230 protein-coding genes, 4 tRNA genes and 2 pseudogenes (2 of these 236 cut by a window edge) are annotated in these 222,407 nt (G+C 63.9%); 87 read left to right on the top strand and 149 right to left on the bottom strand.

What is annotated here, in order from left to right:
* Window positions 1-556: the 5' portion of a class I SAM-dependent methyltransferase gene (locus F8E02_RS02305; RefSeq protein ID WP_317063830.1), read on the bottom strand. 284 nt of this gene lie to the left of the window's left edge; 556 of the gene's 840 nt are visible here — the first part of the coding sequence; the start codon lies at window positions 554-556; its stop codon lies off the left edge, out of view.
* A gap of 113 nt (window positions 557-669) precedes the next feature.
* On the opposite strand from F8E02_RS02305, the gene F8E02_RS02300 reads away from it, so the two are divergent.
* On the top strand, window positions 670-1,326 hold the full coding sequence (locus F8E02_RS02300; RefSeq protein ID WP_317063829.1) for a hypothetical protein: 657 nt from the start codon (window positions 670-672) through the stop codon (window positions 1,324-1,326).
* Window positions 1,327-1,384: 58 nt separating this feature from the next.
* Here the strand turns inward: F8E02_RS02300 and F8E02_RS02295 are convergent, their stop codons facing one another.
* From F8E02_RS02295 to F8E02_RS02285, 3 genes are all read right to left on the bottom strand, one after another.
* Entirely contained in the window at window positions 1,385-2,368 is a 984-nt protein-coding gene (locus F8E02_RS02295; RefSeq protein ID WP_317063828.1) for a cache domain-containing protein, read from the bottom strand.
* 54 nt (window positions 2,369-2,422) lie between these two features.
* On the bottom strand, window positions 2,423-4,366 hold the full coding sequence (locus F8E02_RS02290; protein WP_317063826.1) for a transporter substrate-binding domain-containing protein: 1,944 nt from the start codon (window positions 4,364-4,366) through the stop codon (window positions 2,423-2,425).
* A 171-nt stretch (window positions 4,367-4,537) separates the two neighbouring features.
* Window positions 4,538-5,569 (bottom strand): YbgA family protein, encoded by a 1,032-nt coding sequence (locus tag F8E02_RS02285; RefSeq protein ID WP_317063824.1) that lies wholly within the window; start codon window positions 5,567-5,569, stop codon window positions 4,538-4,540.
* A gap of 70 nt (window positions 5,570-5,639) precedes the next feature.
* Here F8E02_RS02285 and F8E02_RS02280 point away from each other — a divergent pair, with 70 nt between their 5' ends.
* A complete protein-coding gene (locus tag F8E02_RS02280; protein WP_317063823.1) occupies window positions 5,640-5,990 on the top strand; it encodes a cupin domain-containing protein in 351 nt (116 codons plus the stop codon).
* Between the two features lie 164 nt (window positions 5,991-6,154).
* Here F8E02_RS02280 and F8E02_RS02275 read toward each other — a convergent pair whose 3' ends face one another.
* From F8E02_RS02275 to F8E02_RS02230, 10 genes are all read right to left on the bottom strand, one after another.
* Window positions 6,155-6,484, bottom strand: coding sequence for a type II toxin-antitoxin system PemK/MazF family toxin (locus F8E02_RS02275; RefSeq protein ID WP_317063822.1), 330 nt, complete (start codon window positions 6,482-6,484; stop codon window positions 6,155-6,157).
* The gene (locus F8E02_RS02270) at window positions 6,481-6,672 is read right to left on the bottom strand and encodes a hypothetical protein (RefSeq protein ID WP_317063821.1); all 192 of its coding nucleotides are present in this window, start codon (window positions 6,670-6,672) and stop codon (window positions 6,481-6,483) included. The genes F8E02_RS02275 and F8E02_RS02270 overlap by 4 nt, the downstream gene beginning before the upstream one ends.
* Before the next feature lie 262 nt (window positions 6,673-6,934).
* Window positions 6,935-7,324 carry a VOC family protein gene (locus F8E02_RS02265; RefSeq protein WP_317063820.1) on the bottom strand — a complete coding sequence of 130 codons (390 nt, stop codon included), beginning with the start codon at window positions 7,322-7,324 and terminating at the stop codon, window positions 6,935-6,937.
* Between the two features lie 160 nt (window positions 7,325-7,484).
* Window positions 7,485-7,949 carry a hypothetical protein gene (locus F8E02_RS02260; protein ID WP_317063819.1) on the bottom strand — a complete coding sequence of 155 codons (465 nt, stop codon included), beginning with the start codon at window positions 7,947-7,949 and terminating at the stop codon, window positions 7,485-7,487.
* 67 nt (window positions 7,950-8,016) lie between these two features.
* A complete protein-coding gene (locus F8E02_RS02255) occupies window positions 8,017-8,862 on the bottom strand; it encodes a class I SAM-dependent methyltransferase (protein WP_317063818.1) in 846 nt (281 codons plus the stop codon).
* Between the two features lie 55 nt (window positions 8,863-8,917).
* Window positions 8,918-9,442: a DUF6125 family protein gene (locus F8E02_RS02250; protein WP_317063817.1), complete on the bottom strand. Its 525-nt coding sequence runs from the start codon at window positions 9,440-9,442 to the stop codon at window positions 8,918-8,920.
* Between the two features lie 14 nt (window positions 9,443-9,456).
* A complete protein-coding gene (locus tag F8E02_RS02245; protein ID WP_317063816.1) occupies window positions 9,457-9,861 on the bottom strand; it encodes a PaaI family thioesterase in 405 nt (134 codons plus the stop codon).
* A gap of 82 nt (window positions 9,862-9,943) precedes the next feature.
* Complete coding sequence (locus F8E02_RS02240) at window positions 9,944-11,308, bottom strand: PFL family protein (protein ID WP_317063815.1); 1,365 nt, start codon at window positions 11,306-11,308, stop codon at window positions 9,944-9,946.
* Between the two features lie 9 nt (window positions 11,309-11,317).
* Window positions 11,318-11,590: an ACT domain-containing protein gene (locus F8E02_RS02235; protein WP_317063814.1), complete on the bottom strand. Its 273-nt coding sequence runs from the start codon at window positions 11,588-11,590 to the stop codon at window positions 11,318-11,320.
* 154 nt (window positions 11,591-11,744) lie between these two features.
* Window positions 11,745-12,086 (bottom strand): winged helix-turn-helix transcriptional regulator, encoded by a 342-nt coding sequence (locus tag F8E02_RS02230; RefSeq protein ID WP_317063813.1) that lies wholly within the window; start codon window positions 12,084-12,086, stop codon window positions 11,745-11,747.
* 87 nt (window positions 12,087-12,173) lie between these two features.
* Here F8E02_RS02230 and F8E02_RS02225 point away from each other — a divergent pair, with 87 nt between their 5' ends.
* The 3 genes from F8E02_RS02225 (at window position 12,174) to F8E02_RS02215 (ending at window position 14,575) form a co-directional block, all read left to right on the top strand.
* Complete coding sequence (locus F8E02_RS02225) at window positions 12,174-12,773, top strand: flavodoxin family protein (protein ID WP_317063812.1); 600 nt, start codon at window positions 12,174-12,176, stop codon at window positions 12,771-12,773.
* 168 nt (window positions 12,774-12,941) lie between these two features.
* Window positions 12,942-13,787, top strand: a complete 846-nt coding sequence (locus F8E02_RS02220) for a GNAT family N-acetyltransferase (protein WP_317063811.1) — start codon at window positions 12,942-12,944, stop codon at window positions 13,785-13,787.
* A gap of 179 nt (window positions 13,788-13,966) precedes the next feature.
* Window positions 13,967-14,575, top strand: coding sequence for a transglutaminase-like domain-containing protein (locus F8E02_RS02215; RefSeq protein WP_317063810.1), 609 nt, complete (start codon window positions 13,967-13,969; stop codon window positions 14,573-14,575).
* A gap of 53 nt (window positions 14,576-14,628) precedes the next feature.
* Here F8E02_RS02215 and F8E02_RS02210 read toward each other — a convergent pair whose 3' ends face one another.
* From F8E02_RS02210 to F8E02_RS02200, 3 genes are all read right to left on the bottom strand, one after another.
* Window positions 14,629-15,189 (bottom strand): cysteine hydrolase family protein, encoded by a 561-nt coding sequence (locus F8E02_RS02210; protein WP_317063809.1) that lies wholly within the window; start codon window positions 15,187-15,189, stop codon window positions 14,629-14,631.
* Window positions 15,189-15,671: a GNAT family N-acetyltransferase gene (locus F8E02_RS02205; protein ID WP_317063808.1), complete on the bottom strand. Its 483-nt coding sequence runs from the start codon at window positions 15,669-15,671 to the stop codon at window positions 15,189-15,191. The genes F8E02_RS02210 and F8E02_RS02205 overlap by 1 nt, the downstream gene beginning before the upstream one ends.
* 202 nt (window positions 15,672-15,873) lie before the next feature.
* Complete coding sequence (locus tag F8E02_RS02200) at window positions 15,874-16,542, bottom strand: hypothetical protein (RefSeq protein WP_317063807.1); 669 nt, start codon at window positions 16,540-16,542, stop codon at window positions 15,874-15,876.
* Window positions 16,543-16,767: 225 nt separating this feature from the next.
* On the opposite strand from F8E02_RS02200, the gene F8E02_RS02195 reads away from it, so the two are divergent.
* Complete coding sequence (locus F8E02_RS02195; protein WP_317063806.1) at window positions 16,768-17,259, top strand: putative immunity protein; 492 nt, start codon at window positions 16,768-16,770, stop codon at window positions 17,257-17,259.
* A 208-nt stretch (window positions 17,260-17,467) separates the two neighbouring features.
* Here the strand turns inward: F8E02_RS02195 and F8E02_RS02190 are convergent, their stop codons facing one another.
* From F8E02_RS02190 to F8E02_RS02180, 3 genes are all read right to left on the bottom strand, one after another.
* On the bottom strand, window positions 17,468-17,812 hold the full coding sequence (locus tag F8E02_RS02190) for a hypothetical protein (protein ID WP_317063805.1): 345 nt from the start codon (window positions 17,810-17,812) through the stop codon (window positions 17,468-17,470).
* A gap of 71 nt (window positions 17,813-17,883) precedes the next feature.
* Window positions 17,884-18,033 carry a hypothetical protein gene (locus F8E02_RS02185; RefSeq protein ID WP_317063804.1) on the bottom strand — a complete coding sequence of 50 codons (150 nt, stop codon included), beginning with the start codon at window positions 18,031-18,033 and terminating at the stop codon, window positions 17,884-17,886.
* Complete coding sequence (locus F8E02_RS02180) at window positions 18,023-18,322, bottom strand: hypothetical protein (RefSeq protein WP_317063803.1); 300 nt, start codon at window positions 18,320-18,322, stop codon at window positions 18,023-18,025. Before F8E02_RS02180 ends, F8E02_RS02185 begins: the two co-directional genes overlap by 11 nt.
* Window positions 18,323-19,041: 719 nt before the next feature.
* Between F8E02_RS02180 and F8E02_RS02175 the strand changes: the two genes are divergently transcribed.
* The 3 genes from F8E02_RS02175 to F8E02_RS02165 all read left to right on the top strand — a co-directional run bounded on the left by F8E02_RS02175 (window position 19,042) and on the right by F8E02_RS02165 (window position 21,229).
* Window positions 19,042-19,572 (top strand): shikimate kinase, encoded by a 531-nt coding sequence (locus tag F8E02_RS02175; RefSeq protein ID WP_317063802.1) that lies wholly within the window; start codon window positions 19,042-19,044, stop codon window positions 19,570-19,572.
* A 122-nt stretch (window positions 19,573-19,694) separates the two neighbouring features.
* On the top strand, window positions 19,695-20,249 hold the full coding sequence (locus tag F8E02_RS02170) for a DUF3795 domain-containing protein (protein ID WP_317063800.1): 555 nt from the start codon (window positions 19,695-19,697) through the stop codon (window positions 20,247-20,249).
* Between the two features lie 140 nt (window positions 20,250-20,389).
* A complete protein-coding gene (locus F8E02_RS02165; protein ID WP_317063799.1) occupies window positions 20,390-21,229 on the top strand; it encodes a hypothetical protein in 840 nt (279 codons plus the stop codon).
* Between the two features lie 92 nt (window positions 21,230-21,321).
* Here F8E02_RS02165 and F8E02_RS02160 read toward each other — a convergent pair.
* From F8E02_RS02160 to htpX, 5 genes are all read right to left on the bottom strand, one after another.
* A tRNA-Val gene (locus F8E02_RS02160) sits at window positions 21,322-21,395 on the bottom strand.
* 2 nt (window positions 21,396-21,397) lie between these two features.
* A tRNA-Gly gene (locus F8E02_RS02155) sits at window positions 21,398-21,468 on the bottom strand.
* Window positions 21,469-21,612: 144 nt separating this feature from the next.
* Window positions 21,613-22,956, bottom strand: coding sequence for a hypothetical protein (locus tag F8E02_RS02150; protein ID WP_317063798.1), 1,344 nt, complete (start codon window positions 22,954-22,956; stop codon window positions 21,613-21,615).
* A gap of 92 nt (window positions 22,957-23,048) precedes the next feature.
* Window positions 23,049-24,326 carry a fasciclin domain-containing protein gene (locus F8E02_RS02145; RefSeq protein WP_317063797.1) on the bottom strand — a complete coding sequence of 426 codons (1,278 nt, stop codon included), beginning with the start codon at window positions 24,324-24,326 and terminating at the stop codon, window positions 23,049-23,051.
* A 434-nt stretch (window positions 24,327-24,760) separates the two neighbouring features.
* Entirely contained in the window at window positions 24,761-25,645 is an 885-nt protein-coding gene (htpX, locus tag F8E02_RS02140) for a zinc metalloprotease HtpX (protein WP_317063796.1), read from the bottom strand.
* A gap of 139 nt (window positions 25,646-25,784) precedes the next feature.
* Here htpX and F8E02_RS02135 point away from each other — a divergent pair, with 139 nt between their 5' ends.
* Window positions 25,785-26,549: a sulfide-dependent adenosine diphosphate thiazole synthase gene (locus F8E02_RS02135; protein ID WP_317063795.1), complete on the top strand. Its 765-nt coding sequence runs from the start codon at window positions 25,785-25,787 to the stop codon at window positions 26,547-26,549.
* 43 nt (window positions 26,550-26,592) lie between these two features.
* On the top strand, window positions 26,593-27,243 hold the full coding sequence (locus tag F8E02_RS02130) for a putative phosphothreonine lyase domain-containing protein (protein WP_317063794.1): 651 nt from the start codon (window positions 26,593-26,595) through the stop codon (window positions 27,241-27,243).
* A gap of 102 nt (window positions 27,244-27,345) precedes the next feature.
* Here F8E02_RS02130 and F8E02_RS02125 read toward each other — a convergent pair whose 3' ends face one another.
* From F8E02_RS02125 to F8E02_RS02080, 10 genes are all read right to left on the bottom strand, one after another.
* A complete protein-coding gene (locus F8E02_RS02125; protein ID WP_317063793.1) occupies window positions 27,346-27,492 on the bottom strand; it encodes a 50S ribosomal protein L40e in 147 nt (48 codons plus the stop codon).
* A gap of 28 nt (window positions 27,493-27,520) precedes the next feature.
* Window positions 27,521-28,111 carry an RdgB/HAM1 family non-canonical purine NTP pyrophosphatase gene (gene rdgB / locus F8E02_RS02120; RefSeq protein WP_317063792.1) on the bottom strand — a complete coding sequence of 197 codons (591 nt, stop codon included), beginning with the start codon at window positions 28,109-28,111 and terminating at the stop codon, window positions 27,521-27,523.
* Window positions 28,108-29,694, bottom strand: coding sequence for a bifunctional N(6)-L-threonylcarbamoyladenine synthase/serine/threonine protein kinase (locus F8E02_RS02115; protein ID WP_317063791.1), 1,587 nt, complete (start codon window positions 29,692-29,694; stop codon window positions 28,108-28,110). The genes rdgB and F8E02_RS02115 overlap by 4 nt, the downstream gene beginning before the upstream one ends.
* 105 nt (window positions 29,695-29,799) lie before the next feature.
* Complete coding sequence (locus tag F8E02_RS02110) at window positions 29,800-29,982, bottom strand: 30S ribosomal protein S27ae (protein WP_317063790.1); 183 nt, start codon at window positions 29,980-29,982, stop codon at window positions 29,800-29,802.
* 2 nt (window positions 29,983-29,984) lie between these two features.
* Window positions 29,985-30,278, bottom strand: a complete 294-nt coding sequence (locus F8E02_RS02105) for a 30S ribosomal protein S24e (protein WP_317063789.1) — start codon at window positions 30,276-30,278, stop codon at window positions 29,985-29,987.
* Window positions 30,279-30,342: 64 nt separating this feature from the next.
* Window positions 30,343-30,828: a GTP-dependent dephospho-CoA kinase family protein gene (locus tag F8E02_RS02100; protein WP_317063788.1), complete on the bottom strand. Its 486-nt coding sequence runs from the start codon at window positions 30,826-30,828 to the stop codon at window positions 30,343-30,345.
* Window positions 30,828-31,037, bottom strand: coding sequence for a transcription elongation factor subunit Spt4 (spt4, locus tag F8E02_RS02095; protein ID WP_317063787.1), 210 nt, complete (start codon window positions 31,035-31,037; stop codon window positions 30,828-30,830). The genes F8E02_RS02100 and spt4 overlap by 1 nt, the downstream gene beginning before the upstream one ends.
* A 1-nt stretch (window position 31,038) precedes the next feature.
* Window positions 31,039-31,608, bottom strand: a complete 570-nt coding sequence (locus F8E02_RS02090; protein WP_317063786.1) for a DNA-directed RNA polymerase — start codon at window positions 31,606-31,608, stop codon at window positions 31,039-31,041.
* 11 nt (window positions 31,609-31,619) lie between these two features.
* Window positions 31,620-32,000 (bottom strand): type II toxin-antitoxin system VapC family toxin, encoded by a 381-nt coding sequence (locus F8E02_RS02085; protein WP_317063785.1) that lies wholly within the window; start codon window positions 31,998-32,000, stop codon window positions 31,620-31,622.
* On the bottom strand, window positions 31,997-33,232 hold the full coding sequence (locus F8E02_RS02080) for a translation initiation factor IF-2 subunit gamma (protein ID WP_317063784.1): 1,236 nt from the start codon (window positions 33,230-33,232) through the stop codon (window positions 31,997-31,999). Before F8E02_RS02080 ends, F8E02_RS02085 begins: the two co-directional genes overlap by 4 nt.
* 209 nt (window positions 33,233-33,441) lie before the next feature.
* On the opposite strand from F8E02_RS02080, the gene nikR reads away from it, so the two are divergent.
* Window positions 33,442-33,864: a nickel-responsive transcriptional regulator NikR gene (gene nikR, locus F8E02_RS02075; RefSeq protein WP_317063783.1), complete on the top strand. Its 423-nt coding sequence runs from the start codon at window positions 33,442-33,444 to the stop codon at window positions 33,862-33,864.
* On the opposite strand, the gene F8E02_RS02070 is transcribed toward nikR, so the two are convergent.
* Window positions 33,861-34,151 carry a DUF2098 domain-containing protein gene (locus tag F8E02_RS02070; RefSeq protein WP_317063782.1) on the bottom strand — a complete coding sequence of 97 codons (291 nt, stop codon included), beginning with the start codon at window positions 34,149-34,151 and terminating at the stop codon, window positions 33,861-33,863. The genes nikR and F8E02_RS02070 overlap by 4 nt on opposite strands.
* Window positions 34,152-34,208: 57 nt before the next feature.
* On the opposite strand from F8E02_RS02070, the gene F8E02_RS02065 reads away from it, so the two are divergent.
* A complete protein-coding gene (locus F8E02_RS02065) occupies window positions 34,209-35,384 on the top strand; it encodes a YcaO-related McrA-glycine thioamidation protein (protein WP_317063780.1) in 1,176 nt (391 codons plus the stop codon).
* 370 nt (window positions 35,385-35,754) lie between these two features.
* Here F8E02_RS02065 and F8E02_RS02060 read toward each other — a convergent pair whose 3' ends face one another.
* The 14 genes from F8E02_RS02060 to F8E02_RS01995 form a co-directional block, all read right to left on the bottom strand.
* Complete coding sequence (locus F8E02_RS02060; protein ID WP_317063779.1) at window positions 35,755-36,723, bottom strand: histone deacetylase family protein; 969 nt, start codon at window positions 36,721-36,723, stop codon at window positions 35,755-35,757.
* A 4-nt stretch (window positions 36,724-36,727) separates the two neighbouring features.
* A complete protein-coding gene (locus tag F8E02_RS02055) occupies window positions 36,728-39,382 on the bottom strand; it encodes an oligosaccharyl transferase, archaeosortase A system-associated (protein ID WP_317063778.1) in 2,655 nt (884 codons plus the stop codon).
* An 82-nt stretch (window positions 39,383-39,464) separates the two neighbouring features.
* Window positions 39,465-40,610 (bottom strand): glycosyltransferase, encoded by a 1,146-nt coding sequence (locus tag F8E02_RS02050; RefSeq protein WP_317063777.1) that lies wholly within the window; start codon window positions 40,608-40,610, stop codon window positions 39,465-39,467.
* Window positions 40,611-40,620: 10 nt separating this feature from the next.
* The gene (locus tag F8E02_RS02045; RefSeq protein WP_317063776.1) at window positions 40,621-41,721 is read right to left on the bottom strand and encodes a DegT/DnrJ/EryC1/StrS family aminotransferase; all 1,101 of its coding nucleotides are present in this window, start codon (window positions 41,719-41,721) and stop codon (window positions 40,621-40,623) included.
* Entirely contained in the window at window positions 41,718-42,311 is a 594-nt protein-coding gene (locus tag F8E02_RS02040; RefSeq protein ID WP_317063775.1) for an acyltransferase, read from the bottom strand. Before F8E02_RS02040 ends, F8E02_RS02045 begins: the two co-directional genes overlap by 4 nt.
* Entirely contained in the window at window positions 42,308-44,047 is a 1,740-nt protein-coding gene (gene glmS / locus F8E02_RS02035) for a glutamine--fructose-6-phosphate transaminase (isomerizing) (RefSeq protein WP_317063774.1), read from the bottom strand. Before glmS ends, F8E02_RS02040 begins: the two co-directional genes overlap by 4 nt.
* Complete coding sequence (locus F8E02_RS02030) at window positions 44,048-45,199, bottom strand: sugar phosphate nucleotidyltransferase (protein WP_317063773.1); 1,152 nt, start codon at window positions 45,197-45,199, stop codon at window positions 44,048-44,050.
* A gap of 8 nt (window positions 45,200-45,207) precedes the next feature.
* Window positions 45,208-46,407 (bottom strand): bifunctional sugar-1-phosphate nucleotidylyltransferase/acetyltransferase, encoded by a 1,200-nt coding sequence (gene glmU / locus F8E02_RS02025; RefSeq protein WP_317063772.1) that lies wholly within the window; start codon window positions 46,405-46,407, stop codon window positions 45,208-45,210.
* Between the two features lie 4 nt (window positions 46,408-46,411).
* The gene (locus tag F8E02_RS02020; protein ID WP_317063771.1) at window positions 46,412-47,668 is read right to left on the bottom strand and encodes a phosphopentomutase/phosphoglucosamine mutase; all 1,257 of its coding nucleotides are present in this window, start codon (window positions 47,666-47,668) and stop codon (window positions 46,412-46,414) included.
* Between the two features lie 37 nt (window positions 47,669-47,705).
* Window positions 47,706-48,311 carry a hypothetical protein gene (locus F8E02_RS02015; protein WP_317063770.1) on the bottom strand — a complete coding sequence of 202 codons (606 nt, stop codon included), beginning with the start codon at window positions 48,309-48,311 and terminating at the stop codon, window positions 47,706-47,708.
* Window positions 48,308-48,922, bottom strand: coding sequence for a cyclase family protein (locus F8E02_RS02010; protein ID WP_317063769.1), 615 nt, complete (start codon window positions 48,920-48,922; stop codon window positions 48,308-48,310). Before F8E02_RS02010 ends, F8E02_RS02015 begins: the two co-directional genes overlap by 4 nt.
* Window positions 48,919-49,584 carry a protein-L-isoaspartate(D-aspartate) O-methyltransferase gene (locus F8E02_RS02005; RefSeq protein WP_317063768.1) on the bottom strand — a complete coding sequence of 222 codons (666 nt, stop codon included), beginning with the start codon at window positions 49,582-49,584 and terminating at the stop codon, window positions 48,919-48,921. The genes F8E02_RS02010 and F8E02_RS02005 overlap by 4 nt, the downstream gene beginning before the upstream one ends.
* 13 nt (window positions 49,585-49,597) lie before the next feature.
* Window positions 49,598-50,710, bottom strand: a complete 1,113-nt coding sequence (locus F8E02_RS02000; RefSeq protein ID WP_317063767.1) for a SufB/SufD family protein — start codon at window positions 50,708-50,710, stop codon at window positions 49,598-49,600.
* The gene (locus F8E02_RS01995) at window positions 50,695-51,426 is read right to left on the bottom strand and encodes an ABC transporter ATP-binding protein (RefSeq protein WP_317063766.1); all 732 of its coding nucleotides are present in this window, start codon (window positions 51,424-51,426) and stop codon (window positions 50,695-50,697) included. Before F8E02_RS01995 ends, F8E02_RS02000 begins: the two co-directional genes overlap by 16 nt.
* A gap of 217 nt (window positions 51,427-51,643) precedes the next feature.
* Here F8E02_RS01995 and F8E02_RS01990 point away from each other — a divergent pair, with 217 nt between their 5' ends.
* Entirely contained in the window at window positions 51,644-51,799 is a 156-nt protein-coding gene (locus F8E02_RS01990; protein ID WP_317063765.1) for a hypothetical protein, read from the top strand.
* A 41-nt stretch (window positions 51,800-51,840) separates the two neighbouring features.
* Entirely contained in the window at window positions 51,841-52,737 is an 897-nt protein-coding gene (locus tag F8E02_RS01985) for a DNA-methyltransferase (RefSeq protein ID WP_317063764.1), read from the top strand.
* A gap of 12 nt (window positions 52,738-52,749) precedes the next feature.
* Here the strand turns inward: F8E02_RS01985 and F8E02_RS01980 are convergent, their stop codons facing one another.
* Both F8E02_RS01980 and F8E02_RS01975 read right to left on the bottom strand, forming a co-directional pair.
* Window positions 52,750-53,856, bottom strand: a complete 1,107-nt coding sequence (locus F8E02_RS01980) for a hypothetical protein (RefSeq protein ID WP_317063763.1) — start codon at window positions 53,854-53,856, stop codon at window positions 52,750-52,752.
* Window positions 53,857-54,624 (bottom strand): TIGR01458 family HAD-type hydrolase, encoded by a 768-nt coding sequence (locus F8E02_RS01975; RefSeq protein WP_317063762.1) that lies wholly within the window; start codon window positions 54,622-54,624, stop codon window positions 53,857-53,859.
* Window positions 54,625-54,822: 198 nt separating this feature from the next.
* Between F8E02_RS01975 and F8E02_RS01970 the strand changes: the two genes are divergently transcribed.
* Both F8E02_RS01970 and F8E02_RS01965 read left to right on the top strand, forming a co-directional pair.
* Entirely contained in the window at window positions 54,823-55,800 is a 978-nt protein-coding gene (locus F8E02_RS01970) for a ribonuclease H-like domain-containing protein (RefSeq protein WP_317063761.1), read from the top strand.
* 63 nt (window positions 55,801-55,863) lie between these two features.
* Entirely contained in the window at window positions 55,864-56,421 is a 558-nt protein-coding gene (locus tag F8E02_RS01965) for an archaemetzincin family Zn-dependent metalloprotease (RefSeq protein WP_317063760.1), read from the top strand.
* A gap of 360 nt (window positions 56,422-56,781) precedes the next feature.
* On the opposite strand, the gene F8E02_RS01960 is transcribed toward F8E02_RS01965, so the two are convergent.
* From F8E02_RS01960 to F8E02_RS01950, 3 genes are all read right to left on the bottom strand, one after another.
* On the bottom strand, window positions 56,782-56,988 hold the full coding sequence (locus tag F8E02_RS01960) for a helix-turn-helix transcriptional regulator (RefSeq protein WP_317063759.1): 207 nt from the start codon (window positions 56,986-56,988) through the stop codon (window positions 56,782-56,784).
* A gap of 52 nt (window positions 56,989-57,040) precedes the next feature.
* Window positions 57,041-57,427: a hypothetical protein gene (locus F8E02_RS01955; protein ID WP_317063757.1), complete on the bottom strand. Its 387-nt coding sequence runs from the start codon at window positions 57,425-57,427 to the stop codon at window positions 57,041-57,043.
* A gap of 919 nt (window positions 57,428-58,346) precedes the next feature.
* Complete coding sequence (locus F8E02_RS01950) at window positions 58,347-59,375, bottom strand: PDDEXK nuclease domain-containing protein (protein ID WP_317063756.1); 1,029 nt, start codon at window positions 59,373-59,375, stop codon at window positions 58,347-58,349.
* Between the two features lie 500 nt (window positions 59,376-59,875).
* Between F8E02_RS01950 and F8E02_RS01945 the strand changes: the two genes are divergently transcribed.
* The gene (locus tag F8E02_RS01945) at window positions 59,876-62,134 is read left to right on the top strand and encodes a bifunctional alpha,alpha-trehalose-phosphate synthase (UDP-forming)/trehalose-phosphatase (protein ID WP_317063755.1); all 2,259 of its coding nucleotides are present in this window, start codon (window positions 59,876-59,878) and stop codon (window positions 62,132-62,134) included.
* Here the strand turns inward: F8E02_RS01945 and sepS are convergent.
* From sepS to F8E02_RS01905, 8 genes are all read right to left on the bottom strand, one after another.
* Entirely contained in the window at window positions 62,109-63,704 is a 1,596-nt protein-coding gene (sepS, locus tag F8E02_RS01940) for an O-phosphoserine--tRNA ligase (protein WP_317063754.1), read from the bottom strand. The two genes, F8E02_RS01945 and sepS, sit on opposite strands and share 26 nt — an antisense overlap.
* Window positions 63,701-64,594: a 4-demethylwyosine synthase TYW1 gene (gene twy1 / locus F8E02_RS01935; RefSeq protein WP_317063753.1), complete on the bottom strand. Its 894-nt coding sequence runs from the start codon at window positions 64,592-64,594 to the stop codon at window positions 63,701-63,703. The genes sepS and twy1 overlap by 4 nt, the downstream gene beginning before the upstream one ends.
* On the bottom strand, window positions 64,575-66,239 hold the full coding sequence (argS, locus tag F8E02_RS01930) for an arginine--tRNA ligase (protein WP_317063752.1): 1,665 nt from the start codon (window positions 66,237-66,239) through the stop codon (window positions 64,575-64,577). Before argS ends, twy1 begins: the two co-directional genes overlap by 20 nt.
* On the bottom strand, window positions 66,239-67,516 hold the full coding sequence (prf1, locus tag F8E02_RS01925; protein ID WP_317063751.1) for a peptide chain release factor aRF-1: 1,278 nt from the start codon (window positions 67,514-67,516) through the stop codon (window positions 66,239-66,241). The genes argS and prf1 overlap by 1 nt, the downstream gene beginning before the upstream one ends.
* A gap of 119 nt (window positions 67,517-67,635) precedes the next feature.
* Window positions 67,636-68,130 (bottom strand): NUDIX hydrolase, encoded by a 495-nt coding sequence (locus F8E02_RS01920; RefSeq protein ID WP_317063750.1) that lies wholly within the window; start codon window positions 68,128-68,130, stop codon window positions 67,636-67,638.
* A 2-nt stretch (window positions 68,131-68,132) separates the two neighbouring features.
* Window positions 68,133-68,801, bottom strand: a complete 669-nt coding sequence (queC, locus tag F8E02_RS01915; RefSeq protein ID WP_317063749.1) for a 7-cyano-7-deazaguanine synthase QueC — start codon at window positions 68,799-68,801, stop codon at window positions 68,133-68,135.
* Window positions 68,798-69,406, bottom strand: a complete 609-nt coding sequence (locus F8E02_RS01910) for a 7-carboxy-7-deazaguanine synthase QueE (protein ID WP_317063748.1) — start codon at window positions 69,404-69,406, stop codon at window positions 68,798-68,800. Before F8E02_RS01910 ends, queC begins: the two co-directional genes overlap by 4 nt.
* The gene (locus tag F8E02_RS01905) at window positions 69,393-69,806 is read right to left on the bottom strand and encodes a 6-pyruvoyl trahydropterin synthase family protein (protein ID WP_317063747.1); all 414 of its coding nucleotides are present in this window, start codon (window positions 69,804-69,806) and stop codon (window positions 69,393-69,395) included. Before F8E02_RS01905 ends, F8E02_RS01910 begins: the two co-directional genes overlap by 14 nt.
* 173 nt (window positions 69,807-69,979) lie before the next feature.
* Between F8E02_RS01905 and F8E02_RS01900 the strand changes: the two genes are divergently transcribed.
* The 3 genes from F8E02_RS01900 to F8E02_RS01890 are packed head-to-tail and all read left to right on the top strand — an operon-like array spanning window position 69,980 to window position 73,228.
* On the top strand, window positions 69,980-70,408 hold the full coding sequence (locus F8E02_RS01900; protein ID WP_317063746.1) for a 30S ribosomal protein S12: 429 nt from the start codon (window positions 69,980-69,982) through the stop codon (window positions 70,406-70,408).
* Between the two features lie 6 nt (window positions 70,409-70,414).
* Window positions 70,415-71,008, top strand: coding sequence for a 30S ribosomal protein S7 (locus F8E02_RS01895; protein ID WP_317063745.1), 594 nt, complete (start codon window positions 70,415-70,417; stop codon window positions 71,006-71,008).
* A gap of 27 nt (window positions 71,009-71,035) precedes the next feature.
* Entirely contained in the window at window positions 71,036-73,228 is a 2,193-nt protein-coding gene (locus F8E02_RS01890) for an elongation factor EF-2 (protein ID WP_317063744.1), read from the top strand.
* A gap of 163 nt (window positions 73,229-73,391) precedes the next feature.
* Here the strand turns inward: F8E02_RS01890 and F8E02_RS01885 are convergent, their stop codons facing one another.
* The gene (locus F8E02_RS01885) at window positions 73,392-74,288 is read right to left on the bottom strand and encodes a hypothetical protein (RefSeq protein WP_317063743.1); all 897 of its coding nucleotides are present in this window, start codon (window positions 74,286-74,288) and stop codon (window positions 73,392-73,394) included.
* 388 nt (window positions 74,289-74,676) lie between these two features.
* Here F8E02_RS01885 and ppcA point away from each other — a divergent pair, with 388 nt between their 5' ends.
* Window positions 74,677-76,113, top strand: a complete 1,437-nt coding sequence (gene ppcA / locus F8E02_RS01880) for a phosphoenolpyruvate carboxylase (protein ID WP_317063742.1) — start codon at window positions 74,677-74,679, stop codon at window positions 76,111-76,113.
* A gap of 81 nt (window positions 76,114-76,194) precedes the next feature.
* Here ppcA and F8E02_RS01875 read toward each other — a convergent pair whose 3' ends face one another.
* On the bottom strand, window positions 76,195-76,686 hold the full coding sequence (locus F8E02_RS01875; RefSeq protein ID WP_317063741.1) for a protease inhibitor I42 family protein: 492 nt from the start codon (window positions 76,684-76,686) through the stop codon (window positions 76,195-76,197).
* Window positions 76,687-76,903: 217 nt separating this feature from the next.
* On the opposite strand from F8E02_RS01875, the gene F8E02_RS01870 reads away from it, so the two are divergent.
* Window positions 76,904-77,518: a hypothetical protein gene (locus F8E02_RS01870; protein WP_317063740.1), complete on the top strand. Its 615-nt coding sequence runs from the start codon at window positions 76,904-76,906 to the stop codon at window positions 77,516-77,518.
* Between the two features lie 17 nt (window positions 77,519-77,535).
* On the opposite strand, the gene F8E02_RS01865 is transcribed toward F8E02_RS01870, so the two are convergent.
* From F8E02_RS01865 to F8E02_RS01845, 5 genes are all read right to left on the bottom strand, one after another.
* Window positions 77,536-78,135 (bottom strand): class I SAM-dependent methyltransferase, encoded by a 600-nt coding sequence (locus F8E02_RS01865; protein WP_317063739.1) that lies wholly within the window; start codon window positions 78,133-78,135, stop codon window positions 77,536-77,538.
* A 104-nt stretch (window positions 78,136-78,239) separates the two neighbouring features.
* Complete coding sequence (locus F8E02_RS01860; RefSeq protein ID WP_317063738.1) at window positions 78,240-78,416, bottom strand: DUF1059 domain-containing protein; 177 nt, start codon at window positions 78,414-78,416, stop codon at window positions 78,240-78,242.
* Window positions 78,417-78,574: 158 nt separating this feature from the next.
* Complete coding sequence (locus F8E02_RS01855; RefSeq protein ID WP_317063737.1) at window positions 78,575-79,261, bottom strand: ABC transporter ATP-binding protein; 687 nt, start codon at window positions 79,259-79,261, stop codon at window positions 78,575-78,577.
* A 4-nt stretch (window positions 79,262-79,265) separates the two neighbouring features.
* Window positions 79,266-80,468, bottom strand: coding sequence for an ABC transporter permease (locus F8E02_RS01850; RefSeq protein ID WP_317063736.1), 1,203 nt, complete (start codon window positions 80,466-80,468; stop codon window positions 79,266-79,268).
* 6 nt (window positions 80,469-80,474) lie between these two features.
* Entirely contained in the window at window positions 80,475-81,713 is a 1,239-nt protein-coding gene (locus tag F8E02_RS01845; RefSeq protein ID WP_317063735.1) for a COG1361 S-layer family protein, read from the bottom strand.
* Between the two features lie 421 nt (window positions 81,714-82,134).
* On the opposite strand from F8E02_RS01845, the gene F8E02_RS01840 reads away from it, so the two are divergent.
* Window positions 82,135-82,335: a hypothetical protein gene (locus F8E02_RS01840; protein ID WP_317063734.1), complete on the top strand. Its 201-nt coding sequence runs from the start codon at window positions 82,135-82,137 to the stop codon at window positions 82,333-82,335.
* A 94-nt stretch (window positions 82,336-82,429) separates the two neighbouring features.
* Complete coding sequence (locus F8E02_RS01835; RefSeq protein ID WP_317063733.1) at window positions 82,430-83,089, top strand: 2'-5' RNA ligase family protein; 660 nt, start codon at window positions 82,430-82,432, stop codon at window positions 83,087-83,089.
* Window positions 83,090-83,300: 211 nt separating this feature from the next.
* Here the strand turns inward: F8E02_RS01835 and F8E02_RS01830 are convergent, their stop codons facing one another.
* Window positions 83,301-83,693, bottom strand: coding sequence for a hypothetical protein (locus F8E02_RS01830; RefSeq protein ID WP_317063732.1), 393 nt, complete (start codon window positions 83,691-83,693; stop codon window positions 83,301-83,303).
* Window positions 83,694-84,050: 357 nt separating this feature from the next.
* Here F8E02_RS01830 and F8E02_RS01825 point away from each other — a divergent pair, with 357 nt between their 5' ends.
* The 3 genes from F8E02_RS01825 (at window position 84,051) to F8E02_RS01815 (ending at window position 87,259) form a co-directional block, all read left to right on the top strand.
* Window positions 84,051-85,664: a methyl-accepting chemotaxis protein gene (locus F8E02_RS01825; RefSeq protein WP_317063731.1), complete on the top strand. Its 1,614-nt coding sequence runs from the start codon at window positions 84,051-84,053 to the stop codon at window positions 85,662-85,664.
* Between the two features lie 12 nt (window positions 85,665-85,676).
* Window positions 85,677-86,165: a chemotaxis protein CheW gene (locus tag F8E02_RS01820; RefSeq protein WP_317063730.1), complete on the top strand. Its 489-nt coding sequence runs from the start codon at window positions 85,677-85,679 to the stop codon at window positions 86,163-86,165.
* A 254-nt stretch (window positions 86,166-86,419) separates the two neighbouring features.
* The gene (locus tag F8E02_RS01815; RefSeq protein ID WP_317063729.1) at window positions 86,420-87,259 is read left to right on the top strand and encodes an MBL fold metallo-hydrolase; all 840 of its coding nucleotides are present in this window, start codon (window positions 86,420-86,422) and stop codon (window positions 87,257-87,259) included.
* Between the two features lie 388 nt (window positions 87,260-87,647).
* Here F8E02_RS01815 and F8E02_RS01810 read toward each other — a convergent pair whose 3' ends face one another.
* The 3 genes from F8E02_RS01810 to F8E02_RS01800 all read right to left on the bottom strand — a co-directional run bounded on the left by F8E02_RS01810 (window position 87,648) and on the right by F8E02_RS01800 (window position 91,479).
* Window positions 87,648-90,503, bottom strand: a complete 2,856-nt coding sequence (locus F8E02_RS01810) for a M1 family metallopeptidase (protein WP_317063728.1) — start codon at window positions 90,501-90,503, stop codon at window positions 87,648-87,650.
* Window positions 90,500-91,030, bottom strand: coding sequence for a HEAT repeat domain-containing protein (locus F8E02_RS01805; RefSeq protein ID WP_317063727.1), 531 nt, complete (start codon window positions 91,028-91,030; stop codon window positions 90,500-90,502). The genes F8E02_RS01810 and F8E02_RS01805 overlap by 4 nt, the downstream gene beginning before the upstream one ends.
* 101 nt (window positions 91,031-91,131) lie before the next feature.
* Window positions 91,132-91,479 (bottom strand): hypothetical protein, encoded by a 348-nt coding sequence (locus F8E02_RS01800; RefSeq protein WP_317063726.1) that lies wholly within the window; start codon window positions 91,477-91,479, stop codon window positions 91,132-91,134.
* Between the two features lie 187 nt (window positions 91,480-91,666).
* Here F8E02_RS01800 and F8E02_RS01795 point away from each other — a divergent pair, with 187 nt between their 5' ends.
* Together F8E02_RS01795 and F8E02_RS01790 are read left to right on the top strand one after the other, a co-directional pair.
* Window positions 91,667-92,152, top strand: coding sequence for a GTP-binding protein (locus tag F8E02_RS01795; RefSeq protein ID WP_317063725.1), 486 nt, complete (start codon window positions 91,667-91,669; stop codon window positions 92,150-92,152).
* A gap of 42 nt (window positions 92,153-92,194) precedes the next feature.
* Window positions 92,195-93,019 (top strand): hypothetical protein, encoded by an 825-nt coding sequence (locus tag F8E02_RS01790; protein WP_317063724.1) that lies wholly within the window; start codon window positions 92,195-92,197, stop codon window positions 93,017-93,019.
* A gap of 14 nt (window positions 93,020-93,033) precedes the next feature.
* Here F8E02_RS01790 and F8E02_RS01785 read toward each other — a convergent pair whose 3' ends face one another.
* The 3 genes from F8E02_RS01785 to F8E02_RS01775 are packed head-to-tail and all read right to left on the bottom strand — an operon-like array spanning window position 93,034 to window position 95,381.
* Complete coding sequence (locus F8E02_RS01785; RefSeq protein ID WP_317063723.1) at window positions 93,034-93,774, bottom strand: hypothetical protein; 741 nt, start codon at window positions 93,772-93,774, stop codon at window positions 93,034-93,036.
* A gap of 48 nt (window positions 93,775-93,822) precedes the next feature.
* Window positions 93,823-94,485, bottom strand: coding sequence for an HAD family hydrolase (locus F8E02_RS01780; RefSeq protein WP_317063722.1), 663 nt, complete (start codon window positions 94,483-94,485; stop codon window positions 93,823-93,825).
* Entirely contained in the window at window positions 94,461-95,381 is a 921-nt protein-coding gene (locus F8E02_RS01775) for a phosphotransferase (protein ID WP_317063721.1), read from the bottom strand. Before F8E02_RS01775 ends, F8E02_RS01780 begins: the two co-directional genes overlap by 25 nt.
* Window positions 95,382-95,497: 116 nt before the next feature.
* Here F8E02_RS01775 and F8E02_RS01770 point away from each other — a divergent pair, with 116 nt between their 5' ends.
* From F8E02_RS01770 to F8E02_RS01760, 3 genes are read left to right on the top strand one after another with little or no spacing between them, the layout of a single operon-like run.
* Complete coding sequence (locus F8E02_RS01770) at window positions 95,498-96,418, top strand: polyprenyl synthetase family protein (RefSeq protein ID WP_317063720.1); 921 nt, start codon at window positions 95,498-95,500, stop codon at window positions 96,416-96,418.
* Window positions 96,419-96,476: 58 nt separating this feature from the next.
* Window positions 96,477-96,824 carry a hypothetical protein gene (locus F8E02_RS01765; protein ID WP_317063719.1) on the top strand — a complete coding sequence of 116 codons (348 nt, stop codon included), beginning with the start codon at window positions 96,477-96,479 and terminating at the stop codon, window positions 96,822-96,824.
* Window positions 96,825-96,876: 52 nt separating this feature from the next.
* Window positions 96,877-97,359, top strand: coding sequence for a DUF2124 domain-containing protein (locus tag F8E02_RS01760; protein ID WP_317063718.1), 483 nt, complete (start codon window positions 96,877-96,879; stop codon window positions 97,357-97,359).
* On the opposite strand, the gene F8E02_RS01755 is transcribed toward F8E02_RS01760, so the two are convergent.
* Window positions 97,343-98,758 (bottom strand): PAS domain-containing sensor histidine kinase, encoded by a 1,416-nt coding sequence (locus F8E02_RS01755; protein ID WP_317063717.1) that lies wholly within the window; start codon window positions 98,756-98,758, stop codon window positions 97,343-97,345. The two genes, F8E02_RS01760 and F8E02_RS01755, sit on opposite strands and share 17 nt — an antisense overlap.
* A 338-nt stretch (window positions 98,759-99,096) precedes the next feature.
* On the opposite strand from F8E02_RS01755, the gene F8E02_RS01750 reads away from it, so the two are divergent.
* The 3 genes from F8E02_RS01750 to speD all read left to right on the top strand — a co-directional run bounded on the left by F8E02_RS01750 (window position 99,097) and on the right by speD (window position 103,582).
* Complete coding sequence (locus tag F8E02_RS01750) at window positions 99,097-101,436, top strand: ATP-binding protein (protein ID WP_317063716.1); 2,340 nt, start codon at window positions 99,097-99,099, stop codon at window positions 101,434-101,436.
* A gap of 543 nt (window positions 101,437-101,979) precedes the next feature.
* Window positions 101,980-102,576 carry a DNA polymerase ligase N-terminal domain-containing protein gene (locus tag F8E02_RS01745; protein WP_317063715.1) on the top strand — a complete coding sequence of 199 codons (597 nt, stop codon included), beginning with the start codon at window positions 101,980-101,982 and terminating at the stop codon, window positions 102,574-102,576.
* Window positions 102,577-103,135: 559 nt separating this feature from the next.
* The gene (speD, locus tag F8E02_RS01740) at window positions 103,136-103,582 is read left to right on the top strand and encodes an S-adenosylmethionine decarboxylase (protein ID WP_317063714.1); all 447 of its coding nucleotides are present in this window, start codon (window positions 103,136-103,138) and stop codon (window positions 103,580-103,582) included.
* Window positions 103,583-104,185: 603 nt separating this feature from the next.
* Here speD and frhB read toward each other — a convergent pair.
* The 5 genes from frhB to mptA form a co-directional block, all read right to left on the bottom strand.
* Window positions 104,186-105,073 (bottom strand): coenzyme F420 hydrogenase subunit beta, encoded by an 888-nt coding sequence (frhB, locus tag F8E02_RS01735; protein WP_317063713.1) that lies wholly within the window; start codon window positions 105,071-105,073, stop codon window positions 104,186-104,188.
* A gap of 10 nt (window positions 105,074-105,083) precedes the next feature.
* Window positions 105,084-105,845, bottom strand: a complete 762-nt coding sequence (gene frhG / locus F8E02_RS01730) for a coenzyme F420 hydrogenase subunit gamma (RefSeq protein ID WP_317063712.1) — start codon at window positions 105,843-105,845, stop codon at window positions 105,084-105,086.
* A gap of 268 nt (window positions 105,846-106,113) precedes the next feature.
* Complete coding sequence (gene frhD / locus F8E02_RS01725) at window positions 106,114-106,674, bottom strand: coenzyme F420-reducing hydrogenase, FrhD protein (protein WP_317063711.1); 561 nt, start codon at window positions 106,672-106,674, stop codon at window positions 106,114-106,116.
* Window positions 106,675-106,684: 10 nt separating this feature from the next.
* On the bottom strand, window positions 106,685-108,052 hold the full coding sequence (gene frhA, locus F8E02_RS01720) for a coenzyme F420 hydrogenase subunit alpha (protein WP_317063710.1): 1,368 nt from the start codon (window positions 108,050-108,052) through the stop codon (window positions 106,685-106,687).
* 225 nt (window positions 108,053-108,277) lie between these two features.
* Window positions 108,278-109,219 (bottom strand): GTP cyclohydrolase MptA, encoded by a 942-nt coding sequence (gene mptA, locus F8E02_RS01715; RefSeq protein WP_317063709.1) that lies wholly within the window; start codon window positions 109,217-109,219, stop codon window positions 108,278-108,280.
* Between the two features lie 127 nt (window positions 109,220-109,346).
* Here mptA and ilvC point away from each other — a divergent pair, with 127 nt between their 5' ends.
* Window positions 109,347-110,336 carry a ketol-acid reductoisomerase gene (gene ilvC, locus F8E02_RS01710; RefSeq protein WP_317063708.1) on the top strand — a complete coding sequence of 330 codons (990 nt, stop codon included), beginning with the start codon at window positions 109,347-109,349 and terminating at the stop codon, window positions 110,334-110,336.
* Window positions 110,337-110,716: 380 nt separating this feature from the next.
* On the top strand, window positions 110,717-111,208 hold the full coding sequence (locus tag F8E02_RS01705; RefSeq protein WP_317063707.1) for a flavodoxin family protein: 492 nt from the start codon (window positions 110,717-110,719) through the stop codon (window positions 111,206-111,208).
* Here F8E02_RS01705 and purL read toward each other — a convergent pair.
* The gene (gene purL / locus F8E02_RS01700) at window positions 111,205-113,277 is read right to left on the bottom strand and encodes a phosphoribosylformylglycinamidine synthase subunit PurL (protein ID WP_317063706.1); all 2,073 of its coding nucleotides are present in this window, start codon (window positions 113,275-113,277) and stop codon (window positions 111,205-111,207) included. The genes F8E02_RS01705 and purL overlap by 4 nt on opposite strands.
* A 96-nt stretch (window positions 113,278-113,373) precedes the next feature.
* Between purL and F8E02_RS01695 the strand changes: the two genes are divergently transcribed.
* Window positions 113,374-113,991, top strand: a complete 618-nt coding sequence (locus tag F8E02_RS01695; protein WP_317063705.1) for a translation initiation factor IF-2 subunit beta — start codon at window positions 113,374-113,376, stop codon at window positions 113,989-113,991.
* A 227-nt stretch (window positions 113,992-114,218) separates the two neighbouring features.
* Here the strand turns inward: F8E02_RS01695 and F8E02_RS01690 are convergent, their stop codons facing one another.
* Genes F8E02_RS01690 through F8E02_RS01665 form a run of 6 tightly spaced genes read right to left on the bottom strand, consistent with a single transcriptional unit; the run spans window position 114,219 to window position 119,254 of the window.
* A complete protein-coding gene (locus tag F8E02_RS01690) occupies window positions 114,219-114,839 on the bottom strand; it encodes a class I SAM-dependent methyltransferase (RefSeq protein WP_317063704.1) in 621 nt (206 codons plus the stop codon).
* 6 nt (window positions 114,840-114,845) lie between these two features.
* The gene (locus F8E02_RS01685; RefSeq protein ID WP_317063703.1) at window positions 114,846-115,124 is read right to left on the bottom strand and encodes a DNA-directed RNA polymerase subunit L; all 279 of its coding nucleotides are present in this window, start codon (window positions 115,122-115,124) and stop codon (window positions 114,846-114,848) included.
* A 57-nt stretch (window positions 115,125-115,181) separates the two neighbouring features.
* Window positions 115,182-115,907, bottom strand: coding sequence for an MBL fold metallo-hydrolase (locus F8E02_RS01680; protein ID WP_317063702.1), 726 nt, complete (start codon window positions 115,905-115,907; stop codon window positions 115,182-115,184).
* A 4-nt stretch (window positions 115,908-115,911) separates the two neighbouring features.
* Window positions 115,912-117,201 carry an ATP-binding protein gene (locus F8E02_RS01675; RefSeq protein ID WP_317063701.1) on the bottom strand — a complete coding sequence of 430 codons (1,290 nt, stop codon included), beginning with the start codon at window positions 117,199-117,201 and terminating at the stop codon, window positions 115,912-115,914.
* A gap of 44 nt (window positions 117,202-117,245) precedes the next feature.
* Entirely contained in the window at window positions 117,246-118,127 is an 882-nt protein-coding gene (gene map, locus F8E02_RS01670; RefSeq protein WP_317063700.1) for a type II methionyl aminopeptidase, read from the bottom strand.
* Complete coding sequence (locus tag F8E02_RS01665; protein ID WP_317063699.1) at window positions 118,124-119,254, bottom strand: M24 family metallopeptidase; 1,131 nt, start codon at window positions 119,252-119,254, stop codon at window positions 118,124-118,126. Before F8E02_RS01665 ends, map begins: the two co-directional genes overlap by 4 nt.
* A gap of 59 nt (window positions 119,255-119,313) precedes the next feature.
* Here F8E02_RS01665 and F8E02_RS01660 point away from each other — a divergent pair, with 59 nt between their 5' ends.
* From F8E02_RS01660 to F8E02_RS01640, 5 genes are all read left to right on the top strand, one after another.
* Window positions 119,314-119,547 (top strand): hypothetical protein, encoded by a 234-nt coding sequence (locus F8E02_RS01660; protein ID WP_317063698.1) that lies wholly within the window; start codon window positions 119,314-119,316, stop codon window positions 119,545-119,547.
* Window positions 119,548-119,589: 42 nt separating this feature from the next.
* Window positions 119,590-119,889, top strand: coding sequence for a hypothetical protein (locus F8E02_RS01655; RefSeq protein WP_317065134.1), 300 nt, complete (start codon window positions 119,590-119,592; stop codon window positions 119,887-119,889).
* A 39-nt stretch (window positions 119,890-119,928) separates the two neighbouring features.
* Window positions 119,929-120,001 (top strand) — tRNA-Asn (locus F8E02_RS01650).
* A 557-nt stretch (window positions 120,002-120,558) separates the two neighbouring features.
* Entirely contained in the window at window positions 120,559-121,737 is a 1,179-nt protein-coding gene (locus F8E02_RS01645) for an epoxide hydrolase family protein (protein ID WP_317063697.1), read from the top strand.
* Window positions 121,734-122,927, top strand: coding sequence for an epoxide hydrolase family protein (locus F8E02_RS01640; RefSeq protein ID WP_317063696.1), 1,194 nt, complete (start codon window positions 121,734-121,736; stop codon window positions 122,925-122,927). The genes F8E02_RS01645 and F8E02_RS01640 overlap by 4 nt, the downstream gene beginning before the upstream one ends.
* 341 nt (window positions 122,928-123,268) lie before the next feature.
* On the opposite strand, the gene F8E02_RS01635 is transcribed toward F8E02_RS01640, so the two are convergent.
* Both F8E02_RS01635 and F8E02_RS01630 read right to left on the bottom strand, forming a co-directional pair.
* Complete coding sequence (locus F8E02_RS01635; RefSeq protein ID WP_317063695.1) at window positions 123,269-124,954, bottom strand: PAS domain-containing sensor histidine kinase; 1,686 nt, start codon at window positions 124,952-124,954, stop codon at window positions 123,269-123,271.
* Window positions 124,954-127,704: a PAS domain S-box protein gene (locus F8E02_RS01630; RefSeq protein WP_317063694.1), complete on the bottom strand. Its 2,751-nt coding sequence runs from the start codon at window positions 127,702-127,704 to the stop codon at window positions 124,954-124,956. Before F8E02_RS01630 ends, F8E02_RS01635 begins: the two co-directional genes overlap by 1 nt.
* A gap of 300 nt (window positions 127,705-128,004) precedes the next feature.
* On the opposite strand from F8E02_RS01630, the gene F8E02_RS01625 reads away from it, so the two are divergent.
* Window positions 128,005-128,151 (top strand): hypothetical protein, encoded by a 147-nt coding sequence (locus tag F8E02_RS01625; RefSeq protein WP_317063693.1) that lies wholly within the window; start codon window positions 128,005-128,007, stop codon window positions 128,149-128,151.
* Window positions 128,152-128,211: 60 nt separating this feature from the next.
* Here F8E02_RS01625 and F8E02_RS01620 read toward each other — a convergent pair whose 3' ends face one another.
* A complete protein-coding gene (locus F8E02_RS01620; RefSeq protein WP_317063692.1) occupies window positions 128,212-129,663 on the bottom strand; it encodes a CorA family divalent cation transporter in 1,452 nt (483 codons plus the stop codon).
* Window positions 129,664-129,814: 151 nt separating this feature from the next.
* On the opposite strand from F8E02_RS01620, the gene F8E02_RS01615 reads away from it, so the two are divergent.
* Together F8E02_RS01615 and F8E02_RS01610 are read left to right on the top strand one after the other, a co-directional pair.
* Complete coding sequence (locus F8E02_RS01615) at window positions 129,815-130,222, top strand: hypothetical protein (RefSeq protein ID WP_317063691.1); 408 nt, start codon at window positions 129,815-129,817, stop codon at window positions 130,220-130,222.
* Window positions 130,223-130,250: 28 nt separating this feature from the next.
* Complete coding sequence (locus F8E02_RS01610; RefSeq protein WP_317063690.1) at window positions 130,251-130,658, top strand: pyridoxamine 5'-phosphate oxidase family protein; 408 nt, start codon at window positions 130,251-130,253, stop codon at window positions 130,656-130,658.
* A 134-nt stretch (window positions 130,659-130,792) separates the two neighbouring features.
* Here F8E02_RS01610 and F8E02_RS01605 read toward each other — a convergent pair.
* The 3 genes and pseudogenes from F8E02_RS01605 to F8E02_RS01595 form a co-directional block, all read right to left on the bottom strand.
* Window positions 130,793-130,924, bottom strand: a pseudogene (locus F8E02_RS01605) (DUF3303 domain-containing protein); the annotation flags it as partial.
* 33 nt (window positions 130,925-130,957) lie between these two features.
* Window positions 130,958-132,229, bottom strand: coding sequence for a chloride channel protein (locus tag F8E02_RS01600; protein WP_317063689.1), 1,272 nt, complete (start codon window positions 132,227-132,229; stop codon window positions 130,958-130,960).
* Between the two features lie 127 nt (window positions 132,230-132,356).
* Window positions 132,357-132,842 carry a PRC-barrel domain-containing protein gene (locus F8E02_RS01595; protein ID WP_317063688.1) on the bottom strand — a complete coding sequence of 162 codons (486 nt, stop codon included), beginning with the start codon at window positions 132,840-132,842 and terminating at the stop codon, window positions 132,357-132,359.
* Window positions 132,843-133,093: 251 nt separating this feature from the next.
* Here F8E02_RS01595 and F8E02_RS01590 point away from each other — a divergent pair, with 251 nt between their 5' ends.
* The 4 genes from F8E02_RS01590 to F8E02_RS01575 all read left to right on the top strand — a co-directional run bounded on the left by F8E02_RS01590 (window position 133,094) and on the right by F8E02_RS01575 (window position 136,872).
* A complete protein-coding gene (locus F8E02_RS01590) occupies window positions 133,094-133,387 on the top strand; it encodes a hypothetical protein (RefSeq protein WP_317063687.1) in 294 nt (97 codons plus the stop codon).
* 51 nt (window positions 133,388-133,438) lie between these two features.
* A complete protein-coding gene (locus tag F8E02_RS01585; RefSeq protein ID WP_317063686.1) occupies window positions 133,439-133,933 on the top strand; it encodes a hypothetical protein in 495 nt (164 codons plus the stop codon).
* A 178-nt stretch (window positions 133,934-134,111) separates the two neighbouring features.
* Window positions 134,112-134,960 (top strand): cache domain-containing protein, encoded by an 849-nt coding sequence (locus F8E02_RS01580; RefSeq protein WP_317063685.1) that lies wholly within the window; start codon window positions 134,112-134,114, stop codon window positions 134,958-134,960.
* A 301-nt stretch (window positions 134,961-135,261) separates the two neighbouring features.
* Window positions 135,262-136,872: a sodium:solute symporter family transporter gene (locus F8E02_RS01575; protein ID WP_317063684.1), complete on the top strand. Its 1,611-nt coding sequence runs from the start codon at window positions 135,262-135,264 to the stop codon at window positions 136,870-136,872.
* A 22-nt stretch (window positions 136,873-136,894) separates the two neighbouring features.
* Here the strand turns inward: F8E02_RS01575 and F8E02_RS01570 are convergent, their stop codons facing one another.
* A complete protein-coding gene (locus F8E02_RS01570; RefSeq protein ID WP_317063683.1) occupies window positions 136,895-137,695 on the bottom strand; it encodes a rhomboid family intramembrane serine protease in 801 nt (266 codons plus the stop codon).
* 442 nt (window positions 137,696-138,137) lie between these two features.
* Here F8E02_RS01570 and F8E02_RS01565 point away from each other — a divergent pair, with 442 nt between their 5' ends.
* Window positions 138,138-139,406: a hypothetical protein gene (locus tag F8E02_RS01565; RefSeq protein ID WP_317063682.1), complete on the top strand. Its 1,269-nt coding sequence runs from the start codon at window positions 138,138-138,140 to the stop codon at window positions 139,404-139,406.
* On the opposite strand, the gene F8E02_RS01560 is transcribed toward F8E02_RS01565, so the two are convergent.
* The 8 genes from F8E02_RS01560 to F8E02_RS01525 form a co-directional block, all read right to left on the bottom strand.
* Entirely contained in the window at window positions 139,403-140,062 is a 660-nt protein-coding gene (locus F8E02_RS01560; RefSeq protein ID WP_317063681.1) for a YczE/YyaS/YitT family protein, read from the bottom strand. The genes F8E02_RS01565 and F8E02_RS01560 overlap by 4 nt on opposite strands.
* Before the next feature lie 72 nt (window positions 140,063-140,134).
* Window positions 140,135-140,566: a YkgJ family cysteine cluster protein gene (locus F8E02_RS01555; RefSeq protein ID WP_317063680.1), complete on the bottom strand. Its 432-nt coding sequence runs from the start codon at window positions 140,564-140,566 to the stop codon at window positions 140,135-140,137.
* Window positions 140,567-140,712: 146 nt separating this feature from the next.
* Window positions 140,713-144,660, bottom strand: a complete 3,948-nt coding sequence (locus F8E02_RS01550) for a PAS domain S-box protein (RefSeq protein WP_317063679.1) — start codon at window positions 144,658-144,660, stop codon at window positions 140,713-140,715.
* 1,051 nt (window positions 144,661-145,711) lie between these two features.
* Window positions 145,712-146,533: an EFR1 family ferrodoxin gene (locus F8E02_RS01545; RefSeq protein WP_317063678.1), complete on the bottom strand. Its 822-nt coding sequence runs from the start codon at window positions 146,531-146,533 to the stop codon at window positions 145,712-145,714.
* 8 nt (window positions 146,534-146,541) lie between these two features.
* Window positions 146,542-147,138 carry a class I SAM-dependent methyltransferase gene (locus F8E02_RS01540; protein WP_317063677.1) on the bottom strand — a complete coding sequence of 199 codons (597 nt, stop codon included), beginning with the start codon at window positions 147,136-147,138 and terminating at the stop codon, window positions 146,542-146,544.
* Window positions 147,139-147,177: 39 nt separating this feature from the next.
* Window positions 147,178-147,645: a MarR family winged helix-turn-helix transcriptional regulator gene (locus tag F8E02_RS01535; protein WP_317063676.1), complete on the bottom strand. Its 468-nt coding sequence runs from the start codon at window positions 147,643-147,645 to the stop codon at window positions 147,178-147,180.
* Window positions 147,646-148,214: 569 nt separating this feature from the next.
* On the bottom strand, window positions 148,215-148,397 hold the full coding sequence (locus F8E02_RS01530) for a HepT-like ribonuclease domain-containing protein (RefSeq protein WP_317063675.1): 183 nt from the start codon (window positions 148,395-148,397) through the stop codon (window positions 148,215-148,217).
* Complete coding sequence (locus tag F8E02_RS01525) at window positions 148,394-148,558, bottom strand: nucleotidyltransferase family protein (protein WP_317063674.1); 165 nt, start codon at window positions 148,556-148,558, stop codon at window positions 148,394-148,396. The genes F8E02_RS01530 and F8E02_RS01525 overlap by 4 nt, the downstream gene beginning before the upstream one ends.
* Window positions 148,559-149,075: 517 nt before the next feature.
* Here F8E02_RS01525 and F8E02_RS01520 point away from each other — a divergent pair.
* On the top strand, window positions 149,076-149,720 hold the full coding sequence (locus F8E02_RS01520; RefSeq protein WP_317063673.1) for a CPCC family cysteine-rich protein: 645 nt from the start codon (window positions 149,076-149,078) through the stop codon (window positions 149,718-149,720).
* Between the two features lie 131 nt (window positions 149,721-149,851).
* Here F8E02_RS01520 and F8E02_RS13060 read toward each other — a convergent pair whose 3' ends face one another.
* The 13 genes and pseudogenes from F8E02_RS13060 to F8E02_RS01455 all read right to left on the bottom strand — a co-directional run bounded on the left by F8E02_RS13060 (window position 149,852) and on the right by F8E02_RS01455 (window position 163,739).
* A complete protein-coding gene (locus tag F8E02_RS13060; protein WP_394357921.1) occupies window positions 149,852-150,274 on the bottom strand; it encodes a transposase in 423 nt (140 codons plus the stop codon).
* A 9-nt stretch (window positions 150,275-150,283) separates the two neighbouring features.
* Complete coding sequence (locus F8E02_RS01515) at window positions 150,284-150,592, bottom strand: transposase (protein WP_317063672.1); 309 nt, start codon at window positions 150,590-150,592, stop codon at window positions 150,284-150,286.
* A 509-nt stretch (window positions 150,593-151,101) separates the two neighbouring features.
* Window positions 151,102-152,688, bottom strand: coding sequence for a PKD domain-containing protein (locus tag F8E02_RS01510; RefSeq protein ID WP_317063671.1), 1,587 nt, complete (start codon window positions 152,686-152,688; stop codon window positions 151,102-151,104).
* Window positions 152,689-153,504: 816 nt separating this feature from the next.
* Window positions 153,505-153,587, bottom strand: a tRNA-Leu gene (locus tag F8E02_RS01505).
* A 53-nt stretch (window positions 153,588-153,640) separates the two neighbouring features.
* Window positions 153,641-154,468 carry an alpha/beta hydrolase gene (locus F8E02_RS01500; protein WP_317063670.1) on the bottom strand — a complete coding sequence of 276 codons (828 nt, stop codon included), beginning with the start codon at window positions 154,466-154,468 and terminating at the stop codon, window positions 153,641-153,643.
* Window positions 154,469-154,474: 6 nt separating this feature from the next.
* On the bottom strand, window positions 154,475-158,332 hold the full coding sequence (locus F8E02_RS01495) for a DNA-directed DNA polymerase II large subunit (protein ID WP_317063669.1): 3,858 nt from the start codon (window positions 158,330-158,332) through the stop codon (window positions 154,475-154,477).
* 57 nt (window positions 158,333-158,389) lie between these two features.
* A complete protein-coding gene (locus tag F8E02_RS01490) occupies window positions 158,390-158,983 on the bottom strand; it encodes a CheB methylesterase domain-containing protein (protein WP_317063668.1) in 594 nt (197 codons plus the stop codon).
* A gap of 12 nt (window positions 158,984-158,995) precedes the next feature.
* A complete protein-coding gene (locus F8E02_RS01485) occupies window positions 158,996-159,382 on the bottom strand; it encodes a response regulator (protein ID WP_317063667.1) in 387 nt (128 codons plus the stop codon).
* 78 nt (window positions 159,383-159,460) lie between these two features.
* Complete coding sequence (locus F8E02_RS01480; protein WP_317063666.1) at window positions 159,461-161,329, bottom strand: sensor histidine kinase; 1,869 nt, start codon at window positions 161,327-161,329, stop codon at window positions 159,461-159,463.
* A 31-nt stretch (window positions 161,330-161,360) separates the two neighbouring features.
* Window positions 161,361-161,888: a HEAT repeat domain-containing protein gene (locus tag F8E02_RS01475; protein ID WP_317063665.1), complete on the bottom strand. Its 528-nt coding sequence runs from the start codon at window positions 161,886-161,888 to the stop codon at window positions 161,361-161,363.
* A 27-nt stretch (window positions 161,889-161,915) separates the two neighbouring features.
* The gene (locus F8E02_RS13055; RefSeq protein ID WP_394357920.1) at window positions 161,916-162,296 is read right to left on the bottom strand and encodes a HEAT repeat domain-containing protein; all 381 of its coding nucleotides are present in this window, start codon (window positions 162,294-162,296) and stop codon (window positions 161,916-161,918) included.
* Window positions 162,297-162,379: 83 nt separating this feature from the next.
* Window positions 162,380-163,123: pseudogene (locus F8E02_RS01460) on the bottom strand (HEAT repeat domain-containing protein); the annotation flags it as partial.
* 58 nt (window positions 163,124-163,181) lie between these two features.
* Complete coding sequence (locus F8E02_RS01455) at window positions 163,182-163,739, bottom strand: type 1 glutamine amidotransferase domain-containing protein (RefSeq protein ID WP_317063663.1); 558 nt, start codon at window positions 163,737-163,739, stop codon at window positions 163,182-163,184.
* 155 nt (window positions 163,740-163,894) lie between these two features.
* On the opposite strand from F8E02_RS01455, the gene F8E02_RS01450 reads away from it, so the two are divergent.
* Window positions 163,895-166,591 (top strand): cation-translocating P-type ATPase, encoded by a 2,697-nt coding sequence (locus F8E02_RS01450; protein ID WP_317063662.1) that lies wholly within the window; start codon window positions 163,895-163,897, stop codon window positions 166,589-166,591.
* Window positions 166,592-166,785: 194 nt separating this feature from the next.
* On the top strand, window positions 166,786-168,069 hold the full coding sequence (locus F8E02_RS01445; protein WP_317063661.1) for an ArsB/NhaD family transporter: 1,284 nt from the start codon (window positions 166,786-166,788) through the stop codon (window positions 168,067-168,069).
* Between the two features lie 7 nt (window positions 168,070-168,076).
* Here F8E02_RS01445 and F8E02_RS01440 read toward each other — a convergent pair whose 3' ends face one another.
* The 3 genes from F8E02_RS01440 to glnA form a co-directional block, all read right to left on the bottom strand.
* Window positions 168,077-168,364 carry a HEAT repeat domain-containing protein gene (locus F8E02_RS01440; RefSeq protein ID WP_317063660.1) on the bottom strand — a complete coding sequence of 96 codons (288 nt, stop codon included), beginning with the start codon at window positions 168,362-168,364 and terminating at the stop codon, window positions 168,077-168,079.
* Window positions 168,365-168,442: 78 nt separating this feature from the next.
* On the bottom strand, window positions 168,443-168,715 hold the full coding sequence (locus F8E02_RS01435) for a HEAT repeat domain-containing protein (RefSeq protein WP_317063659.1): 273 nt from the start codon (window positions 168,713-168,715) through the stop codon (window positions 168,443-168,445).
* A gap of 227 nt (window positions 168,716-168,942) precedes the next feature.
* Complete coding sequence (gene glnA / locus F8E02_RS01430; protein ID WP_317063658.1) at window positions 168,943-170,271, bottom strand: type I glutamate--ammonia ligase; 1,329 nt, start codon at window positions 170,269-170,271, stop codon at window positions 168,943-168,945.
* 113 nt (window positions 170,272-170,384) lie between these two features.
* On the opposite strand from glnA, the gene F8E02_RS01425 reads away from it, so the two are divergent.
* Window positions 170,385-171,440, top strand: coding sequence for a class II glutamine amidotransferase (locus tag F8E02_RS01425; RefSeq protein ID WP_317063657.1), 1,056 nt, complete (start codon window positions 170,385-170,387; stop codon window positions 171,438-171,440).
* Window positions 171,437-172,948 (top strand): glutamate synthase-related protein, encoded by a 1,512-nt coding sequence (locus F8E02_RS01420; RefSeq protein WP_317063656.1) that lies wholly within the window; start codon window positions 171,437-171,439, stop codon window positions 172,946-172,948. The genes F8E02_RS01425 and F8E02_RS01420 overlap by 4 nt, the downstream gene beginning before the upstream one ends.
* A 290-nt stretch (window positions 172,949-173,238) precedes the next feature.
* Here F8E02_RS01420 and F8E02_RS01415 read toward each other — a convergent pair whose 3' ends face one another.
* From F8E02_RS01415 to F8E02_RS01395, 5 genes are all read right to left on the bottom strand, one after another.
* Window positions 173,239-174,399 (bottom strand): aconitase X catalytic domain-containing protein, encoded by a 1,161-nt coding sequence (locus tag F8E02_RS01415; protein ID WP_317063655.1) that lies wholly within the window; start codon window positions 174,397-174,399, stop codon window positions 173,239-173,241.
* On the bottom strand, window positions 174,400-175,641 hold the full coding sequence (locus tag F8E02_RS01410) for a UbiD family decarboxylase (RefSeq protein ID WP_317063654.1): 1,242 nt from the start codon (window positions 175,639-175,641) through the stop codon (window positions 174,400-174,402).
* A 3-nt stretch (window positions 175,642-175,644) separates the two neighbouring features.
* Window positions 175,645-176,190: a UbiX family flavin prenyltransferase gene (locus F8E02_RS01405; RefSeq protein ID WP_317063653.1), complete on the bottom strand. Its 546-nt coding sequence runs from the start codon at window positions 176,188-176,190 to the stop codon at window positions 175,645-175,647.
* 14 nt (window positions 176,191-176,204) lie between these two features.
* Window positions 176,205-177,413 (bottom strand): HD domain-containing protein, encoded by a 1,209-nt coding sequence (locus tag F8E02_RS01400; protein WP_317063652.1) that lies wholly within the window; start codon window positions 177,411-177,413, stop codon window positions 176,205-176,207.
* 244 nt (window positions 177,414-177,657) lie between these two features.
* Window positions 177,658-178,218 (bottom strand): hypothetical protein, encoded by a 561-nt coding sequence (locus tag F8E02_RS01395; RefSeq protein WP_317063651.1) that lies wholly within the window; start codon window positions 178,216-178,218, stop codon window positions 177,658-177,660.
* A 116-nt stretch (window positions 178,219-178,334) separates the two neighbouring features.
* Between F8E02_RS01395 and F8E02_RS01390 the strand changes: the two genes are divergently transcribed.
* Both F8E02_RS01390 and F8E02_RS01385 read left to right on the top strand, forming a co-directional pair.
* Window positions 178,335-178,856: a MarR family winged helix-turn-helix transcriptional regulator gene (locus F8E02_RS01390; protein ID WP_317063650.1), complete on the top strand. Its 522-nt coding sequence runs from the start codon at window positions 178,335-178,337 to the stop codon at window positions 178,854-178,856.
* A 7-nt stretch (window positions 178,857-178,863) separates the two neighbouring features.
* A complete protein-coding gene (locus F8E02_RS01385) occupies window positions 178,864-179,160 on the top strand; it encodes a hypothetical protein (protein ID WP_317063649.1) in 297 nt (98 codons plus the stop codon).
* A 139-nt stretch (window positions 179,161-179,299) separates the two neighbouring features.
* Here the strand turns inward: F8E02_RS01385 and F8E02_RS01380 are convergent, their stop codons facing one another.
* Window positions 179,300-180,025 (bottom strand): SAM-dependent methyltransferase, encoded by a 726-nt coding sequence (locus F8E02_RS01380; protein ID WP_317063648.1) that lies wholly within the window; start codon window positions 180,023-180,025, stop codon window positions 179,300-179,302.
* A 266-nt stretch (window positions 180,026-180,291) separates the two neighbouring features.
* On the opposite strand from F8E02_RS01380, the gene F8E02_RS01375 reads away from it, so the two are divergent.
* Both F8E02_RS01375 and cofD read left to right on the top strand, forming a co-directional pair.
* Window positions 180,292-181,197 (top strand): 2-phospho-L-lactate transferase CofD family protein, encoded by a 906-nt coding sequence (locus F8E02_RS01375; protein ID WP_317063647.1) that lies wholly within the window; start codon window positions 180,292-180,294, stop codon window positions 181,195-181,197.
* A gap of 73 nt (window positions 181,198-181,270) precedes the next feature.
* The gene (gene cofD / locus F8E02_RS01370) at window positions 181,271-182,173 is read left to right on the top strand and encodes a 2-phospho-L-lactate transferase (RefSeq protein ID WP_317063646.1); all 903 of its coding nucleotides are present in this window, start codon (window positions 181,271-181,273) and stop codon (window positions 182,171-182,173) included.
* A gap of 178 nt (window positions 182,174-182,351) precedes the next feature.
* On the opposite strand, the gene nifU is transcribed toward cofD, so the two are convergent.
* Genes nifU through F8E02_RS01340 form a run of 6 tightly spaced genes read right to left on the bottom strand, consistent with a single transcriptional unit; the run spans window position 182,352 to window position 185,023 of the window.
* Window positions 182,352-182,741 carry a Fe-S cluster assembly scaffold protein NifU gene (gene nifU / locus F8E02_RS01365; protein WP_317063645.1) on the bottom strand — a complete coding sequence of 130 codons (390 nt, stop codon included), beginning with the start codon at window positions 182,739-182,741 and terminating at the stop codon, window positions 182,352-182,354.
* A 9-nt stretch (window positions 182,742-182,750) separates the two neighbouring features.
* Window positions 182,751-183,905 carry a cysteine desulfurase family protein gene (locus F8E02_RS01360; RefSeq protein ID WP_317063644.1) on the bottom strand — a complete coding sequence of 385 codons (1,155 nt, stop codon included), beginning with the start codon at window positions 183,903-183,905 and terminating at the stop codon, window positions 182,751-182,753.
* A gap of 12 nt (window positions 183,906-183,917) precedes the next feature.
* Window positions 183,918-184,277: a DsrE family protein gene (locus tag F8E02_RS01355; protein ID WP_317063643.1), complete on the bottom strand. Its 360-nt coding sequence runs from the start codon at window positions 184,275-184,277 to the stop codon at window positions 183,918-183,920.
* A 3-nt stretch (window positions 184,278-184,280) separates the two neighbouring features.
* On the bottom strand, window positions 184,281-184,511 hold the full coding sequence (locus F8E02_RS01350; RefSeq protein WP_317063642.1) for a sulfurtransferase TusA family protein: 231 nt from the start codon (window positions 184,509-184,511) through the stop codon (window positions 184,281-184,283).
* A 4-nt stretch (window positions 184,512-184,515) separates the two neighbouring features.
* The gene (locus F8E02_RS01345; protein ID WP_317063641.1) at window positions 184,516-184,779 is read right to left on the bottom strand and encodes a sulfurtransferase TusA family protein; all 264 of its coding nucleotides are present in this window, start codon (window positions 184,777-184,779) and stop codon (window positions 184,516-184,518) included.
* A gap of 1 nt (window position 184,780) precedes the next feature.
* Window positions 184,781-185,023 (bottom strand): sulfurtransferase TusA family protein, encoded by a 243-nt coding sequence (locus F8E02_RS01340; protein ID WP_317063640.1) that lies wholly within the window; start codon window positions 185,021-185,023, stop codon window positions 184,781-184,783.
* 227 nt (window positions 185,024-185,250) lie between these two features.
* Here F8E02_RS01340 and F8E02_RS01335 point away from each other — a divergent pair, with 227 nt between their 5' ends.
* The 4 genes from F8E02_RS01335 to F8E02_RS01320 all read left to right on the top strand — a co-directional run bounded on the left by F8E02_RS01335 (window position 185,251) and on the right by F8E02_RS01320 (window position 189,590).
* Window positions 185,251-186,438, top strand: a complete 1,188-nt coding sequence (locus tag F8E02_RS01335; protein ID WP_317063639.1) for a HEAT repeat domain-containing protein — start codon at window positions 185,251-185,253, stop codon at window positions 186,436-186,438.
* Window positions 186,439-186,722: 284 nt separating this feature from the next.
* Window positions 186,723-187,265, top strand: a complete 543-nt coding sequence (locus tag F8E02_RS01330; RefSeq protein ID WP_317063638.1) for a pyruvoyl-dependent arginine decarboxylase — start codon at window positions 186,723-186,725, stop codon at window positions 187,263-187,265.
* Window positions 187,266-187,401: 136 nt separating this feature from the next.
* Complete coding sequence (gene aspS, locus F8E02_RS01325; protein WP_317063637.1) at window positions 187,402-188,691, top strand: aspartate--tRNA(Asn) ligase; 1,290 nt, start codon at window positions 187,402-187,404, stop codon at window positions 188,689-188,691.
* Window positions 188,688-189,590 carry a methionine synthase gene (locus F8E02_RS01320; protein ID WP_317063636.1) on the top strand — a complete coding sequence of 301 codons (903 nt, stop codon included), beginning with the start codon at window positions 188,688-188,690 and terminating at the stop codon, window positions 189,588-189,590. Before aspS ends, F8E02_RS01320 begins: the two co-directional genes overlap by 4 nt.
* 442 nt (window positions 189,591-190,032) lie before the next feature.
* Here the strand turns inward: F8E02_RS01320 and F8E02_RS01315 are convergent, their stop codons facing one another.
* Both F8E02_RS01315 and F8E02_RS01310 read right to left on the bottom strand, forming a co-directional pair.
* Window positions 190,033-190,617 (bottom strand): RAD55 family ATPase, encoded by a 585-nt coding sequence (locus F8E02_RS01315; RefSeq protein WP_317063635.1) that lies wholly within the window; start codon window positions 190,615-190,617, stop codon window positions 190,033-190,035.
* Window positions 190,618-190,681: 64 nt separating this feature from the next.
* Window positions 190,682-192,223 carry a class I adenylate-forming enzyme family protein gene (locus F8E02_RS01310; RefSeq protein WP_317063634.1) on the bottom strand — a complete coding sequence of 514 codons (1,542 nt, stop codon included), beginning with the start codon at window positions 192,221-192,223 and terminating at the stop codon, window positions 190,682-190,684.
* Between the two features lie 261 nt (window positions 192,224-192,484).
* Between F8E02_RS01310 and F8E02_RS01305 the strand changes: the two genes are divergently transcribed.
* The 8 genes from F8E02_RS01305 (at window position 192,485) to F8E02_RS01270 (ending at window position 198,966) form a co-directional block, all read left to right on the top strand.
* The gene (locus F8E02_RS01305) at window positions 192,485-192,751 is read left to right on the top strand and encodes a FeoA family protein (RefSeq protein ID WP_317063633.1); all 267 of its coding nucleotides are present in this window, start codon (window positions 192,485-192,487) and stop codon (window positions 192,749-192,751) included.
* The gene (locus tag F8E02_RS01300; protein WP_317063632.1) at window positions 192,751-192,996 is read left to right on the top strand and encodes a FeoA family protein; all 246 of its coding nucleotides are present in this window, start codon (window positions 192,751-192,753) and stop codon (window positions 192,994-192,996) included. Before F8E02_RS01305 ends, F8E02_RS01300 begins: the two co-directional genes overlap by 1 nt.
* The gene (gene feoB / locus F8E02_RS01295; protein WP_317063631.1) at window positions 192,993-194,984 is read left to right on the top strand and encodes a ferrous iron transport protein B; all 1,992 of its coding nucleotides are present in this window, start codon (window positions 192,993-192,995) and stop codon (window positions 194,982-194,984) included. Before F8E02_RS01300 ends, feoB begins: the two co-directional genes overlap by 4 nt.
* A 1-nt stretch (window position 194,985) precedes the next feature.
* Entirely contained in the window at window positions 194,986-195,420 is a 435-nt protein-coding gene (locus F8E02_RS01290; RefSeq protein WP_317063630.1) for a hypothetical protein, read from the top strand.
* Window positions 195,417-195,704 carry a hypothetical protein gene (locus F8E02_RS01285; RefSeq protein ID WP_317063629.1) on the top strand — a complete coding sequence of 96 codons (288 nt, stop codon included), beginning with the start codon at window positions 195,417-195,419 and terminating at the stop codon, window positions 195,702-195,704. The genes F8E02_RS01290 and F8E02_RS01285 overlap by 4 nt, the downstream gene beginning before the upstream one ends.
* 38 nt (window positions 195,705-195,742) lie before the next feature.
* On the top strand, window positions 195,743-196,210 hold the full coding sequence (locus F8E02_RS01280; protein ID WP_317063628.1) for a GNAT family N-acetyltransferase: 468 nt from the start codon (window positions 195,743-195,745) through the stop codon (window positions 196,208-196,210).
* Window positions 196,211-196,331: 121 nt separating this feature from the next.
* Window positions 196,332-197,222, top strand: a complete 891-nt coding sequence (locus F8E02_RS01275; protein WP_317063627.1) for a CPBP family intramembrane glutamic endopeptidase — start codon at window positions 196,332-196,334, stop codon at window positions 197,220-197,222.
* 85 nt (window positions 197,223-197,307) lie between these two features.
* Window positions 197,308-198,966: a S41 family peptidase gene (locus F8E02_RS01270; protein ID WP_317063626.1), complete on the top strand. Its 1,659-nt coding sequence runs from the start codon at window positions 197,308-197,310 to the stop codon at window positions 198,964-198,966.
* Window positions 198,967-199,150: 184 nt separating this feature from the next.
* On the opposite strand, the gene F8E02_RS01265 is transcribed toward F8E02_RS01270, so the two are convergent.
* On the bottom strand, window positions 199,151-201,568 hold the full coding sequence (locus tag F8E02_RS01265; protein WP_317063625.1) for a CDC48 family AAA ATPase: 2,418 nt from the start codon (window positions 201,566-201,568) through the stop codon (window positions 199,151-199,153).
* A gap of 46 nt (window positions 201,569-201,614) precedes the next feature.
* Between F8E02_RS01265 and larC the strand changes: the two genes are divergently transcribed.
* Together larC and radB are read left to right on the top strand one after the other, a co-directional pair.
* Window positions 201,615-202,808, top strand: coding sequence for a nickel pincer cofactor biosynthesis protein LarC (gene larC / locus F8E02_RS01260; RefSeq protein WP_317063624.1), 1,194 nt, complete (start codon window positions 201,615-201,617; stop codon window positions 202,806-202,808).
* Entirely contained in the window at window positions 202,805-203,485 is a 681-nt protein-coding gene (radB, locus tag F8E02_RS01255; RefSeq protein ID WP_317063623.1) for a DNA repair and recombination protein RadB, read from the top strand. Before larC ends, radB begins: the two co-directional genes overlap by 4 nt.
* On the opposite strand, the gene dapF is transcribed toward radB, so the two are convergent.
* The 4 genes from dapF to F8E02_RS01235 form a co-directional block, all read right to left on the bottom strand.
* Window positions 203,472-204,290 carry a diaminopimelate epimerase gene (gene dapF, locus F8E02_RS01250; protein ID WP_317063622.1) on the bottom strand — a complete coding sequence of 273 codons (819 nt, stop codon included), beginning with the start codon at window positions 204,288-204,290 and terminating at the stop codon, window positions 203,472-203,474. The two genes, radB and dapF, sit on opposite strands and share 14 nt — an antisense overlap.
* Before the next feature lie 140 nt (window positions 204,291-204,430).
* The gene (locus tag F8E02_RS01245; RefSeq protein ID WP_317063621.1) at window positions 204,431-204,703 is read right to left on the bottom strand and encodes a type II toxin-antitoxin system RelE family toxin; all 273 of its coding nucleotides are present in this window, start codon (window positions 204,701-204,703) and stop codon (window positions 204,431-204,433) included.
* Window positions 204,700-204,933, bottom strand: a complete 234-nt coding sequence (locus tag F8E02_RS01240; protein WP_317063620.1) for a DUF7557 family protein — start codon at window positions 204,931-204,933, stop codon at window positions 204,700-204,702. Before F8E02_RS01240 ends, F8E02_RS01245 begins: the two co-directional genes overlap by 4 nt.
* Before the next feature lie 104 nt (window positions 204,934-205,037).
* The gene (locus F8E02_RS01235; protein WP_317063619.1) at window positions 205,038-205,967 is read right to left on the bottom strand and encodes a ribose 1,5-bisphosphate isomerase; all 930 of its coding nucleotides are present in this window, start codon (window positions 205,965-205,967) and stop codon (window positions 205,038-205,040) included.
* A gap of 56 nt (window positions 205,968-206,023) precedes the next feature.
* Between F8E02_RS01235 and F8E02_RS01230 the strand changes: the two genes are divergently transcribed.
* The 10 genes from F8E02_RS01230 to asnB are packed head-to-tail and all read left to right on the top strand — an operon-like array spanning window position 206,024 to window position 216,052.
* A complete protein-coding gene (locus tag F8E02_RS01230; RefSeq protein ID WP_317063618.1) occupies window positions 206,024-206,896 on the top strand; it encodes an HAD family hydrolase in 873 nt (290 codons plus the stop codon).
* Window positions 206,897-206,914: 18 nt separating this feature from the next.
* Window positions 206,915-208,528 (top strand): methyl coenzyme M reductase system, component A2, encoded by a 1,614-nt coding sequence (gene atwA / locus F8E02_RS01225; protein ID WP_317063617.1) that lies wholly within the window; start codon window positions 206,915-206,917, stop codon window positions 208,526-208,528.
* A 5-nt stretch (window positions 208,529-208,533) separates the two neighbouring features.
* Window positions 208,534-210,063, top strand: coding sequence for a methyl-coenzyme M reductase-associated protein Mmp3 (gene mmp3, locus F8E02_RS01220; RefSeq protein ID WP_317063616.1), 1,530 nt, complete (start codon window positions 208,534-208,536; stop codon window positions 210,061-210,063).
* Window positions 210,063-210,536 carry a methanogenesis marker 6 protein gene (locus tag F8E02_RS01215; protein ID WP_317063615.1) on the top strand — a complete coding sequence of 158 codons (474 nt, stop codon included), beginning with the start codon at window positions 210,063-210,065 and terminating at the stop codon, window positions 210,534-210,536. Before mmp3 ends, F8E02_RS01215 begins: the two co-directional genes overlap by 1 nt.
* A gap of 4 nt (window positions 210,537-210,540) precedes the next feature.
* Window positions 210,541-210,993, top strand: coding sequence for a methanogenesis marker 5 protein (locus F8E02_RS01210; RefSeq protein WP_317063614.1), 453 nt, complete (start codon window positions 210,541-210,543; stop codon window positions 210,991-210,993).
* Window positions 210,990-212,228 carry a methanogenesis marker 15 protein gene (locus F8E02_RS01205; protein WP_317063613.1) on the top strand — a complete coding sequence of 413 codons (1,239 nt, stop codon included), beginning with the start codon at window positions 210,990-210,992 and terminating at the stop codon, window positions 212,226-212,228. Before F8E02_RS01210 ends, F8E02_RS01205 begins: the two co-directional genes overlap by 4 nt.
* Window positions 212,229-212,813 (top strand): methanogenesis marker 17 protein, encoded by a 585-nt coding sequence (locus F8E02_RS01200; protein ID WP_317063612.1) that lies wholly within the window; start codon window positions 212,229-212,231, stop codon window positions 212,811-212,813.
* Window positions 212,810-213,751, top strand: coding sequence for a methanogenesis marker 7 protein (locus F8E02_RS01195; protein ID WP_317063611.1), 942 nt, complete (start codon window positions 212,810-212,812; stop codon window positions 213,749-213,751). The genes F8E02_RS01200 and F8E02_RS01195 overlap by 4 nt, the downstream gene beginning before the upstream one ends.
* Window positions 213,752-213,756: 5 nt before the next feature.
* Window positions 213,757-214,203, top strand: a complete 447-nt coding sequence (locus tag F8E02_RS01190) for a carboxymuconolactone decarboxylase family protein (protein ID WP_317063610.1) — start codon at window positions 213,757-213,759, stop codon at window positions 214,201-214,203.
* Between the two features lie 16 nt (window positions 214,204-214,219).
* Window positions 214,220-216,052, top strand: a complete 1,833-nt coding sequence (asnB, locus tag F8E02_RS01185) for an asparagine synthase (glutamine-hydrolyzing) (RefSeq protein ID WP_317063609.1) — start codon at window positions 214,220-214,222, stop codon at window positions 216,050-216,052.
* A 200-nt stretch (window positions 216,053-216,252) separates the two neighbouring features.
* Here the strand turns inward: asnB and F8E02_RS01180 are convergent, their stop codons facing one another.
* The gene (locus F8E02_RS01180; RefSeq protein ID WP_317063608.1) at window positions 216,253-216,960 is read right to left on the bottom strand and encodes a DUF1614 domain-containing protein; all 708 of its coding nucleotides are present in this window, start codon (window positions 216,958-216,960) and stop codon (window positions 216,253-216,255) included.
* Window positions 216,961-217,354: 394 nt separating this feature from the next.
* Here F8E02_RS01180 and F8E02_RS01175 point away from each other — a divergent pair, with 394 nt between their 5' ends.
* Together F8E02_RS01175 and F8E02_RS01170 are read left to right on the top strand one after the other, a co-directional pair.
* On the top strand, window positions 217,355-218,074 hold the full coding sequence (locus tag F8E02_RS01175; protein WP_317063607.1) for an ATP-binding cassette domain-containing protein: 720 nt from the start codon (window positions 217,355-217,357) through the stop codon (window positions 218,072-218,074).
* A 61-nt stretch (window positions 218,075-218,135) separates the two neighbouring features.
* Window positions 218,136-218,558, top strand: a complete 423-nt coding sequence (locus F8E02_RS01170) for a rhodanese-like domain-containing protein (protein WP_317063606.1) — start codon at window positions 218,136-218,138, stop codon at window positions 218,556-218,558.
* 3 nt (window positions 218,559-218,561) lie between these two features.
* Here F8E02_RS01170 and F8E02_RS01165 read toward each other — a convergent pair whose 3' ends face one another.
* From F8E02_RS01165 to F8E02_RS01130, 8 genes are all read right to left on the bottom strand, one after another.
* Window positions 218,562-219,014, bottom strand: coding sequence for an RDD family protein (locus F8E02_RS01165; protein WP_317063605.1), 453 nt, complete (start codon window positions 219,012-219,014; stop codon window positions 218,562-218,564).
* A gap of 78 nt (window positions 219,015-219,092) precedes the next feature.
* On the bottom strand, window positions 219,093-219,839 hold the full coding sequence (locus tag F8E02_RS01160) for a proteasome assembly chaperone family protein (RefSeq protein WP_317063604.1): 747 nt from the start codon (window positions 219,837-219,839) through the stop codon (window positions 219,093-219,095).
* Window positions 219,821-219,988 (bottom strand): RNA-protein complex protein Nop10, encoded by a 168-nt coding sequence (locus F8E02_RS01155; protein WP_317063603.1) that lies wholly within the window; start codon window positions 219,986-219,988, stop codon window positions 219,821-219,823. Before F8E02_RS01155 ends, F8E02_RS01160 begins: the two co-directional genes overlap by 19 nt.
* 6 nt (window positions 219,989-219,994) lie before the next feature.
* Window positions 219,995-220,774: a translation initiation factor IF-2 subunit alpha gene (locus F8E02_RS01150; RefSeq protein ID WP_317063602.1), complete on the bottom strand. Its 780-nt coding sequence runs from the start codon at window positions 220,772-220,774 to the stop codon at window positions 219,995-219,997.
* A 7-nt stretch (window positions 220,775-220,781) separates the two neighbouring features.
* Window positions 220,782-220,970, bottom strand: a complete 189-nt coding sequence (locus F8E02_RS01145; RefSeq protein WP_292386402.1) for a 30S ribosomal protein S27e — start codon at window positions 220,968-220,970, stop codon at window positions 220,782-220,784.
* Between the two features lie 6 nt (window positions 220,971-220,976).
* On the bottom strand, window positions 220,977-221,255 hold the full coding sequence (locus F8E02_RS01140) for a 50S ribosomal protein L44e (RefSeq protein ID WP_317063601.1): 279 nt from the start codon (window positions 221,253-221,255) through the stop codon (window positions 220,977-220,979).
* A gap of 37 nt (window positions 221,256-221,292) precedes the next feature.
* A complete protein-coding gene (locus F8E02_RS01135) occupies window positions 221,293-221,958 on the bottom strand; it encodes a hypothetical protein (protein WP_317063600.1) in 666 nt (221 codons plus the stop codon).
* 2 nt (window positions 221,959-221,960) lie between these two features.
* A protein-coding gene (locus F8E02_RS01130) for a DNA primase small subunit PriS (RefSeq protein ID WP_317063599.1) crosses the window boundary here: on the bottom strand, window positions 221,961-222,407 show its final stretch. 666 nt of this gene lie beyond the right edge of the window; only the last 447 of its 1,113 coding nucleotides appear in the window; the start codon falls outside the window, past its right edge — the gene reads right to left on this strand; it ends in the stop codon at window positions 221,961-221,963.

The following is a 222,407-nucleotide window of genomic DNA, read 5'->3' as shown; positions in this document are numbered from 1 at the left end:
CTGCTTCCTCCCCGAAGACGGCCCTATAGAGCGCCATCTCGCCGGGGCTCCGCCACTCGCCCGCGTGCCAGAAGAGGTAGACCGCCCGGCGGGCCGCGGCGTCGAGTTTCTCGAGAGCCGCAGCGAGGTCGTAGAACCCGATGGAGAACGCCGCGATGACGATGTCGTGCGGCTGGACGTCCCTGCCGATGACGGCATCCTCCCAGCGTTTCCGGAGACAGGAGTAGTTCGTCCTTCCTGCGGCGGCCATCTGCTCGCGGAGGATGGAAAGCATTCCTTCCGAGGGGTCGAGGGCCGTGACGTGGGCGGCGGTGCCGGCAATCGGCACGGCGAGCCTCCCCGTTCCTGCACCCATATCGAGCACGGTATCCTCCGGCCGGAGGTCGAGGACTGAGAGTTCCTGCTCCGTCGCCCGCGTCTCGCCGCGGGTGGCCCTCCGGTAGGCGGCGGCGCGTTTGTCCCAGACGGCAGCGGGATCGCGGTCTTTTGCGGCCCGCTCCGGCGAACTTGCGTGGATCGCTTTCCAGAGTTCGTTCCAGTCGATGATCCGGTGCATAACTGTTCTTCTCGCTCCGGAGTGTTATAAGCGCTCGCCCGCGACGGTGCTCCACGCGACCCTGGGGTATGTTCATATCCGATGACGGTATCCTGACGGACAAAGGACCGTGTATGCCCCTCGCAGATTATATCGGGAGGTACTGGACGGGTGCCGAGGTCATGTACGGCGTGATCATCGCCATGACGTTCACCAGCGTGTTGCGTGGGTATCCGGAGATCTCCGGGCTTATCGTCGGGAAAGTCGTGGCTGCAGCCCTCTTCTGCTGCATCGCCTGGGGTATCGCGGACGGGATGTTTTACATCTGGGAGCGGAGCTACCTCATCCGGCAGGAGAACCGGATCATCGAGTCTTCGCGGTCCGCAGGGCAGAAAGAGTCCGCCCTCTCCCTTATCGGGGAGCAGCTCGACGATACGGTCCTCCGGAATATCCCCGAGGATGACCGGTTCCGGCTCTACGAGAGGCTCTCAGGGTTCCTGGCGGGCGTGGAGAGCCGGGAGAAGATGTCTCCCCGTGAGGCGGCAACAATCATGCTCGGCACCTTCCTCCTCTCGGCAGGGGCCGGAGCGATCGTTGTCCTGCCGTTCTTTCTCATCGATGGTGCCGGACAGGCCCTGACTATCTCGAACCTTGCAGGGATCCTCCTGCTCTTCGGGATCGGCTACACGAGAACACGTGACCGGAATTTCCCTTCGAAAGTGCTGTACGGGTTCGGGTCATCGTTCATCGGGATAATCATCGCGGTGATAACGATCGCACTGGGTGGCTAGAAGCGCCTGGGGGAATACTTTCCGGATACGATGTCGCATCATCGCAAAAAAGGAGGGTTCATCCGGAGACCGGAGGGAGAGCGGGTGCATCCGCCCCGGCCACCTCGTTCACGTAAACCCCTGCACCGAGCCACCACGCATCGTCGACCTTCTGGACGTAACTCATCTTGGGCTCGAGGGTCATGTTGCGCGACGGGTTCTGGTAGTGGTAGAAGACGAACCCGCCGCCGTGCTGCGCGAGGAGGATCTCGACCCGGGTGTAGTTGACCCCGAAGGGGTCCTGAAGGCCCGAGAGATCGGTCCCGATCAACTGTGGTTGATGGGGGAGCGCCAGGGTCGTCCCGTTGTAATCGAAGGCGTAGATGTAGAGGCTGTCGCGGACGAAGGTGCCGTTCTGGTCGTTGAACTCCCGGAGCGCCTCATCCGTTCCCTCCGTCCGGGCATACGCGATCGCCTCCCCGACGAAGGCCTTCAGGCCCTCCCTCACCCGGGGGTCCGATCCCACCGCGACGATCGGGGCTTCCTCCTCCGGATCGTAGATCCCCGCCCCGATAAACCAGTCCCGGTCCACCATCATCACGTAGCTGAGTTTCTCCCTGACGGTGAAGTTGTCTGCCGGGTCTATGTAGAGGTAGCGGATGAAGCCCCCGCCGGCCTCGGCGGCGGCGGCCGCATCCTGGACGTACGCGGTGCCGTTCGCGTCCGTGGTGTTCCACCGGTTCGTTCCGACGACCTCGTGCTGGAAGGGGAGCGCGAGCGTCGTTCCATTCGAGTCGTAGGCGAAGATATAGAGTTCACCGTCGACGAACGTGCCGTTCGGGTCATTGAACCCGGCGAGGGCGGCCTCCCGTCCGTGGACGTGGGCGTATTCGTAGGCTATCTCGACGAACGCCACGAGTTTCTCCGGGGATACGGAGGAATCGGCGCCCGGCACCGTCTCCGACTGGTTCCGGTCGAGAGTAACGCCGGTCTCAGTACAGCCGACACCGAGGACGGCCGCCAGGACGAGTGCGACAATAAGGAGGACTGCATACGTTCTCATACATGGAAATCACGACAGTCACTAATAAAGGGATGGTAAAAATGTGGTGGGTTGTCATGCCTCGCAGGGCTTGAAGTTGCCGCTGCACACGATGTAGGAGTTCCCGTCGCTCCCTTCGGTCAGCCGGTAGTAGGTGGTCTTGTAATAGAGGTTCGGCTGGACCGGGTTCACGTAGACGTACTCCACCCACCCGGTACCGTTCTCCAGCGCTCCTTCGACGATCTCATCGCGGAACGGTTTGCCGGTGACGTCCGTCTTGCCCCTGAAGTTCGTGCCGACGAGCTGGATGTTGTCTGCATGGGCAACCATGGTCGCGTTCATATCATAGACAAAGGCGTAGAGCTCCGGGTCCTCGAGGTCTCGGTACGGCGCTTCGCCCGCGTTGATGTGCCGGAAGGTATCGGTGGCGTTCTCCTCGATCGCCGCGGCGGTCGTGTTCACGAGCGCGATCACCGCTTCGTCGGTGAACGTCTGCCGGGTGCAGCCGACCCCGAGGTGCCGGTAGATGATCCGCTCGTACTCACTGATTCCCTGTTCGTCCTTCTGGTTTCGCACCACGCCGAGAGCCTGATCGAATGCACGGACCAGCGTCTCCGGGACGTCCCTGCTGAAGATGAAGTAGAAGTCGTTCTCGCTCAAGGTGTAGACGATCTCGTAGGCGTCGGGGTCCGTTGCGGTCTGGAGCATCTGGTGCCGCCCGGCAAGATCCCCTGTTGCCCAGAGGTCGATCTCCCTCTCCTCCAGCATCCGGAGGAGGTCTGCGGGGGTCTCACCGGAGACCAGGCGGGAAGCATTCACACCCTGGCCGAGGAGGAGGTCGTTCTCGATCGAATCTTCGACCGCACCGATCCGGTAACTGTTCAGGTCCTCTGGAGAGGCGATGGTGATGTTCCTATCCATCGGTGCATAGAGGACGAAGCTCGCCCTGGTGAACGGTCCGGCCCACCTGTAGAGGGGTTCGCGTTCGGGCGTGCGGACGATGGAGAAGAGTACAGTGCCGGTATCGTTCTGCGCCGCCCGGAACCCTTCCGCCAGGGGGACGATCCGAACGTCTGTCCGTGTGCGGTCTGCGCCGGTCTTTTCAAAGACCGCCTCGAGGATCTCGACGGAGATGCCGGTGACGTTCCCATCCTCCTGGTAGTTGAAAGGAGCCCATTCCTCCGTCAGGTAATCTAGTTGGGCAAGCCCGACCGACGGGATGTACCGCCCGACGATCCGCTCGTAGGTGCTGACGCCCGCCGCGTCTTCCTCCTGCTTGAGGTCATCAAGGGCCTGCTGGAATGACTGCACCGTTGAGTTCGGGACGTCCCGGCTGAAGGCGTAGTAGAGGCCGGTCTCCTCGAGCGTGTAGACGACCTCGTAGGTGTACGCGTTGCCCGTCACTTCTTCCGCGAGATGCCTGCCGGCGGTCTCCGGGTAGCACCAGAGATCGATCTCGCCGCCCGCGAGTCCGGCGGCGAGCACGGAGGCGTTGGTCTCCTCGACGAGCCGGCTCCGGTTCACCCCGGCATCAAGCAGCTGCTGGACGGCGCTGTCGTTCTCGATCGCCCCGATCCGGTAATCGTTCAGGTCGCCGGGGCCGTCGATGGCAACTGCCCGATCTCGTGCGGCAAACAGGACGTACCTGTCCGAATAGATGGGCCCGGCCCACTTGAAGGACTGCTCCCGCCCGGGAGTTCTTGCCGTGGAGAAGAGCACCGTCGCGTTCTGCGTGAGGGCTGCCTGGTAGCCCTCGGTCCAGGGGACCAGGCGTAGCTCCTCACGGGAGACGTTCTCCCCCATCTTTTCGGCGATCGCCTCGAGCAACTCGACGGAGAGCCCCTGGAGGGTCCCGTTCTCCATGTAGTTATACGGGGGAAGGTCTTCGGTGTAGTATGTCAGGTTGCCCGGCCCTGCGGATGCGGCTTCGCTCTCCTGGGCGCATCCCACTGCAGGAATCAACGCCCCAATCAGCACTGCAACGAGGAAGAGAGATGCATATCGTAGCAATTGCGACATGGGCGGCTGTCTACGGTCATGATATATAAACAGTTCCCTTGCAGGCGGTCCGTCACGAGGCCGGCAGGTTGCGCCGTTAGATCCGGTTCCGGCACCCTCTCCCTACCGCTTCTGTTTCTCTACACCACATATGACACGGAGTTTCGACCTGCGGAGCCCGGATCCGGGCAGTTAAGACGGCGGCTCTTCCCTGCCGCTCCAGACATCCCTTCCGCGGTCGGTGACCTCTCCCGGCAGATCCACGAGTTCGGCAGGGTACGGGGCGAAGAACGACTGGTTCGTCAGGTACGGCTCCCGGAACCGGATCACCCACGAGCGGAGCAGGTTGCGGGGTTCGGCCAGCGTGGCATGGCCGTTTTTGTAGCGGTCGATCAGCCTGATGCAGTACGCCCTCTCCTCGTCCGAGATCCGGTCGCTGAAGTAGCCCAGCGCGTGCTGGAGAACATTGACGTTGCCGGTATACCGGGGAGCCCGTGCGAGCGCCGCGGAGAGCATCCGGCGATACCGGGGGAAGAGTTCTCCCGGTCCAACCTCCGCGCGGGTTGCGACGAGCCTTCCTGCCTCCCGGAGCATCTTCTCGTTCGAGGCGAGCAGGAGGAGTTTGTTGTTTGCGTGGAACCGCACGAGGGCCTCCCGGTCCCCGGCTGCCTCGATCTCCCGGAACGCCGCCAGGGTAAAGATCGCGGAGAAGAAATGGTCCCGGATCCGTGCATTGTTCAGGCGCAGCTCGTCCTCTACGGGGAGGTCCGGATAGCGCTTCAGCACCTCGCGGGCGAAGAAGCCCGCGGACTTTGCTATCGCCGCGGACTTTTCCATTGACGGGTAGACCCGGACGTTCCGGGTCCCCGAGGTGGGGGAGCCCCCTTTCAGGATGAAGCCGTCGATCGGAGGCAGAGAGTCGAGGAACCTGGCTACAAAGGCGGACATCTCCTCCGTAACGTCCCGCCCGGTAGCCGGCTGCACGAGGCGATCGGCGTCATCTCTCCGCACGATCCTGAGGGTTGCCCGGGGAACCCCGAGCCCGATCTCGACTTCCGGGCAGACCGGGATGAAGTCGGCGTAATTCCTCAGGCGTGCCACCGTGGGGGAGGGTATCTTCGAGCCGTCGTAACGGCAGGGGCCAAACTCAATGCAACGGCTGATAACGAGGCGGGGGCGCGGATATTCCCGGGTCACAGGGCAGCATGGTATGAGGGGTTGCATATGAACCCTTGGACCCGGGGGAGGGGGGGCGTACATCACTTTCATAGCCCCGCGACACGACCCTTCTCTCATGAAGCCGGCGGTCATCAGGCGCGAGGAGGCGGTCGACCTCGAGAAGCACGGCGTCCGGATGCGGGTCTATACGGGGGAGGGCGCCCCGGCCGGGATCGTCTACCTGGAGACGGAGACGGGGCATGCGGAGGAGTTCTGCCACGAGAAGAGCGCGTTCATCTACTATATCATCGAGGGGGAGGGGGTCTACGTCCTCGGCGGCGTCGAGCACCCTGTCCGGACAGGGGACGTCGTCGTCGTGCCCCCACAAAACAGCATCTACTTCGTGGGGCGCATCCGTGCGGTGCTCGTCACGGTTCCCCCGTGGGAGGAGTCCGGCGAGCGGCATATCAGGGATGTCAGAATCTAAGGTACCCCGGTCGGAGGAGGAGTGGATGCCCGGAGAAGGGGGCTGCTGTACCTTCTTTACAAAAGACGGAAAAGGGGCAGGCGAACATCTCACGAAGGGCTCAGGACGATCGAGGGTGCCACTGGTGGGTGCATCCACCATCCTGGGGCCTGGTTTTACGTTGTTCAGAGTTTGAACAGGGCGGTGAGTCTTACATTGACCTCTGCCCTGAGGTCTTCGTCAAGTTCCCCAAGTTCGCCGACCATCAGGTCTTTTAAGACTGTTGCGATCTTGTCCAGTCTGATCACCGAGTCGACCTTGAGACCACTTTTCAGAAAACCCGGGTGTGAAGCGGCCACCATGATCTCCGCCGGTCCCGTTCCTGCATGCGTTTTCGATGAGATGAAGGCGAGGACAACATCGCGGTCACCCTCATGGAGGACGAGTGCCGGGCGAAGTTTTGCTGCAGTGAGGTCGGTAAAGGGAAATGGTATCAGAACGATCTTCCCTTTCATCGGTACACGATCCTGATATCCCTGACGGTGTAGAGATCGGGCTCCTCGGAGAGAAAAGCGGCGAGTGACTGCTCTGAGAGTTTCATCATTGCATGGATCTCCCTTTCATGGAGAAGATCGTCGATCTTTTCGGTGAGTGCTCTGATGCTCTCTTTGATCTCCCTGACGTCCGATTCGATGCCGGTCATGATGTGCCCTCACGTGAACTACGCAGAGATGATCGGTCGGACACGCTATCAATCTTTGTGTTCGGGTTCGCCGGTGCTGTGAGGTGTGGGGGTGTCGGGGCGGGCGGTGCCGTCGTCGTACCGCCGTGGATCGGCTTCGCCTTCTGGGGGCATCTCCGCGCAGCTGCCCGTCACAGTCCCCCCACGGGAGGAGTCCGGCGAGCGGCGTATGCGGGAGGTGGCGGCCTCCTCGGTCCCCCGGCCGTGTTCTGGCGCAACCTCCTCACGAAGGCTGCTCGACGATATCCACGAAGATGCCTGCCGGGTCCTCGACGATGAAGTGTTTCTGGCCCCATTCCTCCTCGGTATACGGGAACCTGATCTTGAGGCCCTCCATCTGCTGCGCCTTCTCGTACTCTCCTCTGGCATCTGCTACATCGTAGGTGACGATGATGCCTCTCCCCCCATACGCGCCGTGAAGAAACTCCGGCTGGTTCGGGAGGTCCGGTCTCATGAATCCCAGCTCGTTGCCGTTCGCGTGCTTCAACTGGATGTACCAGTCCGCCTCAAAGACGATCTCGAACCCGAAGTACCCGACGTAGAAGTCCCTGCACTTCTCGATCTCGGGTGTGATGACGACGGGGTACTGTACGGTTGTCTCTATTCTCGGCATATCGCATCTCCTCCTGTGTAAGGCTCCGTCTCCCCGACACGACTCCCTCAGAGAAAAGGTTTGCTGTGGACCGTCACGGTCTCCCCGTGGGGGGAGGCCGGCAGATCCGGGGTCTTGGGACGACCCGGACCGGCGGCAAAAATGGAGGGCGTTGCCCCGCTCAGTTCTTCTTCAGCGAGTCGATCGCGATGCTGAAGGGCTCTCTTCCGTCCGCGTAGATGATCTCCATCTCGTCCGGAGCAATCAGGGAGCCGGAAGAATACCCTCCCTCGTTCTCGATGATGGTGATCGCCTTGCCGTCACGGCCGATCACGCCGGCACAGGGGGTGACGCCCCAGACCTGGGTGCCGTTCGGGGCCGTGAAGGAGATCTCTCCCGCGAAGACCCGGTCCTGCTGCTCGAGGACCGCGAGGGTCATGGTGTAGCCGGCGTAGTCGTTGAATCCTGTCCCGTAGTCGTAGCCTTTCATCGTGCCGGTCCAGTTCCCGACGAGGTTGGGGACGACGAGGTTGGGGATCTCGGGGGTGGCAGCAGCAACAGTGTTCTGAGCGTTGGTGGTCGTGCACCCGCAGACCAGCACGGCGAGGACGAGGATACTCGCTCCTAAAATGCTTTTCATTTTCATAATTCAGGATAATTCCTGAAATCTGATAAATGTGCTCTTTCGTCGCCACATCTCGCGACTCCGTCCGTCAGAGCCTGCTGCAGGCGATCCCGATCCACCCGTCGGGAGCGGCGGCGAAGTAGTGGTTCGCGCCGGTCCGGGCATGCTCGATCTCGTGCATGGCGTGGTGAACGACGCGGCCGCACCCCGCACGGGCGAGTGTGCGCTCCATCTCGTCCGGGCTGTAGGTGACGGTGCCGCCCTGGTTGCAGTCGCGGTTGATGATCCGCCAGATCCCCCGGGGGATCTTGCGCTGTTCTTCGTTGATCAGCCGGCACGGGAGCATGTACTCGACGACCGCACGGTTTTTGCGGTTCCGGGATGCAAAGAGCGAGACGATCCCGGAGAGGACGGCGGGGGGAAGATAGTAGGAGATCCCTTCGACGATGACGACCGTCGGGATGTCCGGATTGTAGCCGGCGCCGGCGATCGCCTCTGCCGTGGCCGGACGATCAGAGAGGTCGGCCGGGATGCACTGGATCTTTCCGGCATGGGCCGGTGCTGCCCGTTCATAGAGCCGCTGCTTCTCTTCCATCCCCGTGATATCGAGCTCGATCACCGATGCGATCCCATCGTTGCAGGCGTCCAGGAGTTCGAGGGCGAGAGGGGATCTCCCCGCGGCCGGAATCACGACCTGGCAGGGGGTGGGCGCCTCGGCGACAAACCCGACCGCGAGGTGCCGGATGAACCACTTCCGGTTCAGGATCACCTCTGCATACCACGGGCAGACGGCTTCGCACTCCCGCCGCATACGCTCGCCTGCGGCAAGGTTAAGGCAGGAGTAAAACCGTCCGGCGCTGCCGGTCCGGTAGAGGTCCCGGGCCCAGAGCATCACCAGCGCCGCCGTCGGTTCGAGGTCGGTGGGGTCCGGCATGGTCGATGGTGAGGTGGGGTTTTCCGGGAGTTCAAGGTTTGGGGGAGCGGGCCCCCTATTCCTTCAGGTAAAACCGCCACTTGCAGAAGATGTTCTCCGGGTGCGGGTCGGGAGGGGCGAAGAGGCACTCGACGCAGATCCGTTCGTCGATCTGCCGTGCAAAGCCCGTGAACTCCGCCCGGTGCATCTCGCGGCAGACATACTCGCCGAGACCGCGCCGTAGCCGGGCTTCCTGGCTCGGGCACGAGGGGACGGTGATGATGACCTCGTCGTCCTTCTCCTCGATATCGTAGTTCACGATGATCGCCCAGGGAAAGAGTTTCAGCGCTTTCACGAACCCCTTCAGCCCCTTCTCCCGAATATCGAACCTGGCGACGAGGTCTTTTGCGGCCATCGGGGCGACGCGGCCCCAGACACGTTCGTTGACCGCCTCCGCGGTCGGCTGGCCGAACTCCCCGGCGATGTTGATGAACCAGAACGCGTCCACCACACGGTAGTGCCAGAGGAGGAACGCGAGGTACTCGCGGAGCTCTTCCGGGGTCATTTTTTCAAAGATGTTGCTGTTCGTAGTAATCACCATGCTCTACGCCCCCGTCAGTCGCGCCGGGGCGTCTTGCGGTAGACCATCCCTTGGAAGATGGCGATCTTCTCCGCGGCATCGTTCGTTATCCTGACGGTGTATGAGGCCAGTTTCGGGTTGGCGGCGTACTCCTCCGCCTCGGCGTAAAGGGGCCCCACCCGTGCTGCCGTGAGGTAGGAGATCTGGGCGTTTATCGCGGCCGCCGGGATCCCGTGGGAGTTCGACGCGAGAGCGAAGGCCGTATCGGCGAGGGTGAAAAGCGCTCCGCCGTGGACGGTTCCGTGGCTGTTGAGGTGATAATCCATGACCTCCATCTTCACCACCGCCCTGCCGGGTGCGACCTCAACGCACTCCATTCCGTTGTGCCGGGCAAAGGTATCCGCGGCGAAGAACCGGGCCGAATCTTCGGGTGCGGTCATACAGTGGTCTCTTTCCGGCGGCGGTAATAAGCCTATCAGTCCGCCGCCGATATCAGAAAAAGGGGGCCGGACCTTCCGTCAATCAGTTCTTAAAACTGTGAATCGGCGCAGGGATCCGTCCGCCGCGGTTGATGAAGTCGGCGCAGCAAAACCTGTTGACCTGCTGAACCGGCGCATGGCCGAGCAATCCGCCGAACTCGACGCTCTCGCCGACACCCTTTCCGATCACCGGGATCAGCCGGACGGCGGTCGTCTTGTTGTTGATCATCCCGATCGCGGCCTCGTCCGCGATGATGCCGGATATCGTCGAAGCGGGCGTGTCGCCCGGGATCGCGATCATATCGAGGCCGACCGAGCATACGCAGGTCATCGCCTCGAGCTTCTCAATCGTGAGGGCGCCGCGGTTCACCGCGTCGATCATCCCCTGGTCCTCGCTGACCGGGATGAATGCACCCGAGAGCCCGCCGACAAAGGAACTTGCCATGATCCCGCCTTTCTTCACCTGGTCGTTTAAGAGGGCAAGAGCGGCCGTCGTCCCCGGCGCGCCGACCGACTCGAGCCCCATCTCCTCGAGGATCTCGGCGACGCTGTCCCCGACGGAGGGCGTGGGGGCGAGAGAGAGATCCACGATCCCGAACGGGATCCCGAGCCGCTCCGACGCCTCCTGGGCGACAAGCTGCCCGGCGCGGGTGACCTTGAAGGCCGTCCTCTTGACCGTCTCGCAGAGAACCTCGAAGTTCTCGCCCCGGACCCCCTCGAGTGCGTGCTTGATGACGCCCGGGCCGCTTACGCCCACGTTGATGACCGCATCGGCCTCGGAGACGCCGTGAAACGCCCCGGCCATGAACGGGTTGTCGTCGGGGGCGTTGCAGAGGACGACCAGTTTCGCGCAGCCGAGAGAGTTATTCTCCTTCGTCGCCTCGGCCGTCTCCCGCACAATCTCTCCCATCAGTTTCACGGCGTCCATGTTGATCCCGGTCTTCGTCGAGCCGATATTCACCGAGCTGCAGACCCTCTCTGTCGCGGAGAGCGCCGCCGGGATCGACCGGATGAGCGCTTCGTCGGTCGGAGTCATTCCCTTCGAGACGATGGCCGAGTATCCGCCGAGGAAGTTGACCCCCGTGTCCCGTGCGGCTTTATCAAGCGTCTTTGCAACCTCGACAAAGTCTTCCGGGGACCTGCAGGCCCGCCCGCCGACCAGTGCGATGGGGGTTACGGATATTCTCTTGTTGACGATCGGGATTCCGTACTCGAGCTCGATCTCCCTCCCCGTCGAGACGAGGTCTTTAGCGAGCCGGGTGATCTTGTCGTATATATTCCGGTTTAAAGCGTCGAGATCGGAGTCGCAGCAGTCGAGCAGGCTGATGCCGAGCGTGATGGTCCGGACATCGAGTTTCTCCTGCTCGATCATCTTGTTGGTCTCGTTCACCTCGAGAATATTGATCATAAAAACCTCTCAGATCCGGTGCATCTTCGTGAAGATGTCTTCCCGCTGGCACCGGATCCGAACACCGATCGCGTCGCCGAGTTCATCGAGTTCGGTCACCATTCCGGCGTACGGCTTTGGAGATCCGCTGGTATCGACGATCATCATCATATTGAAATATCCCTGCACGATCGTCTGCGAGATATCTTCGACATTGACCTGGTTATCGGCAAGATACGTGCAGACCTTCGCGATGATCCCCACGGCATCCTTTCCGACGACGGTGATAATGGTTTTTTCCATGTTTCGTTTCATCCCTGAATTATTTTTGGCGCTCATCCGGTATTAATCCGGTTTTGCGCCGCGTCACGTGCGTATAGAATACACGCAGATGTTTCAGAGATGTACAGTGACTTTCACCTATAATATTACTCCCGAGCGGCAAAGGCACCTGGAATCACCGTTCCACAATCTCTTTTTTATATCGGGCAAACCTCCGTCCCCATGCACTGATCGCATCCAGCACCGGGAAGACCGACTCACCGAACTCCGTGAGGCCGTACTCTACGCGGGGCGGAATTTCCGGGTAGACCGTTCGGATTATTATACCGTCCTCCTCGAGTTCACGGAGATTCTTTGTCAGCGTGACCTGGGTAATGCCGGGGATCAGTTTCATCAGTCCGCCGAACCGGACCGGCCCTTCACGCAGGAACCAGAGTATCTCAGGCTTCCATTTGCCGCCGATCACCCGGATGTATATATGGACCGGCAGGACGTCTGATTCACCATTAAGGGCCATTCATCCATTAGTACATTTTATATTCCTATAAAAGTTTTTAAGTACTGCCCTCTTTTTCACCGTGGAAGCGCAAGATCTCCTGCAGCGATGGAGCGACAGAACTTCAACACCGGTAACCAGAAGATGGTCACGCTTCTCATGGGCAGTCCGAGACGGAACGGCAGCACCCGCCTTCTCTTAAATGAGGCAGAAAGGGCACTCCATGATAAGGGGATTTCAACGCAGGGAATCTTTCTGGATGAATTAACAATCCATGACTGCAGGGGTTGTCATCAATGCAAAACGGAGAACAACAGCCGCTGTACTGTCCAGGATGATATGCAGCAGGTGTACCGGATGATGGAGTCATCCGGCGGCCTTATCATTGCCGCACCTGTTTATTTCGGGTATGTCCCGGCGATGACAAAAGCCTGGCTGGACAGGCTCGTGCCGTATCTCGGAACGGATCTGTCACCCCGGTTTCCCGTGCACTGTCCGGTATCCTTTATCTTTGTCCAGAACATGCCCGATCCGACGCTCTTTGAACCGGCACTCCAATCATTTGCAGGCTGGGTGGCAAAGACCGGAATGTCTGTTGGGGAGATCATGATTGCCACGGACTGTGAGAGCGGGGTAAAGCCGCCGGTTTCAGAGCGGCCTGAATTGATGGAGGAGGCATACGCCATAGGGACGAACCTCCTGGGGTAACCCCCGATACAACTTGCCGCAATACCTCTCCAAAAACCTGACTCTGCATGCCTGCCACGGCCCCCCGCGGGAGGAGCCCTGTGTGCGGCATGTCCGCGATCTTGCGGTACGGCCGGAGCGCGATCGGTTCCAAACCTTCATCCCTCGCCGGGGAGTACGCATAGTAGTATGGCAGCATCAGGTGAGATCACGGTTCGCCCGATGACGAAGATCGAGGTCGGGATCGCGATCGACTGGGCAGAGCGGGAAGGCTGGAACCCCGGCCTCTCCGACGGCGACTGCTACTACGCAGTCGACCCGCAGGCGTTCTTCGCGGTGCTTCACGACGGGCGCCTGATCGGGTCGTTCTCGGTCATGGTCTACCGGGACGGGTTCGCCTTCGGCGGGTTCTACATCCTCGACCCCGAATACCGGGGCCGGGGCATCGGTCTTGCGATCCAGGAGCAGGCCGACCGGCTCGCCGCCCCCTACAACTTCGGGATCGACGGGGTCTTCGAGATGCAGGACCGCTACGCCGCCCACGGATTCATCTTCTCGCACCGGAACATTCGGTACGAAGGTCTCGGCGGGGGCACCCGCCCTCCGGGCCTCACGGACGCTCGCGGCGTTCCCTTCGACGCTATCGTCCGTTACGACGCACGTCACTTCCCGGCAGAGCGGCCGGGATTCCTCCGCCACTGGCTGGCGCAGCCGGGCGCGACGGCGCTGGCCGTCCTCGAGGACGGGGAGGTCCGCGGCTACGGGCAGGTGCGGCCCTGCCGCCGGGGCGCGAAGATCGGCCCGCTCTTTGCCGATACGCCGGAGATCGCCGAGAGGATCTACTCCGGCCTCTCGGCGGCGGTCCCCGGCCAGCCGCTCTTTCTCGACGTCCCTGAACCGAACGCCGCCGGCGTCGCCCTCGCCGAGCGGCACGGGATGGTCCCGGTCTTTGGGACGGCACGGATGTATACGAAGGAGATCCCCGACCTCCCGCTCGACCGGTGCTACGGCGTCACGAGCTTCGAGACCGGGTGAGGGGGCCGGGCTTGCGGCTCCCCCTGACCCCGCCCCTCACTCTTTTGTCTGTGCAGGCGGGAGGGCATACTCTCCTGGTACTCGCAAGGTCTCCGGCATAGCGCGATTGGAAGGAGGCTTAAAGAGCCCCAGCATCGATACGGTATAGTATCTGAGTAACCCTGACCGTTCCCGCACGCATGACCGATTTAAGCATTTTTCTGGAAGAACACCCCTACATCGATCATTCGTCCCCGTTGATCCGGGCGAAGGTCGAAGAGCTCTTTTCAGGGGATGAGAGTTCTCTTGAGAAGGTGAGACTCGCATACGAGTTTGTCCGCGACGAGATCCCGCACAGTTTCGATATCGAATCGGATACCATAACCGCGAAAGCCTCCGACGTCCTCGCCGAAAAGACGGGGATCTGCCATGCGAAGGCAAACCTGCTCGCCGCACTGCTCCGCAGGATCGGCATTCCTGCCGGGTTCTGCTACCAGCACATTACCCTCGCGGACGACGACTCGCTCGGCTACTGCGTTCACTGCTACAACGCGGTCTATCTGGACAACCGGTGGATATTCCTCGATGCACGGGGGAACACAAACGGCAGGTGCGCACGGTTCTCGCCGGAGAAGCCGGTCCTCGCGTACCGCAACCGGAGCGAGTATGACGAGTACTTCTGGAAGGGGATCTACGCGTCGCCGCAGATGGGCGTCATGCGGATGCTCGATGCATCGAGAAGCCGGCAGGACATCATCGATAACCTGCAGGACTACCTCGAGGGTGAGCCTGATATCCCCGATTGGTGATGAGAAGAGCGATGTCCATGGGAACCCCACGGACGCGATCAGGCGGAATACCGCTATCGATACGCTAATTCCAGCGACTGGACCCAGTCTGCGGTCGTCATCACCTGCGAGAACCGCATCTGCTGGGTCACGAGGACCGCCCGGTGAAGGTCGGCATCGGAGATCGTCCCGGCCCGGTTGGTAACGGAGAGCGTCCCGGTGGCATCCGAAAGGAACTTCACGCCGTACCCGTTATGGAATGCCTGCCGGGCGGTCGAATCGCAGCACATCTGGCTCATGTAGCCGGAAATGGTCACCGAACAGACGGACCGGGCTCGAAGCCAGGCATCAAGGCCGGTATCGGTGAAACTCCCGGGCAGGGCCTTCTCGACGAGCAGATCATACGGCCGCCTCTTTACTTCGGGATGAAGCTCCCATGCCGGGGTTCCAGACCGGAATGACGGGGCATCCGGAGCAGTGCTGGTGTGCCGGATCACTATGACCGGGATCTCTGCAGCACATGCGGCATCCATCGCCTGAAGGATGTTGATTAAGCTCGCCTTCGGGTATGTTATCGGCAGATTGCCGGAGAAATATTCGTTCTGGACATCGATGACCAGTAATGCTTCCTTCATCATGCATCCGCCCCGTAAAATGCAACCCTGGTGATCTCCATCCGATGGAACTCCACAGGGTTTCCCTGAATCTCCTCTATGCACTCGCCGGTATTTCGGAAGTGCATCTCCTCATACAGTCCTTTTGCACGCGGATTATTCTTCCTTACAATAAGCCGGATGGTGCCGGTTGTTGTATCGGAAAATCCATGCATAAGCGAGAGATATGTGACGGTTCTCCCCAACCCCCGCCCGCATCTCTCCGGGTGGAGTGCGATCCGGAACTCGGCAATGCCGCCTGGCTCGCGTGCAATGATCGAAAATCCGGCAATTGTTCCTTCATCGTCGGCGATGAGAATATCCGCGTCGGGTTTTTGCGAGTATTCATCCAGCCAGCCCCTGTCTCTGAGCGCGTAATCGAGATCGTTGAATTCGGCAGGGTAGGGAGGCCATCCTTTAATGGCAGCAATGTCGTCCTGAGTGATGTGACGAAGGAAGATCATTATCGGTAGGATGTGATCTTGTTTTTATTAGAGATGCTTGTATAGCGGCACGGGATGATCCCGGTCTTCGGTACGGCACGGATGTGCACGAAGGAGATCCCCGACCTCCCGCTCGATGAGTGCTACGGCGTCACGAGCTTCGAAACCGGGTGAGGCGACAGCAGATCTGCAATCATCTCCATTGCAGATTCCGAACCGGGCTTCACCCGGCCTCTTCCGATGCCTGCCGGGCACGCCCGAAGACGATCCCGAGCAGGGGAAATACGATCAGACTGACCCCGACGTAGCCCAGGATGCCGATGTTCCGGATACCCATGTCGGCAAGCGCCACGCCGGCCAGCCCCGCGAGGCTCAGGACGCCACTCGCGACCATCAGGACCCGGACCGTCTTCTCCAGCCGGCCGGTCCTGAATACGGGTGCGGCAAAGAGCATCGAGAGGGCGAAGAAGACGTCCCACGCGAGGATGTCCAGCGCATATACTACAGACGGCCACTCAAAGGAGAAGAAGAGCGGTGCCCACGGGAATCCCGCAGCCGCGATCTGGCGGCTTACCGTAAGGATAACGAAGTGGACGCTGCAGGTGATGCCCGCGAGGATCGTCATGAATGCAAGCGCTGTAAGGCTATACGCCCTGGTTTCAGGAGAGGCATACGCATGGACCGCAACCATGACGGCGACCATCGGCGGCGCCATCACGACGATGAGCAGTTCCAGCAGGGAGAAGTACGGATCGCCGATCGGATCCGCTGGCGACTCTAGCGAGAGAAGTCCGAGGACCAGCGTAACCGCGTAGGCGATCAGGAGGAAGAAGACGGCCCAGGCTGCGGTTCTTCCGAGCCGGCGGTGATGTCGGGTGAAATGTTCGTGCACCGTTATTCAACTCCTTTCGTGGCTGTGGTGCCGGTCGGGGGATCGGTCGCCCTGTAGGAGGACCAGCCTGTTCTACGTTGCGGTGCTCATGAGTGAGTCGGGTCCGTGTAAGTCAACCTGTGTTGACTTAGAAGAGGGGTGTCGGTGCTATGTCAACATAAGTTGACGTAGCCTTCCCTGCGTGACCTCAAGAACCAACATATTAGAAGTTCATACTACTCGTTCGTGAAGAAATACAGCAAGCAGGACCAGGTGCTGATGGCGGCCTGGGCCGCGGACTGCGCCGAGCGGGTCCTCCCGCTCTTCGAGAGGGCATACCCGGAGGACAGCCGGCCACGGAGCGCCATCGAAGCATGCCGGGCGTGGGTCAGGACGGGTGTCTTCACGATGGCCGGGATACGGGGAGCCTCTCTTGCCGCCCATGCCGCCGCCCGCGACGCGAAGGAGAACGACGCGGCTCACTTTGCCGCCCGGGCCGCGGGCCAGGCGGTGGCGACCGCGCACGTCCCGCAGCACGCCTATGGGGCGGCGTATTATGCCCTCAAGGCTGTCGCGGCGGCTGACCCTGCCGGTGCCGGAGTTACTGTTGCTGCGGAGCGGGAGTGGCAGTCGCAGAGGCTGCCGGAGGGGCTGAGGGAGGAGATCATGGGCAGGATTGTTATTCAGGAGCGCGGGGGCGGGGTTGTTGTCAGGCTGCGGAAAGGGGAGGGTTTTTGATGGTTCTGGGTTTGTTTTGAACGGAGGCCATTGTTCTCGCCTGGTAGAACGTTACATTACCGCATAATTCTGTGTTCTTGAAGTGTTTGATGCCTATTCGCCCTAAATCTCTCACAGAATCCGAAAATATCTCTCTCTGTGCTTTTATGGTTCTCATAGGATAGAGCCGCAGAAAAGTTATCCTTCACCTATTTCCAGATCGAGTTGATTATTTCCAGATCGAGTTGATATATGCGTGAGTTCCCTGCAGGTCAAGATAGATTATCCTGCTGTCCCCGGGCTTAATATTCTCAAACTCATACTGTTTGATCTCCTTGACCTCGCCGGACTCGTCGGCGATATAGACCGTGACGTTCACCCTGTCATACATTACCGGACCCTGGTTCTCAATCACCGCCCGGTACTTAGTTATCGCCCCCGCTACGACGTTATCCTCGCTGATGATCGCCATCTCATTAACATCAGCCGGACAAGGTGTCCAGCCACTGACATAGACAGCCAGTATCCCGAGGGCGACCGTAACAATGATAGCGATCCCGCTGTTCCGCTTCATAATGTTCCTTTCGAGTTAAAGTCATTTAAAGTGCGCGTCAGCAAAAACCTGGAAAGCATTGCCGCGGTTCATCAACCTACCTCCCGCAGATCCCTCCGCACCCGCCGCCGCTGGTACCACTCCACCGCCGTGCCTAACGCATGGTAGACCGGGTTGACCGGCACGTCCACGTAATACCGCCGCCCCTTCTCGAGCCACCCCTTCCCCGGCTCAGTAGGCATGATCCGCGGGACTCCGCTCGCCGAGCTCGTCGCAGGGCGCCCTCCCAATAGGAAACGCCATCACGTCGAACGATCCCGGCTTTGAGCGTATCCCCCTCCGGAGTGCGACGAGAAAGCCCTTTGCGGCCGCCTGCAACTTCCGTTCGTTCTCCCCAGCCAGGTAGGCAAAGAGCGGGCCCATCGTCGCGTGGGAGGCGATCGACGTCACGAGCGGAGCGCTTGCGGTCGCCGGGTCCAGGTTGAGCCCGAACTTCGCCCCGCGGATCAAGGTGCTGCGCGAACCTCTCATTGAACCTCCCAGGGCACGGATCCTTTCTGAAGTAGCAGGCCGGAGCGCCTTCCCCTCTCTTTTACAGGTATCTCCGCCGCCGGGCTCCGGACATAGAACGGGGTTGAGGGTGCGCCGCCCCGCCTGGGTCATGGGGATACAACTCTCGACTACAACGGCGCTCTCCGGTCGGCAACGTCTCCCTCGCTGATCCGGTCCTGGCTTCCGTCTCCGCTGCCTCCACGGGGAGGAGCGCAACAGCGGCATCCGAATCTGCGATATGATCGTTGCAGAAGATTTCTCCGTCGGCGCGCTCCTTCAATACCCCGACGACATCCGCCAAGCCTCATGCCGACGACGGCAACAGCAATCCCGGCGATGAACGCAACCACTCCCGCCGCCGCCCAGAGCGGGGCTCTTCCGACAATCCCCTCGAATTTTGCGGTGCAGGAGGTCGGACGCATCCGGAGGACTCCCGTGCCTCGTAGAAGCCATAACAGCCAGGGAAAGGGCATGAACGCGCCGGCAAATGTTCCCGCTATCTTTCTTATCCTCATACGATCGACCATCTTCTGTATCAGGTAAAATAATTTTCATCTTCGCAGCGATGCGATGCTGCCTGATATCTCTTCCGGGCTATGAGCGGACCGGGATAACGCCGGGCGAGTATACTAGTTGCCGGACAACCTTCATCTCCCCCGAGATCCCACCAGTTACCAACAGAGAAACCCGCGAGCAGTATGCATCACCACAAGAACATCGTCCTCATCGGCATGCCCGGCGCAGGGAAGAGCACCGTGGGCGTCATCCTTGCAAAATCGCTCGGCATGCAGTTCATCGACACGGATATCCTGATCCAGGAGCGGGCCGGGAAGATGCTCCAGGAGATCCTCGATCTGGACGGGCCCGATGCGTTCAAGCGGGTCGAGGAAGAGACGATCCTCTCCCTGCATCCCCGCAATGCGGTGATCGCGACGGGCGGGAGCGTGGTCTGCAGCGAGGCCGCGATGGCGCACCTGAAGTCGGCCGGAGCGGTCGTGTACCTGGAGATCGCGTACGGGGAGATGGAAAAGAGGCTCAGAAACATCACGACCCGGGGGATACTCCTCCTTCCTGGCCAGAGCCTCCGCGGAATGTACGACCGGCGGGTCCCGCTGTACGAGAGGTATGCCGATCTCACCGTCGCGTGCTCGGGTGAGGATCTCGAATCCGTGGTCGGGAACGTGATCGAAGCGTTGCGAAGGGTCCGGGACCCGACCCGCCCCGGATAACACGCAGGGACGCCGGCCGCCTCCGGAATTTCAGGTCGAACACGGACCCGATTGAAATTTCCAGAGGGCTCGCGACGCTATCATAAGAGATATCTCTCCGGATATCGCACACTACAATCGTCATGCATATCGAGTATCCCGATATCGGAATCTGCGGACTCTCCTGTCGACTCTGCCCCACGTACAATACCGAAGCAGAGAGCAGATGCTCGGGATGCAAGAGCTCAAGCAGAATGGCTGTCGGCTGCCCGTTTATCACGTGTGCTGTTAAGAGAAAGGGAATCGAGTTCTGCTGGGAGTGCGAAGAAAGCGCTACGTGCGAAAAATGGAAGAAACACAGAGATGCCGGTAGAGAACGCGACTCTTTTAAGTGCTACCAGACCCTTGAGAAAGATCTCTCGTTTATATCCCGGCATGGAGCATCCGAATTCCAAAAGATACAGGAGCAGCGGGAGTCTGTACTCAGGGAGATGTTGAGAGACTTCAACGAAGGTCGCTCAAAGAGTTATTACTGTATTGCTGCAACTGTTCTGGAACTCGAAGATCTTGAGGGAGCGCTCTCCCGGGCAAGGGAAGAATCCGGGGGGCTTGATGTCAGGGCAAAGTCAAAGGCTCTTCACCGGATTCTCGATGAGATCGCTGCAAGGAAACAATATCGCTTAACATTGCGGAGGTAGGCACGGTGGCGACTTCTTGCCTCATACAGGGAATACACGCACCGCCGCAGATTGACGTTATGCGGATGTTCGGTGCTGCCGGAACGCAACGGGAGTTTTTTGAACAGATGCAGCTGGCTTAGAAAGGGAGTATTGATAGTATGAAAACAGGCAAACGGGTAAAGATTGCAGCCGTTGTCGTGGTTTGCGTACTACTCGATATCGTTCTTCATCTTGTTACAAACGCATACAGTACCATGCCTGAGAATCCGAACTATAGCATAGTGGCAGAGTTGCTCGGGGCGGAGATTACCGTCTTTCTCTGGGCGCTACTCTCTTTTTCCGGTGCTGCTTATGTTTATTGCCGCATCCGAAATGTGATTCCGGGAGAGGGAGTAAAACAAGGGGTGCGGTACGGGTCTGCAATAGCGCTGATCTGGCTTTTTGCCATGCTGGAGGGGGTATCCCTGTTCGGCAATCCAATCATCAACGAATTTGTGGTCGGCCTCAGTGATGCAGTACCTGTTTTTTTGATGGCGGTTCTATTGGGTCTGCTAACTGCTGGGAAAGGAGAGAATGCTGCGGCAAAGCCGTTTACTCTTCGACAGAAGATGACGGCCGTATCCATATTCACGGGGATATTCTTGATTGGACGATATGTTGCGTATTTCACAGGAGTGATCCAATCAGGATACCAGACTAGCCTGGTTTATACATTTTTCTGGACGCTCCTTATGGGTGCCTGTATCGGGGTAGTATGTATTTTGCTTGGGAATATCGGAGATACGTTGTCGTTGGAGCGTAGAGCAGCGAAATTTGGATTCCTGATTTTTGGAGTTAACTGGGCTACGTTCCTTCTTTTTATGCCCTTATTGTTTTCCGGCTATTTAATCGATGTGTTGTCCAGGATCGTTATAGACACCCTGCTTGTAACGATCGGATATTATTTGACATTTCGCCCTGGAATTGAGTTAACACCTGAATCAAAAAACTCGCGCTAATCGCTTAGAATCGAAGATGGATGAGATATTCGGAGTTATCGGGGGGATGGCGATAAATTTGAGTCAAAACCCAAAAAGGACGGTGATTCTGATGGGCTCGCTGAGATTCGAACTCAGGATCTTCGCCGTGTGAAGGCGACGTCATGACCAGCTAGACCACGAGCCCCATGCATCGACCGGGAATTGAACCCGGGCTATTGGCTTGGAAGGCCAAAGTCATACCACTAGACCATCGATGCGTACTGGTACGTCTATACAAGTCTGGCGTTATGAGATATGAACGTATCCCCCGGGGCCGGAACGGAGCGGGGCGCCCGCCGGCCCCGCCCCCTCCCGCGACCGCGGCCCATGCCCGGCCGGCGCTGCTCCGGCGACCGCCTCCGTCAATCCGCGGGGGTCCCGTTGCCCTCCGCGACCGTCAGGACGAACGCCCCCCGGTCGGCGAGAGGCGAGACGACGATGACCGCCTTGCCGTTCCGGTTTACGACCCTCTCCATCCAGAAGCCTTGGTCGTTTGCGAACGAGACCGCGGCGGGGTCATCCGCCTTCACCTCGTAGTAGGCCGCGGACCAGGGCGGGAGCTCCGCCGCCGGGAAGGAATGCACCGCCCCGGTCCCTCTGGTGAGGTCGACCCGGCCGGTGACCTCCGGGTATCGGGTGATCTCGATCCCGTCATACCCCAGCGGCGGCTTGCCTCCCTCGGCGTCGAGGTAGTTCGCGACCACCCAGCGCTTGAATACGTCCTCGGACGACTCGTTGAACCCGTGCAGGGCGAGCGTCGCGTCGACCCCGGCCAGACCCGTCCGGTTCTCCGCGACGAGATCCGCGAGGAACCCCTGCCGCTGTGCATCGCCCGATCGGTCGCCGTAGTTCTCCGCGAGGTAGAGCGTCCAGAGGAGACTTGCCCCGTAATGGGCCTGGTTGATCTCGCCCTCCGAGCGGGCCCACCGGCCGTCGGCCACTGCGAGGGGGGTGTCGGGGTGGCGGTTGAAAGCCCGGACCTTCGCCCGGTTCTCGGTCGAAAAGCAGAGGAACTCCGCGTACCCGCTGCACCCCTCGTTGACCCAGGTCTTCTCATGGGGGTCGCGCGAGTGGTGGACGAGGTGCTGGAGCTCGTGGGCGAGCGTCGAGCGCACCTCGCTCCCCCGCGCATCGGCGTCGAGGAAGATCATATCGATCTTGTTTGACGTGCTGCCGTCGAAATATCCTGCGATGGAGAGCTCTGTGGCGCTATCGTGGAGACTGTCACGGATATCGAAGAGCAGGATGAAGATCCGGCGGTCCCTGTCGACACCGATCTCGGTCCCGAACGTCCCGGTCACCGTGGGGTAGATCACCCGGTCGAAGGTCTCCACGAGGTCCCGGATCTCGCCCTCCGCCACCGTCTCGTTCTCATCCACAAAGACGTAGCAGTAGTCTCCCGTCGCCCTGCAGGTGGCGTTGACGGTGTAGTCCTCCTCGGTCACGAAGTCGGTGGCGATGAACGTCCTCGCATCCCCCGGCATGTAGGTGTCTGCGACATGCTCCTTACCGCCCGTGTCGCTGTCTATGTGCCGGTAGAGGTCTCCCCGGTCCTCGTGGATCGCACGGATAAGGGGGGTTCCGTCGATCCACACGCGACCGTCCGGCTCGGCGTCCGCAGGTGCCGGTCCGCTCCCGGATACGGTTCCGATGGCGCACAATACCAGTATACAGATCGCAAGTGCGAGGTTTCTCGCGCCGATCATCCGTTCATCCCACCCGTAAGACTCTCGCTGTCACGGACAACCTCCCCGGAGCCCGGGAGCCGGGTCCGGGGGGATGCGTGTGCGGGCTCCGGCTAGATGGCCCCCATTGGCGGTCCAGTCATGTTCGTCAGCGGGGCCGTCGTCGCCACCGGGGTTGCATTCTCCGCAGGGGTCATGTTCTCGACCGGAGTTGCGGTCTCGGTCACATTCTCCGTCGGGATCAGCACCGTGTCGATGACGTGGACGACGCCGTTCGTCGCGTTGATCTCCTCCGTGCCGACGGTGGCATTACCGATCATCAGCACGCCGTCGCTCTCCGAGACCGTCAGGTTCAGCCCGGCGAGCGTCGTGAGGGTCGTCTCGTTGCCGTCCTCCGTCATGTTCAGGAGTTCGGCGGCCGTGTAACTCCCGTTCACCACGTGGTTCGAGAGGACCCTCGTGAGTTCCTCCTCGTCGACCAGGATCATGGCGAGAACCTCGGACGAGAGGTTGCCGAACGCATCGTTGTCCGGCGCGAAGATAGTATACGGCCCCTCGCCCCGGAGCGTGGCCGCGAGATCCGTCACGTTGAGCAGGCTCGCCAGGATGGAGAGGTTCTCCTCCTCGCCGATCGCTTCGTAGATGTTCGTCTCGTTGGCCGGGATCACGTTCTCGTTCGGATCCGGGGTCACGTTCCCCGGAGTGGCCGTCGGTATGGGGACCAGGATCCCGGGTATCGTCGGCATCGGCGTCACGTTCTCGCCCGGTCCGGGCGTGACGTTCCCGGCCGGTGTCGGGGTCGGGGTCACGTTCTCCGTCGGTCCGGGCGTGACGTTCTCATCCGGGGTCGGGGTCGGGGTCACGTTCTCATCGCTGAACGTAACGGTGATCGAGAGCCCTGCAACGGCCCGATCGACGCGGGACTCATAACGGGGATCGTAGTCGGAGAGGTCGCAGTAGATGAGCCAGAACGTCTCGTTGTCGGTGAGGTTGTGCGCCCCGGCATCCATGCTCGTCTCATGGAACGTCTCGTTGAGGTAGTTGAGGACGTACCAGATCTGATCCTCCTCGTACACGTAGTCGTTGATGCTGTCGACGGCCAGCCGGCCGCTGACCGTGTAGTAGTAGGTCGTGAAGTTCAGCCCCTCCGATTGGGCGACCGCATCCAGCGCACCTATCGGGGTATCCCTCCTCACGTCGATGGGGGTGTCGAGGTTGACCGGCTCGATCGAGACGTTCTCCGCCGGATCGATGGTGACGTTATACCTGCCGATGACCTTCATGGTATCCATCGGCAGCTCGTACTCGAGCTCGGCGCCGATCTGTTGCGGCGTCTCCTGTGCCGAGACCGCGGCGACGGCCCCGGTCAGGGTCAGGAGACAGAGAATCATAAGAATTCCTGAGATCTTTCTCAAAGTCATTTTTATCACCTTTATCTGCTGCATCCGGTGCTCATAACTGGAGATGGATTCCGGTAGGCGGTATGGTGGAGACGGGTTCAACCGGCGTCATGGACTGGCGGCTTCTGCGTGGCGCCGATGCAGCACCGGGGCTGGAGCGCCGGGGTGGTTTGCCGGGGGATGCTGTTTGAGGCTGTATGGCTGACAGAGCGGGTATCTGGAGGCAATCTGAATATATATATCTTTTTAAATAATTGCCTGGTGGATAAAACTGGTCCGGGCAGCGGGCGGGTGAATTCCAGGAAAGGGCAGATCCCGGTAAGGGGCGCTCTGCGGGTGCAGTCGGCCGCATCCCTGACGGACCGCTGCGATACGCAGTGATAAAACGCTTGAAAAAATGGTGGTGTTCCGGGAGCGGTCCCGGATCAGCGTGTTCCGGCGGCCAGTTCTTCGAGAGCCGCCACACGCTTCTCGAGCGGCGGGTGCGTCGAGAAGAGCTCCATCAGGGTGTTTCCCGAGAGCGCGGGGATGATGAAGAAGGCGTTTGCGCCTTCCACTTCCCGCTTCTTCTCGGCGGGGATGTAGTCCATCCGCCCGCTGATCTTCTGAAGCGCCGATATCAGCGCCCGGGGGTTGTCCGTCATCTCGGCGCTGCCCCGGTCGGCGGAGAACTCCCGGTAGCGGGAGAGTGCACGGGTCAGCAGGGTGCTTACAATCCAGACGACGATCGATACGATGTAGACCAGGACCAGTGCACCCATGCCGTTGTTCTGGCTGTCGCGGTTGCCGAAGAGGCCCATGAAGATCCAGTTCTGCATGATCAGGTAGGCAAGCATCGAGATGAAACTCGCCATCGTCAGCGTCAGCATGTCCCGGTTCTTCACATGCGCCAGCTCGTGGGCGAGCACCGCCTCGAGCTCCTCGCGGTTGAGCACACGCATGATGGAGTCGGTGACCGCCACGACCGCGTTGCTCGGGCTCCGCCCGGTCGCGAACGCGTTCGGCACCGGGGAGGCCATGATCCCGATCTTTGGCTTCGGGAGGTCGGCCCGGGCTGCCAGGCTCTCGACCATCCGGTGCAACTCCGGATACTCGTCTTCTTCGATGAGACGCGTGCCGGTGCTCCAGAGCACCAGCTTATCCGAGAAGAAGAACTGGAGAAACGCCATCCCGGCGGCGACCAGCAGGAGGAACTCGAAGGGGAATCCAAGCGCGGCGAGGACCCCAAGGAAGATTAGGTAGACTATGAGGAGCAGGAACGAAGTTAGAACCATCCTCATGGTGAGACCGAAGTCGCGCGTCCACTTCATGACAGTGATCTATTGGACCGGTGAGGTCTTAAGGTATGCGCCGGAATTTTCCGGGCGCTTCACCAAAAGCGGAGCCCTGCACCCCCCTCGCGCGTCGCCAGTGCCCTTATCAGGTTCCGGCACCAGAGTTAAGGATAGAATGACGCTCAACGAAGTGACCATCAGCAGGGCAATCCTTGAGGAGCAGCACCGCACGTTCATCGATTACCTCGAGATGGATGCCGCCGTCATCGGCGGCGGACCGTCGGGGCTCGTCTGTGCCGCCCTACTCGGCGAGAAGGGTGTCAGGTGCGCACTCATCGAGAAGAAACTCAGCATCGGCGGCGGCATGTGGGGCGGCGGGATGATGTTCCCCCGGATCGTCGTCCAGGAGGGGGCCCGGCGGCTCCTCGACCGGTTCGATATCGCCTACCGGGAGTTCGAGCCGGGCTACTACGTCGCGAAGTCCGTCGAAGCGGTCTCGAAACTCACTGCAGCGGCCTGCGACGCCGGCGTCGAGTTCTTCAACCTCACCACCGTCGAGGACGTCATGGTCCGCGGCGACGGCAGGGTCGGCGGCCTCGTCATCAACTGGACGCCGGTCGATATGGCCGGGCTGCACGTCGACCCGCTCACCGTGGCCTGCACCTGCACCGTCGACGCGACCGGTCACGACGCCATGATCGCCCGGATGATCGAGCGCAAGGGCGGCGGGCTCCCGGTGAAGGGAGAGAGTTTCATGTGGGCCGAGCGTGCCGAAACCCGGATCCTCGACCACACGCGAGAGGTCTTCCCCGGCCTCTTCGTCGCCGGGATGGCGGCAAACGCCGTTGCCGGGGAGTGCCGCATGGGGCCGATCTTCGGGGGGATGTTCCTCTCCGGAGAACGGGCCGCGGACCTGGTCGCGGAGCGGCTTGGCCGGTAATACTTCAGAACTCTTTTTAGGGTCCCTGCAGTTACCAATAGGTATGGAAGAGATCGATCCGGAGTCCCTGGCAGAAGTCGCGTACGGGATCTTTGAGGTCTACCTCAACCGCGAGCTCCGCGTCCGGGGCTCGTACCTCTTCGAACTCGTCGAGCAGGGGGCAGACTTCGAGGCGGACGTCACCGCGATCTTCGAGCGGTTCTCCGAGGACTACCCTGACCTCGCCCGTCCCCTCCTCCGGCGGTTCGGCGGGATCGAGGCTCTCTACGCACCGCTCAGGGAGGGCGAGGGCGTCCTGCCCTCAAAGACCACCCGGATGTACTGGATTGTGCAGGACGCGCCGGGACCCCTTGAACGGGGCCTCGATGACGAGCAGGTGGGCAAATGGCTCATCTTCGTCCCCCCGGCCGAAGCGGACGAGGCGTGGAGGAAGGTCCGCGACGAGACGGTGAAGGGGCTGCTCGGGATCTCCGCCAAGATCAGCACCGCGAAACCGAACCCCGACTCGCGCGACGAGCGGGCCGTCATCTACGTCTACACCCGGGACTGGGCCGACGAGGCGGACGTGATGCGGGTCCGCGAGCGGCTCCGCGGCCTTGGATTTGTAGACCGGATCGGCTACAAGCGCAACATCGAGACCTACAAGGGCGAGTACAGCGAAGAGGGCCGGAAGGTCACTTATTACAGCGCGTGACGGGCAAAAGATCCCCTCCGCTCCCTGCTTTTGAGACGCACAAAAAGAGTATACCGGACCCCCGGCCCCGCCATGACCGGGAGCCCGTAGTTTACAGCGGCGTTACGCCTTTCTTTCCTTGGACTTGGGCCGGAGTTCGTCCGAGCCGCACTTGCGGCAGCGGGTCGCGCGGATTGCGTTCCGGGCGTTGCATTTCATGCAGATCTTTACGTTGAGCAGACGTGCTTCAGCTTCGGGAAATCTTGCCATGTCGAAAACACCACTTGTCAGATGGGTACTATTCGTTCTTGGTCCTATTAACAGTTCTGTCGCCGGGGAGACCGTGCCCTGAATCCTGCTCCACCCAGGCGCGGAAGGCCTCGAGCGCCCGCGCCCGGTGGGAGACCCGGCTCTTCTCGGATAGCGGCATCTCGGCGAGCGTCCGCCCCTCGTAGGCGAAGATCGGGTCGTAGCCGAACCCCTCCTCCCCCCGGGGGGTGACGATCGTCCCGGGCAGGATGCCGCGGAAGACCCGGATGCCCCGCTCGTCGGCGAACGCGATCGCCGTCTCGAAGCGGGCGCTCCGGTCCGTGACGCCCTCCATGAGTTTCAAGATCCCGGCGTTCCCGATCGTCTTCTGGACGTAGGCAGCATACGAGCCGGGGAACCCCCGGAGCGCGTCGACAAAAAGGCCGGTGTCGTCAACGATCAGCGGGCGGGAGAGCGTGCGGTAGGCGAACTCCGCCTTCCCCCGCGCGATCTCCCCGACGTCGTCGTCGCGGAGCTCCGGGCAGTCGAGCGCGACATGCTCGACCTCCAGCACCCCCGCAAAGCAGGCGGCCACCTCTCGCGCCTTGTTCGGGTTGCCGGTCACCACCGCGAGTTTCACAGGTAGCGCCCCCGCAGCTCGACCTCGTGCTCCCGCGCGAGGGCCTCGTCCGCCGCGGCAAACGCGGCCGCGTAGCCGTCGACGAAGGCCTGCTTCAGTTCGGCGAAGTTCTCCGTGGTGCTCTCGAGCGTCTGGAAGAAGACGTGGAGGTCGACCCCCCGACTCTCGACCTCGGCGGACGTGGATGCGAGCCCGAAGTCGATCAAGACGCACTGACCGCCACGGACGATCATGTTGCTCGTCGTCAGGTCGCCGTGGACGATCCCCGCCCCGTGCAGCCTCCCGACCGCCTCGCCCGCGAGGGCGACGTTCCCGGGAGTGGTGACGTACTTCAGCACCTCCCCTTCGATGCGTTCCATCACGATCGAGTCCGTGCTGACGTCCCGGATCACCGGGGTCGGGACCCCCGCCCGCCGGGCCGTCGCGATCAGGCGGGCCTCGGCCCGGGTCCGCTCCGCGATCAGCCGCTTATCGAGGCCCGGGCTCCGGTAGCGCTTGCTCGTCCTCCGCTTGACGACCTCGTCCGCCCGAAACTCCACGGCCGCCTCCGCGCCGCGGGCGACCGCCTCGTCGTCCTGCCGCGCAGTGAAGACCTCGCCGGGTTCGTCCTCGCGCCAGGTGACCGTCACCTCGTCGGCCCGGTAGCCGGGCCGGATCTGCGACTCGTCAAGGGTGATGGTGGTGCCGTGCTCCAGCATGATCTTGCCCGTGTAGGCGATCATCGCCCCGTTGTCGCCGAGGTAGGTCCGCTCCGGGACGGCGAACGACGCCCCCCTCTCCTCGCACATGATCCGGAGCATCTCCTGGAGCCGCGCGTTCGCCCCGACGCCGCCGACGAGGAGCACTTCGTCTTTCCCGGCATGGGCGAGCGCCCGCTCGGTCACCTCGACGCACATCGCGAACGCCGTCTCCTGGAGGCCGGCGCAGACGTCCTCGAGCGGCGCCTTGCTCTCCTGGGCGGCGCTCACGAGCCCGGAGAAGGCGAGGTCCATCCCCTTCACCGTGTAGGGGAGTTCGATGTAGCTCCCCTCGCGGGCGAGTTTCTCGATCATCGGGCCGCCCGGATGCGGGAGGTCGTGACCCCGGGCGAACTTGTCGAGAGCGTTCCCGACCCCGATGTCGAGCGTCTCCCCAAAGATCCGGTAGCGGCCGTTTAAGTAGCCGAACACCTGCGTGTTCGCGCCGCTCGCATACAGGACGATGGGGTCGGTAAACCCGGTCGCCCATCTCCCGATCTCGACGTGCGCCACGCAGTGGTTGACGCCGACGAGCGGCACGCCGAGCGCGATCGAGAGGGCGCGGGCGGCGGTCGCCACCGTCCGGAGGGACGGGCCGAGGCCGGGCCCCTGGGAGAAGGCGATCGCCCGGATCCGGTCCGGCTCCGTCAGCACCTGGCCGATGACCTCCTTCATCACCGAGGCGTGGTGCTGCGCGGCTTCTCTGGGGTGGATCCCTCCTTTCGGCGGAACGTAGGGCGAAGAATGGAGGGCGACCAGGTCTTCTCCGAAGAGAGCGGCACTGAGGTTCCACGCCGTCCCTTCAAGCCCCAGCACCAGCCCTTCGTGAGAATCTATGTCAGGCATAAAACGGGTTCGCTCCGCCACGAAAAGATTGCCGCGGCGGGCCTGCAGGCGGGGGCAGGCTGGCTTGAGGCCGCGGCGGTATTCTGGTATCGGTAAGGTGAGGACCTACTTCCGGAACTCGGTGTAGCCGCACTTGCCGCAGGCTGCCCGATCCTCGTGCTCGGCCATCAGGATGCCGGGGCCGCACCGGGGGCAGTGCCGCTTCTGCAGGACTGCCTTCTCGCCCTTGACCTCGTAGCACTCGTGTCTCTTGACCTTGGTCGACTCCTGCTGCTTCTTGGCCGCCATGGTTACGCCTCGGTCTCGGCCTTCGGCTCGCCGCGCTTGAGCAGGTATGCCTTCTCGGTCGACTTCTTGCTCTCCTCGTCATCGTAAATGCGAGCACGGCCGACGAGTTCCATCGCACCGTACCGGGTCCTCTCCAGGTCCAGCACGAGAAGATTTTCGTTCTTATTCTGCATCGCGGCGAGTTTTTCCTGGATGCTCTTCCGCGAGGGCGTCGGGCCGTCAAAGGTCAGGGTAAATGAGAGTTCCCTCCGGTTGAGCAGCTCGTTCCTCACGTCACGGGTAATTTCGAAGTCCATCAATATCCCTAAAATGTTGTTGACAGATTTATTTAAACCCTGGGTTGTGAAGCGGAGATGAGCCTCACTCGCGCACGAAGACTTCGAGCATGGATACGGCCTCCCGCTTCGCCGCTTCGTCGACGATGCGGAGGACGACCCCCTCTCCCGGCTGGCCGTAGAGGATGGCGGCGCCGGGGGGCGCGGCGAGGACGAGCGGGATGACCGCGAGATCCTCCTCGCCGTCGACGAAGATGGCGCCGGGAGGGTTCCGGACGAGGTCGCCGATCGCTTCCGCGAGCGCGTCGGTGATCGTGCCGGGAGGGTTCTTCGCCGTCAGCCTTCTCGCCTGGAGGAGGGGTGAGCGGGTGCAGGGTGAGCGCATCGTGTAACCGTCGATGATGGCGATATCCGGGACGACCCCCGCCTCGAGAAGGTTGTGGGTCACCACGTCGCCGACGGCGTAGACCGCCCGGCCTTCCAGCCGGGGGAGGAGTTCGCCGATAGACCCATACAGGGTGCCGAACGGTTTCTTGAAGAGGTCCCGGTGCGCTTCGGGGAGCCGGAGCATCAGCGGACCTTCAGCGCGTACCGGCCGGGAAGGGTGATCTTCATCTTCTTCGCGATCTCCGAGTGCTCGGGATCGATGATGACCAGGTAACCGGCCCAGTCCTCGCTCAGGTTCGAGGTGCCGCAGATGACGCAGGCTTCCCCCTCGACGACGCGGTGGCATTCGCGGCAGACCTTGACCGCTTTCGTTTTCTTCGCCCGCACGACCATCTTACGTCGCTCCCTTGCTCTTCTCGCGCTCGAGTTCCTCTTCCAGCCAGATCGAGGTGCCGAGACCCGACTGCCGCATCGTGAGACCGATCTTGCTCTCCCGGGGCTCGCGCTCGTTCAAAGAGAGCGCGACGACTCTCGCACGGACGCCGTCGCCGACGGCGATGTGGCGCTTCGAGTCCTGGCAGATCAGCCTGCCGTTCTTCTCGTCGTAGTTGATGTACTCGTCGGAGATCTGGCTCACGTGGAGCATGGCGTCGATGGGACCGAGGCTGATGAACGCACCGAAACTCGTCGTCTCGACGACCTCGCCCTCGATGACCTCCTGGAGCGCCAGCCGGAGCACCGCCGCCTCGAACCGGACGTCGTAGTAGACGGCCCCGTCGCCGGGGATCAACTCTCCCTCGCCGACGTTCAGGATCTTGGTCACCGCGATGAAGATCCCGATCTCCTTTGCGATGCTCCCTTCCAGTTGCTCCTGCAGTACGTTGAGGATGACCTTCTCCAGGTCTTCCCCGAGGCGGTGGGGCGGAACCCGCACCTTGTCCTCCAGTGTCATTTTATAATACATTTTTTCCTCACCTATCCCCTCAGCAGTTCCAGTGTCCGTGCTCTTCGCATCGAGACGACATCGATACCCTCGTGAAGGAGAGCGTTCCGGAGTCCGCGATCGTTCGTCACCACGACGCAGCCCTCCCGCCGGGCGTAATCGACCACCCGGTCGTCCACGCGCTCCGCGCCACTCTCGCTCGGCACGACCGTCGCGCGCCGGGCCATCGCGAGGCCCACCCGGGCGGCAGCCGCGTCGCGTCCGCGACCCCGGGCCAGCCCCTGGAGTTCTCCGATCACCTCTTCGAGCGTGATCGGCTCGAAATCCCCGAAGAGAGCCATCAACTCGTCGTACAGGTCGATCCCGAACTGGGCCGGCATCAGGAGGGCGTTCGTGTCGAGGAGTACCCTCACTCGACCAGAACACCCATGCCGATCAGCCGCCATCGTCCGCCGACCTGCCTGCTGATGGCTATCCGGGCCCCGACCTCCGCGCAGACGGCTCGCTTCAGCAGGACCTCCACCTGGTTCTTCTTGGTGTTCGTGATCACGCCGACGGTGACGGCGGTGCCGACCGAGAGCATCAGCGGCTCCTTGTGCTTCAAGGGCTCGATGATCTGCTCGCTGTCCGCACCGACCACCCGGTCCATGAGCGTGACGTCGAACTTCAGCCGGTCCCAGACCGGCGGGAGCTTCCCGACGAGTCCGGCAACCTGCCCGGCAAGAGCGTCGCTCTTCGTCAGCGCGGGATCGAGTTTCGTCCCGACGCCGAGGAGGCCTCCGGGAGCGGCCTCGGCCACCCTGATGTGGCCGGCGTTGATGGAGGTGATCTTCGTCTCGATCGGCTCCCATTTCGTCCGGTTCTCGATCTGGACCTGCCGGCCGGGCCGGATCTCGATGTCGTCGCCCTCGTGCAGGACGCCCCTGATGAGCGAGCCCCCGACGACGCCGCCCTTCACGTCACGCCAGCTGCAGCCGGGTTTGTTGATGTCGAACGACCGTGCGACGAGGAGCAGTGGATCCACGTCCGGGTTGCGTTCGGGCTCCGGAATGACCTCGTCGAGGGTCTGGATCAGGACGCCGATATTGACTCCTTTCTGTGCCGAGACCGGGATGATGGGTGCGTTCTCGGCGATGGTGCCCTTGATGAACTTCTTGATCTGCTTGTAGTGCTCGATAGCCTCGGCCTGGGTGATCACATCGATCTTGTTCTGGACGATGACGATCTTCTTGATGCCGATGAGTTCGAGCGCCATCAGATGCTCCTTGGTCTGGGGCTGGGGGCAGACCTCGTTTGCGGCGATGACGAGCATCGCCCCGTCCATCAGCGCCGAACCGGAGAGCATCGTCGCCATCAGCGTCTCGTGGCCGGGAGCGTCGACGAACGAGACCGTCCGGAACGGGACGGCTTCTCCTTCGCATGCCGGGCATTTGGCCTGCGTGGTGTATGCCTCGGCCCCCTCGCAGTTCTCGCATTTGTAAAAAGTCGCGTCTGCGTAGCCGAGCCGGATGGAGATGCCACGCTTGATCTCCTCGCTGTGCCGGTCGGTCCAGGTGCCGGTTAGCGCGCTGACCAGCGTGGTCTTGCCGTGATCGACATGACCCACGAGTCCAATATTGACGCCGGGAATGAATGCATCTCGCAAAAGTTTTCGAACCTCCTTATCCAATATATAGTGACACTACTTATACATAATCGGTAGGGGTTGCGCGTCTGCCTCTCCTCCACTCTTACGGTATCTCCGGGTGCTTTCCTGCCTGTGGCCCTCTTGGCAACATACGAAGTATGAAAAACGCCCCCGATTGTTAGCGAAAATTTATACTCCATGAAGTGAGATAAGAAGCTGAGTATAGTATGTCAGGTGATACCGAACTTTCACGTATCGGGATCTCTCTACCCAAGAATCTTCTCGATAAATTCGACGAGATCCTGAACCTCCGGGGATACTCCTCCCGTTCGGAAGGGATACGGGACTCAATACGGAGTTACATCACTCATTACCAGTGGATATCCGACGTCAAAGGGGAGCGCCAGGGCGTCATCACCCTGGTCTACGACCACGACCAGCGGGGTCTGCTCCAGACGCTCACCGAGATCCAGCACCAGTATGCCGGCAACATTCAGGCATCCCTCCACTCGCACGTGACTCACAACAGGTGTCTTGAGGTTATTCTGGTCCGGGGGGACGGGACCATACTCAAGGATATCACGGAACGGCTGATGGCACAAAAAGGTGTCGAGGCGGTGAAACTCACCACCATACCGATCGAGGGTTAGCCGCCGCCGTCGCAGCTCTGGTCGGTCCCCTTCTCCCAGACCTTCTCGAGCTGCTCCTGCAGTTCCCTGTGCTCCTCGATGTAATCTTCGAGGGAGCGCTCTCTTCTCTCCGTGGGCGCGGCCGTGCGGTCGGCGCTGATGAGCTCGTCCACCTGGTAGTAGAGCCCGGTGGTATCGATCTCGGCATACTGCCGGCCTTCGATCTCCTCGACCCGCACGACCTTCCCGGTCGTGCCGGTGCGGGGATACCGGACGAGTGCGCCCACGCTCACGTCATCCGTGCTCATACGAAGTTAGAGTACATCTGCCATACTATTAAGGTATCACCTCCAAAGGGATCTTGAATGGCAATCACGATTCGCCCCGTAGAGAAGTTGTACTTTGATGGAACGCACCGTTCCCGGTCCCCTGAAGAGACCCGCGCCGCAGTGGAGCCGCTGATGGGGGAGATCGGGGTTACGGAGATCGTGGACGTCACGCCTCTGGACCGTCTCGGGATCCCGGTCTATACGGCACTCCGGCCGGGGGCCGCCCGGGGAGGAGTCCGTGCCCACGCCGGGAAGGGCAGGGAGCCGATCCATGCCCGGGTCTCGGCGATGATGGAGGCGCTCGAGCGTTACTGCGCCGAGTACCGGGGCGACCGGATGGAGTACGCGACCTACGAGGAGATCGGGCCCGGGCGGGCGGTCCACCCGGAGGACCTGATCGTCCCGCGGGAACTCGTGCAGGGGGAGAAACTCCACTGGACGCCGGGGTGGGACATCTTAAACGACGAGGAGGTCTACCTCCCGAGCAACGCCGTCTTCCACCCCTACGACTCGCTCGGTATGGCCGTGCCGTTCTTCCGGAGCGACACGAACGGGCTTGCATCCGGCAACGTCGTCGAGGAGGCGATCCTGCACGCCCTCTTTGAGGTTATCGAGCGGGACGCGCTCAGCATCGCCGAGCGGAACCGCAATCTCGGCCGCCGTCTCACGATAGAGCGCGCCTCGCCCGCCCGCGAAGTCCTCGATCGGTTCGAGGAGAACGGGATCGCGATCCACCTCTGGCTGCTCGACGGAAAGACCGGCATCCCCACCGTCGCGGCCGCCGCGGACGACACCGTCACGAAGGATCCGGCGATGCTCGTCATCGGATCGGGGACCCACCTATCCCCGGAGATCGCGGCGCTCCGGGCGCTGACCGAGGTCGCCCAGAGCCGGGGGAGTTACCTCCAGGGCGGCCGCACCGACCCCGGCCGGGAACTGGTCCTCCGGAAGGCAGGCTACGACCGGCTGAAGCGGATCAACCGGATGTGGTTTGCCGACGCGGAGACCCTCGATATCGCCGGGGTGCCCGACGCGAGCACGCCCCGGTTCGACCTCGACATCCGGCGGGTGCTCGAGGAGGTCGGGCCCCACACGGACCGGGTCTGCGTCTGCGACCTCTCGCGGACGGCGGTGCCGGTGGTGCGGGTCGTCATGCCCGGATTCGAGGTATCCTACATGGACCCCGACCGGAAGCGGTCCGCGCAGGGGTGAGGCTCTCTTTGCGTGAGTCGACAGCGCAAGAGGGATGACATAATCTCACGCGAAGTGCGACGGACGGAACGTCCGGAGCATGAGCACCGTTAGGTGCGAGAGCGCGAAGCCGCGAAGGGGGCTGTCAACAGCTGACCTACTTCGCGTTCTTCGCGGCTTCGCGTGAGACTCTGGTAACCCCTAACTCCGCACCGGCACCGCAGTTGCACCTGTCCCGCTCCTTCGGCCCATCGCCGCTCGCATTTGACGGTGCTCGAACTCCGTTCCTGAGGGAACGTCGCGCTCGAAAACGCTTCGCGTTATCTCAAGTTCCGGCTGCTCGCACCTCGCACCTAACGGTGCTCGAACTCCGTTCCTGAGGGAACGTCGTTTAGTAAAACCGAACCTTCTTCAGGATCTCGACGACCCGCTCCGTCCCCCGGTGGAGCGGCCTCTCCGCGGGGACCGGCCGCTCCCCCCGGAGGGCCCGGAAGATAGCGGCGATCCCCTCGCCGAGCGACGGGCCGTAACCCCCCTCGAGCGTCAGCGCGAGGGGGAGGTCCGTGCCGTCGACCAGCATCCCGGTGAGCGTGCCGTAGTCGTCGGGCACGAGGTTCATCCGCCCGTGCTCGTCGTCGGCGAGGGCGTCCTGGCCGGCGGAGACGATCAGGACGTCGGGGCGGAACCGGACGATCGCCGGGACGAAGACCTCGGCGAAGAGATACCGGTAATCGGCGATGGTGCATCCTGCCGCGAGCGGGGCGTTGAGGGTGTAGCCCCGGCCCGCCCCGGTCCCGATCTCGTCGATCCACCCGGTCTTGGGGAAACTGTTCTCCTCGTGCACCGAGCAGTAGAGCACCCGGTCGCTCCCGTAAAACGCCTTCTGCGTCCCGTTGCCGTGGTGGAGGTCCCAGTCGAGGATCGCCACCCGGTCGACCGATTGCAATGCTTTCGCCGCCGCGACGGCGGCGTTGTTGAAGAGGCAGAATCCCATCGCCCGGTCGGGCTCCGCGTGGTGCCCCGGCGGACGGACCAGGGCGAAGAGGTGCTCGCCCTCAAGCGCCCGCTCGACGGCGGCATAGGTCGACCCGGCGGCGTAGGAGGCTGCCTCGAAGGAGTGGCAGGTGACGTAGGTGTTCAGATCCAAAAAACAGGTCCCGGTCGCCATCTCTCTGACCCAGCGGACGTAGCGGGGAAGATGGACCCGTTCCAGGTCCTCTTCGGTGGCCCGGACCGGGGCGCGCCACCGCACATTATCGGGGACACCCGAGAGGGCTACCCGCAACCGGGCGCCCGACTCGGGATGAGCCTCCATATCGTGTCTGGTGAAGATGTCACCGTAGATGACCGAAGTCCGCATCCTTCTAGTTGATGGTGCGTCCCTGCAGGATATCCTCTTCGGAGACGTCGAACGTCTGGCCCGTGCCCGCGATCCGGTACGATCCCGTCGTCTTCACCTCACCGGCGCCGTCGGTCGCGTAGGGGACGACGAAGGTGCCGTTCACGCTCTCCTGCCGGTAGGTGAACGTCCGGCCGGTGTTCGTCGTGACCGGCACCTCGATGATGCCGTCGCCCTTGATCACGGCGCCCGGGACGTACTCGAATATCTTGACCGCCTTCAGGTCGGGACCATTCGCGCCGACGTTGCCGTAGATGTTCTGGGGCGTCTCGTGGACGAGCCGGTAGTGCTGGAGCGCCGGCACCCGCTCGACCGGCTGGAGGATCGAGTCGCCGCGGTACTGGTAGTAGAGGTTTAAGAGCACGGCGTGGGAACCGGGAGGTGCGTTCCTGTTGTAGGCCTCGACCGCGGCGGCGCCCTCGGTGGCGTTCACCTGCTCGGTGCGCGTGATGACGGGGAGCGAGGTGTTTGCGGTGCTTGCGTCGCGGTACTCGGCGTAGATCACCGGCACCGTCGGGTCGGTCATGGACCCGTCGAAGTTGTGGAGGCGGGAGATCATCGTCAGGTAGAACTCCCGGTTATAGAACGGGATCACCTGGTGGCTCGTCGAGCCCGCGCTCGCGGGGACGAAGAACCGGGGTTCGAACCGGGTGTTCCCGACGGCGGGGTCGGCCCAGGTCGCCGGGGCGTGGAACTTCCCGGTGGCGAGCTGGATGTCGGTGACGATGTAACGGGTGCCGATGTTGTCGAGGACCCGGTTCGCGGCCGCCTCATCGGTCGAGACGAAGTAGACCGCGGACCCGTTCGGGCCGGCGACCCCGTGCTGGAAGGGGTTGTTGTTCGGGATCCGCTTCGAGAGGAAGGTGATCCAGTGGCCGTAGTCCCACCAGGACATGACACCGTAAGAGGTCTCGGGGTAGGTGAAGGTCTTCTGGTCGAGGATGGCCAGGTAGTCGACGCCGGGGTCGGGGGTGTTTGCACCCATCCACTCGAGCGCTTCAGTCCACTGCGAGTCGATCCCGCCGTAGCGGGAGTTGGAGCCGAGAGCGATGTTCGCCTGGAGGGAGCTCACCGCGAAGAGGAGCGTCATGGCGACGACCGCCGCGAAGGCCCCGACCTTCAGGTAGTCCGGCTGGCCTTTCGCGGAGGCCTTCGGCTTTTTAGCCTCGGGAGCCTTTCCTCCCTTCTTCCCCTTCTTTGCCGGCTCTTCCTGCTTCTCCGTGGTTCCGGGGTTTGAGGCGGCGGCAGAACTGACGGACCCGAAGAGGCGCGTAACCTCTTTCCAGGTCACGTTCAGGACCGCTCCTGCAAAGACCGCGGCGAGCAGGGCGATGTTTGCGGCGAGGTAGTACTCGTAGCGGACGTGCGCCATCGTCGAGGCGAGGATGACCAGCGACCAGACAACGACGAAGATGTGAGCGGGGTTCGCCTTCTCGCGGCTCCACCAGAGCAGGGCGGCGATCCCGCCGGCTGCAAGAAGGAGACCCCAGTGGAACGTCATCCATGCCGAATCAAACGACCAGGCCCGGGCCTCCTGGACGGTCGTGGTGATCGGCTGCTCGCCGAAGAAGGCGAAGAGGCTCGAGACCAGGAGGGCATAGATCTCCGGCAGGGCCACGAAGAGCACCACGACGGCGGCGAGCCCAACCCCTGCGAGCGCGGCCGGGAAGTAGTACTTCGGGCGCCCGCGGAGGTAGGTCGCAAGGCCGTAAAGCGCGAGCGTCCCTGCGATGAGGGCGGCGGAGGCGATGACGTGCCCGACCGTGTAGCGGGAGAGGTCGATGCCGGGGTGCGGGAAGCCGAACGCCACGGTCCCGAGGATCACGACGCCGAAGGTGACGGCGTTTACGAGGACCAGGTAGTCGCTTCTCTGGTCCTGGAAGAAGTCGATGAAGAACTGGACCAGGGTGAACCCCGCCACGATCAGCGCGAAGAGGATCATCGTCGGCATGTTGAAGAAGCCGAGGAGGTACCCGACGCCCGCGAGCGCCGAGGCGAGCACCGGGGCCTTCAGGTTCTCGACCGTGAGGCTGCTCCGGTCCGCGAGGGAGAACGGACGGTCGCGGGTGGCCAGCAGCGCGACGACGTAGGCGAGGGCGAAGATCGTCGAGAAGAGCGTCTCCGCGATGTGGTGGTCGACGAACCCGAAGAGGGAGCGGTAGGCGTAGTTCCCGCTGACAACGGCGATCAGGCCGGCAGCGAGGATCCCGGTCTTCCAGTCGGCGATCTTTCTCGCGAGCAGGTAGGTGACCGGTACCATCGCCGCGGCCATCAGCGGCGGGACCCACGATGCCACCACCATGATCTCCGGCCGCGTCGTCGCGCCGACGATGACGCAGAGCGCCGCCATGATCTGGATGAAGAGCGGCCCCCAGTAGACGACGTCGCCGCTCGGGTAGAGCGTCATCGGATCGAACCAGGCGTAGCCGGGGAAGTTCGCGACGGTCTGCTCGACCTGACGGAGGTTATACCAGGGGTCGTTGCCCAGGAGATTGACGCCGTCGGCGGTCACCAGTCCCTCCGCCGGGAGACCCCGCGTCCAGAACGCGAGCACGGTGAAGAGGACGATAAAACCAATGATGAGGTATGGTCGGTACTTTTCGAGATCCACGTGAGCCATTGGACCCTCCTTGTTATGCATCTGTTTCCCTTCGAACCATTAATAACCTTGGCGTATCCGGGGAGGCAAAACGGGGGAGTGTTTAACGGAGTTTTCCTGTGAGCCGGGCAAAAATCGTTTCGAAGGCTTCCGCCTTCTTCTTCCAGCTGTGCTCCTCCACCCCGGCAGGTGCCCGCCCCGGACCGAGGGCCGCCTCGTCGACCCTCTCCATGAACTCCTGCGCGTCCCGGTAGACGGCGATCCGGCCGCCGCTCATCCGGAGCATATCGGGGATGGGGGTGGAGAGGATCGGTTTCCCGCAGGCCGAATACTCGAAGTACTTGTTCGGCAGGGCGATATCGACCCACTGGGGGGGGGAGAGCGGGATGAGGCAGAGGTCCATCGGGGCGACGTAGCCGGGGAGGTCGCGGTAGTCAACGGCCCCGGTGAAGTGCACCTCGCGGCCGACGCCGAGGTCTGCCGCGAGGGCCCGGAGCTCTTCGAGGTAGCCGGTGAAGAGCGAGCCTCCCACGATCAGGAGTTCCGCGTTCGGGTGCTCCTTCCGGATCGCCGGGAACGCCCGGATCACCTCGTCGAGGGCGTACCACCGCTCGACCGCTCCCGCAAAGCCGAGCACGAAGGCGTCGGGGGCGATCCCGAGGGCGGACCGCATCGTCCCGCCGTCCATCGGGTGGAAGAGATCGGTGTTGACCCCGTTCGTGATCAGTTCCGCCTCGTAGCCGTAACTCCTGAGTTTCTCGACGAGCCCCGGCGAGACCGTCGTGACGACGTCGCTGTGGTCGAGGTTGTAGCGGGTGATGGCGAGGACGCCCTCCCGGAGCAGCCACTTAATCCCCGGGTTCTTGTAGTAGGCGGCCGCGGAGTCGGGGAACCAGTCCTTGAGGTCGAAGACCACCGGGACGCCGGCCTTCTTCGCCGCACGGACCATCGCCGTCCCCGCGAGGACGTGGGCGCCGACGACGATATCGATATCGTGGTCGCGGATGATATCGCGGATGACGCGGTAGTGGCAGGGCGCGTTGAATGTGTAGTGGAGGAACGGACTCTCGACGGCGAATTGCGTCGCCTCGTGGACGTGAAGGAGGGTCTCGCGCTCCTTGCCCCTGCTGACGTGGAAGTGGGGGACGTGGACCTCGTGCCGCTTCGCGAGCTCCTCGAAGATGTTGTGGTGCCTCGAGGGGATCGGGTGGTGGATGTAGTCCTGGGTGGAGACGAGCAGGATTCGCATGGCTATCGGTTCAGGCGGCCCGGAGGTCCCGGACCGCGTCGCAGATGTACGAGAGTTCTTCGTCGGTCACCGCAGGATGGACGGGGAGGCTCACGACCGAGGCCGCGAGGTCGTCCGATACCGGGCAGGAAGCGCTTTTGCCGTTTTCATAGACCGGCTGCCGGTTGACGGGGATGGGATAGTGGACGGCGGTGCCGATCCCCCGTTCCGCGAGGGCGCTCATGAACCCGTCCCGCGTGAGCGGGTAGCCGGCGGGGACCTTCACCACGTACTGGTGGTAGACGTGCCGGACGCCCGGCGAGACATGGGGCGTGACGAGCCCCGTCCCTGCAAGGTGGCGGTCGAGGTAGCGGGCGTTATGGATCCGGCGCTCGTTGAACCCCTCCACCCGGCCGAGCTGCACGAGCCCGATGGCGGCGGCGATGTTCGTCATCCGGTAGTTGTAGCCGACGGCCGAGTGCAGGTACTTCCGGCTCTGGCCGTGATTGATCAGGAGCCGGACCCTCTCCGCGAGGGTGTCGTCATCGGTCGTGACGATCCCCCCTTCGCCGGTGGTCATGTTCTTCGTGGGGTAGAACGAGAAGCAGGCGAGATCGGCAAGGCTCCCGGCCCGTTTCCCGCCGTACTCCGCGCCGTGCGCCTGGGCCGCGTCCTCGATGAGGACGAGGTCGCGGTCGTCGCAGACCTCGCGGACGGCGGCGACGTCGAAGGGCTGCCCGAAGAGGTGGACTCCGATGACCGCCCGGGTGTCGTCGCGGATGAGGTCTGCGACCGATTCGGGGTCGATATTGAACGTCGCGGAATCGACGTCGGCAAAGATCGGCGTCGCACCGCACATCGAGACGCTTGAAGCCGTCGCGAAGAACGTGAACGCCGGGACGATCACCGAGTCCCCCGGCCCGACCCCGGCGGCGAGGAGGGCCGCGTGGAGGGCGGCCGTCCCCGAGTTGACGCCGACGGCGTGGGCGGCGCCGCAGTACTCCGCGAATCGTGACTCGAACTCCGTGACGACCGAGCCCTGGGCGAGCATCCCCGACCGGAGCACGCGGCTGACGGCCTCGACCTCCTCCTCACCGACGAGCGGCCGGGCGACCGGGATCTCCCGCTTCACCGTTTCGCCTCCGGGGGAAGCGGCCGGAACCGTGCCGGTGCGCCGACCGCGAGCATCCTCGGCGGGACGTCCTTTGTGACGACCGCTCCGGCCGCGACGAACGCCCCCTCCCCGACGACGACGCCGGGGAGGATCGTCGCGTTCGCGCCGATGACCGCATCATCGCCGATCACCGGGCCGCGGAGGCCCTCGTGGGGCCCCGGCGGGTAGCGATCGTTCGTCAGGACGGCGTTCGGGCCGACAAAGACCCGGTTGCCGATCCGGGCGCCGGTGGGTACGTAGACCATGCTCTGCAGCCGGACGTCGTCGCCGATCGTGCAGTCGCCCTCGATCACCGCCGCCGTCCCGATCGCGACGCGGTTCCCGATGACGGTCTTTTCGCGGATCAGCACGTTGTGGCCGGACTGGAAGTTCTCGCCGATCACGACGTCGCAGTAGATGACGGTGCCCGACCGGAGAGTCGCGTTCCTCCCGATGCTGGTGCCCTGGTAGTCGCTCTCTCCCATCCGGTCGCGGGAGGGAAACCCGACGGTCACCGGCTCGAATATCGTCGCCCCCTCGCCGAGGGCGTTACGTCCATACTCAATCATTCAACAGTCACGCTCTTTGCCAGATTACGGGGTTTGTCGACGTCGCACTGCAGGGCACAGGCGGTGTGGTACGCGAGCAGCTGGAGGACGACCGACGCGGTCAGCACCTGCACGAGAAGGTGTGTGTTCGGGATGGGGATGAAGATGTCCGTGATCTCGGCGAGTTCCGTATCCCCGACGACGCCGAGGGCGATGACCGGGGCTTTCCTCGCCTTCATCTCCTTGATGTTCGAGGCCATCACGCCGTAGGTCGGGCCGGGGGTGCAGACGGCGACCACCGGCGTCTCCGCGGTGAGGAGGGCGAACGGCCCGTGCTTGAGTTCGCCCGCCGCATACCCTTCGGCGTGGACGTAGCTGATCTCCTTCATCTTTAAGGCGCCCTCGAGGGAGACCGGGTAAAACGCTCCCCTTCCGACGAAGAAGACGTGCTCGGCACCCGCGCAGAGGGCGACCGCCTCTTTGATCTCATGGAGGAGGACGTCGCCGATGGCGAGATGGGCGTGCGAGAGGACGTCGTCGAACGCCCCGTCGCACCGCACGTTGACGATCTCCATCAGCGCCGCAAGCTGCGCCGTATAGGACTTGGTCGCGGCGACGCCGATCTCCGGGCCCGCCCGCATCAGGAGGGTCTGGTCGGCGACGCGGGTGACCGTGCTCCCCTGCATGTTGGTGATGGCGAGCGTGGGGCAGTTGCGTGCTTTCGCCATCTTCAGGGCGGCGATCGTGTCCGCGGTCTCACCCGACTGCGAGACCGCGATCACGAGGCCGTGGAGAGGGGGGGTGAAGTACTTGAACTCCGACCCGAGTTCGACCCGCACGGGGATGTTGCAGAGCGCTTCTGCGAGATACTTGAAGATCAGGGCGGTGTGGTAGGATGTCCCGCAGGCAACCAGGGTGATCTCCTCGGCCTCCAACACCATCTGCCTGATACGATCGTCGATGCCGGCCCGGATGGTCTCGTAGAAGGACTGGGGCTGCTCGAAGATCTCCTTTAACATGTAGTGGTCGAACCCGCCCTTCCGGGTATCCTCGACGCACCAGCTGATCAGTTCCACCGGGCGGTCCACGGTCCGGCCGTCGTGGTAGACGGTGTAACGGTCGGGGGTGAGATCGGCGACGTCGCCGTCCTCGAGGTAGATCACGCGCTCGGTGTACTCGAGGAGCGGCGTCATGTCCGAGGCGGCGAAGACCTCAGCATCCCCGACCCCGAGGACGAGGGGGCTCGCGTTCCGTGCGGCGACGATCTGCTCGGTGTCCTCTGCGATCGCGAGGACCGCATACGAGCCATGGAGTTCGGGGAGGATCGCGTTGACCGCCGCGAGGAGATCGCCGTCGTAATGCTCCTCGATGAGATGGGCGATCACCTCGGTGTCGGTCTCCGACCGGAAGATGTGGCCGCGTGCCAGGAGCTGCCGTTTGAGCTCGCTGTAGTTCTCGATGACCCCGTTGTGGACCACGGCGATCTTCCCCGTGCAGTCCGTGTGGGGGTGGGCGTTGACGTCGTTGGGCTCGCCATGCGTTGCCCACCGGGTGTGCCCGATCCCGGTGCACCCGTGGAGATGGGCTGCCCCGGCCTCGCCGTCCGAGATCCTCCCCATCTTCTTGTATACCTCGATCGCGCTCCCGACCGTTGCGATCCCGAACGAATCGTAGCCCCGGTACTCAAGCCGTTTCAATCCCTGGATCAGGACCGGCGTTGCGTCCCGTCTTCCGATGTAGCCGACAATACCACACATCTACATCACCCGGGTGCCATCCTCGAGGAGGCCGACTACCGTCTTCCCCCCCTCGATGGTGACACTGTTACCTGCTATACAGTTTTTAAATGTTGTGAAGGGTCCCGCTCGGACGCCTTCACCGAGGACTGCGCCGAATTCCTCCTTCTGGGGCCGCCCTCCGACCTCGATGTAACTCGCAGACGGGTAGGTGGTGGTATGGTCCGCGAGGATGCACCCCTGGCCGAAGACGGCCGAGACGATACGTGAATGAGACCCGATATTGACGTCGTTCATGATGAGCGAGTCGGCGGTGTAGGTGAAGGGTTCGAGCACCACCCTATCGCCGATGCTTACGTCGGGCATGATGACGCAGTTCGGGCCGATGTTGCAGTTGTCCCCGATCGTGACGGGGCCGTAGATGACGGTGTTCGGCCCGATCGTCGTTCCGGTCCCGATGCGGACCACCCCCCTCCGGATGACGGACGCATCGATCTGCCCGCCGATCTTCGGGCGGACGCTTTTGAGCATCCGGCTGTTCAGTTTCAGGAGGTCCCAGGAGTAGATGGCGTCCTGCCAGTCGTCCGCCGGGATCGCCCGGATCCGCCGGCCCGCCGCGATCATGGCAGCGAGGGCGTCGGGGATCTCGGTCGTCCGGAGGAAGGAGAAGACGTCGGGCGTAAACGAGTAGACCCCGGTCGAGACGGTGAACGTCGGGGCGTCCTCGGGCTTCTCGATGATCTCGCGGACGAGGCCGTTTCTGATCACCACGACCCCGAAGTTCGAGGGGTTCGGGTGTTCGGCGACGAGCATCGCGTTACGCTCCTGTTTGATCCGGGCGACCGACTCCGCGTTGATGTAGTTGTCGCCGGGGAGGACGAGGAAGTCCTCCGTGATCTCCGACTCGGCCGCCCGGAGGGCGTCGGCGGTCCCGAGCTGCCGTTCCTGCACGACGACCTCGATCGGGGCGTCGAGCCGGTTGAGGTGCCGGATGACGTCCTCCTTCCTGTAGCCGACGACTACCACAATATCGCGGATCCCGTTCTCGAGGAGGGCATCGATGACGTACTCGATGATCGGCCGGTTCGCGACCGGGAGCATGGCTTTGGGCTTGCTCCGGGTCAGCGGCCGGAGGCGGCTCCCTTCTCCTGCTGCTAGAATGACTGCCTGCATCTTCTCCCTCACCTGATGATCGATCCTTCCTCGATGCACCCTTCCACGAGCGAGTGGGGGGCTACCCGGGTGTTGCTGCCGATGAGGCTCCCGACGTTGACCGAGCAGTTGATCCCGAAGAGGACATCGTCGCCGATGATGGCGCCGAACTTCCTCCGGCCGGTCGACTTCCCGCAGACCTTCACCGCCCCGTTGTCGTGCCGGAGGTTCGCAACCTTGGTGCCGGCGCCGAAGTTGCACCCGCTCCCGATGACGCTGTCGCCGATGTAGTTGAAGTGCGGGATCTTTGTTCCCGGCATGACGATGGAGTTCTTGATCTCGGTCGCGTGCCCGATATGGCAGTTATCACCGATGGCGGTCGAACCACGGATGTAGGCGTGGGGGCCGATGACGCAGTTCTCGCCGATGACGCAGGCCCCCTCGATGTAGGTCCCGGCCCGGATCACCGTCCCTTTCCCGATGCTGACCGTCTCGGGAAGGGTACACCCGTTCTCGACGGTGCCGTGCTGCTCGTGCTGCATCGCACCGAGGAGCGCTCCGTTCGCGTCGAGGAGGTCCCAGGGCTGCCCGACGTCGAGCCAGTAGTCCAGCGGGTATGCGGTGAGCTTCCCTTCTCTGATATAAGACTCGAGGGCGTCGGTCAGTTCGAACTCTCCGCGGCCGGATATCCCGATCCTGGTGATGAGGTCGAAGATATCGGGGTTGAAGAGGTAGGCGCCCGCGTTGATCAGGTTGCTTTTGGGGTGCTCCGACTTCTCCTCGAGGCCGGTGATCCGGTCTTCCTCCACCGTCACGACGCCGTAGTCCTGCGGGTGGTCGGTCCCGTGGATCCCGACGCACGGTGCGTTCCTCGTGCAGAACTCCCGGATATCGTCAGTCTTTAAGACCATATCGCCGTTCAAGAGGAGGAACCTGTCGGTGACCATCCCCGCCGTCGCACGCAGGGCGTCGGCGGTGCCGAGCTGGTGCCGCTGGGTCACGTAGGCGATCTTCACGCCGAGCGTGCTCCCGTCCCCGAAGTGGTTCCGGATCTCGCGTTCGAAGTAGCCGACGACGAAGATGAACTCGGTGATCCCGGCATCGCGGGCCGCGAGGACCAGGTGTTCCATCATCGGGCGGTTCGCTATGGGGAGCATCACCTTCGGGCGCCGGGCGGTCAGGGGGCGCATCCGTTTCCCTTCTCCTGCTGCAAGTACGACACACTGCATAGACTCACTCCTGACTGCGCTTCGCCTTCTCAAGGGCGGCGTGGCCCAGTTCAAGCATCTCCTTCGCTTTTGCCGGGGTTCTGCCCTCGGCCGTGATCCGGACCTTCGGCTCGGTGCCGCTCGCCCGGACCAGATACCAGCCGTCCTCGTCCTCGAACCGGACCCCGTGGGTCGGTTCGTCGGCCCCCATCGCCGTCATGACCTGGCGGGGCGAGGGGATGCGGTAGGACTCCCGGAGAAGGGTGTAGCGGGGCATCCGGTCGAGTTCTTCTGCGATCGACCACTCGGACGCGATCTCGCAGAGCAGGGCCGCGGCGTAGATCCCGTCCGGACAGTAGGAATGTTCGGGGAAGATCCAGCTCCCCGAGGCCTCGCCGCCGAAGTCTCCCCAGGAGAGGAGCTCCTCAGAGACGAAACTGTCCCCGACGGGGGTGCGGTGGACCTCGGCGATCTCCTCGATCGCCATCGAGGCGTCGACGGTCGTGACGACGCGCTTCCGGTCGAGATACTTCGCAAAGAGCATCAGGAGGTGGTCCCCGTCGATGTAGCGGCCCCGCTCGTCAAAGGCCATCATCCGATCAGCGTCGCCGTCGTGGATGATCGCGCACGCGGCCTCCCGCTTCCTGACGAGTTCTCCGGCGTAGGGGAGGTTCGCCTCGAGCGGTTCAGAGGGCCGGGCAAACCGGCCGAAGACGTTGCAGTTCAGGCCGGTGACGGTCGCTCCCGCCGCTGCGAGGAGGTCGGGGCTGATGACGCTCGCGGCGCCGTTGCCGCAGTCGAGCACGACGTCGATCGGCCGCGAGAGGCTGATTTTCTCGAGAATCGCCTCGCGGTGGGCTTCCACCGCATCGATGGAGACGACGCGCCCCTGCTCGGCCCAGCTCTTCCAGTGGGTCGCTTCGAGCGCTTCCTCGATCGCCGCCTGCTGCCGGAGGGTGAACGAGGACCCGTCGGGGTTGAAGAGTTTCACCCCGTTGTAGGACTCGGGGTTATGCGAGGCGGTGATCATGCATCCCGCGTCGACGCATCCCGTCGCGTGGGCGACGGTCGGGGTGGGCGCGACGCCGCAGGTATGGACGGTTGCACCGGCCGAGAGCATCCCGGTGACGACGCAGTGTTCAAGAAGTTCGCTCGTCGTGCGGGTATCCCTGCCCACGGCGATGTTTGAGGCGCCGCCCGCGACGGCAGCCCCGATACGAAGCGCGAGGTCGACGAGGCCGGAGCTGAACTCCTGCCGGATTCCGGAAGAGCCGAAAAGCATACTCCTGTATAATCCTTGTTTCCCTAAAAAAAGGTATTCATCGGCCGTAAGGACACCAGTGCTCGATAGTTAAGAGGCCACTGACCCCGGCGGTCGAGGGGCCGAGGAAGATCATCCTCTTTTTCCCCCGGTACTCGTCGATGCAGGCGACCCCTGCGTCGGTCGCCAGGCCGTCCCCGGCGACCAGGAGGAGATCGGCCGCTTCGGGCGAGTCGACCGTCTGGCCCGCGAGGGCCTTCTCAAGCACCGGCATCGGGCCGACCAGGTAGACCTGTTTCCCGGCGACCTCGCGGGAGAGTTCCGCGAGGCAGGGGCCGTAGCAGTCGGGGGTGCAGGGGCGGAGCCTGCGTGCCAGGAGGAAGAACGCCGAGACGGTGTTGACGATCGCGCCTGCCGCCGCCCGCTGTTTGGGGTTCGCAAGCGCCGAGCCGAACATGAACGAGATCCGGGTGTTGGCCCGGACCGGGTCGCTCGTGACGAACTGCCCGGTCTTCCCCCCGAAGTGCCCTTCCATGCGGACACCCCTGGGATACTGGCAGACGTCCCCGCCGTAGGTCACTTCGAGCGTCACGACCCCGTCTTCGACCCCGCTCTCCTTGATCACTTCCTCGATCTTTCCGATTGCCTCGTGCCAGAAACTCACGCAAATTCCTCCTTATCCCAGAGAATCGCCCGCACGGGCGACCCGTCGGCACCCCTGATCCGCAGCGGCAGCGCCGCCATGAAGTACTCCCCCTCCGGCACGGCCGCAAGATCGAGGAGTTCGAGGACGACCGTCCCGCTCCCGAGCAGGAGCCGGTGGACCGAGCCGTCGCAATCGAACTCCTCGATCGAGGGGGCGTCGGTGCCGAGGCAGGTGATCCCGGCCTCGACGACCATCTTCGCCGCTTCAGAGGAGAGCGACGGGTAGCCGGGATCGAACTCCCGCCGCCCCGAGAACCAGGTTTTGAGGAGGAGCGTCCGGGTTCCGGCGAGGCGCCCGGCGAGGTGGTCCGGACCGATGAGCCGTTCCGCGTCGGTGCAGTCGAGCACCCGTGCCGGCCCTACGAGGACGCCGGGGGGGATAGCGTCGACCGTCATGCCCCCCCCGACGTAATGGGACGGGGCGTCGATGTGCGTCCCCGTGTGAGTCCCGAGGGTCATCTCCGTCACCCGGTACTGGCCGGTATCGATCTCCTGGAACCGGGGCCGGACGTCTCCGGGGTAGAGGACCGCGTCTGCGGAGAGGTCCCGGGTGATCTCGTAGACCGTCACGGGCCTTCCTCTCCTCTCCACCCGAACTGCCCGATCAGCGGGACGAAACAGACCCCGCCGAGCGGGATCGTCTCCACCCTGCTCTCGTGCTTGACGAGTTTGACGAGGTCCTGGCACTCCCGCGGCCCGACCGGGGCGATCAACCGCCCGCCCTCGGCGAGCTGCTCGACCAGGGGTTCGGGGATCGTGGGGGATGCCGCCGTGACGATGATGGCGTCGTACGGCGCTTCCGGAGGGTAGCCCTCCGTGCCGTCGCCGACGACGACCTTAACGCCGGTGACCCCCGCCCGGGCGAAGTTCTGCCGTGCCCGGTCGGCGATATCCGGGAGACGTTCGATGGAGATGACCGTGCCGGCGAGTTCCGCGAGGATTGCGGCCTGGTAGCCGCTGCCGGTCCCGATCTCGAGGACCCGGTCCTCCGGCGAGAGGTCGAGCTGCTCGGTCATGACGGCGACGATGTAGGGCTGGGAGATGGTCTGCCCCTCGCCGATCGGGAGCGGCCGGTCCTCGTAGGCTGCCCGTTCCCAGTCCTTCGGCACGAAGAGGTGGCGCGGGACCTTCCGCATCGCGGCAAGGACCCGTTTGTCCCTGACCCCCCGGGCCCGGATCTGGAACTCCACCATCTCCTCGCGTCCGTTCCGGTAGGGGTCGGTCTCCGCCATAGTGCCTCGCGCGTCAGAAGCCTGATTCCGCTTTGTCGATAGCGGCGTCGATCTGCGCCTGCAGGACTGCAGGCAGGCCGCTGATCTTAACATCCAGGAACCCGCGTATAATGGTTGCGGTGGCCTCTTCCTCCGAGAGCCCACGGGTCATGAGGTACTCGATCTCCTGGCGGGCGATCTTTCCGACGGCGGCCTCGTGAGAGAGTTCGGTGCCGGTCAGGGTCCCTTCGATCTCGGGGATGGCGTGGATGATCCCGTCTTTTAAGATCAGGCCTTTGCACTCGATGTGGCCCCGGGTGTTGTCCTTCTCGCCGAGGACGTGGCCTCGAGAGATGACCTTGCCGCCGGTGGTGATCGCCCGGGTGATGAGTTCGGTGCTCGTGTTCTCCGCGGCGAGGATGGTCCGGGAACCGAGGTCGAGGAGTGAACCCGGCGTCGCGACGATGATGCTCGAGAACCGGGCGACGGCGTTCTTCCCGATCAGGCGGGCCGTCGGGTACATGTTGATCTGCTTGACAGGCTGCATGCAGACGTAGTTCGAGAGGAAGGTGCCGTCCTCTTCGACGATCGTGGCGCTCCGCGGGAAGACGCTGATGCCCGGGTTCCAGTTGTGGATCATCGTGGACGTGACCTTCGCGCCCTTGCCGACGTAGATCTCCGTCACCCCGACATGCGCACCGTGCTCCTTCTGCGAAGAACTCGCGCAGCCGGAGATGATGTTGATCTCCGAGCCTTCCTTCGCGATGAAGATGTTGTGGACATGCTGCACCGGCTCCTCGCGGAGGAAGAGGCAGGCCTGGAGGGGCATCTCGACCTTTGCGCCTTCGTGGGCGATGACGACGAGGCCCTGGGGGTTCTCCTGCTTCGCGATGAACTGCGTGTACTTGTCCTTATCCTTCGGGACGGCGTTCCAGTAGTAGTCCTTCACCCATTCGTACTTCTCGAGGGCGACCTTGATCGGGAGCATCTCGATCCCTTCGGCCCCGCAGGTGGTCTGGACCACCTTCTGGTCGATCTGGAAGAAGCTTCCGCACCGGTTCTGCATCCCGACCTCAAGGCCGGTCAGGGCGAGGCGTTGTTGGTCCTTCTCCGAGAGGTGCTCCATATCGGTTACATCTGTTTGCAACGCAGACACTCTCCGTATCCTTTCTCCTTGACGACCCGCAGGATCTCGCGGGGGTTTCCGTGGCACCGGATCTCGCCGTTGATCAAAACGTGCCCCTGGTCGGCCTCGAGGTAGTCGAGGATGTAGCCGGTGTGGGTGATGATGAGGCCGCTCCTGTGGCGGTTGACGATGTGGACGTCCTTCTCGAGCAGGCCGGCGATCTCCTTGCCCATCAGGTTCATGTTCTCGAGATCGACGCCGCTCTCCGGCTCGTCCAGCATGATGAAATCGGGCTGCTGGACCTTCAGCTGCAGGACCTCGCTCCTCTTTATCTCGCCGCCGGAGAACCCGACGTTGATGTCGCGGTCGAGGAAGTGCTCCATATTGACCGACTGGGCGAGCGCCTCTATCGCGCCTCCTCCGAGGGTTGACGTCGCGGTGAGCAGTTTCCCGAGCTTCAGCCCGGATATTGCCGGGGGGTGCTGAAACATCAGGCCGATCCCGAGGTGGGCCCGCTCGTGGATGGGCGCGTCGGTGATATCCTTCCCCTTGAAGACGATTGATCCCGCCGTGATCGCGTAGCCGCCGAACCCCATGACGGCTTTGAGCAGCGTGCTCTTTCCCGAGCCGTTCGGTCCCATCAGGACATGAGTCTCCCCCTGTCCGATGTGGAGGTTGATATCGTGGAGCACTTCGGTGCTATCCACGCTCACGTGCAAATCACTGATATCCAGCATACGGCACTCCGTTTCATGTATTTGTCAGAGGATACATTAACCCTTGCCACCAGAACACCTGCCGTTTCGGCCGGCGAGGGATTTGGGGCCTTTAAAGGGTGCTATGGGGGAGAATTGCCTTTTGTGTCGGCGAAACCCGACAGGAGGCTCCCGCGTCCCTTCACTTTCACCCCGCGCACGGCCCGCGGTTAAATACCGCTCTCGCCCTGTTTCTTGTATGGAGAGATCTGCATTCACTACGTTCGCCTGCCTCGCCGAGCGGGCCGCCGGGTACCCGACCGTTGTCCGGCGGAGCCAGATGCGTAAGGCGATCTACGTCGTCGCCACCACCCCGGCACCCCGCATTCCCCGCGAGGCAGGGGGCTACGTTTAACATCTCCGGGGCATACTGGCACCCCGGAGGGTCCGGCCGGGATGCGGCGGGAAGGCTTACCGAACCCGGGAGGGAAGGAGAAGGTCCGGCGGGACACGGGCGACACGAAACGCGCCGCCCGGACCCCCGAGCCCCGCGCCGTCCGGCGGTTCGTGGACAGTATCATCTGCGGCGACGCTATCACGGTCCTCCCGGAGATCCCTGATAAGAGCATCGACCTGGTTCTCACGTCCCCGCCTTACAACTTCGGGCACCATTACGCCGGCAGCGGCACGAGCGACGCCTGCGAGTGGAGCGACTACTTCCAGAAGCTCGATGCGGTCTGGCGGGAGTGCTACCGTATCCTCAAGCCCGGCGGGCGGATGGCGGTCAACGTCCAGCCGCTCTTCTCCGACTACGTCCCCACCCACCACATCATCTCGTCCCAGCTCCTGGCTATCGGGTTTCTCTGGAAGGCCGAGATCCTCTGGGAGAAGAACAACTACAACGCCCGGTACACCGCCTGGGGGAGCTGGAAGTCGCCCTCGATGCCCTACCTGAAGTATACCTGGGAGTTCATCGAGGTCTTCGATAAGGAGACCCACCGGAAGACCGGGGCGAAGGAGGACGCCGACATCACCGGCGACGAGTTCAAGGAGTGGGTCTTTGCCCGGTGGGTCTTCCCGGCGGAGGTCCGGATGCGGGAGTTCCGGCACCCGGCGATGTTTCCCGAGGAACTCCCGCGGCGGGTGATCAAACTCTTCTCCTACCGGGGCGATCTGGTCCTCGACCCCTTCAACGGCGCCGGGACGACCACCCTTGCCGCCCGCCGGCTGGGCCGCCGGTTCATCGGGATCGATATCTCCCCCGGCTACTGCGAGACCGCCGTAGCCCGGCTCCGCGGCGAGGCGGAGGAGGCCGGAACCCCTGCCTCGGTCCGCTACATCGTCCGGGAGTGAGCGCGGCCGGGTTCACGCCGTGAGGTATGCCCGGGCGCGGAGGTAGGAGCCGGGCCGGTCATGGGCATGGGTGACGAGGTAGTTGTGGATCTCGACCGCGGCCCGCGACTCTTCGAGCAGGACGTTGTAGGACGCTGCCGCGTCGTTGTACTCCCGGACCATCCCGTTATGCTCAGGGACGAGGCGGTTGTACTCCCGGATCTCTCCGGACCGGGAGAGGGCCGCCAACCGTGCGCCGAACGCCTCGATAGCCTCCTTCCGGCTCTCGAGGTCCCGGGCGTGCACCGCGAGTTCGGGCTCGAGTTCCCCGACCCGCTCGCGCGACGCGGAGAGGGCGTGCTCGATCGTCCGGACCTCGCCGCACGCCGCGTAGAGGAGGGGACCGTCCCCGACCGGGATCACCAGGGGATCGGTAGCGAGGGCCGCCCCGTTCGAGAGCGTCTCCGGCGCGATGCCCACGTAACTCGCGTTCGTGGCCTCGATGTAGGCATACGCCGTATCACGGTAGGAGCACCCGCTGCTCCTCACGCCGACCGCCATGTGCGCCTCGTCCTCGAAGTAGAAGAGTGCGACCCCATAGCCCTCCCGGGCCAGAAGCCCGGCGAGAAGGAGGCTCTTGTCGTCGCAGTCCCCCTCGACGTCGACGTAGGTCTCGATCGGGAACTTCGGCTCGATGATCGAGGCGTCGGTCCTGTAGGGGACGGCCTGCACGAACGCGGCGATCAGTTCGAGGTACCGGTCGTCGTCGAGCCCCTCCCGGTCGCGGATCTCGCGGAGGGCCGCGAGCAGGTCCGCGTAGAAGGGCTCCTGGTAGGAGTCGTTGACGAACGCCAGATAATAGATCGGGATCCACTCCTCCCGGCCGAGGTCTTTCCTGAGGTAGAGTTGCCGATCCGCCCCTTTAGCACCGGCATAGACCGCCGGGTCGGGGTCGATCCGGATCGTCCCCGACCCGTCCTCGAAGGGGAAGGCGTGGACCGGCGTCCGGTCGAGGGCCGCCCCCTCGACCGGGACGATCGCCGGGGCGACGACCGACGGCTGCAGGAGCCCGTCCAGGCAGCCGGCGCCGAGGACCGCGGCGACGAGGAGGAGCAGGACGAGAGCCCGTTGCCGCATCATCTAGAGGTACTCCGGGAGGTCGGCGAGCGAGTCGATGACGAGGTCGGGGACGATCCCCGATTGGCGGACGATCTCCTCCCGGTACTTCCCGGTCCGGACCTGGACCCCCTTCATCCCGCAGGCCTGAGCGCCGCCGATGTCGGTGCGGATGTCGTCGCCGACCATCGCGGCCTCGCCGGGGGCCGCCCCGATCCCGCGGAGCGCGCCGAGGAAGAACTCCGCGGAGGGTTTTCCGATCACCTCCGCCGTCTTCCCGCCGGCGTACTCGAGGGCGGCCGCGAAGGGCCCGGCCGAGAGCATCAACCCGTCCGCCCCCATCCAGTAGCGGTCCTTCTCGAGCGCGATGAGGTCCGCGCCCTCCATGAGGAGGCGGAACGCCGTATTCAGGCTCTCGTAGGTGAACCCTTCGGCGGCGTCGGCGACCACGACGGCGTCGGCGTCCTCTTCCACCGCCCGGATGCCCGCTTCCTCAAAGTCGGTCCGGGCGTCGGGGGTGGTGAGGAGGAAGCAGCGGGTCCGGCCTCCCTCTCGCAGGTGTGCGGCGGCCGCGACCGGGGCAGTGACGATCCAGGCCTCCGGGATGGCGTAGCCGAGGCTTTCCAGGCGGCGGGCGACCGAACGGCGGGAGCGGCGGGTGGTGTTCGAGACGAACCGGTAGGGTATCCCCCGCCGGTCGAGTTCCCGGAGTGCCCGGTCGGCCCCGGCGACCGGGCGGTCGCCGACGTAGAGGACGCCGTCGATATCGATCAGGAGCGCTGTTACCTTCATCGTGTCCCCCCTCCTCGCGGCGGGCTGCCGGAGGCGGTCATCTCTCTCTTCTGTTGCCCGCAAATGTATTTATACGGTCGCGACGGCCCCTGCCCCGGGACAACCGGCTTTCGGGCTGCAAGGCGGGCCCGTCCCCCTCACTTTCACGGCGCGGCGATCACCTTTGAATGCAGGCAGGATCTAACCCTCTGTCGGCAGATGATTCATCCGTTCGATCCGGCAGGAGGGCTGTGGCAGGCCCGGCAACTCCACGACGACCTCGTCGCGGGTTACCGGGGTCGGAGAATCGAGGACGTCTTCTGCGGGAGGGAGGTCGACACCTCCTCCGGGACGTGCTACGTTCTCGAGTCCCGGTCTGCCGCGGACCTCGACGGTCGGGACCCGGACCGGGCGGCCTCGGCCGTCCTCGCCGACCTTACCCTGGTCCGCGGGATCGGGGAGGCGACCGGGCGGCGGCTGAACCGGGAGGGCTACCGGACGGTCGAGGACCTCGTGGGCCACCCCCGCTACGGCCGGGAGGCCGCCCGGCTCCTCTTCGCGGTGGGGCGGGGAGACACCCGCGGCCTTGCGGACTGGATCGGGCGGCGGCACCGCTGCTCCGACCCGCTCGTCCTCGAGGTCAGCCGGTTCCACGACGCCGGGGACCTTCTCTTCTTCGATATCGAGACGCTGGGCCTCTCCGGTCGGCCGATCATCCTCATTGGCCTCGCCCGGATCGAGGGGGGCTCGATCGTCGTCCGCCAGTATCTCCTCCGATCGGTCGCGGAGGAGAAGGCCGCGCTCGCCGCCGTCCTTCCGGACCTGGAGGCAGACGACGCGGCCCTCGTCACCTTCAACGGCAGGGCGTTCGACCTCCCCTACGTCCGGGACCGGCTCGCCCGCCACGGCATCCCGGCGGACCTCACCCTGCCTCACTTCGATATCCTCCCCCCCGCCCGCCGGCGCTGGAAGGACTCGCTCGGCACCTGCCGGCTCGGTGCGCTCGAGGCCGGCGTCCTCGGCATCGGCCGGGAGAACGATATCCCGAGCGGGATGGTGCCGGCGTTCTACGAGACCTACCGGCGGACCGGCAACCCAGGCCCGCTCGTCCCGGTGGTGGAGCACAACCGGCAGGACCTCGTCTCGCTCGTCCGGCTCTTCGGCATTCTGCGGGGGGACGGCGACTGCGGGGCGTGAGCTTGCGGTCCCGACCGATACTCTCAAGTACCCCCCGATCGATACCCGGCGCCCGGTGCCCGCATGAGTATCGTCCTCGTCCCCGTCGGTAAGGTAGATCCGGCGGAGTTGCGGCCCCTCCGGGAGTTTCTGGGGGGGATCTTCTCCGCGGACGTGAAGGTGGCCGGGAGGGTCCCGCTCCCTGCGGCCGCGTTGAACCCCGGCCGCGGCCAGTACGACGCGGAGGTGGTGCTCGAGTCCCTCCCGTCTTCCGGCGAGGCCGCAGGCGCCGACCGGGCGCTGGAGGTCGCCGGTGTCGACCTCTACCTGCCGGGGATGAACTTCGTCTTCGGCATCGCCGACCGGAAGAAGGCCCTGATATCCCTCCTCCGCCTCAGGCAGTCGTTCTATGGCCTGCCGGAGGATGCGGAGGTCTTCCGGCGCCGGACCGTCGTGGAGGCGGTCCACGAACTCGGCCATACCTTCGGGCTCGCTCACTGCGAGGATTCGCGGTGCGTCATGCACTTCTCAAACACCATCGCCGATACCGACCGGAAGGGGCCGGGGTTCTGCCCCTCCTGCCGCTCCCGCCTCGCTGCCGGGGAGACCAGGCCGGGGCAGCGGCAGGGTAGAAAGGATTGACACGGATCTCGCGAAAAATCGGAGAATTGTTCCTCTGCGCCGCGCTCATCCCGAATGTTCGGGGCATCCCCATAAAATATCTTCGTCCGCCGATAAAAATCAATTTCCTCTAAATACGGTGATATTGTGGCCTGAATGGAAATTTGGTCCTAAAATGCTGGAAATAAAAAGGGGAAACCTTTTATTCTCGAATTTCTAACTTAAAAAATGCCCCCAATATCTTTTTGCGGCTACGCTCTTGCGATACCGCCCCGGATGTTTTCCGCTCCATCCTGTTTGTTTGCTCTCCGGAGCCCCGGCTCCGACCCGGAGCAGGGTCCGGCCTGCACGTGCGGGTCTCGTGGGAGCCCGTGCATCCGGTCAGGCCAGGTCCTCCTCCTCGAAGATGAAGACCTCCTCGATGGTTGAGCCGAGCGCCCGGGCCACCCTGTAGGCGAGCTTCAGGGATGGGTTGTACTTCCCCTTCTCGAGGAAGACGATCGTCTCCCGCCGGACGCCGACCTGCTGCGCCAGTTCCTCCTGGGTCAGCCCCGTCTTCGCCCGGAGCTCTCTGATCCTCGTCTTCAACTCACGCCCCCCTTCCGGAGCAGGTACGGTTCCGCGGCCTGCGCCGTGGGTCTCACGCCACGTCACCCTGCCGGAAGAAGTACCACTGGAAGACCCGGGCGGAGAGCCCCATCAGCAGGATGGCGGAGAGGAGCACGCTCTCGACCGTGAGGGCGAGGACGCCGAGGTAGTCCACCCAGAAGAGGACCGCGAGGAAGACGAGGGTGAGGAACCACGAGTAGGAGAGGCCGTATGCCCCGATCCTCTGCGTCCGCTCGTCCCTCTCCCGCTCGTCCCCGAACCTCCGGTGCCGCATGGCGGCCACCATGAGGATCACCGCACCGATCGTCACCAGGACGGAGGAGAGCACCTCCGTTCCGCTCGTAAGAAACGGGAGGAGGAGCCCGGCGGCCGCGAGAGCCGCTCCCGCCGCAATCTGTATCGCGTATCGTCGCTTCATCGCGTCACCTGTTATGTATATCTAACAATGTGTTAGAAAAATATAACCTTTGCGGGTGGGGGGCAGGTGGGCGGGCCGGCCCCGGATACCGCGGCCGCATCCGGTCTCACTAGTTGCACTTCAACGGCAGGAGACCAGAACCCCACGTAAACAGGCCGGAGGGATACTTGTCTATCTCTCCGGCTTGGACCTATCGCCCTGCACTGCCCGCGCCCTGAGGGGGCGGAACGACGTTCCATCAGGAGCGCCGGGCGGTGGGGGTCGTTTGAGGGAAACGTAGGCTAGTGGAGGAGGCCCGATGATCTCCACGAACCCCTCCGAAATAGATCAGATTGTTATTATCCCACGGGCCGGTTTAGGCGACTGGCAGAAGGGTGCGATGGACAACGTTCGGAGCTTGAGAAGCAGCTTGGCTTCGAGCAGGAGCATGAGCACCGAAGGTGCGAGGGCAGATCGGCCATGTCATCAAGGGTCAGGTATCTGCCCTCGCAGAGGCGGAGAATCGTTGCCTCAACTACCTTCCTCGGCGTTTTCCGCACAGATCCGACCGGCCTTGCAATCTCGCGCAACGTATCCAAATGTTCGGAGCTCGACTTCGAACATATCCCGGGAGCTCCGAACACTTCACTTTCCATCGAGTGGTGGCCGGGACGGTAGTAGAACGTGCTCCTGCCCGACCCCTCACTCACCAGAAGCCCTTTTTCGGCCAGACCATGAATAGCCGCGATGATGTCGTGCGGGTACTCTTTCGTCACCTCTTTGAGTCTACTGTGGTTAACCCCGATGGTTTCCCCGAAGGTTCCTCCCCACCCCGGACCGGCGGATGATTGTCTGGAACCCATAGCTGACGGCGAACTCCGGCAAACCTGTTCCGGTGCAGCGGCGGATCGCGTCCTGCGTCCCCCGTGCCCATCCGCGGTTACTCTTCCCGCTGGCCAAGCTCCCCTTCCAGTTCGTCCACCGTCGGCAGTGTCCCAATCAGCTCGTCCGGAAGAGAGGAGGTCAGCGCATATCCGGCAACGCCGATCGGTTTGGTCATATCCTTTAAAGCATACTCAGCGATGATGTGGTTCTTCGTCTTGCAGAGAACAATCCCGATGCTCGGATTGTCTGTCGGGTGAGCGAGGAGATCGTCGACCGCCGAGAGGTAGAAGTTCATCTTTCCCGCGTACTCGGGGATAAACTCGCCCACCTTCAGGTCGATCACGACAAACGACCGGAGCCTGAGATGGTAAAATAGCAGATCCAGATAGTAGTCCTGCCCCCCAACGGCAAGATGATACTGGCTTCCCACGAACGCGAATCCCACCCCGAGTTCCAGGAGAAACTCGCGGATATGGTCGATCAGGCCCCGCTCCAGTTCGCGTTCCCGCACCGCCTCACCCATCTCCAGGAAGTCGAAGATGTAGGGATCTTTGATCGTCTGGATGGCGAGATCGGACTGCTCTGCAGGCAGGGTCGCCGGGAAGTTGGTGACCGCCCGTCCTTCGCGTTCGTAGAGCCTACTCTCGATCTGATGCACGAGCACGTTCCGTGACCAGCCGTTCGTGATGGTTTTGCGGATGTACCACTCCCGCTGCACCGGATCCTTCACCTTGTCGAGCAGCGTGACCGTGTGATACCAGGTAATTTGTGCAAGCACCTCCTGCACAATTGCCTCGTCCGGGTATGCCCGTGCGAATGCGCTCATATACTTGAGATTTCGAGGAGAAAAGCCCTTTATGTCCGGGAATTCTCTCCGAAGGTCCGCCGAGAGCCGGCCGATCACCTTTGCTCCCCACCCCTCCTCCTGCTGCCGTTGTACGATATCCCGCCCGATCTGCCAGTAGAGCAGGATAAGCTCGCGGTTCACCGAGAGGGCAGCCCGAACCTGAGCTTCACGGACCCGCACCTTCAGGCCGGAGAGAAAGACCGAATAGCCGTCAGGGAGAATGTCAGTAGCGCTCATATACAATGCTCCGTGTTATCTCCCTTTCAGCAATACCGAATTTGCAAACCGCGCCATAAGATCTGCCCTTCCCGTTGCCGTTTAACTTACATTGGCAATTACTCAATGAAATACGTATCACCACACCTGACGGAGCTCAAGCACCGTCAGGTGCGTAGTCCCGGAGAGTCCGGCCCGGGTGTGGCCCCGGAGATCAGATTCGACATCCCCTTTTAGTCTCCCCGCATCCAGCCTCAGGCATACGATAGCCGGGTCCCGTTTGCTCTGCCCGCCCCCGGCCCCCGCAAGAATCCCACCGCCCCGGGCACCCCGACATAACCGCCACGATCAGCCATGCGCGGCCTTGCCGGCCCTCCCGCCCGCCGGGAGAGCCGGGGAGGGGAGGCCCTCGCCGGCGGCCCGATATCCGCAATTTTTTGAGATTTCTCCAAAAACTTAATTTTAGTTGAGAATCTTTGTGGTGCTGATCAATCCTCGCGATCGCGAAACCGAGTTAAACCATGAACAGGTTACTGATAGTATCGAACAGGCTTCCGGTCAGCATCTCCAAGAAGAACGGCGACCTCCGTCTGCAACGGACCGCCGGCGGTCTCGCTACCGGGGTCGGCTCCTTCTACAAATCCTACGAGAGCCTCTGGGTCGGCTGGCCCGGCATAAACGTCCAGAGGTCGCAGGACGAAGAGAGGGAGCGGATCGCCGAGACGCTCAGGAAAGAGCAGTGCCACCCGGTCTTCCTCTCCCCGTACGACATCAAGCACTACTACGACGGGTTCTGCAACAACACCCTCTGGCCGCTCCTCCACTACTTCAATCTCTATGCAGACTACGATCCGAAGACCTGGCAGGTCTACCAGCGCGTGAACGAGCGATTCTGCGAGGCCGTCATGGAGGTCGCGAAGCCCGACGACATCATCTGGGTCCACGACTACCACCTGATGCTCCTGCCGCAGATGCTCCGCGAGCGCCTGCCCGACGCGGAGATCGGCTACTTCCACCACATCCCCTTCCCGTCGTTTGAGGTCTTCCGGCACCTGCCCTGGAGGGAGGAGATCCTCGCCGGCCTCCTCGGCGCCGACCTCATCGGCTTTCATACCTACGGCTACGTCCGCCACTTCCTCTCCAGCGTCCGGCGGCTCCTCGGCTACGAGCACACCTTCGGCGAGGTCAGGACCGGCACCCGGGTGGTGCGGACCGATCTCTTCCCCATGGGCATCGATTACCACCGGTTCGCCGACGCCGCGGGCAGCACCCCGGTCCAGAAGGAGATCGCCAGGGTTCGGAACCGCTACGGGAAGCGCAAGATCATCCTCTCCTTCGACCGCCTGGACTACACGAAGGGGATCCCGCTCCGGCTCGAAGCATTCGACGCCCTCCTCGCCAGAAAGCCGGAGTACCGCGGGAAGGTCTCCCTCGTCGCCGTTGCCGTCCCCTCCCGGACCAGCGTCAACAGTTACAAGGCGTTAAAGAAACGGCTCGACGAGCTCGTCGGCCGCATCAACGGGAAGTACGCGACGACCGACTGGATCCCGGTCCGCTACTTCTACAACTTCCTCCCGTTCGAGACGCTCGTCGCGTTCTACAGCGCCGCCGACGTCGCCCTGGTGACGCCGCTCCGCGACGGGATGAACCTGATGGCGAAGGAGTACGTCGCGAGCAGGACCGACGGGACGGGAGTGCTCATCCTCTCCGAGATGGCGGGGGCGGCCGAGGAACTCGGCGAGGCGATCATCGTCAACCCCAATGATCAGGACGCCGTGATCGAGGCGATCGAGACGGCGCTCGCCATGCCGGAGAAGGAGCAGGTCGAGCGGAACCGGATCATGCAGAGGAGGCTGATGCGCTACGACATCGAGCACTGGGTCGGCGACTTCCTCAACCGCCTGGGCGATGCCCGGACCGTCCAGGTCGAGCGCTCCGAGCAGATCGTCACCCCCGCCATCAGGGACCGGCTGGTCGCGGACTACCGGGCCGGCAAGGAGCGGCTCCTCCTCCTCGACTACGACGGCACCCTGGTGCCCTTCGCCTCGAAACCGCAGGAGGCGGTCCCGGGCGAGGCCACCCGGGAGGTGCTCGAGAGCCTCTCCAGAGCACCCGGGAACGAGGTGGTGGTGATCAGCGGCCGGGACCGGCATACGCTGGACGCCTGGTTCGGGAAGATGGATATCGGGATCATCGCCGAGCACGGCGTCTGGGTCAAAGAGCGCTCCGGGGAGTGGCGGATGCCCGAGGCTCTCTCAGACGAGTGGAAAGGTGAGATCCAGCCGCTCCTCGAACTCTACACCGACCGCACGCCGGGCGCCTTCATCGAGGAGAAGGACTTCTCCCTCGTCTGGCACTACCGGAGGACCGAACCGGTGCTCGGCGCGCAGCGGGCCAAGGAACTCAAAGACGACCTCCTGCACCTGACCTCCAACCTCGACGTCGGCGTCATGGAGGGGAACATGGTGATCGAGATCAAGAACAACGTCGTCAACAAAGGGAGGGCGGCGCTGGCCTGGATCACCCGTCAAGCCTGGGATTTCATCTTCGCCGTCGGGGACGATCGGACCGACGAGGACCTCTTCGCCGCGATGCCCGCCGAGGCCTACTCGGTCAAAGTCGGGCTCGCTCCGAGCCGGGCGCGTTTCAACCTGGTCTCGCAGCGCGAGGTGCTCCCGCTGCTCAGGAAGTGCATCGAGTCCGACACCGAAGGCACGACCGGAAAAAAAGAGGGGCCGGGACGGGAGAAGGAACTTATTGAGACGATTGCTCCGGTATGACGGACCGGATCGTCAGGAAGACCGGCCCTCTGAGGTCCACCTTTTTGTTGTGGTCGGTGATGTAGCGCATCGCGTACTCCTCGACCCTGAGGTTGACGTCGGAGGGGAGCTTCGACATCTTCACCTGGACGGTGATCCCCTCTCCGCACCGCGCGGCCTCCTCGATCCGGGCGGCGGCGAGGCTCGATACCGCGTCGAGGTAGGTGATCCCGGTCGAGATCCCATCCCGCCGGACCTCCGCCCACTTCTCGGTGTCGGGGACCCCGAGCACCGCGCCGTTGTGGACGTAGACCTCGTTGAAGCAGGCCGGCCCGCAGAGTTTCGTGTTGGACTCGGGCTCCTCGACGATCACCTCGACCGCTCTCCCTGCGATCTCGCCGGTCCAGGCGGTGAATGCGCAGGGCCCGGGGGCTGCGGCGTGCTCGGCGGCCGTGTTCCTGATCGCCTCCGCCATCCGTTTCCCGGTCGGAGACGCCGGCTCCTCCCGAAGGTGGACCGCGCCCGCGATCTCGCGGTCGGAGAGGTCCTGCGGGAAGAACTGGGGATGCGTCAACTGGCGGACGTCGTTCGAGCGGTAGGCGATCATCGCGAGCCGCTCCACGCCGAGGCCGAGGTTCATCACCGGGACGCCGATCCCGTACTCGGCGAGCGCCGAGGGCGAGTAGATCCCGAAGGTGGCGACCTCCACCCAGCCGAGGACCGGGTGCCGGGCGTAGACCTCCGTCTGGGTGTCGGGCATGTAGTACTTCGACCGCTTCTCGTCGGGCTGGAACCGGAACTCGGTGAAGCCGAAGGCCGAGAGGAGGGCCTCGCTGATGGCTTTCCCCTCCTCGAGGGTGACGTCCTCCCCCGCGACGATGCAGGAGGCCGAGTGGTAGGTCATCAGGCGGGTGGGCCCCTCCTCCTGCTCCCGGCGGAAACACCGGTCGACCGAGAAGAGCCGTATCGGGAGGTGCCGCTTCTCCCAGATGGAAGAGAGCGTCATGAACCAGCCGCTCGTCATGTGGCTCCGGAGGGTGTTGCGCGAGGACTCGGGGGCCAGTTCCCGGAATTCGGGGAAGACCGCGTCGAGGATGTGGACCACGGTCGCGTCGTCGGCCTCGAGGACGGCCGCGAGTTCGTGCGTCAGTTCGTCGCCGTCGATCGTCCCCTTCTTGTAGCCGTGGAGAGTCTCGCGGAGCTTCTCCTCGATCTGAGACGTAACCGCACGGCCGAGGATGGCTTCGATCTCCTCAAGCTGCTTCTTCGCGATGCCGACGTTCGGGCGGGGCAGGCCGCCGAGGTAGAAGACCCGGTCGAGGACGGCCATCGCTTCGGGGCCGAACTGCCGGTAGATGTCCGATTCCTCGACGATCAGGGGGTTGATAGCCTCGTCAAACCCCATCGAGAGGTAGGTCTCGCGAAGCCGCTGTACGATCTCGAAGATCGGGTGCGGGGTCGCACGGGTGTACTTCAGCCGGGGGTAGCGGCCAGAGACCCCCGGCGGGGTCAGGACCGACGGCCCTTCGTGCCATGCGTGCTCGAAGTCCTCTCTCGCCTTCCGTTTAAACGCTTCAACATCGAATCTCATATCTTCCGCTCCAGACAGACGACCCGGCTCGCCGGGCTCTCGTCCTTGACGATATAGTCGCAGTGTTCCGTAATTTTCTCCGCAAACGCCCTGACATCGGAGTGTTCGGGCATCTGGTCCCTCTGCAGCCGGTTTCTACTGTATCCCAGATACATATAACCCTTTACCTCCACGAACCGGGCCCCGGAGTCCTGGTAGAGCGCCGCGTAACCCTCGGGAGAGAAGTCGTTGTAGCCCCGGACCACGGTGGTCCGGATCGCCGACCGGCGTCCGGCAAGTCCGGCGAGGCTCTCGTGGATCCGGTCCCAGTAGTCCTCCTGCGGCCGGCAGAGCCGGAGGTAGGTCTCCCGGTCGGGGGCGTCGAGGGATACGTAGACCTGGTAGGGCCGGCACCGGGAAAGGACGTCCGGCCGGGTGCCGTTCGAGACGAGGAACGTCGTGTAGCCGTCGGCGTTGAGGCCGTCGATCAGTTCCGGGAGGCGCGAGTAGGAGGTCGGCTCCCCGGAGAGGGAGATCGCGACCATCGTGGGGTCGAGGGCCTCCGCGAACCGTTCCGGCGCGACGTAGGGCGAGGGCTTGTAGCCGGAGAGCGCCCTCTTCTGGAGGCGACGGAGATTCGCGATGATCGCCTCCGGCGGGCACTCCTCCTCCTCCGCGACCTCGTGCTCGAACGACCGCCAGCAGAAGAGGCACTGCTGGTTGCACTTGAGGGTCGGGGTCATCTGGACGCAGCGGTGGCTCTCGATGCCGTAGAACTGCGCCTTGTAGCACATCTCCCCGCCTTTGAGCGCCCGCTTGTTCCACATGCAGGGCTTGACGGCCGCCGAGGAGGCGGGGCTGACGAACTGGTAGCCCTGCTTTTGCAGGGCCTTACATGCTTCTGAGCGCATCGATACCGAGGGTCGCGAGGGACTCCTGCAGGGTGTTCCTGACCGCGTCCACGAGGGTGAGCCGGCTGCTCCGGGTCTCGCCCTCGCTCTTCAGCACCGGGTCGTAGTGATAGAAGGCGTTGAAGAGGTCGGCGAGCTCGCGGGCGTAGGCGGCGATCAGGTGCGGGCGGAGTTCCTCCACGGTCTGCTCGATGACGGCCGGGAACCGGGCGAGGTGTCGGGCGAGCGCGATCTCGTGATCGGTCTCAAGCGTGTATGCCCGCTCAAACTCCCCGGCCTTCTCGAGGATGCTGCAGGCGCGGGCGTGGGCGTACTGGATGTAGGGGCCGCTCTGCCGCTCGAAGTCGAGAGCCTCCTTCCAGTCGAATACCGTGCTCTTCTCGGGCGAGACCTTCACGATGTCGTAGCGGACGGCGGCGATGGCGACCGACCGTGCGATCGCATACCGCTCCGCCTCGGGAAGTTCCGGCCGGCGGACGGTCACCTCCTCAAACGCCTTCGCGGCAACCTCCTCGATCAGTTCGTCCGCCGAGACGAACTTGCCTGCCCGGGTGCTCATCGAGCCCTCGGGGAGGGAGACGAACTCGAAGTGGACGATCTCCGGGGGCTGCTCGCCGAGGAGTTTGAGGGTGGCCTGGAGCTGGGCGCCGATCAGTTTGTGGTCCGCGCCGAGGACGTCGATCATCCTGTCGTAATTACGCCCCTTCCAGATGTGGTAGGCGAGGTCGCGGGTGCTGTAGACCGAGGTGCCGTCGCTCCGCCGGAGGATGTACTTCTTCTCGAACCCCTGCTCCGTGAGGTCGACCCAGAGGGTCTCGTCCTCGTGGGCCTGCGGCAGCCGCCGGATCCGCTCGATGATCCGGTCCACGTCGCCGATCCGGACGAAATCGCTCTCCCAGACGAACCGGTCGTGGTGGGCGTTCAGGGCGCCGAGGGTATCCCTGATCCCTTCGGCGCAGAGCGAGACGGCCGTGCGGAACTTCTTGACGGTCTCCGCGTCGCCGCGCTCCACGAGCTGCATGAGGTGGTCGATCTCTTTGACGATCTCGGGATTCTTCTCGAGCTCCCGGTTCGCCGCGATGTAGACCCGGGCGACGTAATGATCGCCCTTCTCGCCCTCCTTGCGGACCATGCCGAGGTGTTCGAACCCCCAGGAGACGATGGCGATCTGGCGGCCCATGTCGTTGAGGTAGTACTGCACCTCGAGCGCGTGCCCGGCCTTCCGGAACGTCCGGGCGAGGGAGTCGCCGATGACGGTGTTCCGAATGTGGCCGACGTGAAGGGGGCCGTTCGGGTTCGCGCTCGTGTGTTCGAGGATGACCCGTCCCGAACGCCGCTGGAGGGCCCCGTAGCCGGGCTCGAGCGCCTCGCGGACGGCTTCGGCGAGGAGCGTCGGGCCGAACCGGAAATTGACGTAGGGGCCGGTCGCCTCGACCCTGATATCGCCGAGCGAGGGGTCTGCCGAGATCTTCTCTGCGATATCGGCGGCGATCTTCTGGGGAGCCCGCTTCTCAACTTTCGCAAGTTTGAAGGCTATCGTCGAGGCGAGATCTGCGTGATCCCCGCCTTTCGTGAGGAGGACGTCCTCCTCACCGGTGCATGCGCGGAGCATGCGCTCAATCTGGTGGTACTTCTCCTGGAACATCAGTATCCGGTCCTGTAACGCAGGATCGCTGCGATCCCGCCGAACGCATTGTAAAGCATTGAACCTTCTTCGAAATCATCCGATATGATCCGGACCGTCGTGTTGCTCTGGTCCGCAAGCGCGGTCAGTTCGTCGATGATGTCGGACTCTTCGGCCACGTAGAGCGACGAACCGTCGTTCGGACAGGTGCCGAAGTCGAGGTCCTTGATGTGCTTGCCCGGTTCGAGGCTGACCGTCCGCTCCTCGGTGTAGTCGCCGGTCGGGCAGGCGAGTTTCAGCCGGGCTCTCCGGAGCTTGTCGGAGAGGAGGAGGGTATCGACGGCGCCGAGCTCCAGGTTCTTCCTGACGCTCTCCTCGCCGTAGGCTGCCGGCCCGTCGTCCTTGACCAGTTCCTGGAGGAACCGGTTCATGACGTTCTTCTCCTTGATGATGTCGAGGCCCTTCAAGGCGTCCGATGCGTTCTCGACGAGCTCGGCAAGCCCCGACTCGTTCGTGTAGGAGACGTCGAAGAGCCCGATGATCCGCTTTTGCAGCTCGTGGTGGAGGAAGCCGCCTGCTTCGAACTCCTCCTTCGTCGGGGTCGGGCCGCCGATCAGCACGCCCTTGAACCGCTCGAAGAAGTCCTTCTCCGCAAGGAAGATCTCGCTCGCCAGATCACCGATCTTCTTGTAGAACTCGTTGATGGCGATCAGCCGCAGCCGCTGGAAACGGACGCTCGACTGACCACCTTTTCGCTGTTTGCCGGGGACCGTCGAGGTGGCGCCGCGAATCGCCTCGATACGGCTGCCCCGCAGGAAGCCGATGTAGGCCTCCCGCCGGTCGAGGACGATCAGGCCGTAGACCTCTTTCTCGCCGAGCATCTGCTGCAGGGGCTCGAGCTCGAAGGTGGAGCTGCACCGGTACATGTAGGTATTGAGCGGCTCGGGCGGCTCGATGATCTCGCAGTCGAGGTCGGTGCGGTCGCCGCCGATATTGATCGTGCCGCAGAAGACCGCCATGCCGTGCTCCGGCGGGCGCTTGTAGTACTTCAGGCGGGAGAGGATGGAGGAGATGGCACTCTGGACGTTCGTCCGGGTCTGTTTGCTCTTGATGTTTGCGCACTGCCCGAACTCGTCGCGGAGCTGGGCGGTCACGTCGTATATCTGCTTATCCGGAGGTATATAGAGGGTGATCAGCTCGGTACCGCTCCCTTCCTTCTCCGCAAGCCGCTCGAGCATCTTTTTAAATTCGTAGCGCTTCCGCGGGGTATCCATCTCTTGTGATTGTGTCTCTTCCATCGGGGTTCACCGGGCTTGCCAAAGGTTGTTCGTATGTCGAAGCTACTATGTGTTTCTCCGCGGAAGGCATAAATATGCGCACATTTGCCGCGCTATCTTCCCGCGCACTCCGCGCGCCCTCACAGAAGGCAGCGGCAGGCGAGGCAGATCGTCTTTGCATCGACGATCCTGCCGTCCGCGATCATCGCTCGTAACTCCGTCACCGGGACGCGGACGACCTCGATCACCTCGTCGTCGTCCATCGAGTAGTCGGAGCAGGGGGAGAGCCCTGTTGCGAGGTAGAGCCAGATCCGCTCGTCGGTGTAGCCGGGGGAGGGGTAGATCCAGCCTTTCGGGACGAAGGTCTCCGCCTTCATCCCGGTCTCCTCGATCAGCTCGCGGTAGGCGGTCCCGTCCGGCTCTTCGCCCTCGTCGATGGTGCCTGCCGGCGCTTCGTAGATGTAGTCGTCGACGGCGAACCGGTACTGCCGGAGGAGGTAGCAGTCCTCACCCTCGAGAGGGAGGATCGCGACCGCTCCGCCGGGGTGGACGACCAGCCGCTCCTTTCTCTTCCCGTTCGGGAGGGTGACCTCTTTCTTCTCGACGGTAAGCCTCTTGCCGCGGTATATCTCCATGCTCACCTCTCGTACGCGATCGGGTCTTCGATGCCCAACTCGCGGAACGCCTCCCTCCGGTAGTGGCAGGAGGAGCAGACGCCGCAGGCCTTATCGTTCTTCTGGTAACAGGACCAGGTCTCCTCGTAGGGAACGCCGAGCGAGAGGCCTTTTCTGACGATATCCACCTTCGTCATCCGGACGAACGGCGTCATCAGGGTGATCCGCGGGTCGGCGGCCGTGCCGAGGTCGACCGCCCGCTGGAACGCCTCGATGAACTCCGGCCGGCAGTCGGGGTAGCCCGGGTAGTCCCCGGTCTGGACGCCGATGAAGACCGCCTCCGCCCGTCGGGCCTCCGCGAGGCTGGTCGCGATGGCGAGGAGGTTTCCGTTCCGGAAGGGGACGTAGGTGCTCGGTATCCCCTCCTCCTCGCCGGCATACTCCTCGACCGGTATACTCTCATCCGTCAGGCTCGACGCCCCGATCTTCTTGAAGTGCTCGAGGCCGATCTCGACGAACTCCCGTGCATCGAGCAGGTCCGCGACCTTCCGGGCGCACTCGCGCTCCTTTGCCTCGGTCCGCTGCCCGTAGGTGAAGTGGAGCGCGACGATATCGTAACCCATATCCTTTGCGACGTAGGCGAGCGTGGTGGAGTCCATGCCGCCCGATAAAAGACAGACCGCTTTCATCATTTTATCCCCAGGATCTTGTGAAGCTGTACCTGGAACCTCACCGGGAGGTTCTCCTCGACGATGTAGTCCGCGATGGCGCGGTAGTCCGACCCCTCGACCGGCGAGATCAGGATCTCGGCCCGGATCTCGTAGCGGGACATCACCGCACGGGCGTAGAGGAAGTCGTCCTCGTCCGCCACCACGAACTTGACGCAGTCGCGGGGAGTGAGGAAGGGGAGAAGCCGGAGATCGCTCCGCTCGCCCGACGAGGGGCATTTCACGTCCATGCAGATGGAGGCGAAAGCCTGCAGCTCGCGGAAGTCGCGGGTGCCGTTCGTCTCGATCTCGACGGTGTAGCCGTGCCGGTTGAACTTCTGGAGGAGTTCAAGGAGTTCCTCGCCCTGCAGGAGCGGTTCCCCGCCGGTGATGCAGATCTGTTTCCCGTTTATGAGCCAGACCCGGTCGAGGACCTCCGTGACGCTCATCTCCTTCCCGCCTTCCCAGGCGTAGGAGGTGTCGCACCAGGCGCACCGGAGGTTGCATCCGGCAAGCCTGATGAAGGTGCAGGGCCGTCCCTGGTTTTTGCCCTCGCCCTGGAGGCTCCGGAAGATCTCACTGACGATCATATATGCGCTCTGCGTAACAGGTCGTGGACTCCCAGACCCGGATCTTCGAGACGCGGGCGTCGTGTCCCCGGCGTGCGGCTTCGGTGTCGATCATCCCCGCGATCACCGCGGCGAGGAGTTCGCTCGTGGGGTCGCCCTCGGTGGTGACGACCGGGTGGAACGTCTCGATGCACGCCGCCATGGGGTCCTCCGCGTTCAGGATCACCTGGTGGTCGAACCGCCCGACGACCTCTTTGATGCAGTTGTAGTCTAAAACGATCCCGGTGCGCTCGTCCGCCGTCCCGTCTATCCATACTTCGACGCGCCACTGGTGGCCGTGCAACCGGAAACACTTCCCCTGATAGTGGATCAGGCGATGGGTTGCCTCGAAAAAAACCTCCTTGTATATCCGGGTTGTCATCAGTGAAGGTTGCTCCCCAGGATATAATATTATATCAGCTCCCGATCAAATAGCTAAGGCGAAAGATCGACGTGCGGACGGGTTCCACAATATATAAATCCGTAACGCGCGTTGCTTTATAGCACACCAGGAGTTAGTCCTATCTCCAGATTCAACCTATACGAGGGTATTCGATGGGAAATGGTAAATTTGCAGCCCGAAAGCTGAAGCGCGACGCAAAGAACGACCGGTGGCACGACACCGACTACGCGCGGCGTCAGCTCGGACTCGACGTGAAATCCGACCCCCTTGAGGGAGCGCCGCAGGCCCGCGGGATCGTTCTCGAGAAGGTGGGTGTGGAGGCAAAGCAGCCGAACTCTGCGATCAGAAAGTGCGTCCGCGTACAGCTGATCAAGAACGGCCGTCAGGTAACCGCATTCGCCGTCGGCGACGGCGCCATCAACTTCATCGACGAGCACGATGAGGTCGAGATCGAGGGTATCGGCGGCAGGCTGGGCCGGTCGATGGGTGATATCCCCGGCGTCCGGTTCGTCGTGACCAAGGTCAACAACGTCAGCCTGAATGAAATGGTCATCGGGCGGAAAGAGAAGCCGCGGAGGTAAGCAGGAATGGTAGAAGCAGCAGAAGCGGAAGCAGGGGCACAGCAGCTCCTCTTTAACCGCTGGGACATGAGCGAGGTGGAGATCCACGATCCGAGCCTTGCCCGTTACGTCAACCTGCACACGATGATCGTGCCGCACTCCTGCGGCAAGCTTGCCGGCCAGCAGTTCAACAAGAGCAACATGCTGATCGTCGAGCGCCTGATCAACAAGCTGATGCAGACTGAGAACAACACCGGCAAGAAGGAACTTGCCATCCGCATCGTCCGGGACTCCTTTGAGATCATCAACAAGAAGACGAAGAAGAACCCGGTCCAGGTGCTGGTCGACGCGGTCGCGAACACGGGGCCCCGCGAGGAGACCGTCCGGCTGAAGTACGGCGGTATCAACGTCCCCAAGTCTGTCGACACCGCGCCCCAGAGGCGTGTCGACGTCGCCCTGCGGTTCATCTCCGCCGGTGTCCTGCAGGCGAGCCACAAGAAGAAGAAGAGTGTCAGCGAGGCGCTTGCCGACGAGCTGATCTCGGCCGCGAACGGCGACACCCGCTCCTACGCCGTCTCGAAGAAGGAAGAAAAAGAGCGTATTGCAAAGGCTGCCCGCTAATTCCAACCCCATTATTTTTGGTGAATTATGACCCGACGAAAGAAGATGGTAGAGCGGGTGACGGAACTGATGGACAAACCGGAGCGTATCCGGAACATCGGTATCGTCGCCCACATTGATCACGGAAAGACGACACTCTCGGACAACCTGCTTTCAGGCGCAGGCATGATCAGCGAGGAGCTTGCAGGCAAGCAGCTCTTCATGGACTCCGACGAGGAGGAGCAGGCACGCGGCATCACCATCGACGCGAGCAACGTCTCGATGGTCCACGAATACAACGGGACCGAGTACCTGATCAACATGATCGATACCCCCGGCCACGTGGACTTCGGCGGTGACGTGACCCGCGCCATGCGTGCGGTGGACGGCGCCGTCGTCGTGGTGGACGCGGTCGAGGGGACCATGCCCCAGACGGAGACCGTGCTCCGGCAGGCCTTGAAGGAGGGTGTCCGCCCGGTCCTCTTCATCAACAAGGTCGACCGGCTGGTCAACGAACTGAAGGTGGACGAGCAGGAGATGCAGATCCGCCTCGGAAAGGTGATCGACAAGGTCAACAAGCTGATCAAGGGCATGAACGAGAAGATGTACAACGAAGGCTGGAAACTCGACCCCGTAAAGGGCACCGTCGCCTTCGGCTCCGCGCTCTACAACTGGGCCGTCTCCGTTCCCTTCATGAAGAGGAGCAACGTCTCGTTCAAGGACGTCTTTGAGAAGTGCAACTCCGGCGACATGAAGTGGCTCTCAAAGAAGAGCCCCCTGCACGCCGTCCTCCTCGACATGGTGGTCACGCACCTCCCGAACCCCCTTCAGGCCCAGGACCGGCGTATCCACATCATCTGGCACGGCGACTACGAGAGCACCGAGGGCAAGTCCATGGTCAACTGCGACCCGAACGGGCCCGCCTGCCTGATGGTCACCGATATCTCGTTTGACCCGCACGCGGGCGAGGTCGCCACCGGCCGTCTCTTCTCGGGAACCCTCCGCCGGGGTACCGAGTGCTACATCATGGGTGCCGCGAAGCGCTCAAACCGCCTTGCTCAGGTCGGTATCTTCATGGGTGCCGAGCGGATCGAGGTGGAAGCGCTCCCTGCCGGGAACATCGCCGCCGTGACGGGCTTAAAGGACGCCATCGTCGGTTCGACCGTCACGACGCTCATCGAGATGACTCCCTTCGAGTCGCTGAAGCACTACTCCGAGCCGGTCATGACCGTCGCGGTTGAAGCGAAGAACATGAAGGACCTCCCGAAACTCGTCGAGGTTCTCCGCCAGGTCGCGAAGGAAGACCCGACGGTTCAGGTCTCGATCAACGAGGAGACCGGCGAGCACCTGATCAGCGGCATGGGCGAGCTCCACCTCGAGATCATCACCGGCCGTATCCGGCGCGACAAGGGTGTCGATATCATCACCTCCCCGCCGATCGTCGTCTACCGCGAGACCGTCACCGGCAGTGCCGGCCCGGTCGAAGGGAAGTCGCCGAACCGTCACAACAGGTTCTACATCGAGCTCGAACCGATGGACCCTGCGGTCGTCAGGAAGATCCTGGACGGCGAGATCTCGATGAACCAGCAGGCGATCGAGCGGCGTGACGCCCTCGTGGCTGCAGGCATGGACAAGGACGAGGCCAAGAACGTCAAGGCCATCGAAGCGACCAACATGTTCATCGACATGACGAAGGGTATCCAGTACCTGAACGAGACGATGGAACTGGTCCTCGAAGGCTGGCGCGAGGCACTCCACGGCGGCCCGCTCGCAGACGAGCAGGTCCAGAACCTGAAGATCCGGCTGGTGGATGTGAAGCTCCACGAGGACGCCATCCACCGCGGTCCCGCCCAGGTCATCCCGGCAGTCCGGAGCGCCGTCAAGGCAGGTCTGCTGATGGCAGGCGACTCGCTCCTCGAGCCGACCCAGAAGATCCAGATCACGGTGCCGAGCGAGCAGATGGGCGCGGCAACCTCCCAGATCCAGGGCCGGCGGGGTCAGGTCTTCGATATGCAGAGCGAAGGCGACACGATGACGATCGTCGGCAAGGCGCCGGTCGCCGAGCTCTTCGGGTTTGCCGGTGACGTCCGGTCGGCCACCGAAGGCCGTGCGATGTGGAGCACCGAGTTCGCCGGGTTCGAGATCGTCCCGGCGGGCCTGGTCGAAGAAGTGGTCAAGGGTATCCGCCGGCGCAAGGGTCTGAAGGAACAGCTCCCGCGGCCGGAAGACTACCTGGCGTAATCACCTCCCCGATACCCTCCCTTTTTGTTTTTTTGCGGCAAGCGGATGCGCCCGGTGAAGGCCGCCGGCCCCGGATATCGCCTGCCGGACATCTCTCCCGGGCTAACTCGCATCCGGTTTCATCGGGGCCGGTAGTCATACCAGGTCTCGGCGTCGATTCCGGTTACAGGAGGAACGGCGTCTCGGTTGGTTCCAGGGTTACGAAGGTCAGCGGCGGGAAGGTTCTTGTTGGTGTCAGGGTTCTTGTTGGTGTGAATGTCGGCGGTGGAGTTGTCGCCGTGGTTTCCGGTGTCGGCGTTACCGTTACATACGGCGGGGGCATTACGGTCGGCGTGGGTGTTGCTCCCGGTGTCGGCGTTGCCGTCGGCGGCAGGGTGACTGCGCCGGGCGCTCCGGGTGTGGCGGGCGAGGCGGGCGTCAGGGCCGGTCCGGGTGCGGACGGAGCAGGTGTCCCGGAGGGCGCCGCCTCATCGGGAGTCCAGGCGTAGATGTCCCAGTTGCCGTGCCGGAAGTCGTTCCAGACGACCATGCTCGCGGTGACGGCGGGGATCATCTGCACGCTCTCGTTCTCGGTGATCCGGGTCTCTTCTCCGGTAGCGAGATCGTAGAGGTAGATCTCCCAGTTGCCGTCCCGGCTGTCCTGCCAGACGATCCAGTCCCCGGCGATGGCGGGGTTGATCTCGTGGCCGGTCCCGTTCGTGATCTGCCTCTCCTCTCCCGTGACAAGGTCGTAGAGGTAGATGTCCCGGTTCCCGCTCCGGTTGTCCTCCCAGACGACCCGGCCGCCGTTCATCATCATGCCGGCGGAGAGTGCTGTCGCGAACTGATCCGTCCCCGGCGGGGAGAGCGTCTGTTCGGTCTCCCCGGTCAGGTTGTAGAGGTAGACGTCGTAGTCCCCGGTCCGGTTGTCGGACCAGAGGATGCGGTCGTCGAGGACCGAGGCATAGACCTGGTCCACCGAGGCGTTCGTGACCTGGTGCTCTGCGGCCGTTGCGCTACCGGCGAGGAGCGCGAGGGCGATCAGGGCAAGCGCCGGTAGATTGAGGTTCTGTCGGTTCATCGTTTGGGCCTCCTTGGGGAGAAAGGCTCCCGGGCGGCTCTGCGGCAACTGCCAGCGAGCGAGGACGATCGCCGGGGCGTGAGAGAGCAGGCCGCACGGGTGATCTTTTCCCGACGGGGAATGTCCATGGCTGTATATAATAGCAGCCGCCGGGCTGCCGGGCTCGTTCAGGGCTGCCTGTTGTACCGCAGAGCGCGGCAGGTGCCTTCTCCGGCCGTTTTCGGGGAGGGTAACGGGCTCAGAGTATAACGGTCCCGGAGTACTCCCGCCCGCTGCAGGGGCCTTCCGGAGGGCTTTTCTTGTCAACCGTAGTACAAGATGCGGTTGACATGAGGGCGCGGCCCGGGGTCCAACCGAGGATGAAGATATGGTACGGATACCGCAATGCATGAGCACGCAGCACCCCGACAACGCCAACCTGCCGTTCTTTGCCGAGAGTCCCGAGCTCGGCGGGGATGATGAGGTGCAGGAGGCGTATTACGCCTACTCCCACCTGGGATGCAGCGAGCAGATGTGGGACTGCGAGGGAAAAGAGGTCGACAACTTCGTGGTCCGGAAACTGCTGACCCGGTACGACACCTTCTTTTCGGAGAAGAAGCTCGGCCGGGATGTCTTCCTGACGATGCGCGTCCCGAACCCCGAGGTGGAGACGGCCGAGGCGAAGATCCTTCTTGAGACGCTCGAGAGTATCCCGCGGTCGTTCGATACCGCGTCGCTCTTTTACGGGGACGAGTCCCCCCCGATCTTCGAAGTGATCCTGCCGATGACGGCCTCTCATACCGCCATCGACAACATCTACCGCTACTACACCGACATCGTCGTCGGGAAACAGGAGAGAAGGCTCGGCGAGGGGAAAACGACCATCGCAGACTGGATCGGGAGGTTCCGGCCGGACAGGATCAACGTCATCCCGCTCTTTGAGGAGATGGACCATATGCTCGACGCGCACAACGTGGTCCGTCGTTACCTCGAAGGAAAGGAGATCGCCGACCAGCGCGTCTTCCTTGCCCGGTCCGATCCCGCGATGAACTACGGGCTCGTCAGCGCAGTCTTCCTGAACCAGATCGCGCTCCAGAATCTCCGCGAGGTCTCGGAAGAGACCGGGACCGGGATCTATCCGATCATCGGCGTCGGTTCGGCACCCTTCCGGGGCGGCCTCTCACCGCTGACCGTCGACCGGGTCGTTGCCGAGTATCCGAGCGCCCACACGTTCACCGTCCAGTCGGCGTTCAAGTACGACTACCCGCTCGAAGACGTCCGGACCGCTGTCCGGAGGCTGGAGGAGCGGACGCCCGGAAAACCCCGGCCCGTCGATGAGGCGGGGGCGCTCGACCTGATCGAGAGGTCTACCCGGGCATACGAGCGACACCTCGGTCCGCTTGCCCCCCTGATCAACCGGGTTGCCCGTTACATCCCCGAACGGCGGAAGCGGAAGTTGCACATCGGCCTGTTTGGGTATGCCCGGAGCACCGGGGGGATCAGCCTGCCGAGGGCGATCAAGTTCACTGCCGCCCTCTACTCCATCGGCCTCCCTCCGGAGATCCTCGGTCTGGAGGCTCTGGACGATGCGGATATCGGGTTCATCGGAGAGGTCTACGTCAACTTTGACGAGGACCTGAAGGCTGCCGCCCGCTTCCTCAACACGGAGACCGGCTTTGTCCCGCCCGAACTCGCGGCGAGAGTCGCCGACCTGACGGACGTCGAGCCGGACGAGGAGCATGCCCGGCTCACGGCCGCGATCGCCCGGGCGCTCCGGGAGAACGAGACCGGGAGACTGACCGCGCTTGTCCTGCAAGCAGCGCACCGGCGGAAGTTCCTGGGGTAACCCGGGAGATCTCCGGCGTATCGAAGAATGCCGAAAAAAGGAAGAGTACCCCCGCGCGATCCGCGGGGGAGGCGTCGGGGTTTACTCGATGATGAACGCCATCGAGAACGTGGTGTCGTTCTCGGTCACGTTCTCCCAGGGCCGCGTGTAAACTGCAGAGAACTCGGCGTTGCCGGTCTCGGCCGCGATGTACTCCCAGACATGCACCCCTCCGGCACCCACGAGTCCGGTCTCCGGCGGGAGGTAGGTGTCGTTCACGTACTGCAGTCCGGTCGACGAGGTGACGTTCCACTGGTATCCGGTCGTCGGGTTCTCGCCGAGGCTGATGGTGAGGTTGCTCCCGACCGGGAGGGTGACGGTCGTGTTGTCGTCCACTTCGTTGAAGGCGTAGGTCCCTTCCTCTTCGGGGGCGGTCGTTGCGTTCGCCTCGGGAACGGTCGTGGTCGTCACCGGGGTGGGGGTCACGGTCGCGTTCTCCTGTTCAGTCGGCTGCGTCGTGCAGCCGGCACCAAGCATGCACAGGGCGAGAAGCCCTGCAACCAGGACGGTATAGATACTCTTTCTCCGAACCATGGGGTAAGGTAGCTTAGAATTGTTAAATAATTTTCTTAAACTTCCGGAAGAGGCGCCCCCCGGTCCCTGTCCTGCTCCGGCTCTTCGCCGATCATCTGTTCTGGAGGAGGTTTAAGAACACCCCGAAATTCATTCCGGCCGACAGGAATGACCTTCATCGAGAAATAACAACTTATAAATACAATTCTGCCCATTTGGTTCCTCTGAGGGCATTGTTATGAGAATCCTCTCTCCTAAAACGATCTTCCCGGCTCTTCTTGTCGTGCTCGGGATCTGCCTGCTTGCAGCAGGCTGCACATCGGCACCACCCGATGAGGGCGCGCAGCAGACGACCCCGGTGACCACCGCTGTCGCCACGACCCCCGCCGCCGGCGCCGGCGCCTCGGGTGCCGCGCAGGGAAGCGTATCCGCCGTTCCGTTCGCGACCCTGATATCGTACCTCCCCGGCGCACCCGCGGGCTGGACTGCAGGCGAGCCCGTCGGGGCCACCTGGACCGTCGAGGACGGCCAGTGGACCTGGGCGTCCCGCGACTACACGAAGGGCGACGCCACGGCGGCGATCCTGATCCAGGACTCTGCCTACTATGATGTGGGCTACTGGGAGTCGTGGGACTCGCTCGTCTCGTTCGAGACGACCGAGGGCTACTACAAGCAGGGCCGGGTCAGCGGTCACCCCTCCTGGGAGTTCTTCTCCAAACCTGCCTCCTACGGCACCTGGATCGGCGTGAACGAGCGGTTCATGGTTTACGTCAGTCTCGACGACGGCTCGAAGCAGGACCTCGACGCGTTCGTGAACGCCGTCAACTACGGCGGCCTCGCGAACCTGAAATAACTCACAAACCCCATTTTTCATCTCTCCGGCACTGCCGTGACCATGTAGTGGTAGGGCTCCAGGTCCGCGACCGCGATAACCCGGAGCCCCGCCTCCGCCATCAGCGACGCCGCATGCTCCGTGTCAAACTTCTTTGCAGCCGGCGGACCGAGGGGGAGCGGCTCCTTCTTCCAGTCCACGTCGACGATCCTGCCTTCCGGGGCCGCCATCCGCTTTGCGTTGGCAAGCACCCTGACCGGGTCCTCGAAGTCGTGAAGGGAGATCCCGAAGAAGACGACGTCCGCGCAGCCCTCGCAGAGGACAGCCTCTTCGGCCGCCCCGTGGTGGAGGACGACGTTGCCGAGCTTCTCGTGGAAGGACTTCTCCTGCAGGAGATCGAGAGCCTCCGCGTCGATATCGATACCGCAGACGCGGCCGTGCGGCCCGACGATCCGGGCCGCCGGGAGCGCAAAGAAGCCTTCCCCGCACCCGACGTCGATGAAGGTCTCGCCTGCGGCAAGCCCGATCTCCTCAAGGATGGACTCGGGGTGCTGCCAGCGCCTGCGGGCGGCCTCATCCTCCGGCCGGTGCCGCGAAGATCCCATGTGGTGTGCCATGCCGGTTCGGGTGGCCTTCATCGGGGAAGAACCTGCTGCTCACTCCGGTTGACGGCCGGACCGGAAGGCTCTCCGGGTTCATCCCCGCAGGCCGACAAAAAAGATGGCCCGGGGCCTTTCGCCCCTCACTTCATCGCTTTGCGGATCTTCTCCTGCGTCTCCGGCTGCTCCGGGTTCATCTGGTGGATGGTCTGGACGTGCCCCTCGATGCGCTTCATCAGCTCGTTCTCGTCCTCAGCCTTCTCCTCGAACTCGCACGCAAGGCCGAGATCCTTGCACCTGAACGTCTTCTGTTCCTGCATACCTGTCACCGGCCGGGAAAGTATACTGGATTTGATATAAAATTGTGTCGCCGTTCTTTCTGGTGTAGCCCGCATGGTCGGGCGTAACCTGGCCGGCCGCATCCGGTTGTCCGGGGTTGCCGGTCCGCCCCACACGATGCCCCTCCGTGCTTCGGGCCTCACCCCTTCCTGCACTCCGTCACGTCCTCGATCAGCCCGTCTCGCAGGGTGGCGACCCGGCAGAAGTATTCTTTATGCCAGTCCTCGTGCGAGACCATCAGGATCGTCTGTTCCAGCTCCTCGTTTAACCGTGCGAAGAGGTCGAGGATGCTCTTTGAGGTCTGGCTGTCGAGGTTCGCGCAGGGCTCGTCGGCGAGCAGGATGCTCGGGCTGTTCACGAGCGCCCGGGCGATCGCCACCCGCTGCTGCTCCCCGCCCGAGAGTTCGCTCTGCCGGTGGTCCATCCGGTCGCCGAGGCCGACCCGTTCGAGGATGTCGACGCTCTTCCTCATGTAATCCTCCTCCTGGTCGCCCCGGACGAGCGACGTTAAGTAGACGTTCTCGAGCGCCGTGAGCTCCCCGATGAGGGCGTAATCCTGGAAGACGTAACCGAGCCGGTTCAGCCTGAACTGCGTCCGCCGGTTGTCGGAGAGGGCGAGGACGTCTGTTCCGTCAAGGAGAACCTTCCCGGAGGTGGGCCGGTCGAGGAGGCCGAGGATGTGGAGGAGCGTCGACTTGCCGCTCCCGCTCGCCCCCATGATCCCGACGAACTCTCCCTTTGCGACCGAGAGCGAGACGCCCCGGAGGGCGCGGACCTCCACCCTGCCCATGGTGTAGACCCTGGTGAGATCTTCGGCGACGATCATCCGTTCACCCCCTGATCGCGGTGAGGATATCCTCCCGCGCGATCCTCCATGCCGGGATGTAGCCTGCCGGGAGCGAGACCGCAAAGAGGCTCGCGACGCTCCAGAGGACCGCCGACACCTCAACAACCGGGTAGACCGGGCCGCCGGGGAAGACGAGCGGGTAGGCGGTCAGGTAGGCCGTCACGCCGGCGTTCAGCACCATCCCGACGAGCGCCCCGACCACGGTGATGAAGAGCACCTGGAGGACGTAGGAGTTGATGATGATCTGCTGGTCGATCCCGATCGCCTTTAAGATCCCGATCTGCCGCCGCCGGTTTACGGTGTTGATGAAGATCACGATGAAGATCACCACGATGGCGATGATCAGGCTGACCAGGGTCGAGATCGCGTTGATGATGTTGAAACTCTGGATCGCCTGGTCGACGAACCCTCCCGCCTTCTCCTGGTATGTCCGGACCTCCTCCTGGATGCCGTAGGAGAGCAGTTCTCTCTGGAACTCCTCTTCCCTCCCGTTCTCTTCGGTCTTCACCAGGATCACGGACGCCTGGTCCTGGAGGCCGAGCACCCCGCTCATCTCGCGGTTGGTGACGAAGGCCGACGTATCGACCCCGAAGGACTGGGTCTCAAAGATCCCTTTCACCCGGTAAGTCCTTGCTTCCCCGTTCGGGTAACCCACCTCAACCGAGTCGCCGACCACGACCCCCTCAAGCGTGGGGAGGCCGCCCCCCTCGTCCCCCTCCGTCCCCGCAAGGGTCGCGCCCATCACGATCGCGTCGGTATCGCCGTTCGAGAGGAACTCCCCCTCGGTCATGAACTCGGCGATCCTGGTCACCGACCGCTCGTCTGCCGGGTTTATACCGTAGAGCGTGCTCGCGGTGTTGCGGCCCTTATAGAAGTAGGTAACGCCTGCGGCCGTCCGCGGGGACGTGCCGGTGATCCCCGGTATGCGCTCGATCTGCCTCTGGAGGGATGCGACGCCGTCGATGTACCGGCTGCCCTCGCGGGGCTCGATGACCAGGTTCCCGAAGTCGAACTCGATCGACTGGGTGTCGAAGGTCTGGACGACCCCGGAGATGATCGAGGGCAGGAAGACCAGGTTCACGAAGATGAGGGCGACGATCATGATGGTGAGGACGAGCGTCCCCTTGCTCCCCCGCCGGATGGATTTCCAGGCGAGGAACGCGGCGACCCTGAGGCCTGTGATCACGGACGGTCACTCCTCCTTCCGTCTCCTGCGCCAGAGGACCAGGACCGCGGCGGCGACGATGAGGACCGCCGCTACTGCGGCGATCGTCGGGACGGGGTCCCTCTCCGCAACAACCATCTGGAGGTTCTGCCGGGTCACGTGCGCCCCGTAATCGTCGGCGTACTCTATCGTGAGGACGTAGTCGAACGTCCCCGCCCGGTCGGCCTCGAGAGCGAAGACGGCAGGAGCGTCGTTCCCCGGCTCGATCGTCCCGAGAAAGGCCTCTTTTGTCCCCGGGAGAGGGATCTCATCGACGGTTGCGCGGACCGACTCCGCGTTCGCCGTCCCGGTGTTCTCAAGCCGGATCGTCAGGTCGACCGTGCTCCCGGCGGCGATCCGGGCGGGTTCCGTCCTGACGGCGGCGATGCCCATCACGGCCCGGCCGACGACGGGAATGCCGATCGTCGCCGCCTGCCGGAACGTCGCCAGATCGGCGCTCCGGTACTCGATGCCGACGAGGACCGGCGTGAGGCCGAGCGGGACGGCGGTGTCGGTCTCGAAGGTCAGGTTCAGCACCGACGCCTCTCCGGGGCGGAGTTCGGGGATGTAGTAGTTCTCAGGGTCTCGCAGGGTGAGGGCGCCGGAGGTCGTGTTGATGCGGACGGCGACGTCGCCTGCGCTCGCCTGGCCCTCGTTCACGATGGTGAGCGTGATGCTGAAGGGGTCGCCGGGGTCGACCGAGGCCGGGACGGTCCTCTCCACCCTGAGCGCGGGCCTCCTGGTCAGGGCGTGCGCGGAGTTGACGTTCACCGGGACCGGGTAGCGCACGCCCGTCGCATCCCGCACCCTGACCCAGACCTGGGGGAAGTAGATCCCCTCCTCTCCGGGGGCGCGGATCCGGAAGGTGATCGGGAAGGACTGGCCGGGGCCGATCTCGCCGATATCCTGGAAACTGCCGCTCAGGACCTCGACTCCCTGGCCGTTCAAGAGGACGCTCTCGATATAGGCGTTCTCCGGAGCGGCCGGCTGCGTGGCGTTCGCTCCGCCGGTGCCGGGGTCCACCCGGATCTCGAACGGCGCTCCCGTAGCCACCCGGGCGGTGCTCGAGAGGACCACCGTGATCGTCCCTTCGTCGCCGGGCATCAGGACTGCAGGGGTGACGGTGTAGTTGGAGACCATCACCGTCGGGCCCTGTGCAACCGCCGCCGGGACGAGCAGCAGGAGCAGGATGATAGCGCCTGCGATACTCCCGGATCTCCGGACCATGTCTCTTCCCTCCTCGATCTGATCTCTGGAGCCCCGGAGTCGCTTATGCTTCTATATATTCGTTGCGCCCGACCGCTTCCGCGGATGCGCACGGCATGGCACCGCTCAAAATATTTTTATCATCTCAAAATTATACTCTGCGCGGGATACGGCGAGTCAGTACAGGACGGGTTACCCGGATGAGCAGTCGAAAATATGCCTCCATTCCTTTTGCAACGCTCTATACCTTCTCTACACGTCCTCGCGATCCGGATGAGGCCCGTGCCGCTGTGCTGTCTCTCCGTTCTCGTTTGCCGGTCCTTTTGCCGTTTCGCCTCCGGAAACCTGTCCTCCTCAACACCGCGGCGGGTTTTGGGTCCGATCGTGAGCTGCCTTTATCTTCCCCGGGCGGCATACTCCGCTCTCGTTGTGAGGGGAAGAGATGGAAACGACCCAATGGCTCGTGACGCTGACGTTCCGGGTGACGGTGGACGGTGTCCGTTCGAAGGACGATTCGGTGGCCGAAGGCCTTGAACAACTCAAACAGGGACTTTGCAGTGGAAAAGACGTCCCGATGGAGGCAAGCGTCAGGAGAATCACGAACATCGTCGAAGAGGAACCGGTCTTCGGCGTGAGGTGGTGAACGGAGCCCGGCACTGTTCCGGCGGGGTCACGACGGAGGCTGCCGGCCTCCGGAGGAAAACTCTTTTTTACCTCTGCTGCCCGATCGGGCCTTCATGCACGAACTTCCCGATACTGTTGCTCTCGATATCGTCCTCCTCCCGCCCGGCCCGGTCATGGATATGGCGATCAACGCCAACCGGACCCTGCTCGCCGGCAACCATGACGGGGGGATACGTCTCGACCGCGAGGACTGCCTCCCGCATATCACGGTCGCGATGCTCCCGGTGAAGCGTGAGGATATCCGCGACGTCGTTGCGAGAGTGGACCGGATCACCCGGCATTGCTCGCCGATGACCGTGACCATCGATTCCGTCGCGAAGTACCACACGGGCACCGGAGGGACCATCCCGGTCTTCCACGTCTTCCGGGCTGAGATCCTTCAGCTCTTCCACAAGACCGTGATGAACGCCGTAAAGCCCTATGCGGCACCTCCGGCAGGGCCCGGCATGTTCGCGGGCGAGGTCTCCGCGTCGTCCGTCGACTGCCTTGCCCGGTTCGGGAAGGCCGGCGCGTACGAGCATTACTCCCCGCACATCACGCTCGGCTACGGGGACCTTCCCGAGCTTGTTCCCGGCCTCGCTCTCCCCCTCCGGTTCGAGGTGGCGAGAGCGGCCGTCTGCCACCTGGGGGCCCACTGCACCTGCCGGCGGACCCTCGCCGAGTTCGGCCTCGGCACCGGACAACTCACGGCTCCCGGCGGGACGGCGCGGTGATAAGCCCACAACTCTGGATAAACCCCTCCATTGGGGCCGCGTCGTCGTCTCTCCCTTCAATACCCGGAGGTCTTCGATTCGATGCGGTCTCACGCGAAGGCGCGAAGAACGCGAAAGAGATTAACTACCCGCTGCACCAACTTCGGGCCTTCGCGGCTCCGGACGTTCGCATCTGCGATGCTCTGACTCGCCCCCGTTTGCAGAGTATGACTTACAGCAGCAGCCCCTTGACGTAGGGCTTTATACAGTGGACGCACCCGGAGCAGCGGTCGATCGTCCCGGCCTCGAGCACCTCGACCAGCCGGGGCTCGCTCTGCACCCGGTCCGCGAACTCCGGGTCGTGCTCCGCCATAACCTGCAGGAACACGGTAAGCGGCATGAACGGCCGGGCCTGGACCGGGACGATCCGGAAGTCGTGAGCGTCGGCGCCGAGCGTCGAGTTTCGGGCGAGGTCTTCGTCGAAGTAGAGGACGGCCTCAAACCCGTGGCGCTCCTGCAGGGCCTTGAGGTCGCAGAGCGGGACCCGGGCCCCCACTGCGAGGCCGAACTGTTCGAGTTCCTCCGGTCTTCCCGGGGAGTAGACGGGATCGAGTATCTCGGTCATGGTATCCTTTCCGGAGGAGTGGTTCGACGGGCCGGGATTTCTTTCCTCCGGCAGGCGGGGTGGGTCCATGAAGGTCCTGTCGAGGCGATCAAATTTCCATTTCTATCAAAAAACAGAACGAATATCCATTATTATTAACTTAAACGGTAATTAAAGTTTAATATTGAATGGAAATTATTATATTGCATATTCTGAATATATCAGATACCTCCGGATAACGCGATATCGTTGCAATTAATCGGCATGAGGGGCCTGGTTGTCGAAACGGTCCTTACCCGGCCGGTTATCTGGAGGGGGGATGCCCGGCCCCGCCGGGCGACCGGCCCGCACGGGAGCCGGAGAACGAGATGAAATGAGATGAGCGTCACACCACCATCAGATAGCCCGGCAGAGAATGCCGGAGGATCCGGGGATGAACTCGCCCGGTACAGGCTTCTCGCCCAGGGGCTCGACTCCATCGCACTGCCCATGCACCTGGTCGACACCGAATACAGGATCATCTACATCAACCAGGCGGCCGCGACCCTTCTCGGGATGAGGAAGGAGGATGCCCTCGGGAAGCGGTGCTACGACCTCTACCGGACCGGCAACTGCAAGACCCCGCAATGTCCGTGCAGGGTCGCTATGGAGCGGCGCACCGTCCACCGCTGCGACAACACCTGCGGCGGCGGGATCATCGATTGCACCGGCGCGCCGCTGACCGACGAACGGGGAAGGGTCGTGGGGGCGATCGAGTACTTCCCCGACGTGACCGAGAGGAGGCGTGCCGTCGCCGATATCCTCCGCGTGGCTACGGAGGCGAGGGAGGGGAACCTGAAAGCCAGGACCGAGACGGAGCGCTACACGGGGGATATCCGTACGCTCGCCGAGGGGATGAACGGGATCCTCGCGGCGGTAGTGGAGCCGCTTGAGGAGGGGATGAGGCTTGCGGAGTCGTACGCCGCCAGGGACTACACCGTCCGGTTCAACGAGAAGATCCGTGCGGCCGGAGAGTTCAGCAGGTTCAAGGAGGCCTTAAACAACATCGGGACCGCCCTCTCGGCGAACGTCACGAACCTCAACCAGGCTATCGGCCAGTTAGAGGCCGGGACGACGGAGATGACCAAAGGCTCGGACGAGATCGCGAAGGCATCCGAACAGGTGGCGATGACGAGCCAGCGGTGCGCCGATCTTGCCAAGCAGGTGCTTGGCCGGATCGAAGCCGTCGACCACCAGATCGCCGACCTCTCGGCCTCGAACGAGGAGGTGGCGAGCACCGCGCAGGACGTCCTCGAACGGGCTAAGAAGACCGCGTCCCGTGGGAAAGAGGCCCAGGGGCTCGGGAACGAAGCCGGCAGGAAGATGGGCGGCGTCGAGAAGATCGCGGAGCAGAGCGTCGCCGAGATCGAGAATCTCAACGCCCAGATCCGCGAGATCGACAAGATCGCCAAGATGATCAACGATGTCGCGAGCCAGATCAACCTCCTCGCGCTGAACGCCGCGATCGAGGCCGCACGCGCCGGGGAGCACGGCCGGGGGTTCGCGGTCGTCGCGGGCGAGGTCCGGAACCTTGCCGGCGAGACGAAGAGCGCGACCCGCCATATCGAGCAGGTCATCGACGGGATCCAGACGAGCAGCGCGAAGACGGCATCCTCGATCCGGTCCGCGAGCAGCGAGATCGGCTCCGGCGTCGAGAGCGTGAACCAGACGATCGGGGCCTTGAACGAGATCATCGCCGAGACCGGGGCCATGACCCGGAGTATCGCGGAGATCGCGAAGGCGACGGAGGATCAGGCGACCACCGCGAACCAGGTGGTGCAGGCCATGAGCGAGGGGACCCGGCTGACCAAGGAGACCCAGGTCCAGATGGAGAACCTTGCGGCCCTTGCCGAGGAGACCAGCGCTTCGATCGAGGAGATCGGGAGCGCCACTCACGAGCTCAACGGCATGGCGTCGCGCCTGCGGGCGAGCACGAAGGGTATCAGGGTATAGGGGGGCGAGCGGTTGGCAGCTACCATAGACGTGGTGGAGTTCGAGATCAAGAACTCCCTCTACGCCCTGGATATCGGCGTCGCGCGAGAGATCGTCGAGATGATGCCGATCACCCCGATCCCCCGGGCGCCCCCCTACCTCGCCGGGATCATCAACCTGCGAGGGGAACTCACGAACATCATCGATCTCGCGAGCCTCCTCGACCAGGTGCCGGCCGGAGGGGTCTCCGGGAACCAGAAGATCATCGTCCTGGTCCCGGAAGCGGCCGGGGGCTCGAACATCGGGATCATCGTGGACGAGGTCCACAGCGTCATCAAGGTCCCGGAGGAGGATACCGAGACCATGGACGAATCGTTCTCGAGCGCGGCTTACATCAAGGGCATCATCAAACTCAGCCGCGGCGAGGGGAGCGGAAGACAGGCGGAGAAAGATCTGGTCGTCTGGATCGACGTCCCGAAGATCCTCGGCGACCTGGTCACCCGCGGCCGCGGACCGGTCTGACCCGGCCCGCTCTCAAAACCTCCATTGCGATGAGGGAGGATCTCTTTCCTCCCCCGGATTACAGCCTCCCGGGCCATCTTGCCGGACCGGGGGGCAGGGCGCCTTTTTCGGCGTTTCGGGGGCTCTCTATACGTTTAACGCGCTCAGGGGGACGATCCTGTGGAATGCTTTTTGGAAACCTTCTTAACCACGACGTTCCCATTACCTGCATGGACCCGCTCGCGACCCCGGAACTCCCCGAGGGGGCGTAGTCCGTGAGGCTGACGGTTCTCGTGGACAACGCCACCCTGACCGACCGCTACTTCCTTGCGGAGCCCGGCCTCTCGATCTACATCGAGGACGGCGAGACCCGCGTCCTCTTCGATACCGGCTACTCGGGCATCCTCGTCGAGAACGCCCGCAAGATGGGGATCGACCTCCTCCGTGTCGGCGAGATCGTCCTCTCCCACGGCCACCTCGACCACACCTGGGGCCTCGATGCGCTGCTCCGGCTCCACACCGAGGCGATCATCGAGGGCCGCGAGCGGGTCGAGCCCACGTTCGTCGCCCACCCAGACGCGTTCCTCACCCGGAGTTGCGACGGCGTCGGGGAGATCGGGTGCCACCTCTCGGTCGAGGAACTCTTCCGGCACGGGAAGGTCCTCCTCACCGCCGCCCCCCTCTGGCTGACCGAGAACCTGGTCTTCCTCGGCGAGATCGAGCGGCGGTTTCCGTTCGAACCGGCGCCTTCGGGCGGCTACATCTACACCCCCGACGGCATCCGCGACGACACTGTCCCCGACGATACGGCGCTCGCCTGCAGGACGGAAGAAGGGCTCGTCATCGTAACAGGGTGTTCCCACGCGGGCATCTGCTCGATCGTCGAGCAGGCACGAGAGGTCTGCGGCGAAGACCGGGTGGCGGACGTCATCGGGGGGTTCCACCTCCTCGACCCTCCGGCAGAGCAGATAGAGGGGATCCTCGACTATTTTGCAAAGGTGCGGCCGGCGGCCCTCCACCCCTGCCACTGCACCGGGCTTGCGGCAAAGATTGCGCTCGCAAAGGTCGCGGACGTCCGCGAGACCGGTGTCGGGCTGCACCTCGAGTACGGGTGAGCACGGGGCAGGTTCCCCTGGACCTGGGTTCTGTGGATACTCGCTTCCTGAGGTCGAATAGCCTTCGCGACGATCCACACAGCACCGGCTCACGCGAAGGCGCGAAAAGGAGTTACTCTCAGCGACATACCAAACTTCGCGTTTTTCGCGGCTTCGCGCGAGGTTATCATAGAGATAGCAAAAACCTCACGCGAAGGCGCGAAGCCGCGAAGTGCGAACGTAAGTGAGCTTGAGAAGCCATCAGGCTTTGAAGGACGACTTTCCTAAAGGGAAAGGAGTTCGAGCACCGAAGGTGTGAAGGGAAGTATCAGCACGCTCCTACCCTCCGGGTTGCACCTGCCGCTATGAGCGAGTCTTCCCACTCCCATCTAAAGATGTTGAGGCGTTCTCAGGAGTTGAATCCCCTGAGTGCCGGAATAGGGCCGTGCTCGGCCTCGTATGCCCTGACCGCCTCCGGCGCACCGAGAAGGAACCGGCGGGTGCTGTTGTAGACGGACGGGTGCGCCTCCGCGTCGAGCGAGGCGAGGAGGTCCGCGAGCACCCCGACCGCCGGGACCCGGTGGCGCTCCTCTATCGCCTCGACGAACGCGAAGGCGTCGAGGGCCCGGACGGTGCTGTACTCGTTGACCGGGGCGAGTCGCCGGAGGATCTCCGCAAGGTAGGCCCGTCCCTCTGCGGTCTCGAGCGACCGCTTCCTGTTGAGCGCGAACCGTGCATAGAGCGCCCGCTGCTGGTCGGCCTGCTCGACCGAGAAGGCGGGGGAGGACTCGATCCCGCGGAGGATCGCGACGAGGTCGTCGGCGTCGCTCCCGGCGACCGCGGCGAGGAAGGCCTCCCAGGCGACCGGGCGTTCTGCCGAGTCGGCCGCGAATGCCGCGAGGACCTCCCGTCGCTCCGGGGCGCTGCTATCGAGGATCAGCGAGAACGCGACGAGGCGGTCGCTTGCGGCCGTTCCCTCCCGGAACTGCCGGAGGAGTAGTTCGTGGACCTCGGGAACATCGAGGGTCGCGAGGATCGCGAGGCATGCGTTCTTCCTCTGCCGCCGGCGGATCGCCGCGGCCTCCTCCTCAAGGGAGCCGGCCCCGGCCGGGGCGCCTGCGGCCCACCGGTAGACGGAGAGGAGGGTCTCGCGGTTGCGGGCGGCGACGGCGGCGAGGATCTTCTTCCGCGCGTCGTGGAGCGCCCGGTAATGGTGGCGGAAGCGCTCGTCCTCGACCGAGGGGAAGATGGTCAGGAACTGACCGCCCGCCTCGTCCATGAGGTCGTCGTCGGCGAGGAGCGTGGCGCAGAGGTCGGCGAACTTTCCGGAGACGGTTGCGTCCGGGTTCTCGAGCAGTCTGAGCATCTCGCGGTCGGCGAGCGCCGCGAACGCGATGAACCTGCCGACGATATCCGGGTCCTTCCCGACCTGGAGGTAGAGTTCGTCCTCCGGCGGGCGGTATGCCACCTTCCCGTAGAAGGAGTAGCCGCGGTTGAGCGAGAGGAACGCGGGCTTATCGACGCCGTCGAGGACGACCGTGCTGCTCTCCTCCGCGATGCGGACGGTCCGGTCCGCAAGCTCCCGGCCTTCTGCATCCAGAAGCGCGAACCGGAACGGGAACTCCCATATCCGGCCGCCAGGCGAGCGGTTCTGGCGGCAGATGAGGCTGAACCGCCGGGTATCGGGGTCGTAGGCCGGGGTGACGGTGAGGATCGGGTACTCCTTCTCCTTCAGCCAGACCGCCGCCATCCCGGAGAAGTCCTCGCCCGAGACCTCCTCCATGCAGCGGATCCAGTCCTCGCGGGAGGCGTTGCCGTGCCGGAACCGGTCGTGGTAGAGGGCGAGGCCTTCGGCGAACTTCTCCCTGCCCATCAGGGTCTCGATCATCCTGACGAACTCCGGGGCCTTGACATAGGTGACGCCGGTGATGAGGTCGTTCGGGTCGTTGAAGCCGTCCGGCTCGATCGGCATTGAGCCCGCGCCCCGGTCGAGGGCGAGCGTCCCGGCCGAGGGCTCGAGAAGGTCGAGGACGGTCCTGAGGCGGGAGTAGGCCTCGCCGAAGAAGAAGGCGTGGTGCTGGTCCTCGATATGGACCGTCACGGCCTCGTTGAGCCAGATCTCGAACGGGCTCCACCCCGTCACCTCCGAGCCGTTCTCGTTGTGGTAGTACTCGTGGACCTTGACCGCGACCATGTACTCGAAGGCCGGGTCGGTCGTATCGGGGCCGGGCATCAACCGGTTTGCGGCGATCGTCGTGTTCCCGACGTTCTCCATCCCGCCGAAGTCGGAGTTCTGCATCGCGATCTCCCGGTAGACCGCCCCCGTGTAGGCGTATCCGGTCTCAAGCCCCGCGACAAGCCCGGCGAGAGCCCTTCTCGCCGTATCGAGCGCCTCCGCATCGCCGGAGCGCTTTGCCGCGTCCCGCACCCGGATTAGCCGCCATGCCTCCTTCCGGGCCTCCAGGTCCCGGTACCGGCCCCGGCCGGTGAAGAGGTGGACCCACATCACGCCGTCCGCGAGGATCTCGAGCGCACGCTCCGCGGCCGCGGGGTAGGAGCCGGGTTTTGCGAGGAGTTCGAGGGCGAACGTCCGGCCGTCGGGATACTCGAACTCCCGCCGGTAGGTCTCGTAGCACCCCACGCCGAGGAAGAAGAGGTAGGGAGCCATCGGTGTTGTGATGTTGTGATACTCCTGGACGGAGCGGCCGGGTCCGCAGGGGAGCCGCGATCCTGCAGGGTCGCCGTTCGAGATCGTGTTCGTGTAACCGTCGTCCGCGATGATCACCGTCCTGTAGGTGCATTTCGCGGTCATGTCGTCGAGGCAGGGGACCAGCCGCTGGAACCCCCACTGCTGGCACTGGGTGATCTGGGTCGGCGCCCCGCCGGGGCGGGAGCCGTCGTAGTAGAGGCCCTCGAGGATGTGGCTGCTCGGCCGGCAGATCGTCTCGGTCTCGAGGGTGAACCGGGTCCGGGGCGGAACGGGCGGGTCGAAGGTGACGGTGAGGACTGCGGCGCTCCGGTCGTATGTGTGGGCGGTATCGTACCCGGCGCAGGCGACGCGGAGGATGTCGAGGTCGCGGGCGTTGAGGGCGAGGGATGCGAGCGGCGATTCAAGGTTCTCTGCGGTGAGGGCCGAGACGACGCGGGTGTGGCCGTCGTAGACGTCAAAGACGAGGTCCATATGGACGACCCGGACCGGGAGCGCCCCGAAGTCCTCCGGGTAGTAGCGAAAGAGCCGTTCAGGGCTCTCCTCTCCGCCGGTCAAACGACCGCCTCGCCGGTGATCTCGCGGAGCGCGCGGCGGATCGCCGTCCTGACCTCGGGCTCCTCCTCGCTCTCGAGCGCGGCAAAGAGAGGGGCGGTCGCCCGGGAGTCGCGGAGTTTGCCGAGCGCTTCGGCGGCGACCGCCCGGACGTCCTTCTTCCTGTCCGCGAGGAGGGGGAGGATCGGTTCGACCGCGCGGGAGTCGCCGAGTTCGCCGAGCGCCCAGGCGGCCCCGCGCCGCACCCACCGGTGCGGGTCGGCGACGAGCGGGAGGAGGGGCTCGACCGCGCGGGGGTCGCGGAGTTTGCCGAGCCCCTGCGCCGCAAACCAGCGGACCTCGTTCTCCCGGTCGGAGAGGGCGGCGATGAGCGGTTCGACCGCCCGCTCATCGCCGCAACCGCCGAGCGCCTCTGCGGCGCGCAGCCGGTAGGGCGTGCTCTCGTCCGAGAGCTGTTCGATGTATTTGCCGAGGTTCTCCTCGCACCGCTTCTCCCTATCTTCCATGAGGCGTTTTACCGAACGTTCCATCGTGATGCCACCACCCGGTTCTGTTCTCCACCTGATCTCGCTTGCGGTATATAGTGCTGGCGCAAGAACCCTCTCCGCGTCGCCCGCGAAGGACAGAAGGCTCATAGCCCCTCCGTCTCGTCTTCGCCGACGACGTCGAACGCGACGATCCGGTAGTTGTAGTAGCGCCCGTCAGGGGCGGTAAAGGAGAGGAAGACCATCAGGCCGTGGTCGTCGGAGACCCAGAGCTCTGCATCGTCGTCGACGGTGTAGTATGCGAACCCGAACTTCGTGAGGACTTCCTCGATGGCGCTCTCGGTCTCCATGTCCTGGACCATCCGGAACGTCTCGGCCAGGGGGTACTCCCGCTCCTCGAGAGCTGATGCCTGGAGATCGGCGTGCCTCTCCCGGTGCAGGAGGCCGTTCAGGGCGGCCATGATCTCCTGCACGACTGCGTCCGTCTCCTCCATACCTCTAGGTTGGATCTGCGGGTATATCTCTGTTGATCCCATGACGCCTGCGCAGCCGTGGGTATATTCTTTCCCGGCACCGATACGCTGGAAAAAACAGTTCCCGCACCGCCCGGACGCACCGCTTCCGCTTTCGCTGCGCCGCAATAGCAAAACCCTAAAACCTGCAGGCGCCAATAGAAGGCTGATGGCAGAAGGCAGGCTCAAGATTGTCGTCTTTGGTTCATTCAATGCAGGCAAGTCCAGTTTCATCCAGGCACTCGACCCCCGGAGCCGCCATATCGAAGCATCCTCAAGCGAAGGCCCCACGACCGTCGCCTTTGACTTCGGCAGGCTGCAGGTGAGGGACCATGCGGTCTACCTCTTCGGGACGCCCGGCCAGGAGCGGTTCGAGTTCGTCCGGCAGATCCTCTCGCGCGGGATGGACGGCGCGATCGTCATCGTGGACGCCACCACGGGCGTGGATGCGATGACGCGGCACCTTTACGGTCAGTTGAAGGCGGTGGGCGTGCCGCTCGCGTTCATGGCGAACAAGTGCGACTGCCCGGACGCGGCGCCCGAATCCGTCCGCCGGGACCTGCCCGGGGAGACGGTGCACCCCATCTCGGCCCGGAATGCCGAGAGTGTCCACGCAGCGCTCGACGCTTTCGTCGCGACCCTTGCCGCCCGGTAGCGATCATTATTACCCTCCGTGGGTCGTTGATCTCTAGCGACGATGACCGCCAGAGAGATCTATATCAGAGAGATCGCCCGACTGCTCACCGATCTCCTCGCGAGCGGGAGCGCCGGAGACCTCCTCGCCTACCTCGTTACCGAAAGCCATCTGCCCGGACCCCGGACAAACCTCGAACTCGCCGGGGCGTTCGGCGAGACCGTGCGGGAGTTCGCGGTCGCCGATCCCGACGACCACCGGGCCCTCTGGAACCTCTGCGTCGAACTCGCCTGCGTCTCCCCTGAGGACGCGCCTGCCGGCGACCCGTACGAGTTCCTCGTCTTCTGCGGCATCAGGGGGATCGCGGCGATCGGGTCCGTCTCCCCGGCGTGCGCGGGGGAGGCGGCCCGGCACCTCGCGGAGGCCTCCGCCGATCCGCGGTGCCGGGTCCGTGAGGCGGTGGCGCTGGGGGTCCAGGACCTCCTCTCCCGGCAGCGGGACACGGCCGTCCCCGAACTGGAGGGCTGGGTCGAGGGAGGGTCATGGCTTGCCATGCGGGCCGCGGTCGCCGGGATCGCCGAGCCCGACCTGCTCGCCGAGGCCGACCTCGCCGAGACGGCGCTCCGGCTCCACCGGAAGACGCTGATCCGGGTATATATGGCAGAGGAGCGTCAGTCCGATGCGTTCCTCGCGCTCAAAAATGCGCTCGGCTACACGCTCGGTCTGGTCGTCGCGGCCCTGCCCACGACCGGGTTTGAGTACCTGCGGCAGCTTGCGACGCTCGACGACCGGGATATCCGCTGGATCATCCGGGAGAACCTCGACGACAGCCGGCTCCGGGACCGGTATCCCGAGACGGTGCAGCACATCCGGGCGCAGGTGGGGTGAAAACCCCGTCCTGTTCACCTTATGATCGCCGAAGCCTTCTCGTCGAAGGGATTCCTCCGCATCGCAAGCGAGAAGAGGTACGGGTAGTTCTTCTGCAGGTAGCGCATGTATTCCAGCCACTCGCGGATCAGGAGGCCGTAGATCCGCTCGAGGTCGCGGGCGAGATGGGCTATATCCGCATCGGGCAGGTCCGAGAACCCGGGCCGGCTCTTCAGCTCTTCGTTGAAGTGAAAGATGGCCTGGAGAAGTTCGGTGAACCACTCGTGCTCGATGAGTACCGGGTTCTCGAGCAGCCGCAGGAGGAACTCCTCGCGGGAGCCGAGGAGGTCTTTGAGGGCCGAAAAATCGATCCCCTCCGCCCCGATGCGGCAGGGGTGCCGCTTCAGCCGCTCCTCAACCCTTGAGAACGTCTCCTCGGTCCAGGTCTCCGCGACCATCAGCTGCGGCCTGATCTCGTCGAGGTTGGGGTCGTTGTCGGAGATGTAGGCGAGGAGGTAGGTTCCGAGAGCCGAGAAGAACGCGCCGACGATCACGTTCAGTTTCTCAATCCTCTGCCGCCGGTCGTGGGACTCCAGCACCTGGTGGACGACGAGCGTCACCAGGAGGACCTCGAGCGGGAGGAACGCGATATCGCCGAGCGTGTAGATGCCGATGTGGTAAAAGTCGCGGTAGATCAGGTAATGCAGGGCGTAGAGCGCGATCGAGAGGACGATAAGCCCCGTACCGAAGACGATCAACCACACTCTCTTCTTCATCGTCCGGGGTATATGCACCGGAGCTCATCAAGGCCGCGGCCGCCCTCCTCATACCCCGTAACGCCGCCACGCCTCCTCCACGTGCAGCGCCTGCATCCCGAGCCTCCGGGGCGCGAGGACGTCGTTTTCGGGGTTATCCCCGATGAAGAGGACACTCTCCAGCGCAAGGTCCATCCGGTCGAGGGCCGCGGCATAGATCCGGGGGTCCGGCTTCTGGAAGCCGGGGTCTGAGGAGAAGATGACGAACTCGAAGCGTTCGTAGAGGCCGAGTATCCTCATCTCCTGCTCCGAGAAGATCCGCTGCCCGTTCGAGACGACCCCCAGCCTCTGTGCGCGGAAGAGGTCGAGCAGCCGGAGGCTCCGCTCGAGCACGGCGAGGCGCCGGAGCGACGCGGCCCGGAATGCCCGGGCGGCCTCGATACCGAGCCGCTCCGGATCGACCTCCCACGCGCCGTGCTCGGCGCAGATCCCGGCGAAGACCTCCTCGACCCGCACCTCCGGATAGCGTTCCCCCGTCCGGCGTGCCGCTTCATCGACGCGGCTTACGTAGAGCTCCTTCAGGCGGTCGGGCGCGATCCGCACCCCCTGGTAGAGGAGCCACCGGGAGAGGAGCCGGTAGGTCCCGATATCCTCTTCGTCGGTCAGGATATCGATGAGCGTCCCGTAGCAGTCGAAGAGGACCCCCTCTACCGGCGAACCGCAGAGAGACACGCCTCCGCCTCCTCAAGCAGCCAGTCGCGTTCCGCCGCCCTCCAGGGCAGCCGGGCGATCCTGAGATGGCCGAGCGCCATGAAGAAGGGGAGGACGGCGGTGCTCTCCCGGAACTCTGCTTCGTCCCCGCTGTAGTGCCAGAGCAGGTGCCCGATCCAGTCCTCGGCCCGGCGGCTGCTCCCCGGCGAGGCCTTCATCTCCGCGGCGAGGATGCCGAGGTCGCGGATCGGGTGCGCGTGGTCACGGCCCGCCTCGAAGTCGATCGCGCAGACCTCGCCGTCACAGAGGTAGTTGCCGGGCGTGGCGTCGCCGTGGACCGTGCAGCCTGCATCCCCGGAAAGCCGGGGGCTCTGCCGCCACTCCTCGATCAGGCGGTCGAACCGCTCTCTCTCGCGGGCCGGGAGGCCGTTCTGGTCGAGGACCGCACGGAAGTATGCAAAGTCGCGCTCCCGGTGCCACGAGGTCCCCGTCCCGTCGTGGAGTCGCCGGAGGAGGCGGGCGACGCCGGTCAGGGGTTCGTACGGGGGGGCCCCCGTTCCGATGACCTCCCGGAGGGTCGGGCCGGGAACGCACTCCGTCACGAGGACCGCGCCGAACCGCTCCTCCGCCGCGAGCACCCGCGGGACGCGGATCAGGCCGGCCGCATCGTTGAGACGGCGCACCTCGTTCGCGAGCGCTTTCTCTGCGTCGTAATCGGTCTTCGCACCCGTCGGCGCCCCGAAGAACTTGCCGATGACCCTCGTCCCCGTGCCGTCGAACTCGTAGCGGCAGACGACATGGGACGCGGGTTCTATCCGGCAGACCCGGACGGGGCCGCCGTCGCCGACGACGCTCGCGAGCCAGTCCCCGAACGGGTCGCCGGGCTCGATGAGCCCAACCTCTCCTGCCCTCACCACAGGACCCGGAGGGCCCTGCAGGGCAATGAAGGTGCCTGCGGCAGGGGGGAGACCCACACCTTTTTACCGCCCGGACGCCTTAGCGGGATGCACCAGCGTTCCCGTGAGTGAGAGCCATGATGCCGTTCCCTGAGTTCCTCGAGAAGATCCGGCCTGCCGTCAACCGGCGGATCGAGGAGGTGGCGGCAGGGGAGGAGACGATCGACCCCGAGATCGTTCCGCTCCTTCTGCGGGGGAAGCGGATGCGTGCCGGCCTCCTCCTCTGCGTCCACGCAGGCCTCGCCGGGACGACGGCGCTCACCCGGCAGGCGCTCGACCTCGCCTGCGCCGTCGAGCTCGCCCACGCCGCAAGCCTCATCCTCGACGACATCCTGGACGGCGACACGGTCCGGCGGGGGGTCCCCTCTCTCCACCTCTCCCGCGGGGAGGGCCGGGCGGTCCTCGACGCCGTCGGGGTCCTCGCCCTCCCCTATGCGCTCGCCGCGCCGTACGGGAGCCGCTACGTGACGATGCTCGCATCGGCGCAGCGGAGCATGGCCCACGGCGTGGCCCGCGAGGTGGCCGGGGAACCGCAGTTCCCGGCGGCCGAGCTCTACGACGCGATCATCACCGGCAAGACGGGACACCTCTTCTCGCTCGCGGCGGCCTGGGGGGCCATGGCGGCGGGGGAGGAGGAGGCGGTCGTGGCCGCCTTCGCCGGATACGGCCTCTCCACCGGGAGGGCGATGCAGATCGCCGACGATATCGCCGATATGCGGGCGATCGCGACGGGGGCAGGGGGCTGCCGGCCCGGCTCCGAAGCGCTCCTCCTCCGGTGCCTCCCTCCGGGCCCGGAGAGGGCCGGGCGGGCGCTGGGCTCGATGCTTGACGCGGAGATCGCCGACGCGATCGCCCGGATCGCCGGCGAAGCCCGGCAGCGGGTGCCGCCGGAGGTCCGCGAGGGGCTCGGCCAGGTGGTCCGGGATATCGTCGGGCTGACGATTGCCGGGGGGATGCCGGACAGCAGCCCTCCCTTTCCGGCCTGCCCCCTGCAATGATTTATACCGTCCCGCCCCATACTCTCCAGAACCATGCCGGTCGGGAGTTGACGATACCGTGCCACGCGAACTCGATGAGAAGGATTTTGCCATCCTGCGGAAACTGGCCCCTGAACACAGCGGGATCCTCTGCCCGGAGTCCGGGCACGATTTCCGGTCGATCCTCCCGCCGGTCTCGAACCACATCGCGGTGGACGAAGAAGATTTTGCAGAGCGGGTCGGCCGCCTCTCAAACGAGGACTGGAACTACCTCGCCGACCAGATCCTCTCCGGCCGCGAAGACCTCGGCTGCATGCCGGAAGAGGACATCGATACCATCCTCGTCCATATCGGCGATGCGGTCTCGGAGGAATCGGCCGAGCGTATCCGGAAGCTCTACCGCCTCTCGGAATGCGGGCTGCTGTAGCGATTGGCCGCATCCGGAAGCGGTATATGCCGCCGGCGACAACCAGACCTTTATGGAACAGGTTGAGCAACTCTCCGGCGTCTCCGGCATCCTCCGGCCCTTCAAGGCATACCTCAAGGAGGCAGGGCTCGGTGCGGGCGACCAGGTCGTCTACTACGGCTGTCCCGGCACCTGCACCCCCTTCATCGAACTCCTCGGGTTCGCCGTCCGCGACCTCCCGGTCGAGCAGGTCTACGTGCCCTACGTCGACGAGGCCGCGGCGAAGGCGATCCGGCCCGTCGGGAACGTCGGGATGCAGGTCTCCGACCCCGCCGGGCGGGTCGACCCGAAGGTGATCGTCCTGATGGGCGGGCTCGCGATGCCGGGCGTCCCGGTCACGAAGGAAGCGGTCCGGGCCGTCGTCGCCGCCCACCCGGAAGCAAAGGTCGTGGGCGTCTGCTTCATGCAGATGTTTGCGAAGGCGGGCTGGGTCGACGACTTCGACTTCGACCTCATCGTCGACGCCGCGATCGACCCGGTCAGGATCTGGCGGTAGCCGGCCGCGGTTCCCACGGCCGCCCGCACCGGGGAAGGGTGAACCGGAACGCCGCCCCGCGTTCGGGGTAACCCGGTATGCGGTCTTCCACCCGGATCCTCCCGCCGTATCGCTCGACGAGCATCCTGGTGATATAGAGGCCGAGCCCCTTCCCGCTCCGGGCGCTCGTGCCCCGCCGGAACCGGGTGAAGAGACCGGCTTTCACCGCGTCGGGCACGCCGGGGCCGGTATCCTCGACCGTGACCTCGACCACCCCGTCGCCTTCCTCGACCCGGACCCTCACCTCGACGCCGGGCTCCCCGAACTTGATGCTGTTGCCGATCAGGTTCGTGAAGACCTCGGGCAGGAGGTCGTCGGCCGTGACCCGGACGGGCTCTCCCTCGTAGACGATCCTGGCGTCGGGGTGATGGGCGATCTCGGCCCTGATGACCGCGTCGAGGTCGACGGGCCTCGTCGACGGTTCTGCGGAACGGAGGCGCCGGATCGTCGAGACGTTCTGGATGATATCGATGCTCCGGTCGATGCTGCCCCTGAGTTTCCGGACCATCTCCCGCTGCCTCTCACCCTCCAGCTCCCCGGCGAGCAGGTCCGAGTAGCCGAGGGCGACGGCGTTCGCGTTGTTGATGTCGTGCGCCATGATGTCGAGGTAGAGGTTCGCCTCGCCGTGGGCCTCCCGCAGCGCCTCTTCCGCCCGGATCCGGTCGGTGATGTCGACTCCCGATCCGATCATCGCGGCCGGCCGGTCGCCGTCGCCGGCAAGAACCGTGTCCTGCCACGCGAGGATGAGTTCCTCCCCGCTCCGGGTGACGACCGGGTTCTCCCGCCTGCCGGACAGGCTCGCCCCTCCGGCGATCGCGGCATCGAAGATCTCCTGCCGTGCTTTCCGGGATGCTTCGGGAACGACGATCTCAAACCAGTTCTTTCCGATCAGTTCCTCCTCGCGGTAGCCGAGCAGCTCGCAGCCGTGGCGGTTGACGAGCCGGATGGTGTGGTCGGCGTTGATGACGACGAAGAGGACGCCCGCCACGTCCAGGTAGCGCTGAACGAGGTCCCTCTGCTCCACAACCTCCCGCTCGCGCCCTTTGAGTTGTTCGGAGAGTGAGGCGACGACGAAGGCGATGACGACGAACGTCATGACGCGTGCGTAGTCGTTTAACGTCAGGATATCCGGCCTGTTGTAGAGAAAACTGCTCGCGATGACGAGGCCGCCGAGGAAGAGGGCGACCGGGATGCTCCGCTTCTTCCACCAGAGTGCGGTCAGGATGATCGGGATGTAGAAGAAGTGCGAAAAGACCGTTCCGAGCATTACGACGGTGTTGAAGTAGTATGTCATGAAGACCGACGCGGCCAGAAGGGCTATGAGGATGGCCAGTCGCCGCTCTTCGGTAATGATTGTCATGGGCACGCTCCCTGACTTCTAGTATATATAATTTTGATAATATAATAATATCCATATCGTCCTGATACGCTGATTTTAAGAGATATGCAACGATTTTCGAGGGGAGGCCCCGGCAACCGTCGGCCCCCTCTCGCAACGCGGCGGCGCTTTCTGCCGGGGAGTATCCTTGCGGGGATGCGGACGGTTTTTCAAAACAACCTATGTTTAATAGCTCGCAGAGCAAATCTAATTCAATCGGCTGCTTCACTGAAGCGGTACCGTCCCGGTACCCGTCTGGAGCGGCTTTCCCGGGGTCTCCGGGAGATCCCGGCCCCATGAACTGTTCCGCTGGTGAACCCGTGTCGACAGACCTTACCGAAGCACTCAGAGCGATGGGCTATACGGATGCCGGGATCCCGGCCCTCTCTCTGTCGTTCCCTCCCGCCGTCATCGAATACCTGCAGGACTTCCGGCCGCTGGAGGTCCGCGACATCATCGAGACGCTCCTCTACATCCACATCGCCCTGAACAGCTCGTCGTCCCGCGGGGAGGGGGTGGGCGTGGTCGAGCAGAGCTGCTACGCCTACACGTCGGGACCGCTCTTTGCGCTCGCCGAGGTCGGCCTCATCGAGTCTGTCTCGCGGAACGGCACGACGGTGGTGCGGACGACACCTGGCGGAGAGGCGATCGCCCGGCCGCTGATGGAGGCCCGGATCCGGGCGCTGGATATCGGGGTTCTCGCCCGCGAGATCCATGGGGCCGTCCCGGTCCTCCTCGCGGGGACTGTCAAGGGATCGTACATCAACAAGACCTTCCCCTCGACGCTCCCCCGGACCGAGGAGACGTTCATCGGTTTCCTCCTCAACAACAGCCCCGGCCTCTTCGAGGAGTGCGAGCGGTTCGCCGCCCGCCTCAAGGCCGCTGGCTGCGCGGTCCTCGCCTACGCCTTCGACCTGGACGGAGGCAGGACCGACGGTGTCGTCTACACGTTCCCGCCGGAGTTCGCCTACATCCTCAAGGCGATGCTCGAGGCGATCGATCCCGCGGTCCGGGAGCACTACGACATGCTCCTTGAGTCGTTCCACTCGACCTTCACCGTCCTGCGCTACCTCGCCTGCGACGAGGACGTAGACCGCATACGGGCCTCGCCGGCCCACCGCCGCGAGCTCTCGAGGGTGCTCTCCGGGCTCTCCGGTGCGGTCTACGTCCTTGAGGAGGTTCGCGAGGACGACGGGGTCGGTCTCGCGCGGTTCGTCGTCCGGGACCGGGACCTCTACGAGGCACGCCTCCGCGACCTCGGCAGGGCGTTGGTGGCCGGCGTCGCCGAGAAAATCGCGATCGACCGGCCGGCTCCGGCCGCAGAGCCGCTCCCCCCTGTAGCGGCGCCCCCCGTTGTGCCGGACGAAGTTCCGGCCCCCGCCCCCCTGCCCCCTGTCGACGTCGGGGAGGAGGCGGACGGGTGGGAGGACGCCGTCTTCGACGATGACGACCTGGTGGAAGAGGAGGAGGCCGTGGAAGAAGAGGAGGTGCCGCTCCCTCCGCCGCCCGCTCCCTCCCCCCGCAGGACCGTTGCGCCCCGGCCGACCCCCGCTCCGGCGCCGGCACCAGCCCCGGACCCTGCCCGCCCCGGCGGGCTCGACGTCTTCCTCGGCCACGCCCCGGACGGGCGGCGGATCAACTGGTCGCCGGGGAGGCTGAACAACGGCCACATGATCATCCTCGGGGGATCGGGCGCCGGCAAGACCGAGACGATCCGCTGCATCGCGGGGGAACTCGCCGCCCAGGCGATGCCGGTCGTCCTGATGGACTTCCACGGGGACATGGCCGCGAGCGCCGGGGTTCTCCGGTCCTACAAGATCCGCGAGGGCGGCCAGTATTACTTCAACCCGCTGGAACTCGACGCCGACATCGACGAGATCACCCCGCTCCGGGCCACCTCGGACTTCGTCGACGCCATCTCGATCAACTTCCCGACCCTCGGCATCCAGCAGAGGAGGAAGATCAAGAACATCATCAAGGACTGCTACCGGATATCGGGGATCACGGGGAACACCGATACCTGGAAGCGGGTGCTCGACTTCGACGACATCGAGAGCGAGATCATGGACTGCGAGGACGAGGCGATCCCGGCCTACCTCGAGGATATCTTCGACTACAAACTCTTCTCGGGCGAGGAGAAGATCTCGATCCCCACCATCCTCTCGGGCGGGATCACCCATATCAACTTAAACGCGCTCCCCGAGAACCTGCGCTACCTCTTTGCGGACCTCTTCCTCCGGCGGATCTACTACACCCTCCAGGCGACGGGCGAGATCCCGCGGGGGACGGAGGACGAGCGGGCGAAGTTCCGGCTCTTCGTCATCGTCGACGAGGCGAAACTCCTGGTGAGCCAGAAGAGCGGCTCGAAGACGGCGATCAAGGCGGTGCTGAACAAGTACGCCACCGAGATGCGGAAGTTCGGGGTCTCGCTCATCCTCGCGTCCCAGCTCATCGCCCACTTCAACGAGGAGATCCTGGCAAACATCGCCGTCAAGTTCTGCATGCGTTCCGAGAACAAGAAGCAGGCCCAGGAGAACGCCAAGTTCTTCGAGGTGAGCGAGAAGGACCTCCTGAACTTCCAGCCCGGAGAAGGGATCCTGATCATCGGCTCGGAGAAGATGAACGTCCGGATCGTCCCCGCCTCCGGCCGGGATCTATAGGCTCAACACTTCGCTAATTTTTGCGTTCGAGATCGAACAATGCAGTATCGGGTGAAGGTGCGAAGAGGAGCTGGTAGCGCCTGGACTTCGCGTCCTTCGCGGCTTCGCGTGAGGTGACGTACAAGGGTAACAAACAGGGCCTCACGCGAAAGACGCGAAGCCGCGAAGGACGACGCTTCGTCAGGAGTGGAGTTTGAGCACTGCTAGGTGCGAAGTGCGACGCTCCGTCAGGAGTGGAGTTTGAGCACTGCTAGGTGCGAAGTGCGATGTTCCGTCAGGAACGGAGCATGAGAAACCCAGAGGGGTTCGAAGGACGACGGCCCTTTGGGTCGGGGTTCGAGCACCGTTAGGTGCGAAATGCGAGCATAGCGAGCATGAGAAGCCATCTGGCTTCGAAGAACGACGTTCCATCAGGAACGGAGTTTGGGCACCGAAGGTGCGACGGAAAGTCAGTGGTTTGACCTCCGTGGCCCCCTCTCAAAGCTGAGCGAAGTACTGAAGCCGGGCGAACCCTTATCCGGGATCCTGCCGGAGTATCTCCGTATGGCAGGACCCGACACGCTCGACGATTACCGCGAAAAGCGTGACTTCTCTCTGACGCCGGAGCCGCCGGGGGAGTCCGGCGCGGCCGGCACCCTTCCTATCTTCGTCATCCAGCTCCACGAAGCGACCGCGCTCCACTATGACTTCCGCCTGGAGGTCGACGGCGTCCTGAAGTCCTGGGCGGTCCCGAAAGGGCCGTCCCTCGACCCGAAAACGAAGCGCCTCGCCGTCCCGACCGAAGACCACCCCCTCGGCTACGCTGAGTTCGAGGGCGTCATCCCTGAGGGGAGTTACGGGGCGGGGACGGTCCTCGTCTGGGACCGGGGGACCTACCGGAACCTCACGGAGCAGGGCGGGCAGGAGATCGGGATCGCCGAGGGCCTCCGGCGGGGCCACATCTCCTTCCGGCTCGAAGGGGAGAAGATCGGAGGCGGGTACGCCCTCACCCGGTTCCGGACCGGGAAGGGTGAGGCCTGGCTGCTCGTGAAGAAGGCCGACGCGGAGGCGGATCCCGGGCGGGACCCGGTCGCGGCGGAGCCCCGGTCGGTCGTCTCCGGCCGGACGCTTGCAGAGGTCGCAGCGGGGCACCCCCGGTGAGGTCGGGGGGGGTGCGGCGGGTGCCGCCCGGAGGACCCCGGAGAGGCGCCGGACGGGGGACCCGGGGTGCGCGGTATGGTGCGGATGCGCCCCCTCTCCGGGCCCGGCAGAACGGCTCCGTAGTCACCGGCCGATTGCTTTTCGGTCGGGGTATTGCCCTGTGCGGGAGTAAAAGTTTTTGAAACCCGACTTAATGGTTTTTCACCACCGAAAAGGAACCTCGAAACTGTACTGGAAAAAGGATTATTTTCTAAAGCCCCGATCGCCTGTGAACCCCCGGTGGGGGGTCTGCGGGAAAAAGGTGGCGCCTCAAAATCTTCACACTCCGTATGAAAAATGTATATAATATTTCTTACTAAAACGCAAATAAACCACGCAAAGTCATAGATTTCAAAATCAGGCAAGATTACGCCTTATAATTTACGATAGGCAGCGATTGCTCTGACCTAACCGCGAAATAACGGCTATTCTCGTTTAGTATAATGGATAAGTTTAAAATCTGAACTATCGAAAACTACAGAGATCAAGAGATCATCAGATCCTCTCGAAGGTGAGAATCATGGCAAGCAAGGTAATGGCAAACAACGCTGTGGCAAGCAACGTTATGGCAGAGACAGTAAGCGACGCAGAGATTGTTGCGCAGTTCAGACAACGCGGCTCCTGGGGACTCTATGCGAGCGTGGACCTGAAGGGATGCAACCCGGAGACGATCAGGGACGCGGAGAAGATCCGCCAGTTCATCATCGAACTCTGTGACCTCATCGACATGAACCGGTTCGGCGAACCGCAGATCATCCACTTCGGCCCCTGTGAGAAGGTCGCAGGCTACTCCATGACCCAGCTCATCGAGACGTCGCTCATCTCCGGCCACTTCGCGAACGAGACCAACGCAGCCTACCTCGATATCTTCAGCTGCAAAGAATACGAGCCTTCGAAGGCAGCAGAGTTTTGCAGGAACTTCTTCGGCGCAGAGTCGGCAACCTACCAGGTACTGTTCAGGGATTGAATACGAACACACCCGGGCTTCTACGCCTCATCAGTACGTAATACGACGGCAGAGAGCCGCTGCCATCCCCCGTACGTGTAATCGGTTCCTGCGACGGGGGGCGGCCCCCACCCTCGATTTTATGTTTTTCCGGCTTTGTTGAATCCCTCTCCCTGAGATCGAATCGTCTGCAGAATTCTCCATACGACTCGACTCACGCGAAGCCGCGAAGGCACGAAGCCTGAATGGATACTGACAGCCTCCTTCGCGTTCTTCGCACCTGACGGTGCTCAAGCTCGCTACGCTCGCACTTCGCGGCTTCGCGTGAGGTCACATCACCACCATCTCGTGGTACCCGGACGTTCTCCAGAGGGTGTGAAGCATTTCAACAGAGCCGTTTTTCCCGTTTTTCCGAAGTTTTTGCCCGTGACTCCCGGGTCTCTGCGCCCACTCAATCGAGCGGAGACGCACGCTCTGCCGTGGCCTCTCCCGGCCCACCCGGGGGGACTGGCGGCCGGAGGGCTTTGAGGCGTGAACGAGAGCGGGCTTGAGCACCGGCAGGTGCGAGAAATGCAGGCAGAGGGTTTGCTGGCGTCGACTATCGATGACGAAAAAAAATGAGTTTCAGGGGGACTCGTAGGGGTTCCGGAGACCCTTGGGGGTTCCGTCCGCCTTGAGGCCGATCGTCTTACGCTCATCCACGTGCTTCTGGTTCTTCGTGATCTTCTCGGTAGCGAGCTTCTTGACGAGGTCGAGACCGGGCTTGACCTGGTCCATCGGCTGCGTCTCGAAGAGGCCGGCCGCCATGGCGCCGTCCCAGACCGCGTTGCCCTTCATGCTCCGGACAAAGACCGTGCTCCAGCCGTCGGGGCTGCCCACGGACCCGCTGGAGATGTCGGCGAGGTTCGCGACGTAGTCCAGGCAGACGTGGCAGCCGGGCTGCACGTACTTGTGGATCAGCTTCAGGGGCATCTGGCTGACTGCACCGCGCTCGGTGTAGACCGTGAACTTGCCCTTGCCGATGTCCATCTTCTTGACGGACTCCATCTTCTGGTTGCAGTGGTCCTCGACGATCGCCTCGAGCGCCTGGTAGGAGAGGTTCTCCATGCAGTAGATACCGAGCGCGAGGGCGATCTTGTCGTCGACGTCGCGCATGCCGATCGGGTAGACCTGAGCCTTCCGGACGGCCTGGATCTGGCAGGGGACACCGACGATACCGACACGGTCAAGACCGTAGCTGCGGGTCGCCTCCTTGATCAGGTAGAGGTTCGGGCTGATGGTGTAGCGCGTTCCGGCAGCGGCCAGAAGTTCGGCCTTCGTGGTCGCAACCATGGGTTCGGGCTTCCAGGGCTCGTCGCTCGGACCTGCGACGATGGCACCGTCGATGATACCCTCTTCAAGCGCGTACGCGAAGAGCGTCGTGATGATGCCGCCGTCCTGGGACTTCCTGGTGATGTCCTTATCGGTCGAGCGTGCCGAGATTGCGGACTTGTAGTTTCCGAGTACGTCCATCTTTCTCACCTCACTGCATGGCCCCTTTGATGGCGCCCATGATGCCCTCGTAGTTGTTCATGACGTCGAAGTTGAACCAGCTCCGCGGGCACTGCGAGTAGCAGGCGCCGCACTTGATGCACTGGTCGCGGTTCACGTTCGGCTTGCCGTACTCCATGGTGACGGCACGGACCGGGCAGGTGCCGGCGCAGGTTCCGCATCCCATGCAGAGGCCCTGGTTGATGACGTCATACATCAGGTCGCAGCCGCATGCCTCGTTGCCGCGCTGTGCGAGCTGCATCAGCGGGGTCAGGTAGGCGGTCGCGAGCTGCTTCTGCTCGTCGTTGCCCTTCAGGAGCAGGTAGGCCATGACGGCGACGTTCCTGACCTGCTGCGGGCAGGGGGGACAGGACGGGATGTAGAGGTCGACGTCGACGACTTCGCTGATCGGGACGAACGACTCGTGAGCGGGCTGGTTCCACTGGCCGCCACGGCAGAACCGGGTGATGTTCCCGTAGGCCGCGCAGGCGCCGTAGGCGACGAGCACCTTTGATTTTGCTCTTGCTTCCTTGAGTTCCTCTACCGAGAGTTCGTCGTTCAGACAGCAGGAACCCTCGACCAGGCACACGTCCATCTCGGGGACGTGGCGTACATCGACCAGGGTCAGCGCATAGACCAGGTCGGCGTAATCATCGAGCAGCTTGAAGAGACCCTCGTAGTTGTCTGCAATCGTGACGAGGCATCCCGTACATCCGCTCAGGTGTAATTCACCTATCGAAATCTTATCTGCCACAGGCTTTTCCTCCTTTACAACTTCCACCTTTTCTTCTACAATCACATCAGCGGGCTTCACCGCGGGCTTTTCCTGCGGCTGGCTTGTAGCAGCAGGCTTTGCCTCCGGTTTCACCTCCGGCTTTACCTCAGGTTTTCGGTGCGGTTTACTTCTCGCAGTCTTTACCTCGGGCTTTGCCTCAGGCGTCGTCTGCGGCACTGTTGCAGCAGGCTTTGCCTCGGCCTTCACCTCAGGCGTCGTCTGCGGCTGGCTCGCCGCTGGTTTCACCTCAGGTTTGCTCTCCGGTTTTGCCTCCGGGTTCTCCGGCGGTTTCTCCGGGCGCCGCCCAAAGATGCGTTCCTTGATGGTTGATAGCAGCCCCATATTCTACCCCAATTTCCTCCAGTACAATGCGCACTGTTTTGGGAATGGCCCTTTCAACCTCCTCAGTGAGCCCTAGTTCAAACTCATGGCTCGCGACACGTTTCGGCTGACAACCGATGATCGTGATATCGATGACATCCTTCAATCGCTGCAGCGGTTCGGAAAGGTCCCATGAGTGGGCATCCCGGTAGGAACCCGGCGGCAGGTCTTCGGGCCGGAGCTTCGTCACATCACCGGGGTTTCCACCGAAATCGGTGATGTCGATGATGATGAGCTTCTTCACCGGCACCTCTGCATCTTCCATCAGTGTAAAGAGGAAGTGAGGGGCGCCGAGGCCGGCGTCGATCACCTTGACGTTGTCGGGCAGTTGTAACTTCTGGAGTTCTTCGACGACTGCAGGGCCGAACCCGTCATCTCCGAAGAGGGGGTTGCCGCATCCTGCGATCACGATCTCACGGAATAGCATGCGTGTACGCTCACTGAATGAGTTTCTGGGCCACTAACCTCTTGTCTTCGTCGATCACCAGCATGTGCGTCGCACAGGAGACACAGGGGTCATATCCGCGCATGACGACTTCCGCGAGCCGCCAGGGTGCACCCTCGAGTGCGCGGCTGCAGGTGGGGAAGTTCCAGGTGGTCGGGACGAGCATCGAGAAGTACTGCACCCGGCCGTCCTTGACCCGGGCGAGGTGGACGTCGGCTCCACGGGGCGCTTCGTTCGCGGCCCATCCGAGGGATCCGTCACCCTGCGGGATCTCGTCCGCGAGGACCGATCCGGAGGTGTCGAGCGCGTCGACGGCGTCGATGATGCCGTAGGCGGTCTCGGGGAACTCCATCTGGCGCGCGATCTGCAGACCGATGGTGCCCTTCTCGTCGTAGTTCTTGAACATAGCCATACGCGCACGCGGTCCGACCTCGACGGGCTGGCCGTCGTAGAGCGGGACACCGGTGCAGGCCTCCATCTGGGGCCAGGCCTTCTTGCCTACGGGGGTGGTGCCGCCGATCGGGTAGTTCGGGTCGGCTTCGCTGATCTCCACTTCACCCATGTACCAGTCCCAGGGGCGGACTTCGGTGAACCGCTCGGGGAACCACATCGGGGTCTCGTCGAGGCTCGAGCTGCCGTAGACCGGCGCGGTGGCCATGTAGCCCTGGTTGTGGTAGCCGAGGTCCTTCGGGATCGGGACTTCGACGCCGCCGACTTCTGCCCAGTCGCGCCTCTGGTAGTTCCGGAAGACCGCGATCATGAACTCCATCTGCTGCTGCGTGAGGACACGGGCTTCCTTCGCGAGATCGTAGATCTTCGCCTTGGCACGCGGGCTGATGTTCTTGTACATACCGCCGACCCGGGGGTTGCTCGGGTGGATTGCCTCTCCGCCGACGATCTCGCCGATGGTCTGGCCGATCTCACGGATCCGCTGGATCCGGAGGGCAACGCTCCTGACCGGTTCTTCCTTGGTGAAGGGGTTGACCTTCACGTCGGTCCCGGGGATGTAAAGGTCCGGGAGAGCGAGGATGTTGTGGATAGCATGGCTGTGCATCCTGTTGGCACACTGCAGGATGTAACGCAGGAGCTTTGCGTCCTCGGGTATCTCGCACCCGATGGATGCTTCCATCGCCTCGGTAGCCGCCAGGGTGTGCGCGATGGGACAGATACCGCAGACGCGCGATGCGATCTTCGGAACCTGATCCATCGTCTTACCGATGGCGAGCTTCTCGACACCCCTCACCGGGGTGATGCTGAGCCAGTCTCCACGCTCGACGATGCCTTCATCGTTGACCTTCAGAACGAGCTTTGAGTGGCCTTCATGTCTCGTTGTTGGGGAAATCTCTACAACTTTCGACAACTATATCGCCTCATTCCGATATTATGGTGTTCTGAACACTGTACTTGTGTTACCACACAAATTTGTACTGGAAACGTACACCGGTACGTCAAAAAGGAATATGACGGAAACAGAGTTTATATCTTTCGCTTCAGGACTATCCCTGATGCTACTATAATGGAAATAAGTAACACCGGGTGTTAAAATATATTTAATTGTTATATAAATTAAGAAATATTGTTGATTTTATAGTGTCCCTTCGTCCATCTCCCCGACCAGTTCGGCTATCGTCGCTTTCCGCTCTGCATAGGCGTTGTGCTGGTGAATGCTCTCCTCGTTAGTCTGCTTTATGGTAACTACGGAATCTCCGGGGAGATCGCGGAACTGCGCGATCACCTTGCGGGCCATCTCGCGGACACAATCTTCGACGAACCGTGGGTTCTTGTGGGCTTCCATCACCACGTAACTCTCGTCGCCGCGCTTGAGGAGCTCGTAAATCCGGGCGCTCATCGAGTCCTTGAGGATCTTGATGATCTTCTCGAGGCTGATGTGCTGGTCGTCGTCGATCTCGATGCAGAGGAACCCGCGTCCGCGCTGGTTGTGGGTGGCCATCGGCACCTCGTCGAAGAATGCGGTGATCTTCTCTTCTTCCACGCCGAGGTTCTCGAGGACATGCAGGGCATGGTCCTTCATGATATTCTGGGCGCAGGGGCAGGCGGTCATCCCGGTCACTTCGGCGCCGATGCTCTTTCGGATGATCGGGCTCCCGTCGTTCCTCTGTGCGATCGCGCTCGCGTGGACGTTCACGACCTCGTGGCAGCCCGTCTCGCTGACCGGCGTCTCGCGCCGGACCATGAACTTGCTCCGCATCCGGACCTCGGTCCGCTCGGCGTATTCGTGCCGGTCGAGGAGTTTCCTCGCCACCGCGCTGCAGAGTTCCTCGATCTCCGTCACATCCCCGTCGATGGCCTGCTGCAGCACGTCGTCGATCACCTCGAAGTTCCGGGAGAGGTTCGCGCCCTTGAGGCTTCCCGGCAGGTCGACGAAGACGTCGAAGTTGGAGATGAAAATTACCGGCCGCTTGCCGGGCCGGGCGACTTCAACGAGTTTTTGGACGTTCTTCACACCCACCCTGGTCAGATTGATACGGACCTCCGGCAGGCTGGACTGGACATCTGGCAGTTCCATCGCAAATCCTCAATCGTGTATGAGAGTAAGGTTTCTCCTCATCAACCTTAAAATAACCCACCCTGCACCAGGAAGTTCCCCGATAGAATGTTTATCAGGTTTGCTGCCCAACCGTGGATGAGAACCTATGGTGCAGAAATTTTATGAGTCCGATGCAGACCCCCGCGTCCTGGAGAGCAGGACCATCGCCGTCATCGGCTATGGGTCCCAGGGTCGCGGACAGGCGCTGAACCTGCGTGATTCCGGCTGCCAGGTCGTCATCGGCCTGCGGCCCGGCAGCAGCTGGCAGAGAGCATCCGAAGACGGGTTTGAAGTGTACTCCGTGGCGGAAGCGGTCAGGCGTGCCGACGTCGTTCAGATTCTCCTCCCCGACGAGAACCAGGGCGCTGTCTATCGCACCGAGATCAGCCCCAACCTCAGGGAGAACGCCTGCCTGATGTTCTCGCACGGGTTCAACATCCACTACGGGCAGATCGTCCCCCCGCCCACCGTCGACGTGATCATGGTCGCCCCGAAGGGCCCCGGCCACATGGTCCGGCGGACCTACGAGGAGGGGAAAGGAGTTCCGGCCCTCATCGCCGTCCACCAGGACGCCACGGGTGAGGCGCATGCCATTGCGCTCGCCTACGCCCGCGGGATCGGCGCGACCCGCGCGGTGGTGCTGGAGACGACGTTTGCCGAAGAGACCGAGACCGATCTCTTCGGCGAGCAGGCGGTCCTCTGCGGCGGGATCACCTCGCTCATCAAGGCCGGGTTCGAGACCCTGGTGGACGCGGGGTATGCGCCCGAGATGGCCTACCTCGAGGTCCTGCACGAGACGAAGCTCATCGTCGACCTGATCTACGAGGGCGGGTTCACGAAGATGCGCGACTCGATCAGCAACACCGCCCAGTACGGCGACCTGACCCGGGGACCGCGCGTCATCGGGCCGGAGACCTATGTTGCCATGCAGGAAGTTCTCGAAGAGATCCAGAACGGCGAGTTCGCGCGGGAGTGGATGCTTGAGAACATGGTGAACCGCCCGGTCTTCACGGCGTTGACAAGAGCGGACGAGGAGCACCTGATCGAAGAGGTCGGGAAGGAGCTCCGTTCGTTCATGCCGCAGTTCCGGAAATAATCCCTCATTTTTTGGCCGACGGCCGCGCCGGCCTCCTGCAAACCGGGTAACGCCTGTCCGGGCGTCCCGCCCGTCGCACAGCGAAGTCTGACGGCTTCTCATGCTCAGACACTGAACCGTCGCACTTCGCGTTCTTCGCACCTGATGGTACTCGAGCTCCGGCCCTTTGGCCCATCGCACTTCGCGGCTTCGCGTGAGTTTATTTTGGGGGGGTGATACGACCTCACGCGAAGCCGCGAAGCCGCGAAGGCGCGAAGAGATACGTGGAGACTGCCGGCGGTCATACGGCTTTCATGCGGGTGATGCGGGGCGGTCCTGTAGAACCGCCTTGCACGGCTCCACCCGATACCCGTTTATATCCGTCTGCCGTACCCTCCGGTATGGCTGTCTGTATCGTCTACCATTCCGAGACCGGCAACACCCGGGCCGTCGCCGAGCGGCTCGCCGCGGTGGTCGGCGGCGATCTCGTTGAGGTAAAAGATCTGGCGCACTACTCGAAGGTGGGGATGTACCTGAAAGGCTCTCCCCGGGCCATGAGGGGGGAGCGCGCCGCTATCGAGCCCGCCGCGATCGACGTCTCCGGCTACGATACCGTCGTCGTCGGAACCCCCGTCTGGGCGAGGAGCCCGACGCCTGCGGTGAACGCGGCGATCGAGGCCCTCACGGGCATCGAGGGGAAGGCTGCGGTCGTCTTCTGCACGTCGGGCGGGGTGCCGGGGAAGACGCTGGAGAGGATCTCCGAGATGCTCGCCGGCCAGGGCGCCGATCTCCGGGGCGCGGTCGCGTTCACGGCAAGGGACGCGAAGAGCGGAGAGGGGATTGACGTCCTGGTCGATCTCGTCCGCCGCTCGCAGAAAGCGGCTGCCGTTTAATACCGCATCAGCCGGGTCGTCGCGGAGAGTGCCGTCTCCATCTCTTCCGGGGTGATGGCGACGGTCCCGCCCTCGAGCCGGAGGACGAGTGCGTCGCCCCCGACCGTGCCGATGGTCCGGTGCTCCACGCCGGCGAGGGCGTTCTCGTCGCGGACCGCGACCAGGAACCGGCCGCAGGTCTCCGAGAAGAGTTCCGCGAGAGGATCGCCGGGGAGCGTGACGTCCGCACGCGGCGCGAACTTCGCGAGCGCCGCGATGAGGCCGCCCCGCGAGAGGTCGGTCGCGGCCGTGACCCTGCGGTCCCGCACGAGCTCCCGGACGACGCCGACTGCGGCCGGGTCTGCCAGCGCGGGCGTCGGCCCCCCGCACCCGGTGACGGCGTCGAGGACCGACCCCCCGAAGTCGGGCAGCGTCCTCCCGACCAGGACGAGTTTCTCCCCGCTTTGCGGAGCCGTCCACTCCCTGACCTCCCCGCGCCCGAGCATCCCGAGCGAGGGCGTCGGCTTGATCGCCGTCCCGAACTCGTCGCTCTCGTTGTAGAGCGAGACATTGCCGCCGACGACCGGGATCCCCATCCCCCGCGCCGCATCGCCGAGGCCCCGGACCGCTTCTTCAAGTTGCCAGGCAACCTCCGGGTCTTCGGGACTCGCGAAGTTGAGGCAGTCGACGATGCAGAGCGGGTCGGCGCCGAGGCAGGCGAGGTTGCTCGCGTTCTCGACGACGGCGTTCGCCGTCCCCTCGTAGGGTTTCAGGTAGATCTGCCGGGGGTTGCACCCGCAGGAGAGGACGAGGGCTTTATCCTCCAGGCGGAGGACCGCGGCGTCGTGCTGGAACGAGACCGTCCGGAGCTGCACTTCCTTGTCGTACTGCTCGTAGACCCAGTCCTTGCGGGCCACGTCGGGGTGCGCCAGGACCGCGAGGGCGAGGTCCCTGACCGGCGCCGCCGGGCGGGAGAAGGGGGTCTCGGCCGCGTAGGGCCTCGCCTCCCGGCCGCAGAGCGGCGCCCCGCCGACGAGCAGATCGATCGGGAGGTCGGCGACGGTCTCGCCGCGGAACCGCACGATGTAACGGGGCTCCGCGACCACCTCGCCGATATCGCTCCAGGCGAGGTCGTACTTCTCCGCGATCGCCCCCATCAGGCCGACGTCTTCGGGCGCAACCTCGACGAGCATCCGCTCCTGCGACTCGGCGAGCATGATCTCCCGCGGCACCATCCCGGTCTCGCGGAGGTGGACCCTGTCGGCGTGGATGACGGCGCCGAACGTGCTCGCCATCTCGCTTGAGGCCCCCGCAAGCCCCGCCGCGCCGAGATCGCGGCAGGAGAGGACCTTCCCCGTCCCCGCCATCGCGAGGATCGCCTCGATCAGGAGTTTCTCCGTGTAGGGGTCGCCGACCTGGACGCTCGGCCGGTCGGCAGCCTCCGCGTCCTCCGCGAGGTCGCGGGAGGCGAACGACGCTCCCCCAAGGCCGTCACGCCCGGTCGGGGAGCCGACCAGCACGAGGCTGCTGCCGGGCTTCTTCACCCGGGCGGTGATGTAACGGTCGGGGCGGACGACGCCGACACAGACGACGTTCACGAGCGGGTTTCCGGAGTACGAGGGGTCGAAGGTGAGTTCGCCCCGGACGACCGGCACTCCGATGCAGTTGCCGTAGTCGGCGATCCCGGCGACGACATGCTCGAAGAGGTAGCGGTTCTTCTCACTCTCCAGGGGCCCGAAGTAGAGCGGGTCCATCAGGGCGATGGGGCGGGCGCCCATCGAGAGGACGTCGCGGACGATCCCGCCGACCCCGGTCGCGGCGCCGTCGTAGGGGTCGACGTAACTGGGGTGGTTGTGGCTCTCCATCCCGACGGCGAGGGCACAGGTCTCGCTGAACCGGACGATCGCGGCGTCGTCCCCCGGCCCGAGCAGCACCTCGCTCCCTTCCGTAGGCAGCGTTTTGAGGAGAACTTTCGTGGAACGGTAACTGCAGTGCTCGCTCCAGAGGTTCTCGAAGCAGGCGGCCTCGACGTCGGTCAGGTCGCGCCCGAGCGTTCTCTGCAGCATCGCAAGATCCTGTGCCGGCAGCATACGATCCGACTGTGGGCCGCTCACCCACTTAAGCGTGTGCGCGAGCGGGGAGTAGAGGGGGACCACTTTTTGACGTCGCGCGACCAATACTGGGGTATGACCCCGTCCTACGAAGACCTTCTGAAGAAGGCCTATACCAATATCACGGAGCCGACTGAGTTTGAGGATCGGTTCACCGTCCCTCCCGCCCGCGTCTTCATCGAGGGGAAGACCACGGTTCTCGAGAACTTTGCCGAGATCGCCGACACCCTCCGGCGCGACCAGGACCACCTGATGAAGCACCTCCTCGGCGAGCTCGGCACCGCCGGCAAGATCGAGGGGACGCGGGCCGTCTTCTCGGGGAAGTTCGAGCAGGAGCAGATCAACACGATCATCAAAGGCTACGTCGACGACTACGTCATCTGTTCCGAGTGCGGGAAGCCCGATACCCGCCTGGTCAAGAGCGAGCGTGTCCTGACGCTCCGGTGCGACGCCTGCGGCGGCCACCGGCCGGTCCGGAAGCGGAAATCCACGTTTGACCCCACTGCGGCGGCAAAGCCCGTCGAGGGCGCGATCATGGACGTCACCCCGCAGTTCCTCTCCAAGCGCGGCGACGGCGTCGTGAAGATCGACCGCTACACGATGTACGTCGCGAACGCAAAACCGGGCCAGACGGTGAAGGTGAAGATCACCCGGATCGCCGGGACGATCATCTTCACCGAGCGGGCGGATTAACCGGGGCCCGGTACCTCACTATTTTTGATATCCGACATCGAGCAATGCAGCCTCGTACGACTACTTAACATGGAGTCCGCAGCACCCGGACACCGAATTTCGCGGCTTCGCGCCTCGCACCTACGGTGCTCAAAGATACGCTTACGCTCGCACTTCGCGTGAGACTGTATCGCTATCCACACCAGTTACCTCACGCGAAGCCGCGAAGAACGCGAAGTTCAGACGTTTTAGCGAATTGCCGGAGCCGGGCCTTTCCGGATCTCCACCCACAATCCCTCTTCTTCTCTCCGGATGCGGCCGTGGGCGACGCCGCTTGCCGCAAGTTCTGCGCGAAGCGTATCGGGCGTCGCTCCCCCGCTCCGCCGGGCGACGTCGTCGTCCCAGTCGGGGTTCCGCCGCCGCATCTGGCAAAAGATCTCCTCACGGATCGCCGGGGTCCCGAAACTCCCCCCGACGAACGCGGCGCCGCCGGGCCGGAGCACGCGCTCGATCTCTGAGAACGCCTTCGATCGGTCGTTCCAGAAGTAGATGGAGCCGCGGCTGACGGCGAGCGAGACTGTGTTATCGCGAAGCGGCATGCAGTGGACGTCGCCGATGATCGGGGTCACCCGATCGCAGGCTGCCTCCCGGGCGATCCGGGCCATCGCCGGGTCGGTATCGAGAGCGATAATAGAGAGCTCGCTCTTCTTTGCGAGCGCGGCTGCGAGGAGGCTGGGGCCGCTCCCGATATCGAGCGCGAGCCCGCTCCGCGCACCGGACCATGCGAGCGCCTGCTCTGCGATGATAGGGTAGACGGGGGCAAAGACCTCCCGTGCTATCCGGGCAAAGCCTTCGGCGCTCCTCTTCATGACGGTCTATGCGGTCTCGAGGGCTTCCACCTTGCGGAGGATTTCCCCGGCCACGTCGGAGAGCCGCTTTGCCGCGTCGGTGATAGCGAGGAGAGGCGACCGGCCGTTGACCGTCGTGACGACCAGTTCGGGGTCGGTGAACTTGAACGCCTGCCGGTGCTGCGCCACGTCCACGTCGGGATCGTTCAAGAGCTCGGCGGCGAGCGCGTTGATGTAAGTATTGCCTTCGCCTTCGAAGAGGATCCGGGCCTTATCGTCAGTCAACTCCAGAAGTTTGAGTTTCATGGCCATACGCACCCTATGTTTGACTCCGGGAGGGGTTATACATATGGGTGAGCCCCCTCACCAGCAGAACGTCTCCATGTCGTATCCCGCGTGCGGCATCCCCGGCGGGACCAGGTGGCTCATGTGAACGCAGCGGTAGTCCCTCGCCCCGACGTCGCGGGCGAACCGGACGGCCTCGGCGTAGTTCATGTGCTTGGCGATGGAGTAGCCGTCGGGAGCGATGGCGTCGACGAAGAGGAGATCGATATCGGTCTTCCGGAGGAGGTCGCGGCTTGCCGCCGGTATATCCTCCCGCGTGTCGGCGGTGTAGGCGATGGCGACGTCGTCGTGCTCGATGAGGAGGCCGCAGGTGTAGACCGGGGGATGGTTCACCTCGAAGAACCGGAAGGTGATCCCGAAGAGGTCGAAGGGTTCGTGGACCGGGACCGGGTGCTTCTCGAACGGCAGGAAGTGAAGGTAGCCGGAGCAGTAGTCCATCACCGGCGGCGCCGCGTAGGCCGGCGGCACCTTCTGCACCCGGTAGAACTCTCCGAAGCCGAGGAAGTGGTCGTAGTGGCCGTGCGACCAGATGACCGCGTCGATGTGGGGCGAGGAGGCGCGGAGGAGCTGCTGCCGGAGGTCGGGCGAGGACTCGATGAGGATGTGCTTTCCTTCCGTCTCTATAAGGAGGGAGGTCCGGAGTCTCGACCTCCCCGCGGCGACCATCGTCCGGCAGTTCTCGCAGCCGCACCCGATCTTCGGCGTCCCGATGGCGTCCCCGGTACCGAGCAGCGTGATCTGCATGCTATCAGTATCCAGTGCCGCGGATGACGTTGCGCTCCTCGACCCTGAGAAGACCCTGCTCGATGTCCGCCGCGTCGAGGCGGTGCCGGTCGTCCATCAGCGCCGACATCACCGCCTCCTTCATCATCATCCGCAGATCGGAGCCCGAGAACCCCTCCGTCCGGCCGGCGAGGTCTGAAAAGTCGCAGTCGCACTCGACGGCCGCGCCGATCTTCTCGAGGATCGCCTGCCGCATCTCGCGGTCGGGGAGCGGGAACTCCACGACTTCGTCGAAGCGCCGCCAGGCCGCCTCGTCGAGGATCCGGGGGTGGTTCGTCGCCCCGATCAGGAGGACGCCGTTCTTGACGAAGCTGATCTGGTCGATGTTCTTTAAGAGCATGTTCACCGCGCGCTTCATCGCGCCGTGGTCGTCGCTCACCCGGGTCTTTGCGACGAAGTCGAACTCGTCGATGAAGAGGATGCAGGGGGCGAGTTTCTTTGCGAGGTCGAAGATCCGGTCGATGTTCTTCGAGGTCTCGCCCAGGTACTGGGAGGTGACCATCGCGAGCCGGACCTCGAGGACCGGCATGTGGAGCGTCCGGGACATCGCGAGCGCGAGCGAGGTCTTCCCGGTGCCGGGCGGGCCGACGAAGAGAAGCCGGCCGAACTCGTAGATCCCGCGCTGCTTTAAGAACTCGCGGTGTTCGAGGGCGACGCCGATCTTCCTGATGATCTCCTCCTGCCGCGGGGTGCAGACTAACTTATCGAGCGAAAACTCGACCTCGTTCGGGGCGCTGATGATGATCAGGTCGCGGGCTTCCCGCATCTCCTCGCTCTCGCCGATGATCCGGGAGACCCTCGCCTCCATGTACTCCTTCGTGTCCTCGAACCGAGGGTTCCTGGCCCTGACGTCCTGGTACCGGGCGCCGACGCCGTCCTTCCCTTCATAGTAGGAGGCGAGGACGGGGTTCTCCCCGACCCTCTCCGCGCCGCCCTTCTTGAGGAACCATCCCGCCGCCGCATCGAGCGAGGGGAGGCTCAGGCGCTGCCCGAACTCGTCGTAGCCGACGAAGGGGTTCTGGCGGATCGTCTGGTAGGCGGCGTCGGGGGTGCCGAGCACCTTCTTGATCGCCCCCTCGCTCACGATCAGGGGGCGTTTCACCTCGGTGCTCCCGCCGCTCCCGGCGCCGAAGAACTCCCGGCAGCGCGGATGGAGGTCGTTGATGCCGAGGTCCTCGTTCCGGTTGAATATCTCCGCGGTGAGCAGGAGTTCTATGACTCGCAGAACGTCATGCGTACCAGTGTCGCCGGTCATATCAATGAACTGACATATGGGTGCGCGCCATCAATAAGCGTAACTCACCGGGTGGTGACCTCGCACCCGGCCTCCGTGACGATCAGGGTGTGCTCCGCCTGCGAGACGAACGATCCCGGCACGTCGTGCAGCACCGGGAAGGGGTGGAGGATCCCGTTCCGCACGAGGGTGGTAAGGCCGATCTCGACCTTGTCGCCGGGAACCCAGCGGCGGGAGAACGGAAGGCCCCGGCGCGGCCGCGCCGTATCGAGAATCCGCTTTGCCGAGGGGAGACGGGCGGGACGGGCTGCGATCTGCCGGTAGATCTCGACGCGCGTCGCCTCCCCGACCTTGCCCGACCCCGTCGTCGCGAACGGCTCGATGGCAAAGACCATCCCCTCCTCGAGGACGGCCCCGCCGGCCATCGCGACGTTCGGGATGGTGGGTTTCCCGTGGAGGTTGTAGCGGTCGAGGCCGTGCCCGGTGAGGTTTGCGACCGGTTTGTAGCCGTGCTCCTCGATCGCCGCCTGGATGGCCGCGCCGAGCTCCCCGACGACGACCCCCGGCCGGACGAGCCCGATCGCCGCCTCGAGCGCTGCGCGCGATGCCTCGACGAGCGGGCCGTGGTCGCCGAGGTCGACGGTCATCGCGGTGTCTGCGATGTAGCCGTCGATCTCGACCCCGAGGTCGACCTTGATCAGGTCCCCGCGGGCAAAGACCCGCTCGTCGCCGGGCATGGCGGTGTCGTGGGCCGCGGCCTCGTTGAAGGAGACGTTTAAGGGGAAGGCGAGGAGCCCTCCCTCCTCCGTCACCATCGCTTCCGTCGCCTCGACCATCTCAAGGAGGCTCGTCTCCTCCTTCACGAGCCCCGCGCCGCGGCGGAGCACCCTTCGTGCGAGCGCCCCTGCTTCGCGGTAGGCGTCGTAAACCTCATCGTCCATGATCATAGCGTGAGCTCCTCAGCGTATTGGGTGAACCGGTCGAATCCGTCCGGAGTCACCGCACCCATGTCCTCCAGGCGGACACCGCCGATGCCGGGGTAGTAGAGCCCGGGCTCGATGGTGACGACGTTTCCGGCGGCGAGGGGGCCGCCCTGGGGGCCGAGCGACGGCTCCTCGTGCACTTCGAGCCCGACCCCGTGGCCGAGGCTGTGGGTGAACCCGCGCGCGTCGCTCTCGTAGCCGCGGTCGCGGAAGAACTCGACGACGGCGCGGTAGAGATCGGCGCCGACGGCCCCGGCACGGACCTGCGACGCCGCGATTGTCTTGGCGTCCCGGACGGCCTCGTACATCTCCCGGATCTCGGGGGTCGGCTCGCCCTTCACGACCGTCCGGGTCATGTCGGCGTGGTAGCCGGTCCGCTCGTCCTGGGGGTAGATGTCGATGACGATCGGCTCGTCCGCGAGGAGCGGCCCGAACCCCTCGTTGTGCGGGAGGGCGGTGTCGGGGCCGCAGGAGACGATGGTGTCGACTCCCCGGCAGCCGTGGGCGAGGAGGAGGGCGTGCATCTCGCCGCGGACAGTCTCGGAGGTGAGGGGCTCGCCGTCGCGGTGAAGGATGCCTCCCCTGGGGACAGAGGCGCGGATGAGCGCGATCCCCCTCTCAAGCGCCATCTCGGCGACCCGCTGGATCGCACGGATGCGGTCGAGTTCGTCGGGGGTCTTGACCGCCCGGATCCCCTCGACGGCCCCGCGGGTGTCGACGACGACCGGCTGGAACGACTCGAGTTCGCGGGCGAGGGCGACCGGCAAGGTCGCGGGGACGAGGACGGGGCCGCCGGCAAGGTCTGCGATCATGTGGGCGGTCGCCCGCCAGCGCGTCTCCCCGGCCTTGATGTACTCGAGGTAGCCAGCGTCGGCGCGGGTGACGACCGCCGCGATCGATTCCCGGACCGCCCGCTCGTGCTCCATCTGGGAGACGACGATCATTCCGCGCTCGCCGGGCTTCCGGACATACGCCACGGGGTCGGTGGTGCGGAACCGGGTGAGGTAGCGCACGTTGGCGTCCGCGGACGATCCGTACGCCGCGTATGCTGCTGCTCCGGCGTCCAGAATAGCAGATTCCAGTCCGTTCATTCTACCACCTCTTTCGTTGAAACCACAAGTACTTTTACCACCACGTTCAAGTATGAATAATGGATGAGGCAACCAAGCGGGTCTTCAAGGCCAAGTTCATCATGTTGACGGTCATGCTGAACGTCATCATTCTCTGTTTCGCCATGGGTGTCTTCGTCCTCCTCCGGTTCGCGCCCGAGGGAACCATCGGCCTTGCGATCGGCGTCCTCCTCCTCGCCGTCGGGTCGGCCCTCGCGCTCTCGTTCCGGCAGCAGTATACCCGGACGAAGATCTGGCTGCACGAACAACCATAACGATCCGCGTGGGCCTTCAGGGTATCCATGCGGGCGGATGCTATGCTCGCAAAACTCAAATCCGAGATCGAACTCGTCTCAAGGCACCTTGAGGTGATCCGGGCGGTCGTGGAGCACCAGCCCATCGGCATCATGAAGCTCTCCGAGGTCCTCGACCTCCCCTACCACCGGGTCCGCTACTCGCTGCGAATCCTGGAGCAGGAAGGCTACATCCGGGCCTCGCCGGCGGGCGCGGTGGCGACCCCGCTCGCCTCGGACCTTCTTTCGGGCCTCGAGGGCGAGGTCGACGAGCTGATCGATCTCCTGCGGGTCATCAAGCAGGAGAACTCCCGTAATCTTTAATACGGTTCAGACGAGACATTATAGAGCACTTATTACGGTGCCGCCATAACTCAGTTGGTAGAGTGGCTGGCTGTTAACCAGCATGTCACAGGTTCGAGTCCTGTTGGCGGCGTACTCCTTTTTGTTCAGGTTTTTACCTGTTTCAGTGTTTCTTGAGCCCTTGCTCCTCCTTGCAAAGGACGCAGGGGAGATATGTCGGTGCGGCGGGATGCGTGCCGCCCGCCTCGATGCTAAAGCGTCCGCTCTTCGGCGGTGAATGTCGTTTTTGCACCGCCTGCAGACAACCTCATGGAGAGGTCTGTCCGGCAGGCTACTTGCTCCAGGGGGATCGACCCGAGACCAGGAATCTCTCCGGCCGGCGCTCTCTCCGGTCGGCGTCCTGCTTCCCTGCCGCCGCCCGACACTCGGCGCTGCAAAAAGGTACGCCTTCGAGCGCGTTTCGCTCTTCCACCAGGAACGCCCGCCCGCAGTGTCCGCAATAAACAGATTCAGGCATCTGAACTCACCTCAGGATGGAAAAGGTGCGTCAGGTGATATATCTATCCACATGCCCCGGAAAACCGCCTTCGTCGATCCGGCCAGGGCGTTTTCTTCGACGAAATCCGCATAGCTCTGCAGCACGAAAGGGTTATCTCCCCTGCCTGCAGCAATCCCCGCATGGTGGTTGAGATGCCAGTGCAGTCTTTTCGCATCGACATTCCCGAACCGGTCCTGGACGACCTCCGGGAGCGCCTTATTCACACCCGCTTCCCCGATGAGGTCGAAGGTTCGGGCTGGGACTACGGCACGAACCTGAGTTATATGGAAGAGATCGTCGATCACTGGCTGAACCGGTTCGACTGGCGGGCACGTGAAGAAGAACTGAACGGGCACTCTCACTTCCGCACCGAGATCGACGGCGTCGGGATCCACTTCATCCACGAGCGGGGCAGGGGCCCTGACCCGCTCCCGCTCGTCCTGACGCACGGGTGGCCGGATTCCTTCTACCGTTACCTCAAACTGATCCCGCTCCTTACCGATCCGGCCCGGTTCGGCGGCGATCCGGCCGACGCGTTCGACGTCGTCGTCCCGTCGATGCCCGGCTACGGGTTCTCCGACCGCCCGCACGATCGGGGTATGACGTCGAAGCGGATCGGCGGCCTCTGGGCAACACTGATGACGGACGTCCTCGGCTACGAGCGATTCGCCGCGGGGGGCGGGGACATCGGGAGCGGGGTCTCCCAGCTCCTGGCGCTCGCGCACCCCGATCGGGTCGTCGGCCTCCACCTCACCGATCCTGGCTTCTTCTCCCTCGGCGCCAATATCCCGGACCTCTCGGAGAACGAGCGGAGGTACCTGGATGCGATCCAGGAATTGTGGATGCGGGAGGGCGCCTACAGCATGGTGCAGTCGACGAAGCCGCAGACGCTCGCCTACGGTCTGAACGACTCTCCCGCGGGCCTTGCCGCCTGGATCGTCGAGAAGTTCCGGTCGTGGAGCGACTGCGGCGGGGATATCGAGCGGCGTTTCAGCAAAGACGACCTCCTGACGAACATCATGATCTACTGGGCGACCGAGACGATCGCATCGTCGGTCCGCCTCTACTACGAGAACGTGCACGCCCTGCCGTTAGACTTCCTGGAGCAGCGGATCGACGTCCCGATGGGGATGGCGGTCTTCCCGAAAGACTTCATCCCGCCCCCCCGCGAATGGGTGGAGCGGAGATTGAATGTGCAGCGCTGGACCGAAATGCCGCGGGGCGGCCATTTTACGGCGATGGAGGAGCCGGAACTGCTTGCCGAGGATATCCGGACGTTCTTCCGGCCGTTGCGGGCGGAGCACCGGAAGCCCCTGGAGGTGTCGCGATGACGGTGCGGCCGTTCACCCTCGCCGTCCCGGAGGAGACGCTCGACGACCTCCGCTCCCGCCTCGCCCGCACCCGCTTCCCCGACGCGGTCGAGGGCGCGGGCTGGGACTACGGCACGGACCCGGACTACCTGCGGGAACTGGTCGAGTACTGGCGGCACACCTACGACTGGCGGGCCCGCGAAGCGGAGTTGAACCGGTTCGTCCACTATACCGCCGATATCGACGGGACGGAGATCCGGTTCGTCCACGAGCGGGGGAAGGGGCCGGATCCGATGCCGCTCGTCCTCTTCCACGGCTGGCCGGACTCGATCTGCCGTTACCTCAAACTGATCCCGATGCTCACCGACCCGGCGGCGTATGGCGGCGATCCCGCCGACTCGTTCGACGTCGTCGTCCCCTCGCTGATCGGCGATCCCGGCATGTCGCGATCGGATACAGGACAACCGCTTGCAAAAATAGCGGAGATTTCGTATCGGCTGATGACGGAAGAGCTCGGGTATGAGCGTTTCGGCGCCGGCGGCGGGGACGGCGGCAGCCCGATCTCGCAGATCCTCGGCGTGCGCCACCCCGAATCGGTCGTCGGCCTCCACCTCACCGACATCGGCTTCCCCATAATGATGGCGAACTTCCCGGACCTCTCCGATGCGGAGCGGGAGTACCTCGCGAGATCGCAGGCGCAGGGTTTTTCTGAGGGTGCGTATGCGGTGCTCCAGGGCACGAAACCGCAGACGCTCGCCTACGGACTGAACGACTCCCCCGCCGGCTACGCCGCCTGGATCGTCGAGAAGTTCCACACCTGGAGCGACTGCGACGGGGACCTGGAGACGGTCTACACGAAAGACGAACTGCTGACGAACATCATGCTCTACTGGACGGGCGGGCCTTCGGTCAGGGCGCTCAGTTACCGCGAGGAATGGGTGTCGGGTTCGCTTGCACCGGATCAACAGGTCGACGTCCCGGTGGGGCTTGCGCTCCCGCCGAAGGATATCGATCCGATTCCCCCCCGGGAGTACGCGGAGCGCAACTTAAAGGATATCCGGCGGTGGACGGTGCTCGAGCGGGGCGGCCACTTTGCGCCGATGGAGGTCCCGGAGCTGATGGCCCGGGAGATCCGGGCGTTCTTCCGGCCGCTCCGGAACCCCCCGGTATCGGCGGGGGAGCCGGCGATGCCGGGACCGCACCGCAGGTAACCCTATCGAGAGGTATCTCTCGTCCGGCGGGGAGCCTCGCCCCAGGGCGACCGGCCCGAGACCAGGAACCTCTCCGGCCGGCTTTCCCTCCGGTCGGCGTCCTGCTCTCCCGCCGCCGTCAGGCACCCGGCGCTGCAAAACCGCACGTTTCCGTGCGCGGTCTGATGCTCCGCAAGAAACTCCCGCCCGCAATATTCGCAATGAAGAGAACCCGGCATGGCAACTTCACCCGGGGATGGAGGAGGTACGCCGGGGGATAAATCTTTCCACCGTCCATTCCAGGGCTTCCAGTCTGCGTAGAGCCGGTGATCTTCTGCTTCACCCGGAATGTGCCGGCGGTTTCACGCGGCAGTCCTCAGCGTGAACCGGAACGCCGCCCCCTCTTCCGGTCGGCCCGGCACCCTGTCCTCGACCCAGACCTTCCCGCCGTAGCGCTCGACCAGGATCTTCACGAGGTAGAGGCCGAGCCCCTCGCCGACGCCCCGCTTCTGCTGCTCGTAGCGGTGGAAGACCGCCTCCTTCTCCCCGTCCGGCACGCCCGGACCGGTATCCTCGACCGAGACCCGGACGAACTCCCCCGCATCCTCCGTCCGGACAGTGACCGCGACGCCGGGGCCGCCGTGCTTGACGGCGTTGCCGATCAGGTTCGAGAGAACTTCCGCCAGGTGTTCGTCGACCAGAACCCGGCTCGCATGGCCCCGGTACCGGACGGCTCCCGCAGGATAGCGGCCGATCTCGTCCTGGATGACCGCATCGAGATCTGCGGGCGCGAGTTCCGCTTTGCCGAAGTGAATCCGGCGGATCTTGGAGACCATACCCAGGATCTCGATACTCCTCCTGACGCTCCGCCGGAGTTTCCTGGCATAATCCGTCGCCTCTGTCTCCTCCTGCAGGCTCTCGACGAGGAGGTCGGCGTAGAGGTTCGAGACGTTCTCGGTGTTCCCGATGTCGTGCGTCAGGATGTCGAGATAGAGGTTCGCCTCGCGCTGGGCGTATTCGAGGTCCGCGTTCAGCCGGGCGAGGTCCTCGGCGTGGTGCCGGAGGGCCTCGTCCGTCCATCTGCCGTCGGTGATATCCCTGACGATGCACCCGACGCGGAAACCCTGCCGGGTAGGAGTCACGAATACGTTCTGCTGGAGGTGCCGGATGCCCTGCGGAGTCTGGATCTGGACCTCCAGGAGGCGGTTGAGGTGCCGGTACGCCCCGTCCCGCAACAGCCTCTCCCAGATGGCGCGATACCGCGCCCGGTTATCCGGCCCCGCCCACTCCTCGTTCACGACCCGCGAGAGGACCTCCCATGCAGGCATTCCGGAGACGCTCCCGGCGGAAAGACCGGTGATCGCCTCCATCCCCATGTTCCAGGTGGTGATCCTGCCTGCCTCGTCGGTGATGAGAATCCCATCGGCGGAGCTCTCGATCAGGCTCCGCAACTGCTCTTCCTGCTCAAGCCGGGCCTCCTGCGCCCGCTTCCGCTCGGTGATGTCCGAGAAGACGGCGACGCCGTACCGGGGTTCGCCCCCCGAACAGGCTATGGGTGCGGAACTGACTTCGATGAACCCCGTGGTGCCGTCCGCCCGGACGAACCTGATCTCTTCGCCCGCGACCCTCTCTCCTGCGGCGATCGACCGGCAGACCGGCCACTCGTCGGGCCTGTATGGCCGCCCGTCGGGGTGAAGGCCGATCCCCGCAAAAAGGTCCTGCACCCTGCCGGTCGCGGGGTAGCGGTGCTCCAGGATCCGGCTCGCCTGCTCGTTGCCGAGGACCAGTTCTCCTGACGGCGCATCGACGACGATCACGCCGGCAGGCAGCCGGTCGATCGTCGCCCGCAGCATGGCGTGTTCCACTTCGCCCTCCTCTCTGAGCCGGTCACGCTCCTCTTCAGCCTGCCGGGCGCGCTCTTCGAGCGCGTCGATCCGGTCCGCGAGCGCGTCGATGAGGCGGCAGCCGGCAGGATCGGCCTCTTCCCGCAGTATCTGCAGGGTGGAGCGTATCGCGTCGGTTGCCTGCACATCGCCGGATCCGCTCATCAGCGCACCCCGCTCCGTGCTTCACCCTCCGTTGCGGCCCGTGATGGCCGCTCCGCTCCGGGCTCGGGACCTCTCACCCTGCCGGGACCCGCCTGCCGGAGCGAGAAGCGGAACGCCGCTCCGCACTCCGGCCGGCCCGGTATGCGGTCGTCGACCCGGACCTCTCCGCCGTAACGCAGAACAAGCGTCCGGACGATGAAGAGACCGAGGCCCTGGCCGCTCCCCCGCGCCATGCCCCGCTCGAACCGGGTGAAGAGCCTCTTCTTGATCTCGTCAGGGATCCCGGGACCGGTATCCTCGACCGAGACGCAGACTTCACCGTCCCGTGTCTCCGTCCAGACCGTGACCTCAACGCCGGGACCGCCGTGCTTGACGGCGTTGCCGATGAGGTTGTTAAAGACGGTCGGGAGGAGGCCGTCCGCCAGCACCTCGGCATGAGCGCCCTGGTAGCGGATCGAAGCGCCGGGGAAGTTCGCGATCTCCTCCCGGGCGACCGCATCGAGGTTCACCGGCACCAGGCGGTCGGAATCCTGCTGCGTCCGGCGGATGGTGGCGACGTTCTTGAGGATCTCGGTGCTCCGGCCGATGCTCTCCTGCAGTTTCCGGGCATAGGTCTTCATCTCGCCCTCCGCGAGTTCGATGAAGAGGTCGGCGTACATGCTCGAGACGTTGTTGGCGTTCCGGACATCGTGGGTCATGATGTCGAGGTAGATGTTCGCCTCGTCCCGTGCCGCCTCGACCTCCCGGCTCGCCCGGATGAGGGCTTCGGTGTGGCGTGCAAGCGCTTCTTCCCCGCGTTTCCGCCCTGTGATATCCTGGATGAACGTCGTCATCCTGACGTTGCCTTCCCTGTCCGTAAAGACCGCCGACGATATCTCGCCGGGGAAGACGGTCCCGTCTCTGCGCCGGAACCTGAGTTCTCCCTTAAACCGCCCTTTTCGGCCCCTCTCCTCGAGAGCGGGTCGGAGGCGGGGGTCCGCGAGGTCCACGATGCCGTCCCTGCCGGCGCGGATCAACTCTTCCTCGGTCATCCCGAAGATCCGGCAGGCCTCGGCATTGGCGGCGTAGATCGAGCCGTCGGGGGCCGTGAGAAGGACGGCGTCGATGCTGTTCTCGACCAGGTTCCGGTACTTCTCCTCGCTCTCCCGGAGGATCTTTGCTGCCTGTCTCTGCTCGGTGACGTCACGTGCATTCACTAGAAAACCCCGAACAGCCGGCTCTTCGAGAAGGTTGACGCCGATCAGGTCGAGGTGCAGCCAGTCTCCCGAGGCGTCGCGGACCCGGACTTCGAGGGTCATCCTCTCTTTAGGATGAGTGGCCGATGTACGCAAGGCGTCCATCGCCGGCAGCAGATCTCCGGGATGCAACAGTTCGATGATATTTCGTCCGATGAGTCCTTCGGGCGCATATCCCCCGACCTGTCTCACCGAAGGGCTTGCGTACTTGATGTGTCCCGTTGCGTCGAGGACGACGACGATATCCGAGGCATTCTCGGTGAGCAGCCTGAACCTCTCCTCATTCGCCCGCAGTGCCTCCTCAGCCCGCTTGCGGTCGATGAGATCGGCGGCCTGGCGGGCCAGGAGATCGATGGAGCGCAGCTCGTTTTGCGTGGGGTCATGGGGGCGGCGCCAGTGCGTGGAGAGCATCCCGAGCAGGATGCCGGAGCGCGAGTAGAGCGGCGTCGTCTGGACGGCCCTGATGCCGGCCCGGAGATATACCTCCCGGTCGGGGCTGCCGGCCAGGAACTCGCAGTCCCGAATGTCCGTGACAACGACGCGCCGCCCGGTAGAGAGCGCTTCACCGCATGAACTCCCGGAGTCCGGGCGCACCCACTCCCAGAACTTCGCGGCCTCCTCGGTGAACCCGCGGTGGCCCAGAAGCCGGAGTTCCCCCCCGGCCCCGCGGTCCGGGTGGAGCATCTGGATGCTCGCGAAATCGGCGTGGAGGATCGTCACCGCGGTATCGAGGATCTCCTCGTAGAGCGTCTCGACCCTGTCGGCCTGGATCAACTGCGTGCTGACCTGCTGGAGGCGCCGCGCGGCGTCCAGCTCCTCCGCGAGGGACTGCTCGCTCCGCCGGAGTGCCTCTTGTGCCCGCGTGCGCTCTTCGATCTCGACCTGGAGCCGGGCATTGGTCCGGGCGAGTTCGGCCGTCCGCTCCCGGACCCTGTCCTCGAGGTCGTCGTACGCCCTCCGCAGGGTCTCCTCCGCCTGCTTGCGTTCGGTCAGATCCGTGGCGACCAGGGAGAACGCCCGCATCCCGTCCATCGATAACGGTTGCAGGGAGAGGTGGACCGGGACCCGCCCTCCTTCCCGCCCCTCCAGCGTGCTCTCGCCGATGCTTCCCGAATTGCTTTCGGCTTCAAGCACTCGGCGGAACTCCTCCGCATATGACGGAGCGATGATGGCATGGATCGACTCTCCCAGCACCTTCTCGAGGGGCATCTGCAACAGGCGGGCGAGGCTCCGGTTGCCATAGAGGATGGTGCCGTCGACGGAGAGGATCGCCGCGCCTTCCTGCATCTGCTCGATGAGCACCCGGTAGGGATGCTCGGCGGTCTTTAAGGTGTAGACCTTCTCGCCCTCGTCCGTCGAGACGAGAAAAGCATCGACCTCCCCTCGCCGGATCGCCGAGAGTGTCTCTTCCGCCTCGGCGAAGCCGCCGTAGAGATCCTCGAGTACGCGAAGGAGTTCCTCCTTGCGCGGCAGCCGGGGAGGGTCTGTATCGGGTGATTGTTTCGAACTCTGCATTGCGCGTCACCGGGTGAGACGATAGTAATCCTCTGGAGATCATCGAATGGATCCGGATTTTTCTTATTAATTGCTGTAGAGGGGATCCGTCAAGTTTGTGGATCGACTATCTTTATTATCCCGCACCTTCAGTAATCGGGCCGCGTATGGAGATCCCGTTATGAATCAAGGCTCCCTCCCGCCCCGGCCCCAGGTCGGGGGGGTCCGGCATACCCCCGGCGGAGCCGCCCCGTCGCCGGCACGAAACCAAATCTTCCTATTCCCGGGTGCCGGATTCTATCCATCGACGGGGTGATCGGGGTGCCGAAACTGGTGTTGATCGACGTAGAGACCGGGACGCGGGTCCGGCACCGGATCCGGAGCATAAAGCAGGCCTTAAAGCAGCAGGAGTGGTACGAGACGGTGCTCGGGCGGCGCGTCCGGATCGAGAAGGTGTTTGACCGGTAACACCGGATTGAGCGACCTGAACCCGGGCGAAGAGGCCTGGAGACTTCGTACCGCCTGCGTTCACCTCAGCCACCCCAGTTTATAGAAGATCCACCCGACCGCGAGCATCGCGATGACGGTCCAGACGGTCACCTGCCAGAGATAGAGGTCGAACGGGATGCCGAGGATGTTCATCCCGAGCATCTGCCCGACCAGCGTCGGGATCAGGACGAGGGCCGAGAGGACGGCGATCACCCGCATCGCCCGGTTCATCTCGTAGGAGACGGTGTTGATGTGGACGTCGATCAGGGAGAGGAGGCCCTCGCGGATGTTCCCCGCGGTCTCGTGCAGGTAGACCGTCTCGCCGGCAAGCGCATCGAAGATGCTCTTCTGCCCGGCCCACGGGCCCGTGGCAGGAATACTTCTCGCGATGATCGCCGTCACCTCCTTCTGGTGGAAGAGGCTTGAAGCCAGGGCGCTGCTCACCCTCTTGAACTGGAAGGCGGAGTCGAGGAAGTTCTCCGGCATCTGGTTGTTGGGGATACTCTCAAGCCGCATCATCTCGGCCTCCATCTCCGCAAGGATGCGGGCGTAATCCTCGTTGATCCGGTCGAGGAGCCCGTAGAGCACCCTGGCGGCCAGGGGCTCTCCGGCCGGGGCGCTCCCGTCGAGACCTGCCGGGAGCGGCTCAAAGATCCGTCCCTCTGCCTTTGAGACGGTGACGATCGTCTCCCCCCGGCTCACGATGACGAGCCCGGTGCTCGTCACGACCGGGACCCGCACCCCCTTCCGGACCTGGAACCCCTGCTCCGGCTCCTGCACGAAGATGAGCCGGGTAGCGCCGGCAGAGGTTATCCCGGGGTGCGTCGGTCTCACCAGCCTGCTCTCGAAGTAAGCGGCGGGGAGACCGAAGAGGTCAGAGAGCACCGGGAAGTCCAGCCGGGAGACGCCGGAGATCTCGAACCATGCCCCTGCCGCGGGATCTGCGAGGTATCCTTTCACCTCGGCGGGGGAGAACTCCCTCCCATCGCCTCCGGCTTCCTCCACCCGTCCCCGGATCCGCATCGTCGAGACCGCCGGGGTCGCAGGCCCGGAGACGGCCACTTCCGGCTCGATCTGCCGCTCCACGGTTCTCCCCCCGGCCGCCGCCACCCGGGCCACCCGGAGGAGCCGGAGCGTTGGAGACGACCGGGCGAGGGTCGACCCGGCGAACGGCAGCACCTCGAGGAAGGGGAGCGCGATGATGGCGAGGTCGAGGAGGTGCCAGCGGTCCAGGAAATGGCTCGCCGGGTCCTCGGCAAGGCCCAGTTTGAGGGCGTACTCGAGGACGAAGACGGCGATGATCGTGGTGTCGGCCATATTGAGGAACCCGGCGACCGACTGCGGCAGCGCTGGGACCAGAAGGGGTATGACGACGATGGGGGCCATCACCAGGGCGAGGAAGATCATCAGGCCGTCCGGGAGGAGGAGGTAGACGAGGTCGCGCGCTCTGGCTTTTCGCCCCTCCCCGCCCTTCTCAGTCGCCGTATCCATACTCTCACCCCCGGCAGGCCCCGCGATACCGGGACCCTCCGGGTATCAGTCCTTCTCCGTATATAGCAGGTGCGCCGCTCCCCGGTTGCGCACAGAACCCTGCCGGAAACCCGGGAAAGGCTGATAGCCTCATCCGGCGTACCTGACGATCATGCGCGGCGAAGCGGCGGAACCGGTCTCGATCAGGGAGGCTCTCGCGGCGGCGGAGGTCTCCCGCCGCGAACAAAAGAAGATCCCGGCGGTGGCGGCAGGCCTCTCCCTCGTCTTCAACGGCCTCGGCCAGGCCTACAACGGGCAGTTCGTGCGGGGCGTCCTGGTGCTGCTCGGGAGCCTCCTCGGCCTCTTCGTCCTGATCGTGCCGGGCGTGGCGATCTGGCTCTGGGGCGTCTACGATGCCTGGGCCACGGCCCGGCGGATGAACGAGGGCCTCGTCCCCTACCGGGAGACGAGCGCGCTCATGATCGTCGCGTTTGTGGTTGTCTGGGCGGTGACGATCTTCCTCCTCTCGGCGGCCTCGGCGATGCTGCTCGTCGCGATGGGGCTGGAGGGCATGGTGTAATGGGGGCCTGCGTATAACACCTGCTGCGATGAGACGAAAGGATAAGGAGATCACCGACCCCGCGCTCCTCTCCGCGGTCCTCCGCGAGGCGTTCGTCTGCAGGCTCGGCCTCGTCGACGGAGACCGGCCCTACGTGGTCCCGATGAACTTCGCGCACTCCGGGGGCTGCCTCTACCTCCACTCCGCGGGAGAGGGGAGGAAGATCGAGATCCTGGGGCGGAACAACCGGGTCTGTTTCGAGGCGGAGACCGGCGTGGAACTCGTCCGTGCAGAGAAGGCCTGCGACTTCGGGGCCCGGTACCTCTCCGTCATCGGCGCGGGACCGCGTCGTTCATCACGGACCTCGCGGAGAAGAGCCGGGTTCTCGACCTCTTCATGGAGAAGTACGCCGGGGGCGGGGGATGGTCTTACCCGGAGGCGGCGCTCCGCGCGATAACCGTGATCCGCGTCGATATCGAGACGCTGACCGGGAAGGTGTCCGGTTACACCGAAGAGGAGATGCGCAACCGCCTTGCCGGAGGGGCGGGCGGCCCGTAAGCCGGGGAGGGGTGCGGCCCTCCTCTCTCCGCCTTATCTCCTGAGAATAGCCAGCGCTTCTTTTGACTCCATGGCCGGGTGCATCTCTCTGTAGCCGAGGTCGCTCCAGGGAAAATTGATCTTCATGAGGGCGACCGGGTCGTCCGTCTCGATCAGCCGGAAGACCGTATTCCTCCTGGAGTATAATAGTCTGGCACACTACGATTGCCCTCGCATCCTCTCCTTCACCCTGGCGGCGATCAGCATGGCGGTGACCGCCGAGAGGGTGAGGAGCACGACCGTATACTGGTCGGCCGTCCCCACGATCGCGACCAGGAGGATGGCGGTCAGGGGCGCTCCGAGGGCGAAGGTGAGGGCCGCGACCTCGATGCAGAGGACGAAGATCCCGACCGGGACGCCCGGAAAGACGAGGCTCAGCGCGAGCCCGACGAGCGTGGACGAGAAGATGATCGGAAAGAGCGGGCCGCCGATGTACCCGCTCTTGAACGCGAGCCCGAGGAGGAGGAGCTTGGCGACCGCCATCAGAAGGAGCATCCCGGCCCCGAACCGGGCGGGGTCGGCGATGATCCCGTGGATCTGGGCCTCGCCGGAGAAGAGCAGTTCGGGGATGAGGTAGCCGACGGCCGCGACCACCGCGCCTGCGGCGAGGACGCGGGTGACGACTGCGTCCCCGAAGGCCCGGTCCATGATCTTTCCGGCGGCCTGCATGGATACCCCGGCAAAGACCGCGAGGAGCGAGCCGAGGGCGCCGAGGACGATCGCGTAGAGGATGTGGGCGGGCAGGAGTTCGTGGATCGGCTCAAACGGGATGCTCCTCGCAAAGGACGGGAGGCCGATGAGCAGGTAGAAGAGGAACCCGATGGTGCCGGCGAGCAGGTTCCAGGTGAGGAGCCGGAAGGCGTTCTTGTTGCCGCCGACCTGGAACTCGGTGGCGAAGACCCCTGTAAAGAGGACGCTCCCGACGATGCCGTTGAACGCCGAGGCGAGGGCGGCGACGTCGAATCCGAGTGCGGCCACGGGAGAACCGATCCTGAGTCTCTCCCTGATGAAGGACGATATATACGCGATCAGGACGGTGATGGTCCCTTCCGGGCCGATGCTTGCGCCGGAGAGGAGCGAGAAGAGCGATGAGAGGAGGGCGCCGGGGAAGGTCCGGTAATCGGGCTTTCCCTCCCCGCCCTTGAGCGAGTCCGCGAACCCGCCCTGGATCACGGTCGGGGCGCGGAGGTACCTGCGGGAGAGGCCGACGAGCAGCGAGAAGAGGAGCACCCCGGCCGGAACCGCCCAGGGATTGGCCTGCACGAAGGCGTTCTCGTGCCAGACGGCGTTATTCAGCAGCCCGTACAGGCCCAGGTAGGCGACGGTGAAGGCGATGGCGATTACGGCGATGAGGGCGATCTGCCATATCCTCAGGGTCCCGTCCCCGCCCGGTACTCCCGGCGGCTCCGGGTCGTCCGTGGGTGCTGGCATGGGGGGCACGATGCGGCCAGTGCATGCTCCTCGATAATCTTCCTTGCGGTGGGCCCCCGGCAGCGAGAGGGGGCAGGCCCTGTAGCCCCCAAAAAAAAGATTCCGTTCTGCGAATCCGCTCTCCGGGTTACCTGCGCCGGGGCCGTGTCTCGACTGTCTCCGTCCTCACGACCTCCGGCGGCGGGGCTTCCTGTCGCTTCACGGCCTCCGCCTCTTCCCGGGTAGGGGGCGCTATGGTCCCTGCCGACTGGATCAGGCTGAAGTCCGCCTCTCTCGGCCAGTGGTCCTCGTCGAACCCCCGCTCGTCCTTCAGCCGCTGCTCGTCGATGTTCACCATGAAAGCATCGTCCCCGGCCCGGTAGATCACGGCCTCCGGCGGGATGGCGAACCGCTTTGCCCCGATACCGAGCGTGCCCCCGTACTTGAGCACCAGGTAATGCACCTTGCCCTCGGGGAACGAGACTCGCATGTCCGAGATCTCCCCGAGACTGTCCCCCTGCGGGTTGATCACCTTCTTGTCCAGGATGTCGTCGGCCGACATGAACCATTCCTCGCCGGTCGTCCGCGTCCTGCGTTCCAGAATGACATCTGATCGCTCCTGCATCTCTTTCATCTCCATCACCCCGCGGGAGGCACCTCCCTCTCGCGGGGGTGCAGTGAGTGCCGGGAGTCCTTAAAATGGTTTTGCACCGGGAAGGCCCGGGGTCCCGGGATGTCTCCGTCGGCCTGACGCCCGGCCGACGGTCGGTGTGCGCTCTCTCGGCAGTTGCGTGAGATTGCTGCGCCATTTCGCACCGGGGGGGCGGATAAAACCTCTGGTTTAAATAGATTAAGTTATGTACTGGGTGCGTCAATCCCCTCTTCATGGAGTCCACCATCAGATTGAATCTCACCCGGATCCTCGAGGCGACGGGCGAGCTGCAGCACTTTCTTGACCTCGGCGCCGCCCGCCTGCGAGCGGCGGGGCCGTTATCGGAAGCGGATTCCGAGGCGTTGATCTTCTCGATGGCCGACGATCTCGAGAGCCATCTGCGGGCGATGCGTGCCCGGCAGGGCTCCGCCACCATCCGCGATCTCGGCACCTGGACCCGTGCCTGGATCGACGAGCGGCAGGCGGTGCCTGTCGAAGGGTCCCCGCCGGGCGTGGGCAGAGGATGAGGGTCCGGCCGACCCCATGCTTTATCAGTGACCTGCGCCCATCCGGCCCCGATGCCTCACTTCGACCTCTTCTTCAAGACCGAGGAACTGCGGCGGAGGCTTGAGCCGCACCTCAGCCTCATCCCGCCGTTCTTCCAGTTCACCGTCCGGACCGGGACGCCGGAGGTCCGCTACTTCGACCCGAAGGACCCGATGTGGAAGGGGTTCCCCTTCCCCGTCCCCGACAAGACCGTCTACGTCTTCGACGACGATATCCCTGCCCGGGCGCTCGGGGGCGGGATGCAGAACCGCGCGAGCGTCCGGGTCACGCCGCGGGACACGGACGACGACGCGGTCATCCTCCGTATCTGGCACGAGATCCTGCACGCGGTCGGGCAACCCGCGGACGACATGGCCAGACGGGCGGGCGAGTGGCAGAGCGTCTCCGAACGGTTGATCTGGGCGGCCTGGCAGTCGCTCTCCCGGCCAATGGACGTGCCGTTCTGGCACCGGAAGTTCTACGTGTGGCTGACGGAGCGGGCGGCGAGCGGGGCAGGGGGGAGGTAGAGCCGCCGGCGCCCCTGGTTGGCGGTCGGTGGCTGGGATGCGGCCCCTTCGGCTATCGGGGCTCCAATTGCGGGCAAATCATATATGCAGGCAAAATCAACCTGATAGGATGAGATCTCTTGCGATTTCATTCACTGTCCTGCTTCTTCTTGGCCTGTCTTTGATCTCGGCCGGCTGCATGCAGAGCGAGTCCGGTGCCGCTCTCCTGACACCAGAGACCACCACCGTACCACAGGCACAGTACACCTCGAACGAGACACTCGTCGCCTTCGTCGAGAGCGCGGTTGCCTATGTGAAAGAGAACGGCAAGGAGGCCGCCCTTGCCGAGTTTAACGACCCGAACGGATCGTTCGTCCGGGGCGAACTCTATATCTACGCGTATGACTTCAACGGCACCACCCTCGCCCACCCGGTCAACCCGGAGATGGTCGGCGTCAACCGCTTAAACGAGACCGAGGGGGGTGTGGGGGCGTTCCTCCGCGAGACAGGCGATGCTGTCAGGAACGGGGACGGGTTCGCCCGGATTGCATACATCAACCCCACGCATGATCGGACGCTTGAGTCGAAACTGGTGTACGGGGTGCAGGTGGACGAGGACTGGTGGCTGGGGTCCGGGATCTACACGGGGCCCGCCGATCTGCCCGCGGCGGCAAACCCGGCGGTCCGGGCCGATTACCCCGCGATGATCGGCGTCTGGAGAGCAGATGACGGAGCCGTGTACTTCCTGAACGATACGATCGATAGGGTCCCCGCCGGAGAGAACACGTGGGTGGTCACCGCGCAGAGCGATCGGGTCATCAGCGGGTTCAAGACGTTCTCCCTGCCGGACGGAACGATGGAGAACCAGACGTTTGTCGGCATATTCAACCCGGACAAAGAGACCCTATCGTTCATCGACGGGCCGGGAGGATGGGCGACGGGATCCCTGGCCGATCCGGACACCCTCTTCATCGCCTGGACGAACCCGGGCGGTGCTACGGCAACGATGGCAGGGGCCCTGACCCTGCACCGGGACAATAGCGAATAATATCCTCTTTTTTCCCGATCCCCCGCGAGCGGGGTCTTTGAAGACGTCCTGAGAACATACCGTCCGGGTCGAGACGGCGGGTACCCCCTTCCGTTTCTTCGGGAGGAGTGCACCGGGGCTCCCTGTATGCGCAGTCGGCCTTCTCCCCTCTCCTCTGCGGTATCGGGCATAATACCCGATCCCGCCTCTGAATCCCCGTAATGTCCTATTCGGCCGAAATTTCCCGGACATTTCCGTTAACCCGCGGCGATACATTCCGAAATCCTCAAAACACCTGAGGAAAACCTATATTAGTTGCTGGATGACCCTTGAACTTCTGATTATCCTGCTGTACCTCGCATCGATGCTTGCCATCGGTTTCATCGTCCAGCGCCGGGGAGGCGTCGAGACCTCGAAGGGGTACCTGGTCGCCAACAGAAACGTCGGTCCGCTGCTCATCGGCGGGACGCTCTTTGCCACGTTCTGGGGCGGCGGCACCCTGCTCGGGGGCGCCGGCGCGGCCTACGGGGGCCACATGCTCGCCACCATCGCGGACCCGTGGGCATCGGGCATCACGCTCCTCCTGATGGCGGTCTTCTTCGTGACCATCCTGCGGAAGATGAAGATCGCGTCCCTCGGCGAGATGTATTACCTCCGCTACGGGACGCGGGGTGCGCTCATCGCCTCCTTCCTCTCCCTCCCCACGCTCCTCTTCTGGACCTCGGTGCAGATCCTCGCCATCGGCAAGATCCTCAACGTCCTGGTCGGCCTTCCTGGCACCGAGAGCGCCATCCTCGCAGGGCTGATCGTGATCACCTACACCTACCTCGGCGGGATGCTCGCCGTCATCATCACCGACAACATCCAGATGGTCCTCATCCTCCTCGGCCTTGCGTTCCTCATACCGACGGGGATCGCGTTCGTCGGCGGCTTCGACGTCATTGCGGCCAACACCCCGACGGACTTCTGGTCGATCCTCCCAAGCGACGCCTCGCCGAGCGGGATCGGGTGGACCATCACCGGCATCATGGCCTGGTTCGCCGCATGGTGCGGTATGGGCCTCGGCAGCCTTGCGTCGCTCGACATCTCGCAGCGGGTCTTCTGCGCCCGTGACGACCGGGCAGCGAAGCAGGGGCTCTGCCTCGGCGCCGGGCTCTACTGGGTCGCCGGCCTCGGCCCCATCTTCCTCGGCCTGCTCGGGATCGTGATGGTCAGCACCGGCATGATCGACGGCGCCATCCTCGCCGAGGACCCCGAACTGATCGTTCCCTACCTCGCAAAGGTCCTGCTCTCCCCCTGGATGATGGCCCTCTTCGTCGGCTCCCTGATGGCGGCGATCATGTCCACGGCGAGCTCCGCGATCTTCGCGTCGGCCGCGGTGATCTCGACCACCATCGTGCACGGGGCGGTCTCCGACCACATCAAGGACGATAAGGCGGTCCTCCGGTTCACCCGCCTCCTCGTCGTCGCGATCGGCCTCTTCAGCATCGGGATCAGTTTCGTTGCCCCCGGCCTCTACGACCTGATGATCTTCGGGTTCACCCTGCTCTTCGCCTGCCTCTTCTGGGCGCTTGTCTGCGGCCTCTTCTGGAAGCGGGCGAACGCACCCGGCGCCATCGCCTCGATGCTCGGCGGGCTTCTGACGACGATCGCGGGCGTCGTCGTTCTCTCGATCCAGCAGGGGGCCCCGACCCTCGTCCCGCCGGACAACGAGTGGACGGTCTTCTTCACCTTCGGCCCGACGGTCGTCGCCGGTATTGCGATGTATGTCGTCTCGATGTTGACGCAGAAGACGCACCCGCCCGTGCCGCTGAAGGACACGGACGGGGCCGTCCTGAAGTGGCCGGATCTCGAGACGGCGACCGGCGGGGCGGTGACGGAGAAGGGGTATCCCGTGGTCCGGGCTTCGACGGCGGGCCGCGACGAGGAGTGAGGTGTATTCTTCGATTTGGGGTTCACACCACGAGCCATCCCACGCTTGGGAGCAGTATCACGAGACCGAGCATCGCCGCCACCGCTGCCTTCTGCCCTCTCGTTTCAGCCGTCAGTCCCATCCCGACCAACGCCGGTACGAGCAGTCCGAGCGCGAACCCTCCCAGGTGTGCGTATACATTGACATTCTGGGTGCGCAGGTCGAGGAGGATGACGGCTATTACCGAGATAAGGCAGATGAGCGTCATCGAGAGGAGGACAAATACCGATCGACACGTGTCGCGGTTCGGACTCTGCAGTGTTGTCGTGTAGGCCCAGCTGAGCATCAGAAAGACGAGCAGGCCGAACAGCGCGAAACTTATTCCGGAAAATCCCGAAGACCATGATTTTCCCGTGATTCTGGCGGACCAGATCGAAATCCCGGAGATTGCGAACGGGAGCAGAAGGAAGAAGATGAGGTAGGTTAATAAGAAGAATCTTGGGGGCATCCGGTAGCCGATAGCGGGCAAGACGACCGTGCCGGCGATGAAGACAGCGAAGAGCAGGAAGGCTGTAGTAGAAAGATTGTTGGTTATGTGCGTCGGGTCGAACGGATTGTGCATGTAGTTGCTCAGGAACATGCTGGAAGGATTTGGTGTGGTCATGTTAAGGAAGATATGATCGAGGGTGAAGTCCATGGGGATGAGGTGGAGTATCGAATGCTGGAAAATGATGAGCAACGCCGTTATCCCTACAACTAAAGTGAGAAAGTGGATATACACCGATCCCGGGACGGTTTTAGCGTACCCAAGGACAAAGGCAAACTTCTCGCTGACGGCGACCATTATGGTCGTTAGTCGCCTGACGTCCGGATAAGAGTTTCCTTTTTGGTTATTGGTTGTTTTTGCGTGAAGCACGAGAGGATCGCTTTGTATATGTCTAGATTATTATCAGAGAACGGGTACATTTCGGAGAGAAAAAGGGTGACGTACCCGGTGGAGTGGGGTTAATCCTGATCCCTGGCGAATTCAGAAGGGTAATCCCCTCTTTGGCTATGAATGGGGGTTAATCCAGTTTGAGGCAGTCCATAGGACCTATAATTATCAGTCTTGGACAAAATCTTTTGTAGTTATTCGTAAATCTTATTTTAATGGACTTGTACCCTATAAAAATTCATTTCGCTGGCCATTTTGAATTTCTTATCGCTTAGGGACATTTCAGGTCCTCGATCCTGAATACTTCCGTTGCACCTCTTTTTTATAAATAACCCCGGCGAAATGATGATCGATGAAACTGCCGTACGGGAGTTGGTCCAGGAATAGGGAGGCGGAGATCCCGGTGATCTCGCCGGACGAGTTCTCACGGAACCTTGAGTCCACCCGGGCCGAGGCGGAGAAGATCCTCAATGCGGCAGAGAACGACCTTGCCACCCTTGCCGGGATGAGATGGAGCCTTGAGTATACGTCGCCCATCCTCGGAGCGGCGATCCTGATCAACCTGGGGCTTCTGCTCGCATATCCCGGTGAGTATTACCTCTACTGGATCATGGCGTCCTTCATATTCCTGATGATCAACCCCTTCCTCCTCCTGCTCCCGACCGATACCGGCGATCTGAGGTCCTATGTCCGGTATTTCAACGACCTCAGGAGTCGCGAGAGGAAGGGCCTTGAAGAGATCATCTCCTGGGAGAGCCTCGAGAAGAGCGCCGCCGTCCCCGCCGATGCCGTCGAGGCGCTCAGGCGGCTCACGCAGCAGAGGAACTCCCTCTACGAACTCGGCTGGAACCTGTTCTTCATCAACTGCCAGCCTCTCGCGCCGGGCTTTCTCGTCCTCTTCGCTCTCTCCTCGGTGTTTGCACTTGCGGGCTGGCTCGCGAACGGCGAGTTCGAGGCCTACTCCGCCGTGATCGTCGTCGTCCAGTCCGCCGCAATCATCGTCTTCTATGTCGCGATCGTGTATGTGCAGCCGTATTCGCGTGGTTTCTTCGCGGGGATACTCGGCATGCAGTCCCGCATCAGAGAACGGTATGACGAGGCCTGGAGCCAGGGGCTGAAGTACGCGCTCACCGCCGCCGTCGTGACAACCGTCGCCGGCATCATCTCCATTGGGGCGATCGTCCTCCCGGGGGTGACCTACAACAGTTTCATCTCCGTCGAGGCCGATATCGAGCTCGGGGCCGGCATGTTCGCTCTCATCTTTCTGACGCAGATGATCGTCGTCCGGCACCTCCAGGGTGGTTACAGCCGCACGCTCGTTTACTCCCTCCTCTCGTCCAGGACCGGGACGATCCGCGAGGAGGTGCTGCCGGCCGTCAGAGACCTCGCTTCGGCGTCGCCCCGCGACGCCGTGACCCCCCGGATGGCGGAAGACCTCGAGAGGGTGACCCTTGACCTGGCCCGGTACCGGGCGCTCAAGATCGATTACGCGTCGCTCTTCGGCTACTTCCCCGTCTGTATGGTGACGCCGGACGTCGGTGCCATAATGCGTGTTGCCGGGACGGCGGATGATGGCCGCGGAAGGAGTCGGTCCGGCGAGGCGGCGCCGGGGTCCGTCTAGTTCCTCGCAGATTCCGGGCCCCTGCCGATATTGAAACGGACGAGGATGGCGCTGATCGCCGCGATGATGTAGCCCACCAGCAGCGCGGAGATTATCGTTCCCTCTCCAAGGCCCTTCAGCGTGCCGAAGGCGGCGAGCGAGATCGCTCCCGCAGTGCAGCAGAGCGTCGTGTCGAAGGCAATCTTTGTGTACCCGAAATTCCTGCCGGCTTTATCCGCGATGATCTTCACGACGGCGTCGGCGGGGTGGACGAAGGTGTTCGATGAGACCTCAAGGTAGACCCCGACGGCCAGGACGGCGCAGCCGGCAAGCAGCGTGGCGATCCGTTCGGCATACGCGGCAGGCTCGACGAAGAAGAGCAGGTGCATGCCGATATCGACAGAGACGCCGAGGATCAGGCCCACGAAGATCTGGAGGACCTGTATCTTCTGGAAATCCCTCCGGAGTATCAGGATCTCGAGGAGCAGGAAGAAGGCGCCGAGGAGGAAGGTGAATGTCCCAAACGAGACGGGAAACGCCAGGCAGAGGACGTACGGGACGCTCGAGATCGGGGATGTCCCGAGATACGACTTCGTGACGAGGCTTATGCCGAGGCCCATGAAGAAGAGTCCGGCGATCAGGAGGGCGTATCGTCTCAGTCTCGCTCCGGCTGTCATGGTAAACGGTTTGTACAATGGGGGTTGCCCGGCGATATACGTTGGCCGGGCCGGCCCCCTCCACTTTGAGGTCTACCGGCGGACGCTGTATCCGGCCGCTGTGAGAATACGGATGAGGGCGTCGTCCCATTCCGTGCCGGAGAGTCCGTCGAGCGTCGGTTGCACCTGCTCCCAGAGCCGGCCGAACTCGTCGGTCTCCGGGATCAGCGCAGTCCGATACGTCACGCGTCCGGCTAACTTCCCCTGCGGGTCCAGGACGAGCAGGCGGCAGCAGTATTCGCGGCAGAGGCCGGGGCGAGTCAGGTGGACCGTGCACCACGCCTTTCCCCTATCGAACCTTAAAAAGGAGCAGGCGTTCGGCAGCCCCTCGATGCTGCTCCTGTCCTCAAAGAGAACTATCTTATCCGGATCGACCCGCGCCTCTTCCGCATCCCCAGTGTAGTGGTTGTGCACGACGAACGTGTAGTCGCCGCGCTCCTCGATAACCCTGTGGACGTCCCGCATGTGGGTGCAGCAGGTGCCGCACTGACAGCACTTACCGGGAATGGCGCCTCCCTCCCCGGGAACCGGGCGGTCGGCGTATCGATATGCCCATCATCCGATATTCTTCACCGCAATCGTATAATACCTGCCGGGAACTCCCTCCCCGATCACTCCGCGACCTCCTTGAGCGTGAACCGGAATGCCGCCCCGCGTTCGGGATAACCCGGCACCCGGTCCTCGACGCAGATGCGCCCGCCGTATCGTTCCAGGAGCGTGCGGCAGATATAGAGGCCGAGCCCCTCCCCCCGCGCCCGGGTCCGCCCTCGCTGGAACCGATGGAAGATCGACTCCTTCAGTTCGTCGGGAACGCCGGGGCCGGTGTCGGCCACGGTGACGACGACGTTGCCGTCGAGCCTCCCGGCCGAGATGGTGACGACGACGCCGGGGCCGCCGAACTTGACGGCGTTCCCGATGAGGTTGTGGAAGACCTCGGCAAGGAGGTCGTCCGCCCAGACCCTGTATGAGACCCTCCCGTATCTGATCCCGGCTTCGGGGAAGGTCTTCTGTTCGCTGACGATCACGCCGTGAAGGTCGATCGGCTTCAACGGCGCATGTTCCTGATGGATTTTGCGGATCATCGCAACATTCGCCAGAATCTCCGTGCTTTTATCGATGCTCCCCTTCATCTTCCGGACGTAATTCTTTGGCTCACCTTCGAGGATATCCATCAGCAGGTCGGTATACAGGATGGCGACGCCGTTGGCGTTCCTGATGTCGTGCGTGAGGATGTCGAGATACAGGTTTGCCTCCCGGTTGGCCGCCTCCAGCTGCTTATACAGCGTCCCGCGCAGGATGCCGGCCCCGACCTCCTTGCTGATCGCCTCTATGAGCCATCCGGTGTTCTGCGGCACCCCCTCCTCCGTGAAGCGCCCCGCCGCCAGTGCTCCCACGATTCTCGACTCGGCCATGAGCGGAATCCAGATGAGGGCGGAGACGCCGAAAGCGTCCAGCATGGCCCTCTCCACCTCGTTCGCCTGCGTCCCGGCAGAGATCCGGACCTGCCTGCCCGCGATGAAGATCTCGTCGAGCGGGCGCTGGAAGATATCGATCGCCTGCAGCCCGTCCGGTCGCTTCATCCCCCGCCGGCTCATCAGTACCGCCAGGTTCGCCTCCCGGTCCAGCAGGTAGATCGCGCCGGCATCGAGGTTCAGGAGGGCAAGGGAGGTGTTGAGCGCCGACTCGACGAGTTCGTCGAGCGTGAGGGCCGACGCCGAGACGCCGATCAGCCGGTTCAGCATGGAGAGTTCCGTACTCCGGCGCTGCAACGCCTCCTGCGCCTGCTTGCGTTCGGAGATGTCATGGAAGACGACCATGATCGACGGCCGGCCGTCGTAGAGTATGGGGGCCGCCGTGACCTCGACCCAGATGGTCCGGCCTTCGACGGTCAGGAGCATCTGCTCGAATACCGGGATACTCGTGCCCTCCTGCAGCAGCCGCCGGATCTTCTGGGTAACGGGACCCTGGTAATCGGGGTGGACGAACCGGTCAAGCGACCTGCCCACGAAGTCTTCGGGCCCCTTCCCGCCAGCAATCCGGACGCCGGCAGGGTTCACGTAGACGATGGTGCCGTCGTTCCGGTGCACGACGACGCCCTCCGGCATCAGTTCGACGAGGGTGCGGTAGCGCTCCTCGCTCTCGCTCAGTGCCTTCTCCGCCCGTTTCCGCTCCGTTATGTCGCGGGCCGCCGCAAAGACCCCTCTGACCCCCCCTTCTTCGTCGCGGTAGACGGAGGCGTTGTAGAGCACCGGGATCGTAGTTCCGTCGCGGTGCCGGATCTCCAGCGGGTAGTCCCGCACCTGCCCCTCCGCGAAGGCCTTCCGGTATCCCGCCCTCGCTCCTTCGGGGTCGGTGAAGTAATCGGAGAAGTCCGTTCCTATCAGTTCGTCACGTGCATAGCCTGTTGCCTGTTCGGTGGCGGTATTGACGTCGGTGATCCTCCCGTCGGGACCGATGGTGACGAGCGGGTCGAGGTTGGCTTCAACGAGGCTCCTGTTGTAGGCGTTTGCTGCTCTGAGCCCCTCCTCTGCACGTTTCCGCTCGGTGATATCGATCCCCGACCCCATCACGCAGAGTGGTCTCCCTTCCTCGTCGGTGACGACCGAGAGGGCGAGCTGCATGGGGAAGGTCGACCCGTCCCGCCGTCGCCCCTCCGTCTCCCCTGACCAGGTGCCGGCCAGGAGGAACTCGTCGCCGACCCGTTGCGCCTCCTCCGGGTCGGCCCAGAGCGCCGATGCCGGCTCTCCGAGAACCTCGTCCTCCCGCTCCCACCCGTGCATGACGAGGAAGGCATGGTTGACGTAGGTGATCTTCCCGTCGAGAGTGGCGAGGGAGATGGCGTCGAGCGACGACGCTATCGCCATATCTTTGATCCGGAGTTCCTGCTCGGCCTGTTTGCGTTCGGTGATCTCCTGCGCGAACTCGATGAGGCCCGTCAGTTCCCCGCTCTCGTCGGTGACGGGATACCCCCTGAGGAAGAAGACCCTCCCGTCGGGAGTGGTGATCTCGGCTTCCCGCGGCTCTCCGGTCTCGCGGGCAAGGACTACCGGGCATACGTCGCAGACACCTGTACGGTTGTGCCATATCTCATAACACCGGTGCCCGACCAGATCCTCCGGCTCCCTGCCGATGAATGCGGCGGCGGCGCGGTTGACCCAGAGCACCTTAAGATCCGTGTCGTAGTAGGCGAACATCTCGGCGGTCGAGTCCAGGATAAGGCCTTTCTCCTGTTCTGCCCGCCGCAGGGCTTCTTCTGTCCGTTTCCGCTCCGTGATGTCCCATGCGTTTACGACAAAACCCCTGATACTGGGGTCGTCTAAGAGGTTGGTCACGATCGCCTCGATCACGTGCGTGCCGCGCGGGCCCCTGAAGCGGACCTCGAACTGCACGCTCCCTCCCGGCCTCTCTGCCAGGGCCGATACCACTTCCTTCACCCGCGGCAGATCCTCAGGCTGGATCATATCGAACGCACGCTTCCCGACCAGCGTCTCGGGCGGAAAGCCGTCCAGCCGCTCGATAGGCGGGCTCGCAAACCGGATCTTGAACTGATCGTCGACAATGAGGATGAATTCTGAGCCCTTCTCGATGAGGGCGCGGAACGTCTTTTCGCTCTCCCGCAGGTCGGCCTCTGCCCGGTGCCGCTGGAGGGCAATCGAAGCAAGGTTCCGGAAGACCTCGACGGCCCGGAGGTTGACCTCTCCGCCCTCCCGTCGGGTGAGGATCACCGCCGACCCGAAGATTTCGCCTTTCCAGGCGAACGGGATGCAGTACATTGCCCCGAAGCCGGCAAGATCCTCGAATTTACGGCAGATCTCCTGCGAGATCTGGCCGAGGGCGATCTCTTCCAGTCCTCCTTTCACCTCCTCGATCTCGCCGCGGAGCATGATTGACCGGATATGCGGGGGGATGTCGAGCGAGATCCCGGTGAGGTCCTCCCCGAAGACCTCGACGATATCCGGCAGGAACGGCTCGATGCCGAAGAACGCCCGGGGTGTCAGGGTGCCCGCCCGGATATCGGCGGTGCTCACGATGACGACGGAGCCGGGCGCGAGTTCGTGGAGGAAGGCACCGATGGCGGGGAAGAGGTCGGCTTCGGGCGGCACTGCGGCAAGCTCCGTCGCCGCCCGCGAGAGGAAGGCCAGGTCGTCCGATCTCCGCCGCGCCTCTCCTTCGGCGGCCTCCCGGCGGGTGACGTCGCGGAACCGTATGAGCCAGTCGCCGGTCTCCATCAACCGCCGGGAGGAGAAGGCGTACCACCGCTCCCCGGCGGCCGGGGATACCCTGACCGTGATTCCTCCGGAACCGGTGCGGCTCTGGAGCAGCGAGAGGATCCGCTCCCTCGCGTCCTGGTCCGCTTCCGGCAGGATCCGGTCGGCGACGATGCGGACCGCGTCCGCACCGAGGGCGTCATCGGCGGAGATCCCGGCGAGGCGCTCCATGGAAGGGGTGACGGCGCGGACGTTCATGCCGGCATCGGCGAGGATGACGGCATCCTCCATGGCATCCAGTAACTGTAGTACCTCGGGTCGTACCTCCGTTTCCGGGTCAGCGGTCTGCATACGGCACAGCCCCGCCCGGCAGGATCACCATCGGCAGGGAGATCCTCGTGCAGGGTTCTCCAGGGGGGTAACGTCACGAAAAGTATATAATTGTCTGTCTGCCGGGCGGCCCGTTTTGTGCGGTGGAGGATCTCGCTGCGCCTTGCCCGGGCATCGCTGCCGTGAACTACCAATTTCTACTAAATTAGTAGTTGGGAGATCGGGCCCGTGAGCCGGTTCCCCGGAAGACTGCCCCTGACCCCGGGAGTAGCACCCCGTGTTCGGCCTCTGTGACGCCATAGATGAGGGCGACGGGTGTGCGGTCACGGTCCCGGCGGACGGCGATCCCGACGCTGCCCCCCGGCCCCTGGCGGCCCCCACATAACCGTTGAACGGGCCAATTTTTCATTTATTTGAAGTTTTCTCGGCAGGTAAAACGATCAGGGATATGTATATGAAGAAAAACGGTGAATAGAACCAGTCAAAGACGTATCGAGGTAACTGGATGCCGACAAGCAAGAAACAAATGGAAAAGTTAAACAAAGCAAAGAAGGCCAAGGCAGAAGATCTCGCGCAGCAGGCGGCTGCGGGCAGCGAGGCCGCCAAGAAGAAACTCAAGAAGCTCGAGAAGAAGATCAAGTAAGCCGCCTGGGGTTTCAGACTGTTTTTATCTTTTTAGTTAAGGGCTGATCCGGCGAATATACCCATGCGGGTCGCCATCTCATAATTCTCCAGATCATGATGGCGCACGCCGGGTGGGTCTGGCCAGGGGTGAGTGTTCATGCCGGGACCATCCCAAAATGAGCCGCGAGCGGGTGTACCTCTCCTGGCAAAGGTGTTCCGGGACAATTCCTCTATCACCTCGTTTACGATATCTATCAGAATGTATCAGACTGATAGATGGTGGCAACAATGATCGAAGCAAGGCGGCCCGGAAGCCTGTCCCTCCCCGGGCATCCCCGACCTTCAGATGTCCGAACAGGTGAAGGTCATCGAGACCGGCAGCATGGAAAAGGGCGATCTCATCCGGACGAAAGACTACACCCTCCGCCTCCGGCCGACCGGCGCGATATCAGAGGTATATCCTGCTCTTTTTTGATTCCATCTCCGCGACGGTGATCTTCTCCATCTTCAGTTTCATATCCCAGCTTGCCGAGAGATCGTTGACGGAAAGGGCCTGCTCCGGGCAGGCGGCAACGCACCCAAGGCAGACGATACACCGATCTGGATCTGCTTCCCCTCTTGCGGCATCCATTGCCTCTGCGGGGCAGATCTCCTCGCAGGCACGGCACATGCTGCACTCTCTCCCCGTACGGGAAGGGAGTTCTGTCACGACCCGGAAACGGAATCTCTCGATGGCATCGAGCTCGTCGTCGCTGTAACGCGTTGCCTCAAGGCTGCCGAGAACCGCCTGATCGGTTCCGGCGAAGCGCTGGAGCGTCCGTGCGGCATACTCGCGTGCAACCTCAAGGTCCGACGTGTCGGGCCGCCCTTCCATTGCCTTCCAGCCGCCGAGGTTGAAGGTATGGGGAGCCAGGAATTCGGCGGATGAGACGACGACGAAACCCTGCCCGGTGAGGATCTTCCGTGTCGATTCGTGTGCCGGGTGGATACCGAAGCCGCCGTACGTGAAGAAGGTCGAGCATCGCTTCTGTCTGCCGTCAAGCGTACGGAGCCAGTCCCGGACAACCGCGGGTGCACGCCAGGAGTGGACCGGAAAGCCAAAGACGACGGCATCGTACGGCTCAATTGCAACCCCGTCTCTCCGTACGGCGGGCGGGGTGATGTCGACCTCATCCGCCGTCACCCCTAGTTCGGTGAATCTGGTCCTGAGTTCGTGCGCGATTCCGGCCGTGTTCCCGGTAGCGGAGAAATAGAGGATGAGGATCTTCATGCTCTCACCTACGCCGGTCTTTCGAGCAGCATTGTCCTGCTCAGGGGGAGTGCCGGCCGCTCCACGACCACAAACCCGGCGCGGGCGGCGGCCCGGACCGTTTCATCGAACGCCTCGTCGGTCACGTGGAATACCGGCTCGACGACAAGGTATCTGCTACCCGGTCTGAGGAGGGCGAACACTTCCGAAAAGAGCCGGTTCTGGTCCGGGACCTCGTGCACCATGTAGAAGGAGAGGGCAAAGTCGGCATCTGCCGTGATCCCGAGGCTCTCCGGCAGGCACTGGTGCCAGGTAATCCGTGCACCGGGACCATCGCGTGCGCATTTCTCCTGCGCATGACGGAGCATCTCCGCCTGCAGATCGACTCCGATCACGCTCCCGCGCTCTCCCGCCATCTCGGCCATGGCCCGCGTAAAGTTCCCGGGCCCGCACCCGATGTCGATCACGGTCATACCGGGCCGGATGTGGCCCTGCAGGATCTTTTTCGGGCTCTGGAGCCAGAGCCGGAACGGGTTGTCGAGCATGATCATGTGCCAGAACGAGTATGTGCAGACAGGGTCCGCCTGATTGCGAGATGTGCCGGTTGTTCCCATGTTGTTCACCATTATGTTAAGTTAGTTAACAATTTACTCCACGAAAAAAAATTACTCCTCTTCCCCGTCGTGTTCGTCGACGGCATCTTCGATCGCGGTGAGGAACCGGAGGATCAGGTCAATCTCTGCATCGGAGGGATCCCCGAGTCTCCTGTGCACCTGTGCATAGATCTTTGCATGGTGCTGTTCGTGACCGAGATACGCTACCGTACCGTGGGGAGTGAGCCGGACGAGGACCTCTTTGGCGTTGGCGGGATCCTTTTGTTTCACGACAAGATCCTTTGCTGCAAGCCTCCTGATCATCTGGGTGATGGCACTCCGGGAGATGCCGAGCAGCCGGGAGAGGTTCGTGAGGTTGATGTCCGGGTTCTTCCCGATCGCCATGATGGTGTGGATCTCGGAGCAGTAGAGGAGGTCCCCCGACCCGAAATCCCGGGGGGACTTCTCGTGGGCATTCATCTTGTTGAGGACGCGTATCCACGCCTCCGACAGTCTCAGCAGATCCGTTCTTTCCGGCATCCTTCCTCCGCGTACCCGGTGGGGTGTGCTATATCTTTGTTAAGTTGTTTAACAATAAAGGTTTTGGGGAAGGCAGATCTCTTCCTGAGGATGGGTTTTTCCAGGGGAGTCCTGCACGACCTGATCGCCTTTCTAAAAGGGAGGGCCGGATTCGTGATCTTCTAAGGCAGATGCTCGCGGTTGTCGATCGGGCAGGAAAGTTGCAGCCGGGAGTGAATGGGGGGGGTGAATCGACCCGGAACGAATCCATGTATTAGCAAGTGTCCCCCGGTCATCGCTGCCGCGAACTACTAACAAACTACTAATCTCTACTAAATTAGTATTTCACGGATCGCCGGGATGAGGTTGCTGTCCCGGATAGGCGGTTCCGGTCAGCGCTTCATGCTGCGGTCGATCTCTTCAGCCGCCGCAAACGATCGGTCTGTTGCCCCTTAAGTGCTCGGCCGTAACCTGAAGCGGAACATTGCAGGCGGTTGAAGTGCTATTCGGTGCCTTCCGCATCTGAGAGCAACGCCACGATCGTCTTCCTGAGAGTGGGGACATCACGATTCACGACCGCCCAGACCTCTTCAGGATCCACGCGGAAGTATGCGAAGGCATGCGGCTGCTTCCCCGATGATCTGGAGGTGGTGAATCATCCAGACCTGCACCAGTTCATCCTGCAGGAATGTCTCGCGCCCCCGAACCGCATACCGCTCAATCTCGCCGATCGCTTCCAGGATATCGAGGAGCCGTTCGTTCCCGGCCCTCATAACGGCACTGCCTCTTTGAGTATCCGCTTTTTGTAGCGTTCCTTGAGTGCCGTCTCCGTCACCACGTCCACCCGGCAATCAAGGTCTTCCTCCAGGTCCTGGATGAGCGCGATGTGGTCGAGGAGGCTCCTGCCCGGCTCCAGCTCCACCAGCAGAGGCATTTGCCAGAGATTATCCCCCAAACACTGATATTCAGAAGATCACCTGCCTCAACGGGGACCAGGTGAAACGTCTCATGAGAGAGCTTAAAGATCAGTATCTCCAGATCACCTATGCCGGTAATCGCCGCTCAGCGAAATACTATTATCGGGATCAGTAATCCAAACCCTCTGCTTTCTATCTCATTAGGGTCGATTTGGGGAATCACCCATATTCCTCCCAATGTTCAGATTCTTTGGGATGTGTTTGGGAAAGTACCTATTTCATTCTCAATTGATCCTAAAGTGAGGAAGATAGCATCGAAAATAAATCTCATCTGCTTTTCTAAAATGGAAAAACTGGGATGGTCGCTTTCTACGATGCATGCTCTGTTGATCCCCAGGATGGAGGCGATATTGAGAAGCGAGTATAATTGCGATGATGTAAATTGAAATTCAACATCTTGAAGTGAGAGTGGATGATCCCCTATGACTTCCCAAAATGGATCTCTTTATTGCCTCCATTTATCCAGATTTGACTATGGAATCAGGTGAGGATTTTAAAATCCTGTCGTACGACGAATTCAGTAGTCTGCTGGATGTCTGCAGTCTTTCCGGTGAAATTCCCCGATCACTTGCAAGACTGGTTACTTTGAAGTTGGATGTCCTCGAATTGTCGGTTGATGATAGGAAAAAGGTGTTAGCCAGTATTTGGGACTACTACCCGTTTATCTCCGAAAAACACATTAGAGAGGAACTTTGTGGACGTCTCTCAGAGAATATGATACATGAGATCATGCATGAGAATATGCCAAACAATCCGTCCAATCCGAAATACGACTATCTGATTTACTTACATACTCCAAATTATTACGGCGTAAGGAACGATTATATTTTACAAAAACTCCGAAAGCATAACCCTGCTATCACCTCGATTATGGGATCCGAAGAGGAACTTTTAAAATGTCCTTGCTGCGGTTACAGGACGTTCGATCAACGAGGTATGTATTTTATCTGCGATGTCTGCTTCTGGGAGGATGACGGTGTAGATCACGATGAGGATCTTAGCGGCCCTAATCACATGACGCTCGGTGAAGGCCGAGCAAATTTCAAAAAATATGGGGCTTGCGATGCTCGTTCGATAGACTCTGTCGATCCTGAAGGAAAAATGAAATATACCCAATAAGCGCCTCTCATTTTGTACTTGGTGCCTTACTTGGTGCTTTATTCCTCCCGAAAATGTGGATCCTTTATACTTTATATGATGAAAACTGAGAACTATGTTCAAGAGCTGTTTATTCAGAAATAATCCTGAGTTCATCCCAATACTCTCCGGATGCTGACACTGCATGCCAGGTGGATCAATCCCCGGAATGAGTGTTCATATCGCCCGTATCGGGGAACTATCGTTTTGAACGCCTCAATCCCGCTGAAGAACCGCTCAACTGCATTGTGTTTCTTGTACACCTCAGGACCAAACCAGAATGGCCTCCCTCGTTTCGGATGTCTCCGGGCTCTCCTGTCGACCGGGATATTGCTCCGGATTCCTCGTTTCCGATTGTACCAACGAATTTTCGTGGCACCGTATACTGCATCTGCTGCGATGATCATGGGACGAATCTGAGCCTCTGGAATCTCAAATGCTTGGATGGTTGGTTCATAGAGCCGGGAATCATGGATATTGGCGGGTGCAACCGCGCAGGCAAGGGGGAGACCTTCCGATCGACCAGAACACTCAATTTTTTCCCTTTACCTTTTTATAGCCGTCATAGCCGGTCGATCCCCCTTTTTGCGGGGGATATTCTTGGTATCTGTCGCACAGTGCGAGAGATCGACACGGAAACTGCCCTGCAGTTTCCTGTCAGGAAAATCTCTGATTTTCCGTGTCTTTTGGATCTCGTAGCCGGATCGGAGCAGGTCGAGGAAGATCGCCTGGTACACTTCCTTCTCGTAGAGTTCGAGGTGGTACCGGTAAACCGTCGACTTGATATTGTATTTCTCCGGAACATCGTACCAGGTGCAGCCGGTGGTCAGGACACACAGGATGCCGTTGAACACATGGACGTTCTTTTGTTAGGAAAATCGAAGATTTTCCGTGGGCTGCGGAGGTCACACTGGGGTCGGCGGATGTGTGACTTTGTTGGCGGGAGATATTTCCGGGCAACTTCCCAGAGATCATCGTCAATTTCCCGGAAGGCCATGACCCCAACTTTTATCTGAAGGGTCTTATGATTTTCAACCTCCTGTGATAGTGACTGTCGTGCTCTCTGGGTCAAGCAAGGGGAAATCATGCTGTTTTGATCGGTTCATAGGGCGGAGAGTGCGTGTGATCCATTTAGGTTTTAACCGTCTTCAAAATGCAGCCGATAGCCTTTCGTTAACGAATTAAAGGGATTGCCGAATTCTCAGTTGCCTTCCCGACAGTGCTTGGGCAGTGGGGTCCACTTTCTCTAACCAAAGGCAGGTTTGCTAATCCGTTTAGCCGCTCCACCAGATACATACGCAAAGGGTGTCTCGGTGTGCGTGAAAAAAAGGGAGATAGAAGCTCTAACTGGCGATTCCGCAGCCTAGATGCTATCGACAATCGTCTGCGCCATGGCGATCAGAGCGTCGGCTTCTCCGACAGTCAATTTCTTTCCTTTCTGCGCCTCCACCTGGTTCATGAAGGCATTGAGGGCGTTGCCGGCTGCATTCTCATCACCGTTGTTCAGCGCCGCGATGGCGTTCTCCAGTATGGCTGTGAGCGCATTCTCGATGCCGTGCGGTAAACCGAGGCTCTCCACCCGGGTGATCAGGTTCGATGTCGCTTCTGCAGGAGTTTGCGCCCTCACAGTGATGATTGCGGTATCGGAGTCCGAAGATCCGTCGTTGTCTGTCACGGTCAGGGTGATGGTGTAGGTCCCGGGCGCGGTGTAGGTGTGCGAACCGTTGACGGTGCCCGCACTGTTGGGTCCGGTCACGGTCCCGGCGCTGGTGGTACCGTCACCCCAGTCCCACACCGCGGTGTGGGTGTTGCCCGCATCCGGATCCGTGAAGGTTGCGCTGACGCTGACCGTGGTGTTCACGGGAAGGGGGTCCGCGGGGACCGTGATTGCGGTGATCGAAGGGGGGACATTATCGGGCTGCAGGGCTGCATACTTCAGGTCCTGGGTTATCTCCCCGGAACGAGTTATGTCTTCATAGTAACTGATCCTGGGGTAGCCGGTGGTCGGGTCCAGGGCCAGAGAGGGGGACCCCACTTCTCTCGAGGAATCGACGACCTCGGACCGCCAGACTGACCCGTTCCAGGTAACATACTCCAACCGGTGGGATTCATCGTGGCTGATCCTGGGGTAGCCGGTGGTCGGGTCCAGGGCCAGGGAGATCCTACTTCCCCAAAGCCCTTCGGGTGCAAACTTCTTTATTTGCCAGGTCGACCCGTCCCAGGCAGCATACTTCAGGCCTCCTCCCAACAGGCTATCATCGGAGTAGGCGATCCGCGGGTAGCCGGTGGTCGGGTCCAGGGCCAGGGAGATGCACACCCAGGGCTCCACGGAATCGATGGTCTCGATCTGCCAAGCCGATCCGTTCCAGGCAGCATACTTCAGGTCATAGTTCGTATAGTCATAGTAACTGATCTTGGGGTAACCGGTGGTCGGGTCCAGGGCCAGGGAGAGATCAAGCCCGACATCTCCCTCGGAATCGACGGTCTCGATCTGCCAGGCCGACCCGTCATGGGCAGCATACTTCAGATCACCGGTTGTGTCATAGTAACTGATCCGTGGGTGGCCGGTGGCCGGGTCCAGGGCCAGGGAGGTGAACTCCCCGACATCTCCCGCGGGATTGACGGTCTCGATCTGCCAGGCTGACCCGTCCCAGGCGGCATACTTCAGGTCGCTGTTCGTAGAGTCATAGTAACTGATCCGTGGGTGGCCGGTGGCCGGGTCCAGGGCCAGGGAGGTGAACTCCCCAACATCTTCCGCGGGATCGACGGTCTCGATCTGCCAGGTCGACCCGTCACGGGCAGCATACTTCAGATGACCGTTCGTGAAATCGTAGTAACTGATCCGGGGGTTGCCGGTGGTCGGATCCAGGGCCAGCGAGGTGTGCTCCCCGACATCTCCCGCGGAATCGACGGTCTCGATTTGCCATGTGCCGGCCGACGCCGGTACCATGGCGATCCCTATCAGCAGGAGCAGAGTTAGTACTCCTGCGATCCCATTTACATGCACTTTCATGTTCATGTCTCATTCGATTTCATAGAGCCGCCTGATGGAGTCTATAGCGTTGATGCTTTTCGCGTTTGCATCGTCTTTCACGGGAAAGTGGACGCGAGAGGCAGGCATCTCCCAGATTTGCTTCAGGGATCATGCCGGTCCCAGGTCCATCTCCTGGAGAACGGTCCCGCACCTCGCCAGCTGGCTCTACAGGCGGCCATGTTCAGCTGTACTTCGTGTCTTTTCGAACGAGAGGAGTCCAAAGCGGGGCAGCAGCGGTACGGCTGCGGTTCACCGCCCGGGAGTCACGGGGGGGTGATGCAGTATCGTGATGAAGTAGAGAAAGAGTACTGGAAACGCCTGTTTAGACTAATGATTGCTGATAATGACGGAATTTTCGTTAAATTCAAACTCGATCCTCCCTTGATTCATCCGTCCGTTCTGTAGACAGGGATGGGATGTAGGGCTTATCTTATATATAATTTTGCGTACTCGATTGGGTGAACTATATAAGATGCACATTGTAATTCTTCTTAGACTTGTTTTCAACGTAATGAACGATAGGTGTGCGAAAGTGGCCCACACTATATTAACGGCAGAAAGTGAATGTCCGGAGATGCGGGATCGCCGTCAGTTAGGCTAAACTTCACCATCAGTGGGTATGGTCGAGTGGTACTGACCCGCATGCCCGGGCCTGGGTCTCTAGCACCAACACCGATCCTAGTTGACCGGCGCTGAATTTTCAAGCGAAATCCACAACCCGGAAAAACAGAATGCGAGTGGCAGGATTCGAACCTGCGAACCCCTTCGAGAATCGATCTTGAGTCGATCACCTTTGGCCGCTCGGTAACACTCGCGCCTGTACCAATAGAACCTCCGGCCTAATGAGCTTGATGCCCGGCCGCCCCCCTCACCCCTCGTTCGGCACGTGCCGGCGGACGAACGCCCCGACCCGCTCGATCGCCGCCGCGCCCTCGGGAAGGACCGCCGCGAACGCCTGCCAGCAGTGAAACATCCCCTCCGCGACGTCGAACGTGACCGGCACCCCCTGGAGCCGGGCGGTGCTGACGAACGCACAGATCCCGTCGATCAGCACCTCCCCGCCCCCGGCCTGGACCATCAGCGGCGGCAGCCCGGAGAGGTCCGCGTAGAGCGGCGACGCCAGCGGGTCCGCCGGATCGGCGCCGAGGAGGTAGTCCTCCCGCATCTCGGCGAGGTCCTGCGGCGCCAGCCAGTCCGTCCGCCGGTTCAGGAGGACCGAATCGCCGAGGAAGAGCATCTCGACCGGCGGGGAGAGCAGGACTCCGGCCGCCGGCATCGGGAGCCCCTGGCTCCCGGCGGATAGAAGCATCGAGAGGGCGAGCGTCCCCCCGGCCGAGAGCCCGACCGGCACCACCCGCTCAGGGGCGTAACCATCCATGAGCAGGTGCCGGTAGGCGGCAAGGCAGTCTACCACCGCCGCCGGGAAGGGGTGCGCCGGCGCGAGCCGGTAGTCGACCGAGATGACCTCTGCACATGCAGCATCCGCAATCCGGGCGCAGATATCAAGCGATTCAGCCGTCGAGCCGGAGGTAAACCTGCCGCCGTGGAAGAAGAGGACCGTCCGGTCCGCCCGCGACGCGGCCGTCGTCAGCCGATAGGCCGGGAGCCCGGCCACCGGCTCGACCTCGGGCCGCCGCCGGTCGCCCCTGACGGGGAGACCGGCCCTGATCGCCGAGAGAACCTCTGCGGCCTCCATCACGCCTCACATGAAGTCCGCGAGCCCCAGTTGCCGCTCCGGGGGCTCGCCGAAGGTCGACTCGATCTGCATGAAGAGCACCTCGACCCGCTGCTTCGTATACTCCGATATCGCGTAGGTTTCGCAGATGTTGCGCGACATCTCCAGGTACTTCTTCACCGACCCCTCGTGGACGGTGGGGATGACGTTGCCCCCGCAGCGGGTGCACTTGCCCGCAAGCGGCATCCGCCGGTACTTCGCGTTGCACTTCATGCACCGGACCTTTTGCTTTGAGAACGCGTTGAGGTTGCCCTGGAGGTCGCGGATGAAATGGGTGTTTAAGACTCTCTCCGCGACGTCGTCGGCGTCCACGGCACGGATCTTCTCTGCGAGGTCGAGCTCCGCCTCGAGTTTGTCGAGCATCGAGCCGAGCAGCGTGTAGGTCGACTCGAGCGGCCCCGCCGAGATGTCCGAGGTCGGGTGGGTGTAGAAGAACCCCTCGACCTGGGCCGGGGTGCCGAGTCGCCGCTCCACCCTATCGACGTATTTGTCGAGGTCTTTTGGGTGGGTGTAGGTGAGGCAGCCGTTGTAGACCTCGATCGGGTAGTGGTCGCAGACGTCGACGTTCAGGCTCTCCTTGTCGACCTCCGCCGGGTCGATCCGGGTCGTCAGGACGAGCGGGGCGTCCATCGTCCCGCCTCGCGTCTCCGGGAGGAAGGCGCGGGAGAAGTTGATCAGGCCGTCGAGGAGGAGCATCACGCAGTCCTCGTCCCCGTCGCACTGTCCGCAGAAGATCCCGTTCGCGACCAGGGTATGGTTCTCCGCGACCGTGAGGCAGTAGACCCGGTCGTCGAGCGCTTGCACGGTCTCGCGGCTGACGACCTCGTCGGCCACGACGAGCCCCCCCTCCTCCGCCGGGACCTTATCGCCGATCTTCACCTCGAGCGCCCGGATCTTCTTCAGGTAATCGGTATCCCAGACCAGCATCGCGTGGTCGGGGGTGACCGTGAGGACCTTCCCCCGCCGGGTCGCGAACCGGACAAGGTGCGCCGGGGCCCGGTGGACCGAGACCGACGTGACCTTCTTGATGCTGACCATCCCCTGCGGATCGATGCTCCGGACGTAGAACGGCTGCCGGGGGTCGGAGTAGAACGTCCCGACATGGTCGATCCCCGGTTTCGAGAGATCGAAATTTTCCGTTACGAACTGCCGGATCGGCACCGTCGTCCACCGGCGACCATCGGAGACCGTTATCTCTGTCTCGCCCGCAAAACAGTTCCGCCGTTTCGCCGCGTGGAAGAACGGGTGGCCGTAGCCGACCGCGGCCTTCGAGTAGCCGATCAGCCGGCAGAGGACCCCGGCGCTCGTGTGCGGAGCAAGCGCCATCAGGAGGTGGCCCACGAGGTCGAGCGGCTTCTCCGCCCGGTAGAAGGGTTCGAGCCCGTAGACCCGCACCAGGAGGTCGTCGACGAACTTCGCCACCCGGACCAGCCACTCGCCGCAGTCCTGTGAGACCAGGATGTCCTGGTGGCGGAGTTCCAGCACCTGGTCGGTGGAGACGAGGTCGTTGCCGTAGATGTCCTGAGCGTAGCCGAGTTCCCGGAGCCGCTCGATCGGAACGCCGACCTCGTCCGGCCGGAAATGGGTCAGGGGAAGGTCGATCATATCGTAGCGGACGGTCCCGTCCTTGAAGACATAAAGGTTCTGCAACGCCCGGAGAACCCCTTTCTCGATCGACTCCACCGGCCGCTCGCGGGAGATCAGGCCTTTGACGCCTTTGAGGAGCGGGATCGCCGAGTCGCGGATCCCGAGACGTTCCAGCGCCGCCGCGTACTCGGTCTTGATGTTGATCGAGATCTTCTGGAGGCAGACCGTCGGCACGTTGCACCGGGGGCAGACGTCTTTGCCGACCTCCTTGCTGCACTTCGGGCACCGGAGGACCGGCCGCGTGTGCGCCCCGCAGGTGCAGAGGTTCTTGTAGGTGAAGGTCCCGCAGGTCGGGCAGCGCCGCTCCCCGACCTCGACCTCGACCACCCCGCCGTCCATGTTCGACCGGGGCTTTCCGGCCCTTGCTGCCTGAAACGACCGGCGAGCCCCGCCTTCGTCCCCTATCGGGAAGAGAGAGTGGGGCGGCGGCTTCATCTCCCGCGGCTTCGACTTCCCCGGCCGGCCCATCCGCCCGCCGATCCGGGTGCCCGCCCGCGACCGGACGAGGAAACCCGAGAGGTGCATCACGAGGCCGAGCGAGTTCTCCATCGGGGCGTCCTGCCACGCAGGCTTCTTCTCGAGGTGGAGCGTCAGGCCGAGGCAGGCGAGGAAGACCAGGTGCTCGGGGAGCGCGATATGGTCGCCGGCAAGGTGGTGGGGAACCAGGAGCTCCTCGAGGACCGCCTTCACCTCCGGGGTGTGCGGCAGCATCAGCACCCCGTCCTCGACCCTGCCGCCGGTGCTGACGCGGTCCGCGAGGAGAGCGATATCGGCTGGGGCGACGTCGTCCCACATGTAGGTGTAATCGGGATGGAGGGGTGCCCCGTCGAGCGCGAACTCGATCGCTTCGAGTTCGCTCTCCGGGTGCCGGGGGCCGCCCTCGAGCCGCCACCACTCCTCGCAGTAACTCGGCGGCATCAGCGGGTGGTTGTTCTCCATGAACTCCCCGAAGCTGATCAGGATCTCGCCGACGTCGAGGATCTCCTCGACCTGCCCCGCAATCCGTTTTGCCTCCGCTTTGTCGTCGACCCGCCGCACCTCGCCGCTCCGGAGCTTGACCGTCGGCCCCTGGATCGAGTCCACCGGCACGATTCCGGCCGCCTTTCCGGGCCGTTCGACCTTCATCTGGGTCCCGACCGCGAGGAAGTCCCCGAGGATGTGCATCGTCGCCGGGTTCAGACCCGCCGCCGCAAACCCGGTGTTCCGAGCCCGGCCGAGTCGCAGCCGGAACCCGCCCTTCCGCATCGGGTACGAAAAGACCGGCCGCCCGCCGATCAGGTCCCGGATGTACTTGTCCTTCGGCTTGATCACGGCGCCCGCATCATCGTCGCCGGTCTTGGGGCCGCCGCCGATCATCACCTCGAGCCAGTCCCAGCCCTGCATCTTCATCTTGCGGACGTTCTTCAAGACTTTCGGGGCTTTCAGCGCGAGCCCTTCCGCGACGACGAGCGCCATGCCGCCCCGGACGGTGTTCGTCTCCACCCGCTCCAGGTTCCGGTAGCCGCTCACCTCCTGCTGCTCGGTCGGTTCCCCGTCGATGCAGACCGGGCAGTTCTCGATGATCATCCGGAGCTCTTTTTCGCTCGGGAGATACTGGAGGCTCATGATGTTGTTGTACTGCCGGATCTCCTCGATGTAGCGCTCAACCTCCTCGGGGCGGGGGATGTAGCGGTTGATGCCGAGCGCCTGGCGGACGTAGTCGCCCACCAGGACCGAGAGCGCCTGCGCCGTCCCGCCGGCGCTCCGGATGGGGCCAGCGTAGTAGATCTTTAAGTATTCGGTCCCGTCGTCGTTCTTGCCGAGGCTGACCTTCCCGATCCCCTCCGTCGGGGCGGCCACCACACCTTCGGTCAGGAGCGCCATCGCCCCCCGGATGGCGTGGTCGAGGATCTCCTCCGGCGTGGTCTCGCCAAACTTCCTGGCCACGAAATCGTCGCCGATCCGGAGCGCCGCCTCCTCACGGGACATCTCCTCCTCGAGCTCCCGGATCCGGGCCGCGATCCCTTTGTAGCCGAGGAGCGCCTCCACGCGGTCGGCAAGATCGCTCGCGATCGGGATCTCGATCTCCATCGTCGGATCGAGCCCGCGCGTCCGCGCGGCGGCGGCAACCTTCATCGCGGCCTCAAGCTCCTCGGTCAGGCCGTCGAGGTACCGGGCGAGGAAAGGTGAGACCTCCATGCAGGGAGTATGGGTCGTTCACCCATTTAGAAACGTCGGGGGCGGGGGCCGGCCCCCTCAGAGGGTGCCCGCGATCCGGATGATCTCCTCCCGGATCTCCTCGGGCGGGAGCATCCGGTCGACCCGCCCGGTCTCGAACGCGGCGCGGGGCATGGCGTGGATGGCGCAGGTAGGAAGGGCCTGCGCGAAGGTGGCCCCCCCGATGGCCTTGATATGACGGATCCCCCCGGCACCGTCGTCGCCCATTCCCGAGAGGATCACCCCGACGAACCGGTCGGCGCCGTTTGGCTCAAGCGACGTCATCGCGATGTCGATCGAGGGCCTGGCGTACCGGACCTTCTCGTCGTCGAAGAGAGCGAGCCGCCGGTTGCCGACGAACTTCAGATGGACGTCGCTTGGGGCCACGTAGATCGTGCCGTGCTCCACCGCGTCGCCGTCCTCCACGACCCTGACCTCCATCCGGGAGGTCTCCGCAAGGTGCCGGCAGAGCCCGCTGTTGATGTAACGGGGCATGTGCTGGACGACGACGACGGCGGCATCCACGAGCGGGAACCGGGAGAAGATCATCTCCAGCGTCCGCGGGCCCCCGGTCGAGGCGCCGATGACCACGATCGTCCGGCGGTCCCGGGGAGTCGGTGCGGCGTTCTCCATGCGCGTCCCCCCTCACCCGAGGTAGTCGAGGTAGCCCTTCACGACGGTCACGATCTCATCCGCCTCGAACGGTTTCGTGATGTAGTCGATGACGTGCTCCTTTAAGTAGTCCAGCTCTCCGTCGGGGATGTCCTTTGCCGTGAGCATCGCGACGACGTTCCCCTCCATGAGGTCGCGGTCGATCATCTCCGCGATCGTCTCCCAGCCATCCTTTCCGGGCATCATGACGTCCATCAGGACGACGCCCTTAAACCCTCTCTCCAGCTCCCCGATACAGGCATCGCCGCTCTCCGCGGCGACGACCCCGATCCCCTCCGGTTCGAAGAGTTCTTTCATCACTTCGAGGATGAAGACGTCGTCATCGACGACCATAATCCGCCGGCACGGTGCTTCCGCCATCTTGCCCCTTCCCCGGACCTCCCGGGTCCCTGGTAGTTCTCTCTCGAACTGTGGTACATATAAGGTTATGGATCCCCGTCACGGCCCGTCGATCGCCTCGAGGGTGAATATGATGGTCGAGCCCCTCCCTTCGCCGTCACTCTCGGCCCAGATGCGCCCGCCGTGCCGCTCCACGATCCGCCGGCAGATCGTGAGACCGAGTCCCGGCGACTCGAGGTCGTGCCGGGAGGTGTCGGCCTTGTAGAACTCGATGAACGCCTTCTCGAGCTGCTCGCGGGTCATGCCGATCCCGGTGTCCCTGACGGAGACGAGCACGGTCTTCCCGTCGCGGGCGGCGTCGACGGTGATCGTCCCCGTCTCGTTCTGCATGTACTTGACGGCGTTCGCGAGCAGGTTGTTGAAGACCTCGCCGAGGAGGACCCGGTCGGCCCTGACGACGAGCCCCGGCGGGACGTTGTTCGCGAGGGTGATGGCCTTCGCCCTGGACGGGGCCGTATAGTTTCGGATGGCGCTCTCGAGTTCGGCCCGGAGGTCGAGGGGCTCGAGGTCGAGTTCGATGTAGAGGGAGTTCATCCGGGCGAGCTGCAGGGTCTTCTGGACCAGGTCCTTCATGTAGGTGACGTTGTGGCCGGCGATCTCGAGAAGGCGCCGGAGCGAGGGGTCCTGCTCCCGCTCGATGATCCTCGGCATGAGCGCGACGAGCGGGGTCAAGGGCGTCTTGAGGTCGTGGCCGAGCTGCGATATGAACTCGTCCTTCTGGGCGAGGAGTTTCTCCACGTCGGCGGTCCGCTCCCTGACCATCTCGTCGAGGTCCTGGTTGACGACGCAGAGCTGGCTCCGCAGCACCTCGAGTTCCCGGTTCTTTGCCTGGAGGTTCCCGGCGATCCCTTTGAGCGCCTCTTCCGCCTGAACCCGCTGGGTGATGTCGACGCCGAGCTGGAGCATCAGGTCCGTCCCGTCCGTGTCGGTGAACGGGTAGGCGTGGACCTCGTAGGTCTTCCCGTTCGCAGTGTGGTCCCACTCCCACCGCTGCGGGCTCCTGAGGGTGAAGACCAGCGTCCCGCGGCAGGGGTTGCAGGGCCGGCGGGAGCCGCGCTGCACCTCGTAGCAGGGCCTGCCCTCCGGGTCGCCGAAGGTCTCGCGGAACGCCCTGTTGGCGTACCGGAAGGTATGGTCCTCTCCGAGGAGGATGACGTATGCGGGGAGCGTATCGAGGACCGAGAGGAGGCGGCGATGTTCGGCCTTTAAGGCCGCCTCCACCTCCCGGTAGCGGGTGATATCTCCGGCACGGCAGAGTATTGTCTCATCGTCGAGAGAGCGCCCCGAGAGGATGAACCTGTGCAAGACGCCGTCCCGGCCGACGAACCGCGTCTCGACGACCGCGGTCTTCCCGCCCGGCTCCGCGAGCCCGAGAAAGCGCGCGCGGTCGTCGGCGTAGGGCCAGATCTTCGAGACCGGGAGGTCCTGCATCTCCTCTCCCGTGTAGCCGAGGTGTTCCGCGAACTCCCCGTTCGCGTCCTCGATCGCGGCGTCCCTGCGGCTGAGGAGAAACGCCCCGCCCGGAGCCAGTTCAAGGGCTTCCCGGCGGCGGACCCGTTCCCGCTCGACCGAGTAGCCGAGGGTCGATGCGAGCGACGCGAGGGCGATCATGGCGGCGAACGGGAGGATTATGGCGGGGTTGGGGTCGGGCCGCAGGGCCACGATCCCGATCGAGGCGAGGCCGAGCACGGCGGCAACGGCGATCCCCTTCTCGCGGTAATGGTAGCCGGCGAGTGTTGCAGGAATGAAAAGGAGGGACCAGAGAACCGCGTTGGTGGCGGGAGCCTCCAGGAGGAAGGCGGCAAAGACGCCGGTAGCCGACGTCCCTGCGACCAGAACTCTCATCGGTTCCCCGATATCCCCGTCCCGCAGGAGCCGGCGGGGAGTCTCTGCGGTATTTGGCGCCATCCAGACCCTTACTGATCTGATGGCCGCCGGATCATTTATTGTTCGCGGATCGGCTGCCTGCCACGAGCGCCTCCGTGAGCGGCGTGGCCCCCGTCTCCCCCATCTTCCAGAGGAGGAGTCCGGCCCGCTCCTGGGTCCTGGGGTCCGGGCTCTTCATCAGGCGGAGGAGCGGCTCGACCGCCGGCTTGCCGATCCGGGTGAGGGCCATCGCGGCGAAGGGCTGGAGGGTCGGGTCGGCGCGCTCGATGACGCCGACGAGGGGTTCGACGGCAGCGTCGCCGATCCCGGTCAGGGCCGCCGTGGCGTACCGCCGGAAGTCCCGGTCCTCCTCGTCGCGCATCGCCTCGAGGAGGGGACCGACCGCGGGCTCGCCGATCTGCACCAGCGCACGGGCGGCGTACCACCGGACGTCGTTGTCGCTATCGAGCATCGCGGCGATCAGGGGCCTGACCGCCGCCTCTCCGCTCGCTCCGAGCTCGGCGGTTGCTCTCCTGCGCACCTCGAGAGGGCCCTGCCGGAGGCCGGCGACCAGTTCATCGATCCGGGTCTCGTCAGTCATAGCCTTCAGGTTGCTCCTTTAGAGGTGTTATGTCTTCCTGATGCTGCCGAGTGCCTGCCGCGCGGCCTCGCGCACCTCTTTCTGGTCGTCCTGGAGCGCCGCTATCAGGGCGTCGACCGACCGGGGGTCGCCGATCTCGCCGAGGGCTGCCGCCGCTCCCGCACGGGCCCGCCGGTCCCCGGAACCGAGCGTTGCCATGAGCGGTCCGACCGCCAGTCTTCCCATCAGCCCGAAGGCGGCGACCGCCTCCCGCCGCAGGTCCGCCTCGTCGCTTGCGAGCGCCCCGATGAGGGAGGGGACGGCCGCTTCGCCGATATCGCCGAGCGCGCTCGCGGCACGCCGCCTGATCTCCGGGTCGGGATCTCGGAACGCACCGACGAGCGCCGTAACAGCGCTCTCTCCCCCGATGCCGCCGAGGGCGAGGGCCGCCCCCCACCTGACCCGCCCGTCCCCCCGTGGAGGGCCGCGATGAGGCCCTCCCGTGCGGGCTCGCCGATGGCGCCGAGCGCGAGGGCCGCCCGGCTCCGGACATACGTATCCTCATCCTCGAGCGCCTCCATCAGCGCCGGGATCGCCGCGGGGTCGCCGATATCGCCGAGAGCGACCGCGGCCATCCACCGGACGTCGGGGTCGTCGCTCTGCAGGCTCTCCGCGAGCGGCCCGACGGCCGGGGAACCCAGTCTACCGAGCGCCTCCACCGCCTTCCAGCGGACGCCGCTCTCCTCATCCTCGAGGAGGGCTGCGAGCGGTCCGACGGCGGCGGGATCGCCGGCATCGCCCAGGCACCCGGCCGCCTGGTAGCGCGTATCGGGGTCCCGGCTCGCGAGCCGGGAGATGAGCCTCCGGATGTTCCGGTCGCACGCGGGAGCGCCGGGTTCCTGCTCGCCGATACGGAAGTGCAGGCGGTCGGCACGCCGGCCCGCGAGCTCGAAGAGGTAGCCGAGCAGGTATGCGGCGGCGATGAAACTCCCGGCACGCGCGAGCGCATCGGGACCGACGGTCCCGGAGAGGAGATATTCGACGGCGATATGGATCGCCGCGAGCAGGAATCCGACGGCGGCCGCCTGCCGCCCGTACCAGAACGCGGAAAGGGCGATCACCGCGTAGAAGAGGTGCGGGTAGACGGTTCCGGCGCCGAAGGCGAGGTCGGCAAGAAGTAAGAGCGCCGTCGAAAGAACGATACCTGCAGGCCTGCCCCATGCCCGTGCGTCCTCCGACAGACCTGCAGGACTCATCCTGAAGAGGAGGTGCGGGCCGCATCCATAAAGAGTTTGTGCGGCGGGTTTTTCCGCCTCACCGCTGCTCTGCGGCCGCGGGCCTCGCCGTCTTCCCGCCGCCGGCTTCCTTGAGTTTAGCCAGCGACGCCTCGATGAACGCCGGGATATCGTCGGGCTGGCGGCTCGAGACCAGGTTGCCGTCGATCACCACCTCCCGGTCGATGTACTCCGCGCCGGCGTTCCTGATATCCTGGGCGACCGACTTCCAGCCCGTCACCTTCCGCCCTTCGAGCACCTGCGCGGTGATCATGAGCTGGGGCGCGTGGCAGATGGCGAGGACCGGTTTGCCGCTCTCCATGAAGGCACGCACGAACTCCACGGGCGCATCGTGGGCCCGGAGTTTGTCGGGCGAGTAGCCGCCCGGTATGAAGAGCGCGTCGAAGTCGTCCGCCGAGACGTCGGAGGCGGCCCGGTCGATCGCGACCGGTGTCCGGTCCTTCTTCCCGTGAACGGTCTCTCCCGCGGAGAGGCCGACATGGACGAGGTCGTGGCCGGCCTCCTGGAAGGCTTTTGCGGGCTCTGTGTACTCGACATCCTCAAACATATCCGTGATCAGGACCGCTATTCTGCTCATTGCTGTTCCTCCCCGGGCCGACACGCGGCCCGGCCTCCATCAGGCGGGTCGGGAGATATAATCCTGTCGGAGACCGTCGAGGCCTCTACCTTTATGTAGGCGATCGCCGGAACCGGGGGATATGCACGTGCCGCCTCGACCCTCGCCGGAGCAGGGTGCCGTCACCGGGAGGGAATCCCCTGCCTGACTGGTGCAGCCTCACCCCCGACGATGTCCGGCGCGAGCTCGATACCGGCCCCGAGGGTCTGAGCGAGGAGGAGGCGGCCGGACGGCTGCAGCGCTACGGGGAGAACGTCCTCCGGGCGGAGGAGAGGGAGACCCGCCTCCAGGTCTTCCTCAGACAGTTCAAGAGCGTCCTCATCGTCATCCTGATCGTCGCCGCTGCGATCTCGTTCTTTGTCGGCGAGCCCCTGGACGCCGCGGCCATCCTCGCCATCGTCTTCTTAAACGCCCTTCTCGGATTCTCCCAGGAGTGGCGGGCCGGGGAGGCGATCGAGGCCTTGAAGAAGATGCTCGTCCAGCGCGCCGCGGTCGTCCGGGGCGGGGAACGGCAGGAGATCGATGCGTCCGCGCTCGTGCCGGGAGACCTCGTCCTCCTCGAGATGGGGGAGCAGGTGCCCGCCGACCTCTTCATCGTCGAGGGGACGTCGCTCGAGGTGGACGAGGCGCCGCTAACCGGGGAGTCTTCGCCCGTCGACAAGGCAGAGGGCACGCTCCGGGCCGGGACCGCACTCGCCGAGCGGAGCAACATGGCCTTTGCCGGCACCATGGTGGTCAACGGGCACGGGCTGGGCTTCGTGGTCGCCACCGGGATGCAGACGGAGTTCGGGCGGATCGCCGGCCTCTCCCAGCGGGTCGGGGACGAGACGACGCCCCTTGCCCGGCAGATGGACCGTCTCGGCCGCGACCTCGGCCTGATCGCCCTCGGCATCGCGATCCTTGCGGTCGCCGTCGGCATCCTGCAGGAGCGGGGGCTCCTTGAGATGTTCCTGGTCGGGGTCTCGCTCGCGGTGGCGGTCATCCCCGAGGGCCTCCCGGCGGTCGTGACGCTGACGCTCGCCGTCGGCATCAAGAGCATGATGCGGAGGAACTGCCTGATCCGCCACCTCCCGGCCTCCGAGACCCTCGGTGCGGTCTCGGTGATCTGCACCGACAAGACCGGGACGCTCACCCGGAACGAGATGACGGTCGTCCGGGTGCGGACGCCCGACACGGAGGCCGAGGTCACGGGGGCCGGGTATATCCCGGAGGGTGAGTTCCTCGTTGAGGAGAAACCCGTCGATCCGCTCGCCGACCGGGGGCTCCGGCGATTCCTGCGCACCGTCCTCCTCTGCAACCACGCGACCCTCTCTCCCGGAGAAGAGGGCTGGCGGGTCTTCGGCACGCCGACCGAAGGGGCGCTCGTGGTCGCGGCGGCCAAAGCCGGCCTCTCCCGCGAGGGTATGCCGGAGGCGGCACAGGAGTTCTCCTTCAACTCCACCCGGAAGCGGATGACGGTCATCTACCGGGAGGATGGGGGAGACGTCGCCTACGTGAAGGGGGCGCCGGAGGTCCTCCTCGCCCGCTCGTCCCGGCTCATCGCTGCAGGATCGGCCGTCGTGCTCACGACCGGCCGCCGCGAGGCCATCCTCCACGAGATCGAGGAGTACGCGTCCCGGGGGCTCCGGGTGATCGGGGCGGCCTGCCGCCCGCTCCCCCCCGGCATCGAGCGGACCGCGGAGGCCGTGGAGGACGACCTGACCTTCCTCGGGTTCGCCGGGATCGTCGATTCGCCGCGGCCCGAGGCGGCGGAGGCGATCCGGCTCTGCCGGAGCGCCGGGATCGACGTCGTCATGATCACCGGGGACAACCCGCTGACCGCCTGCGCCGTCGCCCACGATCTCGGCCTCGCAAGCGAGGGGGCGCTGACCGGGACCGACCTCGAAGCGATGGCCGACGACGAGATCGCCCGCCGCCTCCGGAGGACGAAGGTCCTCTCGCGGGTCACGGCGGAACACAAACTCCGGGTGATCGATATCCTCTCGCGGGAGGGGGCGGTCGTCGCCATGACCGGCGACGGCGTCAACGACGCTCCGGCGCTGAAGAAGGCGAGCATCGGGATAGCCATGGGGATCAAGGGGACGGACGCCGCCAGGGAATCGAGCGACATGGTCCTCGTCGACGACAACTTCGCGAGCATCGTCGCCGGCGTCGAGGAGGGGAGGCGGGAGTACGACAACATCGCCCGGTTCACCCGTTACCTCCTCTCCTCCAACGTCGGCGAACTCGTCGCGATCGTCGGCGGGCTCCTCCTCGGCCTGCCGCTGATCCTCATCCCCGTCCAGATCCTCTGGATCAACCTGGTCACCGACGGCGTCACCGCCCTCGCCCTCGGTCTCGAACCCGCCGAGCGCGACATCATGCAGAGGCGGCCGCGGGACCCGGAAGAGGCCATCCTCACGCGGAACGCATATCTCGTCATCCTCATCCTCGGCGCATGGCTCGGTATCCTGACCCTCTACGCCTTCTCCGGCATCTACGAGACCGACCTCGACCGAGCGCGGACGATGGCGTTCACCGGGCTCATCGTCTTTGAGCTCTACAACGTCCTGAACTTCAGGTCGTTCCGGTTCCCCCTCCACCGGATCGGATTCTTCTCGAACCCCGCCCTGGTCCTCGCGATCCTCGGGAGCCTCGTCCTCCAGGCGCTGGTGGTCTACGTCCCGGTCTTCAACGCCTTCCTCGGGACCGCACCGCTGACGCTCGCCGACTGGGGTCTCCTCGCCCTGCTCGGCCTCCCGGTGCTCCTTGCCGGGGAGGCTTACAAGATCCTCCTCCTGCGGGTCCGGGGCGGATCTCCTGCGGCTGGCTGAACCGGGCCGGTTCGCCCGGCAACCCCGGGTTTTACGTGCCGGGTGCCCCGGTTTCATTCTCCCTGCGTTGAGTCGACCGGCATGATTATGCAGGGGTCACGCGTATCTGAATTCAACAATTCATTCTTTTCGGGGAGTTCTATGTCCATATCCCAGTCTCTCTTGACGTGCCTCAACTGTCGGGGTGGCGGAGCATGATCGTCGGCCCGGAACTGATCGCCGTCGCGGTCTTCCTCTTCACCTACGCGCTCATCATCGACGAGCGGATCCACCGGGCGGTGGCGGCGATGCTCGGCGCCTCGATCATCGTCTTTCTCCATATCGTCCCCTGGGAGAAGATCCCGGAGTACATCGACCTCGGCACCATCTTCCTCCTGATGGGGATGATGATCATCGTCAACACCGCTCGCGGCAGCGGTCTCTTCGAGTACATCGCGATAAAGACGGCAAAACTCGCAAAAGGGAGTCCGATACGGGTGTTGCTCCTCTTCTCGGTCGTGACGGCGGTCACGAGCGCGTTCCTCGACAACGTCACCACGGTCCTCCTCCTCACGCCGATGCTCCTCTACATCGCGAACGTGATGCGGATCAATCCCCTGCCCTTCCTGATCGCCGAGATCTTCGCCTCGAACATCGGCGGGGCGGCGACGCTCATCGGCGATCCGCCGAACATCATGATCGGTTCGGCGGCGGGCCTGACGTTCAACGAGTTCATCGTCAACATGGGGCCGATCATGGTCGTCGACCTCATCGTCGTCATGGGGATGCTCTTCCTGATCTATAGAAAGGAGCTCCGCGTCTCGGCCGCGGAGCAGGAGGGGATCGCAAAGACGCTTGCCGACTTGAACGAACAGGAGGCGATCCGCGACCGGTCGCTCTTCAACAAATCGGTCGCCGTCATCGCCCTCGTCGTCGGGATGTTCTTCGTCCACGACCATCTCGGCCTGGAACCCGCCCTTGTCGCCCTGATCGGCGCCTCGATCTTCCTCTTCTGGAGCCGGCAGCCGCCGGAGGAGATATTTGAGAAGATCGAGTGGCCGGCCCTCTTCTTCTTCGGCGGGCTCTTCATCGTCGTCGGCGCCCTGGTCGAGACCGGGACGATCGCGGCCGTCGCCGGTCTCGTCGTGAACAACGTCCACTCGGAGGGCGAGGCCATGCTGATCATCGCCTGGTTCGCCGCCATCGCCTCGGCGATCGTCGACAACATCCCCCTCACCGCCACCCTGATCCCCCTGATCCAGGATATGGGCGTCTCGATGGACACCTATCCGCTCTGGTGGGCGCTCTCGCTCGGCGCATGTCTCGGTGGGAACGGCACGGCTATCGGGGCGTCGGCAAACGTCGTCGTCCTCGGGATCGCGGCGAGGAACGAGATCTCCATATCGTTCGTGGAGTTCCTGAAGGTCGGGATGCTCGTCCTCTTCGTCACGGTCGCGATCGGCACCGCGATCCTCTGGCTCAACTTCGTCGTCCTGTGAGCCGGTCTCACCAGGTCTTCGGGAGCCTGGACTCCAGGCTCCCCCGGGTCGCCTCGACCTCCTCGATCCGGCCGACCACCCATTTGTAGGCGGTCGCGGCCGCTTCCCGGGCCGAGACGCTCGGGTCGTCGCTCCGCATCTTCTCGAGCGGCTCCTTTGCCACCGGGTCGGCGATCGTCCCGAGCGAGAGGGCCGCCTCGGCCCGGACAAACTCGTCGGCGTCGCCGAGCGCCTGGATCAGCCCGTCGACGTCCCGGGCATTACGCATCATATCGATATCGTCCAGTGTCGCCATAACAGTCTCCTGGTCGTCTTTTGCAGTGCACGCCCCCGGCGCATATATGCCTTTCCGCGTCCCCGGGATCCCTTTCGGCTACGTCCCGCCGGGCCGTCTCTCCGCCGCCTTCCTGCCCGCGACTCTCCCCGCCGTCTGGGCGTGGGCAAACGACGCGGCCCGCCGGACGCCCGCGTCCGGGTCCGAGAACTTCAACCGCTCGAGCGGCTGAAGCGCCCGTTCGTCGCCGACGGTGCCGAGGGCTTCGGCCGCCGTCAGCCGCACGATCGTGTCCGGGTCCGATAACGCCCCAACCAGGCCGTCGATCTCCCGCTTCCGCCGCATGGCGTCGATATCCTTCCTCTGCGTCATAATCCTCCCCGGCCGGGCCGGTACGGGGCATCTATGCGGCTATGGCGTTAAGAACATTGTGGGATCGGGCAGATCGTTCGGTGTATGGCAGAGCCGATGAACCTGTCTCTCGATAAGAGCGGGGCGGTTGATCAGGCCGCCCGATCCGTTCCGGCGGGTCTTTTCTCTCGAAGGGGGGGTCCGGGGGTGTCCTCCCCGGGCTCCCGGCAGTTGCTGCAAAAAGGGGGTTAGTACATCGCGAGGTAGCGGTCGAGCTCCCAGGGGTGGACCGCCGTCCGGAAGGCGTCCCACTCGGCGTTCGCGACAGTCGTGAGCGCGTCGACGACGTGGGGACCGAGCGCCTTGCAGATGAGATCGTCGGCGAGGAGGGCCTGGTGGGCGTCGTAGAGGCTCCCCGGCAGGGTCGGGATCCCGTCCTGGTTCCGCTCGGCGGCCGTCATGTGGAAGATGTTCTTGTGAACGTCGGTCGGGGGTTCGATTCTGTTCCGGACCCCGTCCATGCCGGCGGTGAGCATCGCGGCGAAGGTGAGGTAGGGGTTGCAGGTCGGGTCGGGGCTGCGGAACTCGACGCGGGTGCTGTTGCCGCGTGGCGCCGGGACCCGGACCTGTGCCGACCGGTTGCTCGCGCTCCAGCAGATGTAGCAGGGCGCCTCGTAGCCGGGGACGAGCCTCTTGTAGGAGTTGACCGTCGGGTTCGCGACCCGGGTGATCGCCGGCGCGTGCTTGAGCAGCCCGCCGATGAAGTGCATGCAGGTCTCCGAGAGCTGGAGAGGGGCGTCAGCATCGTAGAAGGCGTTCTTCCCATCCTTCGCGAGCGAGCAGTTCACGTGCATCCCGCTCCCGTTGATGCCGTAGATCGGCTTTGCCATGAACGAGGCGTGCAGGCCGCGCATCAGCGCCATCGTCTTGGTGGCGAACTTGAACGTCACGACACGGTCGGCGGTCGTCAGGGCATCGCTGTACTTGAAGTCGATCTCGTGCTGGCTCTCGGCGACCTCGTGGTGGGACGCCTCGATCTCGAATCCCATCTCGGTGAGCGCGAGGACGATCTCCCGCCGGACATCCTCGGCGAGATCGGTCGGGGCAAGGTCGAAGTAACCGCCGCCGTCCTGGAACTGGGTGGTCGGCCGGCCGTCGACCATCCGGAAGAGGAAGAACTCCAGTTCCGGTCCGGTGTTGAAGACGTAGCCGTCTTTTGCCGCATCCTCCATCACCTTCCGGAGCACGTAGCGCGGGTCGCCCTCGAACGGCTTCCCGTTCGGTTTGCAGACGTCGCAGACGAACCGGGCGACTGCGTTCTCGTGGGGGCGCCAGGGCAGGATGGCGTAGGTTGAGGTGTCGGGCTTGAGCACCATGTCGGACTCTTCGATCCGGGCGAATCCCTCGATCGACGACCCATCGAGTCCGATGCCGTCGGTCAGGGCCTTCTCGGCCTGCTTCGCCGGGATAGCGACGTTCTTTGGCATGCCGAGGAGATCGGTGAACTGCAGCCGGAGGAACCGGACATTGTCCTGTTCGATACGCTCGAGCAGCGCTGAGGTGATGTCGAGAGACATGTAGAAGGAAACTTCCTTCCAATTATATTTATATTTGGCGGATCAATACTGATCAGAGCGTTCCCCTACCCCCCGGGAGGTGCGGGGCGGGGAGCGGATCGACCGTGATGGCAATGTGCGGCATAATTGGCGTAATGGACAGAACACGCCGGACGATGGACGGTTCCGGCATCCGAAAGGCCCTCTCCATGATGAACGAGCGCGGCAGCGGCGAGGGGGCGGGGTACGTAGCCTACGGCATCTACCCCGATTACCGGGACTACTACGCCCTCCATGTCTTCTTCGACAACCTTCGCGAGAACAAGCCCGCTCTCGATGCGGCGCTCGCGCAGTGGGGGACGGTCGAGTACGACGAGCCGATCCCCACCCACGACCTCCCGAACCTCCGGGCGGTCCACACCCCCTGGCGCTACTTCTTCAAGCCCGATGCGTCCCTCGCGGTCCCCGGCAGCGCCACCCCGGAGGACGATATCGTCAGCGCTCTCACGATGCGGATCAACGCCGCCCGCCAGGGGGCTCTCATCTTCTCCTCCGGCAAAGACCTCGGCGTCTTCAAGGCCGGGGGCTGGCCCGAAGATGTCGCGGACTTCTACCGGATCCAGGATTACGAAGGCTACCTCTGGCTCGCGCACAACCGCTACCCGACGAACACCCCCGGCTGGTGGGGCGGCGCCCACCCGTTCAACCTCCTCGACTGGAGCGTCGTGCACAACGGCGAGATCACCTCCTACGGGACCAACCGGCGCTACATCGAGAGCTTCGGCTACACCTGCACGATGTTTACGGACACCGAGGTCGTCGCTTACCTGATCGACCTCCTGGTCCGGCGGCACGGCCTCGACGTCGATCTCGCGGTCAGGGCGCTCGCCCCTCCCTTCTGGGAGGAGATCGACCGGATGCCCGAGACCACGCGGGAGTGGAACTGCGCCATCCGGCTCGCCTACGCCTCCGCGATGATGAACGGGCCGTTCGCGATCGTGGCCGCGAACCGCGAGATGATGGTCGGGTTCACCGACCGGAGCAAGCTCCGGCCGATGGTCGTCGGCGAGTGCGGGGATCGCCTCTACATCTCAAGCGAGGAAGCGGCTATCCGGGCGATGGAGCCCAAAGTCGAGTCGATCACGACGCCGGCCGCAGGCGAGCCGGTGATCGGGAGGGTTGTCGCATGATGATCGGGAGCGTTCCTCCGCGTTACCGGATCAGCATCGATAGGGTGCAGTGCATGGAGTGCGGGCGGTGCGTCGAGAACTGCCCCTACGGCGTCTACCGGTGGGACGGCGATAAGATCCTGATCAACTCCCGGAACTGCACCGCCTGCCACCGCTGTATCGCCTGCTGCCCCCGCGACGCCATCCTGCTCCAGGAGCAACCCTGCGACTACCGGAGCCACCCGCTCTGGACCCGCGAGACCCGGGAGGCGATCTACAACCAGGCCCGGACGGGGAAGATCATCCTCGCCGGGATGGGCAACGCGCTCGACTACCCGGTCATCTTCGACCGTCTTGTCCTGGACGCCTGCCAGGTCACGAACCCCAGCCTCGACCCGCTCCGCGAGCCGATAGAGCTCCGGACCCATATCGGGAAGAAGCCGGCGAAGCTCGATCTCCGGCGGCGGGAGGGCGGCGACGTCGAACTCCGGACGGCGCTCACCCCGAACCTCCGCGTCGAGACCCCGATCATGATCGGGCACATGAGTTACGGCGCGATCAGCCTCAACGCCCAGGTGGCGATGGCCCGGGCGGCAAAGGAGGCCGGGACGTTCATGGGCACCGGGGAGGGCGGCCTGCACCCGGCGATCTACCCCTACCAAGACCGGATGATCGTCCAGGTCGCCTCCGGGCGGTTCGGCGTGAACATCGACTACCTGGAGCGCGGCGCCGCGATCGAGATCAAGATCGGCCAGGGCGCGAAGCCCGGTATCGGCGGGCACCTGCCGGGCGAGAAGGTCAACGAGGAGGTCTCGAAGACCCGGATGATCCCGATAGGGAGCGACGCGATCAGCCCCGCTCCGCACCACGATATCTACAGCATCGAGGATCTCTCCCAGCTCGTCCGGGGGCTCAAGGAAGCGACGGAGTGGAAGAAGCCGGTCTTCGTGAAGATCGCCGCCGTCCATAACGCGGCGGCCATCGCCGCCGGGATCGCCCGCTCGCCGGCCGACGCCGTCGTCATCGACGGGTTCCGGGGCGGGACGGGCGCGGCGCCGAAGGTCTTCCGCGACCACGTCGGGATCCCGATCGAGGCCGCGGTCGCGAGCGTCGATGCGAAACTCCGCAGCCAGGGGATCAGAAACGAGATCTCGGTCATCGCGAGCGGCGGCATCCGGGGGAGCGCCGACATCGCGAAGGCGATCGCTCTCGGTGCTGACGCGGTCTACATCGGGACCGCGGCGCTCGCGGCGATGGGCTGCCGGGTCTGCGGGAACTGCTACCGGGGCCTCTGCCCCTGGGGGATCGCCACCCAGCGCCCGGACCTCGTCGCGCGCTTGAACCCCGACGAGGCCTCGACGCAGGTCGCGAACCTGATCCACGCCTGGACGCTCGAACTCTCCGAACTCCTCGGCGCTGCCGGGATCAACAGCATCGAGAGCCTGCGGGGCAACCGCGACCGGCTCAGAGGCTACATGCTCGACGAGAGCCTGATGCAGGTCCTCGACGTCAAAACGGTGGGGGCGTGAGTTTCTAACTCTCACCTCCACTTCGCGTGAGTTAACGCGTTCGGATAACGGTAGATTTCGGGCGAAGGCGTGAAGGAAGTTGCGGGCACCCGTATACCGAACTTCGCATCCTTCGCGGCGTCGCGTGAGCTTGACGGTTCATGAGCAGTGATACGGCCTCACGCGAAGGCGCGAAGCCGCGAAGGGAGTTACAGGTAACCATGCTGAACTTCACGTCCTTCGAGGGAAGTCAGTGGTTTGACCTCCAGGGGACCTCTTTAAAAACTGTAGTGGGGCAGTGAGAACCGCCCTCAAGACGTCGCGACCTCGACGCACTCTCTTCTCGTCCCGATCCGGGCGAGCGCGCCGCACATCCCGGGCACGTAGGCGAAGGCCTTGCCCGAGTCGACCATAATCGATGAAAATTCGTCCATCCGGGGCGAGACGACCATGCAGGTGTCCGGGATCACCCGGGCGCCGCTCTTCTCGATCGCGGCGACGAGATCGGCGTTCTCCGCTGCGACCCCCCGGGCGACGAAGATGTAGAAGGGTTTCGTCGTCGTCTTTCCTCTGAGAAGTTCCGCAATCTCCCTCAGTTCGTCCGCCGAGCAGTGCGGGCAGCCGACCGCGACCGCCTCGACCTCCTTCTCGGCGAAGAGCGCCTCGATCTCGTCCCCGCTCACCGTCACCCGGTCGAGGTCGCCGGTCGAAAACTCAAAGACCCTCGCTTCGGGGGTGATCTTCTCGACGTGGAAGAGCGCGACCGCCCCGCTCGCCGCCATCGCGGCGCCGAGGGCTTTGAGGTTGTCGCGGCCCGGCCGGATACCCTCAAAGATCGGGATCCGGTTCCCCACCTTCTTCCCGGCGAGATACCCGATCGCGCCCCAGTGGTCGGCGTGGAGACCCGCGCCGCTCTCGACCTCGACGACGACCTGCGGCCGCCGGTTCTCGACGATGTGGAGGCCGTAATACGGGGTCTTTCCGATGATCGCCGCCGCAAGCGCGCTCGGCCCGCCTTCCCGGTTCGTCCGGGCGCCGAGGACCGAGTTCGCGTAGGCGACCGCCGAGGACTCCGACCAGGCCAGGTGCTCTCCATACTCCGTCATGCGGAGGTAGTAGGGGGTGCAGGTGCACTCGAGTTTGATCCCGAGCCGCCGGTAGGCCTCGACGACCTCCGCCTGGCGGGCGGCGAACTCCTCGGCGATCCCGAACTCCTGCCATCCCTCCCGCGGCATCCCGATGGGGTTCAAGACCGCCGGGACCGCCGCCCGGGCGTCGAGGCTTCTGAGCCAGGCAAGCCCCCACCTGCCGATCGTCTTGTAGGACGCACCGCTCACCTGGGCGCTCGCGATCGGGACGAGTTTTTCGGCCCCGTAGACCTCTCCCAGCGCGACCAGGATCTCCATCATCTTCTGGCGGGTCTCGCCGAACTCGCCGGCGAGCACCCTCTCGTCATCCTTCTCCAGGTACATCTACGGCCACTCCGCTCTCCTGAATTCGTCCTCTTTCCCCATCACCATCGTGGCGTCGACGCCGACCTTCACGTTCGTCCCGTCCCCGAGGCGGGTCGGGTCGAGCGACGAGCCCCGGACGCCGGTGACGACCATGATGTCGGTATCGCCCCGGACCCTCGTTGCGATCGCGTACTCGACGTCGTGGGGGTCGCGGATATCGATGTCCTCGTCCACCACGACGATGTGTTTCAACGACGTATGGGCGGCGAACGCCGCCATGATGGCGTTCTTCGCGTCTCCCTGGGTGTTCTTCCGGATCTGGACGACCGCGTGGAGGTAGCCGGCGCCGCCCTTCGTGAGGAGGACGTCACGCACCGTCGTCACCTCGCCGACGGCGCGGTAGATCTTCGGCTCGTAGGGCGCTCCCATCAGGAGTTTGTGCTCGTCGCCGGCAGGGAGGATACCGTGGTAGATCGGGTCCTCCTTACAGTACATCCGGGTGAACTCGATGACGTGCTGCTGCCGTATGGGGTCGTAGGTGCCGGTGATGTCGACGAACGGCCCCTCCGCCGCTTTCTCGGCGCTGATATAGCCCTCGAGCACGATCTCGGCGTCGGGGACCCGGACGCCGTTCCCGCACTCGCGGACGGAGAGTTCCCCGCCCATCAGCTCCGCCGCGTAGGCGAGCTCTTTCCCCTCCGGGACGCGGGTGCAGGCCGCGAACGTCACGAGGGGGTGGGTCCCGATCGTGACCGCGACCGGGAGCTTCTCCCCGCGTGCGAGGGCTGCTTTCAGCAGCGTGTGGGTGTGCCTTCCCTCCACCAGGCGGGCGACGACACGATGGTCGTCGAGGACCATCATCCGGTGGACGGAGGCGTTCTCGACGTTGCCGTAGCGGGAGAAGACGATCCCCGACGTGAGGTAGCGTCCGGCGTCTCCCGGGAAGTGCTTCAAGATCGGGAGGCGGGAGAGGTCGGCGGCGATGCCGCCCTGCAGCCGTCCCGCGTCCACGATGCGGCCGCCGTAGTTCATGGCGGCCAGATGCGGCACCAGGTCACGCTCGCCGACGCCGAGCGCCGCTGCAAGCGATTGCCTGTCGCCGAGGAGGTTCATCACCGCCCGGTGGCCATCGAGGTCGTGGAAGAAGAGGATCTTATCGGTCCGGCTCGCCATGCGGGGAGCCTCGTACACGGTCGAGCAAGGGGTCTCGATCTCCTCGACCCTGCCCTCTTTTCGCATCAGTTCAATGAATTCGCGCAATTCTCATCCGCTCCATCGGGTGCCGAGGCTGTGTTCCACCTTCATGTGGTCGAGCACGCGGGCCACCACCATATCGACGAGGTCGTCGATGGTCTGTGGGTGCTGGTAGAAGGGGGGGCTTGCGACCATCACGGTCGCGCCGGCCTCGTCGGCGGCAAGCATGTTCTTTAAGTGAATCCGGGAGAGGGGCATCTCCCGGAGGAGGAGGAGGAGGGGGCGCCGCTCCTTGAGGCAGACGTCCGCCGCCCGGCCGATCAGGTTGTCCGCGAGGCCGTTGCTGACCGCCGCAAGCGTCTTCATGCTGCAGGGGACGATCGCCATCCCGTCGTAGCGGAACGAGCCGCTCGCGATATCGGCCGCGAGGTTGCTGTTCTCGGCGTATATGGCGTCGAACCCCGTAAGGTTCACACCCTCGATCCCGGCGATCTGCCGGGCGGTCTCGGATATGACGATATGCACCGTTGCCTGATCGCAGAGCACCTCGAGCAGCCTGCGGGCGTAGACGACCCCGCTTGCCCCGGTGACCCCGACGACGAATTCCTTTGTCATGTGCTCCTCAACTGTTATGCAACTACAAGCTTATCCTGCTTTGTCGCCCGCTTCACCCGGAGGATCTCCGTCGCGGCCTGCTCCACGGCGTCGCGGTGCTCCTGCGTCGTGTAGACGCCGAGGCGCCACTGCTGCCGCCGGGTATCGTTCATGGTATTGATGAGGGGCGAGACCTCCTCGAGATCCAGCATCGCGTGGCTGTTCCTGACCCGGACCTCCATCGAGAGCGCCCCCGGGAGCGGGGGGATGTCGACCAGGACCTCCTCCGCCGGGATACCTGCGATCTCGGCGATGGCGATGGCGATCTCCCGTTCGCGGGCGGGGCCGGGGTCCTGCCGGAAGGCGGCGGCGTTCACCCGGTCCTCGCCGACATAGAGCGCCCGCTTGTAGAGGTCGCGGTAGTAGACCCGGCGGGCGAGATCGCGGGCGATCGGGCAGGACGAGTGCTTCAGCCGCTCCATGCAGGCCGCGTCGTCCATCCGCATCAGTTCCCATGCGTCCGTGCCCGGCACGTTCCGGACCTCCTCGCGGAGGGCGTGGACGAACATGCTCGTCGCGATCCTGCTGACATGGTGGAAGTAGACCGCCGGTCGCATCAGGGTCCGGGCGATGAGGAGCGACTCGGCGGCGTTGATCCCGCCTTCGTGGAGCGCGATCCCCGACCCGGTGAGGATCGTGCACCGGATCAGCCGGTGGGCGTCGACCGTCCCGTAGGGGACGCCGGTGTAGTGGGCGTCCCGCATAAGGTAGTCCATCCGGTCGACGTCAAGGCTCCCGTGGATGATGCTCGCGAGAGGGTGCTCGCCCGAGACGGCGGCGCAGACCTCGGCGGGGTCGATCCCCTCCGACTCGAGGATGCCGGCGATCGCTCCCTCCCCGACGAGGTGGCCGATCTCGTGGTGGCTCCGCCCGGTGAACTCCTCCATCACCGGCTCGGTGACGTGGGAGAAGGGGCCGTGGCCGATGTCGTGGAGGAGGGCGGCGGCGGTGACGAGTTTCGTCTCATCGTCGTCGAGGTCGAGTTCCCGGCACATCAGGCCGGCAAGGTGCATCGTCCCGAGCGAGTGCTCGAACCGGGTGTGGTTTGCGCCGGGGTAGACGAGGTTCGCAAAGCCGAGCTGGGAGACGTGGCGGAGCCGCTGGACGGCCTCCGAGTCCAGCAGTCTGAGCGTCGTCGCGTCCGCCTCGACGTAGCCGTGCACCGGATCCTTGATGATCTTCATCCGTTCAATTAAGAATCTTTGGAGAGAAGTGATAAAGGTATTTGAGAGCGCGCGGGGTGTGAAATTGTGGCGCCCGGGTGGGTCCTGGTTCTCCTGTGGGGGCTGTGGCGCTCGTGCGGCGGTCCGGGGCGTTCCGGCAGCGAAAGGCCGGGCAAATCGATTTTTTGATAGGTGAAGCTGCGCGTACAGCTCCGGAAGAGATTAGAAACGTCTGTGGGTTCTCCAACAATGCCGAATATCTATACTAGAATCCATAGAGTTCAGCAAGGCTGCGCTCGCAGAAGCGCCTTGCCGGTTTGTAGATCTGCTCGATGTTTTTGAAGAAGTCTATGTCCCACCCATGCTCGTTCTGTGCAATCCGTCCCTTGAAGACGCCCCCTGCAATCTTCTCCAGTCCTTCTTCAATATAAATTGCAGCCGGCTGATCTTCCTTTATCCCATGTTGCATTAACGTGCTTAAGCGCTGGAATTCCATCGAAACCGACTGAATAAGATAATGCTCATCCTGGTTTTCTTTGACGAAAACAAAGATGTGAATGGAACCCTCATCCATCAGCAGGTCGCTGAGTTTGATATCCTTTATGGGTCCGTCTTCGGTCCCGGGATCCAGCCTCTCAGAATAATCTTCAGAGATCCTGGCGTTGAGGTAGCCATTTGCCCGCAAGTACTCCCTCAATGCGAGCAGGTCTCTCTTCCGTGACTGCTGGAATGAGCCATAGATCGCGATGTTGGTATGTTCCTTGAAATGCCTGTATAACTGAACCCTGTCTGCGCTTTCGTCGGGTCTCAGCACTCTATGGCTCATTTGACAGGTTTTCGTCTGCGGGATACATAACGATGGGGGTTGCTGTAATGTAACTTATTCGTCAGGAAAGATTGATATAAGTTACAATAATAGAACTATTCTAAAGGGGTGTTGGCATGGACCGGACAACTGTGGAGGCTCACTTAAACCGGGTACCTGTTGAGGTTCGTGAGTCCGTGATGGAACTCTCGACGGATGCCAGATGGGCCGTATACATAGCGCTTACCCTCGGGAAGGAGATGCATTTCAACGAACTCAAGGAGACCTTCGGGGCGAACCCGAGCGAGATGGACCGCATCCTGAAGTCTCTGGTCGATGGGGGCCTCATCGCGAAGAAGGTGAGAACGCTGGAGGATGTCGGCGACCGGAGGAAGGTGTATTACACATCGACAGACTATGGAAAAAAGATGTTAAACGCCCTGTGCGACGTGGTGCTTCCTCCCGAGAGCCTGGTCAAGCAGTATAAACCCACCTCGAGCGATAGCGGAAACTCCTGCACCATGTATCCGGGAACTGTGAAGAGAAGCGGTGAGACCGATCCCGAGAACTGGCGATTCGACCGGACACCTGCCGGAAGGGACGCCTTCAATACGAAACCGACAATCACCGGCGCAAAACAGGCAGAGACCAGGGTGTGAGTTCAACATGGCCGCAAAAAACCCGGAGCAAGGGTTGAAATTTGAGATAGTAACGGATCCTGAGTTCAGGACGGTTCACATCGACGGCGCTATCGTGACATTGAACCCGAATTTCGGCCAGTTGGCGTTGACCTACGATCAGCCTGAGTTCAAAATCAATCAGAATGGCGATATTTACACGGATAAAGTTCAAAAACGGGTGATACTGGATGCACGACTGTCGCCCGAGGCGTTCAAAGCGCTCGCCTGCACCATGATGGAGCATGTGCAGCAATACGACGAGTGGCTCAAGCAGCAGAAGTGAACTGCCCCGCCCTGAGGGCGGGGCTGCTTCCTGCTTCATCTCCCCTCTATTGAGGCAGGTCCACGGGCTCTACGGCGCGTCCCGCACCTGCCAATACGCCGACAGGGTTCTGCGGTTCTGCTCTTGTACAGCGAACAGGTTAGATTACTTTAGCAATCATTTGAATGAGGTTATAGTAATTCCCGTTTTCAGCTTTCCTCATCTTTATATCTTCCTCGATACCTTCCCAATGCGCGGTATGCCATTCATCCCACGTCTGGTTACAGCAGAGCATCTCGCGAATGTCAATTATTTCAATGCCCTTTGCCCTGCTCCACAGTTCCTTCCACCAGTCAAGAGAGTGTATGGTCCTTGCCACCTCATCATTCCAGAACGGCTTCATTTCGTCGGGGACATTCTCCCCGAATTCATACTTTATGCCGGGAATCGCCACGGCAATATAGCCGCCTTTTTTCACAAAAGGAATGAGCGACGGAAGCATCTCCTCCGTATCGCCAAAATGATGGTAAGCGTCCACGGTGAACAACAGATCAAAATATCCGTTTGCGAAAGGCAGCCCCTTGGTCGCGTCTACGGAGATCGGAACGGCCTTATCATCAATCCCGAGAGATTGAAAACGCTCGTAGTTTTCAGTCGGCGAGATCCAGAGGTCGGCGGCGAAGACGGACGCGCCATATTTTTTCACCAGAAACAGCGTGGATAGACCCTGCCCGCAGCCGAGGTCAAGGATTCGCATATTCTCATTGATCTTCAGGTGCGACGAGAGTTCCTCTGATACCCGCATGGCGTTTGGCCCCATCATTGTGGCTTTCAGGAACTCGACATTTTCAGCGCTGGACATGAACCGGTCTGTAAATGGATACATGGTATTCTTCCGTTCTTGTTTTCGCCTTATATCTTAATCGTATTTTAACCACTCACCTATTCCGGCTCCCGGTGCACCTGGACCCCGTAGATGGGCGCCCCCACGGCCGGCACTGCGACGCGGATCGCCGGGAACCATGTCAGGGCGAGAGCCCGGGACCCTGAGATCGAGAGCATCAAGACTCAACCCCCGGCAATATCCCCCCACGCCCCGGCAGAATGAAACTGTTAACCCCCCGGACACCCCACGTACAAAGACACACAACCATGATCACCTTCCTCTCGGCCGGGCCCGGAGCGTCCGCCCTCATCCGGGGCGCCCGGCAGATCCTCTACGATTCCGAGATCACCGTGGTCGCGTCCACCGCCGGGAACTGCACGGTATCGGGGAGCCACTTCGCGCCCGAGATCGACACCGCGGTCTACTTCTTCGCCGGCATCCTCGATACCGGCCGGGGGTGGGGGATCAAGGGGGACACCTACGCCACCCACAACTACCTCCCGAAGGTGGGGGGCGGCGAGCCCTTCCCGGTCGGCGACCGCGCCCGGGCCGTCCAGATCGCCCGGGCGGCCCTCCTCTCCGGGGGGAAAAGCCTCACCGAGGCGGTCGGGGTCCAGAGCCGGGCGCTCAACATCGGGGCGACGGTCCTCCCGGCGACCGACGCCGAGGCCTCCCTCCTCGTCGACACCGGGACCGAACGCCTCCCGCTCTTCTTCTACCGGATGGCCGGCAGCGACACCGAGGTCCGGGAACTCGTCCGCACCGGACCCGCTCGCCCCCCGGTCACGGACGAGGTCCGGGCGGCGATCGAGGCGAGCGACGCCGTGGTGATCGGCCCGGCGCATCCGGCCGCAAGCGTCCTTTCCATCCTCGACTGCGAGGGGATGCGGGACCTCCTTCGCGATGCGTTCGTCGTCGCGGTCTCCCCCTTCCGGGGGAGCGCCGCGCCGGACCCGAAGGACGCCGCCCTGATGTACGCCGCCGGCGAGAAACCGACCTCTCCGGGGGTCTTCCGGCTCTATCGGGACTTCGTCGACGTCTTCGTTCAGGACATCCACGACCCGGACGAGGTCAAAGGCTCGCTCCGCCTCGAGACCCGCCTCCTCCACGAGCGGCAGGCGGAATCGCTCGCCTGGGACATCATGGCGGTCATACGACACGCCGTTTCGTAAACCTGGGGCGGTGTACTTCCCGGCATAATTGATAAATTACATATACAGCCGGGCCTGATACGCTAATTATCCAATGATAACCTTCCTATCGGGCGGCACCGGGACCCCGAAACTCCTCCGCGGCATGCGGGAGCTGCTGGACGAGCGGGAGATCGCGGTCGTCGTCAACACGGCCGAGGACATGTGGCTCTCCGGCAACCATCTCTCCCCCGACGTCGACACGGTCATGTACCTCTTTGCGGACCTCCTCGACACCAACAAATGGTGGGGGATCCGCGACGACACCTACATCACCCATGACCTCCTCGCGAGGCTCGGCATCGACGAGTTCATCGCCGTCGGAGACCAGGACCGGGCGGTCCACGTTGCCCGGGGCGAGATGCTCCGGGGCGGGATGAGCCTCACGGAGGCGACCGGGGCACTCTGCCGGAGGCTCAATATCAGGGCGACCGTCCTCCCCATGACCGACTCGGAGGTGACGACCTACGTCCGGACCGACCGGGGCGAGATGCACTTCCAGGAGTACTGGGTGAAGCACCGGGGCGACGTGGCGATCGAGGGCGTGGTCCGGCGGTTCGACGAGCTCCCGGTCGCGACCGACGAGGTCCTCGCCGCGATCGAGGCGAGCGACGCCGTTGTCGTCGGGCCGAGCAACCCGGTCACGAGCATCTCGCCGATCCTCGAGTGCGCCGGGGTGCGGGAGGCGCTCCGGGAAAAACGCGTCATCGCCGTCAGCCCCTTCATCGGCGATACCCCGGTCAGCGGCCCGGCGGCGGCCCTGATGCGGGCCTTCGGAAAAGAGCCCTCGTCCGCCGGGACCTGCGACCTCTACGAGGATTTCATCGACGTCTTCATCCAGGACGTCCGCGACCCCGCCGGGATCGAGCACGCCCTCCGCCTGGACACGCTCATGGTCAACCGGGGCAAAAGCCTGGACCTCGCAAAGACCATCCTGACCCTGATCTACCGGTGCTAGGCGGCCAGACCTCGTTGCCCGCACGCGAAGGCGCGAAGCCGCGAAGGGAAGTCGTCAACAACCGTAAGCCAGACTTCGCGTTCTTCGCACCTGACGGTGCTCATGCTCCGTTCCTGCGGAACGTCGCACTTCGCGGCTTCGCGTGAGACGCACCAATACCCGGTAGAGCCATGGGCTCTTACTTACCCTTCTGCTTTCCCCGGTAATCTTCGATCGCCGCGTGGAGTGCGTCCGCCGCAAGGTTCGAGCAGTGCATCTTCTTTGGCGGGAGCCCCTCGAGTTCGGTCGCCACGTCGTCGCGGGTGATCTTCAGCGCCTCCTCAAGCGTCTTCCCCTTCGCCATGTCGGTCACCATGCTGCTCGTCGCGATCGCCGAACCGCACCCGAACGTCCGGAACCTGATGTCCTCGATGACGTCGTTTTTGACCGTGATGAAGATCTCCATGATATCCCCGCAGACGGGGTTGCCGACCTTGCCGTAGCCGTCAGGGTTCTCGATCACCCCGACGTTGTGCGGGTTCATGAAGTGTTCCATCACCTTCTGGCTGTAGCCTACCTGGTCCGCCATGTTCTCTACCTACAGCGGTGTAATGGCCCGGAGACGTTTAACTGTTTCTCTCGCGGCCTCGACGATCCGGGGCACCTCTTCCATGCTGTTGCTCCGGCCGAGCGTCGCGACCATCGACCCGTGCGCCTCGGCGTGGGCGAGCCCGATCGCGAGGAGGACGTGGGAGGCCTCGAGCGTCCGCGAGGTGCATGCCGACCCGGTGGCGATCGCGATCCCGAAGGCGTTCATGGCGAGCTGGATGCTCTCCCCCTCGATCCGGGAGAAGCGGAAACTCGCGTGGTGCGGCAGCCGTTCCGTCGGGTGGCCGGTCAGGAACGCATCCTCGACCTCCGAGATTCCGGCGATGAGCGCATCGCGGATCGCGCGGAGGCGCTCGTTCTCCCCCGGCATCTCCGCCGCCGCGAGCCGTGCCGCCTCCCCCATGCAGGCTATCCCGAAGACGTCCTCGGTCCCCGGCCGGAGACCGCGCTCCTGCCCGCCCCCCACGAGGACCGGCTGAACCCGGACGCCGGGGCGGACATAGAGCGCCCCCGTCCCCTGCGGCCCGCCGAGCGGGTTTCCGGAGAGGGTGAGAAGGTCGACGCCGTCGCGCTCCACGTCGATCGGCATCCTCCCCGCGGCATCGGTGGCGTCGACGTGGAGGACCCCTCCCCGGTCGTGGACGATCTCCGCGACTTCCCTGATCGGCTGAACCGTCCCGATCTCGTCGTTCGCGTACTGAACCGAGGTGACGACGGTCTCCGGCGTCACCGCCGTCCCGAGCGCGTCGAGATCGATCGTGCCGTAGCGGTCGACCGGGATCTGCGTGAAGGCAAACCCGCTCTTCTGGAGGTCTTTTGCCGGGTTCAGGACCGATATGTGCTCGACGGCACTCGCCACGACCCCCTTCCCGGACCTCTTGTTCCGGAGCGCCGTCCCCCGGATCGCGATGTTGTTCGACTCGGTCGCCCCGCTCGTGAAGACGATCGCGCCCGGATCGCTCGCCCCGACGAGCGCCGCGACCTGCTCGCGGGCTCGCGCGACGGCCGCCTGTGCCTCGAGGCCCTCGCGGTAGATCGTCGAGGGGTTGCCGGCAAAACCGTCGAGGAATCGCATCCCGAACCGGAGGACCTCCGGGCGGACCGGTGTCGCCGCCGCGTGGTCGAGGTAGATCCGCTCTGCCATACCCTGCCCTCCCTAGAACGTGATGACCGCTTCGGCATCGACCGCGAGATCGTTCAAGGTTATGGCGCCGACGACCTTTCCTTCCTCGATGAAGTCCCCCCGCTCCATACCCAGGAGCTGGGTGCTCTGCTCGCAGATGTAGATCTTCGCCCCCGCGGCGATCGCCTGGTCCCGCATCTCCGAGAGTTTCGGGAAGTTCCCGACCTGGATCTTCTCGGCCGCCCCTTTCTTGACGACCGTCACCCCCTTGATCATGAAGTAGATGTCGGCGTCCATGTCCATGGTGCGCGCCGTCATCGCGAGGACGAACGGTGCGTACAGCCGTTCGGGGGTATCGGTGCCGCTCGTCTGAATATACAGTATCCGTGCCATACTTCAGCCTCCTTTCCGGATGGAGAAGGTGGTCTTCTCCCCGGCCTTCTCCTCGCCCACGATCTCGTGGCCCATCCGCCTTGCCCAGACCCTGACGTCCTCCTCGGTCGGTGCGTTGTCCACGTCGACCTTCAGGACGCCGCGTTCGGGAAGGTTGTCCATCCCCTCCTTGAGCAGGATGAGCGGGGCCTGGCAGTAGGTCCCCCTGGCGTCCACGTAGCCGTCGGCGTCCATCCGATCACCTCGCCTCTGCCGTGACCGCCGCTCCCTTGCGCAGGATGAGGGTGGTCACGCCCGAGGCGACGAGTTCCTCCTCGATCGTATGTCCCTTATCCGCGGCCCAGGACCTGACCGTCCCGACGAGGTCCGGTTTGTCGGTCGTCACCTGGAGGATCTGTCCCTCGTCGAGCACATCCATCTCGGTCTCGATCGAGAGCATCGGCGACTGGCAGATGCCCACGCAGTTCACGGTCTTATCCGCATACATCATGTTATCTCTCATCTCACTTCACCTTCCGAATGAAGAATCGCAGGATTCCGTCATCCTTCTCAAACTTCACGATCTCGTGCCCCGTCCGGTTCGCCCAGCGCTTGATATCCTCTTCCGCGGCAGGGTCGTCCGCCTCGACCACGAGCACCTCGCCGACGGCGATCTTCTCCATGCCTTCTTTCGTCAGCGCGATCGGCATCGGGCAGTAGAGCCCGAGACAGTCTACGACCGCCGAAGGTTCGATCTCCTGCTGCATCTTCGTCCACCTTCCGTTGTGGGGCGCGCACGGGAATCCGGGCGCCGGCCCGCTCCCGGCTGCACCGGGTTCCTGCACCATCACTAATAAGCGTTCCTCCGGAGGAGCGCCTGCGGCATCTGGTGGAAATCAGTGGCTTTCCGGGCTTCAGGAGAATATCAGAAGAATTATACCCCATCTTCTGCCACATACCATCATCGGAGAAGACCGTTCGTTCGGAGAGTGTGATGATGGGACTGTTGAGCAGGTTCGGGATGCGCAGGCAGGAGGAGAGTGCCTCCCCACCCGCGGGTGGAGAAGAGGATGCCCGGGTGGCGGAGCTCGCGGAGTCGTTTGAGAGCGGGGATATCATGACCCGGTGGAGAACGGTCCGGGCGTTCGGCGAGTTCGGGGAGGCGGCTGTGCCTTCGCTCGCAAAAGCGCTCGAGGACGAGGACTGGTGCGTCAGGTGGGCGGCGGCTGAGGCTCTCGGGAGGATCGGGCCGGCGGCCGTCCCCCACCTCATCGGGCTCCTCTCGCATGCAGACGACACAGTGCGGGAGGACGCTTCCCGTGCGCTCCGCCTGATCGGGAGCCCGGCGGTGGAAGCCCTGGAGCAGGCGGCGCACGACGGCGACGGGAGGATCCGTTGCGCCGCTCTCGCGGCACTCGAGGCGACCGGGAGCGGCCATGCCGCGGATCTCTTCCTCGCGGCTCTCGGTGACGTTGATCCGCAGGTGCGGAGGTGTGCGATCGCCGGGGTGAGGCGGTCCCGCGACGGCCGCGGCGTGGGAAGCCTGGTCGGGCTCCTCGGCGACCCCGACGAGCAGGTCCGGTCTCTCGCCGCCGATGCGCTCGCCAACTTCGGGGAGGGTGCGGTCTCCCCCTGCATCGAGGCGTTCGGGAGGGACGATGACGATGTCAGGCGGCGAAGCGCTGTGGTTCTCACCCGTATCGGCCTCCGGGCGGCCGGCCCCCTGGCGGCCGCCCTCCGGGACGAGCGGCAGGCCGTGCGCAGGTGGGCCGCGTGGGTGCTCGGTGAGATCCGCTCCCACGATGCGATCGAGCCCCTCATCGAGACGCTCGGCGACCCCGACCGGGAGGTCAGGCGGTATGCCGCCGGTGCGCTCGCGGGCATCGGTGCGCCGGCCGTCGGCCCGCTCGTCCGGGCTCTCGGGAACGACGACGAGGCCGCCCGGCACCGGGTGATGGAGGCGCTCTGGCGGGTGGGCGAGGCGGCGACCCCCGCCCTGATCGATCTCGCCGGCGCCGAGGACGCCGGGACCCGGTGCCGGTCCGCGTTCATCCTCGGCGGGATAGGCTCCGCCGGTGCATCGGGAGCGTTGCAGGCCCTCCTCCAGGACCCCGACAGGGACGTCCGGCGGGGGGCGTTCGAGGCGCTGGAGGCGATCAAGACATACGAAGGTCTCGACTGACGGGCGCGTTTCGCCTCCCCTCATCCGGGCAGGGAGAGATCCTCCCGCGTGACATGCCCGGGAATGATCCGGCTGCAGGTCGTTTTGCGGGAGGAGAACGGCGGGCTCGCACCTGCCTGAGGGCTCCGTTGCGCGCCTAAAAAACCCTCGATTTTTGACCGTTTTGCTATTTGCCAGTATGTTCCTCTCCTAATGTCAGAATGGGCGGAAATTCGGCCCCTTTCTTAATTTGTGGCTGTTATCACCAAAAATTTTAAAAAAGTCAAGCGATAAGAAGATCCCTAATGTTCGTTCCGACCAAGTGTTTCTTCACGAAGGGTGTGGGCATCCACAAAGACAAACTGGCATCGTTTGAACTGGCTCTCCGGCAGGCGGGCATCGAGAAGTACAACCTCGTCTACGTATCGAGCATCTTCCCCCCGAACTGCCAGCTGATCTCAAAGGAGGAGGGTCTCGAACAGCTCTCCCCGGGGAGCATCGTCTACGTCGTCATGGCCCGGAACGAGACCAACGAACCAAGCAGGCTTGTCTCCGCCGCCATCGGCCACGCGATGCCCAAGGAGAGCAATGCCTACGGCTACCTCTCCGAGCACCACGCCTTCGGGGAGACCGCCGAGGTATCGGGTGAATACGCGGAGGACCTCGCGGCGACGATGCTCGCGACGACGCTCGGGATCGAGTTCGACCCCGACAAAGCGTGGCAGGAGCGGGAGCAGATCTACAAGGCGAGCGGCCGGATTATAAATACGACCCATACCTGCCAGTCGGCGAAAGGGGATATGAGCGGCCGCTGGACGACGGTCCTCTCGGCAGCGGTCTTCGTCTAAGGCCATAGACCCGGGCGCCCCCTTTTCCGCGGCCGCCCGGTCCCGGCCGCACCCGGCCGCCATGTGGTGCGCTCTCCCGGTGAGGAGCGCAAAACAAAATACCTCCCGGGGCCCACACTGTATCCAGGTTTTTGATATGCGTCTACCAATACGGGCCGTAACCCCGGAGACCGAATCTGCCGAGATCGTGGGCTGGGTGCACGAGGTCCGCGATCTCGGAGGGCTCGCGTTCTTCCTGATCCGCGACCGGACCGGCATCATCCAGGTGACCGTCCCGAAGAAGAAGGTTTCCGCGGAGGTCCTTGAGACCGTCCGGAACGTATCGAGAGAGTCCGTGGTCCGGGTCCGGGGCCAGGTGAAGGCGATCGAGAAGGCTCCCGGCGGCCGCGAGCTCGTCCCCGAATACCTCGAGATCGTCAGCGTCGCAGAGAGCCCGCTCCCCCTCGACGTCGCCGAGAAGGTGCCCGCCGAGACGGATACCCGGCTCGACTCCCGGTTCCTCGACGCGAGGAAGCCGCGTGTCCGGGCGATCTTCTTCATCCGCTCGGCAGTGACCTGCGCCGCGACCGCGTTCCTCGCCTCGAGAGGCTGCGTCAACATCACCACCCCGAAAGTCGTCGCGGCGGCGACCGAGGGCGGCACGGAACTCTTCCCGATCGCCTACTTCGAGAAGGAAGCGTTCCTGAACCAGAGCCCGCAGCTCTACAAGCAGATGATGATGGCCGCCGGGTTCGAGGCGGTCTTCGAACTCGGCCCCATCTTCCGCGCCGAGGAGCACAACACCGTCCGGCACCTCAACGAGGCGACCTCGCTCGATGTCGAGGTCTCGTTTGCCGACCACAACGACGTCATGCAACTTCTCGAGGACCTGATCGTCCACGTCTACGAGTATGTCCGGGAGAACTGCGCCGGGGAACTCGCGGAACTCGGCGTCGACCTCAAAGTCCCGGCAAAGCCCTTCCCCCGGATCCCCTATACCGAAGCGATCGAGATCGCAAATAAGACGATCGAGGAGAAGCTCACCTTCGGCGCCGACCTCTCTCCCTCGGCCGAGCGGGCTATCGGGGACTCTATCGGGCAGCACTACTTCATCGTCGACTGGCCGACCGATATCCGGCCCTACTACGCGATGCCCTACCCGGAGAAGCCGGAGTTCTGCAAGGCGTTCGATATGATGCACCCCCGGATGGAACTCTCCTCCGGCGCCCAGCGTATCCACGACTACGACCTCCTCGTTGAGCGGATCCGCGCCAAGGGCCTCTCCCCGGAGAGCTTCGAGTTCTACCTGAGGACGTTCCGCTACGGCATGCCGCCGCACGCCGGATGGGGGGTCGGGATCGAGCGCCTGGTGATGACGATGCTCGATCTGCCCAACATCCGCGAAGCGGTGCTCTTCCCGCGTGACCGGCACAGACTGACGCCATGACCCTGATAAGCAAGCGTCTCCCGACCACGGTGGTCGGGAGCTACCCGGTGGTGAAAGGCTCGGGGCTCCTCGCCCGCATGGACCCGCTCAAGCACGCGGTGGAGACGGCTGTCGCCGACCAGGTCGCCGCCGGGATCGATATCATCTCCGACGGTCAGGTCCGGGGCGACATGATCCGGGCCTTCACCTCCCACCTCCCTGGCATCCGGGGATCGTCGGTCGTCGGGAAGGTCCAGCCCGCCCAGCGGCCGATCACGCTCGCGGACACGAAATACGCCCTCTCCCGGCACCCGAAGGTGAAGGGGATCCTCACCGGGCCGAGCACGCTCGCGCACGGCCTCTCGATCGAGACGACGTTCTACCGGAACAAGGACGAACTGGTCCTCGATCTCGCGCAGGCGCTCGCGGTCGAGGCGAGCCACCTCCAGGATGCCGGGGTCGCGCTCATCCAGATCGACGAGCCCATCTTCTCGACGGGGGCGGCGAACATCGCCGTCGGCCGCGAGGCGGTGAACGCGATCGCAGGCCGGCTCCGGGTGCCCGTCTGCCTCCACGTCTGCGGGAACCTCACGGCGGTCATCGACGACGTCCTCAGGACGAACGTCGCCGTCTTCGACTTCGAGTTCGCAAACAACCCGCAAAACCTCGAGGTGCTCTCGGCCAAAGACCTCCGCGGAAGGATGGTCGGCTACGGCTGCGTGGACTCGGCCGATCCCGGCGTCGAGAGCGTTGAAACTATCAGAAAACGGATCGAGGCCGGAGTCGAGGTCTTCTCGGCCGAGGCGATGCTTCTTGACCCCGACTGCGGGATGCGGATGCAGACGCGGGACGCGGCATTTGGAAAACTGAAGAATATGGTTGTTGCGGCCGGGCTGGTCCGGGCCGAGTATACGGATTAGGCTGTTATAGTCCGTTGTAGTGTCTCACGCGAAGGCGCGAAGCCACGAAGGAGATTCAACACCTGCCTACCATTCTTCGCGCCCTTCGCGGCTTCGCGTGAGTTAATTGATTAGGATAAGGGTACAGCCTCACGCGAAAGACGCGAAGCCGCGAAGGGGAGTTGCATACCCCTCTACTGGCCTTCGCGTGAGTTGACCTTATTTGGGCTCTGTTGAAACCCTCTCCCGGAGATCGAGTCCATTGCAGGATTATCCATACATCTTGACTCACGCGAAGCCGCGAAGAACGCGAAAGAGGCTGTCAACACCCATTTCAGGCTTCGCGCCTTCGCGGCTTCGCGTGAGGTCACACCAGTACCCTCTCCACGTAACTGAGTGTTCTCTAGAGGGTGTAGACCATTTCAACAGAGCCCTTATTTGAACAACGGGCCGGGCGTCCGGCCTAGACCACCCGGCTCGTCGTCGAGAGCTCGATGCCCTTTGCCAGGATGTTGTAGGGGATCACCCTCGACGGCACGTTCCCGTCTCGTAGTTTCTCGATCGCGAGCGTCCGCTCGAACTCGTTGCCGTGGACCTGGTGCCTGAGGGAGATGAAGATCTCGGCGGCACGCATCACCCGCGCCTCCTCGCGTGGGGTGTGGAGATCGCTGTAGAGGAGGTAGACGATGGTTGCCCCTCCCTCGACGGCCTCGCGGGTATCCTCGACGACGAACTTCACGGCCGCATCGATCCCCCAGGCGGCGATCAGCGAGGAGAGGGAGTCGACGACGACCCGTTCGCCCTGCACCGCACCGGCGAGCGCTGCGGCGTCCATGCCCCGTGCGTCGATCATCTTCTCTCCCGGCACGGCGTCGATCATCAGGTAGGCGCCCGTCGCGTTCCCTGTCTGCCAGAACTGCTGCGCCATGAGGTCAAGGCCGCTCAGAGGGGACCCTGAGACGACGATGCGGGCGCCCGGCGGGAACCCCCCGCCGAGCGCGAGGTCCAGTCCCGCGATTCCTGTCGAACGTCTGGTGGTGTCTGCCACGTGTGTACCTCGGAATGTATCCTCAGAGAGGATCTATACGCTCCTCTCTCCTTAATAACTACTCTTACGCGCCGGCGGCGCCGCAATACTCCTCCCGGAGACGCTTCCGGAGGAGTTTCCACCCGTTGACCCGGGGGAGCTCGGCCGCCAGGATGACCCGGCGGGGGACCTTGTAGCCGGCGAGGCGCTCGCGGGCGAAGGCGAGAATATCGTCGGCGGCGACGTCCTTCCCGGCGGGGACCACCACCGCCACCGGGACCTCGCCCCGGTGCTCGTCGACGCACCCGAAGACCGCCGCGTCGCGGACGCCGGGGTGCTGGACGAGGACGTCCTCGACCTCGGTCGGGTAGACCTTCCAGCCCGACATGACGATCATGTCCTTCTTCCGGTCGGTGATGTACAACATCCCGTCCTTATCCAGGTGGCCGACGTCGCCGGTCAGGAACCAGCCGTCGGGGAGGAAGGCGGCGGCGGTCTCCTCCGGCATCTGCCAGTAGCCGAGCGCCACCCCCGGTCCGCGGAGGGCGATCTCCCCGTCCTCGCCGGCGCCGAGTTCCCGTCCGGGGTCGTTCGCATCCACGATCTTCACCTCGGAGAACCCGACCGGGGTGCCGACGCTCCGGAACTCGTCGGCGGTCGAGTAGTGCTCCGGGCGGATGGCGGTCCCGGTCCCGACGACGACCGTCTCGGAGAGGCCGTAGGCGTTGACGATGGGGATACCGAACCGCTCGTGGAAGGGTTTCCAGACGCCGGGGGTCAGGGGGCCGCCGCCGCTGATTATCGCCCGGGCGGTGGCGAGCGCCGTCTCGGTCCCCGGCGGGGTCTGCACGAGGGAGTGGATCACCGGCGGCATCCCGGCGACGATCGTGGCCCGGTATTCGCGGGCGAGGTCGAGGTAGCGGGAGAGATCGAACCGTTCCATGACGACGTAGGTCCCGCCGGCCCGGAGGGTGGCGATCCCCCAGCTCACCCCGACGTGCCCCATCGGGTAGATGCCGAGGTAGACGTCGGCGTCGGTGATCCGAAGAACGTCCCGCTCGGCGTCCATCGCCGCGATCCAGTTCCCGTGGGTGAGCATCGCGCCTTTGGGTTTCCCCGTGGTGCCGGAGGTGTACTGGATCTGGCAGAGGTCGTCGAACCGGCAGTGGACGGCACGGCGGCAGGGCTCTGCAAGCAGGAGGCTCTCCCAGGGGACGGCGTCCGCGGCCTCCCCGCCGACGGCGATTATGTGCCGGAGCGCCGGTGTCTGGTCCCGGATGCCCCCGACGAGGGCGGCCCCCTCGACGTCGGTGACGACGGCGACGGCCCCTGCGTTCCGGACGGCGTAGAGGACCTCGCTCTCCTTGTATACCCGGTTCGTCGGGACCGCGACGGCCCCGATCCGCCAGAGGGCAAGGTAGGTGATGAGGTACTCCGGCGAACTGTCCAGGTAGATGCAGACCCGTTCCCCGCGCTCGATGCCGAGGGCACGAAGGCCGCCTGCCGCCCGGGCGACCCGGTCCCGGAGGTCGGCACGGGTGTAAGACTCTCCCCGTGAAGGGACGACGAGAGCGATCTTATTGGGGTTACAGGCGTTGGCATCGAGGAACGTGGTGCAGTTCGGCATGGGGGGGGCTCCATCTCGCAGGGTTGCGCTTTGATGTATATGCTTGTGCATAGTGCTGTAAATAGGTTCTCCCGGAGGTACGGGATCGATCGCGGCCGCCGGCCTTCGCCGGGCGAAAGGCAGAAAAAAGGCTGCGAGTGCCGGGCTCTCCCCCGGATCTTCGGATGGCCGCACAAAATCCGAAGAATCTTTTGTTCCCCCTGCCGGATCCGGAATTTCTTCGGAGCGGGATTATACCGGCCGAATAAGAGAGATTGCTCCATGGAAAGATCAGATGCAACGGATCGCACGCCGGTTACCACGCTCGATCGTATCGGTCCGGCGTGCCGGTGCCGTGTCGTCGCCGTCCGCGCCTCCGGGGCTCTCAGGAGGCGCTTGCTTGCCATGGGAGTGGTCTCTGGGGCGGAGGTGGAGGTCGTCCGGGCCGCCCCCTTCGGCGACCCTACGGAATACCTGGTGAAGGGATACCACCTCTCGCTACGGCGTGCCGAGGCGAGCCTCATCGAGGTCGTTTCGGAGGGAAGATAGTGGCCGGCGTCTGTCCGCTCGCTCTCCTTGCCCCCGGCACCGGTGGGGCGGTCGCCGAAGTCCGGGCCGGCAGAGGAATGCAGGCACGTCTCTTCGGGATGGGGTTCTGCCCCGACGCCCGGGTGACGGTCAGGTCTGCGGACCGGGGCTCGATCATCGTCTCGGTCGGTGATGCCCGGTATGCCCTGTCAAAGGGCGCGGCGATGAAGATCCTCGTCCGGTGCAACGGGGAGGCCGCGTCATGAGGGAGATCCGGGTTGCGCTCACCGGCAACCCGAACGTCGGCAAGACGACGCTCTTTAACGCCCTCACCGGCTCGCGGCAGCATGTCGGGAACTGGCCCGGCGTGACCGTGGAGAAGAAGACCGGGCGGGCCAGCCGCAGCGGTCACGAGTTCGAGGTCGTCGACCTCCCGGGGACCTACAGCCTGACCGCCTACTCGGCGGACGAGGTCGTCGCGCGGGATTATATCCTCGACGAGAAACCCGATGTCGTCGTCCAGGTCGTGGACGCGACGAACCTGGAGCGGAACCTCTACCTGACGACGCAGCTTGCCGAGCTCGGCGCCCCGATGGTCATCGCCCTGAACATGGTCGACGCGGCCGAGGCGCGGGGCGACGCGATCGACCACGAGAGGCTCTCGGCGTTCCTCGAGATCCCGGTCGTGCGGACGGTCGGGACCCGGGGCGAAGGGCTGCAGGACCTCCTTGACGCGGCGATCCGGGAGGCGGAGACCTCGCCGCACCACGAGCATACCGTCGGCTACGGCGAGGACGTGGAGATGGCGATCGCCTCCCTCGCCGATGCCCTCGCGGCCGATACGGATCTCGCCGGGAGGTATCCTCTCCGCTGGCTCGCGGTCAAGCTCCTCGAAGGGGACGAGAACGTCCTCGAAAAGGTCAGAAGAGGCGCAGCCTCCGCCCGCGTGGAGGAGTTCCTCTCCGGGATCGATACCGACGAGTACGAGGCCATGATGGCGGACAGGCGCTACGAGACGATCGCCGCCATCCTGCCGCAGGTCCGGAAAGGCGATCCGGGGAGCATGAGCCCCTCGGATATGGTCGACCGCGTCGTCACCGACCGCTACCTCGGGATCCCCATCTTCCTGGCCCTGATGTGGGGAGCGTTCCAGCTCACCTTCACGGTCGCCGCCCCCTTTATGACCGCGATCGATGCCGGCGTCGCGTGGCTCGCTGAGTTCGTGGCCGGCTCGATCGAGCCCGTCTGGCTCGCTTCGCTCCTCGGCGACGGGATCATCGGCGGCGTCGGTTCCGTCCTGATCTTCCTCCCGAACATCTTCATCCTCTTCCTGATCCTCGCGATCCTCGAAGATTCCGGCTACCTGGCACGTGCCGCGTTCATCATGGACCGGCCCCTCTACGCCCTCGGCCTGCCCGGAAAGGCGTTCGTCCCGATGCTCGTCGGGTTCGGGTGCAACGTCCCCGCGATCATGGCGACACGGTCGATCGAGGGCGAGAACGACCGGCTGCTCACGATCCTCGTAAATCCGTTCATGTCCTGCAGCGCGAGGCTGCCGGTGTACATCCTCTTCGCGGGGGTCTTCTTCCCGGAGCAGGCGGGGAGCGTGGTCTTCTTCCTCTACATCCTCGGGATCGCCGTCGCGATCGCTTCCGCGAAGCTCTTCAGGAGCACCATCCTCCCCGGAGAAGCTTCGCCGTTCGTCATGGAGATGCCGCCTTACCGGATCCCCACGCCGATGACGGCTCTCCTCCATATGTGGAGCCGGGGGTCGATGTACGTCAGAAAGGCAGGTACGATCATCCTTGCCGGCGTCCTGGTTGTCTGGATCCTCGCCTCGTTCCCGTTCGGCGTCGAGTACGGGAGCGCGGAGAGTTTCGCGGGCATGATCGGCCACGTTATCGAGCCGCTGGTGGCGCCGCTCGGATTCGACTGGAAGGTCGCGGTCGCCCTGATATTCGGGTTCATCGCAAAAGAGATCGTCGTCGGGTCGCTCGGCACCCTCTACGGGGCCGGGGAAGAGACGCTTCCGACGGCCCTCCTTGCCGACCCGTCTCTCTCGGCGGCAACGGCCCTCGCCCTGATGGTCTTCGTGCTGCTGTATACCCCGTGTGTCGCGGCGCTCGGCGTCATCAGGAAGGAGACCGGGTCGTGGCGGTGGACCGGGTTCTCGGTAGCCTACGGTCTCGCCGTCGCCTGGCTGCTGGCGTTCATCGTCGGGCACGCTGCCGGGCTCTTCATGGGAGGCATGTAATATGAGCGATACAGCGAAGTTGATCTTCGGAGCGGCGCTCGGCGCACTCTATCTTGCCGCCGGCTCTCTCCAGGTAATCCGGGCCGTCGTCGGCCCCATCCCCGGTCTCGAGTTCCTCTCCCTCACGGGCGACCCCTTCGGTGGGTTCGTCCTCCTCGTGGTCGGGGCCGTCTTCGTCGCCGGCGTCCGGAAGTTCTCTGCAGGCGCCGGGGAGGGTGCGATCTTCGTCTCCGTCGGGATCCTCCTCTCGGTCGCGTTCGGGCTCGTGGACCTCCTCGCCCTCGGTGCGGCGGGGATCGACGCCTATCTCGTCGGGGAGTGGGCCGAGTGGTCGGCCGCGGATCTGGTGAGCCACCTCCTCTACCTCGGGGTCATCGGGGCCGCCGGATTCCTGGCGTGGGAGAGGGCGTTCTTCCGGGGGCTTTCGGCGGCATGATCCTGACGATAGCACGGCGGCTCATGGACGGGGGGTTCATCCTCCCGTTGCTTGCAGCCGAGCTGAACCTGCCGCCGGATGCCCTCACGGAGCGGCTCTTCATGATGGAACGCCTCGGCTTCGTCGAACGGAGCGGGGAATGCGGGGAGCCGGCCGGTGAAACGGCGCCGTCCTGCTGTTGTGCGGGGTGCTCCGGGTGCGGCGGGACCGGTTCTCCAGGGGTCGTGCGGTATACCCTGACGGAGAAGGGGAGGCGGCTCGCGGGGGCGGAACCCCGGCGGTGAAACCAAAAGAAGATTACCGGAATGGTCGATTGGGGTATATGCAGAGCGCTACCCCGCTCGTTCGCCCGGCCGTCTTCGAGGACCTCGACGCCGTCCTCTCCCTCTATACGCATATGCACGACGCCGACGAGGAAGCCGGCGACCATGCGCTCCGGAAGGCCTGGCAGGAGATCCTCGCCGACCCCCGGACCCGTCTCTTCATCCTCGAATACGGGGGCGTGCCCGTCTCCACCTGCGTCTTACATATTCTTCCGAACCTCACGCGGGGCGCACGGCCCTACGGGCTCATCGAGAACGTCGTGACTCATCGTGAGCACCGGAACCGGGGGTTCGGCACGGCGCTCCTCGCCCATGTGCTGGACCATGCGTGGGAGCAGGGCTGCTACAAGGTGATGCTCCTGACCGGCCGGCAAGACCCGAACGTCTTCCGGCTCTACGAGAAGGCCGGGTTTGTCCGGGGCGTCAAGGAGGGGCTCGTCGCGTATCCGCCGCCGAGCGGCCGATAGCCCTCACAATTCCGCTGTTGGGCACTCCTACCGTCCGGCAGCCGCCTTTTGCCCGCGAACGCGCACACCGGACGGGAACAAAACCTGCAGGTATATTGCCCCGCACGTGAGACGGTGATTCATGAGATCCCCCGCTCCTGGGCACCCTTACGACCCCCGCTCTCCGTCGACGGCGCGACGGGAAGTCATCGTCTTTCTGGTGCTTGCGTTTGCCCTGAGCAGTATCGGCTGGCTCTTTACGACCCGGAGCACGGCGGTGGAGGCGCTTCTCCTCTCCACCGTCTTCACGATGTGGTGTCCGGGCATCGCCGCCGTCGTAACGCGGCTCTACTTCCAGCGTAACCCGGGGGGATTCGGGTTCCGGGTGGGAGAGGGCCGGTGGCTGGCGGTCGCAGCCTTCCTCCCCATCCTCGTCGGCCTCCTGATATTCGGCCCGGTCTGGGCGACCGGGATCGGGTCGTTTAATCATGAGGGGGCTGCAATGGTCTTCAGCACGGGATTCATCCCGGTCTTTCTCGTCTCGATCGTCTTCAGCCTCTTCGCTGCCGCAGGAGAGGAGATCGGGTGGCGCGGGCTCCTCGTCCCGGAGATGGCGAAGTTCATGGGGTTTACGAAACTCGCTCTCCTCTCCAGCGCCATCTGGGCCGTGTGGCACTTCCCCCTGATCGTCTTCTCCACCTACCACGGGGCGGGCCCGCTCTGGTACTCGCTCGCGGTCTTCGTCCCGTCGGTCATGGGCGCAGGGATCATCCTTGCCTGGCTCCGTCTCCGGTCGGGGAGCATTCTTCCGGCCGTCCTCTTCCACGGGTTCTGGAACTACTTCATCCAGCAGTTCTACCCGCTCCTCACGATGGAGACCCCGGAGTCGGTGATGATCACCGGGGAGTTCGGGTGGGCGGCCGCGGCGGTCTACATCCTCCTTGCTCTGGTCTGCTGGCATTTCCGGGGAATTGTCGAGTCAATAGGGGCGGGATCGCCCTCCGCGGCCGGCAGGGAACCGTTGCAGTCCTGACGGGGAAGAGGTGCCGGGCTGCACCTCCCGGAAGGAAACGCAAAGGCCAAATTCCGCCGGAGAAGATGAATCACTGAGAAATATCATGTTTACCGAACCTTTGAGCCGGACGGTGGCCGGGATGACCGTCCTCTTCCTGCTCCTCATTCTCGTGGCGCCGGCATCCGCTGGCCTCTACACCGACTCGTGCGGGATGGTATGGGCGGACGCCTCCATCCCGTTCGAGCGAAACAACGAGACGGCCTACGACGAGGAGATGATGGCGTCTTACGCGCCCATCATAGCCAACCTGACGGAAGAGGTCCCCGACTTCAGCAATATGTCCTGGAGCGACGCCTTCCGCGAGACGTGCGCCTACATGGAAGAGCGTTACGCCTTCACGGAGTGGCGCGGCGTCGACTGGGGCGGGCTGTATGCGAGATATGCGCCGGAGATCGCGGAGGCCGAGAGGAACCGGGATAACGCCTCCTACTACCGGACGCTCCGCGAGTTCGCCTACGCCATTCCCGACGGGCACGTCATGGCCGCCGCCCGCGATGATTTCGGGGCGAAGTATGCCGATATCGGCGGTGGCTACGGGCTCGCCGTCGCAGGGCTCGACTCCGGCAGGGTCATCGTGGCCTACGTCGCAGACGGGAGCGATGCGGAGCGGGCGGGGATCCGGTTCGGCGACGAGGTGGTCTCCTGGAACGGCCGGCCGGTCGGGGAGGCGATCAACGCGACCTCGATCATCTGGGCCCCGGTCAAGCCCTCGACCGCCGAGGGCTTCCTCCTCCACAGGCTGCGGTTCCTGACCCGGGCGCCGGTCGGGACCAACGCGACCGTCGGGATTGCCGGCCCGGCGGACTCGGCCCCCCGCACGATCAACCTGACCGCGGCGGACGACGGCTACGACACGCTCACCCGGACGAGCATCTTCCTCGGCCGCGAGGTAAACGACATCGGGGCCGGATCGTCGGCCGATCGCAGGGCGATGATCACGAACGATACCGTGACCTACCGGACCCTGCCGGGAGGCATCGCCTACATCGCCGTCTACGAAGAGTTTTATGACGTCTACCAGCCCTTCAGGGCGGCGGTGAAGGACGCGATCGCGAAAGGTGCGCCCGGTGTCGTCGTCGATCTCCGGTACAATATGGGCGGGGACGACAACCTGGCCGCCGCTTTTGCCGGGTGGTTCGTGAACCGATCGGTCTTCTACGAGTACGGGACCACCTACGACCCCGGGACCGGGGAGTTCCCGGTCCTCTGGGAGTCCTGGACGGAGCCCCGGCCCGACCGCTACACGGGCCCGGTCGCCCTCCTCGTCAGCCCCTACACCATCAGCTCGGGCGAGGGGCTCCCGAAGGTCTTTGCCGAGTCCGGGACGGGCGCGATCGTCTCGTGGTACGGGACGAACGGGGCGTTCGGCATGGAGTCGATGGGGCCGGTGCTCCCCCTCGGTATCCTGACCGCCTTCCCGACGGGCTCGTCGCTCGATGAGAGTGGGAGTATTCAGGTGGACAGCAACGCGTCCCTGCTCGGCGGGGTCGCCCCGACGGTCCGGGTGCCGCTCGACGAGGAGACCCTGGCGCGGGCGATGGCCGGGGAGGACGTCCAGCTCTCGTATGCGGTCGACTGGATATGGACGCAGGCGGAGAGCACGACCGCGGAGCCTTCGGCGGTGCCGACCCGGGCGGCGGCCGGGTGGGTAGTGCCGCTCGCGGCGCTTATGGGCCTCGCGGTCTGGTTCGGCCGGCGGTGAGGGTTAGAAGGAATCCTCACGCGAAGCCGCGAAATGCGCGAAGTCCGGGACCTGTCACCTGTAACCCCTTTCGCGGCTTCGCGGCTTCGCGTGAGCCTTTGCGTGAGATTACTCCGGGCCGGAAGAGGCGGGATGGTTCCCGTATAAAAAAGAGTTCTCCGGGGAAACTCCCCGGAATATCCGCTTACTGGTACTCCAGCGGCTGGACTTCCTTCGGCAGCCCGCCCTTGAAGTGCTGCTGCACCTTCCCGTAGTACTGCCGCAGCCGCTCGTTCATCGTCGCGTGCACCTTCTCCTTGGCCCGGTCGAAGTGCGTCTGGTTCACGACCGCGACGCCCTCCCGCATCGCGAGCATGGCCGCCTCGCGGCAGAGCGCCTCGAGGTCCGACCCGACGAATCCCTCGGTCTCGGCCGCGATCGTGCTCATGAGCCGGTCCCGTGCGGGGTCGTCGAGGGTCATCTTCTGCTGGCCGAGGAGGTCGACGATCCTCTTCCTCCGGAGGTAGCGGGGGAGGCCCTCGCCGCCGTCCGTCGCGACCGCGGCACGCTGCTGCCTCACGTCCTCGACGCTCACACGGCGGTTGGCCCCGACACTGAGGATCATGTCCTCGATCCCGGTCTCTGTGAGCCCTTCGGTCATCGCCACGAGTTCCTCCATCGTGGAGCCCTCGAGCGGCATATACCGCGTGTGGATGGAGAGGATCCTCTCACGGTCCATCCGGCCGGGCTCGCCGATGTAGACGAGCCGGTCGAACCGGCCGGGCCGGAGAAGCGCCGGGTCGACCATATCCGGCCGGTTGGTCGCTCCCATCACCACGACGCCCCTGAGTTCCTCAAGCCCGTCGATCTCGGTCAGGATCTGGTTTAAGACGCTCTCGATGACGTGCGACTCGGACCCGCCGCCGCGAGCGGTGGCAAGCGCGTCCAGTTCATCGAAGAAGATGATGGACGGCGCCACCTGCCGGGCCTTCTTGAAGACCTCGCGGACCGCCCGCTCGCTCTCGCCGACCCACTTGGAGAGGAGCTGGGGACCCTTGACCGGCACGAAGTTCGCCCCGGTCTCGGTTGCGACCGCCTTCGCGATCAGGGTCTTGCCTGTTCCCGGCGGACCATAGAGGAGGACGCCCTTCGGGGGCTGGATGCCGAGGTCCTCGAACCGGTCCCGCTGGGTGAGCGGGTACTCCACCGCCTCGCGGATGTCCTGCTTCGCATCCTCAAGGCCGCCCACGTCTCCCCAGGTGGTGTGGGGCACCTCGAGCAGGATCTCCCGCATGGCGCTCGGCCCCACGTCGCGGAGGGCGTCGCGGAAGTCCTTGCCCTGGACCTCCATCTTGTCGAGGATCTCGGGGGGGATCTCCTCGGCCTCGAGGTCGATCTCGGGGAGGTAGCGCCGCAGCGCCTTGATCGCCGCCTCGCGGGCGAGGGCGGCAAGGTCGGCCCCGACGAACCCGTGGGTCTGCTGGGCTATCGAGGCGATATCCACGTCGACCGCGAGCGGCATCCCGCGGGTGTGGATGTGGAGCACCTGGACCCGGTCGTCCTCCGGCGGGACCCCGATCTCGATCTCCCGGTCGAACCGGCCCGGTCGCCTGAGGGCGGGGTCGATCGCGTCGAGCCGGTTCGTGGCCCCGATCACCACGACCTGCCCCCGCTCCTCGAGCCCGTCCATCATCGTCAGGAGCTGGGCCACCACCCGCCGCTCGACCTCCCCGGTCACCTCTTCGCGCCGGGGGGCGATCGAGTCGAGCTCGTCGATGAAGATGATCGCCGGCGCATGCTGCCGTGCGTCCTCAAAGACCTCGCGGAGCCGCTGCTCGGACTCGCCGTAGTACTTCGAGATCACTTCGGGTCCCGCGATCGAGATGAAGTGGGCCCCGCTCTCGCTCGCGACCGCCTTTGCGATCAGGGTCTTTCCCGTCCCCGGCGGGCCGTAGAGGAGGACGCCCTTCGGCGGCTCGATACCGAGCGTCCGGAAGATCTCCGGGTGGCGCATGGGGAGCTCGATCGTCTCGCGGACACGCTGCAGTTCGCCCTTCAGGCCGCCGATGTCCTCGTAGCTGATCCTCTTGACACCCTCGAATCCTGCTGCCGGCTTCTCGGAGAACTCGACCTTCGTGTTCTTCGTGATGATCACGGCGTTCTCCGGCTCGACCACCACCGCCTTGAACGCGACGAGCTGGGGCTGCATGAACGGGAGCCCCGCCTGGATCGGCACGGAGTCGTTCTTCACCACGGGAAAGTCGATCAGCTTGTTGACGACGCTGCTGTAATTGATGGGCAGCTGCTTGGGGAGGTCTTCGGGGGGGGCAAGCACGACCCTTTTTGCCTCGACCTCCTCGTCCAGCGTCTTGATCTTCACCCGGTCCCCGATGCTGGCACCGGTGTTGAGCCGGGTAAAATTATCGATGCGGACCTTACCCTGGTGCCAGTCGTTCACCATGGCACGCCAGACCTTGGCCACGGTGCGACGTTTGCCTTCGATAGCCACCAGATCCCCGGGGCTGAGCCTGAGCTGCAGCATGGTGTCAGGGTCAAGCCGTGCCTTGCCTGCTCCCTGATCCTCCGGATAAGCGCTATCTACCTTCAAGTATATCTCGGGCATTACCTCTAGTTCTTATATTCCGGGGATTTATAAGTACTGGAGGCGCATGAACACACTTCTCTTCGACCCGTTCAACGGTGCCGCAGGCGACATGATCATCGGTTCTCTCCTCGATCTGGGGGCCGATGAAGGTCTTGTGCGGGCAGCGATGCGTTCGGTCGTCGGCGAGCCGACGATAGAGCGGGTGGACCGCTCCGGGATCCGGGCAGTCCGGGTGAGAGCGCATGCCCCGGTCGAGCACCGCACCCTCGAGGAGGTGCTCGACCGGGTGGCCGGGAGCGATGCACCCGCCCCGGCACGGGAGATGGCCCGGCGGGTCTTTCTCCGGATACACCGGGCCGAGGAGAGCATCCACGGGCCGGGGGCCCACTTCCACGAGGTGGGTGCGGACGACGCCGTCGCCGACGTGGTGGGGGCCTGCACCGCCCTTCACGCCCTCGGCGTCGGGGGGGTCGCCGTCCACCCGGTCGCTCTCGGGAGGGGATTCGCGGTCGGTGCCCACGGCACCTTCCCCATACCGGCCCCGGCGACCGTGGCGATCCTTGCAGCATCGGACCTCCGGACGGTTCCCGGCAACGAGGAGCGGGAGCTCTGCACCCCGACGGGGGCGGCGCTCCTCGCAGAGTTCTCGACGGTCCGGCCCGAAGACCTCGGCCCGGCGACCATCCGGGCAGTCGGCTACGGGGCCGGGAGCCGCGACCCGCCGGGACGGCCGAACGTCCTCCGCTCGATGCTCGTTGCGACGGAGGAGCGGGGCCACGGCGACCGCATCGACATCCTCGAGACGAACGTCGACGACGTCACCGGGGAGGCCCTCGCCTACACGATCGGCCGCCTGATGGAGGAGGGGGCACGGGACGCAAGCGCCATTCCGGTGGTGATGAAGAAGGGGCGGAGCGGCCACCTCGTCCGGGTAATCTGCCGGCCCGACGCGACTGACAATCTTATAGGCGTGATGGCCGCCGAGCTCGGCACGCTCGGGATCCGCTGCATCCCGATGGTCCACCGGGCCGTAGCCGAGCGGACGATCGAGCCGGTCACGGTGACCCTCCGGGGCCGGGAACTGACGATCGACGTCAAATGCGGCTGGTGCGGTGGGAAGATCGCCTCCTTCAAGGCGGAGTACGAGCAGGCGGCGGCCTCTGCCCGCGACCTCGGTGTCCCCCTCAGGGAGGTCACCGGGGCGGTCGAAGCGGCTGCACGCCGGATCTTCATCGAGCGGGGTGTGCTCGAACCATGAAGCAGGACAGGGTCAGCACGGGAAATCCGGCCCTCGACGACCTGCTGGGCGGCGGGCTCGAGCGGCGGACGATCACCCAGATCTACGGTGAGCCCGCGAGCGGCAAGAGCACCTTCTGCCAGATGGCGGCGGTCGCCTCCCTCCGGGCAGGGAACTCGGTCGTCTACATCGACACCGAGGGCTTCTCGGTCGAGCGGTTCACCCAGGTCGCCGGGGGGCGTGCCGCGGAGTTCGCCGACCGGCTCTACCTCTTCGAGCCGCTCGACTTCGCCCAGCAGGGGACGATGCTCGCCGACGCGGAGGGGCTGCTCAGGAAGCGGGACGGCAATCCCGTCGATCTGGTCGTGATGGACTCGGCGACCGCCCTCTACCGGACCGAGCTCGATCTCGGCCGTGAGGCGCTGCGGCGGCTCTCGCACCACATGATCAAGCTCCTCGGCCTCGCGAAGAAGTACGACATCCCGGCCCTGATCACGAACCAGATCTACATGGACGTGGAGCGGGACCGGGTGGCGGGGCTCGGCGGGACGGCGCTCGAACACCTCTCAAAGGCCATCATCAGGCTCGAAAAGAAGGACGGCGGTGTCCGGCGGGCGATGCTCCGGAAGCACCGGTCCCGGCCGGAAGGCCTCTCGTTCGATTTTGTGATCACCGAGGACGGGATCAGAACAGTATAACGCCGCCAAAGACCGTCTCGGCGGGGCCTTCCATCGTGACGGCCTCGCTGATGCGGATGACGAGCGGGCCGCCTTTCGTCTCGACCCTCACCGCGTCCCCTGTTTTGCCGAGGTGATGGGCGACCGCGGCGGACGCGGTCGCGCCGGTGCCGCAGCTGAAGGTCTCGTCCTCGACGCCGCGCTCGAACGTCCGTATCCGGAGCGTGCCGTCGCCGGCCTCTTCGACGAAGTTGACGTTCGCACCCTCGGGGAATGAGGGGTGGTTCCGGATGGCCGGGCCGACGACGGCGATATCGACGGCGCCGATCTCTTTGACGAAGACGACCGCGTGGGGGACACCGGTGTTTGCGGCGTAGACGGTGAAACCGCGGATCTCTTCCTTGTACTCGCCGTTCCCGGTTGCCGGGATGCCGCTCCGCTCGAATTTCGGTTCTGGCATCGTGATCGTCGCGGTGAACTCGTCCTCCGCGTAGCCCATCGTCACGGAGACGATCCCGGCCCCGGTCTCGACCGAGCAGGACTCCTTGACGTAGCCGGCGTCGTAGGCGTACTTCGCGAGGCACCTGATGCCGTTCCCGCACATATCGGCCTCGCTCTCGTCGGGCTGCAAAAGCCGCATCCGGACGTCCGCCGTCTCGGATGCCTGGAGGAAGAGGACGCCGTCGGCGCCGATGCCGAACCGGCGGTCGCAGTAGATTGCCGCGAATCCTCCCTTCATCTCCTCGGGGATGGCTTCCTGTTCGAATTCGTCAATCAGAATAAAGTCGTTGCCGTTTCCCTGCAGTTTGGTGAACGCGATCTCCATGGTGTAGCCTCTCGCTCGTAGGTATTGGGAGCGGCGGGTGATAAACCGTGGGGGTTTGGGGTGGGGGATTCGGTTCTTCCATGCGGTCACCGGTCTTCCCGGCAGGGAATGATCGTGCTCTCCGACGGTTCCACCCACGTTCAGAACCTCCGGTACACCTTGCTCCGGTGTCCGACCGCGATAACATGGATCACCAGGAGGTCGTCTATGATCGAGAGGATCGCCCGGTAATCCCCGATCCGGAGCGAATAGAACGGGGGGTTGCTCGCTCCCTTCAATCGTTTGAGATGCTTCTTCGGCTCGGTCTCGCCGGCGAGTGATACAATCTCTTCGCCTATCTTGACTGCTATAGGTCTTGGAATGCTCCTGAGATCGTGACGGGCCGCTGCTGTGATGACCACACGGTAGGTCATTCCTCCTTCAGCTCCGCCATGACCTCCTCTAAGGTGTAGACTCGTCCGGCCCTGAGATCCTCAAGCGATTCCTCGATTCGCCGGATCGTCTCTTCGCTGAGCGGCTCTTCGTCGATCGCTATCTCGACCAGACGCTCGATCACTTCGTTGTACGACTCCCGGGGATGGACCTTCAGGGCGTTGAGCCGGTCCCTGAGTTCTACGTCGATCTTGATGGTGGTGCTTGCCATACTGAGGTATACTCGGGTTTACCTGATGAAGGTTTGCGTGGGTGTGTGCGGTTTCCTGCAAGGGATGTCCAGGGTATCGGAGATCGTTGCCAGGGATGGCCCCTTCACCGCAGTTCCTCGATCTTCCACCCCAGGTAATCCCTTATCACCGTGAACGCGAGCCCCGGCGGGATCGCCCCCTGCTCGGTGACGATCAGGTCGATGTACTCCGCGGGCGTCACGTCGAAGGCCGGGTTCCTGACCCGCACGAAGGGGAGCCTCTCCGCCTCCTCGCGGGGGAGCACCTCGTAGGGGTCCCGCTCCTCGATCTCGATCAGTTCGCCGAGGATCGTCCTCGGAGCAAACTTATAGGTCTCGGCCGCGACGATGACGTTCGTCCGGGCCTCGTGCGCGGCATGGGCGATCTGGGCGGTCCCGATCTTGTTCACCACCGCCCCGTTCACCGCGATCGCGTCGGCGCCGACGAAGACGAGGTCGACGTCGTTGATGAAGTAGCGGACGGCGGAATCGATGATGTAGTTCGTCTTGATCCCGGCGTCGTTCAGTGCCCTGATCGTGACGAGGCCCTGGCCGCGAGGGCGCACTTCCGTCGCGTAGACCTCAAGTTCCTTCCCCTGCCGGTGGGCCTCGAGGATGCACGAGAGCGCCGCCTCGGAGTTGCAGTGGGTCATCAGGACGTCGCCGTCGGAGATGTGGCGTGCCCCGATCGCCGCTATCCTCCCTATCGCGTGCTCGGACTCCTCCACGAACGCCGCCGCCTGCCGGACGACCGCGCTCCGCCCGGCCTCGACGGACTCAAACGAGTCCAGAGCCCGCATCACGTAGCGCACCGCGTTCGGGAGCGAGACGGCCGTCGGCCGGGTCCCGGTGAGCGTATCTGCCGCGTTCCGCATCTCACGCCGGAAGACGTCGGGGTCGGACGTATCGAGCGTTCCGGCGTAATCGGCCAGCGCAAGGGCGGCCGCCCGGGCGATCCTGCCGGCGCCCCGGATCTCCATACTCTTTATGCGTTCTGCCGTCTCACTCAGTACCATAAGTCTTCATTGAAGAGACGACCAGAAACTACATAGACCTGTTGGCGTGGGCTCGAATGTCGGTTGCCGTTGTTTTTGACAGTGCGGGCACGCTTCTTAGGACCTACCGCGTAGCACGCGATCTCCTCCACGACGAGATGCTGATCGAGGTCGAGACCACGACGCTCACCTTCGGCGACGAGGCGAGGGTGCTCGTCGTCCTCCACCTCCACTCCCGCGACGTCATCGAGGCGCCGGAGGGCCAGCTCCTCTCGAAGTTCCTCGTCGAGCGGTCGGTGGGTTTTGGGGTGGCCTGTTCCCGGCGGGTCATCCCCGCCGAGGAGGTCGGTGCCCTCCTCTACTCGGAAGGACATGCCCGGATCGCCGACCTCCAGGCCTGCATCCGCGAGGTCTGGCGGTGCTGCAGGCGGGAGTCGATCGTCACCATGAACAGCGGCGTGATCCTGAACATGGACCTCTCCTGCATCGAGTTCGCGGTGACGACCGGCGGGAGGCCGTTCGACGGCGCACGAGAGGCGATCAGCGAACTGCACCGGCTCGGCGTCCCCGCCTACATAGCCTCCGGCGACCGGGTGGCGAAGCTCGAGCGGATGGGCGACTACCTCGGCATCCCCCGGGAGCGGGTCTACGGCGTTGCCACGCCCTCGATGAAGGCCCGGATCGTCGAAGACCTCCAGGAGCAGTACGACAGAGTCGTCATGGTCGGCGACGCCATCAACGACCTCAACGCCTTCCGGAAGGCGGATCTCGCAGTGCTGACCGAGCAGCAGTCCGACCGGAAACCCGAGATCCTCTATACCAGCGTCGACCGCGTGATCCGGAACGTCAGCGAGGTGCCCGGCATCGTGGAGGAACTCCTCAACGGCACCGAGGCGCCCGGAAAGAAATGCAACAATATAAACTCTAATATGATACCACGAGAAGACTAGTTTAGCGAGGAGCTCAATATGACCCCACTCATCACGGTAAAGGACCTCTGTATGGAGTTCAACGGGACCGTTGTACTCAAAGGCATCAACTTCGAGGTGGCGGAGGGAGAGACTGTCGGCATTATCGGGAGAAGCGGGGCCGGCAAGACTGTTCTCATGCATCTCATGCGGGGTGTGGACCAGCCCCCGACACGGGGATCGATCGTCTACCACGTCGCTGCCTGCGACCGATGCGAATACATCGGTGTCCCGAGCGAGGTGGGGAAGCCGTGCCCTGCGTGCGGCGGCGAACTCAAGCCCGTGGACGTCGACTTCTGGACGGAGGAGAGCGAGGGGATGAAACGGCGGATCATGCGCAGGACCGCGATCATGTTCCAGCGGACGTTCGCCCTCTACGGCGACGACCGGGTGATCGAGAACATCCTCCGGGCGCTCGACGACATCGGCTACCCCCCGGAGAGGGCGGTCAGCAGGGCCGCGGACCTCATCGACCAGGTCAGGCTCTCCCACCGGATGATGCACATCGCCCGCGACCTCTCCGGCGGCGAGAAGCAGCGGGTGGTGCTCGCCCGGCAGCTCGCGAAGAACCCGTTCATGCTGTATGCCGACGAACCGACCGGGACGCTCGACCCGGAGACCGCCACCCTCGTCCACCGGATGCTCATCGAGAGCGCCGAGCAGAACGATATGGCGATGGTGATCACGTCCCACTTCTCAAACGTCATCAAAGACGTCGTGGACCGGGCCATCCTCCTTGAGAACGGGGAGATCAAGTGTATCGGCGCCCCCGAGGAGATCATCGGCCGGTTCATGGAGAACTACAGCGATGCCGAGCAGCACGAGGTCACGGAGGTCGGCGAGAAGATCCTGGTCGCCCGGGACGTCGTCAAACGCTACCTCTCGGTCGACAGGGGCGTGGTCCGGGCGGTCAACGGCGTCTCCTACGACGTTGGCGAGAAGGAGATCTTCGGGATCATCGGCAAGAGCGGTGCGGGGAAGACGACCCTCTCAAGGATCATCTCCGGGATCCTCGAGCCCACCAGCGGCGAGATGAACATCCGGATCGGCGAGGACTGGATCGATATGACCAAACCCGGCATCGAGAACCGGGGGCGTGCGAAGGGCTACATCGGCCTCCTCCACCAGGAGTACGACCTCTACCCGCACCGGACGGTGCTCGACAATCTCACCGACGCGATAGGCCTTGAGTTCCCGAAAGAACTCGCGATGCGAAAGGCGATCATCACCCTCGGGATGGCAGGGTTCACCCCCGAGAAGAGCAAGGAGATCCTGGAGCGGTATCCGGGCCAGCTCTCCGAGGGCGAGAAGCACCGGGTGGCGCTCGCCCAGGTCCTCATCCGCGAGCCCCTGCTGATCGTCCTCGACGAGCCGACCGGGACGATGGACCCCATCACGAAGATCGACGTGAAACACTCGATCCTCCACGCCCGCGAGGAGATGGACGAGACCTTTATCGTGGTCTCTCACGACATGGAGTTCGTGCGCGACATCTGCGACAGGGTTGCCCTCATGCGGGGGGGCAAGATCATCAAGATGGGGCCGACGGAAGAGGTGCTCGCTCACCTCACCGAGGAAGAACGAAAGGTGATGGGAGGCGGCGGCGCCTCCTGAGGTGAATGATGGAGATCCACCTGGACGGAAAGCGTGTTGAGGTTCCAGCGGGTTCCCGGCTGGGGGATCTCCTCCCGGAGTGGGACTTCCGGTTCAGTGTCGCCGTCATCCGGCCGGCGCTCGAGGAGGATGCGGCGGAGTCGCAGGAGGTCAGGTTCGTCACCACGGCCGGCGAGTTCGTCGTCGAGGTGGCGGATCCGGCGTTCACCGCCCGGCTCCTCCGGCCCGGGCTTGCCGACCGGCTCAACCTCCACTGGCAGGACCGCTACGCCGCCGCTCTCGGCCCGTTCGAGTCGAACATCCGGCCGGCACGGGCACCGGGGCGGTACGAGCGCGGCGACGTCGTCCTCGGCTGCGGGGGCTACGACCCCGCTCAATCCTACCTGATCTTCGCCCGCATGAGGCATACCGCCGACTACGGCGCCCCGGCGGACGGCGGCGTCATCGGCAGGGTCGTGACCGGCCGGGGTTTGCTCGACCGTCTCGGCGAGGGCGACCGGGTCACGGGGCTCGAGCGGATCCTCCGCCGTGCCGACCGTTCTCACGCGACCATCACCCGCGACGCGGAACTGCCGCTCGAGGACGGGATGCAGGTCGTCACGTTCGTGGAGGCGGAGGTCCAGGGCGCCGGGGAGGACGGGTTCGATACCCGGACCGCCCGGAGCGTCGAGCACTTCCTCCTCTCCGTCCAGGGCGGCCGGTTCCGGGTGGGCCGCTCGAGCAGCACCCATATCCTCGACCCGCACCTGGTCCCGACGAAAGTCCCCCCGGAGTTCTCCGGGCCCCGGCTCGAGGGGACCGTCACGGTCAGGACCGCCGGGAAGTCGACGGGAGCCGTCTACATCTACACGCAGGGGGTCTCGGCAAGCCCGGTGCATACCGTCGTCGGGAAGGTCGTCCACGGCCTCGAACTCGTCCGGTTCGCCGGGGAGGGGGACCTCCTCGCCATCCGGGCGAAGCCGGAGCAGTTCGACCTCGTCGGCCTCAGCCTTGCGGAGGCGGGGGAGGTCGCCGCCCGGCGCGGGATCGCTTTTGCCGCGGACGGGGATGAGGGCGACCGCGTGGTGGTCGGCCAGACCCCGGCGACGACCCTCGAGGTCCTCGCCGCGGGAGCGGTCCGGGTCGCGACGGAGCCGTCCGGGTCCGTCGTCAGCATCACCCTCGACGAGGCCGCCGCGCCCCGGTCGGTCACTATCTTCCGCGAGGTGACCGGGCTCAAGCACCACGCCGTCGGGAAGATGCCGCTCGCCTTCCAGTTCGAGGACGTCTTCCTCTTCAAGCCTAAGATCGCGAAGGGCGTCGGGATAATCCCGGAGAACACCCCGACAGGCGAGGTCCCGGCCTACACCCTCGCGATGACGAACGACTCCCGGCGGGGTGCCGGCATGGTCGGCATCCGGACGACGCCGAACGCCGAGTTCGGCCCGACCTCCGAGCCGCTTACAGGGACGAACGTCATCGGGAAGGTCCTCGATGCCGGAGACCTCCCGAAAATGCGCGAGGGAGCGACGATATACGTGCGAGAGGTGAAGTGATGGCTGATTATACCCCCGACTACGTCGGCACGGTGACCAAATACGTCTTCGTCGAGTCGCCGACGATGACCGCGGGCGAGCTCGCCCTCAGAGCATACGAGGCCTCCGAAGGCGTCCTGATCAAAGAGACCTGTTTCGGGCTCCAGGTGACCGGCGAACCGGAGGCCGTCGAGAAACTCATCGAGGAGATCCGGACCTTCGACCCCGTCCACATCTTCGTCAAGGACCGGGGGTTCCCTCCGGGCGACCCGAGACGCTGCCGGGCGAACCTCGGCGGGGCGAGGCCGGGCTACCTCGGCCATGAACGGGAGTTCCGGGTCCTCCGCTACATCACCCGCGGCCTCGAGGAACTCGACCGGCGGGGCGAGGAGCCTGAGGAGCCGGAGAAGCCGGCGGTGCCGCCTGCACGCGGGAAGAGACCGCTACTCGATATCAAACGACTGCAAGAACTGATAGAGACAGAGGAGTCCTGAACAAATGGCAAAGGTGTTTATCTACCCTGCAACGAGCCTCATCCTCTCCGACCTTGTGGCCCGGTTCGGGCATAAGCCGCTCGGTGCAGCCCTCGGTATCCGGGAGCGGATACAGACCGCCGGGGTCGACTCCCCGCCCCTCCAGATCACGCCCGAAGACCCCAAGCGCGGCCTGAAATATGCTGCGGTCGAGGTGCCGTCCGGCGTCCGGGGCCGGATGGCGATCTACGGCCCCCTCATCGAGGAGGCTGAGGCCGCGATCATCGTCACCGACGCAGACCTCGCGTTCGGGTGCATGGGCTGCGCCCGCACCGACGAGTTGATCCTCTTCTCCCTGCGCCAGAAGGATATGCCGATCCTGGAACTGAAGTACCCGACGACCGACGAAGAGGGCATCGAGTTCGTCGCCGCCGTCAGGAAGTTCCTCACGAGCCTCCCGAAAGGAGGCGAATCATGAGCCGGAAGGTCCGGATCGCCCAGCTCTCCTGCGGGCCGGAGTACAGCGGGATCCAGAAGGAGATCTACGACGCCGCCGAGTCGGTGGACGCCGAGGTCTTCTTCCCCGACATCGCTCTCGCCGACGTCGAGCGGGCGGTCGACGCCTTCGGCCTCGACGTCCGGAGCGCCGACTTAAAACTGATGATCGCCCGGGGCAAAGCCCTGGTCGACGGGAAGGTCGACGCGGACGGGGTCTTCATCGGCACCTGTTTCCGGTGCGCCGAGGCGGCGATCGTCCGAAATGAACTCCGGCGCTACATCCACGAGCACTCCCGGCTGCCCGTGGTGAGTTACTCCTTCACCGAGCGGACGACCGCGGGCACCCTCCTCACGAGGATGGAGGCCCTGACCACCATCGCCCGCCGGCGGGCGCTCCTCGCCCGCGAGGAGCAGACCGGGATCACGATGGGCGTCGACTCGGGTTCGAGCACCACGAAAGCGGTCGTGATGAAGGAGAACAAGATCGTCGGCACCGGCTGGCTCCCGACGACCGAGGTGATCGCGAGCGCCGACGGCGCCGTCGCGCAGGCGCTCGAGATGGCCGGCCTCACCCGGGACGATATCCAGGCGATCGGGACCACCGGCTACGGCCGGTTCCTGATCGGCAAACACCTCGGCGCCGATCTCGTCCAGGAAGAACTGACGGTGAACTCGAAGGGTGCCGTCTACCTCGCCGGCCACCAGCGGGGCGCTGCGACCGTCATCGATATCGGCGGGATGGACAACAAGGCGATCAGCGTCATCGACGGGATACCCGGCACCTTCACGATGGGCGGGATCTGCGCCGGCGCGAGCGGCCGGTTCCTTGAGATGACCGCAAAGCGCCTCGGCGTGGACATCACCGAGCTCGGCCCCCTCGCCATGAAGGGCATGGGCGCGAACGTCCCGATGAACAGTTACTGCATCGTCTTCGGGACGCAGAGCCTGGTGAACGCGCTCGCCGCCGGGTCCTCGCGGGAGGACGTGGCGGCAGCGGCCTGCCACAGCGTCGCCGAACAGGTCTTCGAACAGCAGTTGCAGGAGGTCGACATCAAGGAGCCGGTGATCATGGTCGGCGGCACCTCGCTCATCGAGGGCCTGGTCTACGCGATGGGCCGGCTCCTCCAGACCGAGATCGTCGTCCCGCCGTACTCGCAGTACATCGGCGCCGTCGGGTCGGCCCTCCTCGCGTCCGGGTTCATCAAGGGGGAGTAGATGCCCCCGCTGAACTACTTCGTGGTCGAGTCGCCCGACAGCGTCGGGAGAGAGGCCTACGAGCGGATCGCGGCCGACGTCCTCCAGGACCTCGATCTGGTCAAGGTGATCGACCGGCTGCACATCTTCGTCGACCCGAAGGTCCCGATCTTCGCCGCCGCCGGGCTGCTCCGGCATATGCCGCGGGCGATCCGTGTCGGCGATTTTGCGAACGTCAACTCCGGCGAGAAAGAGATCGTCCTCGATATCGGCGACGAGACCTACCTCGCGCCGCTGCTCCGGGTTCTCTGGGCCCGATACGGGAAAGAGAACGTCGACCAGCCCGACCGGTTCACCGTCGTCCTCCCGGCGGGGCTTGCCGGGGAGGAGGAGCTCGACCGGCTGGTCGTGGCCGATCCGGGCGAATCGCTGCATAAAGACGTCATCTACGCGCTCCAGTACATCGCCCCCGAAGGGTTCAAGGTCCGCCGCCAGTACATCCGGGACGAGAAGTTTTACTATGTGGCAAGCGAGGATACCCTGCCGGGCGACATCGTGGAGAAGGTTGTCGCCCCGCTCTTTACAAAGATGGGGGTGACGCTGTGACGACGCTGGTGCCGGTGACTTTCAAGGGCGGCGTCTACCGGCACGACGAGATCATGGACCTGATCGACGACCTCGGCGGCTACATCGTGCAGAAGCACGTCATGGCCCAGGACGTCGTCCTCCAGTCGTTCGTGCCGCGCGACGATATCGAACTGATCCGGGAGATTGCAAAGCCGCTCGCAGGCACGGTGACCGAGGCGCCGCTTGTCGGGACCGAGATCGCCGTGGTCAGCCCGAGCCTCGAGATCCACCATCTCCCGCACACCTCCTGCGACCTCGCCGAGTATCTCAGGCGGTCGGGCGCGAAGACCAACATGATCGGACTCTCGCGGGGGTTCGGGAAACGGATCGCAAACTTAAACGACGAGGAGCGGGACGTCATCAACGAGCACGACCTCGCCGTCTACACCCTGGGTAATTTCGAGGAGTGCATCCGGCAGAAGTTCCCGGTGCTCCGGCAGGGAATCCACGTCCCGATCGTGGTGACCGGCGCCCCGGACCGCGAGACCCTGGTCCGGATCGTCGACCCGCCCGTCGAGGGCTACGTCGGAGGGGTCGGGCGGATCATGCACCGGTTCAAGCGCCCTGAGGAGCTTGTGAAACTCGACGAGCTGGTCGACGAGGTCTCCCGCACCCTGGACGCCCGGCGGGACGCCCTCGCCCGGGACCCGCTCTCCGTCTTCCCTCCCCGCCTGATGGCGATCATCGAGGAGCGGATCCACGAGATCAGCATGCTGACGCACCCGACGCCGGTGACCGCCCAGATGGAAGGCCTCCGGGTGAAACTCCCCTACGACCCCTACGCCCCCGCCATACGGTCGCTCGAGGTCGTCGACGGGATCACCATCGGCGATATCGCCGACGTTACGCCGTCGCGAATGCGCAATTACATATTGATACGGATTAAACCCTTCTCGGAAACCAGGATCTTGGTGTAGTTGTGATGGACTTTGAGAAGGTACTCACGAAGATCGGGGAGCGAGGATCGGACGCGATCGCGAAGGAACTCCTCAAGGAGATCGAGGCCGAATACGGCAGGGTCCCCCTGATCTTTGAACGGATGGCGGAACGGCCGGAGATCCTCATCTCGCACCTGCTCTACAAGGGTGCCGTCGTCGAGACCAGCCAGCTCGAGCCGAAGGTGATCGAGCTTATAAGCCTCGCGGTGGGCGCCGCGCTCAAGTGTAACCACTGCGTGGAGTACCACATGCAGTCGGCGATGGCGAAGGGCGCGACCCGGGCCGAGATCCTCGAAGCGATCCTGATCGCGGGACTGCTCGCGAACTCCGCGGTCCTCGCGGACGCTTACCGGGTGGTGAACGGCGCGGCCCCCTGCCCCTCCTGCGACCTCAACGGCACGGGCCTCGATAAGACCTGTTCGGATAAATGATCGGTCCCTTCTGAGCATGTGCGGTGTTGCCGGGCAGTATGCCCTGAACGGGGGAGAGGCGGACGCGGTCCTCGTCGGGGCCATGGCGGAGCGGCTCGCCCACCGGGGTCCTGACGGCGAGGGCACCTTCCTCTCCGGCCCGATCGGCCTCGCCCACCGCCGCCTCGCGATCATCGACCTCTCCGACGAGGGCCGGCAGCCGATGGCAAACGAGGACGGGTCGCTCCAGATCGTCTTCAACGGCGAGATCTACAACTACCGCGAGCTCCGGGAGGAGCTCATTGCCGCCGGGCACCGTTTTGCCTCCGCGACCGACACGGAGGTGATCCTGCACGCCTACGAGGAGTGGGGGAGGGACTGCCTTGCCCGGTTCAACGGGATGTGGGCGTTCGCCATCTGGGACGGGCACCGCCGCGAACTCTTCTGCGCCCGGGACCGCCTGGGCGTCAAGCCGTTCTATTACACTACAGCGGCCGGATCGTTCCTCTTCGCCTCCGAGATCAAGGCGCTCCGGGCGCATCCCGGGGTGGGAGGGAGACCGAACGACCGGATGCTCATGACGTTCCTCGCCTGGGGGGTCGCGGACCATACGGCGGAGACGATGTACGACGGCATCTTCCAGCTCCCGCCGGCCCACCTGCTCGTCGTTTCGGAAGGGGGTGCCGGGGTCCCTGAGCGCTACTGGGACTTCGCCATGAACGGTGCGTCGGGGGGTGCCGACGACGATGCCGCCGCAGAAAGAGTCCGCGACCTCCTGACCGACTCGGTCCGGCTCCGGCTCCGGAGCGACGTCCCGGTCGGGACCTGCCTTTCGGGGGGGATCGACTCCTCGACGGTCACCGCCCTGATCAACGACCTCCTGCGGGCCGAGCACCCGGAGAGCGTCGGGAACCGGCAGAGGACGTTCTCGGTCTGTTTCGACGACCCCCGGTTCGACGAGAGCCGGCATATCGACGTGGTGGTCGCGGCGACGGGCGTCGCGAGCCGCCGGACGACGCCCGATACGGAGGGGCTCTGGGAGGATATCGGGAGGCTCCTCTACATGCAGGACGAGCCGTTCGCCTCGCTCTCGATCTATGCTCAGTACTGCGTGATGCGGCTTGCACGTGACGAGGTGAAGGTGGTCCTCGACGGTCAGGGCGCCGACGAGCAGCTCGCGGGCTACATCGCCTACCAGGCCCCCTATATCCGCGGCCTCCTCCGCGGGGGAGAGGTTGCCCGCGCCCTCCGGGAGGGGTTCGGGAGCGCGAAACGCCATGGCTCGTTCCTCTCGTGGGCGGCCCGCCAGTTCTTCGTCAGGTCGGAGCGGAGGGGGCTCCTCAAGGGCCCGGCGCCGGAGGTTCTCCGGTACGCCGGGTCGCTCGACGAGGTCCTGAAACGCGAGGTCACGGCCTCGAACCTCCCCCTCCTCCTCCACTGGGAGGACCGGAACTCGATGGCCTTCTCGATCGAGGCGCGGGTCCCGTTCCTCGACTACCGGCTCGTGGAGTACCTCGCCTCCCTCCCGCTCGACCAGAAGGTCCGCCGCGGCGTTACGAAGCACGTCCTCCGGCGGGCGATCCGGGCCCTCGTCCCGGACGCCATCCGGTGCAGGATGGACAAGATGGGGTTCGTGACCCCCGAGGAGGCCTGGATGAAGGATGAACTCGCTCCGGAGATCCTCGCTCTCTTCTCCTCGCCGGAGTTTGCCGGCCGGCCTTACTGGGACGCGGAGCGGGTGCTCGGGAACTACCGGGAGTTTCTCGACGGGAAGAGCGCGTACTCCACCGAGTTCTGGCGGATTGCCTGTGCTGAACTCTGGCTGAGGCAATTTGCGACGGGCCAGAGGGCCGGAACAGGAGCACCGTAAGGTGCGACTCGCGATGGTTTGAGAAGACCGAAGTCCGGAGCGGGAGCACGATACGGTGCCTCGCGCGAAGCCGCGAAGTGCGAGCGTAGCGAGCTTGAGCACCGTCAGGTGCGAAGAACGCGAAGGGGTTGTTTAATCGTCCGGACTTCGCGACTTCGCGTGAGATCCTGTGAACTACTACAACCTCACTTCTCACATCTTCACTCCCCCTCCTCCTGCGGACAGACCCCGGCTTTATCCCGGAGGCGTCCTCCTGCATACACCGCGAGCAGGACCGCGAGGACTCCGGTGATGAAGATGCCGTCGAAGATCCCCGCCCCTCCTATCGAGAGGACCGTCGCCCTCCCCCCGGCGAGCGCCGCAATCACCGCCGGGTCGACGAGGTTGAAGATGTCGGCGCCGAGCAGAGTGCCCATCGTCCCGCCCGCGTAGGCGAGCCCCGGCGCGGTGCGGCAGCCCCGGGCGAGGAGGAGGCCTGCTACGGCTCCTGCGAGGGGGGCGACGTAGAACGGCATCGTGATCCCGACGCCGGGAACCGGGGTCGCGAAGGTGTAGGCGACGAGCGAGACGGCGACGACGGCCGCGAGGGTCTTGTAGTGCGATATCCGGCCCCGTCCGACCATCCCGGCGGTCACGAAGAGGGGGATGACGGCGCCGCCGACATTGACCGCGATGGTGGCTTCCCCGATAGCGACGAGCGGGATGTCGATCAGGCTGCCGATCAACGCCCCTGCGGTCACCAGCACCCCCTGGTAGAACCGGAGGCCGATCGACTCGAAGGCCTCTTCGCTCGCGAGAAGCAGGTTGAATATGACGAGCGCCGGTATGAGGACGGCGAGGGCGATGAGGATCTGCTCCGGGCCGAAGAAGATCGGCAGAACCGCGATCCCGGGCAACTCGGTCTCCATGGGCCGTATCCCGGGTGGGCCCATGCCTTAAATACCTTCAGATGGCTCCCCGGAACGGAGATGCCCCTCTCACCTGTTGCCCCGGTAATGGGCTCTGAAATAAGGACTAATTGGAAAAGGGCATCTATTAATATATCAATCGACCAAATCATGTTTTTTATGGCCGATAGGAAATAGAAATATTCATATGTGGTAAAAAAAGATACGATTATTCAGCAATTCTTTCCCCGGATACGATAACGGGGAAAGATCCGCACCTCACTGTGCGGGAGAGCACGTACCGGCCGCCTTTCCGGGAATCCCGGGTTTATTTATCGGGGCCGCATGTACCGTGGTAGTAGGTGATTGAAAACGACTCCGTCCTATCCGATCGGTTGTATTTCAGCAGAGAGCCATGAACGCCTTTACCGTTGAGGACCTGATCCGGCACCTGGAGCGGTTGCAGGCGCGGGGTCCGATTCCGCTCGACGTGAAGGGCGGGGAGGTGCTGGGCGTCCTCTGCATCAGCGGCCAGGGCCGCCGGACCCTGATCTCCATCCTCATGACGATGCTCTTCCCGGTATCGGGATTTGCCGAGCGGTCGCCGCTTGCGATCCTCGGAAACCTCGGGGACGTCCGGCGGAGCATGGGTATCGTCCTCCAGGAGCCGGTGCTCGACCCCGCACTGACCGGCAGGGAGAACCTGGACTTTCACGCACGGCTGCACGGGCTGGACGGCAGGACACGGACCCGGAGGATCGCCGAGGTCATAGACCTCTTCGGGCTCCCGGAGAGCGCCGGGGCGGTGGTCGGAACTTACTCCCCGGCGATGGTCCGGCGCCTCGAGATCGCCCGGGCATTCCTCGCGCACCCCGGCATCCTCTTTCTTGCCGAACCGACGGATGGTCTGGACGAGCCCGGCCGTCGGGAGATCTGGAGCCTGCTCCGGCGGCTGAACCGCGAGAGGAAGGTGACGATCGTCTTCACGACGCACGATGTGGGTGAGGCGGCGGCAGTCTGCAACCGGATCGCGGTGGTGGACGGCGGAGAGGTTGTGGCCCTCGACACGGCGGAGACCTTCCAGGCGTTCATGGTCACCCGGAATGGGATGCTGGAATCCGACGGCATCTCCTGACCTCCCCGGTCGTCGGCCGCAGGCAAAACCTCTTTATTCCTGTCGGCCATGAGATGAGTATATGGTCGACCTCGTGCTCGTGCTTGCCGTTGGATGCATCATCGCCGCTGTCCTGATCGGCGGCTGTCTCGGGAGTGGTCCGGCCCCGGAGAACGGGACCGTCAGAACCATCCCGCCCGTCGAGGCGTTCGCCCTGATCGAAGAGAAGAGGGGCAGTCAGAACTTTACCGTCATCGACGTGAGGAGGCCCGACGAGTTCGCCGGCGGACATATCGCGGGTGCGGTCAACGTCAACTCCGCGACCTTCTCGGAGCGTATCGGGGACCTCGACCCGGCCGGGACCTACGTCATCTGCTGCCAGCGGGGCGGCCGGAGCGCCGGCGTCCGCGAGATGATGCGGGAGGCCGGGTTCCGCGAGGTCTACGAGGTCGAAGGCGGGATGAGTGCCTGGACGGCCGCCGGGCTTCCGGTGACGAAGGACTGATCCTCACTCTTCGGATTTCACGTAGGTGACGCCTTCCGGCTCTTCCCTCTCGCGGGTCTCGATCACGATGGTGTTCGAGATCCGGTTGAAGAGCCTCTGTTTTGAGCCCGGCATCGCGAGCCAGCCGATCAGGCAGTCGGGGACGAGGAGAAACGCTTTACCGATGCTCTCTGCTGCCGCGGCACCAAAGCCGATATCCTCCCCGGCACGGCCGGTGACCCGGATCTTCAACGCCATCTTGCCTATGGACTGGCCCCGGTAGCCTTCGAGCAGCGTCCAGTAGAGAAAGAGGACGACGGAGGAGAGGCTTATCGAGATGAGGCCGGGATCTATCGTGAACCTCCAGGCGGGCGGGAGGTAATCGGAGAGCGCCCAGAACGGCAGCCCGATCAGGATGATATCGATGAGCCAGGCCCAGAACCGGGTCTCCCAGCGGGCGAGGTAGATAGTGGCCATAATGACTCTCTGTCGGCCTTTCCGGGTCTTAAGGATTCGCGTCGACCGGTGCGGTCCGACTGCAGAAAAAAAGGGGTGTTACCCGATATAGCTCAGTTCTTCCCGGCCCTTCGCTTCCTCGGCTTCCTGGATATTGGCGATGATCTGCTCCATATCCGCGGCACGCTGCTGCAGGGAAGTATGGTCGACCTCGATCCCGGTCAGGCGGGAGAGGACGGAGAGGAGGCTGTCGGCGCTTTTCGGGTCGACGATGTAGCCGCTTGTCTCTCCCATGAGACAGATCCCCTCGATGCCCCGCGCCTCGCCGAGGCCGAGGAGGAGCCCGGATGCCCCGACGATCATCCCGCCGCTCGCGGCGTTCTCAAACGACCCTCCTGCCGCCTCCACCTCGGCCCGGAGGTGCTCCATGTTGACGGCCGAGAGGACCCGCGGCCTCTCGACCAGGTGGCCGACACCGTAGCCTCCGAGAGCGTAGACTCGCCGGACGCCGAGTTCTTCGGCGATATCGAGGTAACTCTCGGCAAGGATGTAGTGGCCCTCTGCCGAGTTGCTCTGGAAGTCCCCTACGAGGAAGAGGGTCGCCTTCCCGTCTCTCTCGTAGCGGTAGATCTCGTTATTGACGAGGTGGGTGATGCCGTGCTCATCGACGATCACGTGGGGCGGGAAGTGGAGCGAGGAGATCTCTGCGACCTTCTCGGCCTTTAACTCGTGGATCAAGTGCTCCGCAACGAGTTTCCCGACGTGCCCGATGCCGGGCAGGCCCTCGATCAGGACCGGGGCGTCGAGGTCGTCGTCGCGCAGAAAGTTCACTGTGACGTGTTCCATCTCCGTAACCCCTTGCGGTATCTGCAATACCTGTCCTGCGGTGAAAAACGTGCCGGGTGGGCCGGCCCTGTCGGCCCGCCGCAGACGGGGCAGACCGGGGAGAGCGTATATCTGCGGTCCACCGGACAGCGACGAATACGGCTGCTCATACGGCTTTATCCGGCTTTCTGTTTCCGGATAAACTTACCGGATCCGCCTGCCCGCTCGACCACACCGACGGCGGCGCCCGCCGCCTTCTCGATCGCCTTCTCGGCTTCCTTGTAATCGGGTGCGGTCACTTTTATCCGGTATTTCGGGGCTCCGATGTAGATCAGGTCGATCTCTACATCCTCGACCTTCGGCTGTGCGCTCCTGAGCGCCCGGCGGATCACGTTGACGCCGTCGGGCCGATCCGACGTCAGGATGAGGTGCCCGGTGATGGTCACCTTCGAGACCTTCACGTTCTCGTGCGCGATGGAGACGAGGGATTCCCTGACCGGCGCATCGAGTTTCAGCTTCTCGGCCGCTTCGCCGCCGGTGGCGACGAGGTCCTCGAAGGCCGGGTACAGCACGCCGTACTCCCGGTATATGGCCTCCTCGATCACCGCCTGGTCCACTCCCGTCGCCTCGGAAGCGAACCCGATCCACTTCATGGCTTTCTGCTCGTTCTTCCACTCGTGAATCTTCTCGCGCCGCTGATGCTCGTTAACGTCCTTCAACGAGAGATCGATGTGGCCGCGGTCGGCATCGACGTTCAGGACTTTGCAGACGACCTTCTGTCCCTCCCGTACGTAGTCCCGGATATACTTGATCCAGCCCCGCGCTATCTCGGATATCGGTATCAGGCCTCGCCGTCCGTCGTACTCGTCCAGGGTCACGAACGCTGCAAAGTCCTTGACGTCCGCGACGGTGCAGACGACGAGTTCGCCTTCATCGGGCCACTCTCTCTCGTGCATGTAATACTCACTCAAGTACTGCCAGTATTTCAGCCTTTATATCAGCTTTCCCACCGTGGGGCTCTGCAAGGATCCTCCCGCAGACGCTGCACTCCACGACGGTACTCGCTCTCTCAAAGACTATCTGTTCATTCTCACAGTCGGGGCACTTTACCCGGAGGAACGTGCTCCTGTTCTCTCTGTTCAGCCGAACCATATTGCATCACTCCGTAAGTTCAAACTTGCCGAGCCGGAATCCAGCCCGAAGGTGCGCCTTTCCGCAGACCGTGCACCGGTATCTGACGTTGATCCTCTTCGTCGGCTTGTCGCCGCCGGGCACCTTGCTGAACTTGCCCATGTTGCCCACAGTGCTCCTGCGTCCCTTCTGGCGGTCGATCCAGTTGAAGTGGCGCACTTTGCCCTTCTTCACCTTCACGACCTCGTGGGTCTGGTGGTTCCTGCAGAATGGGCAGTACGTCTTGAACTTTGACGGCATTTTCATGATAGTAACCTCTATTCGATTGATTCGAGTACCTATATTACTTGTTAAGCCTAATATTTAAGGCTATGTCGTGCTCGCAGAGCACGTCCGCGTTGTTTTCCGGCAGGGTGACGATATCCCCCCGCTTCAATGCGTATGTCCTGCCGTCCACTCCCATGAACGACTCCATATCGGAGCGGATGTGGACGAGGGCATACGGGGAGAGGACGGGACGGGGAGCGGCGGCGACCGGTGCCCCCGCACCGGGTTCCGGCAGCACCGCTTCCTGCTCGTCCCCGTTCTCGAAGGTTGCCGCGTTGCCGCCGGCAAAGGGGTACTCTCCTCCGTGGACGAGAGACTCCCGGCAGCCCTCGATGGCGTCGAGGATCTGCGCATACATCGCCCGCTCGGCAGGAAGCATCTTCCTTGCCTCCTCCTTGTCGACGTACTGCCCCTCGACCTGCTGGAACGCGAGGTCGAGGATCTGCCTCGTCCGGAGGGCGAAGATCTCCTGCACGGTCTCGGTGACGCTCCCGATCTCTTCGATGAGGAGGCTTCCCGCCCGGCTCTCGAGAGGGTTCTGCAGACTGTAGTAGTCTGCCTTGCGTTTCTCGATGTAGGCCCTGGCGTCCTCGTAGAGGGCGGGCTCGATATCGGAGAGCCTTCCGGAGTGATGCATGTCGAGCAGCATCAGCCGGAGCCGTTCGAGGAGGTCGGCGGCCATCTTCACGCACCCCCGGTGATCTCGGCCATGTTCCGGCAGCAGAGGAAGACCGCGAGCGCTTCGGGGACGGCCGCGGTCCCGGCTTTGAGCGTGTAGGTGTTCCCGAGGAGGGACGTTGAGAAGTTCGCCTTCATCTCCACCCGCACCTCCCGGTCGCCGAAGACCACGGCGTCGACGAGCGGGTCGAAGTCCGCGAGGTCCCGGATCTCGAGCGGGACCACCCGCATCCCGCTGCCGCCGTGCAGCGACCCCGGCGCCCGGATCAGCCGCTTGATATCGGTCGTGACCGGCTCGTCCGCACGCGCCCCGGCGTCCCGGAGCCGGTCCGCGAAGTCGGGCGCGGCCGCGATCGCCCGGACGACCGGGTTCTGGAGGAGTTCCTCCGGGCTCTTCTCGAGGAGAGCGTCGAGGCCCGCGTGGAACTTGCCGGCAGCCGCCTTGCTGACCCC

This window comes from Methanoculleus caldifontis (assembly GCF_032842345.1).
GTDB classification, from domain to species: domain Archaea; phylum Halobacteriota; class Methanomicrobia; order Methanomicrobiales; family Methanoculleaceae; genus Methanoculleus; species Methanoculleus caldifontis.
The sequence above is the reverse complement of the archived record's forward strand: the minus strand, read 5'-3'. Positions and strand labels throughout refer to the sequence as shown.

Coding starts and splice junctions, on each gene's coding strand:
- F8E02_RS02300 (WP_317063829.1), top strand. CDS start 670: ATGCCCCTCGCAGATTATATCGGGAGGTACTGGACGGGTGCCGAGGTC.
- F8E02_RS02295 (WP_317063828.1), bottom strand. CDS start 2,368: ATGAGAACGTATGCAGTCCTCCTTATTGTCGCACTCGTCCTGGCGGCC.
- F8E02_RS02290 (WP_317063826.1), bottom strand. CDS start 4,366: ATGTCGCAATTGCTACGATATGCATCTCTCTTCCTCGTTGCAGTGCTG.
- F8E02_RS02285 (WP_317063824.1), bottom strand. CDS start 5,569: ATGCAACCCCTCATACCATGCTGCCCTGTGACCCGGGAATATCCGCGC.
- F8E02_RS02280 (WP_317063823.1), top strand. CDS start 5,640: ATGAAGCCGGCGGTCATCAGGCGCGAGGAGGCGGTCGACCTCGAGAAG.
- F8E02_RS02275 (WP_317063822.1), bottom strand. CDS start 6,484: ATGAAAGGGAAGATCGTTCTGATACCATTTCCCTTTACCGACCTCACT.
- F8E02_RS02270 (WP_317063821.1), bottom strand. CDS start 6,672: ATGACCGGCATCGAATCGGACGTCAGGGAGATCAAAGAGAGCATCAGA.
- F8E02_RS02265 (WP_317063820.1), bottom strand. CDS start 7,324: ATGCCGAGAATAGAGACAACCGTACAGTACCCCGTCGTCATCACACCC.
- F8E02_RS02260 (WP_317063819.1), bottom strand. CDS start 7,949: ATGAAAATGAAAAGCATTTTAGGAGCGAGTATCCTCGTCCTCGCCGTG.
- F8E02_RS02255 (WP_317063818.1), bottom strand. CDS start 8,862: ATGCCGGACCCCACCGACCTCGAACCGACGGCGGCGCTGGTGATGCTC.
- F8E02_RS02250 (WP_317063817.1), bottom strand. CDS start 9,442: ATGGTGATTACTACGAACAGCAACATCTTTGAAAAAATGACCCCGGAA.
- F8E02_RS02245 (WP_317063816.1), bottom strand. CDS start 9,861: ATGACCGCACCCGAAGATTCGGCCCGGTTCTTCGCCGCGGATACCTTT.
- F8E02_RS02240 (WP_317063815.1), bottom strand. CDS start 11,308: ATGATCAATATTCTCGAGGTGAACGAGACCAACAAGATGATCGAGCAG.
- F8E02_RS02235 (WP_317063814.1), bottom strand. CDS start 11,590: ATGGAAAAAACCATTATCACCGTCGTCGGAAAGGATGCCGTGGGGATC.
- F8E02_RS02230 (WP_317063813.1), bottom strand. CDS start 12,086: ATGGCCCTTAATGGTGAATCAGACGTCCTGCCGGTCCATATATACATC.
- F8E02_RS02225 (WP_317063812.1), top strand. CDS start 12,174: ATGGAGCGACAGAACTTCAACACCGGTAACCAGAAGATGGTCACGCTT.
- F8E02_RS02220 (WP_317063811.1), top strand. CDS start 12,942: ATGGCAGCATCAGGTGAGATCACGGTTCGCCCGATGACGAAGATCGAG.
- F8E02_RS02215 (WP_317063810.1), top strand. CDS start 13,967: ATGACCGATTTAAGCATTTTTCTGGAAGAACACCCCTACATCGATCAT.
- F8E02_RS02210 (WP_317063809.1), bottom strand. CDS start 15,189: ATGAAGGAAGCATTACTGGTCATCGATGTCCAGAACGAATATTTCTCC.
- F8E02_RS02205 (WP_317063808.1), bottom strand. CDS start 15,671: ATGATCTTCCTTCGTCACATCACTCAGGACGACATTGCTGCCATTAAA.
- F8E02_RS02190 (WP_317063805.1), bottom strand. CDS start 17,812: ATGAAGCGGAACAGCGGGATCGCTATCATTGTTACGGTCGCCCTCGGG.
- F8E02_RS02185 (WP_317063804.1), bottom strand. CDS start 18,033: ATGCCTACTGAGCCGGGGAAGGGGTGGCTCGAGAAGGGGCGGCGGTAT.
- F8E02_RS02180 (WP_317063803.1), bottom strand. CDS start 18,322: ATGAGAGGTTCGCGCAGCACCTTGATCCGCGGGGCGAAGTTCGGGCTC.
- F8E02_RS02175 (WP_317063802.1), top strand. CDS start 19,042: ATGCATCACCACAAGAACATCGTCCTCATCGGCATGCCCGGCGCAGGG.
- F8E02_RS02170 (WP_317063800.1), top strand. CDS start 19,695: ATGCATATCGAGTATCCCGATATCGGAATCTGCGGACTCTCCTGTCGA.
- F8E02_RS02165 (WP_317063799.1), top strand. CDS start 20,390: ATGAAAACAGGCAAACGGGTAAAGATTGCAGCCGTTGTCGTGGTTTGC.
- F8E02_RS02150 (WP_317063798.1), bottom strand. CDS start 22,956: ATGATCGGCGCGAGAAACCTCGCACTTGCGATCTGTATACTGGTATTG.
- F8E02_RS02145 (WP_317063797.1), bottom strand. CDS start 24,326: ATGATTCTCTGTCTCCTGACCCTGACCGGGGCCGTCGCCGCGGTCTCG.
- htpX (WP_317063796.1), bottom strand. CDS start 25,645: ATGAAGTGGACGCGCGACTTCGGTCTCACCATGAGGATGGTTCTAACT.
- F8E02_RS02135 (WP_317063795.1), top strand. CDS start 25,785: ATGACGCTCAACGAAGTGACCATCAGCAGGGCAATCCTTGAGGAGCAG.
- F8E02_RS02130 (WP_317063794.1), top strand. CDS start 26,593: ATGGAAGAGATCGATCCGGAGTCCCTGGCAGAAGTCGCGTACGGGATC.
- F8E02_RS02125 (WP_317063793.1), bottom strand. CDS start 27,492: ATGGCAAGATTTCCCGAAGCTGAAGCACGTCTGCTCAACGTAAAGATC.
- F8E02_RS02115 (WP_317063791.1), bottom strand. CDS start 29,694: ATGCCTGACATAGATTCTCACGAAGGGCTGGTGCTGGGGCTTGAAGGG.
- F8E02_RS02110 (WP_317063790.1), bottom strand. CDS start 29,982: ATGGCGGCCAAGAAGCAGCAGGAGTCGACCAAGGTCAAGAGACACGAG.
- F8E02_RS02105 (WP_317063789.1), bottom strand. CDS start 30,278: ATGGACTTCGAAATTACCCGTGACGTGAGGAACGAGCTGCTCAACCGG.
- F8E02_RS02100 (WP_317063788.1), bottom strand. CDS start 30,828: ATGCTCCGGCTCCCCGAAGCGCACCGGGACCTCTTCAAGAAACCGTTC.
- spt4 (WP_317063787.1), bottom strand. CDS start 31,037: ATGGTCGTGCGGGCGAAGAAAACGAAAGCGGTCAAGGTCTGCCGCGAA.
- F8E02_RS02090 (WP_317063786.1), bottom strand. CDS start 31,608: ATGTATTATAAAATGACACTGGAGGACAAGGTGCGGGTTCCGCCCCAC.
- nikR (WP_317063783.1), top strand. CDS start 33,442: ATGTCAGGTGATACCGAACTTTCACGTATCGGGATCTCTCTACCCAAG.
- F8E02_RS02070 (WP_317063782.1), bottom strand. CDS start 34,151: ATGAGCACGGATGACGTGAGCGTGGGCGCACTCGTCCGGTATCCCCGC.
- F8E02_RS02065 (WP_317063780.1), top strand. CDS start 34,209: ATGGCAATCACGATTCGCCCCGTAGAGAAGTTGTACTTTGATGGAACG.
- F8E02_RS02060 (WP_317063779.1), bottom strand. CDS start 36,723: ATGCGGACTTCGGTCATCTACGGTGACATCTTCACCAGACACGATATG.
- F8E02_RS02055 (WP_317063778.1), bottom strand. CDS start 39,382: ATGGCTCACGTGGATCTCGAAAAGTACCGACCATACCTCATCATTGGT.
- F8E02_RS02050 (WP_317063777.1), bottom strand. CDS start 40,610: ATGCGAATCCTGCTCGTCTCCACCCAGGACTACATCCACCACCCGATC.
- F8E02_RS02040 (WP_317063775.1), bottom strand. CDS start 42,311: ATGATTGAGTATGGACGTAACGCCCTCGGCGAGGGGGCGACGATATTC.
- glmS (WP_317063774.1), bottom strand. CDS start 44,047: ATGTGTGGTATTGTCGGCTACATCGGAAGACGGGACGCAACGCCGGTC.
- F8E02_RS02030 (WP_317063773.1), bottom strand. CDS start 45,199: ATGCAGGCAGTCATTCTAGCAGCAGGAGAAGGGAGCCGCCTCCGGCCG.
- glmU (WP_317063772.1), bottom strand. CDS start 46,407: ATGCAGTGTGTCGTACTTGCAGCAGGAGAAGGGAAACGGATGCGCCCC.
- F8E02_RS02020 (WP_317063771.1), bottom strand. CDS start 47,668: ATGCTTTTCGGCTCTTCCGGAATCCGGCAGGAGTTCAGCTCCGGCCTC.
- F8E02_RS02005 (WP_317063768.1), bottom strand. CDS start 49,584: ATGGCGGAGACCGACCCCTACCGGAACGGACGCGAGGAGATGGTGGAG.
- F8E02_RS01995 (WP_317063766.1), bottom strand. CDS start 51,426: ATGCTGGATATCAGTGATTTGCACGTGAGCGTGGATAGCACCGAAGTG.
- F8E02_RS01990 (WP_317063765.1), top strand. CDS start 51,644: ATGGAGAGATCTGCATTCACTACGTTCGCCTGCCTCGCCGAGCGGGCC.
- F8E02_RS01985 (WP_317063764.1), top strand. CDS start 51,841: ATGCGGCGGGAAGGCTTACCGAACCCGGGAGGGAAGGAGAAGGTCCGG.
- F8E02_RS01980 (WP_317063763.1), bottom strand. CDS start 53,856: ATGATGCGGCAACGGGCTCTCGTCCTGCTCCTCCTCGTCGCCGCGGTC.
- F8E02_RS01975 (WP_317063762.1), bottom strand. CDS start 54,624: ATGAAGGTAACAGCGCTCCTGATCGATATCGACGGCGTCCTCTACGTC.
- F8E02_RS01970 (WP_317063761.1), top strand. CDS start 54,823: ATGATTCATCCGTTCGATCCGGCAGGAGGGCTGTGGCAGGCCCGGCAA.
- F8E02_RS01965 (WP_317063760.1), top strand. CDS start 55,864: ATGAGTATCGTCCTCGTCCCCGTCGGTAAGGTAGATCCGGCGGAGTTG.
- F8E02_RS01955 (WP_317063757.1), bottom strand. CDS start 57,427: ATGAAGCGACGATACGCGATACAGATTGCGGCGGGAGCGGCTCTCGCG.
- F8E02_RS01950 (WP_317063756.1), bottom strand. CDS start 59,375: ATGAGCGCTACTGACATTCTCCCTGACGGCTATTCGGTCTTTCTCTCC.
- F8E02_RS01945 (WP_317063755.1), top strand. CDS start 59,876: ATGAACAGGTTACTGATAGTATCGAACAGGCTTCCGGTCAGCATCTCC.
- sepS (WP_317063754.1), bottom strand. CDS start 63,704: ATGAGATTCGATGTTGAAGCGTTTAAACGGAAGGCGAGAGAGGACTTC.
- twy1 (WP_317063753.1), bottom strand. CDS start 64,594: ATGCGCTCAGAAGCATGTAAGGCCCTGCAAAAGCAGGGCTACCAGTTC.
- argS (WP_317063752.1), bottom strand. CDS start 66,239: ATGTTCCAGGAGAAGTACCACCAGATTGAGCGCATGCTCCGCGCATGC.
- prf1 (WP_317063751.1), bottom strand. CDS start 67,516: ATGGAAGAGACACAATCACAAGAGATGGATACCCCGCGGAAGCGCTAC.
- F8E02_RS01920 (WP_317063750.1), bottom strand. CDS start 68,130: ATGGAGATATACCGCGGCAAGAGGCTTACCGTCGAGAAGAAAGAGGTC.
- queC (WP_317063749.1), bottom strand. CDS start 68,801: ATGATGAAAGCGGTCTGTCTTTTATCGGGCGGCATGGACTCCACCACG.
- F8E02_RS01910 (WP_317063748.1), bottom strand. CDS start 69,406: ATGATCGTCAGTGAGATCTTCCGGAGCCTCCAGGGCGAGGGCAAAAAC.
- F8E02_RS01905 (WP_317063747.1), bottom strand. CDS start 69,806: ATGACAACCCGGATATACAAGGAGGTTTTTTTCGAGGCAACCCATCGC.
- F8E02_RS01900 (WP_317063746.1), top strand. CDS start 69,980: ATGGGAAATGGTAAATTTGCAGCCCGAAAGCTGAAGCGCGACGCAAAG.
- F8E02_RS01895 (WP_317063745.1), top strand. CDS start 70,415: ATGGTAGAAGCAGCAGAAGCGGAAGCAGGGGCACAGCAGCTCCTCTTT.
- F8E02_RS01890 (WP_317063744.1), top strand. CDS start 71,036: ATGACCCGACGAAAGAAGATGGTAGAGCGGGTGACGGAACTGATGGAC.
- F8E02_RS01885 (WP_317063743.1), bottom strand. CDS start 74,288: ATGAACCGACAGAACCTCAATCTACCGGCGCTTGCCCTGATCGCCCTC.
- ppcA (WP_317063742.1), top strand. CDS start 74,677: ATGAGCACGCAGCACCCCGACAACGCCAACCTGCCGTTCTTTGCCGAG.
- F8E02_RS01875 (WP_317063741.1), bottom strand. CDS start 76,686: ATGGTTCGGAGAAAGAGTATCTATACCGTCCTGGTTGCAGGGCTTCTC.
- F8E02_RS01870 (WP_317063740.1), top strand. CDS start 76,904: ATGAGAATCCTCTCTCCTAAAACGATCTTCCCGGCTCTTCTTGTCGTG.
- F8E02_RS01865 (WP_317063739.1), bottom strand. CDS start 78,135: ATGAAGGCCACCCGAACCGGCATGGCACACCACATGGGATCTTCGCGG.
- F8E02_RS01860 (WP_317063738.1), bottom strand. CDS start 78,416: ATGCAGGAACAGAAGACGTTCAGGTGCAAGGATCTCGGCCTTGCGTGC.
- F8E02_RS01855 (WP_317063737.1), bottom strand. CDS start 79,261: ATGATCGTCGCCGAAGATCTCACCAGGGTCTACACCATGGGCAGGGTG.
- F8E02_RS01845 (WP_317063735.1), bottom strand. CDS start 81,713: ATGGTCCGGAGATCCGGGAGTATCGCAGGCGCTATCATCCTGCTCCTG.
- F8E02_RS01840 (WP_317063734.1), top strand. CDS start 82,135: ATGGAAACGACCCAATGGCTCGTGACGCTGACGTTCCGGGTGACGGTG.
- F8E02_RS01835 (WP_317063733.1), top strand. CDS start 82,430: ATGCACGAACTTCCCGATACTGTTGCTCTCGATATCGTCCTCCTCCCG.
- F8E02_RS01830 (WP_317063732.1), bottom strand. CDS start 83,693: ATGACCGAGATACTCGATCCCGTCTACTCCCCGGGAAGACCGGAGGAA.
- F8E02_RS01825 (WP_317063731.1), top strand. CDS start 84,051: ATGAGCGTCACACCACCATCAGATAGCCCGGCAGAGAATGCCGGAGGA.
- F8E02_RS01805 (WP_317063727.1), bottom strand. CDS start 91,030: ATGGAACGTTCGGTAAAACGCCTCATGGAAGATAGGGAGAAGCGGTGC.
- F8E02_RS01800 (WP_317063726.1), bottom strand. CDS start 91,479: ATGGAGGAGACGGACGCAGTCGTGCAGGAGATCATGGCCGCCCTGAAC.
- F8E02_RS01795 (WP_317063725.1), top strand. CDS start 91,667: ATGGCAGAAGGCAGGCTCAAGATTGTCGTCTTTGGTTCATTCAATGCA.
- F8E02_RS01790 (WP_317063724.1), top strand. CDS start 92,195: ATGACCGCCAGAGAGATCTATATCAGAGAGATCGCCCGACTGCTCACC.
- F8E02_RS01785 (WP_317063723.1), bottom strand. CDS start 93,774: ATGAAGAAGAGAGTGTGGTTGATCGTCTTCGGTACGGGGCTTATCGTC.
- F8E02_RS01770 (WP_317063720.1), top strand. CDS start 95,498: ATGATGCCGTTCCCTGAGTTCCTCGAGAAGATCCGGCCTGCCGTCAAC.
- F8E02_RS01760 (WP_317063718.1), top strand. CDS start 96,877: ATGGAACAGGTTGAGCAACTCTCCGGCGTCTCCGGCATCCTCCGGCCC.
- F8E02_RS01755 (WP_317063717.1), bottom strand. CDS start 98,758: ATGACAATCATTACCGAAGAGCGGCGACTGGCCATCCTCATAGCCCTT.
- F8E02_RS01745 (WP_317063715.1), top strand. CDS start 101,980: ATGGCAGGACCCGACACGCTCGACGATTACCGCGAAAAGCGTGACTTC.
- speD (WP_317063714.1), top strand. CDS start 103,136: ATGGCAAGCAAGGTAATGGCAAACAACGCTGTGGCAAGCAACGTTATG.
- frhB (WP_317063713.1), bottom strand. CDS start 105,073: ATGGACGTACTCGGAAACTACAAGTCCGCAATCTCGGCACGCTCGACC.
- frhD (WP_317063711.1), bottom strand. CDS start 106,674: ATGCTATTCCGTGAGATCGTGATCGCAGGATGCGGCAACCCCCTCTTC.
- mptA (WP_317063709.1), bottom strand. CDS start 109,219: ATGGAACTGCCAGATGTCCAGTCCAGCCTGCCGGAGGTCCGTATCAAT.
- ilvC (WP_317063708.1), top strand. CDS start 109,347: ATGGTGCAGAAATTTTATGAGTCCGATGCAGACCCCCGCGTCCTGGAG.
- F8E02_RS01705 (WP_317063707.1), top strand. CDS start 110,717: ATGGCTGTCTGTATCGTCTACCATTCCGAGACCGGCAACACCCGGGCC.
- purL (WP_317063706.1), bottom strand. CDS start 113,277: ATGCTGCCGGCACAGGATCTTGCGATGCTGCAGAGAACGCTCGGGCGC.
- F8E02_RS01695 (WP_317063705.1), top strand. CDS start 113,374: ATGACCCCGTCCTACGAAGACCTTCTGAAGAAGGCCTATACCAATATC.
- F8E02_RS01690 (WP_317063704.1), bottom strand. CDS start 114,839: ATGAAGAGGAGCGCCGAAGGCTTTGCCCGGATAGCACGGGAGGTCTTT.
- F8E02_RS01685 (WP_317063703.1), bottom strand. CDS start 115,124: ATGAAACTCAAACTTCTGGAGTTGACTGACGATAAGGCCCGGATCCTC.
- F8E02_RS01680 (WP_317063702.1), bottom strand. CDS start 115,907: ATGCAGATCACGCTGCTCGGTACCGGGGACGCCATCGGGACGCCGAAG.
- F8E02_RS01675 (WP_317063701.1), bottom strand. CDS start 117,201: ATGACCGGCGACACTGGTACGCATGACGTTCTGCGAGTCATAGAACTC.
- map (WP_317063700.1), bottom strand. CDS start 118,127: ATGATCATGGACGATGAGGTTTACGACGCCTACCGCGAAGCAGGGGCG.
- F8E02_RS01665 (WP_317063699.1), bottom strand. CDS start 119,254: ATGAACGGACTGGAATCTGCTATTCTGGACGCCGGAGCAGCAGCATAC.
- F8E02_RS01660 (WP_317063698.1), top strand. CDS start 119,314: ATGGATGAGGCAACCAAGCGGGTCTTCAAGGCCAAGTTCATCATGTTG.
- F8E02_RS01655 (WP_317065134.1), top strand. CDS start 119,590: ATGCTCGCAAAACTCAAATCCGAGATCGAACTCGTCTCAAGGCACCTT.
- F8E02_RS01645 (WP_317063697.1), top strand. CDS start 120,559: ATGCCAGTGCAGTCTTTTCGCATCGACATTCCCGAACCGGTCCTGGAC.
- F8E02_RS01640 (WP_317063696.1), top strand. CDS start 121,734: ATGACGGTGCGGCCGTTCACCCTCGCCGTCCCGGAGGAGACGCTCGAC.
- F8E02_RS01635 (WP_317063695.1), bottom strand. CDS start 124,954: ATGAGCGGATCCGGCGATGTGCAGGCAACCGACGCGATACGCTCCACC.
- F8E02_RS01630 (WP_317063694.1), bottom strand. CDS start 127,704: ATGCAGAGTTCGAAACAATCACCCGATACAGACCCTCCCCGGCTGCCG.
- F8E02_RS01620 (WP_317063692.1), bottom strand. CDS start 129,663: ATGGATACGGCGACTGAGAAGGGCGGGGAGGGGCGAAAAGCCAGAGCG.
- F8E02_RS01615 (WP_317063691.1), top strand. CDS start 129,815: ATGCGCGGCGAAGCGGCGGAACCGGTCTCGATCAGGGAGGCTCTCGCG.
- F8E02_RS01610 (WP_317063690.1), top strand. CDS start 130,251: ATGAGACGAAAGGATAAGGAGATCACCGACCCCGCGCTCCTCTCCGCG.
- F8E02_RS01600 (WP_317063689.1), bottom strand. CDS start 132,229: ATGCCAGCACCCACGGACGACCCGGAGCCGCCGGGAGTACCGGGCGGG.
- F8E02_RS01595 (WP_317063688.1), bottom strand. CDS start 132,842: ATGAAAGAGATGCAGGAGCGATCAGATGTCATTCTGGAACGCAGGACG.
- F8E02_RS01590 (WP_317063687.1), top strand. CDS start 133,094: ATGGAGTCCACCATCAGATTGAATCTCACCCGGATCCTCGAGGCGACG.
- F8E02_RS01585 (WP_317063686.1), top strand. CDS start 133,439: ATGCCTCACTTCGACCTCTTCTTCAAGACCGAGGAACTGCGGCGGAGG.
- F8E02_RS01580 (WP_317063685.1), top strand. CDS start 134,112: ATGCAGAGCGAGTCCGGTGCCGCTCTCCTGACACCAGAGACCACCACC.
- F8E02_RS01575 (WP_317063684.1), top strand. CDS start 135,262: ATGACCCTTGAACTTCTGATTATCCTGCTGTACCTCGCATCGATGCTT.
- F8E02_RS01570 (WP_317063683.1), bottom strand. CDS start 137,695: ATGGTCGCCGTCAGCGAGAAGTTTGCCTTTGTCCTTGGGTACGCTAAA.
- F8E02_RS01565 (WP_317063682.1), top strand. CDS start 138,138: ATGAAACTGCCGTACGGGAGTTGGTCCAGGAATAGGGAGGCGGAGATC.
- F8E02_RS01560 (WP_317063681.1), bottom strand. CDS start 140,062: ATGACAGCCGGAGCGAGACTGAGACGATACGCCCTCCTGATCGCCGGA.
- F8E02_RS01555 (WP_317063680.1), bottom strand. CDS start 140,566: ATGCGGGACGTCCACAGGGTTATCGAGGAGCGCGGCGACTACACGTTC.
- F8E02_RS01550 (WP_317063679.1), bottom strand. CDS start 144,660: ATGCAGACCGCTGACCCGGAAACGGAGGTACGACCCGAGGTACTACAG.
- F8E02_RS01545 (WP_317063678.1), bottom strand. CDS start 146,533: ATGAAGATCCTCATCCTCTATTTCTCCGCTACCGGGAACACGGCCGGA.
- F8E02_RS01540 (WP_317063677.1), bottom strand. CDS start 147,138: ATGGTGAACAACATGGGAACAACCGGCACATCTCGCAATCAGGCGGAC.
- F8E02_RS01535 (WP_317063676.1), bottom strand. CDS start 147,645: ATGCCGGAAAGAACGGATCTGCTGAGACTGTCGGAGGCGTGGATACGC.
- F8E02_RS01530 (WP_317063675.1), bottom strand. CDS start 148,397: ATGAGGGCCGGGAACGAACGGCTCCTCGATATCCTGGAAGCGATCGGC.
- F8E02_RS01525 (WP_317063674.1), bottom strand. CDS start 148,558: ATGCCTCTGCTGGTGGAGCTGGAGCCGGGCAGGAGCCTCCTCGACCAC.
- F8E02_RS01520 (WP_317063673.1), top strand. CDS start 149,076: ATGGAATCAGGTGAGGATTTTAAAATCCTGTCGTACGACGAATTCAGT.
- F8E02_RS01510 (WP_317063671.1), bottom strand. CDS start 152,688: ATGGTACCGGCGTCGGCCGGCACATGGCAAATCGAGACCGTCGATTCC.
- F8E02_RS01500 (WP_317063670.1), bottom strand. CDS start 154,468: ATGGAGGCCGCAGAGGTTCTCTCGGCGATCAGGGCCGGTCTCCCCGTC.
- F8E02_RS01495 (WP_317063669.1), bottom strand. CDS start 158,332: ATGGAGGTCTCACCTTTCCTCGCCCGGTACCTCGACGGCCTGACCGAG.
- F8E02_RS01490 (WP_317063668.1), bottom strand. CDS start 158,983: ATGGAGAACGCCGCACCGACTCCCCGGGACCGCCGGACGATCGTGGTC.
- F8E02_RS01485 (WP_317063667.1), bottom strand. CDS start 159,382: ATGGCGGAAGCACCGTGCCGGCGGATTATGGTCGTCGATGACGACGTC.
- F8E02_RS01480 (WP_317063666.1), bottom strand. CDS start 161,329: ATGGCGCCAAATACCGCAGAGACTCCCCGCCGGCTCCTGCGGGACGGG.
- F8E02_RS01475 (WP_317063665.1), bottom strand. CDS start 161,888: ATGACTGACGAGACCCGGATCGATGAACTGGTCGCCGGCCTCCGGCAG.
- F8E02_RS01455 (WP_317063663.1), bottom strand. CDS start 163,739: ATGAGCAGAATAGCGGTCCTGATCACGGATATGTTTGAGGATGTCGAG.
- F8E02_RS01445 (WP_317063661.1), top strand. CDS start 166,786: ATGATCGTCGGCCCGGAACTGATCGCCGTCGCGGTCTTCCTCTTCACC.
- F8E02_RS01440 (WP_317063660.1), bottom strand. CDS start 168,364: ATGGCGACACTGGACGATATCGATATGATGCGTAATGCCCGGGACGTC.
- F8E02_RS01435 (WP_317063659.1), bottom strand. CDS start 168,715: ATGACGCAGAGGAAGGATATCGACGCCATGCGGCGGAAGCGGGAGATC.
- glnA (WP_317063658.1), bottom strand. CDS start 170,271: ATGTCTCTCGACATCACCTCAGCGCTGCTCGAGCGTATCGAACAGGAC.
- F8E02_RS01425 (WP_317063657.1), top strand. CDS start 170,385: ATGTGCGGCATAATTGGCGTAATGGACAGAACACGCCGGACGATGGAC.
- F8E02_RS01420 (WP_317063656.1), top strand. CDS start 171,437: ATGATGATCGGGAGCGTTCCTCCGCGTTACCGGATCAGCATCGATAGG.
- F8E02_RS01415 (WP_317063655.1), bottom strand. CDS start 174,399: ATGTACCTGGAGAAGGATGACGAGAGGGTGCTCGCCGGCGAGTTCGGC.
- F8E02_RS01405 (WP_317063653.1), bottom strand. CDS start 176,190: ATGACAAAGGAATTCGTCGTCGGGGTCACCGGGGCAAGCGGGGTCGTC.
- F8E02_RS01400 (WP_317063652.1), bottom strand. CDS start 177,413: ATGAAGATCATCAAGGATCCGGTGCACGGCTACGTCGAGGCGGACGCG.
- F8E02_RS01395 (WP_317063651.1), bottom strand. CDS start 178,218: ATGAGCCATAGAGTGCTGAGACCCGACGAAAGCGCAGACAGGGTTCAG.
- F8E02_RS01390 (WP_317063650.1), top strand. CDS start 178,335: ATGGACCGGACAACTGTGGAGGCTCACTTAAACCGGGTACCTGTTGAG.
- F8E02_RS01385 (WP_317063649.1), top strand. CDS start 178,864: ATGGCCGCAAAAAACCCGGAGCAAGGGTTGAAATTTGAGATAGTAACG.
- F8E02_RS01380 (WP_317063648.1), bottom strand. CDS start 180,025: ATGTATCCATTTACAGACCGGTTCATGTCCAGCGCTGAAAATGTCGAG.
- F8E02_RS01375 (WP_317063647.1), top strand. CDS start 180,292: ATGATCACCTTCCTCTCGGCCGGGCCCGGAGCGTCCGCCCTCATCCGG.
- cofD (WP_317063646.1), top strand. CDS start 181,271: ATGATAACCTTCCTATCGGGCGGCACCGGGACCCCGAAACTCCTCCGC.
- nifU (WP_317063645.1), bottom strand. CDS start 182,741: ATGGCGGACCAGGTAGGCTACAGCCAGAAGGTGATGGAACACTTCATG.
- F8E02_RS01360 (WP_317063644.1), bottom strand. CDS start 183,905: ATGGCAGAGCGGATCTACCTCGACCACGCGGCGGCGACACCGGTCCGC.
- F8E02_RS01355 (WP_317063643.1), bottom strand. CDS start 184,277: ATGGCACGGATACTGTATATTCAGACGAGCGGCACCGATACCCCCGAA.
- F8E02_RS01350 (WP_317063642.1), bottom strand. CDS start 184,511: ATGGACGCCGACGGCTACGTGGACGCCAGGGGGACCTACTGCCAGGCC.
- F8E02_RS01345 (WP_317063641.1), bottom strand. CDS start 184,779: ATGAGAGATAACATGATGTATGCGGATAAGACCGTGAACTGCGTGGGC.
- F8E02_RS01340 (WP_317063640.1), bottom strand. CDS start 185,023: ATGCAGCAGGAGATCGAACCTTCGGCGGTCGTAGACTGTCTCGGGCTC.
- F8E02_RS01335 (WP_317063639.1), top strand. CDS start 185,251: ATGATGGGACTGTTGAGCAGGTTCGGGATGCGCAGGCAGGAGGAGAGT.
- F8E02_RS01330 (WP_317063638.1), top strand. CDS start 186,723: ATGTTCGTTCCGACCAAGTGTTTCTTCACGAAGGGTGTGGGCATCCAC.
- aspS (WP_317063637.1), top strand. CDS start 187,402: ATGCGTCTACCAATACGGGCCGTAACCCCGGAGACCGAATCTGCCGAG.
- F8E02_RS01320 (WP_317063636.1), top strand. CDS start 188,688: ATGACCCTGATAAGCAAGCGTCTCCCGACCACGGTGGTCGGGAGCTAC.
- F8E02_RS01310 (WP_317063634.1), bottom strand. CDS start 192,223: ATGCCGAACTGCACCACGTTCCTCGATGCCAACGCCTGTAACCCCAAT.
- F8E02_RS01305 (WP_317063633.1), top strand. CDS start 192,485: ATGGAAAGATCAGATGCAACGGATCGCACGCCGGTTACCACGCTCGAT.
- feoB (WP_317063631.1), top strand. CDS start 192,993: ATGAGGGAGATCCGGGTTGCGCTCACCGGCAACCCGAACGTCGGCAAG.
- F8E02_RS01290 (WP_317063630.1), top strand. CDS start 194,986: ATGAGCGATACAGCGAAGTTGATCTTCGGAGCGGCGCTCGGCGCACTC.
- F8E02_RS01285 (WP_317063629.1), top strand. CDS start 195,417: ATGATCCTGACGATAGCACGGCGGCTCATGGACGGGGGGTTCATCCTC.
- F8E02_RS01280 (WP_317063628.1), top strand. CDS start 195,743: ATGCAGAGCGCTACCCCGCTCGTTCGCCCGGCCGTCTTCGAGGACCTC.
- F8E02_RS01275 (WP_317063627.1), top strand. CDS start 196,332: ATGAGATCCCCCGCTCCTGGGCACCCTTACGACCCCCGCTCTCCGTCG.
- F8E02_RS01270 (WP_317063626.1), top strand. CDS start 197,308: ATGTTTACCGAACCTTTGAGCCGGACGGTGGCCGGGATGACCGTCCTC.
- F8E02_RS01265 (WP_317063625.1), bottom strand. CDS start 201,568: ATGCCCGAGATATACTTGAAGGTAGATAGCGCTTATCCGGAGGATCAG.
- larC (WP_317063624.1), top strand. CDS start 201,615: ATGAACACACTTCTCTTCGACCCGTTCAACGGTGCCGCAGGCGACATG.
- radB (WP_317063623.1), top strand. CDS start 202,805: ATGAAGCAGGACAGGGTCAGCACGGGAAATCCGGCCCTCGACGACCTG.
- dapF (WP_317063622.1), bottom strand. CDS start 204,290: ATGGAGATCGCGTTCACCAAACTGCAGGGAAACGGCAACGACTTTATT.
- F8E02_RS01245 (WP_317063621.1), bottom strand. CDS start 204,703: ATGACCTACCGTGTGGTCATCACAGCAGCGGCCCGTCACGATCTCAGG.
- F8E02_RS01240 (WP_317063620.1), bottom strand. CDS start 204,933: ATGGCAAGCACCACCATCAAGATCGACGTAGAACTCAGGGACCGGCTC.
- F8E02_RS01235 (WP_317063619.1), bottom strand. CDS start 205,967: ATGGTACTGAGTGAGACGGCAGAACGCATAAAGAGTATGGAGATCCGG.
- F8E02_RS01230 (WP_317063618.1), top strand. CDS start 206,024: ATGTCGGTTGCCGTTGTTTTTGACAGTGCGGGCACGCTTCTTAGGACC.
- atwA (WP_317063617.1), top strand. CDS start 206,915: ATGACCCCACTCATCACGGTAAAGGACCTCTGTATGGAGTTCAACGGG.
- mmp3 (WP_317063616.1), top strand. CDS start 208,534: ATGATGGAGATCCACCTGGACGGAAAGCGTGTTGAGGTTCCAGCGGGT.
- F8E02_RS01215 (WP_317063615.1), top strand. CDS start 210,063: ATGGCTGATTATACCCCCGACTACGTCGGCACGGTGACCAAATACGTC.
- F8E02_RS01210 (WP_317063614.1), top strand. CDS start 210,541: ATGGCAAAGGTGTTTATCTACCCTGCAACGAGCCTCATCCTCTCCGAC.
- F8E02_RS01205 (WP_317063613.1), top strand. CDS start 210,990: ATGAGCCGGAAGGTCCGGATCGCCCAGCTCTCCTGCGGGCCGGAGTAC.
- F8E02_RS01200 (WP_317063612.1), top strand. CDS start 212,229: ATGCCCCCGCTGAACTACTTCGTGGTCGAGTCGCCCGACAGCGTCGGG.
- F8E02_RS01190 (WP_317063610.1), top strand. CDS start 213,757: ATGGACTTTGAGAAGGTACTCACGAAGATCGGGGAGCGAGGATCGGAC.
- asnB (WP_317063609.1), top strand. CDS start 214,220: ATGTGCGGTGTTGCCGGGCAGTATGCCCTGAACGGGGGAGAGGCGGAC.
- F8E02_RS01180 (WP_317063608.1), bottom strand. CDS start 216,960: ATGGAGACCGAGTTGCCCGGGATCGCGGTTCTGCCGATCTTCTTCGGC.
- F8E02_RS01175 (WP_317063607.1), top strand. CDS start 217,355: ATGAACGCCTTTACCGTTGAGGACCTGATCCGGCACCTGGAGCGGTTG.
- F8E02_RS01170 (WP_317063606.1), top strand. CDS start 218,136: ATGGTCGACCTCGTGCTCGTGCTTGCCGTTGGATGCATCATCGCCGCT.
- F8E02_RS01165 (WP_317063605.1), bottom strand. CDS start 219,014: ATGGCCACTATCTACCTCGCCCGCTGGGAGACCCGGTTCTGGGCCTGG.
- F8E02_RS01160 (WP_317063604.1), bottom strand. CDS start 219,839: ATGGAACACGTCACAGTGAACTTTCTGCGCGACGACGACCTCGACGCC.
- F8E02_RS01155 (WP_317063603.1), bottom strand. CDS start 219,988: ATGAGCAGCCGTATTCGTCGCTGTCCGGTGGACCGCAGATATACGCTC.
- F8E02_RS01150 (WP_317063602.1), bottom strand. CDS start 220,774: ATGCACGAGAGAGAGTGGCCCGATGAAGGCGAACTCGTCGTCTGCACC.
- F8E02_RS01145 (WP_292386402.1), bottom strand. CDS start 220,970: ATGGTTCGGCTGAACAGAGAGAACAGGAGCACGTTCCTCCGGGTAAAG.
- F8E02_RS01140 (WP_317063601.1), bottom strand. CDS start 221,255: ATGAAAATGCCGTCAAAGTTCAAGACGTACTGCCCATTCTGCAGGAAC.
- F8E02_RS01135 (WP_317063600.1), bottom strand. CDS start 221,958: ATGGCCGCCGACCTCCTCGAACGGCTCCGGCTGATGCTGCTCGACATG.